Consider the following 170,357-nt stretch of genomic DNA (forward strand, 5'->3'; position numbering starts at 1 on the left):
TGCTGGTGGTGCCCCTCGGGCTCCGGGGGGCCGGGGCGGGGCGGGCCCCCCCGGGGGGGGGGGGGCCGCCCCCCCCCCCCCCCACGACGACCGGCCGGAGCCGCTCCGGCCGGGTGACCGTGACCCTCACCGGCCCCAACCTCACCGGCGTGGAGGTGGAGGACCGCTGGTTACGGTCGGATGCCGACGGGCGGGACATCGCCGACGAGGTGGAGTCCGCCTGCCGACAGGGTTACCGGGCGATCGACGACGAGGCTGCGGCCGCCCCCACCCCGCACCTCGACGCGATACGTGATCTGGCACGAGATCCGCAGGAGTTCCTCCGGCGCTTGACCGGCGGCTGACATCCGAGGAGGTGACCGGGATGGGAGATGTGCCCACCCCCGATGAGGTGAGAGCCGCGCTCGAAGACCTCGACAGCGACTCACGGTTCTGGTTCCAGTCCGCCCAGTTGGTCGGCTCCGCCGGGCAGGTCGCGCAGAGCCTTCTCCTCGGCAGCTTCGAGATCGGCATCGTCGGTGTCGAACTCGGTGTCCTCGAGAAATACGCGCAGGTCCAGCTGTTCGTGGCGAAGAGCCTGAACGACGGGCGGACCGAGATGGAGAAGTTGTCGCTGGCGCTGCGCGATGCACGGGATCAGATCGACGACACGGACCGCGAGGCGGGTGCCGGCATCGGCGGTGTCCTGGGCGAGGCGCTGGGTTCCGTCAGCAAGAACCCGCCGGGGAGGTAGACGACATGACCGCACCCGGAGCAGGCGCGTTCGAGCAGGACTTCTACGACGCCACGCAGGCGATCTCCCGAGGTGTCCAGGAGATCCAGGACAATTTTCGCCTGCTGGAGGAGCGGCTCAACCGCGCCCTCACGTTCATCTACGTGCCGATGATCTCGGAGGGCATCATCGCCGCCTTCCAGAAACTGACCGAGGCCACCGACAAGTTCTTCAATCTCCTGCAGCGTTTCATCACGGAGCCCGGGTATCCGCCGGCGCTGTTCCGTGTCGGGGAGCTGTGGGAGACCGAGGTGGGCCAGAAACTCAGCGATCAGGCCGCCAGGATGGCTCCGAACTCGCGAGCCGCCGACGACAGCTTCGTCGGCTCCGCCGCACGCGCCTACAAGGACGCCGCGGAGGCCCAGCGCCTCGCCACCCAGTCCTTCATGCCGCTGTCGACCTCGGTGAAGAGCGCGCTGCACGAGCTGGGGCACAGCCAGATCGTGTTCCTCATCGCCATCGGCGCGGCGGCGGCGACCTTCGTCGTCGGGCTGGTCGCGGCGGTCGCCGCCGCGGGAACGGGGGTGGGTGCTCCGGCTGCGGGGCCGATCGCCATCTCCGCCGCCGCCGGGGCGGTCACCATGCTGCTGACCGCGGCGCCGATCATCTACGACGCGTATTCGCGGTTCAAGACCGCGATCAACACGATGGAATCCGAGCTTCGCGACTCCGAGGGCATGCCGTCGGAGGGCGATCCGCCGGTGAGCCGTTGGCCGCGGGTCGGCGAGAGGATCACCGACAATCCGCGGCCGTGGCAGGTGGCGACGGACTGAGCGGACACGGAACGGGTCCCGCCGTGGAGCGGGACCCGTTCCTCGTACGATCTCGGGTCAGACGTTTGCCGGGGTTTTGTCCTTGTCGTCCGGGGTGTCGCCGGCCGCCGCGACGGCCTCCGCCTCGGCGATGATCTGCGCGTCCTCGGCGGAGTGCTTGCGGTATTGCAGCACCGAGTAGACGATCGCCGCCGCCCAGACCACGTAGATCACGCCGTAGACCGCGTAGCGGACGTTGTCGGGGGCGTCGATCCAGTCGCTGCGCAGCAGGGAGCGGGTGTTGGTGAGGATGATGACGCCGCCGACCGCGGCGCCGAGCACCCGCGGCGGGATGTGGCGGACCAGCCAGGCGGCGATGGGTGCGGCGATGACGCCGCCGACCAGCAGGGCGAAGGCCCAGCCGTAGTCGATGTTCTCGCTGCCGATGCCGTAGATGAAGCCGATGCTGGCGGCGACGGCGACGAGGAACTCGCTGGTGTCGATGGAGCCGATGGTCTTGCGCGGTTCGAGCCGGCCGCTGGCCAGGATGGCGGGGGTGCCGACGGGGCCCCAGCCACCGCCGCCGGTGGCGTCGACGAAGCCGCCGACCAGGCCGAGCGGGGTGAGGAACCGCTTGCGCAGCGGCTTGCCGAGCTGGCCCTTGGGCAGGCCCTGGAAGGTGAAGCGGAGGAAGACGTAGAGGCCCAGTGTCAGCAGGATGACCGCCATGAGCGGCGCCGCGACCTCGGTGGAGATGCCGGAGAGGACGACCGCGCCGGCGAAGGCGCCGACCGCGCCCGGGACGCCGATCTTGAGGACGACTTTCCAGTCGACGTTGCCGAAGCGCCAGTGCGAGAGGCCGGAGACCAGCGTGGTGCCGATCTCGGCGAGGTGCACCGTGGCGGACGCGGCCGCCGGGTTGGTGCCGATCGCGAGGAGGAGGGTGGTCGAGGTGACGCCGTAGGCCATGCCCAGGCTGCCGTCGACGAGCTGAGCGCCGAGCCCGACGAGGGCGAGGAGGATGAGCTTCTGCATGTGCCGACCGCCAGGGGAGGGAGGGTCAATTCCTACATCTTGGATCGGATAATAGGAGCCTACCTACCCCGTAGGCAAGGCATCCCTTGGTGACGATGTTGCAGAATGGCCACCGTGAGTGACGCGGATGACGTACGGCGGATGGCTCTCGCTCTCCCGCAGGTCGAGGAGATCGACAGCGACGGCTTCGACTTCCGGGTCGCCGGCAAGGGTTTCGTCTGGTCATATCCGGAACGTCTACCCGGAAAACCGCGAGTGATCCGTACCGACATCGCGGTGCTCTACGTCGGGGACGAGGCCGAGAAGCAGGCGCTGGTGCTCGGCGAGCCGGACATGTTCTTCACCACGCCGGGTTATGACGGCCTGCCGCTCGTCATGGTCCGCCTGGAGCGGGTTTCACCCGAACGGCTGAGCGAGCTGGTGACCGACGCTTGGCGGATGCGCGCGCCCGAGGACGTGGAGGCGGCCTACCGGCCGGGTTAGAGCCGCCCGGCCACCTTCGCCGCGAGGTGCGGGCAGGTGGTGAAGTCGTCGGCGTCGCATTCGGCGGCGTGTTCGACGAGCGCGAGCGCCGCCTCGGCCGCCGCGATGCGCTTGCGGAGAGTCTCGGCGTGTGCCGCGTAGAGGTCACGGCGGGACTGCCGGTCACGGGCGTCGGTGAGCAGCCGCCGAGCCTGCTCCAGGCTCAGGCCGGCCTCCTTGGCGAGCTGGATGAGCACGATCCGGGCGGCGTCGGCGTCGCCGTACACCCGGTGGCCGGCGGCGGACCGCTCCGGGGTGAGCAGGCCCATCTGCTCCCAGTGCCGCAGGACGTGCGCGGGCAGTCCGAACCGGGCGGCCAGATCCCCGATGCTTGACTTCATGTCGACATGAAGATGCAGGGTCCCCGGTGTTGTCAAGCGCATCGGAGGACGCCATGAGCACGGAGATCAAGTTCGACCGGCGGGCCAGCGCCGCGTACGACCGGCGAGCCACCCGGCTGCTGCGCGGCTTCTACCGCCGGGTCGCCGGGGAGGTCGCGGCCGTCGCCGGGCCGGGCGCCGCCGTGCTGGACGTCGGCACCGGCCCCGGCCGCCTGCTGCACGAACTCGCCGCGCGCCGGCCGGACCTGCGGCTCGCCGGCGCCGACCTGTCGCCGGACATGGCGGCCCTGGCACGCCGCCCGGGGATCCGCGTCGAGGTGGCCGATGTGGCGTGCCTGCCGTGGCCGGACGACAGCCTGGACCTGATCGTGTCGACGCTCAGCGCGCACGAGTGGCCGGACCCGGAGGCGGCCGCCGCCGAGCTGTTCCGGGTGCTGAGGCCGGGCGGCCGGATCCTGATCCACGACTTCCGGTTCGCCCGGCTGCGCCGGCTGGCGGACGCGCTTTCCCAGAAGACAGCGGGGGTACGGCGTGAGCCGCACCACCCGCTGTCGATCTACACCCGGATTCAGGGCGTGGGAGTCGTGGACTGAGCGGCCTTGCGGTAGGCGAGCAGACCGATGACCAGCCCGGCGAGACCGGCGACCAGACCGGCGATCCCCCAGGCGGTGGCGTTGCCGTCGTCCTCGGCGGGTTCGGCCGCCTCGGGTGCGGGCGCCGGGGCGGCGGACGGGGCGGCCGAGGCGGCGGTCAGCTTGAGGACCGGCGCCGGGTTCTCCGGCTCGGTGCCGTCGGTGGTGGGCTCGTCGATCCAGCGGACGATGGTGCCGTCGGAGTAGGTCTGGAGCGTCTTGAAGACCATCTGCCCGGTCTCCGGCAGCGGCCCGAGCGAGACGTCGAACTCCTGGAAGGTCCCCGGCTTGATCTCCGAGCCGGACGCCGCGGTCCAGGTGATCTTGGTGACCGCCTCGCTGATCTCGTGGTCGTGCACCTTCAGCGGGGTGGCCAGCTTCGACTTCTCGGCGACCGCGGTCCAGCCCGGCACCGGCTTGAGCGACACCGAACCGACCGGGCTGTCCGCCGGCAGGTTGACCTCCAGCTTGGTGGTGGAGGCGGTGTCGCTCTCGTTCGGCACGCGGAACGACACCTTGGCGTACCCGCCCTGGGTCGCGGTGCTGGGATTGACCGTCACGTGGGCGGCCGCGGGGCCGGCCAGGCCGAGCACGAACGCGGCCGCGACGGCGGTGACGGTGGCGGCGCGCCGCCATGCGGTCTGCTTCATCGGGGAACCTCTCATGCCTTGCGGCGACGAATGAACAGGAAAGCGGCAACGGCGGCGACAGCGACCGCGATACCGGCGACAAGACCATAGACAGTGGTGTTCGAGGACTCCTCGGCGGCCAGCAGCGGTGGGCTCGTGGCGCTGGTCGTGGTGGCGGCCGGAGCGGGCGCCGCGGCGGACGGTGACGGTGACGGCGACTCGGCCGGCGGCGCCGGGTCGTCGACGGTGAACTCGTACGAACCCTTCACCGGGTGCCCGTCCGTGGAGACCACCTGGTAGGCAACCGTGTAGACCCCGTTGGCCAGGGGCTGGCCGATGGTGACGGAGCCGATGGCGCCCTTCACCGTCGGCGCCGAGGTGGTCACCTTCGCCCCACCGGCGTCGCTCACCGTGATCGTGGTGTGGTCCGGGTCCAGCTTCTGCAGGAACCGCAGTCTCACCTCGGCCGGCGACTCCTTCAGCGTGGCGCCCTTGGCCGGGCTGGCCTCGGCCAGCGCGTTGTGCGCCCAGGCCGGAGTGCCGGGCACGAGCACCAGCAGCAGTGCGGCGAGGGCGAGCAACGGCCCCAGGCGAGCCCGGATGGTGACAGTCGACATGCCCGTTAGTCGCCCGATGCCGGGACCTGGTTCCCGGAAATCCGCCGGGAACTTCGTGGCCCCCGGGGGCGACCAACCGGCGACGCAGCCCACCCTTCGCCGCATATTGAGGACAGCCGCATGGCCGTGACCCCCGAACTGACCGAACAGCCGGTGACCCCGCCGGCGCCTCCCCGCGAGGCCCGCCGCCCGTCCGCGTTCGGCGCGCTGCTGCTGCGCCTGCACTTCTACGCCGGGGTGCTGGTCGCCCCGTTCCTGGTGGTGGCGGCCCTGACCGGCCTTCTCTACACGGCGACCCCACAGATCGACACCATCCTGTACGGCGACAAGCTCACCGCCGCGACCAGGAGCGGCCCCACCCTCCCGCTGGCCGAGCAGATCGCCGCGGCCCGGGCGAGCCACCCGGACGGCACGATCGCGGCGGTCCAGCCGGCCGACGGCGACCAGAGCACCCGGGTGGTGTTCGCCCAGCCGGATCTCGGCGAGAACCAGCACACCGTCTACGTCGACCCGCACACCGGCGCGGTCCAGGGGCAGCTGACCACCTGGTGGGGCTCCACCCCGGTGACCACCTGGCTGGACGACCTGCACCGCAACCTGCACCTCGGCGACCTGGGCCGGCACTACTCGGAGATCGCCGCGAGCTGGCTGTGGGTGCTCACCCTCGGCGGCGTCGTGCTGTGGTGGCGGCGCCGCCGCAGCGTCCGCAAGATGCTGGCCCCGGAGCTGTCGGCGAAGAAGGGCGTCCGCCGGACCCGGGGCTGGCACGCGGCCACCGGACTGTGGCTGAGCCTCGGCCTGCTGATCCTCTCGGCGACCGGTCTCACCTGGTCACGCTATGCGGGCGCCTCGTTCGACACGGTGCAGACCGCCTTCGGAGCGCAGCGGCCGGGCCTGGAGGTGCCGGGCGTCTCCGGCTCGGCCGGCGGCCACCACGGCGCCGGCAGCGAGGCCCCGGTCGCGGTCGACCCGGCGCAGGCCGACACCGTGCTGAGGGTGGCCCGGGACAGCGGTCTCACCGGCCCGGTCGAGCTGAGCCTGCCGGAGACCGGCGGCGCCGCCTGGACCGTCGCCGGGATCGACAACACCTGGCCGGTTCAGCTGGACCGGATCGCCGTCGACCCGGCCACCGCGACCGTGGTGGCGCGCAGCGACTTCGCCGACTGGCCGCTGCTGGCGCAGCTGTCGAAGCTGGGCGTGCAGGCGCACATGGGGATCCTGTTCGGGCCGGTCAACCAGATCCTGCTGGCGGCGCTGGCGATCGGGCTGCTGTGCGTGATCCTGTGGGGTTACCGGATGTGGTGGCAGCGCCGCCCGACCCGGACCGACCGCCCCGCCCTGGCCGGGGCCGCGCCGGCCCGCGGCGCGTGGCTGGGCCTGCCGGCGTGGGCCGTCGCGGCCGGCGTGCCGGTGGTCTTCGCGATCGGCTGGGCGCTCCCCTGGTTCGGCCTCCCGCTGGTGGCGTTCCTGCTGGCCGACGCGCTGCTGAGCCTCCGCAAGCGCGCCTAGACGGTCCGCAGGTCGAGGGTGTGCCAGACGGCGGCCTCCTGCTGACCGGTCGACCACCAGAGCATCCCGTCCTTGGTGGCGGCCAGGTCGGCGGCGGCCGCCAGGTTCACCGTCCGCCCGGTCGTCAGGTCGTGCACGACGAGGCCGGCCACGCCGGTGACGTCGGACTCCGGGCCCGGTTCGGAGAAGATCTCGAACCGGTCCAGCACGGCCACGTCGCTCACCGCGGCCTGCGCCTCCGGACCGGCCACCCGGCGGCGGTCGGCGCCGTCCGGGCGCATCGCGTCCATCCGGGCCAGGCCGTCGCCGTTCATCACCATGACCCGGCACCAGACCGGGCTGCACATGGCCCACTCGGCTCCGGAGACCGGCGCCCGCACCTCCTGGCCGGTGGTCATGTTCCGCATCCGGACGGTCCCGGACTGGTTGCCGGTGTCGTCGGTGAGCCACGGCCAGGCGGACAGCGCCCACTGGCCCCTCTCCTCGCGGATCTCGACCTTGCCGCCGGTCAGCGCTACGGACCGGATCTCGGTCGTCGCGCTGCCCTCGCCGGCCGCCCAGTGCACCCGGCCGCCGGCCACCACCAGGTCGTACTGGTTGCCGTAGAACAGGGTGTTGCCGGTGTCCGCGGTCAGCCTGCGGGGCACGCCGCCCTCCCGGCGGACCGCCCACACCTCGACCGGCCGGTCGCCGGCCGCCTCGGTCCAGACCATCTCGCCGCCGGCGACGGTCAGGCCTTCGAAGCGGGGTTCGTCGGCGGCCGGCAGGCGGCGCAACTCGCGCTCGGCGTCACCCTTCACCACCACGAGGTGTACGGCGTCCGCGCTCGCCCGGGTGCCGACGACCGTCGTGGCGTCCAGGAACAGCAGCGGCTCGACGGTGAGGCCGGGCAGGTCGGCGCGGGAGGCCCCGGGCCACGCCTGCGCCAGTGTCGGGCGGCCGGCCGCGCCCGGGTCGCGTGGCGGCGGCTCCGGCAGGGTTCCGGCCAGCAGGGCGCCGGCCGCGAGCAGGGCCACGACCGGGCCGATCCACGTCCTCATTCGTACTGCTGCTTCGGCGGGTCGACCGGTTGCCACTGCTCCACCTCGAGAAACGCGATGTCGGCCTGGTTGACCGGGTCCTTGGCCCGCTTGTCGCTGTACGTCCCGGTGATCTGGAGCCAGGTGCCGGAGGGGACGTCGACGACCGGGCCGCCGGTGAGGCCCACCTTGATCGGGCGGCCGTCGGCGGCGCAGCAGCTCACCACGATCCGGGCCAGCATCGGCGAGCCGTCCTCGCCGCGGGCGACGAAACCGGTCAACTGGACGCGGCGGCCGGCCAGACTGCGGCCGTCCTCGTAGATCACCCGGGAGGCGTAGTCGATCAGCGCGACCGGGGCCGGGTCGGCGTCGGGCAGCGGCGGGAAGTCGGACTCGGCGGTGAGCTGGACGGTGCCCGACTGGACGGCGGTGTACGACCCGAGGGCCGGTGGCGCGACCAGGAGCAGGGCCAGCACCGGGAGGATCAGGAGCCAGCCCACCCGCGGCTCGTGGTGGTGCCCGTGCTCGTCGTCCGGGGCGGGACGGGAGCCGCGGAACTCGTACCGGAGGGTCATGACCGCGGCCGCCACCAGGGCCACACCGGACGCGATCAGGAACGGTCGCAGGCCCTCCTTCACGTACCGCAGATAGAGGTCGGTGAACGACGCCTTGAGGATCGCGCCGCCGAAGAGGAAGAGGACGACCGCCTGCGCCTGCCGGTTCACAGCAGCGCCACCCCCGCCACGACCGCCGCCAGCACCGCCACCGCGAAGGTGGCCGGCGCGAACCGCAGCGCGAACCCGCGCCCGAACACCCCGGCCTGCATCGAGATCAGCTTCAGGTCCACCATCGGCCCGACCACCAGGAACACCAGGCGCGAGGTGAGCGAGAACTGCGACAGCGAGGCGGCGACGAACGCGTCCGCCTCGCTGCAGATCGACAGCAGCACGGCGAGGACGGCCAGCGCCAGCACGGACAGCACCGGGTGGCTCGCCAGCGTCTGGAGCCAGGCCTCCGGGACGATCACGTTGATCGTCGCGGCGGCCGCGGCGCCGACCACCAGGAAGCCGCCGGCGTGCACCACGTCGTGCCGGCAGGCGGCCCAGAACGCCCGGCCCCGGGAGCCGTCCAGGTCGGGCCGGTGCGGCAGCCGGATCCAGTCGGCCCGCCCGAGCCGCAGCCACAGCCAGCCCATCAGCACCGCGACGGCCAGGCTGGCCAGGCCGCGGGCCACCACCATCTCCGGGTCACCGGGGAAGGCGACCGCGGTCGCGGTCAGCACGATCGGGTTGATCGCCGGGGCGGCCAGCAGGAACGCGAGCGCGGCGGCCGGCGTCACCCCACGACGGATCAGAGACCCCGCGATGGGTACGGCGCCGCACTCGCAGCCGGGCAGCACCACCCCGGCCACGCTCGCCGCCGGGACCGCGAGCGCCGGATGCCGGGGCAGCGCCTTCGCCCAGAACGAGCGGGGCACGAACACCGCGATGACCGCCGACAGCAGCACCCCGAAGACCAGGAACGGGACCGCCTGCACCAGCACCGAGACGAAAACCGTGGTCCAGGTCTGCAGGCGCTCACCGGAGACCAGGCCGGACAGCCGGCCACGGAAGATCACCAGCAGGACCAGAACCGCGGCGAGCACTTCCACCGAACTGATTCCCCGGCTTCGCCGCTCACCGGCCGGGGCGTCGGCTATGCTCTCGCGCTCCTGCGTTTCGGTCACCGTGGGAATCTACCGTTTCCGGTTGATCACGGACTCGCCGCCGCGAGTCAGGCTCCGGCGTGCGTTGTCATGCGCCGAGCACGTACTCCAGCTCATATGCGCTGGAGTCCAGCACCATCTCGTTGATCTCGACGCACCGCCGGGTGGCGGTGTACGCCCGGCGAGTGACCGCGATGATCGGAGTTCCCCGGGGCAGGGCCATCACCTCCGCCTCTGCCGAGGTCGGCATCCGGCACACCAGCGACTCCCGGAACGTCTCCGGCCCCAGCCCGGCCTCGGTCATGCGGGCGTAGATCCCGCCGGGCCCCGAACCGGTGTACCCCACCGCGGGGGCGGCGGCCACCACGTCGAGCGGAAGGAAACTGATCGCGGTCTGGACGATGCGGTCCTCCACCGCGAAGCGCCGCGCCCGGGTCAACACGGCGGCGCCCACCGGCACGCCGAGCGCCTCGGCGACGACCGCGGAGGCAGGGGCCTCCTCGACGACCACGTGCACGACGCGGAGCCGGCCGTGGGTGTCCCGGTCCTGGATCGCCTTTCCCTCGCCCCACCAGGCACGCGAGAGCCGGTCCGGGGAGGAGCGCACGATCCGGCCGAAAGCTCGGACGTAGAGCCCCCGGCCGTGCCGGGCCACGATCACCCCGTCCGCGCGGAGGATGTCCACGGCCTTGGCCACCGTGCCGGTCGGCACGCCGTAGCGCTGGGCCAGTTCCCGCACGGTCGGGAGCCGGTCGCCGTCAACCAGGTGACGCGCCTCGATGTCCGCGCGGATCGCGTTGGCGACGTCTCGATATGCCGGTTCACCCATGTGTGTTCACGCTACTCGTGTTCAGCGTGAACACATCTGGAGTGTTCACATCTCTTGTTGGTCAGATGGATGCGAAGTGCGGCTTCGGGGCCGCCGCTGTACCCAGAAGGCCGAGATGGCACGGAAGTCGATTCTGGTGACGGGACCGCGTGAGCTGCCTCCGGCCGGGCCGGTGACCGTCTGGATCGACGCCGGATCCGGCCCCGGTTACGCCCGGCAGGTGTGGGCCTCCGACCTCACGGTCTCCGAACTGGACGACGGCCAAGGCACGAGCGCTGTCTACGCGCTGACCCAGGTGGAGTGCGATGGCTGAGGTCATCACGGACTCGCCGCCAGGAACAGGAACACCGTCAGCAGGCTCAGGTGGAGCCCGCCCTGGAGGATGTTGGCGCGGCCGGGAACGATGGTCAGGGTGCCGACCACGAAGGTCAGCGCGAGCAGCACCTGCTGGGTGCCGCCGAGGCCCAGCAGCAGCGGGCCCTCCAGCCAGATCATCGCGACGGCGATCGCCGGGATGGTCAGGCCGATGCTGGCCATCGCGGAGCCGAGCGCCAGGTTGAGGCTGGTCTGCATCCGGTCGCGGGCCGCCGCGCGGATCGCCGCGATGGTCTCCGGCAACAGCACGAGCAGGGCGATCACCACACCGACGACGGACTGCGGCAGGCCGGCGCCGGCCACCGCCGACTCGACCGTGGGCGAGACCCCCTTGGCCAGGCCGACGACCGCGACCAGGGCGAGCAGCAGCAGGCCGAGGCTGGTGAGGGCGGCCCGGCCGGTCGGCGGTGCGACGTGCTCCTCGCTGTCGATGACCTCGCCCTCGGTGGTGATCGACAGGAAGTAGGCGCGGTGCCGGCGGGTCTGCACCGTGACGAACAGCAGGTAGAGGGCGAGCGAGACGACGGCCGCCAAGCCGAGCTGGGCGGGCGAGAACTGCGGTCCCGGCCGGCTCGTGGTGAACGTCGGCAGGACCAGGCTGAGCACGGCGATCGCGGCGATGGTGGCGAAGGCGGAGCCGGTGCCCTCCGGGTTGAAGACCGCGATCCGCCGGCGGATCGCGCCGACCAGCAGGGAGACGCCGAGGATGCCGTTACAGGTGATCATCACGGCGGCGAAGACGGTGTCCCGGGCCAGCGACTGGGCCTTGTCGCCGCCGCTGATCATCAGCGTGACGATGAGGGCCACCTCGATGATGGTGACGGCGACCGCCAGGATCAGGGAGCCGTACGGCTCGCCGACCCGGTGCGCCACCACCTCGGCGTGGTGCACGGCGGCCAGCACGGCGCCGGCCAGCAGCAGGGCGATGATGATCACGCCGGGTGGCGGCAGGTCGCGTCCCCAGGTCAGGACCAGTGCCGCGAAGGCGAGCACCGGAACGGCCAGGGTCCAGCGGGAAAGGACTTTCATCCCACAACTGTGACGGTCAGTCGGCCTTCCGGCCCTCGGAGTGGCCGAGACTCCGCTCCGGGGCGATCCGGTCCCGGACCAGCCGCTTGAGGTGCGGCAGCTCGGGGAAGCCGCCCTCGCCCTGGCGCGACCACAGGGTCTCCTCGCCCAGCCGTACCTCGAAGACGCCGCCGACACCCGGCACCAGGGCGACCTCTCCCAGCTCCGTGGCGAAGGTGGTGAGAAGTTCCTGGGCGGTCCATGCGGCGCGCATCAGCCAACGGCACTGGGTGCAGTACTCGATCTCCAGGCGGGGTTCTCGCGGCTGCGTCACAGCTCCGCAGTATGCCGGAACGGCCTGATCAGGCATGATCGCGGGGATCAACCGTCTTAAGGAGTCGCATTGAGGGGACGTTGGACCGCGGCCGCCGCCGGTGGGCTGGCGCTACTGGTGGCCGTCACCGTCTCGGCCTGTTCCGGCGCGGAGGGCAGCGCGGAGAAGGCCGTGGAGGCCCGTGACTACGTGGCGCTCGGTGACTCGTACGCGGCCGGTGTCGGCGCCGGCAACTACGGCGACACCGAGTGCAAGCAGAGTAAGGACGGCGGATACCCGCAGCTGTGGGTGAAGTCCCGCGCGGCCACCCCGTTCGGCGCGGTGACCGACGCCACGTGCGGTGGCGCCGTCATCGACGACGTCCAGTTCAACCAGCTCACCGAGCTCGACGAGAACACCGGCTGGGTGACCCTCACGGTCGGCGGCAACGACGCCGGCTGGTTCTCCGTCCTCCAGCAGTGCATGTTCGGTGACGGCGCGACCTGCCAGACGTCGGTGGGCAAGGCGGGCGCCGCGTTCGAGGCCACCATGCCGGCCCGGCTGGACACCCTCTACCAGGCGATCCGCAACCGGGCGCCGAACGCGAAGGTGTACGTGCTCGGCTACCCGCACCTGGTCGCCGAGCCGGGCCGGTCCGGCGTGTCCTGCGACTCGCTGACCGACGCGCACCGCAAGGCGCTGAACGCGGGCTCGGACACCCTCAACGAGCTGATCGAGGCGCGGGTCGCGGCCCAGCCGGGGTTCACCTTCGTCGACGTGCGTGAGGCGTTCCGGGGCCACGAGGCCTGCACCAAGGAGCCGTGGATCCACTCGGTCCGCGACGACCTGTCCGAGTCGTTCCACCCGACGGCCGAGGGCTACCAGGCGTACCTCAAGGAACTCGTCGCCGACATCGGCTGATCCCCTGGTGTTCGCGTGGTGCACACCTGCCCGGGTTGGGATGGGACGTGCACCACGCGAACCACTACTACGGGCATTCCGCGGTGATGGCCCGGTACTGCGGCCTGCCGGAGTCGCCCGATCCGCCGCGCATCCGCGGGTATCTCCAGCACGGCTGGAACATCGGGGACGGCATGGCGCCCGACCACGAGTTCACGCCCGGTGTGCCGTCGTTCGTGTGGAGTGAGCGCACCCGGCGGCGGGCCTGGTCGATGGGGCGCCGTCCGGTGTACGTCACCGGCGCCCCGTGGGCCTACCTGGTGGAGATCACGCCCGCGCCGGACGCCGTGCGCGAGGGGACGATCTGGTACCCGTTCCACGGCTGGGAGGGCCAGCACGTCCAGGGCGACCACGACCGTCTGATCGCCGAGATCCGCGACACCGAGCCGGGCCCGGTCACCGTCTGCCTGTACTGGCAGGAGTACCGGACCGCCGGGGTGCGCCGCCGCTACGAGCGGGCCGGGTTCCGGGTGATCTGTCACGGCTACCGGGGCGGCTGGTGGCGGGACCTGGACCCGGGTTTCCTCGACCGGCAGCTCGCCGAGCAGCGCCGGCACCGCCGGGTGGCGTCGAACCGGCTGTGCAGCGCGATCTTCTACGGCATCCTGGCCGGCTGCGAACCGGCCGTCTACGGCGACCCGATGCGACTGCGCGACGAGCGCGACCTGTTCGGCGGCCGTCCCCGCATCCGCCGCCAGTGGGCCGGGCTGCACGGCGCCGAGGTCGACCCGGGTGCCGCGCGGGCGGCCGCCGTCGACGAGCTCGGCGCGGACCGGCTGCTCTCCCCCGCCGAGCTGCGCCTTCTGTTCCGCTGGACCGCCGAGGGCCGGGAGGCCGCCGCATGACCGCCCTTCTGCTCGGCGGCGAGATGCCGCACTGGTCGGACGGTGAGCCGGCCGGCGGGCCGGTGCTGCGGCGGCTCGCCGCGTCGGCGCGCGGTCACACGCTGATCGTCGGGCCGCACGAGCCCGAGCTGATCGACGCGGTCCCGGCCCGGCAGATCACCGTGCTGGTCCGCGGGGTGCCGGACGCCGAGACGCTGGCCACCCGGTACGCCGGCCGTCCCGGCGTCGAGGTGTGCTGCGGGAGCCTTGCGAAGCTGGCGGCGGTTCCGGCGTACGACACGGTGATCGCCCTGGACGGCCTGGACCGGGCCGGCTCGACCGAGACCGAGGACCTGACCTGGGCCGCCGGCCTGGCGCTGCTGCTCGCGGTGCTGCGTCCCGGCGGGCGGCTGCTGCTCGGCTGCGCCAATCCGGCCGGCCTGCACCGCCTCTACGCGGCCGCGGCGGAACCGGGCGACGCCGACTGGGCCGCTCCGGCCGGCGACGACCCGACGCGGCCGGTGGGGCTCGACGATCTGCGGGAGCGGCTGCGGGCTGCGGGGCTCACCCCGGAGCGGGGGTACGCCGCACATCCGTCCCCGCGGAACCCGGCCGTGCTGGTGACCGACGCGGCCCTCGCCGACCCGGAGCTGGCGGGTCTGCTCACCTCGGCGCTGCGCCGGGCCGGCCGCCCGTCCGGGCCGCTGCTGGCCGATCCGCGCCCACTCGCGCCCGCCCTGCTGCGTCACCGGCTGGCGTCCGCGCTGGCCCCGGCCTGGTTCGTCGCCGCGACCCGGCCCGGCCACCCGCCCACTCCCCTGCCCGACGTGCTGCTGGCCCCGGCCGCCGACAACCCGAAGCCCGCACCGTCCGCGACCTCCGACGATCCGAAGCCCACATCGTCCTCGACCCCCGACAACCCGAAACCCACATCGTTCGCGACCGCCGACAACCCGAAGCCCGCACCGTCCGCGACTCCCGACGAGCCGGGCACGCCATCGGCCCGGGCCGGCCACGAGCCGGGCACGCCGTCGGCGTTGTGGCGGACGGCGCGCGGCTGGCTTCCGGACGGGGCGGACGAGCCGCTGCCCACCGGCCGCTGCCTGCACGACGTCCTGCTGAGCGCGGCCCGCCGCGGCAATCTGCCCGAGATGCGGGCGCTGCTGACCGCCTGGCAGTCCGGCGACGCCGCGGGGGTCGACGCCGACGCGATCCTGGTGACCGGGGACGGCGGCCTGTATCCGCTGGCCGCGCCCGCCGGCCCGGATGCCGCGCTGAGCCGGTTCGCGGGCGCGCTGCACGACGAGAACCTGGCCGACCGCTGGCCCGCCGGTCTACCGGCCGCCATGACCGGCCGCGATCCGGATCCGGTGCCCCGGCCGGCGCCGGAGACCTTCCGCGAGCTGAGCGCGGCGCACGACCGTCTGGCGCGGGAGCTCTCCGAGGCAAGGGCGCAGATCGAGTGGTACGAACAGAGCGCCGCGACCATGCGCGCCGACCTGTCCCGTGCCCATCGCGTCATCGCCGTGCTGCGGGCGACCACTCCCGGCCGCGCCGCGACCGCCGTGCTCGGTGGCGTGCGCGGCGGAAAGCGCCTGGCCCGGACCGTCCTCACCCGACTGCGCTCGACCGCCTGAACGCCGGCCCGGAGGCGTAGCCGTCTCGAGACCGTTGAGGAAAGCGCTCACGGCCGGCCGGTGACCGGCGATCTGCGCCCGGCGGGCGCGGCACAGGCTGGAGTGGGCAATCAGCTCGCGGGTGCGCCAGGGGACGGCCACGGTTCGGCGGGGCGGCGTCACGCGTACCGGAAACGCCGCCCAGGCTGACCGGGCGGGGAGAGTGACGTGCGGACGGCCTGGTCGTAGAGGTCTTCCAGGCGGGCCGTCTGGGTGTTCAGGTCGAAGTGCGCGGCGACGTGGGTGCGGGCCCGGGCGCCGAGGCGGCGGCGCAGGCCGGCGTCGCCGAGCAGCCGGCCGAGGGCGGCGGCCAGGGATCTCGGGTCGGCTTCCGGGACCAGCAGGCCGGTCTCGCCGTCGGCGACGGCTTCGGGGATGCCGCTGTGCCGGGTCGCCACCACCGGCAGGCCGAGCGCGCCGGCCTCCAGGACGGTGGTGGGCAGGCCCTCGGTGTCGCCGTCGGGGGCGGTCTTGGAGGGCGCGGCCAGCATCCGCGATGCGGCGAGGTGCTGCTGGACCGACGCGGGTGGCCGGGCGCCGACGAAGGTGGCGTCGACGCCGAGACGGTCGGCGAGGGCGCGCATCTCTGGCAGCAGCGGGCCGTCGCCGATGAGCAGGGCGCGCGGGCGCGGTCCGGTGAGTGTGGACAGGGCGGTGAGCAGGTCGTCCACGCCCTTCTTGGCGACGAAGCGGCCGACGAAGGCGACGTCCCAGCGTTTCGGGACGATCGGTGGGGTGCCCGGCACCGGTACGCCGGTGTGGTGGACGCGGATCCGGGCCGGGTCGGCGCCGCACTGCTCGGCGCGGGCGCGGATCACGTCGGAGACGGCGATGACCAGGGCGGCGCGGTCGAAGACGGTCCGCAGGTTGCGCCGGTAGCGCAGCCCGTACGGTCCGGGAGCCTGCGGCTGCCTGGTGACGTCGTGGCCGTGCACCGTGACGACCAGCGGTCTGCCGAGCCGGCGGGCGCTGTGGCTGACCAGCCAGCCGTCGCCGCCGAAGTGGGCGTGGACCAGGTCGGGGCGTACGCCGGCGAGGACGGCGCGCAGCCGGGGCGAGGCGCCGGTGAGGCGCAGGCGCAGGAAGTCGCGGCCACCGTCCGGGAAGGTGATGACGTCGTCCGGGCGTGACAGCGCGGACCCGGCGCGGACGGCGCCGACGTAGGTGGGCCGCCAGCGGGTGAGCGCGTCGCCCTGGGCCCGGATGAACGTCTCCGAGCCGGGCAGCATGGCGCTGCGCCAGATCGCGACGCGGCGGCCGTCAGCCGGCATCGACCGGCTCGGCGGCGGGCGCGGCCACGGCGGCGGGGGCGGGGTCGCGGCGGCCGACGATCAGGTCCCGCAGCCGGTGGCGCAGGGCCGGCGGCAGGGCCCAGATCTGCAGGTGGGTGAGGTAGTCGAGGGCGCGCGGGTCGCCGTGCTCGCGGGCTTCGGCGAGCAGTTCGCGGAAGTGCCGGCCCTCGCGCGACGGCGCGGCCATCGAGCTGATCACGCTGAGCGTGAAGGCGGCGTACGCCCGGCGCGTGAACAGGTGCCGGTTGTCGCGCAGCCAGGCGAGCTGCTGCTCGTACGGGTGGTGCAGGCTGATCCGGTCGCGGTCCTCGTCCTGGTGCCAGAGCACGAGCGGCTGCTCGGCGTAGAGCAGTTCCACACCGTCCTCGCGGACCGCCCGCAGCGCCCAGTCGAGTTCCTGCTGGCGGCGCAGCCCCGGGGTGAACGGCACCCGGCGCAGCAACTCGGTCGGTGTCATGATCGTCGACGTCTGGATGAAGCCGTCGCCGTAGAACAGGCCACGCCGGACGCAGAAGTACTCGCTGAGCGGCTCCCCGGCGGCGGGCAGACGGCGGGGCATGACCGAGTCGGCGCGCGGGGTGCGGTTGATCAGCCGGCTGGCGACCACCGGGTAGCGGGCGGCCGAACCGGCGGCCAGCGCCAGCTGTACCTCGATCTTGCCGGGCAGCCATTCGTCGTCGTCGTCGAGCAGCGCGGTCCAGCGTCCGCGGGCCTCGGCGGCGCCGACGTTGCGGGCGTTCGGGGCGCGGCGGCGCTCCGGGACGACGACCACCCGCAGCCGGGGGTCGCCGATCTCGGCGAGGGCGTCGGTGGTGGCCTGGTCGGGACCGTCCAGCACCACGATGACCTCGAGATCGCGGTGGGTCTGGCCGAGGGCGCCGTGGACCGCCCGGGTGGCGAGCAGTGGCCGGCCACAGGTCGGGATGACGACGCTGACGTCCGGTTCAGCAGGCATGTCGACTCGCTTACGCAGGGGGCCGGGCGTATTCGAGCCGACGCTATGAGCGCTGGGAGACCGGACAGTTAATGCCGGGCGGCGGGCCGCGGAACGGCCTGCCAGCAGTGGAGGTCCGCACGGTCCGGTCAAGCCGCCGGCGGGAGTGAGACGACGAAGATCGATCCCCCGTCGGGCGCGGGGCGGTAGCGGACGTCTCCGCCGTTGGCGCGGGCGAGTTCGCGGACGATGTAGAGGCCGAGGCCGGTGCCGGGGGTCTTGGCGGCGGTGGACGCGGCGCGGGCGAAGCGGTCGAAGAGGTGGTCGCGGAATTCCGGGGGCACGCCGGGGCCGCGGTCGGTGACGTCGATGGTGACGGGGCCGCTGTCGGTGCGGTGTGCGTGGATGGTGGTGACGCCGCCGCCGTATTTGGTGGCGTTGCTGATCAGGTTGGTGAGGATCTGGTCGAGGTGGCCGGGTTGGACGGTGGCGGTCAGTCCGGGTGGGCAGGTGACCGTGGCGGTGGCGGTGGCGGTGGTGGCGAGGGCGGCGTGGATGTGGTCGGTGACCCGGACCGGGCGTGGGGTGGCGGTGAGGCGGCCGGCGTCGATGCGGACCAGGGCGAGGACTTCGTCGACGATGCCGGCGAGCCGGCGGGTGGTGCGCTGCACCTTGATGACCAGTTCTTCGGTCGGTGGGGGAAGGGTGTCGCCGGTCAGGATGAGGTCGAGGTGGCCGAAGATGGTGGCGAGCGGGTTGTTGATCTCGTGGCCGAGCATGCCGATCAGGTCGGTCTTGAGCTGGCCGGCGGCTTCGAGGTCGCGGTTGCGGTCGGCGAGTTCGGCGGTGCGGGCCCGGACCTGGTTCTCGAGGGAGTCGTAGAGCAGGGCGTTGTCGAGGGAGACGGCGAGTTGTCCGGCGATCAGTTCGACGGTTTGCAGGCGGTTGGTGGAGAACACGCCGCGCCGGCCGCGGTGGGTGAGGATGAGGACGGCGTTCTGGGCGCTGTGGCAGGGCACGGGGATGGCGAGCAGGCTGCAGGCTTCCAGGCCGGCGAGGTAGGGGTCGTGGGAGAACCGGTCGTCGCGGGTGGCGTCGGCGACCAGTAGCGGCTGGTGGGTGCGCTGGACGTAGCGGACGGCGGCGGCCGGTGGTTGCGGGCCGCCGTCGGTGGGGACGGTGCGGTCGTGCAGTGACAGGCATACGTCGGTGGCGCCGGTCATGGCGCACAGCACGTCGGTGACCTGTGTGGTCAGTCCGGTGAGGCTGGTCTGGGAGCTGAGTGCCCGGGAGGCGCGCAGGATCGCCATCAGGTCGAGGTGGTCGGCTTGGCTGCCGGAGCCGCTGGTGGCGGTGTTGCGCAGGAACGGGTGCCGGGTTTGCAGCCGGGTGGCCGGTGTGTCGGCGCCCCAGGCCTGGTAGGCGTCGCGGGCTTCGGTCAGTAGCCGGCGTGCGGTGTGGGCCAGGCCCTGTTCCCGGTGCAGGCGGGCGGCTCGTTCGGCGAGCAGCGCGTGGTGCCAGGGGCGGCCGGTCACCTGGTGCAGGCCCTCGTCGAACAGTCGCAGGGCGGTGGTGGCGTCGCCCGCGGTGCGGGCGTTCTCGGCGTCCACCAGCAGGAGCAGTGGCCGGAAGTTGCGGGGCGCGTCGGCGGCCCGGCGGGCCAGCCAGTCACGGGCGTCCGCCGTGGCGGGGGACGGATCGCTGAGACAGTGGATCACCCGGACGAGAGCGCCGGCGTAGAACCCGCGAAACGCGTCGCGGTACCGCATCGCCTCGGCCGCATGCCTCTCCAGAGCCACGGCGTCGTCGCTGAGCAGCGCCACCAGCGCCCGATCCAGGTGGTAGTCGGCCAGCAGGGGCGAATTCTCGCCGATCTCGTCCAGGTAGGCCGCCTCGTCGAAGTCCTCACTGGCGAAGGAACCCGGTCCGGCGGTCTGCCCGCGCAGCGCCCGGATCAGCTGCCGGTGCCCGAGGGCGATCAGCCGGGCGTACCAGTTGCCGGTCTGTTCCGCGAAGGCCAGCACGGCCGCGGTCTCCTCGGCGCAGGTCTCCAGGGAGTCCTCGGTCTCCAGCAAGAGGACCAGCAACCGAGCCCAGTGCCACCCGCCGACCTGGACGTCGCCGGCCGCCAGCAGGTCGTCGCGGGTCTGCCAGCAGGCCTCGGCGACCTCCTCCAGCGGCTCGAACCAGGGCGCGGCCAGCATCTGGTGCTGATAGGCGGCCACGCCCGCCGACGCACGGTAGCCGTGTTCCCGGGCGGCCCGCAGCGCGTGCCCGGTCAGCAGGTATCCGGTGCGATGGTCGTCGAGCAGCAGGCTCGTCACGCGGATGGCCCCGCCCAGAGTGCCGGTCAGCGGCGAGCAGACGCCGTTCTGTTGCCACAGCGTGTGCGTCCGTAGCACCAGCCAGGCGTGCAGGTTCGGGTCGATCAGGAAGGTGGGCACGAGCATCCGCTGCAGGATCCGGGCCACCGCGATGATCCGCGGATCGGTGGACTCCTGAGACGGGTAGGCGGGTCCGCGGGTGGTGACCCAGTCCCGGAGTTCGAGCACGGCGCGCCGGTTGTCCGCGGCCAGGTCGGCGGGTGGGCCGATACCGAATCGCCGCAGCAGGTCGAGCCCGAGAGTGATCGCCGCGCGGCATTCGTCCCGCTGGGTCAGGCTGTTGATCTGGACGGCGGTGGCGCCGGCCAGAGCGAGCGGGTCCGGGAACCGGGCGGCGAGGTCGTGGTAGATCCGGTCGGCGTCGGCGTGCCGGCCCAGGCAGTAGAGGGCGGCGTGCCGGTCCACGGCGATCGCGTCGCGTTCGGCGGCGGCGTCGACGGTGGCCAAAACCCGGTCGGCCGCGGCCAGCAGCTCGTCGGCGAGCGGGTAGTCGGTGGTGCGCGCGGCGTGGCGGCCGGCCCGGTGCAGCAGGGTGGCCGCGGTCCGGCGTTCGTCGTCGTCGCCGATCAGGCCGGCGACCGCGAAGTACTGCTCGGCGGCCTGCTGCTCGTAGCCGTCGTGGGCGGCCAGACGGCGGGCCATCGCCAGCCGCGACCGATCCAGTTCGGCGGCCGGAAGCAGATCGCGGGCCGCCCGCAGCACCAGGTCGTGGCAGAACTCGACGGTGCCGTCAACGCTGATCAGGCCGTCGGTGACGGCCGGGGCGAGGTGGGCCGGGAGGGCGCCGAGCGGGGTCGCGGTGGCGGTGGCGAGCAGTTCCCGGGGGACGTCGGAGCCGAAGCAGGTCAGTGCGGCGAGCAGGTGCCGGGTCGCCGGCGGCTGCTGCGCCAGCCGGGCGGTGAGCAGCTGGGGCAGGTGGTGGCGGGCGACGAAGTCCCGTGCCGGTTCCGGGTCCCAGTCCCAGCCGGCCTCGGCCGGCCTCAGCCGGCCCTCGGCGCGAAGCGCGTTGATCAGTTCGACGGTGGCGTACGGGTTTCCGGCGCTCGCCGTGCCGATCAGGCCGGCGAGCGCGGCCGTGGCGGTGGGCTCCACCCGCAGCACCGCCCCGGTCAGCTCGGCCAGCCCGGCCCGGTCCAGCCCGGCCAGCCGCAACGGCGGCGCCACCAGACCGTCACGCTCCCACCGCGAGACGAGGCCGGTGAGCGGATGACCGGCGTCGACCTCCTCGTCCCGGTAGGCGCACACGACCAGCAGCCCGGGGATCGGGCCGGCGGTCACCAGCCCGTCCAGCACCCGCAGCGACGCCCGGCCGGCCCACTGCAGATCGTCGACCACCACGACCAGCGGACGGTGGACCGCCACCGTGCGTAACAGCGTGATCAGACTGTCGCTGGCCCAGGCCGGCGGAGTCACCAGTTCCGCCGTCTCGGCCGCCACCCGCCCGCCGAGCAGGACGTCCAGCTCAGGCGCGACATCGGACAGCACCTGGCCCGCCTCACCCAGCGCGGCGACCAACCGGTCCCGATGGCCCGCCAGCTCCGCCTCCGGCAGGGCGAGCAGCAGCCGGGCCAATCCGCCGGCCAACCGGCTCAGACCGTCGTTGCCGACCCCGGCGCCGAACTGCTCGTACTTGCCGGCGAGGAACCAGCCGTCGCGGGCGGTGACCAGCGGCCGCAGCGTCTGGAGCAGGGCGCTCTTGCCGATCCCGGGCGGGCCGCTGACCAGCACGGCCCGGCCGTCGCCGGAGAGCGCCCGGTCCAGGGCCGCGGCCAGGGTTCCGATCTGCGGATCCCGGCCGACCGGGGTGGGCGGCGCCGGCAGGAACGGCGGGAAGTCACGCTCGCCCAGCTCCCAGTCGCCGTCCGGGTCGGCCGTCCAGCGGGTCAGATCGTGGGCGAGGCCCTCGGCGCTCTGATAACGCCGGTCCGGATCCTTCTCCACCAGCCGCATGACGATGTCACCCAGCCGCCGGGGCAGGCCCGGCACGGCCGGCGTCCCGGACAGGGTGGCCCGCATCATCTCCAGCGGATCGTGCCCGGTCACCGGGGCGACACCGGTGGCCAGGGCGTACAGGGTGGCGCCGAGACCGTAGAGATCGGCACGGCGATCGACGCTCAGACCGGTACGGCCGGTCTGCTCCGGCGGCAGGAAACCGAGCGTGCCGACCGGGCCCTCACCGGCCCCCGGCGCACCGGCGACCGCCAGATCGAAGTCGATCAGCAACGGCGCGGCATCCGACCGCACCACCACGTTGGCCGGGGTGACATCGCGATGCAGGACACCGGCACGGTGCACCCCGGCGAGCGTGACGGCCAGGGCGAGCGCGATACGGACCAGGTCCGGCACCGGCAGCGGCCCGGCCGGAAGCGGGCTGCCGCCGTCGTCCTGGAGAACCAGCGTCCGGCGCGGCTGACGCGACGCCAGGCGGGGCACACCGGGCAGACCCGCGAGCCTTCCCAGAACGGCGCGTTCGTGCTCGATCCGGTGGGCCGCCCCCGGCCCCGCGGCGTGCTTGAACACCAGGCCCGGACCGTCGGGCGAGATCCGGCGGGTGACCCGCGTCCGGTCACTCAGGTAGAGCAGTTCCTCACCGTGATCTTCTCCCGTTTCCATGGCCAGCCGATCTCGTGGATCCCCGTGGTCCGATGGTAAGCACGGGACGGCCGCGGGCGCCTCCAGATGACCCGACCCAGGGTTCTAGGCGAGGGCGCGCACCGTGACGGCGACGATCCGGTCGACCGGCACGCAGCCCCAGACGCGTGAGTCGAGGCTGTGGTGGGCGTTGTCGCCGCGCAGCACCACGGTTCGCGGCGGCACCGTGGCCCCGGTCGCCGGAATGCCCTCGGGCACCGGGTCGCCGGCCACCGCGGCCACCCGTTTCAGGTAGTAGCCGCGGTGGCCGTCCGGCCGCATCACCACGATGGCGCCACGCTCGACGGCGGCGCCGCTGATCCGGCGGGCCAGCAGCCGGTCGCCGGGTCGCAGCGTCGGCGTCATGCTGATGCCCTCCACGGTCACCACCAGGAACCGGCGCGCCGCCAGGACGGCGGCCAGCAGCACGGCGGCGGTCAGGGCCAGGGCGACGACCATCACGCCTCCTGCGGTACGGGCCGGTATCCGCTGGCCTGCCGCGTGAACAGCTCGGCGTACCGGCCTTCGGCGGCGATCAGCTCCTCGTGGGTGCCGGTCTCGGTGATCCGCCCGTCGGCCAGGACCACGATGGTGTCGGCCTCACGGACCGCGCTCAGCCGGTGCGAGATGATCACGATGGTCCGGCCGTCGCGCCGGGCGCGCAGCTGCCGCTGCAACTCCGCCTCCGCCTCCGGGTCGAGGCCGCTGCTGGGCTCGTCGAGGACCAGCAGGTCACCGTCGTCGCGCAGCAGCGCCCGGGCGATCGCGATCCGCTGCCAGCCGCCGCCGGAGAGGGTCACGCCGGTGCTGTCCGGGTCGGCCGTGTCCGTGTGGATCCGGGTGAGCAGGGTCCGGTAGCCGCGGGGCAGCGCCGTCAGCCGGTCGTCGACCCCGGCCCGGGCGGCCGCGGCCCGCAGCGCCGGCAGGTCGCCCATCCGGGACAGGTCGCCGACGCCGATGTTCTCGGCCGCGGTCAGGTCGTACGCCATGAAGTCCTGGAAGACGACGGTCATCCGGCGGCGCAGCGCCTCCGGCGGCAGGTCGGCCAGGTCGGTGTCGTCCCAGTGGATCGTGCCGCGGGTCGGCTCGTAGAAGCGGCAGAGCAGTTTGATCAGGGTGCTCTTGCCGGCGCCGTTGAGCCCGACGATCGCGACGGTCCGTCCCCGGGGGATGGTGAGGTCCACCCCGCGCAGCGCCCACGGGTGCTGCTCGTCGTAGCGGAACCAGACGTCCCGCAGCCGGATGCCGTCACGGAGGCGGGGGGCCGGCCTCCCCGCGGCATCCGGCCGCGGAATGCGTACCGGGTCGGCGACCCCGGCGTCGGTGGCCACGTCCCGGTAGTGGCGCAGGAGCAGCAGCCCGGCGTACGCGTCCGCGGCGACCCGGACCATGACCGCGATGTTGGCCTGCACGCCGAGCAGCGCGGCCAGGGCGAACGACACCCCGCCGACGCCGACCGCGCCGGCCGACGCCTGCCGGGCCACCACCACCAGGCCGAAGGCGATCGAGCCGGTGGCGCAGACGGCGAGCAGGGCCTGACCGCGCAGCACCCGTCCGTCGAACCGGTTCTCGGCGTCGGTGGCGGACCGCAGCAACGTGGCCATCCGGTCGTGCAGATATCCGGTGAGACCGTAGACGCGGATCTCCTTGGCGGCGCGCACGTCGGTCTGGAGCACCTGGAAGCTGAACGCCCGCCGCCGGGCCGGGCTGAGCTGCCAGGCCAGACCGGCCCGGGCCCGGCCCAGCCGCGTCTCGACGAGCAGGGTGACCAGCCCGGCCACCGCGACGACGGCGGTGATCAGCGGGTCCACCGCGACCAGCGCGACGGTGAAGCCGGTCAGCGTGATCGCGGCCTGCCCGAGCTCGGCGGCGCCGGTGACCACCTGCGACGGCGCGGCCTGGGCGGCCTGCTCGCCGAGGTCCAGGCGGTCGTGCAGGGCCGGGTCCTCGAACGGGGCCAGCCCCGGCAGGCGCCCGGCCGCCAGGAACAGGTTGCGCTGTGCCAGCAGGTCGATCTCCCGGCGCAGACGGCCGGCGAAGTAGCGGCCGACGTCGCCGGCGACCATGGTGGCCAGCAGGGCCACCGCCAGGCCGGCCAGCGGCGGCACGGCGAGCCCGCGGCCGGCGGCCATGTCGTCCAGCAATGTCTTCGTCAGCCAGGCGAAGGCCACCGGCGCGAGTCCCTGCGGAAGGAGCACGAGCAGGTAGGCGAGCAGCGCGGCCGGTGACGCGGCCCAGGCGAGCCGGGCCGCGAGCGTCAGGTCGCGCCACAGGCTCTCGCGCGGCGCCGGGGCCGTCACCCGGGAACCTGGGTCAGCAGCCGGGCCACGGTGTGCGCGTTCGCGGCCACCGCTCCCCCGCTCAGGTGCGCCATGGACGGGAACCGGTTCACCCCGAACGCCTTGCCCAGCCCGTCACCACCGTCCAGGACCACCGGCAGATCCCCGGTGACCTCCAGGAACGCGGCGGCGTCCTCGGCCGAGCCGGCCTCGATGACGATCAGCGCGGGGGTGTCGTCCATGGCGCGCAGAACGCCCACGAAATCCGGCAGCTGCTCGGCGCAGGGCGGGCAGCCCACCGAGAAGAAGCCGATGAGACCGCCGTCGCGCAGGTCGGCGCCGGTGACCTTGCCGCCGGTCGTGGTGGCCACGGTGAAGTCGGGCACCACGGTGCCCACCGACGGCTGCGCGTCCGGGGCCCCGCCGTCGGACGACAACTCGGTGAAACGCTGCTCGTGGTCCTTCAGGCGGCGGATCACGCCGACCGTGAGAAGGAGGTTCAGGACGGCGACCACGCCGAGGACGACGGTGACGCTCAGCTGTGCTGCCATGGTTTCAACTCCGGGATGTGGGTCGAGAGATGTCGAAGACGGCGAAGATCTCCACGAAGCGGACGGCGACGATCGCGGCCGGCACGGCGGCCAGCAGGGTCGGGACCACCTCGGCGAACCGGAGGGTCGCCGGGGGCGGGCTGACCGCGCCGAGCCCGGCGACGGTCAGCAGCAGCAGGTTCCGGACCACGTGCGGCGGGCCGTAGGCCTCGGGGGTCCCGCCGAAGCAGTGGCAGTCCACCCGACGGCCGGCCCGCAGCACCGCGACGACCCCTCCGGTCAGGCCGGCCAGCAGCGCCAGCGCCAGCAGGAACCCGGGCCGGGTCAGGCCGGGCACGGCCATGGCGGCCACCACGGCCGCTTCGGCGGCCACGGTCAGTACCGCCAGCGGCCGGACCGCGGCGGCCGGGACGAGGCCCAGGTCGGCGACCGAACCGGCGAAGGCCCGCCAGGCGGCCCGGGAGCGCACCTTGCCGGCCACCGCCACCGCGAAGGTCAGGCCGAGAACGATCTGGCAGAAGAGGTGAAGGCTCATCGGCACCCCCGGTCGACGTCGCCGGGGCGGGGGGCCCCCCCCCCGGGGGGGGGGGGGCCCCGGGCCCCGGGGGGGGGGGGGGGGGGGCCCCGGGGGGGGGGGGGGCGCGTGCCACCGCCCCCGTGTGGCGGTGGCACGCGTTTCCGCGGATCAGAGGCAGCAGGTGCCCGTGTTGGAGCAGGTGTCCGTGCAGTTGGGCTTGTAGGTGCACTTCCAGATGGCCCGCATCTTCTTGCCGTGCATGTAGCTGCAGGACGCGTCCCAGGCGCTGTGGCAGAACGTCCAGCTGCCGGAACAGGCGGCCTGCGCGGTCGCCTTCGGCACGAACATGGTGAGCATCCGGTCGGCAACGGTTCGCATCGCGCGCACGGGTGTCTCCTCTCGTTCCCGGTCGCGGGGCGACAGGGCGCCCCCGAAATCACACGGACATCGGTCGATGTCCCTGGTTTGTACGATGTGGACCATGCCTTGCCAAACGCCTTGCCAAACGCCTTGCCGGCGCTGACCGCCCGGTTCGCGGTGCTCGGCCCGCTGCTGGCCGAGCATCCCGATCCGGTGGTTCCCGGCCGCCGTCGCGAGCGCTGTCTGCTGGGTGTCCTGCTGCTGGAGGCGGGCCCCGCGGTGCCCGTCGACCGGCTGGTCTCCCTGCTGTGGGACGACGATCCGCCGCCGTCGGCGCGGGCCGGCCTGCACAGTCACGTCGCCCGGCTGCGGACCGCCCTCGGCACGCCGGCCGTCCCGGCGCTGCGGCTGGTCCGGACGCCGAACGGCTATCTGGCCGAGGTGGATCCGGAGCTGGTCGACGCGTTCCGGTTCCGGGCCCTGGTGGAGCGGGGCCGGGCCGAGCGTGACCCGGTCGGCCGGGCCGGCGTGCTGCGGGAGGCGCTCGCCCTGTGGCGCGGCCCGATCCTGGCCGGGGACGCCTCCGACCGGCTGCGCGACCGGGTCGGCGGCCGGCTGCACGAGCTGCGGCTCACCGCGACCGAGCTGATGGTCGACGCCGAGCTGGACCGCGGCCGGCACGCCGAGATCACCGGCGAGCTGATCACCCTGACCGCCGAGCATCCGACCCGGGAGCGGCTGGCCGCGCAGCTGATGCTGGCCCTGTACCGGTCCGGCCGGCACGCCGACGCGCTCCAGTTCTTCCAGACGTTCAGTGACCGGCTGGCCGCCGCCCTCGGCGCCGACCCCGGCACCGAGCTGCGCCGTCTCAACACGGCGATCCTGCGGCACGCTCCGGAGCTGCGTCCCGACCCGGCCGCGGCCGGGGAGCCGCCGCTGCCGATGGCCCGGCCCGCGCTGCTGCCGCCGGTGGTCGCCGACTTCACCGGGCGTGGCGCCGAGGTGGAGCGGTTGCGGTCGGCGCTGGCCGCTCCGGCGCCCGGCGGCGCGCTGCCGGTCGCGCTGATCACCGGGCCCGGCGGGGTGGGCAAGAGCACCCTCGGCCTCTACGTCGCGCACCTGCTGGACGACCTGTTCCCCGACGGTGTGCTCCATGCCGGGCTGGGCGGCGTGCATCCGGTGCCGGCCGAGCCGGCCGAGGTGGTCGGCCGTTTCCTGAACGCGCTGGGGGTGACCGGCGGGACCGTTCCGGCCGGCCTGGACGAGCGGGTCGACCTGTACCGCAGCCTGCTCGCCGGCCGCCGGGTGCTGGTGGTGCTCGACGACGCCCGGGACCTGGCCCAGCTGCGCCCGCTGATGCCCGGTTCGGCGACCTGCGCGGTGCTGGTCACCAGCCGGCGCCGGCTGGGCGGGCTGCCCGCCGCCGCCCGGGTGACGCTCACCGTCCTCGGCCCGGACGACGCGGTCCGGATGCTCGGCCGGATCTGCGGCGCCGCCCGGGTCGACGCGGAACCGGCGGTGGCCGCGGAGATCGCCGGCCGGTGCGGGTTCCTGCCGCTGGCGATCCGGGTGGCCGGCGCCCGGCTCGCCGTCCGGGCGCACTGGCCGCTGCGCCGGCTGGCCCAGCGGCTGTCGGACGAGCGCCTGCGGCTCGACGAGCTGGCCGTCGACGACCTCGCGGTCCGGGCGAGTTTCACGGCCAGCTACCGCGACCTCAGCGCCGAGGGCCGGCGGGCGCTACGCCGGTTGGCGCTGCTCGACACCCCGGACTTCGCGGCCTGGGTCGCCGCCCCGCTGCTGGAGGTGCCGTACGACCGGGCCGAGGAACTGGTCGACGAACTGGTGGACACCCATCTGCTGGAGACGGTGGGCGCCTTCCGCTACCGGTTCCACGATCTGATCCGGCTGTTCGCGCGGGCCCGTGCCGACGAGGAGGACGAGCCGTGGGAGCGGCGGGACAGCGTCGAGCGGGCTCTGCGGGAGTGGCTCGCGCTGGCCGGGGCGGCGTCCGCGCGCCTGCCGTACCGGCTGCTGAGCCCGATGGCGGAGACCGAGGGCAAGGGCGGTGTCGCGCTGTCGCCGGCCGAGATGGAGGAGCTGACCGGCGACCCGTTCGCCTGGCTGGCCGCCGAGCGGGCGGCCCTGGTCGCCGCGGTCCGGCAGGCGGCCGCCGCCGGGCTCAGCGGTGTGGCGTGGCGGCTGGCGTCGGTGTCCCGGGACCTGTTCGACCAGCGTGACCACAACGACGAGTTCCTGGCCGTACACCGGGCGGCGCTGTCGGTCTGCGAGCGCGACGGCGACCGGCTCGGGACGGCGGTGATCCGGTACGGGCTGGCCTGCCGCGCCCTCGCCGACGAGGAACTCACCCTGGACCGGACACTGCGCCTGGCCACCTCGGCGCGGGGTGTCTTCGCCGCGCTCGGTCATCCGCGCGCCGAGGTGGACGCGATGGTGCTCGTCGCGACGCTGCGACGACGGCACGCCGATCATGTGGTGGCGCGGGAGATGCTGGAGGAGTCCGCGGTCCGGGCCGCGCGGGTGGGCAATCCGGCGGCCGAGGCGGCGGCGTGGCGCTCGCTGGGCGTGATGCACCGCGAGCAGAACCGCATCGAGCAGGCCCGGGACTGTTTCACCGCGGCTCTCGAGCTGGCCCAACGGCACGGGCTGCCCGATGTGGAGGCGTTCGCGTACCGGGGCCTGGGTGTGGTGCACCGCGAGTCGGGGGACTTCGCCGCGAGTCAGACGGCGTTCGAGGAGGCGCTGGAACGCTACCGGCGGCTGGGCCAGGACTCCGGGCAGGCGTGGGCGCTGCTGGACCTCGGGCAGCTGCACACCCGGCGCGGCGATCCGCGGGCCGGGTCCGCGCTGCGGCGCGCTCTGGCGATCTTCGAGCGGGGTGGGCTGTCCGCGCAGCACGCGATCGCGCTGCGGGCCCTCGGCGAGCTGCGCCTGGCCGAGGGCCGGCCCGCCGACGCGGCCACCCACCTGCTCGCCTCGCTGCGGATGTTGCGGATCCTGCACGAGCCGTGGGGTGTGGCGCTGTGCCTGTCCGCGCTCGGCGCCGCCCATCAGCGCTCCGGCGACCCGGCGCGGGCCCGGGCCGCGTGGGTGGAGGCGGAGCAGCGGTTCCGGGAGGTCGGCAACGACAGCGAGGCGGAACGGATCGCCGCACAACTCGCGGAACTGCCGGAACCGGACTGATCCCGGCGAAACCGATCGCCGCCGGCCCGCCGAAATGTACGGTCAGGCGCGGGGACTGCGATCGAATGGAACAGCTGATGCTCGCTCCGGCCGAAGGGCTGACCGGGGCGGAGGCCGAGGCACGGCGCCGGCGGGGCGAGGCGAACACCGCCGTGCAGGGCGGCTCGCGCGGGTACGCCGAGATCCTGCGTACCAATGTCTTCTCGTTCTTCAATCTGATCCTGTTCACGATCGGCGCCGCGCTGCTGGTGCTGGGCCGCTACAGCGACGCGCTGATCAGCGTCGGCCTGGGCCTGATCAACGCGGTGCTCAGCGCGGCCCAGGAGATCCGGGCCAAACGCAAACTGGATCGGCTGCAACTGCTGGACCGGGCCGGGGTGCTGGTGGTCCGCGACGGCCGGGAGACCGAGGTCGCCCCGGACCGGGTGGTACGCGGTGACGTGCTGCGGGTCCGCCCCGGCGACCAGATCGTGGTCGACGGCCCGCTGCTCGACGGCGGCCGCCTGGAGGCCGACGAGTCGCTGCTGACCGGCGAATCCGACCCGGTGGTCAAGCATCCCGGCGACGATCTGCGCTCGGGCAGCCTGTGCGTGGCCGGCGACGGTCACCAGCTGGCCCGGGACGTGGGCGTGCACAGCTACGCGGGCCGGCTCACCACCGAGGCGCGGCGGGCCACCACCGACCGGACGCCGTTGCAGCGCAGCATCGAGTTCATCGTGCGGCTGGTGATGGCGCTGACCGTGCTGATGAGCGGGGCCATCCTGGCGCAGGCGGCCCTGGAGGGGTTCAGCGTGCTGCGGGTCGTGCAGATCACCGCGGTGCTGTCCGGGCTGGTGCCGTACGGGCTGTTCTTCCTGATCGCGCTCGCCTACACCGCCGGCGCGGTCCGGATCGCCCGCAGCGGCGCCCTGGTGCAGCAGGTCAACGCGGTCGAGTCGATGACCAGCGTGGACGTGATCTGCACCGACAAGACCGGCACGCTGACCACCGGGCAGCTGGTGCTGGAGGAGATCGTCCCGCTGGGCGACCACGAGTACGGCGAGGCCGCCGGGGCGCTGGGCGGCCTGGCCCACAACGCCACCACCCCGAACGTGACGGCCATGGCGATCGCCGGGTCGCTGGGCGGGCCGGTCTGGCGGGTCCGCGACGAGGTGCCGTTCTCGTCGTCGCTGCGCTGGTCGGGCCTGGTCGCCGAGGAGGGCACGTGGGTGCTCGGCGCGCCGGACGCGCTGGCCGGGCGGCTGCCGCGCCCGGTGCCGGCCACCGAGATCACCGACCGCACCGGGCGGGGGCTGCGGGTGCTGCTGCTGGCCCGTGCCGCGGACCCGGAGGGTGGGCTGCGCGACGCGGCGGGGCGCCCCGGCCTGCCGGTGCTGGAGCCGGTCGCGCTGGCCGTGCTCGCCGACGAGGTGCGCCCCGAGGTGGCCGCGGCGGTGGCCCGGTTCCGCGACGACGGGGTGGAGCTGAAAGTGCTGTCCGGCGACGATCCGCGTACCGTCGCCGCGATCGCCGCCCGGGCCGGGATCACCGGGGACGAGCCGGTCACCGGCGCCGTCCTGGACGACCTCGACGACGCGGCGCTGGACCGGCTGGTGGCCCGGACCGGCGTGTTCGGCCGGGTCGCGCCGGAGCACAAGGAGCGGATCGTGCGCTCGCTGCGGCGGCAGGGCCGGTACGTCGCGATGGTCGGCGACGGGGTGAACGACGCCCGCGCCCTCAAGAAGGCGCACGTCGGCGTGGCGATGCGCAGCGGCAGCGCGGTGACCCGGGACGTGGCCGACATCGTGCTGGTCGAGGACGACTTCTCGGCGCTGTCCCCGGCGCAGTACGAGGGCCGCCGGATCATCAACGGGATCGGGATCTCGCTCTACGTCTTCCTGGCCCGGGTCGCCAGTCAGGGGCTGGTCATCCTGTCGGTGACGATGCTGGGGCTGAGTTTCCCGTACTCGCCGACGCAGGTGGGCCTGACCCTGTTCACGGTGGGCATCCCGACGGTGTTCCTCACCTTCTGGGCCAAACCCACCCCGCCGGACCCGCATCTGGCGCGCAACCTGGTGCGGTTCGTGGTGCCGGCCTCGGTGGTCACCGCCACCTTCGGCACGGCCATCTACGCCGTGTTCTACACGCTGGTCATGCACGGTTTCGGCTCCGGTCGGGCCCCGGAGCGGATCATCCACGAGTTCGAGCGGACGACCGGCCTGATCTACGGCGTCGACGCCGACTTCACCGAGGCCTCCGCCACCATCCTGGCGCAGACCGGGCTGTCGACGTTTTTCTGCTTCGCGTCGTTCCTGCTGATCCTGTTCCTGGCGCCGCGGTCGCGGGTGTTCGCGGCGTGGACCGCGCCGACCGGGGACAAACGGCCGTCGTGGCTGGTGCTGGGGCTGATGGTGGCGTTCGGCGCGGTCCTCTGCGTACCGGTGCTGTGGCAGTATTTCGGGCTGATGGGGCCGTCGAAGCCGGTCTTCTTCGTGGTGCTGCCGATGCTGATCCTCTGGTATCTGACGTTGACCGTGGTGTTCCGGCTGCGCCTTTTCGACCGCCTGCTCGGCCTGGAAAACCCCGATTAGAAGCCGCTTTCGTACGCCGGGAGCGCGCCCGAACCCACCGGGGCCCGAGCGCCTCCGTCAGCCGGTGACGATCTCGTTGGTGACCAGGAACCGGGTACGTTCCCGGATGAGCGTGCGCAGGTTCTCCGCCTCGGTGGCGGTGGCCGCCGCGTCCGCCCCGTCGACCGTGCCGATCACCGCGGTGATCGCGTCGACGGCGTTGAGCGCCGACGCGTTGCCGTAGATCCGGTTGAACAGCTCCTTGTAGGCCTTGCGGTAGTCGTCCCGGTAGGCGGCGCTGGCCAGGAAGCGTTCCTTGAGCCGGTGGCCGCTCAGGAAGCCACCGCGCCCACCGCCACCGGCCGGCATCGGCCCGGCGCCCTCCGGCAGCCGCGTGTCCTCGGGCGGCGGGACGTCACCGCCACCGCCCCGCATCCCGCCGCCCATGCTCACCGGCTCGGCCGGATCCTGGGTGGCGGAACCGGACAGGGTCAGGTTGTAGTCCCAGCCGACCACCGAGAACCGCTTGGCGGCCAGGTCGTACCAGAGGTAGTAGTTGCGGCCCGGACCGGCCATGTCGTCGAAGTTGACCAGCAGGTTCTGGACGGCCGCGTACCGGGCGAGCGACGCCACGTCGACGTGCTCGCCCAGGTGCTCGTCGAACTCGGCGTCACTCGCGCCGGTCACCCACTTGATCAGGTCGATGACCGGCTGGAGGTCCCGGCTGCCCTTCTTGGTGATCTGCTTGAAGTCGTCGGCGTACTCGGTCGGGTCGTCGCCCTGGTCGGTGAACTGGCTGGACGCCATGCTCTTGTAGAGCACCCCGTCACCGCCGATCGCGCCGGCGAAGTTCTCGTCCGGGTGCTCGACGATGAGCCGGGCCGTGGTGGGCCGGTCGTTGACGGTGAAGCTGGTGTAGGCGTACCGCTGGGTCACCTCGCCGGCCGCGGCCAGCACGTGGAGCGAGACGGCCTCGTTGAGGACCGCCGCGCCGCCGCCCATGCCGCCGACCCGCACCGCGATCTCCCGGTGGCCCTGGTAGCGGCGGCCCTCGACGAACTCGTCGAAGCGGATCAGCCACGGCAGGTTCTCCGGCTCCTCGGTCTTGAGCGAGGTACGCCCGCCACCGCCACCCCTGCGGAAGCCGCCGCCGTCCGGGGGCCCGCCCTCAGGCATCGCGCCCTGCGGCACCGCACCCCGGCCGCCGCCGAACCCGCCCGGCCGGGCCTCGCCGTCGCGGGTGATCCCCTGCAACGTCGAGTTGCCCTTCAGCCGGATGCCGACGCTCGGGACGGTGGTGCCGTCGACGGTGAGGTCGGCCTCCAGGTACTCCTTCTCGCCGTCTTTCCAGAACGAGTCGAGCAGTTCCTCGTACGCGTCGCTCCGGTATGTGATTTTGATCTTGTGAGCCGTGGTGGCGTCGAACAGGTCGGTGGTGCCGGCGATGTTCACCGACACCTCGTCGCCGTCGGCGTCGCTCGCGCTGGTGACCAGCGGCGCGACCCGGACCGTGCTGAACACCACGGCGAACGCCAGCAACGTCGCCGCGCAGGTGGCCAGCAGCTTCCAGTAGTGCCGGACCCGTACCGGGATCCGGTGGGCGATCCGCCGGGGCAGCATCTACAGATCCGTCTGGTCGTACCCGGTCAGGACGGTGACCCGCTGCCCGCCGGTCCGCTCGCCCAGCTTGGTGATCAGCTCGCCCGGCTCGGCGCCCTTCTTCAGCCGGACCGTGTACATCAGCTCGGTGAGCGCGCCACCCCGGATCGACTCGATGCTGACCAGCTCGAACTCGCTGGTCAGGGTGATCAGCACATCCTGGATGCGGTCGATGTGGTTGCCGTCCGGCGGGACCTGCACCTTGACCACCTGGCGCTGCACGTTGGCGGCGAACCAGTTGAACCGGTACATCACCAGGACGATCAGGCTGATCGCGATCGCGGCCACGATGGCCAGCGTGTAGAAGCGGGTGCCGGCGGCCATGCCGACGCCCATCACCAGGAAGATGAACCCGACGTCGCGGGTCTCCTTGATGGCGTTGCGGAACCGGACCACCGACAGCGCGCCGACCAGCGCGAACGCCCGCGCGATGTTGGAACCGACGACCAGCATGATCAGCGCGATCAGCATGCCGAGGACGACCAGCGTCTGCACGTACGACTGGGAGTACGACACGTTGCGGTGGGTGAACCGGTAGACCCAGGCGATGAACGCGCTGAGCACGAACGACAGCGACAGCGCGATGGCGATGTCACCGACGCTGAACGTGCCGGAGAGATCCTGTACTTCGAATGGCATGGGTCAGACCTCGACGGTTTCGGATGCGGGGATGTGGAAGATGCTGCGCGGGGCCCTTCCGAACGCCTCGACGCTCTGGCAGTACTTGGAGACCCGGACCACCGACATGTTCAGCCGCGCGGCCAGGTCGGTGAGCCAGTAGGGAACGCGCTCGTTGGCCTTGAACTCGACCACCGACAGCCGGGCCGGCACGATCAGCCGGTTCTCCGCGTCCGCCGCGAAGTCGAAGTCGCGGTCCCGGCCACGGACCCGGGAGTCGACGGTGACGCGCAGGCCCACGTCGGCGTCCCGGCCGACGTACGCCTCCCGCTGGTAGCCGGTCATCGCGACCGGCCGCAGGTCCAGCAGCGAGATCAGTTCGAGGACCTCCTCGAGGAAGGCGGCCTGCGACGGGTCGTGTTCGACCATCCGACGGCCGTCGCACAGGTCACGGGCCAGGTGGTACGGCATCGCCACCCGCCGTTTCTGGGTGACCCGGTTGACCCGCTGCTTGATCTCGACGTGCACCGGGGTGTCGTCGCCGACGTTCGTACGGTCGCCGTAGTGGCGCACCCGCAGCTTGCGCCGGAACTTGAGGCCCTCGATCTTCTCCCAGTAGAAGCGCAGGTCCCGGGTGTCGTAGTAGGTGCTCCACACCCCGTACCCGCCGTCGGCGCCGTGGCTGTCGGCGTCCATCCGCCCGGCCAGCTCCGCCCGGAGCCCCGGCAGCAGCTCACCCGGCACCAGGTACTTGATCTCGTACCGGTTGAACGAGTGCGGTCTGCCGGGAGTCCGCAGAGCGTGACCGGCGTGATCGTCACCGAGCGATCGATTCATGCCTGTTATCTACGAGGAGCAAGAACAGAGCCAGCTCGATGACTCCTGTGAAATTCATGGGAACGGCGGATGAACCGCGGATGCCGCATTTATGATCATCGACCGGCTTGCCTCCACGCGGCGCGACGTCTACGTTGACGGAACGTCGTTTCCCTCAATGGAACAGGGGGCACGCATGCTCAGTGCGCTCTTCGGCCTGATCACCGTGGCCGAGGCGGTCCTGCTCGGCATGGTGATCGCGCTGCGCCGCCGTCGACCGGACTGGGCGCTCACCCTCCTGATCCTGGTGCTGCTCGGCCTGATCTGGGACAACGCGGTGATCGCCGTCGGCGCCACGGTCGGCGAGGGCGACACCCTGGAGGCGCTCTCGTTCCCCCGGTACGCGGCGCACGGCGTCCTCGTACCGTTGCTGATCATGGTCGGCGTGGGCCTGGCCCGCCGCCACGACGTCCGCCTCCTCGCCGGCCGCGCCGCACCGGCCGTCTTCGGCGCGGTGACCGTGCTCCTGATCGCCATCGGCATCCGGCTCGACATCGTCACCCTCGACCTGGAGCCCACCCACTACGCCGGCACCCTCCGCTACACCAACGCCGCCTCCCACGGCCCCCCGATCCCGGCGGTGGCCACCATCGGAATCCTGATCGCCATCGGCGCCCTCCTGCTGGCCCGCGCCGGCCGGCCCTGGCTCCTGGCCGGATCGATCGCCATGTTCGCGGCCGCCGCGGCCGCGGTAGCCGGCTTCTGGATCGGCAACGTCGGCGAACTGATCCTGATCCTGGCCATCTGGTTCACCGCGCGTGACCCTCGGCCGGCCGTGAGCCACGCGGGGAACCTCGCCTAGAGCTTCCTAGGAGGCTAGTTGCCCGGGCGGCCTCAGTGGTCGCGGCGGGTTGCCGATCGGTTTCTGTGATGGGGCGTGACAACAAGCCGGCCGCGCCGGGCCGGACCGACGGCCCGGCGCTCACCACGCCCTACTCTCGGGACCGGGAGATGGCCGCCGTCTGTGCCGAACGCGACGAGGCACTGCGCGCCGCGGCCCGGCTGCGCGCCGTCCTGGACAACGCGCACGACGCTTTCGTGTCGATGAGCGCGGACGGTGTCATCCTCGCCTGGAATCCGGCCGCCGAGCAGCTCTTCGGCTGGACCGCCGCCGAGGCGGTGGGCCGCCTGGCCACCGAGCTGATGATCCCGCCGTCGATGCGGGAGGCGCACGAGCGGGGCCTGGAACGGGCCCGCCGGTCCCGGACCTCGCATTTCGCCGGGCGGCGCCTGGAGTTCACCGTCGTCGACCGGTCCGGCCGGGAGTTCCCGGTCGAGATGACCCTCCAGACGCAGTACGAGCGGGGCGAGCCGGTCCACCACGCCTTCCTGCACGACATCACCGTCCGGACCACCGCGCGGGTCGAGCTGACGCGGGAGCGTGCCTATCTCCAGGCACTGCTGAACAGCCTGGACACCGGGGTGGCGGCCTGTGACAGCAACGGCACGCTGGCCCAGTTCAACTCCGCGATGTGCGAGATCCACGGGCTCGGGCACCAGCCGATCGGCCCGGAGTCGTGGGCGGGCACCTACCACCTGTTCCGGGCCGACGGCCGGACCCCGATGAAGCCGGAGGAGGTGCCGCTGGCCCGCGCCTTCGCGGGCGAGTTCGTCCGGCACGAGGAGATGGTGGTCCGGGCCTCGGGCCGGCCGCCGCACTGGTTCCTCACCAACGCCCGGCCGATCGACTCCGCCGACGGTCACCGGCTCGGAGCGGTGGTGGCGATGCACGACGTCACCGACGCGCACCGGGCCGAAGTGCTGCAACGCTGCCGGTACGCGGTGGCCCGCGCACTGGCCGAGGCCACCTCGGCCCGGGACGCCGCGATCGCCGCCGCCACCGCGATCGCCGCCGAACTGGACTGGGCCTGCGCCGAGTGCTGGGAGGTCGACGAGGAGCGGCGCCGCATCGTCCGGGTCAGCTCGTGGGGCCGGCCCGGGGCCGACCTGGCCGAGTTCTCCGGCGACACCCCGCTGGCGTTCGGCATCGGGCAGGGTCTGCCCGGGGTGGTGTGGGCGGCCGGGACCGACGTCTGGAGCGATGACCTCGACGATCTCGTCGATCCGGGGCGGCTGCCGCCCGCTCGCCGGCTGGGGCTGCGGGCCACCATCGGCATGCCGGTGCACAGCGGCGCCCGGGTGGCCGGGGTCCTGGCGTTCTTCACCGACACCGGCGTCACCCGCGACGACGACATCCTAGCCATGCTCCGCGACGTCGCGGCACAGATCGGCCGGTTCGTGGAACGCCGCCGCGCCGAGGACCTGACCCTCGCCCTGGCCGCCGCGCGGCGCGATTTCAACCGGGTGATCGAGCAGATCAACGATTGTTTCTGGACGGTCGAGATGATGCCGGACGGCTCGGTGCGGTCGGTCTACTCCAGTCCGGGGGCCACCGGCGTCTTCGGCGGCACCCTGCCCACCGGCGCCGACATGGCCGACACCCTGACCGAGCGGATGCACCCCGACGACAGGGAGGCGTTCCGCGCCTACCACGAACGGATCGGCACCGGCGAGCCGGCCGAGTTCGAGTGCCGGATCATCGGCTACGACGGCCGGACCCGCTGGGTGTGGACCCGCGGTGTCACCCGGCACGAGGACGGCCACCTGTACGTCGACGGGATCAGCACCAACGTCACCGAACGGCGGGAGCTGGCCGACCAGCGAGAGCTGCTGCTGGCGAAGGAGCAGGAGCAGGTCCGCCGGCTGCGCGAGCTGGACCGGATGAAGGACGAACTGGTCGCCGTGGTCAGCCACGAGATGCGCAACCCGATCGCGATCATCGCGGCCCACACCGACGCGCTGCTGGAACAGCCGGAGTTCGCCGGACGGGCCGAGCTGGTCTCCATCGAGCGGACCAGCGCCCGCCTGATGAGCCTGGTCGAAGACCTGCTCGACCTGGCCCGTTTCGAGAGCGGGCCGACCGTGCTGGACCCGCGGCCGGTACGCCTGGACCGGCTGCTGCGCCAGGCCGTCGAGGAGCACCGGCTCGGTGCGCCGGTGGATCTGATCACCGAGGTCGGCGATCTGCCGATGGTGTCCGGGGACGCCGCCCGGCTCCGGCAGGTGCTGGACAACCTGCTGTCCAACGCGATCAAGTACACGCCGCCGGGCGGCACGGTCACGGTCACGGCCCGGGACGACGCCGACACCGTGACGGTGACGGTCACCGACACCGGCATCGGGATCCCGCCCGAGCAGTACCCGAAGCTGTTCACCCGCTTCTTCCGGGCCAGCACCGCGATCGACCACAAGATCAAGGGCACCGGGCTGGGACTGGCGGTCACCAAGGCGATCGTGGAGGCGCACGGCGGCACGATCGCCGCCGAGCCGGGGCCGGCGGGCGGCACCCGGTTCACCGTGACGCTGCCCCGCTCACCGGGCCAGGACCCGGCCGCGTGGCCCTGCCGCCGGTAGCCGATGACGCCGGCACTCCCCTTCGGCGCAGGTGGGTGGTGGTCCGGACGTTATCGCGAGCAGCCGGGGTCCGGTGCGTCGACGGAGAGCGGGACGCCCTTCGGGCTGACGTAGACGACGTCCAGGATCAGCGGCTCGCTCCCCCGGTTCTCACCCAGGTGGGCGCGTGGCTCCTCCGGGGCCTCCATGAGGTTCTGCCCGGCCCGGTACCGGTGCACCGTGACGCAGTCGGACATCCGGTGGGTGAGGGTGCCGGCGCGCACACCGGCGAAGACCAGGCCGGGGTGCCGGTGCCAGCCGGTGGTGCCGCCGGGCCGGATGGTGATCTCACGCAGCACATAGTCGGTGTCCTTCACGGTCCACTGCCAGATCACCCTGGTGGTCACCCCGGACCCGGGTGTGGCGTACGCCGGGCTCGCGGTCATCACCGCCCCGACCACGACGACACCGCCCAGGCCGACCCTGATCAAACCGCGCATCTCCACCACCCCTGTCACGACAGCCACCTGGAGGGAGAACGATCAAGTTGATCATCGGTGGCGGGGGCCCGTTCCTTTCCTGCGCCTTAAGCCTCCGGGAGCATCGATCATTTTGTGAACGATCCGGGCGACGTCCCCGTACCCGGTGGCGGCACCATCACCGAGGGGTTCGGGAGGACTACTGTGGCACGGACCGGAATCGATACGTCGATGCTGCACAAGGGGTCACACAGCGCGTCGTACTTCGACGTGACACGGGCCGCCGGCGAAGGTGTGGAGATCGTCGACTTCTGCATCCCGTGCAACCCCTACTTCCCCACCCCGGAGATGTTCGACGAGCTCACCCGGGACCTGAAGAGCATCCTCAAGTACTACCCGAGCGACTCCGCCACCATCACCAAGAAGCTGGCCAGCGTGCTCGGCCTGCACCCGCAGACGGTGGCCATGGCGAACGGCTCGACCGAGCTGATCACCTGGATCGACCACCTGCTGATCAAGGAGAGCGTGGCGATCCCGATCCCCACCTTCGGCCGGTGGACCGACCAGCCGATGGAGACCGGCAAGCGGGTCGACATGTTCCCGCTCCAGGAGCGCGACGGCTTCCGGCTCGACCTGGAGGAATACGTCGAGTTCATCCGGGAGCGCAAGTCGCGGGTCGCGGTGGTCTGCAACGTGAACAACCCGGACGGCCACTACATCCCGCGGCGTGACGTGATCCGCTTCATGGACGCGCTCAGCGACCTCGACCTGGTCGTGGTCGACGAGTCGTTCATCGACTTCTCCGACGCCGAACGCTACCCCTCGGTCGGCCCGGACGCGGTGATCCGCCCCAACGCGGTGGTGCTCAAGAGCCTCGGCAAGAACTTCGGCCTGCACGGCATCCGCTTCGGCTACATGCTGGCCAACCCGGCGATCTCCGGCAAGATCGCCAAGATGCTGCCGAAGTGGAACCTCAACTCCCTCGCGGAGAAGGTCGTCCACATGATTCAGGAACACGAGATGGAGTACGAGGAGAGCCTGCGCCTGCTCAGCCGGGACCGCCGCTCGATGGGCCGGGAGCTCCAGCGCATCCAGGGCATGACGGTGTTCCCCTCGCAGGGCAACTTCTTCCTGGTGAAGCTGCCGAACGAGTGGTCCGGCGTGGCGCTGCGCGACTACCTGGTCGCCAACCACGGCATCATGACCCGCGAGTGCGGCAACAAGCTCGGCATGACCAGCCAGTTCATGCGCCTCGTGGTACGCCCGGCCGCCGACGTGGACCGGCTGGTCGACGGCATGATGGAGTACGCGCAGCGCTTCCACAGCCGGTCGGCCTACGACAGCGACCCGCTGGAGAGCGCCGGCCGCCGCTGGGCCGAGCCGGCGTACGAGGAGCAGCCGGACAACCTGATCCCGTACCCGAGCCACCGCGGTGGCGCCGGCGGCGAGTACACGGCACGCCGGGCCGCCGTCGGCTGAGACCCGGAGGAGACGTCGCCGCGCCCGCCGTGACCGCCCTGATGGCGCACACGGCGGCGCGGACGCCCGGAAGGTGATTCCGCTCAGCTTCGACGACCCATCGCCGAATTTGCAGGCGTGCGCCACGAAACCCCCGTCGAGGACGAACAGGCCAGGCTGGCCGCGCTGCGGTCGTACGGCGTGCTGGACCGGCCCCGTCCCGCCGTGCTGGACGACCTCACCCGGCTGGCCGCATCGATGTTCGACACCCCGATGGCCGCCGTCTCGCTGGTCGACCGGGACCGGCAGTGGTTCGCCGGCAGCGTCGGCCTGGCCGACGAGCAGACGTCGCTGGACCTGTCGTTCTGCAAGCACGTGATCCCGGCCCGCACGCCGCTGGTCGTGCCGAACGCCACCCTCGACCCCCGCTTCGCGGACGTGCCCATCGTGACCGGGGCGCCGAACATCCGCTTCTACGCCGGCGCGCCGATCATCGACGAGGACGGGCACGCGCTCGGCGTCATGTGCGTCATCGACGACAAGCCGCGCGTCATCCACGACCGCCAGGTGCGGGACCTGGTCACCTTCGCCGGGCAGGCGGCGGTCCACCTGACCTCGATACGCGACCGGATCCGGATGGCGGATCTGGGCGACGAACTGTCCAGGGTCGTGCAGCGCGAGGACGACCTGGTCGCGGCGATCAGCCACGAGCTGCGTACGCCGGTCGCCTCCATCCAGGGCTACCTGGAGATCCTCGGCGACCAGGACGAGCTGGCCGCCTACCGCAGGCTGATCGAACCGATCCACCGCAACGGCGAGCGCCTGGTGCGCATGGTCGACCACCTGCTGGCCGGCACCCGGCCCGGGGAGGCGCCGCTGCCGCCGCCGGTCGGCCGGGTCGAGCTGGACACCGTGGTGCAGGCCGCGCTCCAGTCCTGCCGGTCACTGATCACGCTGCGCGCCGAGCCGCCGCGGTTGCAGCCCGGCGCGGCCGTACCGGTCCGGGCCGACCTGCCCCGGCTGGCCGACGCGATCACCCAGGTGCTGCGCAACGCCCTGCTGTTCACCCCGGCGGACCGGGAGATCACGGTCCGGACCGGCACCACGCCACAGCCGTACGTCGAGGTCGCCGACACCGGCGTCGGCATCCCGGAGCACGAGCTGCCGTACGTCTTCGACCGCTTCTATCGCGGCCGCCACGCCCGCGACCAGGCCGTACCCGGTGTGGGTCTGGGTCTGACGATCGCCCGCAACATCGTCGAGTCGCATCGCGGCACGCTGACCGTGACCGGCACGCCGTCCGGCACGGTCGTCCGGATCACGCTGCCCGCCGTCGCCGCCTGAGGGCGCCCGGCCGACACGGCAACAAGATATATACATTTCAATATCTAGGTGTGAACGCCTGACGCCCTTACGCTCACCGAAGAAGTCGAGCGATGGGCATCGATCCCTCGGTTGCTCGCCGCCGGCGCGCGCGAGAGAGGAAGATCATGGCGATTCGACGCAGTGGCGGCCGCATCCTGGCCGCTGGTCTGTTCGCACTGGCGACAGCGGTCGTGGCGACCGGAACCCCGGCCGCCGCGGCACCGGCAACCGGAACCATCCGGCTGGCCGGCACCGCCGACGCGATCCCCGGCAGCTACATCGTGGTGCTCAAGTCCGGTGCGGTGGAATCCGGGCTGACCAGGTCGTACGGCGGCACCGTGAAACGCAGCTTCGGCAAGGCGCTCAACGGCTACGAGGCCAGCCTCACCGAGGCCCAGGCCAAGCGGCTGGCGGCGAACGCCAAGGTGGCCTACGTCGAGCAGAACCAGGTGGTCTCGCTGGCCGCCACCCAGAACAACGCGCCCTGGGGCCTGGACCGCATCGACCAGCGGGCACGGCCGCTGAGCACCACCTACACCTACCCGGTCACCGCCTCCAACGTGACCGCCTACATCATCGACACCGGCATCCTCTACAGCCACAGCCAGTTCGGCGGGCGGGCCACGGCCGGCTACGACGCCGTCGGCAGCGGCGCGGTCGACTGCAACGGGCACGGCACCCACGTCGCCGGCACGGTCGGCGGCAGCACGTACGGCGTGGCCAAGGCGGTCAAGCTGGTCGGCGTACGGGTGCTCAACTGCTCCGGCTCCGGGACCACGGCCGGGGTCATCGCCGGCGTCAACTGGGTGACCAGCAACGCGGTCAAGCCGGCGGTCGCCAACATGAGCCTCGGCGGCGGCGCCAGCACCTCCATCGACACGGCGGTGCGCAACTCCATCGCGGCCGGCATCACCTACGCCGTCGCGGCCGGCAACTCGAACGCGAACGCCTGCAACTACTCGCCGGCCCGGGTACCCACCGCCATCACGGTCGGCGCCACCACCAGCACCGACGCCCGGGCCAGCTACTCCAACTACGGCAGCTGCCTGGACATCTTCGCGCCCGGTTCGTCGATCATCTCGTCCTGGTACACCAGCACCACGGCCACCAACACGATCAGCGGCACCTCGATGGCGTCGCCGCACGTGGCCGGCGCGGCGGCCCTCGTGCTGTCCCGCAACCCGGGCTACACCCCGGCCCAGGTCTCCTCGGCGCTGACCACCAACGCCACCCCGAACGTGGTCACCAGCCCCGGAACCAGCTCCCCGAACCGCCTGCTCTTCGTCGTCCAGTAGATCCGCCGAACGGCGGGGGACCCCCGTCCCCCGCCGTTCCCCGTGACCGCGCCCGGCAGGGTTGACCGGCAGGGTCGCGGGTACGCGACGGGGATGCCCGCAGTCATGGTCTTCGCACCGGTGCCGCAGCTCACCGTCACGGTCGAGCAGCCGTCCGACCACGGTCCGGAACTGCACGTGCACCCCGGCGGGCAGGGCGTCTGGCAGGCCCGGATGTGTGCCGGGCTGGGCGCCGGCGTCACCCTCTGCGCGGCGGTGGGCGGCGAGATCGGCGAGGTGGTCGCGGCCCTCATGGGCCACGAGACCATGGAGGTACGGACGGTGCGCCGCAGCGGGGGCAGCGGCTGGTACGTGCACGACCGTCGGGGCGGCTCCCGGGACACGGTGGCCGAGTACGCCGGCGCCCCGCTCGGCCGGCACGACCTCGACGAGCTGTACAGCACCACCCTGGCCGCCGGGCTGCTCGCCGACGTCAGCCTGCTCAGCGGCCCGGCCGCCCCCGAGGTGGTGCCGCCGGACGTGTACCGGAGGCTCGCCGCCGACCTGGGCACGCACGGCGGCACGGTGATCGCCGACCTGTCCGGCGAGAACCTGACCGCGGTGCTGAACGGCGGTGTCGGCTTCCTGAAGGTCAGCCACGAGGAGCTGCTCGCCGGCGGATGGGCCGACGACGACGGCGACAAGGCGATGGTGGCGGCCGCCCGCGAGCTACGGCGCCGGGGCGCCCGGGCGGTGCTGATCAGCCGTGCCGACCGGCCCGGGATCGCCCTGCTGGACGACGATCCGCTGCTCGTCGAACTGCCGGCCCTCCAGGTGGTGGACCATCGCGGGGCCGGCGACTCGATGACCGCCGGGGTGGCGACGGTGCTGGCCGGCGGCGGGGACCTGTACGAGGCGGTGCGTACCGGGGCGGCGGCCGGGGCGCTCAACGTCACCCGGCACGGCCTCGGCACCGGCCGCCGCGAGGCGATCACCGAACTGGCCCGGCGGGTCGAGTTCACGCCGGCGCCCACCTGACGTTCACGGACTGTTCGGGCGGCGATCGTCGTGCCGCCGAACGGGCGCCCCTAGGGTCGTCCGGTGAAACGCGTGACGACCCCGCTGGTGTGGGCCCTTCCGGCGGTGGTCACGGCGGTGCTCGGCGGCTGGCGGCTGACCGGGGCGGCACTCTGGGCGGACGAGCTGGCCACCTGGGGAGCGGTCCGGCTGAGCTGGGAACGGCTGTGGCGGCTCGCCGATGCGGTTGACGTGGTGCTCACGCCGTACTATGCGGGTTTGAAGGTTTTCGCCGCGATTGCCGGAACCGGCACGGCGGCCCTGCGCCTCCCCTCGCTGCTCGCCATGATCCTGGCCACCCTGGTGGTGGTGGCGCTCGGCCGCCGGGCCGGCGGAAACCCGGCCGGGCTCGGCGCCGGGCTGCTCTTCGCGATCCTGCCGGTCACCTCCCGGTACGCGCAGGAGGCCCGCCCCTACGCGCTCGCCGTGCTCGGCGCGGCGCTCGCCCTGCTGGCACTGGTCCGCCTGCTGGAGCGACCGGCGGCCGGGCGGGCCGCGCTCTATGCGGCGGCCGTCGCGGCGACCGGCCTGTGCCATCCGCTCAGCGGCCTGCTCATGATCGCCGGGCACGCCCTGGCCGGGTGGCGCCTGCCGCGGCTGTGGCTACCCGCCGCGCTGGCCGGGAGCCTTCCGGCGCTGGCCCTCTGCCTGCTTGCCGCCGGACAGTCCGCGCAGATCTCCTGGATCGCGCTGGTCGGCACGCAGACCGTGCGCAACCTTCCGCAACAGCTGTTCGCCTCGGCCGTGGTGGGCGGCCTGATCCTGGGACTGGCGGTCCTGGGATCGGGCGCCGGCCGGGCCCTGGCCGGTGCCGCCTTCGTCCCGATCGTGCTGCTGCTGGCCGCCGGACTGTGCACCCCGGTCTGGGTGGCCCGATACGTGCTGATCACCATCCCCGCCCTGGTGGTGCTCGCCGCGTGGGCCGCCCGCACGCACCTGCCCGCGATCGTGGCGCTGACCGCGTTCCTCGCCTACCCGGCCCACCTGGACATCCGCGAACCGGCCGGTCACGGCCAGGACTCCACCCGCATCGCCGCGGTGATCCGCCCCCTCTACCGCCCCGGCGACGTGGCCGTCTTCCCCGACGCGCACCACAGCATCGGCTGGGCGCCCCGCGACCTCTACCAGCGCTACCTGCCCGCCCCGCGCCCGCCGGACGTGCTCGCCACCACCGGCCAGCGGCTGACCGGGGGGCTCGCCGCCCGGGAGTGCCCGGACGCCGCCTGCCTCGGCGCCCCCGACCGCATCTGGGTGATCCGGGTGGACAGCCCGGCCGACCCGTTGCGGGACATGTCCCCCGCCAAACGGAACCGGATCGGCGACGGCTACCGGATCGCCCGGCGATGGAGCTACCCGCTGCTCGGCATCACGCTGATGGAACGCCGGTAATCTTCCGCCGCCTGCCGGACACCTTCGGAGGTGGAGAGCCACCGACGACCGGGGAGGCAGGAGTGGGCGACGACGCGCCCGACGAGGAGAGATTCGACCGGCTGTGGCGCGACCACGCCGCGGCCGTGCTGGCCTACGCGCGCCGCCGGGTCGACGGCGACCAGGCCGACGAGGTGGTCGCCGAGACGTTCGTGGTGGCGTGGCGGCGGCTCCGCGAGATCCCGGAGGCGGCCCGGCCGTGGCTGTTCGGGGTGGCCCGGCGGGTGAGCGCCAACATCCGCCGGTCCGAGCACCGGCGGGAGGCCCTGCACGACCGGCTCGCCGCCCAGCCGGCACCCGCCGCCGGGGATCCGTCCGGCCTGGTCGGCCGAGCTCTGGACCGGCTGCCCGCCGACGACCGGGAGCTGCTGATGCTGCTCGCCTGGGACGGGCTGACCCGGCCCGAGGCGGCGGCCGCACTGGGATGCTCCCGGGGCACGCTGGCCGTACGCCTGCATCGTGCCCGCCGCCGTCTGGAAGCCGCCCTGCGCGAGCCGGCCGGCGACACCGGCCCGACCGTCCTGCCCGCCACCGTTCCGGGAGGCCTGCGATGACCCGTCTACCGTCCGCCCTGCTCGCCACGAATCCGGTGACGGGCGCCGAACCCGGTGACGCCGAGCGGCTCGCCTCGATCCGCGCCGCCGTCGACACTCGGCGGCACACGGTCGCCGTCCGTTCCCGGCCGTTCCGGCACGGCCGCCGTCTCGCCGTGCTGGCCGGGCTGACCAGCGTCGCCGTGGTGGTGGCGGTCGCCGGGACCCGGCTGGGGACGTCCGATCCCCTGGTCTCCGCGGCGATCGCCGTGGACGGCTCCCTCGTCTGCGGATCCACCCTCGAGGGGCACGCCGAGCCGATCCGCCCCGACCGGGCGAGGGTCCGCCTGTTCCCCACCGTGATCCCGGCGGGTTGGCGGCTGGTGGACGTCTTCGCCCGCTCCTCCACGTGGCCGGCCGCATGCACCGTGCCGTCCCTGATGGCCGCCGACCTCGACGAGGGCGGCGTGATGCGGGGCGGCGTGTGGGTGAACGGCCCGGTCGACCGGGTCTCCTTCGAGGAGGGCGGTGTCGAGACGAACCCGAAGCCGGTCCGCACCGACGACACGCTCGACGGCCGCCCGGCGGTGCGCTACGACTGGCGGGACTCGATCTCGTGGGTGTGGTCCGACGAGCGCGGCAAGTACTGGCAGGCGACCGTCTCCGGCTATCCCCTGGAGCACGCCCGGGAGATCATGGCCGCCGTCCGCACCGACGGCGACCAGGTGATCTGGTCCGGCGGGCAGGTCCGCGGGCTGCGGGTGCTGCATCAGCGCACCGGACCGCGCTATCCGGCCGAGATCCCCACCGAGGACTGGTACATCCGCCTCACCGACGGCCACGGGGACTGGATCGTCAACGTCCGCAGCGGCCGCCCGGAGCCGCTCGCCGCCGATCTGAGGACGGGCATGCGGCTGGAGTCGCTGGACGGCCACACCCTGATCGACGGGAAGGCGGGCCTCTCCTACGAGGTGCGGCCCGGCACGTGGGCCGACACCGAGGTCCGCGTCGACGCGGCCGCCGTCCGCGCCCTGCTGGCCGGCCTGCGTCAGCTCCCGGCCGACGATCCACGCCTGGACGAGTACGCCATGAAGGAGTGAGTCAGCACGTCTCGATGAGCAGGTCCGCGCGGTCGCGGACCTGTTCGGCGGCGTGGAAGGCGGCCTCCTGCGCGGCCCACCGGTCCCAGTGCGGGGCATAGGTGGCGCCGTCCCGGGCGAGCGCGCGCCGCTTACGCTCCGCGGTGGGGCATTCCAGCCAGACCAGACCGACGAGGTACGGGGTGAGCACCCGCGCCCCCGTGCCGACCCCTTCGACGATCAGCCACCCGCCCGGCGGCACCCGGTGCTCCTCCGCGTAGGCGCCGGCGGTCCAGTCCCAGCGCCGCCACACGGCCGGCTTCCCGGCGGCGAGCGGCTCGAGGATCCACTCGCGCAGGGCGGTGACGCCGGGGCGGAGCCCGTCCCACCCGGTGTAGAGATCATCCATGTGGATGGCCGGCGCCCCCGTCCGGTCGGCGAGGGCCGCCGCGAGGGTGGTCTTGCCTGATCCGGAACGGCCTTCTATCGCGAGGACCCGACGGTCCCCGATGGGTGGGCGCCGGGCCGCCGCCCACGCGACCACGCGCTCGGCCGCATCCGTTTTCGCCGCCGCCATGGGTGATCATCCTATTTCGTTCCGGACCCGCCCGGGCGACGGGAGCGACCGGGCTCACATCGCGTTTCCCTCAGGTCCCGAAGATCCACAGGCTCACCACAGGATTCTCGGGAAAGCTCTGGTCACCGGCCTGCGCGGCTCCGGGCATCACCCTCGACCACCCCCGTCACCTATGTGTAATCGGTTCGCCTTTTACCCGTAGGATGCTGCCTTCCGGATCCCCTTCCCCCTCGTCCGCACCCGTACGCACATCGCGCCCCCCACCGCGTCATGCACCGTCGCCCAGGAGCAAACGGCTTGGAGCCCAACAGCAGTTCCGACGTCAGCATCGTCATCCCGACACACAGCGAGAAGCGGTGGGCCTCGCTCAGCCGTACGATCGCCTCCGCTCAGGCGCAGACGTACCCGGCGGCCGAGGTCGTGGTGGTCGTCGACCACAACCCGGAGATGGCGGACCGGGTGAAGCTCACGTTCCCCGGGACGACCGTGCTGGAGAACGCGTACGCGCGGGGCGCCTCCGGCAACCGCAACACCGGGGCCTTCCACACCCGTACCCCGTTCATCGCGTTCCTCGACGACGACACGGTGGCCAGCTCGGACTGGCTGGCCCACCAGTTGGCCCCGTTCGCCGACCCGACGGTGGTCGGCACCGGCGGCGGCATCATCCCGGCCTGGGCCGGACCGCGCCCGTCGTGGATGCCGGACGAGCTGCTCTGGACGGTCGGGGTCTCCTACACCGGGATGCCGACGAGGACCGCGCCGATCCGCAACGTCTGGTCCGCGAACATGATCGTGCGGCGGGACGCGTTCCTGGCGGTCGGCGGCTTCCGGACCGGGTTCGGCAAGCTGGGCGACCAGAACCGGCCCGAGGACACCGAGCTGTGCCTGCGGATGAGCGCGGCGGCCGGCGGCCGGTGGATGTACGTGCCGCACGCCACCATCGACCACGAGGTGCCGGCCGACCGGTCGACGTTCGGTTTCCTGATCCGGCGCTGCTACGCCGAGGGCCGCGGCAAGGTGCAGATGTCCGGGCTGATGCCGAAGGACCAGGAGCTCGGCGCGGAGAAGGACTACCTGCGGCGTACGCTGCCGCGCGCCGTGGGCCGCAACCTGACGCGGGCGATGACCGGCCGCGGGGCCGCGCACGCGCTCCAGGCGATGGCCGTGGTCGCCGCCGTTCTGGCGGCCGCCTGGGGTGGTGGGGTGGAGACGCTGGCCGGGCTCCTCGAGAGCAGCCCGGCCACCACCGACTGACGTCTAGATCCGTTCCAGACGGACCTGCACCCATTTCGACGTGGGCGTCCCGCTCTCCTCGGCCTGCGAGTCGAGCGGGACCAGCGGATTCGTCTCCGGGTAGTAGGCGGCCACGCAGCCTTTCGGGGTGTCGTAGGCGACCAGCCGGAACCGTTCGGCCCGCCGCTCGACGCCGTCGGCCCACTCGGAGACCAGGTCCACCACGTCGCCGTCGGCGAACCCGAGCTCGGTGAGGTCGGCGTCGCTGATGAACACCACCCGGCGGCCCCGGCTGATCCCCCGGTACCGGTCGTCCAGCCCGTAGATCGTGGTGTTGAACTGGTCGTGGCTGCGCAGCGTCTGGAGCACGAGCCGGCCTTCCGGCACGGTCATCACCTCGACCGGGCTGACCGTGAAGACCGCCTTCCCCTCGGGTGTCGGGAAGGTGCGCGAGTCCCGCGGCGGGTGCGGCATGGTGAACCCGCCGTCGCGGATCTTCGCGGCGTAGTCGTCGCAGCCCGGCACCACCCGGCCGATCCGCTCCCGGATCCGCTCGTAGTCGGCGGCGAACGCGGCCCACGGGATGTCGTGCCGGTCACCGAGGGCGGCGGCCGCGATGCCGCAGACGATGTCCACCTCGGAGCGCAGCAGCGGTCCCACCGGAGCGGACCGGCCCCGGGAGGCGTGCACCGCCGACATCGAGTCCTCCACGGTGATCCGCTGCACCCGGCCGCCGGTCAGATCCTGCTCGGTACGCCCCAGCGTCGGCAGGATCAGCGCGGTCCGCCCGGCCTCGACGTGGCTGCGGTTGAGTTTGGTGGAGATCTGCACGGTCAGTGCGGCGTTCCGCATCGCCGCGGCGGTGACCTCGGTGTCGGACATGGCGCCCACGAAGTTGCCGCCCAGGGCGACGAACACCGTGGCATGCCCGTCCCGGAAGGCGCGGACCGTGTCGACGGCGTCGTGGCCGTGCGCGCGCGGCGGCTCGAAGCCGAACTCGTCGCGCAGCCGGTCCAGGAACACCGCGGGCGGCTTCTCCCAGATGCCCATGCTCCGGTCGCCCTGCACGTTGGAGTGCCCGCGGACCGGGCAGAGCCCGGCCCCCGGCTTGCCGATCATGCCCTGGAGCAGGGCGACGTTGACGAACTCCTTGATCGTGGCGACGGCATTGCGGTGCTGGGTGATGCCCATCGCCCAGCAGTGCACGATCCGTTTCGCCGAGGCCAGCATGTCGGCGGCGGCCTCGATCTCCTCCCAGCTCAGCCCGGTCGCGGCGAGCACGGTGTCCCGGTCGATGCCGGCGACGTGCTCGGCCCAGGCGTCGAACCCGACCGTGGACGAGGCGATGAACTCCCGGTCGGCGACACCCTTGAGGAGCAGCAGGTGGCCGATGGCCTGCCAGAGGGCCAGGTCGCCGTTGGAGCGGATCCGCAGCAGCCGGTCGGCCAGCGCGGTGCCCTTCCCGGCCAGGCCACGCACCTTCTGCGGGTTGTCGAAGCGGATCAGCCCGGCCTCCGGCAGCGGGTTGATCGCCAGGATCTTCGCGCCGTCCCGTTTGGCGATCTCCAGGGCGGTCAGCATGCGCGGGTGGTTGGTGCCCGGGTTCTGCCCGGAGACCACGATCAGGTCGGCCTGGTGCAGGTCCTCCAGGGTGACCGAGCCCTTGCCCATGCCGATGGTGCGCATCAGGGCGGTGCCGGTCGACTCGTGGCACATGTTGGAGCAGTCCGGCAGGTTGTTGGTGCCGAGTGCCCGGGCCAGCAGCTGGTAGACGAACGCGGCCTCGTTGCTGGCCCGCCCGGAGGTGTAGAAGGCCGCCTCGTCCGGGCTGTCCAGGTTCTTCAAGAAGGAGCCGATCAGGGCGAACGCGTCGTCCCAGGAGATCGGCTCGTAGTGGGTGCCGCCGTCGCGCCGGACCATCGGGTGGGTGAGCCGGCCCTGTTTCTCCAGCCAGTGATCGGTCCGTTCGGCCAGGTCGGCGAGTCCGTGGGCGGCGAAGAACTCCGGCCCGACGGTGTCCCGCTGGCCCTCCCAGGCGACCGCCTTCGCCCCGTTCTCACAGAACTCGGCGGTGTGCCGGCGGCCTTCCGGGTCCGGCCAGGCGCAGCTCATGCAGTCGACGCCGTCGTGCTGGTTCAGGGTGCGCAGGTTGCGCACCGTCTTGCGCACACCCATCTTCCGTACGGCGTTCGCCAGGCTCAGGCGCACGGCCTCGAGCCCGGCCGCGTGGTCGGCCGGCGGTCCCACCCGCAGGTGGGCCTCCTCCTCGTCGAAGGCTGTCATCGGACCCTTCCCCTCACCGTACGTTCGGGTGCAGTCTCCCCCGACCACCGTGCGCCCCGCCGTGCGGGATCGGCAAGCTGAGGATGCTCAGTCCAGGCGATGCCGCCGGAGCCCGTCCAGCACCTCGGCGGGCGGCCACGTCTCGACCCGGTAGCGGGCCGGGGCGAGCAGCGGCTCCGGGCACAGGCCGGCCTCCTGTTCGGCGATCCGCCACGGCACCCGGAAGTCGATGCCGGTCCCGGCCCGGGCGAACGCCACCGAGTCGGCGCGGGGCAGCAGCGTACTGACGCCGTCGGTCCAGGTGGCGATGGTCTCGACCGGGCCGCCGCCGGACGGCTCGACCGCGATCAGGCTGCCCACGTGCACGTCGACGCCGGCTTTCGCGTACTGGTCGGCGAGCCATTCGGTCTGGTTCGAGTACTCGGTCAGCGCCAGCACCGCGTCGGCGCGGCGGGCCGGCCGGTGGTGCGGGTGGCCGGGCGGCGGGGCGTACGGCACCGACCGCCCGTCCGGCCCGGCCACGTAGCCGACCGGGGACAGGTAGCGGACCGCCTCGCCGAAGGAGTGCTCCACGGCGGCGTAGATCTGCTCCGCCCCGGTGTCCGGCAGCGGGGTGACCAGCAGGGTGTTGCTGTCCGGCACGAACGCCAGGGCCGGGCCGCCCATCCGCTCCCCCACCTCGGACAGCCAGCCCGGTGACAGCAGCAGCGAGGTGAAGTAGCCGTCGCCGTCGTCGAGGATGCTGATCGCCATGCCGTCGCGCCACGGCCGGTCCAGGGCGCCGCGGGCGATGACGGCCAGGTTCTCCCGGGCCACCGCGAACACCTCGTCGACCGGTACGCCCCACGTCTCCAGGCGGTCCGGCGACACGTACGCCATCGCCTCCGGGGTGTCGATCACGACGAGTTCGCGCAGGTGGGGCATGGCCGGGCGGGACAGCGGCGGGCGCATCCCGGTCGGCCCGGCCGCGCCGAACGTCACCGGGCGCAACACCGGGCGCAGCTTCGCGCGTACCGCCTCCCAGTCCTCCTCCGGAAGCGGCGCGATCAGCCGGATGAGGCGCTCGAGCTGTTGCCGGCGTTCCGCCGGCGAGGCGTCCGCGGTCTCCCGGAAGACGTTGGAGAGGTAGAGATGGGCCGGGCCGGCCACGCCGGTCCGGTGGATCGCGATGGCGAAGTCGTCCGGCTGGTAGACCGCACGCTCCACGCCGGGGGTACGCCGGGCCACCCGGAGAGCGAGCTGGGCGAAACGGCGCCGCGGCGAACCGGCGAACCTGTCCAGCAGTCCCATTGGTGGACCGTAGCGTGTTTCGCCCGATCGCATCCCGCCTGGTCCGGGCTCGCCGGGAGAGCCGAAGTAAACTAAGTTGACTTCCGCCCCGCTCCCCCATGACCGAAGGGAAACACCCCATGACGACCGCGCCGAAGCCCCTGACCGCGGCGAACACCGTCGGTGAATGGCTCGACCACCCGGTGGGCGGCCCGGCTCTGGGCGAGCTGCTGGCGGCGGGCGGCGCCGACGCCTCCTCGCTCGCGCCGGTCCGCGGCATCCCGCTCCAGCAGCTGGTCGCCCTCAGCCAGGGCAAGATGCCGCAGTCGGTGGTCGACGACCTGGTGCTCCAGGTCAACGGCGGCGTCGCCCCGGCCGAGTCCGGCGAGAGCACCGGCTGGCAGGAGAGGATCACCGCCGGGCGCTTCGACGGCCGGACGGTCATCGTGACCGGCGCCGCCTCCGGCATCGGGCGGGCCACCGCGTCGCGCATCGTCCGCGAGGGCGGCCGGGTCATCGGCGTCGACATCACCGCCGACAAACTCAAGGAGGCCGAGGCCGAACTGGGCGAGTCGTTCGTCGGTGTCGCCGGGGACATCACCCGGACCGGTGACATCGAGCGGATCGTGGCCGCCGCCGGCGACCGCATCGACGGCCTGGCCAACATCGCCGGTGTGGTCGACGACTTCAGCCCGGCCCACGAGACCGCCGACGCCGTCTGGGAGAAGGTCTTCGCGGTCAACGTGGACGGTGTCTTCCGCCTCACCCGCGCGGTCCTGCCGGCCATGCTCTCCGCCGGGCGCGGCGCGATCGTCAACGTCGCCTCCGAGGCGGCGCTGCGCGGCAACGCGGCGGGCGTCGCCTACACGGCGTCCAAGCACGCGGTCGTCGGCATCACCAAGAACACCGCTTTCATGTACGGGCAGCAGGGCATCCGGACCAACGCGGTGGCGCCCGGCGGGGTGGCGACCGGCATGGCCCCGTCCGGCGCCTCCGCGTTCGGGCGCGGGCGGACCGGCCCGTTCCTCCAGCTCATCCCGGGCGTGGCGCAGGCCGAGCACCTGGCCGCGTCGATCACCTTCCTGCTCAGCGACGACGGGGTGAACCTCAACGGCGTGATCCTGCCGTCCGACGGCGGCTGGTCCGTGCAGTAGCCGGTCACCCGAGCGGGGTCAGGGCCTGCTGCAACAGCGCGCCGTAACGCGCCACCAGGACAGGCCGGCCGGCGGTCACCAACTGCTCGTCCTCCACCACCCAGAGGGCGTAGAGCAGACCGCCGACCACCGCGGCGGCCAGACGGGCCCGGACGTCGGCGTCCGGGCCGGTGAGGCGGGCCCGGACCGGGCCGACGAAGGTGCGCTCGTGGATGTCCCGGAGGCGGGCCCGGATCCGCGGCTCGTTGCTGCCGTGCACCAGCGCCAGGTAGACGCCGCGAATGTCGTCGTCGGCGAGCAGCACCTCGATGAAACGCTCGCCGAACCGCTCCAGCGGGACGTCGAGCAGCGGCTCGTCGTCGATCGTCAGGTGCATGGTGTCCAGGAACAGCAGCTCCTTGGTGCCGAAGTGCCGGATCACCAGCGCCGGGTTGGTGGCGGCCTGCGCCGCGATGTCGCGCACCGACGTCCGGGCGAAGCCACGCTCCCGGAAGAGACGGGTCGCCGCGTTGCGGATCTCCTCGCGGGTCGCCTCCCCGGTACGCCTGGCCATGCCCCGATCGTATGCCGCCACCAGCACCGACGATCCCGGCAGGCCGGGCCGATCAGCCACCGGCCATCGCGCCGACCACCATGAACGGCTCCTCGCCCTTGACCACCCGGTCCGGCAGCGGATCGTCCGGCGACTCGTTGGACAGGTCCTCCTCACAGGCGAAGAAGCGCACCAGCGCCCGCCGCTTGCCGGTGGCCCGGTCCCGCATGGTGCCGCGCAGCATCGGGAAACGCTCCTCGACCGCGTCCAGCACGTGCCGCTGGGTCACCTCCCCGGACACCTCGACCCGCACCTCCCCGGTCACGTGCGCGAGCGTGCGCAGGTGGGGCGGGAGGACGACACGGATCACGGCAGCACCTGCACTTCCACGGAGAGCACCGGCGGCAGGTCACGGACGATGGCGCGCCACGTGTCGCCGCTGTCGGCGGAGGCGTACACCTGGCCGCCGCTGGTGCCGAAGTAGATGCCGCAGGAGTCGAGCGTGTCGACCGCCATCGCGTCGCGGAGCACGTTGACGTAGCAGTTCTCCTGGGGCAGGCCGGCGGTGAGCGCCTCCCACCGCTCGCCCCCGGTCCGGCTGCGGTAGACGCGCAGCCTGCCGTCCATCACGAAGTGCTGCTGGTCGCTGGTGATCGGCACCACGTAGATCGTCTCCGGCTCGTGGGCGTGCACCGCGATCGGGAAGCCGAAGTCGGTCGGCAGGTCCCCGCTCACCTCACGCCAGTTGGCGCCGGCGTCGTCGCTGCGCATCACGTCCCAGTGCTTCTGCATGAACAGCGTGTCCGGGCGGGACGGGTGCATGGCCAGCCGGTGCACGCAGTGCCCGACCTCGGCGTCCGGGTCGGGCAGCTCCATGTTGCTCTGCAACCCCCGGTTGATCGGCTGCCAGGTCTCGCCACCGTCGTCGCTGCGGAACACGCCGGCCGCCGAGATCGCCACGTAGATGCGGTCCGGGTTCACCGGGTCCAGCAGGATCGTGTGCAGGCACATCCCGCCGGCGCCGGGCTGCCACTTGGGCGCCGACGGGTGGGTACGCAGGCCGCTGAGCTCCACCCATTTCTGGCCGCCGTCGGTGCTCTTGTAGAGGGCGGCGTCCTCCACCCCGGCGTACACCGTGTCCGGGTCGGTGCGGGACGGCTCCAGGTGCCAGACCCGTTTGAACTCCCACGGGCGGGGCGTCCCGTCGTACCAGAGATGGTCGCCGACGTCACCGGCGTAGGTGAAGTCGTTGTCCACCGTCTCCCAGTTGGCGCCGCCGTCGTCGGAGCGCTGGATGATCTGGCCGAACCAGCCGCCGGACTGCGACACGTAGAGCCGGTCGGTGTCCACCGGCGAGCCGTTGGCGTGGTAGATCTCCCATCCGGCGAAGTGCGGACCGTCCACCTTCCAGTCCGCACGCCTGCCGTCCGAGGTCAGGATGAACAGTCCCTTGCGCGTCCCGACCAGCAATCGAACACCGCTCATGTTCCACTCCCCTCCTGTCGACCCATAGACGCATGATGGTGCGCGTCACATCACCCTGGGGAGTCTAGGACGAATGTTCGACCGATCGGGGTCAACCCTGTAGCGCGCGGGCCATTTCGGCCTGTTCGGCGAGGATGTCGTTCATCCGGGCCTGCACGGTGTCCATCTCCCCGATCGTCTCGCTGGTGGTGTGGATGCCGCTGGCGACCGTCTCCGCGCTGGCCTGGATCCCGGCGATCTGGTCGGCGACCCGCTGGGTGGCCTCGGCGGTCTCCCGGGCCAGCTCCTTGACCTCACCGGCGACCACGGCGAAACCCTTGCCGGACTCGCCGGCCCGGGCCGCCTCGATGGTGGCGTTGAGCGCCAGCAGATTGGTCTGCTCCGCGATCGACGAGATGATTTTGATGACGTCGCCGATCGCGCTGGACGCCTGACCGAGCGCCGCCACCTCGGCGGTCATCGCCGAGGCCCGGGAGACCGCCTGCTCGGCCACCGAGGTGGCGTCCTCGCTGGCGTTGCGCAGCCGGCCGACGGTGTCCAGCAGCTCGCGGGCCTTGGCGGCGGCCCGCTCGCTGCCGCGGACCACGTCCAGCCGCTGCGACACCAGCTGCTGCACGTTGCGCAGCGCGGCCGCCCGGGACTCGGACAGCTCGATGTACTCGGTGGTGAAGAAGTCCATGGTGCCGACGATCCGGTCGCCGCTCACGATCGGGAAACACACCCCGGAACGGACGCCGGCCCGCTGCGCGGCGGGCGCCCGGACGCAGTCGGTCAGCTCCGCCAGGTCCCGGACGAACACCAGATCCCGGGCCCGCCAGGCGCGACCGGACAGCCCGACGCCCTCCGCGAACGTGGCGGCCAGCGTGACCCGGCGGAACTCGTCGCCGGCCGACCCGGACTCGATCTCGAACGTGAGCACGTCGGCCTCGGCGTCGATCTCCCAATACGACCCGTACGCCCACCCGAACGCGGTCCGGACCCCGTCCAGCGCCGACCGGATCACCGACGCGCTGTCGGTGGCGGTGCCGACCCGGTTGACGACCGTGGTGACCGCCATCCGGTCGTCGGTCGCCTGCCGCAGCTCGGCCGCGGCGACGGCGCCGGCCCGGGCCCGCTCGGCGATCCCGAGGAGGGAGGCGAGCTCCTGCCGGTGGCCGTCGACCGGCACCGGCGCGTAGCACTCGAACACGGCCGGCACCCGCTGGCCGTCGACGACCGGCAGGACGACCGCGGTCACCATGCCCGCCTGCGCGGCGGCCCGGGAGCGCGGGCCGCCCTTCGCGGGCTCCTCGACGACCGGGGTACGGCCGCGCGCGGCCCGGGTGACCGGCCCGTCGTCGCCCGGCCCCGGCGGGGGCACGGTCCGCATCCGGTCGCGGATCGGCCCGGTCTCGTACACCAGCCGCATCCGGCCCTGCCCCTCCGGGGCCCACACCGCCCCGTAGCCGAAGCCGTAGAACTCCACCATGGTGTCCAGCGTGAGCCGCCAGGCACCGGTCGGGTCGGTCACGTCGTCGAGAGCCGGCACCAGCCGCTCCATCGCCTCGACGATCCGCGAGGCCGGCCGCGCCACATCGGCATCCACGGTCCGGGAACCGAACAACCGCACGCACTGTCTCCTTCGAGCGAGGAATCAATCGCCAGACGTTTCGGCACATCGCGGTCCCCGCTGAGGCCAAATATTTCAGTCCCAGGGCACCCAGGCGGCGTTGCCCAGCGGAACCTGCCGGGCCTCCAGCTCGCGCAGCAGGATGCCCTCACGCAGGCCCCACGGGCAGATCCGCACCGACCCGACGCCGAGCCGGCGCATCACCTCGTGCGCCACGATGGCCCCGGCCAGGATCTGCCGGGCCCGGTGCGGCGACACGCCGGGCAGCCGGGCCCGTTTCGGGCTGGGCATCGCGGCCAGCCGCTTGATCCAGGGCCGCAACTCCCGGGCCTTGAGCTCACGCGGCACGAAGGGGCCGAGCCGCAGCGGCGGCGCCCCGGTGAGCCGGGCCAGCTGCTGGAAGGTCTTCGATGCGGCCACCGAGGTCCGCGGCGACTCCCAGGAGGTACGGGCGGCGACCTCGGCGAACCGGTCCCGCACATGCCGCCGCAGCCGTTCGACGGCCCGCGGCGAGGGCGGGTCGCCGTCCCGGAGGAACTCGCGGGTCAGCCGGCCGGCGCCGAGCGGCAGGGACATCGCCGACTCGGGCAGCCGGTCCCGGCCGAACGCCACCTCCAGGCAGCCGCCGCCGATGTCGACCATCAGCATCGGCCCGGCCCGCCAGCCCAGCCAGCGCCGGGCCGCCAGGAAGGTGAGCCGGGCGTCCTCGATGCCGGAGAGCGTCCCCAGGCGTACGCCGGTCGCCTTCTCGACCGCGACCAGCACCTCGTCGCGGTTGGGCGCGTCCCGGACCACCGCCGTGGCGTAGGCGAACATCCGGTTCACCCCGGCCCGGTGCGCCTCGCCGGCCGCCTCGCCGACCGCGTCGATCATGCGCTGCATCGCCTCGTCGCCGATCGTCCCGTCGGCCGGCAGCCGGTGCGCCAGCCGGGGCCGCCGCTCCCACGTGTGCACCGGCAGCGGCAGCCCCGACTCCGCGTCGGCCACCACCAGGTTGACCGTATTCGATCCGACGTCGAGCACCCCCAGCCGCATGTGCCGCCGCATACCCAGAAACTCCACGCTCATGGCCGGATTGTTTCGCGGCCGGCGGTCCTCCTCACACCCGCACGAGGGTCCATTGGCGGCCGCCGGCCGGATCGTGCCAGGTCCGGACGCCGGTGGTGGGCACCGCGGCGGGGTCCGGGCCGAAGTGCCGGAGGCGGACCGCGTCGGCCGCGCCCCGGGCGGACAGCAGCAGGTACCGGACGCCGTGACCGGACGGGTCGGCCAGGACCGCGGCGAAGTCCCGGTCCGGGGTGATCACGAACTGCCTCGGACGGTCGCTGGCCAGGACCACCCCGAACGCGTACGCCGCGTCGGTGAGGACCGCGCCGTCCGGCAACCCCATGGCGTCCAGGTCGGCGGCCACCTGACGGTTCACCAGAGCCAGTCCACGGGTACGGGCGGCGCCGTCCGCCGTGAGCCACTCCGACTCCTCGCGGGCCAGCTCCGGCCGGTTCAGGGTGACGATCGCCGCCGGGACGGCCACCAGCGTGCACACGAGCGCCGTCGCCACGGTCGCCCGGCGCGGGAACGCGACGATCAGATGCCCGGCCAGCAGCACCGACAGCGGGATCACCGCGATGTGGAACCGCAGCCAGCCGAACGACGTGCCGGACAGGAACGCCAGCGCGTCGAAGGCCAGCACCGACCCGAGCACGGTGACCGCCGCCAGCACCCGTGGATCCCGGCGCGCCCACGCCGCGGCCAGGGCGGCGAGCAGCAGTACCAGGAACATCGGCGACAGGCCGGCCATCTGCTGCGCCCAGTAGCCGATCCGGGTGGGCAGGTCGTCGCCGGTCACCGAACCGATCCCGGCGGCGTTCGCGGACACCTGGGCCGAGTTGCCGTACTCACTGGAGAACGTGGCGAACCACTGGCCCACGATCAGTTTTCCGGCCAGCGCCCACAGCAGGACGGCCAGCACCCCGGGCAGGCCGGCGATCACGGCGTCGGTCCGGGCCAGGGCCATGCGCCTGTCGCGTGCTCCGGGCGTACGCAGCAGGGTTGTCAGGAAGACGATCAGCGGGACCGCGGCGACCGGGGCGAGTGCCTCGTAGCGCGCGCCGTAGGCGAGGCCGACCGCCAGGCCCAGCGGGACCAGCGACTCGGCCCGGCCGGTCTCGAACCAGATGAGCAGGGCCCGGACCGCCAGCATGAGGCAGAGCAGGAAACCGGCCTCGCTCATCCCGTTGCCGGAGTAGACGACGATCATCGGATGCAGGGCGAACGCGGCGGTCAGCGCGAGCCGGGGGACGCGCGGCACGCCGGAGCGGCGCAGCACGTCGTGCGCCACCACCACGGTCAGCGTCATCAGCGCCGCCGAGACGAGCACCACCAGCAGGCCCTGCTGGGTGAGCGCCGGGAAGAGCAGCCCGAGCGGCAGGAACGGCAGCAGGATCAGCGACGGCAGCGGGTTCCAGACGAAGCCGATCGCCGCGAGGTGCGGGTCGCGGCTGAACAGCGTGTAGTAGGCGTTCGCCACCCGGCTCGCGGAGTCGCCCGGGACCAGATCGCTGTGCCAGAACCAGACGGCGACCGCGAGGTAGACCAGGCCGTAGAGCAGGGTCCGGTCACGGCGGGTCTCCCGGGGCGCGAGAACGTCAACCGACATCAGCGGACTCCTTGGCGAGATGCAGCCCGTGCGTGGTCTTCTCCCAATAGGACGGCTTGACCAGCAGCTGCCACGCGGCCTTGGCCCCGGCCAGGCTCATCATGGCCCAGTAGGCGGGCGACAGCAGGGCCGTGCCGAGCAGGTCGGGACGGTCCATGGTGCGGGCCGACAGCACGTTCAGGTAGATCACCGTGGCGTTGCCGAAGACCAGGCAGAGCACGCCCAGGTAGTAGAACGGCGGCACGAAGATCTCCTCCATCACCGGCGGCCGGTCCAGGAACCAGAGGATCGTGGTGGCCCACAGGACCGCGTTGAGCAGCGCCGCGAGCGGGGTGCCGCCGACGAACAGGTTGAGGCAGAGCAGGCCGCGCCAGCCCAGCTGCCGGACCGTGGCCCGGGGCGAGCGCAGATGCACCAGCCAGGTCATCAGGTAGCCCTTGTACCAGCGGCTGCGCTGCTTGATCCAGTTGATGAAATCGGAGTTCGCCTCCTCCAGGGTGACCGAGTGCAGCACCCCGACACGCCGGCCGGAGCGGGCCAGCCGGATGCCCAGGTCGGCGTCCTCGGTCACGTTGTACGGATCCCACGCCCCGATGTCCCGCAGCTCCCGGGCCCGGAAATGGTTGCTCGTGCCGCCCAGCGGAATCGGCATCCGCAGCGCCACCAGGCCGGGCAGCAGGGAGCGGAACCAGGTGGCGTACTCCAGCGCGAACCACCGGGTGATCCGGTTCTGGTCGACGTTGAAGTAGCCGAGCTCGGCCTGGAGGCAGACGTACTCGGTGCCCAGCCGGCGCAACGCCACCACGGCCCGGCGCAGCTGCAACGGATCCGGGACGTCCTCGGCGTCGTAGATCGTGACGAACTCGCCGGTCGCCTGTTCCAGGCCCACGTTGCAGGCTTTCGGCTTGGTCTTCGGCTGCGACTCGGGGACCACCAGGATGCGTACGTGCGGCGCCGTCGCCACCCGCGCGGCGGCCTCGATGGTCTCCCGGTCGTCCTCCTCCAACAGCAGGATCACCTCGAGCCGGTCGGCCGGGTACTCCAGGGCGCCGAGGTGCGACATGAGCAGCCCGATGACGCTCGGCTCCCGGTAGGCCGGGACGAGCACCGTGTAGACCGGCAGCTCGTGGTCGGGGACCGCGCGGGCCTCCTCGTCGGTGACCCGGATCAGGTGCTCGCCGCGGCTCGCCGCCCAGACCAGCACCACCCGGAAGACGATGGCGGCGCCGTAGGCCACGGTCACCACCGCTACCACGGTCTGCACCACGATCATCGGGCGCAGCACCGCCCACGCCGCGATCAGGGCGAGCGCCACGACTAGCCCGGCCCGCTGCGCCCGGGACAGCACGGTACGCGCGGAGAACGGGTTCACCGGACACCTCCGGCGGTGATCCACTCGATCTGCGGCAGCGTCCGCACGCTCAGCAGAACGGCCATCGCCAGCAGGGCCACCAGCACGAACCGGCCGCGCGGCAGATGCTGGCGGACCGCCCGGGCCGGCGCCCGGTCCGGCACCGGCGACCAGCGGGCCACGACGACCGCCACGACGACGGCCAGCAGGATGTCGACGAAGACCGGCAGCTGGGCGATCCGGAACGCGCCGGGGCCGAGGAGCCGGCCCACCAGCAGCACGGCCAGGACCGCGCCGACGGTCACCGCGGCCAGCACGGTGGAGGCGGCGGCCGCCCGGAGCACGGCCCGCCCCCGCCACCCGAAGATCACCACAGCGCTGATCAGCAGGCAGACCATCCCACCGGCCAGGGCCAGACCGGGCAACTGGTGCGCGGGCAGCAACAGCTCGGCGCCCTTATACGCGGTGACCAGCCCGCCGTCGCTGCTGGTCGGGCCGGCCGGACGGCCGAGCAGGGTGACGACCGCCCGCAGCCCGGCGTCGACCGCGCCGTCGACCGCCGGCATCACCCCGCCGATCGCCACCAGCGGCAGCAGCAGCGCCCACCGCAGCCGGGCCACGGCACGCGTCCCCACCAGCAGGATCGCCGAGCCGGCGAGGAAGGCGAGCGCCGCCGGAACCAGCCAGCCGGGCGACGGCATCAGCGCCAGCAGCGTCCCGGCGGCGGTCAGGAGGACCGCGGCGAGCAGGCCGTCCACCTGCCGGTCGTGGACGTCCGGCTCGGTGAGACCGGGCCGGATCCGCCGGGCGGCCAGCGCGGCCCCGGCGGCCACCGGGATCAGCAGCGGCACCGCGTCGCCGCGGGTCCACAGGCCGTTCCAGGCGATCGCGACGAGGGCCGGGAACGCCACCGCGGTGAGCAGCGCGGCCAGCAGCAACCGGGTCTGCACGGCCCGGCGCAGCGTGCCCACCACCCCGCTGGGCGGCGCGCCGTAGACCCAGCGGCTGGTCACCGCGTACCGGAGGGTGAAGACCACGACGATGGCCACCAGGTTGGCGGGCAGATAGTGCAGGCCACCCCACTGCACCAGACCGAAGAGCAACCCCAGATGTACGGGGGTGAGGCTGTTGTTCAACAGCAGGAACCGGCCGAACCGGCGGTGGCGTGCGTGTTCGCCGGGCGGCATCACCAGGTTGTCGATGACCGCGAAGTTCCAGACGATCGCCACCTGCACGGCCAGGAACCCGGCCAGCAGGTAGGGCAGCCCGGCCACCTCGCCGAGCGCCCACAGCGCCGCCGAGTTGACCGCCGTCCCGGCCCCGCCGGCCAGCGCGAACCCGGTCATCCGGCCCAGCGGCGAGACGGGATGCCGGGTGGCGGCCAGCCGCAGCAGGCTCAGGTGCCGCAGGTAGCGGACCCCCTCCCGGAAGGACGCCTTGCTCTCGCCGGCGGCCCGCGGCCGGAACGTGTACGGCACCTCGTCGACCCGGGCCATCCGGCTGCGGACCACCACCTCCAGCAGGATCTTGTAGCCGCGCGGCCGCAGCGCGCCCAGGTCCACCGCCTCGCGCCGGACCGCGAAGAACCCGCTCATCGGGTCGGTGACCGCCCGCAGCCGGCGCGGGAAGAACACCTTCGCGAGGGTGCCGGAGGCGCGCGACACCAGCCGCCGGAAGCCGCCGGAGAGCCCGTCCACCCGGCCGGGGGTGCGGTACCGGCTGGCCACCACCGCGTCGGCCCGGTTCCGGCGGCCGGCGGCCAGCAGCGCGGGCACGGTCTCCGGCGGATGTTGCAGGTCGCCGTCCATCACCACCACCCACGGGGCCCGCGCCGCGGCCAGACCGGCGGCCACCGCGCCACCCAGGCCACCGGTCCGCTCACCCACGGCGCGATGCACCAGGCGTACGCCGTCCGGGTCCCGTTCGGACAGTGCCGTGACGGTCGCCGGGGTGTCGTCGTCGCTGTCGTCGACGAAGACGATCTCGGCGGGGGTTGCGCCGAGCGCCTCTCTCAGCTGCTCGACCAGGGGCCGTACGTTCTCCGCCTCGTTGCGGGTGGGCACCACGACGCTGACCGCCGGTGGCGCTGCGAGCCGAACTGGGGCGATGTCCGCCATTACCGGGACTCCCTCTCGGATGTGAATCGTGCGACTGCTCCACCGCCGGCCTCGTAGTACTCGACGACGACGGTGTGCTCACCGGCCGTGATCTCGACGTCGGCGGTGAAGGTGGTGGGCCCGTGATCGGACCAGCCGTCGACGACCGTGACGCCGTCGAGCAGCACCCGGATCCCGTCGTCGCCGGTGGCCGCGAACCGGTGGGTGCCGGCCGGGTAGACGGCGGTCCTGGTCCAGCGGGCGGAGAAGCCGTCCGCCGGGATCCCGGGGGCGGGGCCGCCGTCGCCCCAGTCGAAGGCGACCGCGTCGTCGGCCCGGGTCACCGCGGGCGTGCCGTCCAGGGTGCGGTTCGCGAAGTACTCGGCGTTCCACGTGCCGACCGGCCCGACGTCGCCGACCCGCTGGTAGCCGAACCTCGCCACGGCCCCGCCGCCGTTCTCGAAGTACTCGACCCGGATGGTGTGCGTGCCGGACAGCACCAGCCGGTCGGTGCCGAACGTGTCGTTCTGGTTGACCCACCGGTCGACGATCGGGACGCCGTCCAGCCAGACGCGGATGCCGTCGTCGCTCTGCCCGGCGAACCGGTAGACGCCCGCCGGGAGCGTGTCGGTGCGGGTCCACCGGGCGGAGAACCCGTCGGCCGGCAGCGCCGGGCCGGGCGAGCCGCCACCCCAGTCGAAGCCGATCGCGGTGTCCTGCCTGGTCAGGGCGGGCTCGCCGGTCAGGTCCATGGTCGGGAAGTACTCGGCGTCCCAGTCCGGCGGGTCGGCCGCGTCGGCGGTCTGCCGGTAGGCGAGCTTCGCGACCGCGTCGCCGCCGTTCTCGTAGTACTCCACCACCACCGTGTGCGGGCCGCCGCCGAGCAGGGTGGTGGCGGTGTGCGCGGCGGCGCCGGAGTCGGCCCAGGCGTCGATGATCCGCAGCCCGTCCACGGTCACCCGGACGCCGTCGTCGGCGGTGGCGGTGAACTCGTACTCACCCGGGGCGACGTGGAGCGTGCGGCGGTAGCGGGCGGTGAAGTGGTCCGGGGTGATCGCCGGGTCGGGGGAACCGAGCGCCCAGTCGTGGTCGACGTGCGGCTCGGCGCGGGTCAGCGTGGGCGTGGCGGTGGGCACGGTCGGGGCCGATCCGGCGCCCGGGGTGTTCCAGTACTCGGCGGTCCAGTCGCCGGACGGCTGGTCGATCGAGGCCGCCCAGTCCAGTGTGGCCATCGCGTCGCCGCCCTCGTCGAAGTACTCGAGGGTGATCGTGTGCACGCCCTCGCCGAGGTCGCCGATCCAGTCGAAGGCGGTGCCGGACTGGCCCTGCCATCGGTCCAGCACCAGTTGGCGGTCGACGTAGAGGCGGACGCCGTCGTCGGAGACCGTGGTGAACCGGTAGCGGCCGGCGGTGAAGTGCTGCTTCTTGGTCCACCGGGCGGAGAACGCGTTCGCCGGCACCGCCGGGTCCGGCGCGGCCTCGCCCCAGACGAAGTCGATCCGCGGGTCGGCGCGAGTCAGCACCGGGGTCCCGGCCAGGTTCGTGTTGTCGTAGAAGGTGGCGGTGAAGGCGGGCGACGGCACGTAGGTGGCCGTGTAGGTGGTGTCCGCCGCCGGGGTGGCGACGGTGTGCCGGATCGCCTTGCCGTCCGACCAGCCCCGGAACTGGTAGACCGTGCCGTCCGCGCCGACCGCGGTGGGCGGGGCGTACAGCTCACGCTGGAAGCCCTCCACGCCGAGCACCTGGTGCGGCGTCTCCACCGGTACCCCGTCCAGGTGGACGGTCAGCCCCGGCGGGCTGGTGGCGACGGTGACCGTGCTGGTGACCGGCCGGATCCCGATCGACTTCGAGGTGCTCAGCCCGTTGGTGTCGGTGGCCGTCACCCGGATCTCGTACCAGGTATCGGCCGAGGACTCGCCGGTGTCCGGGACGGTGAACTGCCCGGCCCGTCCGGTGAGCGGCCCGAGGAACGGGTGGATGTGCGTGTGGTGGTGCAGGATCACGATGGTCCGGATGCCGTTGTCGTCCAGGTCGAACCCGGCCGCGTCCTGGGCGAACGCGTTGTAGGTGACGACGTCCCCGGCCCGGTAGGTGGACTCGTCCGCCGGCACCGCGATGGTCACCGTCGGCGCGATCCCCACCTGCACGATCAACGGTACGGACGTGCCCGTCCGGCCTTCGCTGTCGGTGACGGTGAGAGTCGCGGTGTAGACGCCGACGTCGTCGTAGACGTGCACCGGGTTCGCCGCCGTGCTGCTTGTGCCGTCGCCGAAGTCCCAGGCGTAGGTGAGCTCGTCGCCGTCCGGGTCGGTGCTGCCCGCGCTGGAGAAGGTGACCGTGAGCGGGTCCAGTCCCTTGTCGACGTCGGCGGTGGCGTTCGCGGTCGGCGAATGGTTGCCCAGGCTGTACGTGACCCGGTAGAGCCGCCCCGGGATGTAGGTCAGGTAGTAGAGGTCCCCGTCCGGCGCCACCTTCAGGTCGACGACCGCGCCGGCCTGCGCGTCGAAGTCGTGCACCGCCGTGGCGTTGCCGGCGTCGTCCAGGTCGGCGCGGCGGATGAAGCCCTTGGCGTAGTCGGCGAAGAACAGATCGCCCCGATACTCCGGCGGAAACAGTGATCCGCGGTAGACCGGTCCACCGGTGGCCGCGGCGCTTTCACCGTCATGGGCGTACACATGAATGGGGTTGATGAATCCGGCGCAATTCGCGGTGCACATTCCCTCTTTGAGCGGCCAGCCGTAGTTGCCGCCCTTGACGATGTGGTTGACCTCCTCCCAGGTGTAGTCGCCCACGTCGCCGCCGTAGAGCTTCCCGGTGAGGCCGTCGAACTGGAACCGCCACGGGTTGCGGAACCCGTACGCCCAGATCGCCTGCTCCTTGTCCGCCTGCCCGGCGAAGGGGTTGTCGGCCGGGATGGTGCCGTCCGGGTTGATCCGCAGGATCTTGCCGTGCGGGTTGGAGAGGATCTGCGCGTTGCTGGAGTAGCCGTTGTCGCCGACCGCGAAGTACAGCTTGCCGTCCGGCCCGAACCGGATGCTGCCGCCGACGTGCAGGTGCTGGGAGAGCGATGCGGTCCGGAAGATGGTGAACGGCCCGTCGGTGCCGACGTCACCCGAGGCGTCGAAACGGACCAGGCGATTGTGCAGGTCAAGGCCGGTGTAATAGAAGTAGACCCAGTGGTTGGCGACGCCGAACCCGGGGTCGAAGGCGATGCCGATCAGTCCCCGGTCGCCGGTCGGCTCGGACGGCAGCACGGCGAACGGCGTCGCCAGCAGGTGCCCGTCCTTGAAGATCTTGACGGTCCCGGCCCGCTCCAGGATGAAGATCCGCCCGTCCGGGGCGATCTCGAAGCCGGACGGTTCGTTGAGGTCGCCACCGACCACCAGCGAGGTCTGGAAGTCCGGTGGCGGTGCGGCCGTCGCCGGCGGTGGCCCGAGGAGCACCACCGTCAGGACGGCGACGATGACCATTACCGATCGCGCTCTCACGATGCCCCAAGCTATGGGCCGTTCATTGCGGGCCAGGGGCCCCGGGCTGAAACCGCAATGACACTCGTGATTCCGCGCTGTTTCCCAGCCCGGCCAATGAGTCCTAAAAGGATATGGATCACCGCGGGCGCAGGCGATCCATATCCCTCGTCACTCAGCCGACCGGCACGTCCAGGTAGGACCCGCCTTCGATGGTGACCGTGTCGCCGGCCGCGTTCTCGTCGTAGTAGAGCGGGTCGACGGTGTCCACCACGAGGGTCAGCGAGTGCCCGGCCGGCACGTCGTAGGCGGTGGCCGGCAACCTCAGGTCGATGCCGCGGGCGCCGGCCGCGCCGGTCAGCCAGGTGGCCGGGGCGTGGGTGATCAGCTTGGCGTTGCCGATCACGTCCAGGTCGTACAGGTAGGCGACCACGGTGCCCCGCGACTCGGTGCCGGACAGTTCCAGGTGCAGCTTCGGCACCCCGCGGATCCGCTGCACCGTCGACGGCCGCTCGGCCGCCCAGACGCCGGCCTCCCCGCGGTCCACGAACGGCAGCCAGATCTCCGGCTGCTCCCCGGTGATCGCGGCCGCGCCGTTGGTGAGCAGCACGACGCCGCCGGAGGCGACCGTGTCGGTGTCGGTCGGGATCCGCTTGCTCCAACCACCGCTGACCGCGCCGCCGAGCAGGCCGGTGCCGTCCAGCGGGCGGATCCGGCCGAGGCCGTGGCGGACCGTCGAGGTGGTCTGCGCCGACCAGGTCGGGTAGGTCTCGCCGGTGGCGTTCAGCGGCCTCAGGTAGATCGGGTCCGCCCGCGTCACCCCGGTCGCCAGGTGCTCGTCGAGCCAGGAGTACAGGCTGGTCCAGACGTCGTTGGGCAGGCCCAGCACGCCGGACAGCTCGGCGATCGCGTGGTCACCGGGCCGCAGCTCGAGCCGCTTCGGGGTGGTCAGCCGGCCGTAGAAGTCGATCATCTGGTTCGGTGGGAAGAACGTGTCGCCCCAGCCGTTGGCGATCAGTACGGCCGGCCGGTTCGCGTTGATCGCGTCGAGGTAGGTGGCCGCCGACCGCACCTTCGCCCAGGCCATCACCGCGGCGACGTCCCGGTTGGCGTTGAAGTCGCCGAGCACGGCGGTCAGCTCGGCGCTCGGCTTGCCGACGATCTGCGCGGCCAGTTCCAGCAGGCCGGCCGACTGCCGGTGCCGGGTCGAGTCGGCGTACAGCGAGTAGACCAGATCGGTCCAGCCGGAGAGCACCCCGACCGCACGGATCCGGCTGTCGAAGGCGGCGCCGAGCAGGCTGATCCCGGCCCCGTACGAGACACCGGCCGCCCCGATCCGGGCCGGGTCGGCGGCGGTGTTCGCGATCGTCCAGTCGACCACCCTGGACAGATCGGCCATGTCCTTCGGGCCGGCGGTGTCGATCTCGCCGCCGGACGCCCACCAGCCCCGCGGCGTGTACGACACCACGACGTACCCGCGCCCGGCGAGCACCTTCGCCTGGGCCAGATACTCCAGGTCGTTGAGACCCCAGCTGGACGGGAGGATCACGGCCGGATGGGGGCCGGCCGCGGAGGGTGCGATGACGTTGGCCTTGAGGACGACGCCGCCGTCACCGGTGATGTCGACGGCCTTGAAACCGGTGGTACCCACGGCGGCGTGGGCCGGTGCGGTGACGGTCAAGGTGGACGCCACCAGCACGAAGGCGGCGATCAGGGGGATGAGCCGGCGAAGCGCCATCAGCACTCCTCGATGGGGACGGCGAGAGCGTGGCGGCAGCGTAGGAACCGGTTCCGAGAATTTGAAGATGGTGACATTCTCGTTACCGGCTAGTAACGTGACTCGTCGGTAGCAAGGGGGGCGCGAGTGATCTACGGAACCCCGACAGCACGTCGCCGTGACGCCCAGCGCAACCGGGCGGCCATCCTCGAGGCGGCGAGCGAGGTGCTGGCCCGTGACGAGCCGGGCGCCCTGATGCCCGAGATCGCCCGCCGGGCCGGCGTCGGCCAGGCTACCCTCTACCGGCACTTCCCGGACCGCACCGCGCTGACCGCCGCCGTCCTCGGCTACCAGATGGAGCGGCTGGAGACCCGGATCGCCGCCCACTCCACCGAACCGGCCGGACTCCGCACCCTGCTGCGCGAGGTGCTGCACTCACTGATCGGGATGCGCGGCGTGGTCCGGCTGGCCCGCCGCTTCGACCTCGCGACCCAGCAGCGCTACATGCGGCGGCTGGTCACCGCCTTCACCGTGCCGCTGCGCCGGGCCCGCGACCACGGGCACGTCCGCGCCGACCTCACCCCGGACGACCTGGTCCTGCTCTTCACCATGGTGCAGAGCGTCTCCGAGGCCACCGCCGACGTGGCGGCCGCCCACACCGCCGCGGACCGCGCCGTCGACCTGGTGCTCGACGGCGTCTTCCTGCCCGACTGAGAGCCCTGCCGTCGATCGTGGACGCTGGAGGTGGTTCAGCGTCCACGATCGGGCTCTGGACGGGCCTAGAAGACGACCGTCCAGCCCTCGCGCCGGCCCTGATCGGCGGTCCAGGCCACGCCGTCGACCTTGAGCCCGCGGGCGTCCAGCAGGGTCAGCGTGCCGCCCCCGTTGCCGAGCTGGGCCGGCGGGGCGATCCGCACCCGGGTCACCTCGCCGGCCGCCAGCCGGCCGCTCAGCGGGTGCCGGGCGCCGGCCCGGTCGGCCAGCGACCAGCCGGCCAGGTCCATCTCCAGCGGGGTGGTGTTCAGCAGCGTCACGCTCTCCGGCTCGGGCGCCGGGCCGGGCGGGTTGACCAGCGCCGCGACGATCCGGACGAGGTGGTCGGGCTCGCCGGGGCCCGGGGTGGGCGCCGGGCCGGGCGACGGGATCCCCGGCAGCCGGTGGCCGGTGATGTCGTCGGTGTGCCACGCCTGCGACTGGAAGGCCAGGAAGATCGCCACCCAGTCGTCGGCCGCCGGGAAGTGGAGCAGCAGCGCGCCGTCCTGGTAGACGCCGTCGTCACCGGCGAACCGGCCGTTGTTGCCCTGGTTCATGTGCACGTCGTGGATGCCGTTGCCGGGCCGGAAGCCGAAGATCTTGTCGGCCTTCGCCTCCGGGCCCCAGGCCTCGCCGAAGACGTACGCGCGGGCGTCGAGATCACCGAGTGCCCGCCGGACATGATGATCGAGGAAATCGCCGAGATCATTATCCGGCCCGGGCGCCGTGGTCGGCACCGGTCGCATCATGGTCCGGTCGAAAAGATTTCCGCGAATGAAGTCGATCGCCGCGGTGCCGGGCCGGCTCTCGATCTCGGTGAAGCCGTCCGGAATGGCGCGCAACCGCTCCAGGATCGGGTGCCGGAAGTTGTCGACGCCCAGGTAGAGCAGGTCGGGAGGACTCTGCTGGGAACGCACGTTGACAGCCGCCCGGAAATCCGTCCCGGCCGCTCGAAGATGAATTTGATAATGCGGCGTGCCGGTGGTCTCGACGCGGCGGTCGACGACGGCGGCGCGCAATACCCCGTATCTCTTCAGCGGCATGAACCGGATTCGACACCCGGCCTTCGCGGTAGTCAAGGAAAACAATCGGACATTGCCCAGGAATGTGATCTTGGCTATCGCGGTCGTGGGACGCGCCGGACGTACCAGCATAAAAGGGTCTAATAGCGCCGCTTAACGCCCCCTCTCGCTGGGAATGTTCTCAGGGTCTCCGGATAGCCTGGGACCTTCGCCTCTTCGTGAAGGAGTTGATGTCCGCCGTGGGCGGATACGGCTGGCAAGTCGTCCTCGTCGTGGTGCTGGTGCTGCTCAACGCGGCGTTCTCGGGAAGCGAGATGGCGCTCATCTCGCTGCGGGAGAGCCAGTTGCAGCGTCTCGAGAAGCAGTCACGCACCGGACGGACCCTCGCCAAGCTGGCGCGGGACCCGAACCGGTTCCTCGCCACCATTCAGATCGGGATCACCCTGGCGGGTTTCCTCGCCTCCGCGGCCGCGGCCGTGTCGCTGGCGCAGCCGCTGATCGAGCCGCTGAGCTTCCTCGGCAGCGCCGCCGAACCGGTGTCGATCATCCTGGTCACCATCGTCCTGACGTTCTTCACCCTGGTCGTCGGCGAGCTCGCCCCGAAGCGGATCGCCATGCAGCGCGCCGAGGGCTGGGCGCTGCTGGTGGCCCGTCCGCTGGACGTCCTGGCCACCCTCTCCCGGCCGGTCGTCTGGCTGCTCGGCAAATCCACCGACCTGGTCGTCCGCCTCACCGGCGGCGACCCGGCCGCCGGCCGCGAGGAGGTGAGCACCGAGGAGATCCGCGACATGGTCGCCGCCCAGCAGGACATCACCGCCGAGCAGCGCACCATCATCAGCGGCGCCTTCGAGATCGCCGACCGCATCCTGCGGGAGATCCTCGTCCCGCGCCGGGACGTGCTGATCCTCCCCGCCGGCCTGCCCGCCCCCGAAGGCCTGGCCCGCCTCGTCGAGGCCGGCCACTCCCGGGCGCCGGTGACCGGCCCGATGGGGCTCGACGACGTGCTCGGCGTGGTCCACCTGCGCGACCTGATCGCCGCCGACGGCTCGGTCAGCGACCACATGTTCACCCCGCTGTTCCTGCCGGAGACGCTGAAGGTGTCCGACGCCATGCGCCAGCTGCGCGTCCAGCGGCAGCAGTTCGCCATGGTCGTCGACGAGCGCGGCGCCATCGACGGCATCGTCACCATGGAGGACCTGGTCGAGGAGGTGGTCGGCGAGATCTACGACGAGACCGACCGCGACGTCCAGTCGGTGATCCGCGAGGACGACGGCGCCATGCTGCTGCCCGGCACCTTCCCGATCCACGACCTGCCGGACATCGGCGTCGAGATCGAGGAGACCGACGCCGGCGACTACACCACGGTGGCCGGCATGCTCCTGGCCCGGCTCGGCCACATCCCCACCGTCCCCGGCGAGACCGTCACCATCGACGGCCACACCGCCGAGGTCGTCGAGATCACCGGCCGTGCGATCACCAAGCTGCGGCTGCGCGCCCTCACCGAGAAACGCGACGAGGAGCAGGCCCAGGTCTGACCCGGGCCGCTCCCCCCGTCCAGCCGGTCTCCGCACCGGCTGGACGGCGCAACTCCCCTTCCATCCTGACGGCCGAGCACATCGCCAGCCGAACAGCGCGAGTTGTCGGGGTGGGGCGCGAGATGGCTGGTCGGCGCTGTGGGGCCGGAGTGGCGGGGTGGGGCGGAGACGGGGCATAGATCGACAATCTGCTATATGGTGCGGGGATGGGCCGGTTCCGGAAGCTCCTCGGCATACCGCTCGTCCTCGCCCTGCTCGCCGGCTGCGGCGGTGATCCCGCGCCCCGGCAGGGCACGAACGGCCTGGAGAAGCCGACCATCAACGTGGCGATGTTGTCGCTGGTCGTGAACGCGCCGTACTACATCGCCGTCCAGGAGAAGCTCTTCGAGGCCGAGGGGCTGACCGTGCGGACGCAGCCGGTGCAGCAGAGCACGCAGGCGTACCCGGCACTGAAGACCGGCGACGTGGACATCGTCTTCGCCAACAACGCGTCGATGCTGCTCGGCCACGACAAGGGCGACCTGCGGATCAACCTGGTCGCCGAGGGCACCCGGCTGACGCCGAGGTTCATGGGCGTGCTGGTGATGCCGGACTCGCCGATCACCGACGTCAAGGGTCTCGAGGGGCACAGCCTGTCGGTGCACGTGCTCAACAACATCCAGGCGATCACCTTCGACGCGATCGCCGCGAGCAGCGGCGTCGACCCGTCGAGGATCGACTACCGGCAGGTGGTGTTCCCGCAGATGGCGGCCACCCTGCAGAAGGGTGACCTGGACGCGATCCACAGCCAGGAACCGTTCCTCACCGACGCCGTGCAGAAGCTGGGGGCGCGGCTGGTCGCCGACGGCGGCGCGGCCCCGGTCACCGAGATGCCGCTGGACGGCTACTTCTCCCTGGAGACGTGGACGAAGGAGAACCCGGGGACGGCCGCCGCGTTCCAGCGGGCGCTGCGCAAGGCGTCCGCGATCGCCGCCGACCGGGCGAAGGTCGAGGCGATCCTGCCCACCTACGCCCGCGGGATCGACCCGGCCGTGGCGAAGGTGATGACGATGCCGCACTTCGCCGACACCAGCGACCCGGCCGGCGTGCAGAAGCTGATCGACCTGATGGTCGAGCAGAAACGGCTGACCAACCGGATCGACGCCGGATCGATCGTGTTCCAGCCTTGACGAGGTCCGGCTTGCTCCTCGGCGCCACCGGGATCGCGCTGGTCGTGGCGGCGAGCGAGGCGCTCGGCCGGGCCGGGATCGTGCACCGCGACTTCCTCCCGCCGGCGTCGGTGATCCTCACCCGGGCCGGGGAGCTGGCGTTCGATCCGCTGTTCCGGGCCGACGTGGCGGCCACGCTGACCGCCTGGGCGCTGGGGCTGCTGATCGCGGTCGGCGTGGCGGTACCGCTCGGGCTGCTGCTCGGCAGTGTGCCGGCGGTCGGGCGGGCGGTCACCACGATCGTCGAGTTCCTGCGGCCGATCCCGTCGGTGGCGCTGATCCCGCTGGTCGCCATGATGCTCGGGGCCGGGCTCGGGATGCGGCTCACGGTGATCGTCTACGCGGCGGTCTGGCCGATCCTGATCAACACGGTGTACGGCCTGCGCGAGGTCGATCCGCTGGCCAAGGAGACGTTGCGGGCCTTCGGGTTCGGTGCGCCGGGCGTGCTGCTGCGGGTGTCGTTGCCGGCCACGCTGCCGTTCGTGGCGACCGGGGTCCGGATGGCGGCGGCGGTGGCCCTGATCCTGGCGGTGACCGCGGAGATGTTCGGCGGGTTCGGCTCCGGGATCGGGATCTTCATCGCTCAGGCGGCGACCTATCCGGGCGGCATCGACGACACGCTGGCCGCGACGGTGTGGGCCGGGCTGATCGGGCTGGCCGTGAACGGTCTGCTGTGGAGCGGCGAACGGCGGATGTTCCGGTGGGCGTACCGATGAGGGGTTTCGCGCAGCGCTGGCTGCTGTTCGCGCTCTGCCTCCTCGCCTGGCAGGTGGCCGCGGGCGCCGCGGCCGATCCGTTCTTCCCGCCGCCGTCGGTGATCGCCCGGCAGATGTACGACCTGGGCCGCGCCGGCGCCACCACCGAGGACGTGCTGCCCAGCCTGCTGCGGCTGGGCGCCGGGTTCGCGCTCGGCTCGCTGCTGGGCGCGGTGCTCGGGGTCGCGATCGGGCGGTCCCGGTGGGCCTACGAGTTCCTGGATCCGGTGTTGCAATTCTTCCGGGCGATCCCGCCGCCGACGCTGGTGCCGGTGTTCGTGGTGCTGTTCTCGATCGGGCCGCGCGCGCAGATCGCGTCGATCGTGTTCAGCGTGCTGTGGCCGGTGCTGCTGAACGCCGCCGACGGCGCCCGCCGGGTGGAGCCGCTGCATCTGGAGACGGCCCGGGCGTTCCGGTTGACCGGGCCGGAGCGGCTGGCGTACGTCATCGTCCCGGCCAGCCTCCCGAAGATCTTCGCCGGGCTGCGGCTGGCGTTGTCGCTGTCGCTGATCCTGATGGTCTTCTCCGAGTTGCAACCGGGCGCGGCCGACGGCATCGGGTTCCGGTTGCAGGAGGCGACCACCCGGTTCGACTACGAGACCGTGTGGGCGGCGATCGCGCTGCTCGGGATGCTGGGCTACGCGCTCAACGCGGGCCTGCGCGCGGTGGAGCGACTCCTCTGGAGGGGACAGCCGTGACGTCGGTACGGGAAGAGTTCCGCGAGGTGTGCCGGGCCGCCGGGATGACCACCTGGTTCGGCAACCCGGGCTCCACCGAGCTGCGGATGCTGCGGGACTGGCCGGGCGACTTCGACTACGTGCTGGCCTTGCAGGAGGCGTCGGCGGTCGGGGCGGCCGCCGGGTACGCGGTCGCCACCGGCCGGGCGGCGCTGGTCAGCCTGCATTCGGCGGGCGGGGTGGGGCATGCGCTCGGTGCGGTGTTCAACGCGTACCGGGATCGGGTGCCGCTGGTCGTGGTGGCCGGCCAGCAGACCCGGGCCATGCTGCCGACCCGGCCGTTCCTGTCCGCCGACGAGCCGGCCGCCTTTCCCCGCCCGTACGTCAAATGGAGTCACCAGCCGGAACGCGCCGCGGCCGTGCCGACCGCCCTGGCCGAGGCGCACCGGGTCGCGATGACGCCGCCGCGCGGCCCGATCTTCCTCTCCGTGCCCGAGGACGACTGGGACGCCGAGGCCGATCCGGTGCCGCCGCGGTCGGCGCGGACCGCGTTCACCGCCGGCCCGGAGGCGCTGCGGGAGGTCGCCGAGGCACTGGAGGCGGCCCGCGCCCCGGCGATCGTGGCCGGTCCGGGCATCGACGAGGACGGCGCGTGGGCCGAGACGGTGGCGCTGGCCGAGACGCTGCGGGCCGCGGTGTGGGCCGCGCCGATGCCGAGCCGGGCCGCGTTCCCGGAGGATCATCCGCTGTTCCAGGGTCACCTGCCGCCGGTCCGGTCGGCGGTCGCGCGGTTGCTCGGCGGCAACGACGTGGTGCTGGTGATCGGTGCGCCGGTGTTCACCTACCACGTACACAGCGACGGGCCGTTCGTGGCCGACGGCACGCGGGTGTTCCATGTGGACTGTGATCCGGCGGCGGTCGCGTGGGCGGCCACCGGGACCAGCGTGCTCAGCACCGTCCGCGCCGGGGTGGCCGAGCTGGCCCGCCTCGTGAGTCCGGCCGCCCGCCCCGGCCCGCCGGCCCGGATCCGGCCGCCCGTGCCGCCGCTCACCGACCCGCTCGGCGCGGCCGCCGTGCTGGCCGTCCTGGACCGGCTGCGGCCGCCGGACGCGGTGCTGGTCGAGGAGGCGCCGTCGCACAAGGACGCGTTTCACGAGCGGATCCCGGTGACCCGGCGGAACGGCTACCTGACCACCGGCAGCGGGGCGCTCGGCTGGGGGCTGCCGGTGGCGGTGGGCCGGGCGATCGCCGGCGAGCGGGTGATCTGCGTGGTCGGCGACGGGTCGAGCCTCTACTCCATTCAGGCGCTGTGGACGGCCGCCCGCCGCCGGGCGCCGCTCACCGTCGTGGTGCTCGACAACCGGCGGTACGAGGCGGTGTCCGCGCTCGGGCGCCGGATCGGCATCCCGGCGGTGCCCGGTGTGGACCTGCCGGAGCTGGATCTGGTGTCGCTGGCCCGGGGCTTCGGGTTCCCGGCCGAGCGGGTCACCCGGGCCGCCGAGCTGCCGGACGCGCTGGCCCGGGCGCTGGACGGCCCGCGCCTACTCGACGTCGTGGTCTCCGCCGGCGCGGGGAGCCTTTATTGACCGGCCCACCTCGGCGCGCAGTTTCACGAACTCGGGCAGCGTGCGGGTGGTGATCTGCTCGCGCGGGGCGGGCAGGGTGACCGGCAGGTCGGCGCGGATCCGGCCGGGCGACCCGCCGAACACCACCACCCGGTCGCCGACGTAGACGCTCTCGTCGATGTCGTGGGTGACCAGCAGGATCGTCATGGCGTACGAGCCGCGCAGGCCGAGCAGCAGGTCCTCCAGGTCCTCCCGGGTCTGCGCGTCCACCGACCCGAACGGCTCGTCCATGAGCAGCAGCCGGGGCCGGTAGGCCAGCGCCCGTGCGATCGACACCCGCTGCTGCATGCCGCCGGACAGCTGCCACGGGTACTTCCCGGCCGATCCGCCGAGCCCGACCGACTCCAGCGCCCCGGTGGCGGCGGCGCGCCGCCGCGGGCGGGCCAGCCCGCGGCGGCGCAGCGGGAGGGCGACGTTGTCGCGGACGGTCAGCCACGGGTAGAGGGAGCGGCCGTAGTCCTGGAAGACGACGGCCAGCCCGTCCGGGACGCCGTCGACCGGCCGGCCGTCGAGGCGGATCTCACCGGCGGACGGGCGCAGCAGACCGGCGACGCAGCGCAGCAGTGTGGACTTCCCGCAACCGGACGGGCCGACGATGCTGACCAGCGAGCCCTCGGTCACGCTCAGGTCGACGCCGGAGATCGCCGGGTGGCCGTCGGGGTAGGTGTGGGAGAGCCCTCGGACATCGAGCATCACCATTCGGTCGATGGTAGTTGCCCGCTTCGCCCCATCACTCGGGATCCGGGTAAACACCGTCTCCACTCCTCCGCGTGGCGGATGGAAGGACACCATTTCGCTGGTCACAGTGGATAATCAGACGACTCCCGAGAGTTACGTCACGCCGTTTCCGGTGGCGGCTCAGCGGTAGCGTCGAGGCTGCTTCCGACCAGGCATACCGAGGTGACTGCATGGCGACGGTGGGAGAGGTCGTTGCCGGGCGCTACCGTCTCGTCCGCCCGCTCGCCGGTGGCGGCATGAGCCGGGTCTGGCTGGCCACCGACGAGTCCGGCGGCGACGCGGGGCCGGAGTTCGTGGTCGTCAAGCACTGCACCGTCCCGGCCGGGCTGCCGCCGGCGCAGCACGAGCTGATCCGCCGTCTGGCCCACCCCGAGGCCGAGGCCGCCGCCCGGGTCGTGCACCCCAACGTCATCCGTACTCTCGCCGTGCTCCCGTCGTGGGACGGGCCGTGGCTGGTGATGGAGTACCTTCCGTCCCGGTCCCTGCACCAGGTGGTCCGCGAGTCCGGCCCGCTGCCGCCGGCCCGGGTCGCGGCCATCGGCCTCGCCGTGCTGGGCGGGTTGCGGGCCGCCCGCGAGGCCGGGGTGCTGCACCTCGACGTCAAACCCGGCAACGTCCTGATCGGGCTGGACGGCCGGGTCGTGCTCACCGACTTCGGCCCCGCGGTCACCCCGGCCGGGGTCCGGCGGCTCTCCGACGCCGGGGTCATCCTCGGCTCCCCGAAGTACATCGCCCCGGAACGCGTCTTCGACCACGTCTCCGACGAGCGGTCCGACCTGTGGTCGCTCGGCGCGACGCTCTACCAGGCGGTGGAGGGCCGGCCGCCGTTCCAGCGGGAGACCACCACCGAGATCCTGCGGGCGGTCGGCGGGGACCGGCCACCGCCGCCACGCCGGGCCGGCCCGCTCACGCCGGTGCTGGCCGGGCTGCTGCGCCGGGAACCGGACCGCCGGATGCCGGCGGCCGAGGTGGAGGCCCGCCTCCGGAAGATCGTCGAGGCCGGGCGGGCGCGGCCACGCTCGCGGTTCCGCCGCCGGGTTCCGGCGATCGCCGCGGCGGTCACCCTGGCCGCCACCCTCACGGCCGTCGCGGTCGAGGCTCAGGGCGGAGAGCGCTCGGGTACGCCGTCCGCGGTCCCCAGCGGCATCCCCGCCGTCACCACGTCGACGCCGCCGGCCCCGGACGGTTTCACCTGGTGGATCGACCCGAGCGGGTTCCGGGTGGCGGTCCCGGCGAACTGGCGGGCCGGTGAACTCGCGGCCGGTGGGCTGTCCTTCACCGGCGGCAGACGGGGCCGGACCGTTCTGGGCATCACCCCGCTCCCCGGCCCGCCCGGCGACGTGGTGGCCTCGCTGGAGGACGCCGAACGTGACGCCGGCCTGGACGGTTACCGCCGCCTGCGCCTCCAGGAACTGCCCGAGCCGCTCAGCGCCGTCTGGGAGTACACGTTCCGCGACCCGGACGGCACCGCCATGCGGGCGCTGCGCCGGGTGACCAGCAGCGGTGGCCGGTCCTATGTGATCGAGTGGCGGACACCCCGCTCGTCGTGGGCGTCCGAGCTGGCCCGCTTCACCGTGGTCCTGGCCTCCTTCAACCCCCGCCCCGGCACCTGACCGTGGGGACCACCTCGGCGATCTTGTGGAGGAGCTCGTTCGCGGTGAAGGGCTTCTCGATGAAGGCGATGTCGCCGTCGAGCACGTGGGTGGTGCCGAGCAGGCCGTTGCTGTAGCCGGACATGTAGAGGACCGGCAGGTCCGGGTGCGTCCCGTGGATGATCTCGGCGAGCCGGCGGCCGGACATCTCCGGCATGATCACGTCGGTCAGCAGGATGTCGCAGTCGTGCTGGCCGAAGAGGGCGAGGGCCTGCCGGCCGTCGGTGGCGGTGAGCACGTGGTAGCCGGCGCCGGCCAGGATCCGGGTGACCACCCGGGCCAGGGCGGGCTCGTCCTCGACCACCAGGACGGTCTGGCCGGAACCGGGTGGTGGATCGTCCTGGCGCGGCGCCGCGGTGGTGGCCGCGCCGGGGACCGTGACCATCGGCAGGTAGATGCGGAAGGTCGTGCCGACGCCGGGTTCGGAGTAGACATTGAGGCTGCCGCCGGCCTCCGAGACGATGCCGTAGACGGTGGACAGGCCGAGTCCGGTGCCCTTGCCGCGCGGTTTGGTGGTGTAGAACGGCTCGAAGATGTGCGCCGCCACGTCCGCGGTCATGCCCTCGCCGGTGTCGCTGACCAGCAGGCGGGCGTAGGTTCCGGCGGGCAGCGACGGCTGCATGTCGAGCTCGTCGCCGTCGATGGCGGCGACGTTGGCCTCCAGCACCAGGGTTCCGCCGTCCGGCATCGCGTCCCGGGCGTTGATGGCCAGGTTGAGCAGCACCTGCTGGATCTGGCCGGGGTCGGCGTGCACCACGACCGGCTCGGCGGACGGCACGGTGATCAGGTTGATGTGCTCGCCGATGGTCCGCGCGAGCATGGCCTGCACCTCGGCGAGGGCGGCGTTGAGGTCGACGTCCCGCGGCTGGATGGTGTCGCCGCGGGTGAAGGTGAGCAGCTGGCGGGTCAGGTTGATGGCCCGGTCGGCGGCGGTGCGCACGTGCTTGAGGTCGGTCTCCAGCGCCTCGTTGCCGGCCGCCTCCTCGGCCGCGAAGTCGGTGTAGTTCACGATGATCGCCAGGATGTTGTTGAAGTCGTGCGCCACCCCGCCGGCCAGTTTGCCCAGGCTCTCCATGCGCTGCGCCTGGTGGGTGCGCTCCTCGACGGCCCGGCGGCGCTCGGCGGCCTCCTTGGCGGCGGTGACGTCCCGGGCCACCACCGAGATGCCGGTGGGCCGGCCGGTGCGGTCCCGGATCGCCGCCACGCTCAGTGCCGTCTCGATCGGTCTGCCGTCCTTGGCGAAGCGCCGCGCCTCGTAGACGACGCCCCGCTCCCCCTGGACGATCCGGCGCAAACCCTCCCGCTGCTCGGCCGCGCCCTTCTCGTCGGCGAGGATGGCCGCCGACCGCCCGACAATCTCCGCGGCGGAGTAGCCGAAGAGCCGTTCGGCGCCACCGTTCCACGCTGTGATGATCCCCTCCATGGTCAGCCCGATGATCGCCTCGTCGGTGTGCGCGACGACCGTCTCCAGGGTGGCCCGGTGCGTGTCCGCCTCGTCGAGCAGCCGCTGCTGGTGCGGGCCGGTGTAGATCGCGCCACGCAGCGGCGCGTGCCCGCGGCGGACCGTCCAGTAGTACACCCCGACCGCCGCGGTGACCACGTTCCACCAGGCCAGCGCCCAGACCCACCCGATCGCCACCGAGTGTCCAGCCCGTTCCAGGCCGGCGAACGCCAGGTACGCGTGCAGCCCGTGCCCGATCGCCGAGGTGAGGAAGATGAGCGCGGTGGCGACGGCAAGCCGGTTGGCGCGCAGTTGACCCGCCCGGGCCAGGGGCACCGCGATGGCCACCGCGATCGCCGCATAGGTGATCATGGTGCCCAGGTTTCCCAGCAGGAAGAGCTGTTCCGGCACGGTCGTCCTATCGGACACTGAACCGTCATGCTGAGGGACCGGCGGCTGCTGTGGGGGGATAGTGCGGGTAGGGATCACCGGGGTGGGCGCGCATCTGCCGGAGCGTGAGGTCGGCACAGCCGAGCTCCAGGACGGCATCGGGCGGTTACCCCGCGGCCTGCTCGCCCGGCTCACCGGCATCGAACGGCGGCGCATCGCGGACGACGGCGAGTACGCCTCCACCCTCGGGCTGCACGCCGCCCGCGCCGCCCTGGAGTCCGCCGAGCTGGACCCGCTCGACATCGACCTGCTGCTGTTCGCCTCGGCCAGCCGGGACATGGTGGAGCCGGCCACCGCGCACATCCTCCAGGACGCCCTGGGCAGCCGGGCGCACGCCCTGGACGTCACGAACGCCTGCAACAGCTTCGTCAACGGCATCGACCTGGCCCGGTCGATGATCCTGGCCGGGCGGGCGCGGCGGGCGCTCGTGGTGACCGGAGAGACGCCGAGCCGGGTGATGCGGCCGCGGGTGGCGGACATGGCGGAGGCGCGACGGTCGTTCGCCGGGTTCACGTTCGGTGACGCCGGAGCGGCCGTGGTGGTCGAGCCGGTGGATCGTGGCGGCATCCTGGACATCGACACCGAGACGTTCTCCGAGCACTGGACGGTCGGCGGTATCCCGGGCGGCGGGTCACGGCATCCGCGCGGGGACGAGTACTCGTACTTCACCGGCGACGGGCACCGGCTGCGCGGGGTGTTCGAGAAGATCGGGGCCAGCATCCTGGACCGGGTGCGGGCGCGGACCGGGTTCGAGTTCACCGACTACGCGAAGATCCTGGTGCATCAGGTGACGCTGCCCTACCTCGAGCGGTTCGTCGAGGTGACCGGGGTGCCCCGGGACCGGCTGGAGATCACCGTCACCTCGTTGGGGAACATGGCCAGCGCCACGCTCGGTGTCCAACTAGAGAGGACATTTCCGGATTTGTCGCCGGGGGATCGGGTGCTGTTCATGGGCCTCGGCGGCGGCGTCAGCATCATGACCATGGTCTGGGAACGATCATGACCCGCCTCTGGGTCGTGGTGCCCGCCTACAACGAGACGGCCCGGATCAGCGCCACCCTGTACGCCCTCGCCGCCCAGACCGACACCGACTTCACCCTGCTCGTGGTGGACAACGGCTCCACCGACACGACGGCCGACGCGGTCCGGGCGTTCGTGCCGTGCGCCCCGTTCCCGGTGCACGTGATCGTCGAGCCGGAGAAGGGGGTCGGCTGCGCGGTCGACACCGGGTTCCGGCACGCCATCGAGGGCGGGGCGGTCCTGATCGCGCGCACCGACGCGGACTGCCTGCCCCGGCCCGGCTGGGTGGCGGCGGCCCGGGCCACGCTGGACGGTGGCGCCGCGATGGCGTGCGGCCGGATCACCGCCCGGCGGGACGAGCACGGTCCGGCCGGGCGGGCGGTGTTCGCGCTGCTCGTGACGCTGGCGGCGGCCTTCGGGCGGATCCGGCCGGCGCACCGGGGGGACGGGAGCCTGGCGCCGTACCGGATGCACGCCGGGAACAACATGGCGCTCACGGCGGAGCTCTACGAGGCCTGCGGGGGGATGCCGCGGCGGCCGTCGCCGACCGACCGGCTCTTCCTCAACCGGGTCCGCCGGACCACCTCATCGATCGTGCACAGCCGGTCGATGGTGGTGGAGAACTCGACCCGGCGGCTGCGCGCGTACGGGGTGCTGCGGACCGCCCGCTGGTACCTCGACCGGGGCAGCGGCCCGCTCTCCCCCGACCCCCGATGAGAACCCGGCGCACGATGAGGAGTCCTCGTGCTCGATGAGCTGAGCGCGGGCCTGCGGGCCGGCGACGACCGGCCCGCGCTCGCCGGCCGGGTGACCCGTGGCGATCTGGCCGTGCTGCGGGACCGGTACGCGACCGCCCTGCACGCACGGGGTCTCACCGTGGGCGACACGCTCGGGATCGCGATCCGTCCCGGGCCACGGGCGCTGGCCGTGGTGCTGGCGGCGTACCGTCTCGGGGTCCGGGTGGCCCTGCTGGATCCGACGGCGGGGCCGGATGTGCTCCGGTCACGGTTGGCGCTCGCCCCGCCCGCGCTGATCGTCGCGGATGCGGCGGCGCAGGCGGTGGCGGGCTGGGCGGCCCCGTTGGCGCGCCGCGTCCACCTCGCCCTGCCGAACTTCTCGGACATCTCCGAAACGGTCACGGTCGGCCCACGGCTGCCCGGCAACGCTCCGTCCCTGTCGTGGAGAACCGGCCCCGTTCCCCGGGCCTACGACGGCGACGGCGACGCGGTCGTCATCTTCACCTCGGGCACGACCAGCAGCCCCCGGGCCGTGGTGCACACCCGCTCCGGCCTCGACACCGGGCTGCGCGCCGTACACGATCTGGTCCGGCCCCGCCCCGGGATCCCGGTGCTCGGCGGCACCTTCTTCGTCATGGTCCCGTCGCTGGCCGCCGGAGCGCCGGTCGCCGCGCCGGCCCGCCGTCCACGCGCCCTCGCGAAGCAGGTCACCGGCCTGAAACCGCAGGCCACCTACCTGACGCCACCGCAGATCCGGGCCGCGCTCGACGCCGGCGTGCCGTTCACCGGCCACGTCTACAGCGGCTCCGCCCCGGTCTCGGCGAACCTGCTCGCCCGGGTCCGCGCGGCCGGCGCCGACGAGGCGTGGGGTGTCTACGCGCTCACCGAGGTCTTCCCGGCGGCCGCCGTCCCGTCCGGGGAGAAGGCCGCCCACGACGGCGACGGCGACCTGGTCGGCGACCTGCTGCCCGGGGTGCGGGCCCGCCTCGACGACACCGGGCAACTGCTGCTCGCCGGGGCCGGTGTCTGCGACCGCTACCTCGGCGCGGAGCCGCACGAATGGGTCGCCACCGGCGATGTGGCGTCGCTGCGGGGCCGCCGCGTCGTCCTGGCCGGGCGCTGCAAGGACATGATCCTGCGCCGGGCCGAGAACATCTATCCCGGCCTCTACGAGCCGGCCCTGCACGTGCCCGGTGTCGCCCTCGCGGTCCTGGTCGGCGTGCCCGCCGGTGACGGCGACGAACACGTGGTCGCGGTGGTCGAGACGGCGCCGGGCGCCAGCCGCCCCGCGGTCGAGGCCGCGTTGCGCGAGCCGCTGCGCCGGATGGGCGCGGCCCGTCCGGACCGCGTGGTCTTCGCGCCGGTTCCGCTCGCCGGGCGCTCCCGCAAACCCGACCGGGGCGCGGCCGCGTCGCTCGCCGCCGGCATTCCGCAGCAGAGAAGACCTCCGGGGGTACGGGGATGAGCACCCGGTTCCCGCCCGGGCTCGCCGTGATCGTGCCCGCCTTCGACGAGGCCGCGACGATCGGCGCCGTGCTGGAGGCGCTCGCCGCCCAGACCGACCGGGACTTCCGGCTGATCGTGGTCGACAACGCCTCCACCGACGGCACCGCCGGAGTGGTCCGCCGGTTCGCGGTGGGCGCGCCGTTCCCGGTGGAGGTGGTCACCGAACCGGCACCCGGGGCCGGGACCGCGGCCGACACCGGGTTCCGGCACGCCATCGCCACCGGCGCGACACTGCTGCTGCGTACCGACGCCGACTGCCGCCCGGCCCCGGACTGGGTGGCGACCGCCCGCGCCCACCTGTCCACTGGCGCCGAACTCGTCTGCGGGCGCAGCGTCCCCCGCCGCGACGAGAACCCCACCTGGGCGGAACGCCACGTGTTCCCGGCGGCGGTCCGGCTGGCCGCCCTCTACGGCCGCTACCGCAAGGCGCACCGGGATCCGGCCTACCGCACCCCGTACGTCCTGATCCACGGACACAACCTGGCCGTGACCGCCGACCTCTACCAGCGCTGCGGCGGCACCGCCCGGGAACGCCTGGAGGACGGGTCCGAGGACGTCACCATGCTCAACCGCGCCCGCCGCGAGACCGGCCGCATCGTCCGGGCCGAGAACGTGGTCGTCGAGGCCAGCCTGCGCCGCCTGCGCGCCTGGGGCGCCCGCCGCACCCTCCTCTGGTACTGGGACCGCCGCTGGCGTCCGCCCACCTCGACGGAGGTGCACGTCCGATGACCGGCGCCGGCCACCCGCAGCGGCGGGCACGGCGCCGGGACCGGACGGTCTACCTGCGCGCCCACCCGGTGCTGTTCACGCTGCTCGCGGTCACCCGGCGCCGGGCGGCGCTCCGGCTCGGCCGGACGGTGATCGCACACTCCCCCACCGCCTACCTGGACGGCCTCACCCGCGTCCCGCTCGACCGGACCGCGGAGGGCACCACCGGCGGGGCGGCCGGCCGGCTGACCGGCGGTGGCCTGCTGTTCGACCAGGAGGGCGACGACCACCGGGGCTCCCGCCGCTCCCTCGCCGAGTCACTCGGCGCGGACGGGGTGGCCCGGCTGCGCCCGATCTGGCTCGCGGTCCTCGAACGCCGCCTCGCCCCGCTCGCCGACGGCCGGACGATCGACCTGGTGGACGTGGCCGCCGAACTCTCCGGAACCACGGCGGCCGCCCTGCTCGGCGTCGACGTGGACGGCCGCGAACTCGCCACGGCGGCCCGCACCGCCGCCGCGGCCGCCGCCCGCGAACACCTGCCCGGCCTCACCCTCCCGCACCACCGCCGGGCCGCCCACCGCGCCGCGGCCCGCCTGAACGCGCTGCTCACCCCGTCTCCCGCCAGCCGTCCGCCGTCGTCACCCGGCCCGGCCACCCGCCCTTCCACCGACGATCCAAGCGCGAGCCGCCCCACCGGCCTCCTGCCCACCGACGATGGGAGCGCGAGCCGCCCACCCGGCCTCCTCCCCACCGACGATCCGAACGCGAGCCGCCCCACCGGCGTCCTTCCCGCCGACGATGCGAGCGCGAGCGGCCCAGCCGAGGGCCCTCCCGCCGACGGGCTGGCGGCGATGCTGGCGGTGGCCGCGATCAACACGACCGTCGCCGCGGTGCCGCGTGCGGTGGCCTGGTGCGCCGACGCCGACCTCTGGGAGTACGCCGCATCGGCCCCCGAGGCCCTGACCGCCGAACTGCTGCGGGTGACCGCGGCCACCCCGCTGCTGCCCCGGGTCGCGGCAGGCGGCGGTGTCGTCGGCGGCTGCCCGGTCGATGCCGGTGACCGGCTGATCCTGGTGGCGCGGCACGCGGCCGGCGCACACCACCGCGACCCCGACCCCACCGACCCGGCCCCGGCCCGGATCGCCCAGCTCGTCTTCGGCGCCGGTCCGCACGCCTGCCCCGGCGCGCGCCTGGCCCGGCTCCAGCTGACCGACACCCTCACGGCGCTGGCCCGCTACCGCCCCGAGGTACGGGCCGCCCGCGCCGACCGCCGCAGCGCCCTGCCCGGCTGGTCCCGCCTGATCGTGGCGGCCCGATGACGGCACGGATCGCGGTCACCGGGGCGAGCGGGTTCTGCGGGGGTGTGGTGGCTCGCGCGGCCGCCGCGGCGGGAGCCGATGTGGTCTGTCTCGGGCGACGACCCGGCCCGGTGGGGGAATTCCGGTATTGGGACGCTTCCCGCCGTACCCCGCCCGATCTGACCGGAACCGACGTCGTGCTGCATCTCGCCGCGGCTGTGGGTGACCCGCCGCCCGGCCGCGTCGCCGAGGCCGCCTTCCGGGCGGTGAACGTGGACGGCGCGGCCCGTCTCCTCGCGGCCGCCGGGACGCGGACCGTGGTGTGGGTGAGCAGCGCGAGCGTCTACGCACCGGCCGGGCCGGAACCGATCCGCGAGGACCATCCGCTGGCCGGGATGACCGCCTACGGCCGGACCAAGGCGGCCGGTGAACGCCTGGCCCTGGCGGCGGGCGCGGTGGTCCTGCGGCCCCGGGCCGTCTACGGTCACGGCGACCAGCACCTGCTGCCCCGGCTGCGGCGGGCGGTGCGCGGCGGGCGGGCGCTGCTTCCCGGCCCGGACGTCCCGCTCAGCCTGACCGCGGTGGAGAACCTGGCCGACGCCTGCCTGGCCGCCGTCGACTGGCTCCCCGGGGCCTACAACATCGCGGACGCCGAGCCCTATCGGCGTGACCGGGTCGTCGAGGCGGTCTGCGGTGCCCGCGTCCGCCATCTGCCGATCCCCGTGGCGACCGCCGCGGCGACCATGGCGACCGCCCTGGCCCGCGTCACCCGGCGGCCGCCGGTGCTCACCCGCTACGCCGTGGAGCAGCTCACCAACGCGGTGATCCTGGACATCGGCCGGGCCCGTGCCCAGGGGTGGAACCCGCGCCGCTGTCTGGCGGATTACCTCCGCGAGGTGCGCTGACCCGCTGACGCTCACCCCGCGTCCCCTCGGTTGCGGCGCCTCGGTCGCGACGACCACCGGCGCCTCAGTCGCGGCAGCCACCGGCGCCTCAGTCGCGGCGACCACCGGCGCCTCAGTCGCGGCAGGCACGGGCGCCTCAGTCGCGGCGGCCACAGGCGCCTCGGTCGCGGCGGGCACGGGCGCCTCAGTCGCGGCAGCCACCGGCGCCTCAGTCGCGGCAGCCACCGGCGCCTCAGTTGCGGCGGCCACGGCGGCCGAAGAGCAGGGCCAGGAGTCCACCGAGGACGAGGGCCGCGCCGCCGAAGCCGTACGCCGTCACGTCGGTGCCGGTGAGGGCGAGCTGACCGTCACGCGGACCCCCGGACGGCGAGACCGAAGCCGAAGGCGAGGCGGCGGGCGACGGTGATGCCGGAATCCGGCCGACCGGCTTCACCGCCGCGGGCGTCGGAGAGGTGCGGCCGCGCGGGCGCTCGCCGTGGGGCTTGTCGTCACGCACCGCGACCGGCGCGCAGGCCGCCGCGGACAGATTGCCGAGCGCCACGTCCAGCACGTGCACCTGACCGAGGGTCACCTCGACCCGGACGGTGGCCGCCTCGGCGCGTACCTGTCGCCCATTGACCTGCTGCTTCAGATCGCCGAGGGAGACCCGGACCTGGAGTGCCGCCGGGCTGCGCTCCTCGATCCCGCCGAGCAGGTCGAGCGAGATCCCCTTGCCGGCGTCCTTGAGCACGTGCGCCGCTTCGCCGGCCGCGGTCACCGAGAGCACCGCCGGCCGGTAGGTGACCTTGGAGTGGACCCGGTCGACGGCCGCGATCACCTCGAGCCGGGGCTGGTTGATCACCTTGATCGAGATCTCCTGCGGGGTGCCGGCGAAGAGGCTCAGGTCGCTGAGCGCGGCGCCGGCCGCGGAGCGTACGCCGATCCGGCCCCGCGCCACCGGTACGAGATCCGTGGCGGTCTGGGTGGATCCGCTCGGCCCGACCCGCAGCAGCCCGGTCCGGCGCCGGTCGGCGTGGATGGCCGGGACCGGCCCGGTGCCGTCCAGCAGGGAGAGCCCGCCGAGCATGACGGCCGACCTGGTCAGCGGCCCGGTCCGGCCGCACCGGTACCCCGGCTCCCAGGTCGCCTGGGCGGTGGCCTTGCCGGCTTTCACGGTGGCCAGCCCGGCCGCCTGGAACTGGGCCAGCTCGGCGGTGACCGGACCGTTCGACCTCGACGGGGCCATGTGCTGCGCCCCGGTGCCGCCGCCCGGGATGCCCAGCAGCTTGGCGTCGGCGTGCCGGGCTCCGGCGACCGCCTTGAACGGCCGGCCGGCGCTGTTCACGGTGCCGTCGGCCACGGCGAGCCGGACGTCGGCGAGGGCGGGCAGGCCGCGCACCAGCGGGCCCGGGTCGAGCACCGTGATCTTGGCGAGGCCGGCCTCGGCCCGGGCGGTGAAGTCACCGTAATGGCAGCCCTCGGGGGTGGGGGTCGCCGGAGTCGCGGCCGCCGGGGTGACGGGAAGGGCGAGCGCGGCCGCCACTCCGGCCGCGGCCGCGGTGAGGTGGGCGGGACGGGACGAGGAACGGGCGATCGGCATGAGATCCCTTCCGACTGGGGGAGTTGTCGGATCTCTCATCGCCTGTAACGGTTTGCGGGCTACGGGGCTTTCGAGCAGAAAGCACCATCCGCACGTAGCACCTTGTCCGAAATTTCCGGATACATGGTTGTTAACCCGTGTATCTCAACGATCGGTACGGTCCTCCGGATAGGTCGCTCCTCCGGTGGATTCCTCGGTGAACGGGCGCGCACCACCCTCGGGCGGCCCGGCGGCGGACTGCCCACCGGCCGCCAGCTCGGGAAACTTGTGATCGAACGCGGGCCGCTCGGACCGGATCCGCGGCATCCGGTCGAAGTTGCGCAGCGGCGGCGGGCTCGACGTCGCCCACTCGAGCGAGTTCCCGTGCCCCCACGGATCGTCGGCGGTCACCACCCGGCCCGCCCGGTACGACCGCCACACGTTGTAGAGGAACGGCAGCGTGGCGGCCCCCAGCACGAACGAGCCCACCGTCGAGATCATGTTCAGCGTGGTGAAGCCGTCGCCTGGCAGGTAGTCCGAATACCGCCGGGGCATGCCCTCGTTGCCGACCCAGTGCTGCACCAGGAAGGTCAGGTGGAAGCCGACGAAGGTGAGCCAGAAGTGCACCTTCCCCAGCTTCTCGTCGAGCATCCGGCCGAACATCTTCGGGAACCAGAAATAGATGCCGGAGAAGACCGCGAACACGATCGTCCCGAACAGCACGTAGTGGAAGTGCGCCACCACGAAATAGCTGTCGGTCACGTGGAAGTCGACCGGCGGCGACGCCAGCAGCACCCCGGTCAGGCCGCCGAGCAGGAACGTCACCATGAACCCCACGGCGAACAGCATCGGCGCCTCGAAGGTGAGCTGCCCGCGCCACATCGTCCCGATCCAGACGAAGAACTTCATGCCGGTCGGGATCGCGATCAGATAGCTGAGCAGGCTGAAGAACGGCAGCAGCACCTGACCGGTGGCGAACATGTGGTGCGCCCACACGCTCATCGACAGCATGGTGATCAGGATCGTGGCGGCGACCAGCGTCTTGTACCCGAACACCGGCTTGCGGCTGAAGACCGGCACCACCTCGGTGATGATCCCGAAGAACGGCAGCGCGATGATGTAGACCTCGGGATGGCCGAAGAACCAGAACAGGTGCTGCCAGAGCAACGGCCCGCCGGTCTCCACGTTGAAGACCTGCGCGCCCAGCACCCGATCGGCGGCGAGCGCGAAGAGGGCCGCCGCCAGGAACGGGAAGACCAACACCACCAGTACGCTCGTGAGCAGGATGTTCCACGTCATGATCGGCATTCGGAACATGGTCATCCCCGGCGCCCGCAGGCACAGGACCGTGGTGATCATGTTGACCGCGCCGAGGATCGTCCCGACACCGGAGATCGCCAGCCCGACCACCCACATGTTCCCGCCCACGCCCGGCGAGTGCGCCGCCGTGCTCAGCGGGGTGTAGGCGGTCCACCCGAAGTCCGCGGCCCCGCCCGGCACCAGGAACCCGGCGAACGCGATCATCCCGCCGAAGAAGTACAGCCAGTACGCGAACGAGTTGAGCCGTGGGAACGCCACATCCGGCGCCCCGATCTGGATCGGCACCACGAAGTTGGCGAACGCGAACACGATCGGCGTCGCGAAGAACAGCAGCATGATCGTGCCGTGCATGGTGAACAGCTGGTTGTACTGCTCCGGCGACAGGATCTGCATGCCCGGCCGGCCCAGTTCGGCACGCATCAGCAACGCCATCAGCCCGCCCAGCACGAACCACACCAGGGCGGTCGCCATGTACATGATGCCGATCTGCTTGGCATCGGTGGTGCGGATCGTCCGCGCCAGCCAGGAGCCCCTGACCTCACGTCGCACCGGCCACGGCCGCGCCTGCACGGTACGAGGGGAAACTGCGGTCATATGGATGCCCTCCCTGGACCGTTCGTACTCCCCGGCGACCTGGTTGCCAACCCGCGCCACATCCATCAGTACGGATCAACCCCTGGGCCGTGCACCATCCGCACAACCCGGCGGTCGCCATCGCCCATGCGGCGTACCCATCGATCCCTATTCCACACCCTTCCACCGCCCCCAGAAGCCGTTTCCCCGCCACGAGGCACCCCTCCCGCAAAGCCGGTCACCCCAACGCACCACCCGCCCTTCACCACCTGCCCGGCCCTCACCCGCACCCGCCCGCCAATCCCGCCGGCCGTGAGCGCTGTTCCGACGCCCTCCGAACCGCCCTCACAGCCGGCCGGAAAGATCCGGCTGGCAGTGGACCCCGTCGCGGCGCCATCCAGCCGGCCGTGAGCGCTCTTTCAGCGGCCTTCGGACAGTCCTCGCGGCCGGCCGGCGTGTTGAGGGTGGATGTCACTCTGGCGGCAAGGATGTGGATGCACGGTTTCGGGGGCCGTCATGCAAATCATCGAGATCAGCGACTTCGCGGTGCGGTCCGCGGTGGTCCGGCTGCGCCGGAACGGTACGCCGATGTGTTTCGTCGTCTACCCGATGATCCACATGGCGGAGCCCGCGTTCTTCACGGCCGTGTCCCGCCGACTGCGTACCGCGGACGTGATCGTCACCGAGGGCGTCGGCGGCGACAGCGGCTTCTCGCTGCTGGGCCGGGCGCTGACGCTCAGTTACTCGGTGCTCCGGTTCAACCGGCGGGCCGGCCTGGTGCAGCAGAGGATCGACTACGAATCGTCGAACGCCGACATCGTGAACCCGGACGCGACGGCGACCGAATTCGGTACCGCCTGGCGACGGGCTCCACTCCACCAGCGGATGCTCATCTGGCTACTGCTGCCGGCGGTCATGGCGGTGCGGTTGTTCGGCGGCACCCGAACCATCTGGTCACGGGCCCTGGAAGTGAACGACCTGCCCACCACGTCCGAGGAGCAGTGGGCCGAACGGTACCCACGCCTGCAGGACGCCTTTCTCGGCGACCGCGACGCGATGCTGCTGGAGGCGCTCTACCGGCTGCACGAGGAACGCCACACCGAACAGATCGAGGTGGCCGTCGTCTACGGTGCCGGTCACGTCCCAGCCATCGTCCACGGCCTGATCAAATACGGTTACCGCCCCCGCTCGGCGGACTGGCTCACCGTGAAGTCCCTCTCCTGACACACCCGGCTCGTGAACACCCAACCACCGCGTCCAGAGCACGCGGCACAGACGCCCATCCATCACGTCCACAGCACACGGCACAGACGCCCAAGATCCACGCGCCGGACCACAGCCGAAGGTGCCCCAGCCCCAACTCCCCCAGACCTTGGACGATCGACCACCGCACCCGGCGGCAAAACGCCCAAGATCCCCAAACCAAGCGGCAGACGGAAGGCACCTCACTCCGACACCCCACGGATCTTGGACGATCGACCACCGCAGTCGGTGGCAAAACGTCCAAGATCCGCCGACCAGACACAGCCGGGAACCGCCCCCAGCCCCACATCCCCCAGACCTTGGACGATCGACCACCACACTCGGCGGCAAAACGCCCAAGATCCCCGAACCAAGCGGCAGACGGAAGGCACCTCACTCCGACACCCCACGGATCTTGGACGACCGACCACCGCGCTCGGTGGGAAAACGTCCAAGATCCGCGAACCGGGGGTCAAAGGGGCGGCGATGAGCCACACCTACGCTTCCCCGTGCCGTGAACGATCAGTTGCTCGCCGAATCGCGAAACCTCCACGGGCTGCGGCTCAAGGGGTGGTCGGCGGCAGGGTCCAGTCGGGTGGGTCGGCGGGATGCAGATGCGGATCGTCGACGGCGAAGGTGCGGACGGGGCCCGGGGGCGTGTGCGGGCCTTCGAAACGGATGGTGACCCGGCCCAGGCCGCTCCCCCACACCCAGCCAGCCCCGTGATCGTCGTGCCGGACATCCTGACCAGGCCGCCAGACGGGTGCCGGGGCCACCACGTCGCCCTGGGTGCCGTGGTCGTCGGCGGCCGGGCCGACATCGGTAGGAGCATCGGCCACGCTGGAGAAGTGGGCGGGTGGCGACCCGGCGGAAGCGGGATTCGTCAAGGCCGCCGGAGCGCTGGGGGCGGATGCCATCGAATCAGCGAGGCCCACGGCGAAGGGATCAGGGGGCTCGCCGGGACGGGTTGCGGGCGGGACGGCAACCGACTCACCGGACCGATCAGCGGGTGATACAGGTTGATCAACAGATTCGGCGACGGCTTCGGCGATAGACCCGAAATCACGTTGCGCAACGGCCCCGGCGGCAGCCCCTTGGACCGGAGAACCGGCAGCAGACCCATCGCCGGACCGACCGGTGAACCCGGCTGCAAGAGGAACAGGGGAACCAGCAGCAGACTCCTCGCCGAGCCGGCCGGTGAACCCGGCTGCGAGGGGACCAGAGGAATCGGCATCAGCCTGAGCAGCGAAGCCGGCAGCGGGCTCAGCACCGGAACCAACAGCAGGTTGAGCAGCCGAGCTGGCTGAGAGCTGAGCCGCGGAACCGGCGGAAGGATGAACAGCGGTACCGAGCGGGAGATCCGCAACGGCACCGGCAGCCGAGCCCGCAGACGAATCAGCAACGAACCCAGCAGCAGAACCGGACAGGAGATCCGGAGATGAACCGGCAGCCGAGCGCGCAGACGAATCGGCAACGGATTCAGGGGCGGAACCGACGGCGGGATAAGCAGCGGAGCCGGGTGGGCTGTGGGCCACCGATACGGCGGGTGGCGGTGCCGTTGGGGCAGCTGGTGCTGGTGCCGGCGCCCGCGCCCGCGCCGGCGCGGGCGCGGGCGCGGGTGCTTGTGCTGGCGCGGGCGCGGGCGCGGGTGCCTGTAATGGCGCGGGTGCCTGTGCTGGCGCGGGTGCCGGTGCCGGCGCGGGCGCTGGAGGGGATGCCGGTGCGGGCGCGGGCGCCGGCGCAGGAGGGGATGCCGGTGCGGGCGCGGGCGCGGGCGCCGGAGGGGATGCCGGTGCCGGCGCTGGTGCGGGCGCGGGTGCTGGTGCGGGCGGGTGAACGGGTGGGGTGGGTGGTAGGGCGGCCGCGGAGAAGAGGTCGTCCTGGGCGAAGTCGGCCAGGGTGGAGACGCCTACGCCCAGGAGGCGGACGCCGCCGGAGGTGTTGACCTCGGCGAGGAGGCGGCGGGCCAGCTGGGCCAGTAGGCGGCCGTCGTCGGTGGGCTGATCTCGGGTGAAGGCGCGGGTCACCGTGGTGAAATCCGGGGAGCGGACCTTGATGTTGACGGTCCGGCCGGTCAGGCCGCTGCTGCGGAGGCGGCCGGCGACGCGGGCGGAGAGCAGGTCCAGTTCGCGGTTGAGCTGGGCCGGATCGGTGAGGTCGACGTCGAAGGTTTCCTCGGCGGAGATCGACTTGGCCTCGCGCTCGCTGATCACCGGGCGGCTGTCGTCGCCCCGGGCCAGGCGGTAGAGGCCCGTCCCGTGGGCGGTGCCGAACCAGTCGACCAGGTCGTCCAGCGCGACGGTGGCCAGGTCGCCGATCGTGCGGACGCCGGAGCGGTGCAGGCGCTGCTCGGTGGCCGGGCCGACGCCGCCGAGGCGGTTGACCGGCAGTGGGTGCAGGAAGGCCAGCTCCTCGCCGGGGGCGACGACGGTCAGCCCGTCCGGCTTGTGCAGGTCGGAGCCGATCTTGGCGAGGAGCTTGCTGGAGGCGGCGCCGATCGAACCGGTGACGCCGCCGGTGGCCTCGGCGATCTCCGCTTTCAGGCGGAGGGCGAGCGCGGTCACCCCGGACGGGCTGAGATCGTGATCGGCGGCGGCGAGGTCGACATAAGCCTCGTCGATGGAGACCTGCTCGACCAGCGGGGACACGGTCTGGAGCAGCCTCATGACGACCGTGCTGGTCTTCTTGTAGGCCGTGAATCGTGGCGACAGATACGCGGTGCCGGGTGGGCAGAGCCGCCGGGCCTGGGCCATCGGCATGGCCGAGCGGGCGCCGAAAACCCGGGCCTCATACGACGCGGTTGCCACCACGCCACGCCCGGCCACGCCGCCGACGATCACCGGCCGCCCGCGCAGCGACACCTTGTCGCGCTGCTCGACCGCGGCGAACATCGCGTCGAGGTCGACGTGCAGGATGCTCGGCTCCGCCCTCACGATCGCAGACTATGCGCCGGGTACGACATTCCCGCCGAGTCCCGGCGAAAGAGAGCCCGTCCCGGAAAGCGCCCGGCGCGGAGAGAACTCAACCGCGATGAAGGAACCCGGCCTTGAGGAGCCCCCGGCCCGGGGCCGTCCGCATCAGGTGGTCGTGCACTGTGGTGGATCTTGCCCGGCTGACCATGGGCACTGTCTCGGAGGCGCTCGAAACTGCACCCATGACCGGCCGGAACCGGCGGCGGGGACGCCAAGGACAGCGGTGAGGGGCAACGGCGGTGAGGGGTGACGGCGGTCGGGAGCGACGACGGTGAGGGGCAACGGTGTGAGGGGCAACGGCGGTGAGGGGCAACGGCGGTGAGGGGCAACGGCGGTGGGGAGCGACGGCGGTGAGGGGCAACGGCGGTGAGAGGCGACGGCGGCGGAGGCAACCGGGGCGGCGAGAACGGTGACGGGGTGAGGGGTGGCGGCGGCTCGTCCGGGCATGGGGGTCTCCTGTCCGCCACCTCCGGGGAACGGTGGCGGAGAGTAGATGCCCCGCCATGGGAGCGATAACAAAAACTCGCGGGACCGAGCTTTACAGGCTCCGAAAAGCTGTGCCACGATACGGCTCGATTGCAAGTGGACGGACATTGTCGCAGCTAGCGGGCACGCACCCGAGAAACCACAGGCACAGGCTTCGATATTTGCAGGTCTTCGGAGGGCCACCTCGACGAAGGAAGCGGGACGGTGACGGAGAGTCAGACTGCGTTCGCACAGGACATCGCGGCGCTGGTTCGTGATGCCCAGCGGGGCCGTTCCGCCGCCCGTGACCAGCTGATCACCGGTCACCTCTCGCTGATCTACAACATCGTCGGCCGGGCGCTGAACGGGCATCCGGATGTCGACGATCTGGTGCAGGACACCATGCTCCAGGCGATCAACGGGCTCGGATCCCTCCGCGATCCCGACCGTTTCCGATCATGGCTGGTGGCGATCGCGTACCGCCGTGTCCACATGCATCTGCGCTCCCGCAAGATGACCCTGCTGCGCCGCCACCCGGAGCCGGTGGACGTGCCGGACCCGGTCGGCGACTTCGCCGAGCGCACCACCGCCGAGCTGGTGGTGGCCGAGCAGCGGCGGGAGCTGGCCGAGGCGACCCGCTGGCTGGAGGACCGCGACCGGGAGCTGCTGGGGCTGTGGTGGCAGGAGGCCCGCGGCGACCTGACCCGGGCCGAGCTGGCCGCCGCCCTGGAGCTGAACCCGAAGCACGCCGCGGTCCGGGTGCAGCGGATGAAGGCGCAGCTCGACCTGTCCCGCGGGGTGGTCCGCGCGCTGCGCGCCAAGCCGCTCTGCCCGGAGTTGCAGCAGACGATCCGGTTCTGGGACGGCACCGCCGATTCGGTGTGGCGCAAGCGCCTGGCCCGGCACGTGCGGGACTGCCCGAGGTGCCGCGTCCACCAGGGCGGGATGGTCACGCCGGAGCGGCTGCTGCTGGGCATCGCGGCGCTGCCGGTGCCGGTGGCGCTGTGGGCCGGGATCCAGGCCGCGGCGGCGGGCGGCGCGGCGGTCGCGCCGTCCGCGCTGTCCGGTGTCTCGCTGGTCGCCCACGTGCAGTCGCTGGCCTCGCACAAGGGCCTGGCGGCGGCCGCGGTGGCGGCCACCGTCGCGGTCGGGGGCGGCCTGACGTACGCCGTGGTCTACGAGCCGGAGCGGCCCGCGGCCCTCGGCCCGTCGCTGACGATCACCTCGGCCCCGGGGACGGCCGCGGCGTCGCGGCCCGCCGCCCCGGCCGTCTCGGAAGCGCCGTCGGCCGCCGCCACCGCGCGCCCGGTCGCCGGGCTGGGCGTGCCGAAGGCGGACATCTACGTGTCGCCGGGCGGTTCGGACGACGGCGACGGCAGCCTGGCCCGCCCGTACGCCTCGATCGCGAAGGCGGTGGCGACGGTGCGGCCGGGCCAGACGATCGCGTTGCGCGGTGGCACCCACCGCCTGACGAGCCCGATCACGATCAGCACGAGCGGCACCGCGGAGAAGCGGGTGACGATCAGCGGGTACGGCGGCGAGCGGGCCGTCATCGACGCCTCGGCGGTCCCGGCCGACAAGTGGGCGATCACCCAGCGGTCGTCGTACTGGACGATGCGGGACCTGGAGATCACCGGTGCGCCGGACGCCGCCTACACCTGCCTGTCCTGTAGGGACAACGTCTACCTGCGGCTGTCGGTGCACGACAACGGCGGCACCGGGATCATGCTGCGGGACCCGGGGACGGCCGCCAACCAGGTGCTGGACAGCGACTTCTACGCGAACCGGGGCTCCGGGCTGGCGGTGCAGTTCGGTGACGGCGACGGCAACCGGCTGCGCGGCAACCGGTCGTTCCGCAACGGTGGCGACGGGATCAATCTGGGCGCCTTCGACAGCCGGGTCTCGGTGCAGTACAACTGGTCGTACGCCAACGGGGCGAACGGTTTCGCGGTGGGTGGCGGCACTCCGGCGGTGAGCGCGGCGCACCAGGTCCGGCACAACGCGGCCTGGGGCAACGACGGTCACGGCTTCGTCGACGAGGGCAACACCGGGGCGATCGAGCTGGGCAACAACACGGCGTTCCGGAACACCGGGCTGGGTTTCGCGATCACCACCGCCCCGGCCGTGCTGCGCAACAACGCCGCGATCGGCAACGAGCGGGGTGAGCAGGGGCTGTCGGCGGCCGCCAAGCCGACCGGCAACAGCTGGCAGGTGTCCGGTTTCTCCGAGGCGACGTTCCGGTCGGTGGATCCGGCGGTCGCCGAGGGCGCCCGGACGGCGGCCGCCAAGCTGCCCGGCACCGACTATCTGAGCACCGGCAACGGCGTCGGAGCCTCGATGAGCGGCTCATAAGAAGAGCCCGCTGAGCGGCTCAGGAAAAGGGCCCGATGAGCGGCCCAGGAAAGAAGCCGGATGAGCGGCCCGTAAATCGCATGCCCCGCCGGACCGGGGCGGGCCAGACTGTCCGCCATGCACTCCGCGATCACGGTCACTCCCGCCCAGCTGCCCGGCCTGCTGCTCCACGTGGCCGTCGTGCGGCCGGTCTTCCTGTGGGGCGCGCCCGGGATCGGCAAGAGTTCGCTGGTCCGTGATTTCGCGGCCGCGCTGGGCCTGGAGTGCGTCACCCTGGTCGGCACCCAGCTGGCCGCCGAGGACCTGATCGGCGTGCCGGAGCTGCGGGACGGGCGCAGCCGGTTCGCGCCGCCCGAGTCGATCGCCCGCGACCAGCCGTACTGCCTGTTCCTGGACGAGCTGAACGCGTCGAGCCCGGAGGTGCAGAAGGCGTTCTACTCGCTGATCCTGGACCGCCGGATCGGCGACTTCGAGCTGCCGGCCGGGTCGATCGTGATCGGCGCGGGCAACCGGTCCAGCGACAACGCGCTTGCCCGCCCGATGGCGTCTGCGCTGGTCAACCGTCTGATCCACGTACATCTTCGGGCTTCTTGGACGGACTGGCTGGAGTGGGCGACGGGCGCCGGCATCCACCCGTGGGTGACCGGTTACCTGACCGAACGCCCGGATCACCTGTGGTCCGCGCCGCCCAAGGTGGAGGAGGCGTTCTCCACGCCGCGCAGCTGGCACATGCTCTCCGATGCCCTGCACTCCTATGGGGACGGCCTCAGCGAGGAGATGCTCACCCTGCTCGCGGCGGGCACGCTCAGCCCGGCGCACGCTACCGCCTTCGGCGGATACGTCAAGATCATTCGGCATCGGTACGGGCTGGACGCGATCGTCCGCGGCGATGTCGGCTGGCCGTCCGCGCCGTCCGACCGGGATCTGCTCTACTTCCTCGCCGAGGCGTTCCGGGCCCGGTTGATCAAGGACCTGCCGGCGAACAAGACGCATGTCTCGGCTAACGTGCGCCGGTTCGCGCACCGGGCCAAGGCGATGCTGGTCGAGCTGGCCGAGTTGTCCCTGGAGTGCGGCCGTCTGGTGATCGCGCCGGACGGCGACGGTAACCCGGTGCTACCCGGCTGGTTCCTCGTCGAGGTGAGCCGCGACCTGCCGCGCCTGGTCGCGGCCCGGGCGTAGGCATGGTCCGCGCACCCCTGCCGGCGGAGTCCGATCCGAACACGCTCGCCTGCGAGCTCGCATGGCAGGAGCTGCGTGCGAGTCCGCTGTTCGGGCCGATGATCCGGGGCCGCCTTTACCCGCACTCGAACGTGTCGCTGACGCTGGTCGCCGAGCCGATCCCGGGGATCGCTCGGGTCACGATGGACGGCCGGATCACGGCGAGCCGGGCGCGCCGCCTCGACGCGGAGGAGTGGCGCTGGGTGCTCGCGCACTGCCTGCTGCATCTGGGTTTCGACCACCTCGATCCGGCGGTCGAGCACGACGCCGCGTTCCGGGCGGCGGCCTGCGTGGCGGTGACCCGGTTCCAGCGGGCCGTGAAGCTGGGCCGTGAGCCGGACCCGCTGCCGCAGCTGCTGCCGGTGACGGAGGAGGCCGCGCTGGCCGCCCGCTGGCGCCGCGAGGGGGTGCCGGACGGGTTCGCCGGTCCCCCGGACCTGGATCCCACCCCGGTCCGGTTCCGGCCGGGGGCGGAGCCGTCCTGGCCGGAACGGTTCGCGTCGGGTCTGTCGGCGGCCGCCATGGCCGGGGTGCCGGACATCCCGCGTCCCGGCCGCCGTCACCCGGAGGAGCTGGTCCGCAAGCACACGTTCGGGGTGGTGGTGGACACCTCCGGCTCGATGGGCCGTCAGCTGATGGGCAGGGCGCTGGGAGCGATCGCGTCGTACGCCACCGCCCGGGACGTGCCGGCCGCCCGGGTGGTGTTCTGCGACGCGGCCGCGTACGACGCCGGTTACCTGCCGGTCGACGGCATCGCCGGCCGGGTGCGGGTGCGCGGCCGTGGCGGCACCCGCCTCCAGCCGGCGATCGACCTGCTGGAACGCGCGGACGACTTCCCCCGGGAGGGCCCGATCCTGGTGATCACCGACGGCGAGTGCGACGTGCTGCGGATCCGGCGCCCGCACGCCTACCTCGTGCCGCGCGGCGCCCGCCTGCCGTTCACCCCGCGCGGCGAGGTGTTCAGCCTGCGCTGACGCCGGTGGGGAGGCCCGCGCCGATCCCGTCGGGGATCCGGTAGTCCGGATACGGCTCCTGCTCGGGGGCGCGGTCCGGGCCGCCGGCCGCGGTGGCCCGCAGCAGCATCGAGGTGCCGTCGGCGCAGACGATCCGCACGCCGCGCGGCGCCTTCCCGCGTTCCCCGCCGGGTCCCAGGTCGGCCAGCGCGACGAGCCGCCAGGAGCGGAAGGCGGCCGGGCGGGCGGCGTCGAGCAGCATCACGGCCAGCACCGCGACCCGGTCCGGCCGGCGGCCCGCCGGCGGCGGGAGCACGTCCGGCACCGGCAGGTCGGTCTCCTGCGGCCAGATCGCACCCCAGAGGTACGCGAGCGCGCCGTCGCCGTACCGGATGCGGACGCCGGCCGGGGACGGGCCGCCGGGTGCGATGCCCGCGCCGAAGCGTTCCACCGCCTCGATCTCCGGGTGGGCCGCGGCCCGGAACAGCGCCTCGATCACGTCGAGGACCTGGGCGAGCTGCAACGCTTGACTCCGATCGTCAGGGCTTCGACCGGAGTCAACCGTGTTCCGGGGCGGCCCTGCCGCCCGTGTTGTGCGACGCGGGGTAGGTTTCGGTCATGGCTCGCGTACGCGCCGCACTGTATCTGGACTTCGACAACGTGTTCAGCGCTCTCATCAGGCAGGACCCGGATGTCGCCATCCAGTTCGCCGAGGAGCCGGGCGCCTGGCTGTCCCGGCTGACCACGTCGTTGACCGTGGACGGTCCACGCCGCTGGCTCATCCTGCGGTGCTACATGAATCCGGGCGGCTGGGTGCCGCACCCCGATCCGGCCGCCGGGATGCAGCGGCTCTACTACTCGCGCTTCCGGCCGTACTTCGTGAACGCCGGCTTCGAGGTGATCGACTGCCCGCGGCTGACCCACACGAAGAACGCGGCCGACATCCGGATGGTGGTCGACGCGGTGGACGCGCTCGGCGATCCGGTGCAGCACGACGAGTTCGTGATCGCGTCCGGCGACTCGGACATGACACCGCTGCTGGTGCGGCTGCGGCGGGCCGACCGGCGGACCACGATCGTCTCCCCGGCCGACGCCGCGCTCGCCTTCACCTCGGTGGCCGACCGGCTGATCACCAGTCAGGAGCTGCTGGAGCTGGTGCAGGGCGAGCCGGTGGAGAGCGAGGAGCAGCCGGTGGTGGTGTCGGCGCCCGGCGAGCCCGAGGCGCCGGCCTCCTTCGAGCAGTTCCGGGATCTGGTCACCTGGCGGTTCACGGCGGCGCCGGGCCCGCTCAACCTGGCCTCGCTCGCGCACGACCTGCGCCGTCAGCTGGGCACCGGGGTGGACGAGTCGAACTGGTTCGGGTTCGGCGGGTTCGTCCGGGCACTGGAGAGCCTGCGGCTGCCGCACGCCAAGTTCTCCAACCACTTCGTGTGGGACGACAGCCGGCACGGGCCGCCGGAGACCGCGGGCGGGGCCGGTTCCGCGCCGGAGCCGGTGGTCCGGCTGAGCGCCCCGCTCGGCCTGCCGCGCCTGCCGCGGGACATGTGGCAGCCGGTCTACCGGGCGCTCGCCGACTACGCCGCCGGCCACCATTTCAACCTCACCGAGGCGACCCGCTGGGCCCGCGACGCGCTGGCCGGGCAGGGGGTGGACGTGAGCCGGTCGGCGATCGCGTTCGTCACCCGGGGGACCGCGTTCGGCGGCGCCCCGCTCTACCGGCAGCCGCCGCCGGACGCCGAGGAGATCGCGTCGGCGTTCGCCGACAACGTGCTGAACCGGGCGGAGGCCGCCGCGATCGCCCTGACCGAGGAGGAGTGCGCCGAGGTCCGTTCCTGGCTCGGGGCGCCGGACCCTAAGGCCTGAACAGACGGGCCGCCGCCGCGTCCCACGCGGTGACCAGGTCGATCGTCTCCGGCTCGCGCAGCCACTGGATCTGGAGGCCGTCCATCAGGGCGACCACCTGGACGGCCAGCTCGCGCGGGCCGGGCACGTCGCCCTCGGCCAGGGCGGCGAACTGGTCCAGCGTGCGCCGCTGCCGGGCCTTGAAGTAGCCGTGCGCCGGGTGGCCGGGGGCCAGCGACTCGGCCTCCAGCACCGCGAAGAGCCGGACGATCTCGGGCTGTTCGGCGTTGCGGCGCACCAGCGCGGAGCAGACCTCGGGCAGGGTGACGCGGCGCGGCTCCTCGGCCCAGAGCTGGTGCACGGGCAGGCCGAGCTTCCCGGCCAGCGAGCGGGCGTCCTCCTCGTCGCGGTATTCCAGGACCGCCACGAGCAGGCTGTCCTTGGAGCCGACGTGGTGCAGCATGCCGGGCACGGTGAGGCCGCAGCCGTCGGCGACGTCCTGCATGGACAGCCCCCAGAAGCCGCGCTCGGCGATCAGTCTCGTGGTCATCTCGAGGATCTGCCGGCGCCGCTCGGCGGCTGGTAACCGGGCGCGGTCACGCCGGAACGGTGGGGAGGTCTGCACTGCTCTTTCCTATCAGCAACCTCTTGCCGGACCACCTCTGACCTGGCTATGTTACGGGTCAATTGATACCTAGTAGGTACTCAGTAAGGTGGACGGCGATGGACCTCGGCACCGCGGAGCAGGCGGCGATCACCAGTGGCGGCGACTTCTGGCACACCGCGCCGGTCGAGTCCGCGGGCATCCCCGCGGTGACCGTCACCGATGGCCCGCACGGGGTGCGCATGCAGGCCGGCGACGGCGATCTGCTGGCCGGGGTGCCCGCCACCTGCTTCCCGCCGGCCGTGGCCAGCGCCTCCACCTGGGATCCCGAGCTGCTGCGCCGGATGGGCGAGGCGCTCGGCGACGAGTGCCGGGCACAGGACGTGGCGGTGCTGCTCGGGCCGGGCGTCAACCTCAAGCGCACCCCGCTGGGCGGCCGCAACTTCGAGTACTTCTCCGAGGACCCGATCCTGACCGGGGTGCTGGCCACCGAGTGGGTGCGCGGCCTGCAGAGCCGGGGCGTCGGCGCGTCGCTGAAGCACTTCGCGGTGAACAGCCAGGAGACCGAGCGGATGCGGATCAGCGCCGACGTCGACGAGCGCACGCTGCGGGAGATCTACCTGCGGGCCTTCCAGCGGGTGGTCACGAAGGCCCAGCCGTGGACCGTGATGTGCGCCTACAACCGGATCAACGGGGTGTACGCGAGCGAGAACCACTGGCTGCTCACCGAGGTGCTGCGCGGCGAGTGGGGTTTCGAGGGCCTGGTGGTGTCGGACTGGGGCGCCGTGGTGGACCGGGTGCGGGCGGTCGCGGCCGGGCTCGACCTGACCATGCCCGGGCCGGACGCGGACGGCGACGCCGCTCTGGTCGCGGCCGTGGAGTCCGGCGACCTCGACCCGGACCTGCTGCGGCGGAGCGCGGAGCGCGTACGGGAAATGATCGTGAAGGCCGGGAAGCGGCCGGCCGGCGGCTATGACGCCGAAGCGCACCACGCGCTGGCCCGGGAGATCGCCGGACGGGCGATCGTCCTGCTGAAGAACGACGGCGACCTGCTGCCGCTCGGCTCCCCGGCAACGCTCGCGGTGATCGGCGAGTTCGCGCGGACCCCGCGCTACCAGGGCGGTGGCAGCTCGCAGATCACGCCGACCCGGCTCGACGACGCGCTCACCGAGATCACCGCGGCGGCCGGTGGCGAGGTCCGGTTCGCGGCCGGCTACACCGTGGCGGGCGACGCGGACGAGGGCCTGCTGGCCGAGGCCGTGGCGGTCGCGAAGGCCGCCGACGTGGCGGTCGTCTTCGTCGGCAGCGTCCACGAGACCGAGGGCGCCGACCGCACCTCGATCGACCTGCCGGCCACCCAGGTGACGCTGATCGAGCGGGTGGCGGCGGCCAACCCGCGGACCGTCGTGGTGCTCTCCAACGGCGCGGTCGTCGCCACCCGGCCGTGGGACCGGAAGGTGCCCGCCCTGGTCGAGGGCTGGCTGCTCGGTCAGGCCGCCGGCAGCGCCCTCGCCGACGTGCTGTTCGGGCGGGTCAACCCGTCCGGCCGGCTCGCCGAGACGATCCCGGTGAAGCTCGCCGACCATCCCTCCCACCTGGACTTCCCGGGCGAGCACGGCCACGTCCGGTACGGCGAGGGCCTGCACATCGGGTACCGGGGCTTCGACGCGCGCGAGCAGGAGGTGGCCTACCCGTTCGGGTTCGGGCTGTCGTACACCACCTTCGGCTACGGCGCGGCTCGCGCCACCGCGACGGCGACCGGCGTCGAGGTCCGCGTCCCGGTGACCAACACCGGCGCGCGCGACGGGCGCGAGGTGGTGCAGGTGTACGTGAATCTGCCCGGCTCACGGGTGCGGCGGGCCCCGCGGGAGCTGAAGGCGTTCGCCAGCGTGCCGATCGCGGCCGGGGAGACCGCCGACGTCGTCCTGACCGTCGACCGCGACGACCTGGCCTACTGGGACGTCCGGCTGGGCCGGTGGATCGTCGAGGGCGGCGAGTACCTGATCGAGGTGGGCGCCTCGTCCCGGGACGTGCGGGCGTCGGTGACCGTGCACGTGCCCGGCGACCCGGACCGGGTGCCGCTGACCACCGAGTCGAGTGTCGGCGAGTGGTTCGCCGACCCGCGCGGCGCCGAGGTGCTGGGCGCGGCGTTCGCCGAGGCGGCGGGCGACGGTCCGCTGCCGGCGATGACCGAGGAGGTGCTGATGATGCTGGCCAGCCTGCCGCTGGCGCGGCTGGCGGCGTTCCCGGGCAGTCCGCTGAGCGCCGGCGACCTGGAGAAGCTGGTGGCCGCGGCCAACTACTGACGTTCCGCCCGCGCGAGCAGCTCCTGGATCCGGGAGACCAGCTCGCGCGGGCTGAACGGCTTGGTCAGGTAGTCGTCGGCGCCGGCGCCGAGCCCGCCCTCCACGTCCTGCTCCTGGACCCGGGCGGTGAGCATGATGATCAGCGTGCCGGCGGTCGCCGGGTCGGACCGCAGCTTCCGGCAGACGTCGATGCCGGAGAGCCCCGGCATCGAGACGTCCAGCACGGCCAGCGTGGGGCGCCGGGCCCGTGCCGTGTCCACGGCCGCCTGTCCGTCGCCGACCGTGAGCACCTCCAGCCCGGCCTGTTCCAGCTTGAAGGCCACCAGCTCACGGATGTCGGCGTCGTCGTCGGCCACCAGGACGGTCGTCACGCGGCTCCCCCGATCCTCGGCTTGCGCTCGCAACATATACCGATAAAAAGGGTCATGAAGCTCGTCTCGGAAATATGGTCTGCAACCCACCCGCAACCGGGGTACGCCGGTAATGCATCCGGCAGCCGGTGTGCTGTACCGAAGTGAGGATCACCGCGCAACGCGAACGCCCGGGAGGAATGATGAACGCCCTGATCGACGACGTACGTAGTGAAGCGCTCTTCGCCTCGTCCGTGCAGCGCTCCCAGGAACCGACTCCGGAGGTGATCCGGACGGCCGTGCTCGCCATGGTCGACCAGCTCGGCGAGACCGGCTGCGCCGAGATCGTCGCCCAGGAGTACGGCGAGCACCCGGACTGCGCCATCGGGCGGATGAGCTGGGCCCGGGACGCCGTCCGCCTGGCCTTCGCCGGCTGAGCGCTCGGCCGGACCCCTCAGGCGTACGCCGTACGCCTGAGGGGTCTGGCGCGACCGGCCGCCCGGCCGTAAGCTTCCCGGCATGCGCGCGAAATCGACCATGTGGTGGCCCGCCTGACCGGCGGCCCCTTCTCCCGCGCATGACCACCGCGGCCGCCTCCCCGAGGCGGCCGTTTTCCGTGGGGCCGGTCCTCGGCCGGCGGTCCTCGACCGAAAGAGGACCCGATGCCCTTCGCCCTGCTCCACCGTGACGGCGCCGACCACGTCGAGGTGCTGACCGGGGACGTCGTCACCGTCCCCACGCTCGCCGACATCCCGCTGCGCCGCGGCACGCCGGTGCTGGCGGTGATCCCCTACCGGCAGATCGGCGAGCGCGGTTTCGACCGCGTCGACGACGGCGCCCCGCTGGAGTGCCTGCTGGTCCGCTCGGTGAGCAGGGAACCCCTGGACGCGTTCCCGCCCGGGCCGCTGACCCTGCGCGACGGCGGTTTCGACCTGTCCGACGACGAGTACGGCCGCATCGTCGAGGAGGTGCTGCGCGACGAGATCGGGCACGGCGAGGGCGCCAACTTCGTCATCCACCGGGTCTACGAGGCCACGGTCGAGGGCGATCCCCTCGCCGCGGCGCGGGCCGCGTTCGGCCGGCTGCTCACCGGGGAACAGGGCACCTACTGGACGTTCCTGGTCGACACCGGCGAGCGGATCCTGGTCGGCGCCACCCCGGAGCGGCACGTCAGCGTCGCCGACGGGGTCACCATGATGAACCCGATCAGCGGCACCTACCGCAACGACGGCGGCTACCAGGGGCTGCTCGACTTCCTGCGCGACGAGAAGGAGATCGAGGAGCTCTACATGGTCCTCGACGAGGAGCTCAAGATGATGGCCACGGTCGCCGAGCACGGCGGTCAGGTGGCCGGCCCCTATCTGAAGGAGATGGCCCGCCTCACCCACACCGAGTACCTGCTGGCCGGGCACGGTTCGCTGGACGTCCGGGACGTGCTGCGGGAGACCATGTTCGCGCCGACCGTCACCGGCAGCCCGATCGAGAACGCCTGCCGGGTCATCGCCCGGCACGAGCGCCGCGGCCGCCGCTACTACGCCGGTGTGCTCGCCCTGCTCGACCACGACGAGCAGGGCCGGCAGACGCTGGACGCGCCGATCCTCATCCGCACCGCGGAGATCTCCCCCGACGGCTCGCTGCGCGTCCCGGTCGGGGCCACGCTGGTCCGCCATTCCACCCCCGCGGGCGAGGTGGCGGAGACCCATACCAAGGCGGCCGGCCTGCTCTCCGCGCTGGGCGCGGTTCCGTCACGGCCCCTTCCGGTACGGGGTACGGCGCAGACCGCGGAGGTACGCGCCCTGCTGGCCGCCCGCAACGACGAGCTGGCCCGGTTCTGGCTCGACTCCCGGGCGCCGGGCGCGCTGACCGTGCCGTCGCTGGCCGGCCGGCACGCGGTGATCGTCGACGCCGAGGACACGTTCACGGCCATGCTCGCCCACCAGCTCAAGGCCCTCGGGCTGCGGGTCACGCTGCTGCCGTGGACGTCGGTGACCACCCTGCCGGAGAGCGACCTGCTGGTGTTCGGTCCCGGGCCGGGCGACCCCTCGAACCTGGCCGACCCGAAGATGGCGGCGCTGCACCGGCTCGCCGGGGAGGCGCTGGACCGGCGGCGGCCGCTGTTCGCGGTCTGTCTCGGGCAGCAGATCCTGGCCTCGCTGCTGGGGCTGTCCCTGGCCCGGCGGGACTCGCCCTACCAGGGTCTGGCCCGGGAGGTCGACCTGTTCGGGACGGTCCGGCGGGTCGGCTTCTACTCCAGCTTCTCGGCGGTCGCGGCGGCGCCGGTGGCGGCGTCGCCGTACGGGCCGGTCGATCTGGCCGTCGACCCCGCCGACCGCACGGTGCACGCGCTGCGCGGCGCCGGCTTCGCGGGCGTCCAGTTCCACCCCGAGTCGGTCCTCAGCCGTGATGGCGTCGACGTGCTCCGCGAACTTCTGCCGCCACTGTTGTCCGACGTGGTTAGCCCGGCCGTTCCCGGGTAGCGAATCAGTGTCGGTGGTCCAAGGGGATCGAGAGCCTCACCTTGGGCCACCGGCCCAGACGTCCAGGTTGAAGCGCTCCAGCAGGCTCGGGACGAACAGGCCGGCGATGGACAGCAGCGCGATCACGGTGAAGGCGGTGCGCAGGACGACCACCTCGACCTTGCCGCCGACCTTCACCGCCATGCTGTTCGGGATGCCGACCATCATCCACATGCGGCGCTTGACCGGAATCGGCCACATGATCGGCACGCCGTTCTTGGTGATCATGTCGCCCAGGATGTGCACGAAACAGCCCACCCCGACCGCCAGCCCCAGCAGCGGATAGCCGCGGTCGCTGGGCAGGTTCGCCGCCGTGAACCAGGCGATCAGGGCGGAGCACAGCGTCACGATCACCCAGCCGGCCCGCTCCGCCCACTCGTCGAACAGGCCGCGCAGCGCCAGGCCGCCCATGAAGAAGACGATCCCGATCACCGCCCAGTAGCCGTAGCGGTCGGCCAGCGCCGTCGTGCCCCAGCCGATCAGGGCACAGAACGGCAGCGTGTGGGTGAAGGTGCGGTGGCCGTTGTCGCGGCGCGGGTCCCGGCTCAGCTTCGTCGCCGTGTAGACGCCCAGCGAGAACTTCTCCACCACCTCGGCCACGAACAGCGACGCCACACCGAACGTGCGGGCCACCGTGGCGCCACCCTGGTTACGGGTCACCTTGCCGGAGAGATCCAGATCGGGCAGCAGCGCGCCACCGGCGCAGATCGCCGTGCCGACGGCCACCTCGAGCGGTGTCTGGCTCACGTTGGCGAACTGGTCGAGCGCCCAACTGCCGGCCAGCCAGGCGGCCGCGCCCGAGAGCGCGTGCGACGGACCCATCATCTGTCTTGTCCCTCCCCGAACAAACTGGCCCACTCTGGCAGAGTGAACGGAGAAGATCAACGACCGTCACGTCCATGTCGGAGTGGGGTCGGCCACCCGACACTTCCGGCGATCAACGACCGTGGTGGTGACCGAACGTGTACTCCGGCCGCCAACGGCCGTGGGCGGCGTGCTTGACCAGCCCCACCACCAGGAACGTCAGCGGGATCGCCGGCCAGAAGAAGCCCGAGCCGGAGATGATCCACAGGCCGGTGAGGACACCGGCGAGGATCATGATGAAGCTGGCGTGCCGGCGCAGCGACCGGCGTGTCGCGGCGCGCGCCCGCGGGGTCCGGGCCAGCGCGTGCCGGCCACCGCCGGGCAGGTCGGCCGTCAGCGACGCCAGCTCGTCGCGATACTTCGCGGCGTACGCCGAGGCCAGCCGCTCCTCTCCCTCCACCATGTCGAGACGGCCCTCGGCCATCGCGGCACGCAGGATCTCGGCGGCCTGCTCCCGTTCGGTGTCGGAGGTGCGCAGGCGGGCCGGGGTGGTCTCCATGATGTCGTCTCCCTCGATCGCGTTTCCCTGAACACCAGAGTGGGCGCCGGAGCGGGGCGCGCGCGTCGGCCCGGCGAGGCATCCGTGCGGCGCAGTCCGCGCCGTCGCCGATCCGTCTCGTACGCCCGGAGTCGTACCCGGGCGGCCCGGATGCGCCCTGGGTCGTACCGCGCGGGGCCTACCGCACGCCGATGTGCCGGCCCGTCCGGTGCCGTAGGTTCGGGGCATGAGGCAGGCCGACGACTGCGGGCCGCGCGAGGTGCACCCGGCCGGGCCGCCGTGGCGGCGGCGGGGACGGCATGCCGGCTGGCCGCCCGGGGCCACCGTGGCGGCGGCCGTCTTCCACCTGGCGGGCACCGACGAGCTGGCCGACCGGGGCGGCGTCCACCTCGCCACCGGGCCGCTCTACTACCTCCTGCTGCTCGCCGGGCCGGTGGCGCTGCTCTGGCGGCGCCGGGCCCCGGTGGCGACCTTCGCCGTGTCCGCGGCCGCGTCGATCGCCTTCGCGAGCCACGCCGAGCCCTACTGGATGTATGCGGTCGCCCCCGCCATCGCCCTCTTCACGTGCGCCAAACAGGGCCGCCGGACCGCCGCCGCGATTGCCGCGGCCGTCGCCTGGGCCGGGTATCTCCTGGTCACCGTCGTCCTGGCCGGCCCGCTGGGCCTGCCGGCCGGAGTCAGTCCCGGGCTGCGGGAGCTGACCCTCGCCGCCGCCGGGCTGGGCGGCGCGGTGCTCGCCGGCATGGCGTCCCAGGTGCACCGCGACCAGGTGGCGACCATCGCCCGGGCCCGGCGCGAGCGGGCCCGCGCCGAGGAGGAGCAGGAGCGCCGGCAGGCCTCGGAGGAGCGCCTGCGGATCGCCCGCGAGCTGCACGACGTCCTCGGGCACCACCTGTCACTGATCAACGTCCAGGCGGGAGTGGGGTTGCATCTGATGGACAACCGGCCGGAACAGGCGCGGGAGGCCCTCTCGGCGATCAAGACGGCCAGCGCGGAGGCGTTGCGTGAGGTGCGGTCGGTGCTCGGCGTCCTGCGTACCGAGGACGAGGAGGCGCCCCGGCAACCGGCCCTCGGTCTGAGCCGCCTGTCCGACCTGACCGCCGGCGCCGGTTTCCCCGTCCGGACCCGGACCGACGGCGAGGAGCGCGAGCTGCCCGCCGAGGTGGACCGCGCGGCGTACCGGATCGTCCAGGAGGCCCTGACCAACGTGCGCAGGCACGCCGGCCCGGAGCCGACCGCCCTCGTCGAGATCCGCTACTCCCCCGGCGCGCTGACGCTGTCGATCACCAACACCGGCCGGGCGCCCGGCCCCGAGGCGGAGGACCCGGCCGACGGCGCCGGTTCGCGGGGAAGCGGCATCGCCGGCATGCAGGCCCGCGCCCACAGCCTCGGCGGGACCTTCACCGCGAGGCCCTCCCCCGGCGGCGGCTTCCTGGTCACCGCGGTCCTGCCCACCGGCCCACCCGGCCCGCCGGTGGCGTTCCCCGCCGCCGCCGGGCCGGCGACCTCCGAGAGCGGGCCGGGGGTGCAGCGGTGATCTCGGTGGTGCTCGCGGACGATCAGGCGCTGGTGCGGGCCGGGTTCCGGGCCCTGCTCGACGCGGAACCGGACATCGACGTGGTCGGCGAGGCGGCGGACGGGCTGCGGGCGGTCGAGGTGGTGCGGGCCGCGCGGCCGGACGTCGTACTGATGGATATCCGCATGCCCGGGGTGGACGGCCTGGAGGCCACCCGGAGGATCGCCTCGGACCCGGCCCTCGCCGGTACGAAGGTGGTCATCCTGACCACCTTCGAGCTGGACGAGTACGTCTTCGAGGCGTTGCGGACCGGGGCGTCCGGGTTCCTGGTGAAGGACACCGAGCCGGTGGATCTGCTGCGCGGGGTGCGGGCGGTCGCGGCCGGTGACGCGCTGCTGTCGCCGAGCGTGACCCGGCGGGTGATCGGCTCGTTCACCGCGGCCGCGTCCCGGGGCCGGCCGCCGGAGCCGCCGCGTGAACTGGACCAGCTCACCGACCGGGAGCGGGAGGTGATGGTGCTGGTCGCCGAGGGGCTGTCCAACGACCAGATCGCGGCCCGCCTGGTGATCAGCCCGGCCACCGCGAAGACGCACGTCAGCCGCACGATGATCAAGCTGGGCGCACGGGATCGCGCCCAATTGGTGGTCTACGCCTACGAGGCCGGCCTGATCCGCCCCGGCTGGCTGGCCACCTGACCCGGCCGGGTCACCAGCCGGGGATCATCGTGTCGCCGGGCGCGGCGAACCAGGCGGGGCCCTCCTCGGCCAGGGACGTGCGGATGCGGTGCAGCGCGTAGGGGTTGAGGTCCGGCAGGCCGTCCAGCGGGAACCAGCCGACGGCCACCGACTCGGTGTCGTTGACCCGGGCGACGCCGGAGACCGCGCGGCAGCGGAACCAGGTGTTGACCATCTGGCAGTGGTCGCCGTTGGGGTAGGTCACCTCGTGCAGCGCCACCCCGGCCAGCCGGTCGATCGCCACCCGGACCGACGTCTCCTCCTCCACCTCCCGCACCACCGTGTCGGCCGGCTGCTCGCCGGGGTCCATCATCCCGGCGATCAGCGTCCAGCTGCCGTTGTCGCTGCGCTGGTGCAGGAGGATGTGGCCACGGTCGTCGAAGACCACGGCGGTCACCGACGGGAACATGATCAGGCCCGGGCCGGTCTTGGCGCGAAGCCCGGTGACGTATTCGGAAGCTGGCACGTCGCCGACCCTAACCTGACCGGGCGGCTGGCGCCGCACGGTCCGGCCCGGGCGGCTGACGCCGCACGGGCCACCTGGTCAAGCTCAACCCATACCGGGCGGCTGGCGCCGCACGGGCCACCTGGTCAAGGTCAACCCGTACCGGGCGGCTGACGCCGCACGGGCCACCTGGTCGAGCTCAACCCAGGCTGACCGGTCCGGACAGGATGGCGCGGTTGCGGCCGGCCGCCTTGGCCGCGTACAGGGCCTCGTCGGCGTCGTGCAGCAGCGACTCCGGGTCGGGGTGGACGGCGGCCGCGGCGCCGATCGACACGGTCACCGACAGCAGCTCGCCGCCGATGTCGACGGGGAGGCCGGCCATCTCCTCGCGGAGGCGCTCGGCGAGGGCGTAGAGCTCGTCGGGACCGGTGTGCGGGGCCAGCACCACGAACTCCTCGCCGCCGTAGCGGGCGGTCACGCCGCCGGCCCGGCTGCCCGCGGCCAGTCGCCGGGCCACCTCGCGCAGCACCTGGTCGCCGGCCGGATGCCCGTACCCGTCGTTGACCTTCTTGAAGTGGTCGACGTCGATGATCAGCAGGCCGACGCCGTGGCCGCTGCGGGTGGCCCGGCGGCACTCGACGGCCAGCGCATGGGTGAAGTACCGGCGGGTGTGCAGGCCCGTCAGGCTGTCCGTGACGGCGGCCCGCCGCTGAGCGGTGACCAGGCCGTACATCCGGGCGAGCACGAGCAGGAACATGACCGCGCAGGCCGCGCTGACCAGCGGCACGCTGATCGGCTCGCCACGCAGCCACTGGATGAACTGGACGCCCGGCGCCATCAGCACGGCGACGGCGAGGACGCCGAGCCGGCCCGGTGAGGCGTCCGGCAGGGCGGTGTCGCTGCGCTGGGCGAATCTTCGCACGCCGGGGTGCAGGGCGGCCGCGCCGAGCAGCCCGAGCGACATCATCCACAGGGCGTCGAGGTAGGCCGCCTCGACCGAACCGCCGTCGGCGATGCCCTCCACCGCGTACGCCGTGTCCACGCCGAACATGACGGTGAGGCTGCCGAGGAGGAGCCAGAGGACCGGCCCGCGGGTGCCGGTGCCCATCACCAGGCGGATCGCCAGGATCAACATCATCAGATCCAGGACCGGGTACGCCGACTGCGTCAGTTTCGCGTTGAGCGGCAGTTCCGAGTCGGAGGTCAGCGGCTGGAGCACGTAGATCCAGGTGAGCAGGCCGGCGCTGATCGACACGACCAGGGCGTCGATGCCGCTCGGGATGTCCCAGCCGGGGGTGCGGCGCCGGATGAACACCAGCACGGCGGCGGAGAGCAGCAGGTAGGAGCCGAAGTAGACGAGGTCGGCCGGCGTCGGCTCGAGGAAGTCGCCGAGCCAGTCGTCGCGGACCGTCATCCCGTCCGCGACGGCGTACAGCACCTGGGCCACGGCCAGCAGGAACCAGCCGGCCCGGTGCGGTGTCCGGTGCCGGAGCGTTCCGAACAGCACGGCGACCGGCACCCCGGCGCTGACCAGCATGTACGGGGCGACGGTCACCAGGTAGGAGGAGTCCGTCGCCCCGAGGCTCACCCGCAGGGCGACACAGGCCACCACCACGGCTGTCCAGGTGAGCACAGCCCACAGTTCTCGTCGCACGTTAGGAAGAGTCCGGTACCGGAGTTGCTCCCCGGGTGCGGATCCGGGGGTCCTCTGGTGCCGCCGCCCCGGGCCTTACACGTTTGACATATGAGCGTGACAGTCTCAATGTGATCGACTCCGAGACCGATCTGCGGATGGGGGTGGGGACGGACGTGTCGGAGCGGGTACGCCTCGCACAGGCCGATTCCGGTGAGCAGCCGTGGCGCGCGTGGGGGCCGTACCTCGCCGAGCGCGCCTGGGGCACCGTTCGTGAGGACTACAGCGAGCACGGCACGGCGTGGGACTACTTCCCGCACGACCACGCGCGCTCCCGGGCGTACCGGTGGAACGAGGACGGCATGGCCGGGCTCTGCGACGACCGGCAGACGTTCGCCTTCGCGCTGGCGCTGTGGAACGGCCGGGACCCGATCCTGAAGGAGCGGATGTTCGGGCTCGGCGGGGACGGCGGCAACCACGGCGAGGACGCCAAGGACTACTGGTGGTACCAGGACTCGACACCCACCCACTCGTGGATGCGCTGGCGCTACCACTACCCGCAGGCCGAGTTCCCGTACGACGACCTGGTCCGGGTGAACGGGCAGCGGTCACGCACCGAGGGCGAGTACGAGCTGGTCGACACCGGGATCTTCGACGAGGACCGGTTCTGGGCGGTCACCGTCGACTACGCCAAGGCCGGCACACACGACGTCTGCATCGCGGTCACCGTCGCCAACCGGGGCCCGGAAACCGCCACCCTGCACGTGCTGCCCACCCTGTGGTTCCGCAACACGTGGTCGTGGGGGCTGCCAGGCCGCCGGGTCCCGAAGATCATCGGTACGCCGGGGCGGCTGTCCGGGCGGCACCGCTCACTGGGCCACATCACCCTCGACGGGCAGGACACGCCCCACCCGCTGATGTGCGACAACGAGACGAACGCGCAGCGGCTGTGGGGGCTGCCCGGCCGCAGTTCGTTCCCCAAGGACGGGATCAACGACCACCTGACGCTCGGCATGCCGACGGTGAACCCGGCCGGGACCGGCACCAAGGGTGCGCTGCACTACCGGGTGACGCTGGGGGCGGGCGAGAGCCGTACGATCCGGCTCCGGCTCACCCAGAGCGAGCGGGCGCTGCCGCCGGCCGACCTCGGCGACGGCTGGGCCGCGGTGATGCGCGACCGGCTCGCCGAGGCCGACGAGTTCTTCGCCGAGGTGCTGCCGGAGGCGGCCACCGACGACGAGAAGGACGTGGCCCGGCAGGCCGTAGCCGGCCTGATGTGGGGCAAGCAGTTCTACCACTTCGACGTCAAGCAGTGGCTGCACGGCGACCCGGGCAACGCCCCGCCGCCACCGGGCCGGCGCTACGGGCGCAACAACGGCTGGTGGCACATGAACAGCTTCGACGTGATCAGCATGCCGGACCCGTGGGAGTACCCCTGGTACGCCGCCTGGGACCTGGCGTTCCACTGCGTCAGCATCGCCCGCGTCGACCCGGGTTTCGCCAAGTCCCAGCTCCTGCTGCTGCTCCGCGAGTGGTACATGCATCCGAACGGGCAGATCCCGGCGTACGAGTGGTCGTTCTCGGACGTGAACCCGCCGGTGCACGCCTGGGCCGCGTTGCAGGTCTTCAAGATCGACGGCGGGCGGGACTTCGACTTCCTCTCCCGCGTGATGCACAAGCTGCTGCTCAACTTCACCTGGTGGGTCAACCGCAAGGACGTCGGCGGCAACAACGTCTTCGAAGGCGGCTTCCTCGGGCTGGACAACGTCGGGCCGTTCGACCGGTCGGCCGCGCTGCCGGTCGCCGGGGTGCTGGAGCAGTCCGACGGCACCGGCTGGATGGCCATGTACGCGCTCAACCTGCTCGACATGGCGATCATCCTGGCCCTGCACGACCGGGCCTACGAGGACATGGCCACCAAGTTCTTCGAGCACTTCACGTACATCGCGGAGGCGGCGTACCGGCAGGGGCTGTGGGACGAGGAGGACAGCTTCTTCTACGACGTGCTGCGCCTGCCGGACGGCCACCGGGTGCCCCTCAAGGCCCGCTCGATCGTCGGCCTGCTGCCGCTGGCCGCCACCACCCGGCTCACCGCGGAGACCCTCAACCGGCTCCCGGAGATCAACTCACGGGTCCGGTGGATGCTGCATCACCAGGGTGAGTTCGGTGACGTGATCAGCGCCCGGCGCCTCGGCGGCGCCGACCGGCGCCGCCAGCGCCTGCTCAGCATGGTCGGTCAGGACCAGCTGCTGCGCATTCTCGCGCGTCTGCTCGACCCGGAGGAGTTCCTTTCCCCGTACGGGCTGCGCACCCTGTCCCGCGCCCACCTGGAGAAACCGTTCACGGTGTCGCTGGGCGGCTCGGACTTCACCGTCGGCTACGAGCCGGCCGAGAGCACCAGCGGCCTGTTCGGCGGCAACTCCAACTGGCGCGGCCCGGTGTGGATGCCGGTCAACTACCTCCTGGTCCAGGCGCTGCGGGAGTTCGCCGAGTTCTACGGCGAGGACCTGCAGGCGGAATACCCGACCGGCTCGCAGCGCAAGGCCGGGCTCACCGAGATCGCCGACGACCTGTCCCGCCGCCTGATCGGCCTGTTCGTGCCGGACGCCGAGGGCCGCCGGCCGATCTACGGCGCCACCGAACTGTTCCAGGCGCACCCGGACTGGAAGGACCTGATCGCCTTCCCGGAGTACTTCAACGGCGACGACGGGGCCGGCCTGGGCGCCTGGCACCAGACCGGCTGGACGGCCCTGGTCATCGACCTGATCTTCAACCTGCGTACCCGGATCAATCCGGAACAAGATCGCTGATCATCGCTTGGAAGGCGCCGCCGCGCGGAACGCGGCGAAGGGCGCCTCCCACTACTGCTGACGTCAGTGGGCCTGGGTGACGATCACCTCGGCCACGTGGCGCAGCTGCTCGTGGTCGGGGTGGAAGCCGGCGGCGATGTCCGGGTGCAGGCCGGCCCGCGCCTGCTCCAGGAGCATGCGGGTGACCTGTTCGACGCTCTCCCCCGCGTACTGGTGGCGGACCTTGACGGTCGCGGCCTGGAGGGCGGAGCTGAGCTGCTCCTCCAGGGGACCGCGCAGTTTCTCCTCCACCGGGGTGAGCGTGCGGGGGTCGAGAGTGACATGCGGCTCGGCCAAGGTTTCCCTCCGGAGGTCAGCGACGCCAGCCGGATACCCGTACATCCGGCGACGGTAAACCCGGCGGGGCCGGCTCCGCCCGCGTTTCACCTCGACGGAGGATCGGGGCGGTCCGGCCGTGCCACGGGCACTCCGCGGCACGGCCGGGCCCGCTCAGTCGATCGAGTACGCGAGGTTCGGCCGCAGCCAGCGCTCCACCTCGTCGACCGGGACGCCGCGGCGCCGCGCGTAGTCCTCGATCTGGTCCTTCCCGAGCCGGCCGACGGTGAAGTAGCGGGACTCCGGGTGCGCGAAGATCAGGCCGCTGACCGCGGCGGCCGGGGTCATCGCGTACGACTCGGTGAGGCCGACGCCGATCGCCGACGTGCCGAGCAGCTCGAACAGGTCGCGCTTCTCGCTGTGGTCCGGGCAGGCCGGGTAGCCGAGGGCCGGGCGGATGCCGCGGAAGCGTTCGGCGTGCAGGTCCTCCAGCTTGGGCTGGGCGTCCGGCTCGAACCAGTCGCGGCGGGCCTTGAGGTGCAGGTACTCGGCGAACGCCTCGGCCAGCCGGTCGGCCAGGGCCTTGACCATGATGGCCCGGTAGTCGTCGTGCTCGGCCTCGTACTTCGCGGCCAGCTTCTCGGCGCCGTGGATGGCCACCGCGAACCCGCCCAGGTGGTCCCCCGCGGGGGCGATGTAGTCGGCGAGGCAGCGGTTGGCCCGGCCGGCCGGCTTCTCGGTCTGCTGCCGCAGCATCGGGAAGGACGCGCCGTTCGCCAGTCTGATGTCGTCGCCGTCGGCGTGCGCCGGCCAGAACCCGTACAGGCCGCGGGCCTGGAACGAGCCCTCCGCGATGATCTGGTCGAGCAGCGTGTTGGCGTCGTCGAACAGTTCGCGGGCGACCGGCTGGTCGAGGATCGCCGGGTACTTGCCCTTGAGTTCCCAGGCCAGGAACAGGAATTGCCAGTCGATCAGCCGGCGCAGCTCGGCGATGGTCGGCGCCACCTCGCGGACACCGGTGAACGCGGGCGCCGGCAGGTCGCCGAAGTCGACCGTCTCGCGGTTGGCGCGGGCCTGCTCCAGGGTGAGCAGCGGCTGCGAGTGGCGCTGCTCGTGCTGGATCCGCAGGCGCTCCTGCTCGGCCCGGTTGGCCTCGTCGAGCTTGCCGGCGCGGACCGGGTCGAGCAGGTCGGAGACCACGCCGACCACACGGGAGGCGTCCAGCACGTGCACGGTCGGCGCATCGTACGCCGGGGCGATCCGCACCGCGGTGTGCTGTTTGGACGTGGTGGCCCCGCCGATCAGCAGCGGAAGTTTCATGCCCCGCCGCTGCATCTCGGCGCCGACCGCGACCATCTCGTCCAGCGACGGGGTGATCAGGCCGGAGAGGCCGATGGCGTCGGCGCCCTCGGCGATCGCGGTGTCCAGGATCTTGGCGGCCGGAACCATCACACCGAGGTCGATCACGTCGTAGTTGTTGCAGCCCAGCACCACGCCGACGATGTTCTTGCCGATGTCGTGGACGTCGCCCTTGACCGTGGCCAGCACGACCTTGCCCTGGCCGCGGTGGTTGCCGCTCTCCTCCTTCTCCTGCTCCATGTAGGGCAGCAGGTAGGCGACCGACCGCTTCATCACGCGGGCGCTCTTGACCACCTGGGGCAGGAACATCTTGCCGGAGCCGAAGAGGTCGCCGACCACGCCCATGCCGTCCATGAGCGGGCCCTCGATGACGTCGAGCGGGCGGGGCAGCTTCTGCCGGGCCTCCTCGGTGTCCGCCTCGATGAAGTCGACGATGCCGTGCACCAGGGCGTGGCTGAGCCGCGCCTCGACCGGGGCGTCGCGCCAGGAGAGGTCGACCTCGCGCTTGGCGCCCGAGCCGGTGACGGTGGAGGCGAAGGTGACCAGGCGGTCGGTGGCGTCCTCGCGGCGGTCGAAGAGCACGTCCTCGACCAGCTCCAGCAGGTCGGCCGGGATGTCCTGGTAGACGGCGAGCTGGCCGGCGTTGACGATGCCCATGTCCAGGCCCGCCCTGACGGCGTGGAACAGGAACGCCGAGTGCATGGCCTCGCGGACCACGTCGTTGCCGCGGAAGGCGAACGACAGGTTCGAGATGCCCCCGCTGGTACGGGCGCCGGGGCACCGCTGCTTGATCAGCGGGAGGGCCTCGATGAACGCCTTCGCGTACCCGTTGTGCTCGGCGATGCCGGTGGCGACGGCCAGCACGTTGGGGTCGAAGATGATGTCGTGCGGGTCGAAGCCGTCACCGACCAGCAGGTCGTAGGCGCGGCCGCAGATCTCCACCTTGCGGTCGCGGGTGTCGGCCTGGCCCTGCTCGTCGAAGGCCATCACCACCACACCGGCGCCGAAGTCCCGGATCCGGCGGGCGTGTTCGAGGAACGGGCCCTCGCCCTCCTTGAGGCTGATCGAGTTGACCACGCCCTTGCCCTGCACGCACTTGAGGCCGGCCTCGAGCACCGAGAACTTCGAGCTGTCGATCATGATCGGGATCCGGGCCACCTCGGGCTCGGTGGCGATCAGGTTGAGGAAGGTGACCATGGCCCGCTCGCTGTCCAGCAGGTCGGCGTCCATGTTCACGTCGAGCAGGTTGGCGCCGCCGCGCACCTGGTCCAGGGCCACGTCCACGGCGGCCTGGTAGTCGTCGGCCTCGATGAGGCGGCGGAACTTGGCCGAGCCGGTGACGTTGGTCCGCTCACCGATCATGACGAAGCCGGTGTCCGGGCCGATCGCGAACGGCTCCAGGCCGCTGAACCGGGTGGTCGGGGCGGGCGGGTCGATGACGCGCGGAGCCGCGCCGGCGACGGCGGAGGCGACCGCCGCGATGTGCGCCGGGGTGGTGCCGCAGCACCCGCCGACGATGTTGACCAGGCCGTCCGCGGCGAAGCCCTGGAGCAGCCCACCGGTCACGGCGGGGGTCTCGTCGTAGCCGCCGAACGCGTTGGGCAGGCCGGCGTTGGGGTGGGCGGCGACGTAGACGTTCGACAGCCGGGCCAGGTCGGTGACGTGCGGGCGGGCCTCGGTCGCGCCGAGCGCGCAGTTCACCCCGACGATCAGCGGCTCGGCGCGCTCGATCGACCGCCAGAACGCCTCGACGGTCTGGCCGGAGAGGGTACGCCCGGAGAGGTCCACGATGGTGACGGAGATCCACAGCGGGATCTCCGGGGCCACCTCACGGGCCGCCGCGACGGCCGCCTTCGCGTTCAGCGTGTCGAAGATCGTCTCGATCAGGAAGATGTCGACGCCGCCCTCGGCCAGCGCCGACATCTGCTCCGCGTAGGTCGCCTTGACCTGGTCGAAGGTGACCGCGCGGTAGGCCGGGTCGTCGACCTTGGGCGACAGCGAGAGGGTGACGTTGAGCGGGCCGACCGAGCCGGCCACGAACCGGGGGCGGCCGTCCTTCGCGGTGGCCTCCTCGACGGCCTGGCGGGCCAGTCGGGCACCCTGCACGTTCATCTGCCGCACCAGGTGCTCCAGCCCGTAGTCGGCCTGGGCGATGCTGGTCGCGGTGAACGTGTTGGTGGTGGTGATGTCGGCGCCGGCCGCCAGGTACTGCCGGTGGACGTCGAGGATGACGTCCGGCCGGGTGAGGATCAGCAGGTCCGGGTCGCCGGTGACGTCCTGCGGGTGGTCCGCCGGGATGAGCTCGTTGCGGTAGTCGGCCGGGGTCAGCTTCGCGCCCTGGAGCATCGTGCCCCACGCGCCGTCCAGCACCAGAATTCGCTCAGCGAGCAGCTCACGCAGCTGGGTGACGGTCTGAGTCAACGAGAACACCTCCGAGATCCCTGAGAAGTCGGAGGCGCCCTTGTTTCGGGTGGTTCACCGGTCGAGCGTGACGGGTGGGCCCCGCTGCAGCGCCTCTCGGCCGGACCGTCAACGATACCGACCCTTTCACTTCGCGTCCCCGTAGGCACCAACCACTGAGACGTCCAACGGGAAACGCACCGTGGTGGCGCCGAAGAGCAGACGGCCGGCCGATGCCGCGCTCGCGTGCACCGCCGCCACCACGCGGTCGGCCTGCTCGACCGGGCAGTGCACGACCACCTCGTCGTGCACGAACAGGACCAGCTCGGCGTCGGTGCCGGCCAGCTCGGTGCGCAGGGTGGCGAGCAGGACCAGCGCCCACTCGGCGGCCGTGGCCTGGATCACGAAGTTGCGGGTGAACCGGCCTCTCGCCCGGCCGGGTGGTGGGGCCACCTCGTCCGGGGGATCGAGCCCGGCCTCGCGCCACGACCCGGCCACCGGCGGGCAGGTCCGCCCGAGCCAGGAGCGGACCAGACCACCGGCCTCCCCGGTGCGGGCGGCGGCCTCCACGTAGTCGAAAGCGGTCGGGTAGTGGCGGCGGAGCACGGCGAGGGCCGGGATGGCGTCGCCGCCGGTCTGGCCGTACATGGCGCCGAGCAGGGCGATCTTGGCCTTGCCACGGTCGCCGTCGAACGAGTCGGCGGCCAGTGCGGCGTACAGATCCCCGGCGGCGGCGGCCCGGGCCAGGCGTTCGTCACCGGAGACGGCGGCCAGGACGCGGGGCTCCAGCTGGCCGGCGTCGGCGACCACGAAGGTGTGACCGGGATCGGCCACCACGGCCCGGCGCACCACCTTCGGGACCTGGAGGGCGCCGCCGCCCCGGGTCGCCCAGCGGCCGGAGACGACGCCTCCCGGGACGTACTCCGGGCGGAAGCGGCCGTCCCGCACCCAGGCGTCGCACCAGGCCCAGCCGTGCGCGGTCCAGATCCGGTACAGCTCCTTGAACGCCAGCAGCGGCGCGACCGCCGGATGGTCGACCCGGCGCAGCACCCAGCGGCGGGTGTTGGGGATCTCGATGCCGGCCCGGTGGAACGCGCGCACCACCTCGGCCGGCAGGTCGGGGTGCAGGCCGTGGGTGCCGAACGCGGCGTTGATCTCGGCGGTCAGCTCGGCGAGGCGGCGGGGCGGGCCCATCGGCTGCGGTGGGCCGAGCAGCTCACGCAACAGCTCGTCGTGGATGTCGGCGCGCCACGGCAGACCGGTGTGGCCCATCTCGGCGGCGATCAGGGCGCCGGCGGACTCGGCGGCCACCAGCATCCGGAACCGGCCGGGCTGACCGGTCCCGCTGATTCCGCGCGCCTGGTCCTCGTACACCTCGAGAAGGTCGGCGATCTCCACGCGCTCGGCCGGAACCGCGTCGAAGAGGGCGACCTGCGCGAAGCCCGGCGGTTCGGCGTCCGGCCGGGGCCGGTCCGGAGGGACCGGGAGGCCGCGCAGACGGGCGACGGCCGCGGCGAGCCCGCGTGGCTCACCCCACCGGCCCGCGTGGCCGAGCAGCAGCGCCTCGGTCAGCTCGAGATCGTGGCAGCGGGCCACCCGGACGCCGGCGCGCAGCAGGGCGGGGTAGACGTCGGTGGTCGAGGTCCACACCCAGCGTGGCTGCTCGGCGGCCTCCAGAGCGGCGACCGCGGCGGCCAGATCGGGGACGTGCCACCGCTCGCCTGAAGCGTGCCGGCCCAGACGGCCACCGGGGCCGTCCGGGTCGGGAACCACCGCTACCAGCACCGGGCCATTGTCGCCCGGGGGTATGACAACTTTTACTTGACCGCGCCCGCGGTCAGACCGGCCTGGATCTGCCGCTGGAAGATCGCATAGACCACGATCATCGGCAGGATGCTCAGGGTGAGCGCGGCGAACAGCGTCGACCACTCGGCGTGGTAACCGGCCTGCGTGGAGATGTTCGCGATGCCCTGGGTGAGCACCCACTTCTGGTCGGCGCCCTGCCCCTGCATGATCACCAGCGGCAGCAGGTACTGGTTCCACTGCCCCACGATGTTGAAGATCGTGATGCTGACCAGGCCGGACTTCGCCATCGGCATCATGATCTGGAAGAACTTGCGGGTGTGCGAGGCGCCGTCGACCGTCGCGGCCTCGTCGATCTCGTGCGGCAGCGTCCGGAAGAACGCGGCCAGGAAGAAGACGGTGAACGGCAGCGAGTAGGCGATGTAGACCAGGATCAGGCCGAGGTACGAGTTCAGCAGCCCCAGGTTCTTCAGGATGTGGAAGAGCGGGGCGAGCGCCATGAACGTCGGGAAGGCCAGACCGGAGACGAACAGGAAGTAGAGCACCCGGTTGCCGGGGAAGGTGTACCGGGCCAGCACGTAGGCGGCCATCGACCCGAACAGCATGGTGCCGGCGGTGCTGACCGCCACCACGAAGACGCTGTTCAGGAAGTAGCGGCCGATGTGCGCCTGGTCCCACGCGGAGACGTAGGTCTCCAGCGAGAACGAGGCCGGCAGGGAGAACGGCTCACCCAGGAAGATCTCGGTGTTGGTCTTGAACGAGGCCAGCAGCACCCAGATCAGTGGTCCGGCGGTGACCAGAGCCCAGAAGACGAGGGCCACGTGGGCCAGGCCGTTGAAGGCGCGGACCTGACGGTGGATCTCCACCTTCTTCTGCGACTTCTTCTCGGAGACGGCCGCGGTCAAAGTGGTCATGTGCGGGCCTCTCAGACGGCGTCACGTCGCGTGACCCGCAGGGTCAGCGCGGCGAAGGTCAGGGTCAGGAAGAACAGCACCACGCCGAGCGCGGAGGCGTACCCGACCTGCGAGTACTCGAAGGTGTTGCGGTAGATCATCATGGCCAGCACCGAGGTCGCGCCGTCCGGGCCACCGCGGTCCACGGTCATGATGTTGATCAGGGCGAACGCGTCGAACGCGGCGATGCCCAGGTAGACCCACGCGGTCTGGATGGTGCCCCAGAGCAGCGGCAGGGTGATCCGGAAGAAGAGGGTGACCCGGGTGGCGCCGTCCAGCGCCGCGGCCTCGTAGATCTCGTGCTCGATCGAGCCCATGCCGGCCGAGAAGAGCACCACGTAGAAGCCGACCGCCTGCCAGACCAGCACCACCAGGATGCAGGTCAGCGCCCAGCGCTCGTCGGCCAGGAACAGCCACGGCGCCCAGGAGTCCGGGAGCAGGCCGTTGATCATGCCGCTCTTGTCCGAGGCGAACACCCGGCCGAAGATCACCGCGACGATGGCGAGGGCCATCAGCTGCGGGAAGAAGAAGATCACCCGGTAGACCTTGGAGCCCCAGACGCCGCGGGTCATGCCGCCCTTCGATCCGCCGCCCACGTTCAGCAGGAACGCGAAGAGCAGACCGAGCGCGATCGTCACGATCGGCAGCAGCAGGAGCAGGTAACCGTTGTGCCGCAACGACTTCCAGAAGAGGTCGTCGTTCCACAGTTTGACGAAGTTGTCGAAGCCGACGTACTTGATCGGTCCGAACCCGGACCAGCTGGCCACGGACAGCTGGAAGGTCTGGATGTACGCCGCCACCACGAAGGTGGCGTAGAGCGCCACCGGCACGGCAAGGAAGCCGATGATGAAGGGGTACTTACCGTGCCGCATGGCGCTCTACCTCACTACTACTAGCTACGGGTTTGCTTCTGGACCGAGGAGTCCTTGGCGAGCGCCTGTGAGGCGGCCTCCATCCGGTCACAGAACTTCTGCGCGTCGCCGCCCTTGAACATCAGGTCGTTGACGGCGCTCAGCGACTCGTCGCCGAGCTTCTTGTACCAGGTGTCGAACAGGTAGCCCATGAAGACGTCCTTGCCGGCCTTGTTCAGCGCCTCGTTGGCGCTGCTCAGGCCGGGGGACAGCTCGACACCGTCAGCGGCGCCGAGCACCACGGTCAGCGACTTGGTGAGCCTGGTGAACTCGGTCGCTGCCTCCTTGGAGAGCATGACCCGCAGGTACTCCATGCCGCCGCGCGGGTTCTTGCCCTTCGACGACGCGAAGTAGATCTCGCCGGCCGCGGCGTTCATCGCGGTCGCCGGGAGCTTGTCCGAGGCGGTGACGCTCGGGTACGGCGCGACCGCGTACTTGAAGGTCGGCGGGGTGTCCTTGGCCTGCTCGTTCTCCAGCCAGGAGCCGCACGGGTAGAAGGCGACCTTGTCCTGGTTCTGCTGGAGCTGGACCTCGGTGTGCTTGAGGCCGAGGAACGACTTGTCCAGGTACTTCTTGCCGACCTCGGCCCAGGCCTTGGCGGCCTCGAGGACGGCCGGGTTCGTCCACGCGCCGGGCTTCAGGTTGTCGATGTCCTTGAGGACCTGCTCGGTGCCGATCTTTCCGGCGCTGGTGAGCAGGGCACGGACCATGTAGTACGCGGCGTTCGCGCCGGCGTAGCCGAACGGGACGATGCCGGCGGCCTGGATCTTGTCGCAGAGGGTGATGAAGTCGGCCCAGGTGGCCGGCGGGGTCCAGCCGTTCTTCTCGAACAGGGTGGCGTTGTACCACATGCCGAAGACGGTGTACGAGTAGTTCAGCGCGTACGGCTTGCCGTTGTAGCTGCCCCACTCGGCGGTGCCCGGGACCAGCGTCTCCGCCACGGTCTTGCCGGGGATGTCGAAGGACGCGGCGGCGTACAGCTCGGTCAGGTCCTGGGCCTGGCCGGCCGCCACGATGGCGCCGAAGTCCATCATCTTGGCGCCGGAGTTGTTGATCATGTCGGGCGCGTCGCCGGCGTTGAGGCGCGGCTGAACGGTCGTCGAGATCTCCTGCGTCGCCGAGTAGGCGACCTTCGACTCCGGCCACTTCTTGTTGTAGATCGGGGTGTCGACGTCGGTGGCGTACTTGGTGCCCAGACCGCCGTCGAAGATCACGATCTCGATCGGCGCCTTCGGGTCGATGCCCAGCGGGTTGTCCGCGGACTTCGTACCGGTGGCCTGCTCGGTCGTGTCCTCGTCGCCCCCGCCCACACAGGCGCTGAGCATGCCGACCGCCGGGGTCGCCGCCAGGCCGACCGCGGCGGCGCGGCGCAGCAGGGTGCGGCGGTCCAGTTCGGAGTTCGTTATGTCAGACATCGATGTCCTTTCGGGTTCAGCCCTTGACGGCGCCGGCCGTCAAACCGGTGGCGATGTTGCGCTGGATCAGGAGGAAGAACACCACCACCGGGATGGAGGTGATGATCGCACCGGCCATGAGAGGACCCCATGCGGTGCCACGTTCGGTCTGGTTGTAGAGCAGCCAGGCCATCAGGTTCTGGTTCTTCGGGTCGTTCAGCGTGTTGATGATGATGAATTCATTCCACGCCTGGATGAACCCGTAGACCGAGGTGGCGACGAGACCGGGACCGGTGAGCGGCAGGATGATCCGCCAGAACACCTGGGCCCGGGTACAGCCGTCGATCATCGCGGCCTCGTCCAGCTCCCGCGGGATGCCGGAGATGAAGCCGCGCAGTGTCCACACCGTGTACGGCAGCAGCAGCACCAGGTAGACCAGCGCCACGCCGACGAGCGAGTTGGTGAGGTTGACGCTCTGGAGCATCAGGAAGAGCGGGATGAGCAGGGCCAGGAACGGCACCAGCTGGACCGCCAGGACGACCAGGATGATCGCCTTGCGGCCGTAGAAGCTGAACCGGGCGATCGCCAGCGCCGCCAGGAAGCCCACCACCAGCGCCGCGGCCACCGCCATCGCGGTGATGATCAGACCGTTGACCATGCTCGGGATGAACAGCTCCTCGCCGAGCGCCGACTTGAAGTTGTCCAGCGTGAAGTCGTGCGGCCAGAAGGTGGGTGTGAAGCTGCGGACCTCGCGGTCCGGCTTGAACGCCGTGTTGAGCACCCAGTACACCGGGAAGATCATGATCAGACCGAAGACGATACCGGTGGCGTTCGCGAAGAACGTTCCGGTACGGCTACGTCCGACGGTGATCACACCATCGTCGTGGCGGGCCATCAGTCCACCTCTCCGATCTTGAACATCTGGCGGATGTAGAAGACCATCACGCCGAACATCAGGAGCACGGTGATCACCGAGATCGCCGAGCCGTAGCTGTAGATGGAACGCCCGAACGCCTGCGTGTAGGAGTAGGTCGCCAGGGTCTGGTAGACCGGCTCCGGGTGGCCGTCGCGCAGCGCCCAGTTCTGGGTGAAGAGGCCGAAGTTCCAGATCACCGACAGCGTGGTGACGATCATCAGCAGCGGCTTCAGGATCGGCAGGGTGATGTTGCGCAGCGACTGCCAGGGGTTGGCGCCGTCCACCGTGGCGGCCTCCAGGAGCTCCTTGGGCACCTGGGTGAGGCCGGCGCTCAGCGAGATCGCCAGGAACGGGATGCCGGCCCAGACCACCAGCGCGGTGATCACCGCCCAGCCCTCCCACGGGTTGACGAACCAGCTGTGGGTGGAGTAGTCGAGGCCCAGCTGGGTGAGCACGTAGTTGAGGACGCCGAAGTCCGAGTCGGTCAGCCAGCGGAAGGCCTGCGCGGCGACCAGCTGGGGCAGGGCCCAGACGAACATCATCGCGATCATCATGAACATCCGGACGCCGCGGGTGACCCGCCGCATGAGCAGCGCGATGCCCAGCCCGGCCAGCACCGAGAGGGTGACCGAGACGACCGTGAAGCCCGCGGTCCGCCCGACGACGCCCCAGAAGACGCTGTCGGTGAGGGCCTTCGTGTACTGGTCGACGCCGGCCCACGGCGGGGTGGCGCCGGAGAACAGTTCCCGCAGCCGCATGTTCTGGAAGGACAGCACGATCATGCGGTAGAGCGGGTAGCCCAGCATCGCGATCAGGATCAGCAGCGTGGGCAGGGAGAGCAGCCAGGCGACACCGGAGTCGCGCTGGCTACGGGAGCGCACTCGCTTGGCGGTCTTGGGCGGCGTGGCCTGCGGCGCCGGTGCCGGGGCGGGCCGGGAGTCGACGGCGTGCATCATGATCCTCCAGTGCGGTGTGCCGCCCGCCCGAGGGCGGGCGGCACCTGCGTCATCAGGCCTCGTTGAGCGTGGCGGCGATCTGCTCGTCAGCCCACTTGGCGCCGTCGGCCACCGTCTTCTTGCCGGTGAGGATGTCGGTCAGCATGGTCTGGAGGATGTTGCCCTTCTCCACGTCGGCCCACTTCTCGGCGTTCGGCGGGAACCAGCTGTTCTTCGCGGACAGCGCGGCCGGCGCGATCTTCGGGTTGTCGGTGGCGGCCTTGTCCAGCAGCGCGGTCGCGTTCGGCAGCGCGCTGGCCTTGATCAGGCCCTCCATCGACTTGCTGTCGGTGAAGTACTTGACCCACTGAGCGGCGAGCTCCTTGTTGGCGCTCTTCGCGGTCACACCCAGGTTGGAGCCACCGAGGAAGGACGGCACCTCGGGCAGCGGGGCGGCGGCCAGCTTGCCCTTGACCTTGGTCGGGACCAGCGCGGAGTTCGGGTCGTTCGGGTCCTTGCGGACCTCCTCGGCGACACCCTGCTCCCAGGCGTTGCCGTAGAAGATGCCGCCCGAGCCCTGCGAGAAGATGCCGGCCTGCTCGTTCTCGTTCTTGGTGACGTCGGCCTTCGAGTACTTCTTGACCATGTCGACCCAGCGCTGCAGGCCCTCCTGCGACTGCGGGGTGGAGAGCTGGCCGACCCACTTGCCGCCGTCCTGCTTGGCGATCTCGCCACCGGTCGACTTGACCCAGGACATCGCCGCGTACCAGTACTGGCCCGGCATGTAGACGGCGCTGAACTTCTTGTCGGCCGCGTTGCCGGTCTGGAGCTTGTCGGCCGCGGACAGGAAGTCGGCGTAGGTCTTCGGGGCCTCGGTGATGCCGGCCTTCTCGAAGAGGTCGGTGCGGTAGATCATCACGCGGGCACCGGCGTAGTAGGGCACGCAGTAGGTCTTGCCCTCGGACTCACAGGCGCCGGAGAGGCCGGACAGCCAGGTGCCGGAGTTCTCGAAGTCACCCTTGTTCAGCTCGGCGAAGCCGCCGGAGAAGACGTACTTGGAGAACTCGGTGTTGCCCAGCTCGACGACGTCCGGGACGTCCGAGCCGGCCAGCGTCGCGTCCAGCTTGGTGAGGTGGTTGGCCCACTGCTGGTACTCGACGTTGACCTGCGCGCCGGTGGCCTCGGTGAACCGCTTGGAGGCGTCCTCGACGACGCTCTTCCAGCTGGTCTCGGCGTCGACCATGAGCCAGACCTTGATGGTCTTGCCCTTGCCGTCGACCGTGCCGTTGGCCGAGGTCGCACCCTCGTCGCTACCGGAGTTGCCGCAGGCGGCCGCACCGAACAGCGACGCGGCGAGCGCCGCCGCGACCGCGATCTTGCGCTTCACTTTTCCTCCCGAGGGGATTTCATACTTTTTAAGGGTTCAGCTGTCTTTCGCGGCCTTGTGCCCGTGCACCGCCTGAGCGGTGCGCTGGAACGCGGCGTGCGAACGTTCGTGAGTTCGTTGCGCGACGGCGACGTACAGCAGGTCGAGAACGACCAGCTGGGGGTGGCGGGCGCTGAGCGCGTCCGGCCGGAAGGTCGTCGCCTGCGTGGCGGTGAGCAGGACGATGTCCGCGAGCTCGGCCAGTGGGGAACGGGGGAAACTGGTCAGCGCGATCGTGGTGGCGCCCCGGCTGCTCGCCTCGGCGAGCAGCTCGATCGTCTCGCCGGTCTCGCCACTGTGCGAGATGCCGAGCGCGACGTCGCCGGGCCTCGACAAGGCGGCGCTGGCCAGACCGTTGTGCACGTCGGTCCAGGCCCACACCGGAATGCCGATGCGGTGCAGACTGAACTGCATCTCCTCGCCGACCAGCGCGCTTCCGCTGGCGCCGAAGATGTTCACCCGTGGCGCGGCGGCGATCGCCACCGCGGCCCGCTCCACCTCGCCCAGGTCGAGCAGCGAGGCGGTGTCGTGCATGGCCCGCGTGTCGGCCGCCATGATCTGCGCGAGGACCCGCTCGAGCGGGTCGCTCGGCTGGATCTCCCGGCCGATGTCCACGGTCCAGCCGGCCGAGCGGGCCCGGCCGGTCTCCGCCGCGATGCCGAGGCGAAGGTCCGCGTATCCGTCGAAGCCGACCGCCCGGCAGAACCGGGTGATCGTCGCGGGCGACGTGCCGCTGCGCTCGGCCAGCTCGACGATGGTGGCCCGGGAGGCCGCGGCGGGGTCGGCGAGCACCTGCTCGGCGACGCGCTGCAGCGCCCCGGTGAAGTCCGGCAGCAATGTCCTGACCCGGGCGAGCACCCCGTCGACGGGCGGATGGTCCACGCCGTTCGCGGTGGTGGTGCGCCCGCCCCCGTGGTCGCTCCCGTTGCTCCTGTTCAGAGCGGCGTGGGCGCGAACCAGCGAGGGGGCCGCCGCGGTCCACGCGGCGCCGTCCATCTCCGGCTCAGCCATCGGTCACCCTTTCAGGAAGGACTGTTTACTGTCGCGGTAAAAGTTCTTACTAACCGCCCCTCGCTGTCAAGGCTGTGAAGGAAGTTTTCAAACCGTTACCGGAGCAGCGCAGATGAACTGATGTTTCGGACGGGGCGGATGACCGCCATCGATCCCCAAATGGCCGATACGACGTGGCCGCCATCACATGTCTGAATTACTCGCTTTTGTGATCGCCCGAACAGCCGATGCGCGCCCGGCCATTTCGGTGAGTCGCGATCATCCGATCACCCGGTCTCCGTGACGCGCTGAAACGTTGTCGTCACACCCGAAACAAGATCAAAAAAATTTCCGGTACGCCGTACGCGCGGGCCGTGGAAGCATAGGGGCAATTGCTCTCATTTCAGGAGAAACAGGCATGCGATGGTTTCCGGTGATCGTCATGGCGGCCCTGGCTCTCCCCGGCCCCGCCCACGCGAAAGTCACCTTCGACTTCGCCACCAACACCGGTTTCGTGGACGCCGAGGACGTGCGGCAGGCCTTCGACTGGGACGCCGCCACCCTTCGGGCCCGGGCGAAAGGCCTGGAGTTCGAGCACGTGAAGCTGGTTCAGGACGTCTACGCGGTGGTGTGCGCCCGAGCCGGCGCCCGCCCCGTCCGGGCGGTACACACCGCCCAGGACGCGAAAGAGTTCCTCACCGTCACGGTGGTCCGCGCGGCGGGCACGCGGAAGATCACCGGCTTCCGGATCGTCAAGGCCTACGCCGGCATCTCCGGCACCACGGTCCCCCCGACGCCGGGCACACCCTGCCCCGAGCCGAAGCCGGACGACCAGGTCCGCACGTCCCGGCTCGTGTCGACCACGGTCACCACCACGCTCGTCGCGAAATCCGGCCCGGATCGTGTGGAGCTCTACCAGATCCGGACCGGACCGCCCGTCCCGGCCGCGGCGCAGCCCGCCCTGGCCACGGTGCAGGCCGCCCTGTCTACGGCACAGGCCGCCCAGTCCACCGCGCAGGCCGCCCCGTCCGCGGCGCAGCCCGCCCTGTCTACGGCACAGCCCGCCCTGTCTACGGCACAGCCTGCCCAGTCTGCGGCGCCGCCCGTCCCGGCCGCGGCGGTGTCACGGCCGGATCAGGCCTCCGCCGTGTCGCGGACCGCCTGAGCGAAGACCTCGGAGCGGTGTTCGAAGTTGCGGAAGCGGCCGTAGCTGGGTGCGGCCGGGGACAGCAGCACCACTCCCCCGGCTGGGGTGATCTTGCGAGCCAGGCGGACGGCGTCGACCAGGTCCTCGGCCGGTTCGGTCCGGACCCGGGGCAGGCGGGCCAGCGCCTCCAGGATGCGGGGGCCGCTGTCCGGCAGGCCGATCACGGTGAGTTCCCGGTCGGCCAGAAAATCACGTAACGGTGAGTAGTCAAGGCCGCGGTCGTTTCCGCCGACGAGCACGGTGAGTGGCCGGTTCTCGTACGCCTCGATGGCGTGCATGGCGGCGTACGGACTCGTCGAGAGGGTGTCGTCGACGAACGTCAGCCCGGACGGGTCCTCGATCTCGGCGAGCCGGTGCGGCAGCCCCGCGAACGACCGGACCGCCGCCTCGACGACCGCCCGCTCCGCCTCCACGTCCACGCCCATGCCGTCCAGCACGGCCAGCGCGACACACAGGTTGCCCTCGTTGTGCCGGCCCTTGAGGCGCAGCGCGTCCCGCGGGAACAGCGGCTCGTCACTGCACCAGACCCGGCCGTCCTCGACCCGGAACCGGGAGTCCGCGGCGGCCGCCGGCACCGGCGGGAACCGGCCCGCGTCGGTGACCCCGCGGATCTCGTCACGCAGCCGCCGGTCGGTCCCGTTCACCACGATCAGCTCCGGGCCGTGCCGGAGGATGTTCAGCTTGTCCCGGTAGTACTCCCGCTCGCCGCCGTGCGCGTCCAGGTGCTCCGGGAAGAGCGAGGTGACCACCGCCACCCGCGGCGAGTCGGTCAGGTCGGCGCACTGATAACTGGACAGCTCCAGCACGTACAGCTCCGCCTCGGGCATGTCGAGCAGCGGCACGCCGATGTTCCCGCCGTACGCGTTGGGCCGCCCCACCGCCGTCAGCAGGTGGCTGATCAGGCTGGACGTGGTGCTCTTGCCCTTGCTGCCGGTGACCCCCACGGTCTTCCGGGCGTGCTCGGCCATCCACAGCGCGCTGCCGCCGGTCACCGTGATCCCGCGCGCACGCAGCTCGACCATGAACGGGTGGGTGGACGGCACCCCGGGCGACCGGACCACCACGTCGGCGCTGGCGAGGGCCGCGAAGGCGTGCTCGCCACCGGCCAGCGGCGCGAGTTCGGCCAGCTCATCGGTCCACTCCACGGACAGATAGTTGGCGCTGTCGTCGACCGCGATCAGGCGGGACGGCTGATGGCGGGCGATCGCGGTCACCGCGGCCCGGCCCTCCCGGCCGGTCCCCCAGACCGCCACCGAACGGCCGCGCAGGTCTGCCAGGCGCACGTCGTCTCCCCGCTTCGCGTCGAACCTCGTCGGACCGAACTAATATTGCCCCTCGGTCATAGGCAAGGAGACTCCGGGTGCGGTTCGACGTCATGCAGTTCCCCTCGTACACGTTCGATCCGGTGACGGGGGTGGCGGCGTTCGACTACCTGCTGGACGGACCGGAGCCACTGCGCTTCACCGAGACGATCATGCTGCCGGTGCCGGCCGACCCGGCCGTGCCGGAGGCGCTCACCCGGGTGCTCGACCTGCTGCACGTGGTGGCCGGGGTCAGCTACTTCAAGGTCGGCGCGCCGGCCCGGGTGGTCGCGCCCAAACCCGTGCCACCCCAGGTCACCGACCTTCTCACGGCCGTCTACACCAAAGGCATGGCGGAGTACGCGTACCGCAACCAGCTACCGCACGTGCTGAAGCTCACCGTGGAGGCGCCGGGCGTGATCCCGGCCGCCGGGCCCACCGGGGTCACCGGTGGCCGGCCGCTCTCCGCGGTCGGCGGCGGCAAGGACTCGATCGTCACCCTCGAGATCCTGCGCGCCGCCGGGCTCGACCCGGTGCCGTTCTCGGTCAACCCGAACCCGGTGATCGAGAAGGTGAACGCCGCCTCCAGCCTGCCCGCGCTGGCCGCCCGCCGCAAGCTCGACCCGCGGCTCTTCGAGCTCAACAAGGCCGGCGCGCTGAACGGGCACATCCCGGTCACCGCGATCAACTCGCTGATCGCCATCGCCACCGCGGTCTGGCACGGGCTCGGCCCGGTGGTGATGTCGAACGAACGGTCCGCTTCCGACCCGAACCTGATCTGGAACGGTCACGAGGTGAACCACCAGTGGTCCAAGGGCGTCGAGGCGGAGGGGCTGCTGCGGGCCGCCGTGACGGCGTACGCGGGGCTGCCCGACCCGTATTTCTCCCTGCTGCGGCCGCTGTCCGAGCTGCACATCGCCCAACTGTTCGCCGGTCACACTGCGTACGATGATGTTGTTACTAGCTGTAACAAGGCGTTCAAGTTGCACGACCCGACGGCCCGCTGGTGCGGTGACTGTCCGAAGTGCCGGTTCGTCTTCCTGGCGATGGCCCCGCACATGCCCCGGGAACGGCTCGCGCACATCTTCGGGCGGGACCTGTTCGCCGACCCGTCCCAGACGGCCGGGTTCCTGGAGCTGCTCGGCATCGACGCGCACAAGCCGTTCGAATGCGTCGGCGAGGCCGAGGAGTGCCTGGTCGCCCTCGCCATGCTGACCGACGGCGCGCCGGTCCTCGCCGAACTCCGCGCCGCCGTGCCGGCCACCGCGTGGGCCGAGGTCTCCCACTCCGACGTGTTCACCCCCGGCGGCCCGAACCACGTGCCCCCCGCCTACCGCAAGATCCTCGACGAGGCGGTCGCCGGATGAGCGAGATCTACGTGGGCAACGCCGACCCCGACGCGCTCGCCGACCGGGGCTGGCTGCTCGGGCACTTCAAACCGGAGGGCGACCCCCGGCACAGCACCGACGTCGAGATCAAGTGGGGCCGCCATCCGCGCGGCGACCGGCGGGCCGCATGGGTCCGCGGCGAGGAGCGGACCGCCCTGCTGGTGCTGATCAGCGGCTGCTTCCACATGGAGTTCCCGGAACGCACCGTCGTCCTGGACAAGCAGGGCGACTACGTGGTCTGGCCGCGCGGCGTCGACCATTCCTGGTTCGCCGCCGAAGAGTCGGTGGTCCTCACCGTCCGCTGGCCCTCCGTCCCCGGCTACGCCGTCCCCTAGCACCCTGCGCGGTCCAGGCGCCGCTGCCCTGTTCCCTTCGAACCGTCCCGCCCGCGCGACGCGCGCTGGCGGGGCGGCCCGGCCCGCACCCCACCGCCGGACTGAAATCGGTGACCCACCCGCCTGCCACCGGCAACGCCGACCGGGCGGTCGCGGCACCGCTCACCAGACACCCCACCTGCCCACTCCGGCCATAACACCACTCACCGCTGACAAGCGGTCACGGCAGCGCTCGCCAGCCGCCCCGCCTGCCCACCCCAGCCACTGCACCACTCACCCCAACCGGACAGTCACCGCAAACCTCACCAGCCGCTGCACCGCTCACACGAACCGGACAGTCACGGCAAACCTCACCTGACACCCACCTACTCACCCCAACCGCTGCACCGCTCACCCCGACCGGGCAGTCACAGCAACGCTCGCCCCCAGGCGCCCTCACCTGCCCACTCCCGGCCGTAACGCCACTCACCGCAGACAAACAGTCACGGCAGTGATCACCAAGCACCCCACCTGCCCACTCCCGGCCGTAACGCCACTCACCGCAGACGAACGGTCACGGCAGTGATCACCAGGCACCCACCCTGCCCCCTCCCGGCCGTTGCGCCGGTCGCGGCGGGTTGGTAGTTGCGCTTGACGACGCCTGCGCCACCCGGAACCCGCCGAATGTCACTCACCGCGATCAGGACGGCGATCGCGTGGAAGATCAGCGCTGTCCCTTCGGCACCGACGCGCAACACGCGCCGGCGGCCAACTCCGCTCGGCGATCCCGACCGCTTCGCGATCAGGATCGCAGCGGTGGCACCGCGAGCGCTCGCCATCCGGCGACCTTGGACGATTCACCACCGCAACCGGTGGCAACCCGTCCAAGATCCCGCCCGCTCGGCAAGCGCGAGACAACCAGCACGCCACACCACCCACCCACGGCGACCTTGAACGAATCACCACCACATCCGGTGACAACGCGCCCAAGATCGCACGGTTCAGTGGGTCTGGGACACCCAGCACGCCACCCCCGCATACCCACACGGCGACCTTGGACGATTCACCACCGCATCCGGTGGCAAGGCGTTCAAGATCGCGCCCATCCGACGAACGCGAGACACGCAGCAAGCCACACCCGCCCGCCCAACAGCGACCTTGGACGAATCACCACCACATCCGGTGGCGACGCGTCCAAGATCGCGCCCACCTGACGAACGCAAGACACGCAGCACGCCACACCCGCCCACCCACGGCGACCTTGGACGAATTGCCACCGCATCCGGTGGTGACACGTTCAAGATCGCGCGGTTCGATGGGCCCGGCACGCGCAGCACGCCACCCTCGCATGCCCACAGCGACCTTGGACGAATTGCCACCGCAACCGGTGGCAAGGCGTTCAAGATCGCTCCCATCCGACGAACGCGAGACACGCAGCAAGCCACACCCGCCCGCCTACGGCGACCTTGGACGAATTGCCACCGTATTCGGTGGTGACGCGTTCAAGATCTTGGGCGTCCGGCGTCCGGCGAGCGCGAGACACGCGGCACGCCACACCCGCCCACCCACGGCGACCTTGGACGAATTGCCACCGCATTCGGTGGTGACGCGTTCAAGATCGCGCGGTTTGGTGGGCCCGGGACGTGCAGTGTGCCGCCTGCGGATGCCTACATGGGGATTGAGGGGGTGCTGCGCCGGGAGGGGTGTGGTGTTCGGGTCTGTGGGGGCGTGGGGGCACGCGACACGCCGGAAGGCGCGTTACGGCCGTTCGGGGGCGCCTGCCTCGCGTGGCAGGGCGGAACGGTCCTGGTGTGGTCGGGGGCGGGCGCGGCGCGTACCGGAAAGGGGTCTATTCGACCGGGTCGTGGTGGATGCGCTCGGGCTGCACGCCGAGCCGGTGCAGCGCGGAGCTGGTGCTGGTCAGCATGAGCGGCGGCCCGGCCAGGTAGACCTCGAAGCCGGCCCACTCGCCGAAGGCGGCGACCACGTCGGTGACCAGGCCGGATTCGTAGGGCCCGGGATCGCCCTCGGCCACCACCGGGACCACGGCGGCGCGCGGCGCCTGGGCGGCCAGGTCGGTGAGGGCGTCGAGGTCGTAGAGCTCGGTCCGGTCGCGGACGCCCCAGAACAGGACGGCTGCCCGGTTGTCGTCGGTGGCGGCCAGTTCGGCGAGGATGGCTTTCATCGGGGCCACGCCGGTGTCGCCGGCGATCATGAGGATGCCGCGGCGTGGTTCGGCGGGAAGGCCCATGTCGCCTTCGGGGCGGGTCAGGCGGACGCGGTCGCCGGGGCGGGTCCGGTGGACGAGGGTGCCGCTGACGCCGGTCTCCGTCTTGGCCCGCACGTGCAGCTCGATGAGTTCGTCGTGGTGCGGGGAGCCGGCCACCGAGTACGGCCGCCGGACGCCGGGCACGGCGTCGACCTCGATCCGGGTGTACTGGCCGGGGCGGAACGGCATCGGCAGCGACGGCCGCAACGTGATCACCGCGAGGTCCGCACGGCGCACGTCGTGCTCGATCACCTCGGCGGGCCAGACGGTCGGCTGGTACGCGACGAGCGTCCCGCCGTGCACCAGCCACTCGTAGAGGTGCTGCCACGTCCAGCGCCAGGCCTGGTCGAAGTCCTGCCGCCAGGCGCCCGGGGCCATCCCGGCGCGCATCGCCTCGGCCAGCGCGGCGCCGACCACCCGCAGCCGGGTCCACGGGATGCCACATTCGGCCAGCACCGCGCCGAGCTGGATGCAGCCGGCGACCAGGGCGGGTGGGTCGTCGAGCCGGCCGACCAGCCAGGTGAGCGCACGGGACAGCTGGGTGCGCTGCGTCTCCGGGCTGCCGGGGAGCGCGTCGAGGAGGGCCGGCTGTGCCTGCCGCAGGGCTGTCCAGAGCCGGTCGGCGACGTCGTCGATGCCGCCGGCGGCGGTGAGGCTGGCGCGGAGCAGCCGCTGGGTGTCGCGCAGCGCCTGGCCGTCCGCCGGGTCGATGCCGTCCGGCCGGGGCGTGCCTCGTTTGCCGGGCACTCCGGGACGGCGGCGGCCCGGATGGCCACCGGGCCCCTGCGGTGGCGGGAACTCGGTGCCGGGTCCGCCGATCCGGCGGGCCGGGGCGACCGGCGGGATGTTCGGCACCGGGCCGGTCGGGCCGGACGGGACGACACCGCCGACCGGTGGGATGCCACGGTCGGGGCCGTACCGGCTCTGGAGGCTGGAGCGGCCGAGCGCCTCGCCGGGATCGCCGCGCCAGAGGAGGCCTGCCGCGCCCTCTTCGGGAAAGTGCGACGGGGGCATTCCGGCCTCCTCGCCGTCGTCGCCGGCCTTCTTCGGAGTGGGGATCTCGCCGAGCGCGGCATCGACGTCGGCCGCTCCGGCGGCGACAGCGTCCGGCGCGTTCTGGCGCAGCCGGAGAGCACGCAGCAGGGCGAGCAGATGCGGATCCGACACGGATCACCCCCGGCGAACTCGACAAGGGTGACCCTACCCCGCGAATAATGCCGGTGTGCCAGCACTCAGCATCACCAGCCCGGACGATCCACGGATCGGCGATTATCTTGCCCTCACCGACGTCGAGCTGCGGACCCGGTGGGAACCGCCGAACGGCCTGTTCATCGCCGAGGGGGAACTGGTCATCCAGCGGGCGCTGCGGGCCGGCTACCGGATGCGCTCGGCCCTGGTCGACGAGAAGCGCGCCGACCAGCTGACCGGGCTGCCGCCGGAGGCGCCGCTTTACACCGCTCCACCGCCGGTGCTGGAGTCGATCACCGGGTTCCACGTGCACCGGGGCATTCTGGCGTCGTTCCACCGGCGGGAGCTGCCGGCGATGGAGGAACTGCTCGCCGGGGCGCGCAGCCTGGCCGTCCTGGAGGGGCTGAACACGCACACCAATCTGGGTGCGCTGTTCCGGAGCGCGGCGGCGCTCGGCATCGACGCCGTGGTCCTGTCGCCGAACTGCGCGGACCCGCTCTACCGCCGGGCGGTGCGGGTCAGCATGGGTGAGGTGTTCGCCATTCCGTACGCGAAGTCGGACGACTGGCCGGGCACCCTCAAGGCGATCCGGGCGGCCGGGTTCACCCTGCTGGCGATGACGCCGGGCGAGGGCGCGGTGTCGATCGCCGCCCTGACCCCGGCCCAGCGGGAGCGGCCCGCGCTGCTGCTCGGCGCGGAGGGGCCCGGGCTGACGCGTACCGCCTTGGAGGCGGCCGACGCCCGGGTGGTGATCCCGATGCACAACGGGGTGGATTCGCTGAACGTGGCGACCGCGGCGGCGATCGGGTTCTACGAGATCACCCGCTGAGTCAGGAACGGGGTACGAGGCGGCCGCCGGTCCAGGCCAGCCCCATCCCGCCGGCCAGCGCGAGCAGGGCGCCGACGGTGGGTACGGGCTGGTCCACGGACGTGCCCGCGCCCATCGCCAGCGCCGCCAGCATCAGCAGCACCCCGTCGGCGGGGTTGACGAGCTGGGAACGGAACACCGCCCAGCCGAGCAGCAGCATCCCGGCGCCGCACACCGCCGCGGCGACGGCGAGCAGGCCCGGCACGTGCCCGGCGGCCATCGGCGCGCTCGCCACCACGGCGTCCTCCGGCAGGGCGGCCACCGGCAGCAGCAGGGTGGCGCCGGCCAGCGTGGTCAGCAGCCCGGCCAGGGCGCACCGCCGGGTGCGGGATCCGGCGAGCAGCCCGGCGAGCGCGATCAGGGAGATCATGGCGAGCCATCCGGCGAGCAGGCCGACGGCGAGCGGGCCGGGTGCGCCCTGGACGCCGAGGGTGAGCCAGCCGTAGAAGACCGCGGCGGCCGGGAGCGCCCACAGGGCCAGCCGGGCGTACCGGCGGACCGACCAGATCCAGACGGCGTCCCGCACCGGCAGGAGGTGCGTGTCCGCCTCGGACGTGGTCGGCGCGCCGACCCACGCCGGCGCGACCCGTAGGGGTCGGCCGCTCGCCGTCTGACGGTGGCTGATGCTCATGGCTCCGCCTCGTTAGCTGGGGCAACAAGCCGAGCGGCCGGGGGCACCGGTCGGGAATCCTGCTGCGAAGCATGTCAAACAGTCATCACCGAATGCGGCGGATCTCACAAAAGCTGAAAAAGTCAGTGTTTTTCGATGTGCTGGACCCCGTCGTAGTCGGCTCCGCCCAGCGCGGCGGTCGGCGGGATCAGGTCGGGGGCGGGCAGTCCCGGCCGTCCGGAGGCCTCCGCCTCGGCCTCTCGCACCGCCTCGTCGACCCGGCGTGCCTCGGCCGCGGCGGCTTCGGCGGCGGCCGCCGCCTCGCGCTCGACGGCGCTCGCGTCCACGTCCGGCCGGGGCTCGTCGCCCACCATGCCCGCCAGGCCGCCGAGGGCCCCGCCCAGCCCCTCCAGCGCCCTGGTGAGTTCGGTCGGCAGGATCCACACCTTGTTGGCGGTGCCGTTGGCGATCTGCGGGAGCGATTGGAGGTACTGGTAGGCGAGCACCTTCTGCGACGGATTGGCCTGGTGGATCGCGTCGAAGACGGTCCGGATCGCCTTCGCCTGGCCCTCCGCCTGGAGGATCCGGGCCTGCCGGTCACCGTCGGCGCGCAGCACGGCGGCCTGCTTCTCGCCCTCGGCCGTGAGGATCTGCGCCTGCTTGTGGCCCTCGGCGTTGAGGATGGCGGCCCGCCGGTCCCGCTCGGCGCGCATCTGCTTCTCCATCGAGTCGCGGATGCTCGGCGGCGGCTCGATCGCCTTGATCTCCACCCGGGTCACCTTGATGCCCCAGCGGCCGGTGGTCTCGTCCAGCACCCCGGACAGGTGCCGGTTGATCTCCTCGCGGCTGGTCAGCGCCCGTTCCAGGTCCAGCGAGCCGATCACGTTGCGCAGGGTGGTGACGGTCAGCTGCTCGATGGCCTGGAGGAAGTGCGAGATCTCGTAGGTCGCCCGGACCGGGTCGACCACCTTGAAGTAGAGCACCGTGTCGATCGAGACGACCAGGTTGTCCGAGGTGATCACCGGTTGCGGCGGGAAGGAGACCACCTGCTCGCGCATGTCGACCTTGGTGCGTACCGAGTCGACGAACGGCACCAGCAGGTTGAGACCGGGTGAGAGGGTGCGCTGGTACTTCCCCAGTCGTTCGATGACGTCCATCCGCTGCTGCGGGACGATCCGGACCGACTTGACGAGCGTGGTCACGACGAGCACGACGATGGCTATGACGAGGATCAGGACGATCTGTTCCATCAACCCACTCCTTCTATAGATCGGGCAGGTCGTCGTGCCACACCTGGACGGTCGCGCCCCGCAGCTTGACGACCCGGACATGCGCCCCGGGAAGGAAGACCTCCTGGCCGTCGACCGAGCGGGCCTGCCACAGCTCGCCGTCGATCTTGACCATGCCGTGGTCGGCGGAGACCTCCTCCACCACCAGGCCGCGGGAACCCTCGATCGCCTCGATCCCGAACGGGCGCTCCCCGGACTCCAGGGCGGAACGGGCGTGCCGCATGATGATCGGGCGGAGCGCACCCACCGAGAGCCCCGACACCACGGCGAAGACGATCACCTGGGCGACCAGGCCCGCGCCGAGCGCGGCGGCGCCCGCCGCGGCCAGAGCACCGGCGGCGAAGAAAATGACCAGAATCGTCGCGGTGAAGGCCTCGGCGATCGCCAGGACGACGGCGAGGACGATCCAAAGCACGGCTTCCACAACACCGATCGTGACACGTCCATGCACTCACGGCGACGTTCCACGGTGGCGTAGCCGAATCCGGTTCAAACAGTTAGACCCATCAGTTCGCCGCAGGGGAGGGAACCCACCGTGACGCTGCTACCGGAGACCGTCCGCCGGATCGACGGGATCGCCGCCCGGGCACAGTCCACCGGCCGGGTGCCGTCGCTCGCCCTGGCCGTCGTCCGCGACCGCGCGGTCCTGCACTTCGCGGGCGCCGGCGAGCAGCCCCGCCCGGACCCGAAGACCCAGTACCGGCTCGGCTCGATCACCAAGACGATCACCGCGACCCTGGTGATGCAGCTGCGCGACGAGGGCTTCTTCGCCCTCGACGACCTGCTCTACCGGCATCTGCCGGGCACCCCGATCGGCGGCGTGACCCTGCGCCAGCTGCTCGGGCACGTCTCCGGCCTGCAACGGGAGCCGGACGGCCCGTGGTGGGAACGCAACCCCGGCGGCGACGCGGACAAGCTGCTGGCCGACCTCACCTACGAGAAGCTGGCCGGGCCGCCGTACCGCCGCTACCGCTACTCCAATCTGGCCTACGGACTGCTCGGCGCGGTCCTGGAACGGGTCACCGGCATGGGCTGGGCGGAACTCGCCGGCAAACGCGTCCTCGACCCGCTCGGCATGAAGCGCACCACCTACGCGCCGGTCGAGCCGTACGCCCGGGGTTATGTCGTGCGGCATGCCCTCGGCGGCGCCCTGCACGAGGAGCCGCGCCCCGACACCGGCGCCATGGCGCCCGCCGGGCAGCTCTGGTCGACGGTCACCGACATGGCGAAATGGGCCGCCTTCCTGGCCGATCCGGCGCCCGCCGTCCTGTCCCGGGAGACGGTCGACGAGATGTGCACGCCGGTCGCCATCAGCGATCTGGAGTCCTGGACCGCCGGGCACGGCCTCGGCCCGCAGCTGTACCGGGTCGGCGAGCGGGTCTATGCCGGGCACGGCGGCTCGATGCCCGGCTATGTCGCGCACCTGGCCGTACACCGCCGCAGCCGGATGGGTGTCATCGTCTTCGCCAACGCCTACGGGCTCGACGGCACCAGCATCAAGGACGTCGGCCTGGAAGCCCTCACCGCGACGCTCGACAGCGAGCCCACCCCCGTCCCGGCGTGGCGCCCGCCCGCCGCACCCGAGGGCGAGGCCGCCGAGATCCTCGGCCGCTGGTGGTGGATGGGCCGCGAGTACTCCCTGCTGCCCGACGGTGACGCCCTCGTGATGACCGGCCCGAACCATCGCACCCGCTTCACGCGCGAGGCTCCGGACCGGTGGCGCGGCCTCGCCGGTGACAACGAGGGCGAGATCCTGCGCATCCTGCGCGACCCCGACGGCACGGCCGAACGCCTGGACATCGCCACCTTCCGCTACAGCCGCGACCCCGGCCATCTGGCCTGAAAGACCAACCCGTCTCCGGTACGGACGTGCCCGTCCCCCACCGCAACCACCCCGTCCCGCCACCTCCGCGACCACCTGCCGGGTCAAGCCCGTGCCGCCCCACCGGGCTGAGCTCGGTGGTCCGGCTGGCTCTCAGTGCTGTCTCAAGCGCCCTGAGACAGCACTGGCAGCCAGCTGGACAAGATCAGCGGCTGTGCGAGGCGGAGAGGCCGAGGGCTAGGCCGGCGCCGACCGTGGCGATGCCGAGCCAGACCGGAGGGGCCGGGGAGGGGCCGCCGAGGGCCATGCCGGTGGCGGCGGCCGCGACCGGGGCCACGCCGGTGAGCAGGCCGGCGGGGCCGGAGCCGATGCCGGCCACGCACGTGTACCAGAGCAGGAACGCGACGGCCGTGACCAGGACGGCCAGGTAGGCGCCGGCCAGGACGTCGTCGAGGTGGAGCCGGGTGAGCGCGCCGGGGCCCTCGACGGTGAGGCCGACCGCGGCGAACACGGCGGCGCCCAGCCAGGTGGCGTGCGCGGAGACGCCGAGCGGCCCGTGCCGGCCCAGCACCGGCACGGCGAGCAGGGTGAAGGCGGCCTCGCAGGCGAAGGTCACGGCCGCCCAGGCCACGCCGGCCGCGTCGGTACGGCCGAGCCCCTGCACCAGGGCCGCGCCGGCGGTCACCACCACGGCGGCGGCCAGCACGGGGGCGGCCGGGCGGCGGCCCTCCAGCAGCGGGCCGACCGCGGCGAGGACGATCGGCACGCACGCCACGGCGACGCCGATGACCGCGGGTTCGGCGTGCCGGGAGCCCTGGATCAGGGCGACGTTGAAGATCACCAGGCCGGTCAGGGTGACGCCGAGCAGCCAGAGCCATTCCCGGCCGCGGGGCCGGTGCACCGGGGTGCCGGACCACCGGGCGTAGCCGAGCAGGAGCAGGCAGGCCACCCCGTACCGGACGGCCTGCACGGTGAACAGCGGCGCGTCGGCGAGGTGGCCGGAGACCGCGACGCTGCCGCCGACGAAGACCATGCCGGCCGCTCCGGCCAGCCCGAGGCGCGCGGTTCGGGGTGGGCGCGGCGGCGCGGTGGAGAGTGTCATGAAGGGAATCGTTCCCCCGGGTATGGTCCGGTTCGAGGGCCAATTCGAGCGGGATGAGGTGGACCAATTTCCGGATCGGACTTTCTCCAGCTGCGGGCCGGGGAGGCGCCGGCCAAGGGGCTGACCGCCTGGCTGACCGAGGGGCTGCGGGCGGCGATCACGGCCGGGCGGCTGCCGCCGGGCGCCCGGCTGCCGGCCACCCGTCTGCTCGCCGGGGAGCTGGGCGTCTCCCGGGGTGTGGTGGTGCAGGCCTACCAGCGGCTGGCCGACGAGGGACTGGCCGGGGCGCGGACCGGGTCGGGCACGGTCGTCACCGGGCGCGGCACGGCGCTCGCGGCCCGGCCGGCCGGGGATCGCCGCCGGACCCTGGACGAGCTGCGGCTGCCGGTCTCCGCCCCGGACGGCATCGACCTGGACCTGTCGCCGGGTGTGCCGGACCTGTCGGCGTTCCCCCGGGCGGCGTGGCTGCGGGCCGAACGCACGGTGCTGGACCGGGTCACGGCGGCGGACCTCGGCTACGGGGACCCGGGCGGCACGCCCCGGCTGCGAGCGGCGCTCGTCGCCTGGCTCGCCCGTACGCGTGGGGTCCGCTCCGAAGCGGACGACGTGGTGGTCACCGCGGGCGTGGCGCAAGGGCTCGCCCTGGTCGCGCACGTCCTCAAGACCCGGGGTGTCACGACGGTCGCGATGGAGGACCCGGGGTCGCGGGGCGCCGCCGACCAGATGGCGTTCTGGGGCATGGCGCAGGTGGGTGTGCCGGTCGACGCGGACGGGATGCGGATCGGCGATCTGGCCGCGACCGGGGCCGGTGCGGCCGTGCTGACGCCGGCGCACCAGTTCCCGACCGGGGTGGTGCTGGCCCCGGACCGCCGCCGGGAGCTGCTGGCCTGGGCGTCCGGCGGCAACCTGGTGATCGAGGACGACTACGACGCCGAGCACCGGTACGACCGGGCGCCGGTCGCCGCGTTGCAGGGGTCGATGCCGGAGCGGGTGGCGTACCTCGGCAGTGTCTCCAAATCGCTGGCCCCGGCCATGCGGATGGGCTGGCTCATCGCGCCGCGACCGATGCAGGCCGAGCTGCTCGCCGCCAAGCACGCCAGCGATCTGGGCAATCCGGCCCTGCCGCAGCTGGTGCTGGCCGAGTTGCTGGCGTCCGGCGACTACGAGCGGCATCTGCGGGCGGTCCGGGCCCGCCAGCGGTCCCGGCGGGACGCGCTGCTGGCCGGGTTGCGCGAGCATCTGCCGGACGTGCGGGTGGCCGGGGTGGCGGCCGGGCTGCACCTGCTCGTGCTGCTGCCGGGGACGGCCGACGACGTGGCGGTGGCCGGGCGGGTCGCGGCCGAGGGCGTACTGGTGCAGCCGTTGACCTGGCACCGGCGCCGAACCGGGCCGCCGGGCCTGGTGATCGGTTATGCCGCCCACCCGCCGGACCGCCTCGCCGAGGCCGCCCGCCGCATCGGCCGCGTGCTCAGTCCTCCAGGACGGTGACGAAGTCGATGAGCCGCTCCATCGAGTTGATCAAGGGGGTCTCGACGTCCTTGTAGGAGCTGACCGAGGCGAGGACACGGCGCCACATGTCGGCCGGCTCCCGGACGCCGACGGCCGCGCAGACGCCCTCCTTCCACGGACGGCCCGGCGGGATCACCGGCCAGGCGCGCAGGCCCACCCGTTCGGGCCGGACCGCCTGCCAGATGTCCACGTAGGGGTGACCGGTGACGAGCACGTTCGGGTCGGTCACCCGGGCCACGATCCGGCTCTCCTTGGACCCCGGGACGAGATGATCGACCAGTACGCCGAGCCGGCGCGACGGCCCCGGCCGGAACGCGGCGACCGCGCCGGTCAGGTCGTCGATGCCGTCCAGCGGCTCCACGACGATGCCCTCGATCCGCAGGTCGTCGCCCCAGATCCGCTCCACCAGGGCGGCGTCGTGGATGCCCTCCACCCAGATCCGGCTGGCCTTCGCCACCTGGGCCCGCACGCCGTCGACGGCCACCGACCCGGACGCGGTGACCCGGCGCTGCGCCGGCGCCCTGACCGCGGACGGGCGGACCAATGTGACCGGACGGCCGTCCAGCAGGAACGCGGCCGGGGCGAGCGGGAAGTTGCGGCGCTTCCCATGCCGGTCCTCCAGGACGACGGCGCCCAGCTCGAATCCGACGACCGCGCCGCAGAACCCGGAGCCGGCGTCCTCGACCACCAGATCCGGTTCGGCCACCACCTCCGGTGTCACCTTCCGGCGGCGCCAGTCGCCCGCCAGCACATCCTCCCCATACATGTCCCGCACGGTAACGCGCGATCACGGACACACCGGCGGTGACGCTCCGAGCCGAGACAACTCTCCGCACCGGCACGTACCCTTGCTCGCATGTCACCCGCAGCCGATGCGGCCACCCGTACCGCACGCCGGTCCACCAGGTTCGTGGCCTGGGTGCGCGCCTGGCGCGCCGGCCTCGTCCCGTTCGACGAGCTGGCCGACGAGATCGCCGCGGACGAGGAGCACCTCGTCGCCGACGCCCCCGGCACCTGGACCGACGTCCCGCTCCCCCAGGGCCTGCCGATCTTCGCGAAGCTGCACCCCGACGAGATCCGCCTGGTGCTGCCGGTGCCCGGCGACCCGCGCGGCCTGCCCGGCCCGGGCGACCTGACCGGGGCGGCGCTGCTGGCCGGCGAGGCGGTGATGACCCCGTCGTTCGGTGTGGTGCCGGAGGTCCGGCGGCACACGTCCGGTTCGGGTGTGGAGTTCTCCACCGTGCTGTGGCGGGTCCACGAGGCGCCGGAGCACCGGCAGGTCTTTCAGATGGGCGCCGCCGAGGCCGAGGCGCAGCTGACCACCGCGCTCGGCGAGGCCACCGCCCGGCTGACCCGGCTCGACGTGGCGCAGTGGAAACCGGAGCTGGCCGGCGCCCTGCAGGCGCTGCGCCGCCCGGAGAGCGCCGAGACTTTGCCGCCCGGGTTCGACCCGCGCTCGCGGCGGCTGTTCGCCCGGGCCAGCGTCCTGGACCAGGTGCTCGCCCTCGCCGAGACGAGCGCGCCGGGCGGCGCGGTGAACGGTTACGAGGCCCAGCAGCGCGACGAGGCTCTGCGCCCGCTGACCGCCGCCTGCCGCCAGGCCCTGGTGGCGGCCTGCAACTCCCCGCTGCGCCCGTGAGGCCGGCCCTCGACCGGCACGCGCACTGCAGCTACTGCGGCGCCCGGTTCACGATCAACCAGCCGTGGCCGCGCCGTTGCATGGCGTGCGGCGAGGTCAGTTATCTCAACCCCACCCCGGTGGCGGTGGCGGTCCAGCCGGTCGGCGCCGGCCTGCTGGCGGTCCGCCGCGGGATCGCGCCGGCGCGCGGGCGGCTCGCGCTGCCGGGCGGCTTCATCGACGTGGGCGAGACCTGGCAGGCCGCCGCGGTGCGGGAGCTGTCCGAGGAGACCGGGGTGGTGGCCGATCCGGGCCGTGTCCAGCTGTACGACACGGTCAGCGCCCCCGACGGCACGGTCCTCATCTTCGGCCTGCTGCCGGCGATGCGCAGCCCGGCCGACCTGCCGCCGGAGCCGGACACCGAGGAGACGGTCCGGCGGGAGGTGCTCTACGGGCCGACCGAGCTGGGTTTCAGCATCCACACCGCGATCGCCACCCGGTTCTTCACCGAGCACGCCCGCTCAGTCGATCAGGTCCGCGCCGACTAGCTCGTCGAGGACCATCCGGATCGCGGGCGCGCACCGGTCGGCGTCGGCCGACGTGAACCAGCCGATCTCGGCGATCTCGCTGGCCGCCGCCGGCTCGCCGGGGTGGTCGCCGGTGAAGCACACGAGGCGGACACGGGTGCCCGGCGGCCGGTTGTGGGCGGGCGCGTCGATCGTGGTGAAGTGCCGCAGCCGGGCCGGGTCGACGCTGACGCCGACCTCCTCGGACACCTCGCGGGCGGCCGCGACGGCGTCCGGCTCCCCCGGCTCGGGTTTGCCGCCGGGCAGGTAGAAGGCGTCCGACCCGGTGGCCCGGACCACGAGGACCCGGCGTTCGCGGACACACACCCAGGCCGCCGCCTCGACGACGCTCAAATCTCGTCGATCAGGTCGGCGACCGAGTTGATGATCCGGGACGGCCGGTACGGGTACGTCTCGCTCTCCATCCGGCTGCTGATCCCGGTGAGCACCAGGATCGTCTCCAGCCCGGCCTCGAGACCGCACAGCACGTCGGTGTCCATCCGGTCGCCGATCATCGCGGTGGTCTCGCTGTGGGCGCCGATCGCGTTGAGTGCCGACCGCATCATCATCGGGTTCGGCTTGCCGACGAAGTACGGCTTCACGCCGGTCGCCTTGGAGATCATCGCGGCGACCGATCCGGCGGCCGGGAGCAGGCCCTCGTTCGACGGGCCGGTGGCGTCCGGGTTCGTACAGATGAACCGGGAGCCGGCGCTGATCAGCCGGATCGCCTTGGTGATCGCCTCGAAGCTGTAGGTGCGGGTCTCGCCGAGCACCACGTAGTCGGGCTCGAACTCGGTGAGGACGTAGCCGGCCGCGTGCATGGCGGTGGTCAGGCCGGCCTCGCCGATCACGTACGCGGTGCCGCCGGGCCGCTGGTCGGCGAGGAACTGGGCGGTGGCCAGCGCGGCCGTCCAGATGGAGGTCTCGTCGACGTCGAAGCCCATCCGGTAGAGCCGGGCCTGGAGGTCGCGGGGCGTGTAGATGGAGTTGTTGGTGAGGATGAGGAACGGTTTGCCGCTCTCCTTCATCCGGTTGACGAACTCGGGCGCGCCCGGCACCGGCTCACCCTCATGGACGAGGACACCGTCCATATCGGTGAGCCAGCTCTCGATCGCCTTGCGCTCCTTCATCAAGATGCTCCTCGTCGCGCGGGGGGAGGGCAGCAGTCCGCGGCGCAGACGTCCCACGTCGGCAGCCTACCGAGCGCGGCCCGTTGTCGATCATCGGTCCGCTCCTGGACCAGTTCCCGGACCATCGACACGAAGGACGGGTGAATTCCCGGGGTCGCGGCCCGCGCGTAGCCGAGGCCGAGCCGTTCCGCGGTGTCCTTCGCCTCGTTGTCCAGGTCCCAGATGACCTCGAGGTGGTCGGAGACGAACCCGATCGGGCTGACCACCACGTCGGTGATCCCCTTCTCGGCGAGCGCCGCCAGGTGGTCGTTGACGTCCGGCTCCAGCCACGGGATGTGCGGCGGGCCGGAGCGGCTCTGCCAGACCAGGTCCCAGGCGAGGTCGGCGGCGGCCGCGGCGTGCACCAGCCGGGCCGTCTCCTCGAGCTGGGCGGTGTAGCGCCCGCCCTCCGGCCCGGCCGTCCGGGCCATGCTCACCGGCACCGAGTGGGCGGTGAAGACCAGGCGGGTGGAGGCCCGGCGGTCCGGGTCCAGCTTCGTCAAGGCTTCCCGTACGGCGGACGCGTGCGGATCCACGAAACCGGGATGGTCGTGGAACTGCCGCAGCTTGGCGATTCGTGGGGCGCCCGGCCCGACGTGCGCCCGGGCCGCGGCGATGTCCTCCCAGTACTGCCGGCAGGACGAGTACCCGCCGTAGGCGCTGGTGGCGAACCCGAGCGCGTGCTCGATCCCGTCGTCGCGCATCGTCGCCAGGGTGTCGGCCAGCATCGGGTGCCAGTTGCGGTTGCCCCAGTAGGTGGGCAGGTCCACGCCGTGCGCCGCGAACTCGGTCCCGATCGCGGCGAGCAGGTCGCGGCACTGCTGGTTGATCGGGGACACCCCGCCGAAGTGCATGTAGTGCTCGTACACCTCGGCGAGGCGCTCGTCCGGGACGCCGCGCCCGCGGACCACGTTGCGCAGGAACGGCATCACGTCATCGGGCTTCTCGGGCCCGCCGAAGGAGAGCAGGACGAACGCGTCGTAAACCACCCGCCCATCCTGCCACCGTGTTACGCGGCAAGCGCGTGGTAGCCCCCGTCGACGTGCACCATCTCACCCGTGGTGGCCGGGAACCAGTCGGACAGCAGAGCGCACACCGCGCGGGCGGTCGGCTCCGGGTCGGTCAGGTTCCAGCCGAGCGGCGCCCGCTGGGTCCAGGCGTCCTCGAACTCGCTGAAGCCCGGGATCGACTTGGCCGCCATGGTGCGCAGCGGGCCGGCCGACACGATGTTGCTGCGGATGCCGTGCTTGCCCAGGTACATGGCGAGGTAGCGGGAGGCCGACTCGAGCCCGGCCTTGGCGACGCCCATCCAGTCGTACAGCGGGTACGCCTTGGTCGCGTCGAAGGTCAGGCCGACGATGGAGCCACCCTGATCCATCAGCGGCAGGCAGGCGGTGGCCAGGGACTTGTACGAGTACGTCGACACGTGCAGCGCCTGCGACACCTCCTCCCAGGTGGTGTCGAGGAAGGCGCCGCCGAGGGCGTTCTGCGGGGCGAAGCCGATGGAGTGGACCACGCCGTCCAGTCCGTCGACGTGCTCGCGAACCCGGCCGGCGAGGCCGTCCAGGTGTTCCTGGTTGGTCACGTCCAGTTCGATGACGGGGGCCGGCTCGGGCAGCCGCTTCGCGATCCGCTCCACCAGCGAGAGCCGGCCGAAGCCGGTGAGCACCACGGTGGCGCCGGCCTCCTGGGCCAGCTTCGCCACCGAGAAGGCGATCGAGGCGTCGGTGATGACGCCGGTGACGAGCAGCCGTTTACCGGCCAGCAGTCCAGACACTTTTACTTCTCTCCTGAAAAAGTCTCGGAAAACATCAGTGCCCCATACCGAGGCCCCCGTCGACGGGGAGCACGGCGCCCGAGATGTACGCCGCACTGTCGCTCGCGAGGAAGGTCACCGCGGCGGCGACCTCGTCCGTGGCCGCGAGACGACCGGCCGGGACGGCCTTGATGATCTCGGCCTTGCGCGAGTCCGGCAAGACGGCGGTCATCTCGGTCTCGATGAAACCGGGCGCCACCACGTTCGCGGTGATGTTGCGGCTGCCCAGTTCACGCGTGATGCTACGGGCCATGCCGACCAGGCCCGCCTTGCTCGCCGCGTAGTTCACCTGGCCGGGTCCGCCGTACAGGCCGACGACCGACGAGATGAAGACGATCCGGCCCCACTTGGCCCGCAGCATCTTGGAGCTGGCCCGCTTCGCGCAGCGGAACGCGCCGGTCAGGTTGGTGTCGATCACCCGCTCGAACTGCTCGTCGGACATCCGCATGAGCAGCGTGTCGTCGGTGATGCCGGCGTTCGCCACCAGGACCTCGACCGGGCCGAGCTCGTTCTCCACGAAGGTGAACGCCGCGTCGACGGCCGACGAGTCGGTGATGTCGCACTGCACGCCGAACAGGCCGTCGGGGACGTTCGAGCCGCGGTGGGTGACGGCCACCCGGTCCCCCTGCTTGGCGAAGGCCTGGGCGATGGCCAGGCCGATGCCGCGGTTTCCTCCGGTCACCAGAACGGTGCGAGCCACAACACACTCCAATCGACGGGTCATCACACAGGGTCACGACGATCCCTCTGAAAGGCGAGACTATCGGCCCGCACTACCCCTGCCGAGGGATGGTCCCGCCGACTTACACCACGTTCAGGGCGGCGCCGATTTTCTTAAGTTGTGGTTAAGGGGTACAGTCCGACACGGTTCTGGCCCGGCTATGTAGTGGAGGTGATCGCTGTGCGAGATAGCGATCCTCCCAGTCGTGGCCGGGACGCTCGTCAGCGTTTCTGACCGCTGACACTCGACCCCCACCCGCACGCCACCGGCCCCGTCGAGGCCGGTCCGCCGGCGTGCGGTGGCTCTCGGCCGCGAAGTGACCTACGCCCGTAGCTCAGTCACCAGCGGAAGACGGTTCAACCATGAAGAAGATCGTCGCGCCCCTCGGTTTCACCCTGCTCTCGGCCTGGGTTGTCGTGCTGTTCGTCCTGGCGCACAACACCCCCTAGGGCAACCGGGACGTCCACAGCAGACTCATCGCCGCGCCGGCCAGGCCCAGCAGCAGGCCCGCGGCGGCGTACCACCGTGTCACCTCGCGTGGCTCGGTCCGGTGCCCGATCGAGCTGCCCATGTCCTCGTAGACCTGCTTGAGCTCGCTCACCGAGGCCGCCTCGTAGAAGTAGCCGTCGGTGTTCTCGGCCAGCTCCTGCAGGGAGAGGCGGTCCACCGGCACCCGCTGCACCGAGCCGCGGATGTCGACCACACCCGTGTCGGTGCCGAACGCGATCGTCGACACCGGCACGTTGGCCTGCGCCGACGCGGTCGCCGCGTCCTCGATCGAGCGGCCCGACGTGCGGTAGCCGTCGGAGAGCAGCACGATCCGGGCGGGCGGGGCGCCGTCCGCGCCGTCGGCCGGCACCATCCGGATGGCGTCCAGCGAGGTGAACACCGCCTCACCGGTGGCGGTCGCCTCGGCCAGCGTCAGCCCGTCGATCGCGCTGATCACCGCGGCCCGGTCCTTGGTCGGCGGGACCAGCACGTTCGCCGCCTTCGCGAACGACACCAGGCCCAGGTTGTAGCTCGGCGGCAGCTCGGCCACGAACGCCTTCGCCGCCTCCTGCGCCGCCTCGATCCGGCTCGGCGCCACGTCCTCGGCCTGCATCGACAGCGACACGTCGATGGCCAGCATCACGGTGGCCCGCTCCAGCGGCTCCTCGGTGTCCACCGACGGGCGGGCGGTGGCCGCCGCCAGCGCGCCCAGCATCAGCAGGAACGCGCCCGCCGAGACGTGCCGCCGCCAGCCCAGGCCCTTCGGGGCCAGGGTGCGGAGCAGGTCGACGTTGGTGAAGCGCATCGCGTACTGCCGCTTGCGGAACTGCCGCCAGACGTACAGACCGGCCATGGCCAGAACCGGCAGCAGCGTCAGCAGCCACCACGGCTCCAGAAAACGGATCATCGTGTGGTCCCTCGGGTACGGGCGTGGCGCTGAGCGGCCACGAAGCGGACCATGTCGAGCAGCCAGTCGGTGTCGGTGCGCAGCCGCAGATGGGCCGCGCCGGCGGCGCGCAGCGCACGGGCGATCGCGGCACGCTGCTCCCCCGCCGCCTGGGCGTACCGCTGGCGCAGCCCGGGGTCGGCGGTCTGCACCTCGTGCAGCATGCCGGACTCCGGATCGGCCAAGGTCAGCACCCCGACGTCCGGCAGCTCCAGCTCACGTGGGTCGACCACCTCGATGGCGAGCACGTCGTGCCGGACGCCGAGCTTGCGCACCGGCCGGGCCCAGCCCTCCACCGGGGCCAGGAAGTCAGAGATCACCACGGCCACGCCGCGCCGCCGGGGTGGCCGGTTCAGCGAGTCGATCAGCTCGCCCAGGTCGGCGCGGCCGGGCCGGATCGTGGTCCCGGCGATCGCCCGCAGCAGGCCCTGCGCCTCCTTGCGGCCGGCCCGCGCGGGCAGCCGCAGAACCGGGCCGCCCGGTGCGGGGTCGCCCACCGTCTCCGGCTTCCGGCGCCACCAGCTCCGGCTCACCTTCCTCTCCGGTACGCCGGAGCCGGTGCCCACCACGGCGCCGATCCGGTTGCCGCCCCGGACGGTGAGATGGGCCATCGCGGTGGCGGCCGCGAGCACCAGGTCCCGTTTGAGCCATTTCGCGGTGCCGAAGTCGAGGCTCGCCGACAGATCCACGGCCAGCCAGGTCTCCAGTTCCCGGTCGGCCACCGTACGGCGGACGTGCGGCAGCGTGGTCCGGGCGGTCACCGGCCAGTCCATCCGGCGGACGTCGTCGCCCGGCCGGTACTCCCGCGACTCGCCCGCCTCGCTGCCCGGGCCGGGCAGCAGGCCGGCGTAGTCGCCCTGGAGCAGGCCGTCGAGTTTCCGGGTGACCAGCAGTTGCAGCTTGGCGAGGACGGCCTCGGCCCGGGCCGCCTCCTCCGGGGCGACCGGCACCGCCGTGCCGGGCCGGATCATTGGGGTCCGGGCTGGCCAGAGGTGGGCCAGGGGCCGGCCGGCGGCTGGGGCCGGCCGTTGTCGAAGACACCCGCCGGGACGCCGCTGGTCGGCTGCACCCCGGCCGGGCCGGCCACGTACTGGGCGGACTGCGGCGCGCCCACCGAGACCGGGGTCATCGGGCCGGGCGGGACCGGCGGCGCGACCGGCGGCCCGCCGTTCGGCCCGGCGCCCTGCCGGGAGGAGACCTGCGGCGGTGGCACGGTCTGCATGATCCGGGCCACGATGTGGTCGGCCGGGATGTCGTCGGCCAGCGCGTCGTAGCTGAGCACCAGCCGGTGGCGCAGGATGTCCGGGGCGATGTCCTGGACGTCCTGGGGCAGCGCGTAGTCGCGGCCGCGCAGCAGCGCCAGCGCCCGGGTGGCCCGGACGATGCCGAGCGAGGCGCGCGGGCTCGCCCCGTACTGGATCAGCTGGGCGACGTCCGGCATGCCGTGCTGTGCCGGGGCCCGGGTGGCCAGCACCAGCCGGACCGTGTAGTCCACCAGCGCGTTGTGCACGAACACCTGGTCGGCGCGGCCCTGGAGGGCGAGCAGGTCCTCCGGGGTGAAGATCTGCTTCGGCTCCGGGGCGCTCACCCCCATCCGGTAGACGATCTCGCGCTCCTCGCTGTCCGTCGGATAGCCCACGAGGATCTTCATGAGGAAGCGGTCCCGCTGCGCCTCCGGCAACGGGTAGACGCCCTCCTGCTCGATCGGGTTCTGCGTGGCCATCACCAGGAACGGGTCGGGCACGTCGTAGCTCTTGCCGCCGATCGACACCTGGTGCTCGGCCATCACCTCGAGCAGCGCCGACTGCACCTTGGCCGGCGCCCGGTTGATCTCGTCGGCCAGCAGGAAGTTGACGAACACCGGGCCCAGCTCCACGTCGAACTGCTCGCTCGACTGCCGGTAGATCCGGGTGCCCACGATGTCGGCCGGCACCAGGTCCGGAGTGAACTGCACCCGGGAGAACGTGCCCCCGACGACCTTGGCCAGGGTCTCCACCGCGAGGGTCTTGGCCACGCCGGGCACGCCCTCGAGCAGGCAGTGACCGCGGGCCAGCAGGGCCACGAACATCCGCTCGACCATCCGGTCCTGGCCCACGATGACCCGCTTGACCTCGAACATCGCGCGCTCGAGCTGTGACGCGTCGTGTGCCGGGGGCACGGGCGCCCCGGACCCGCCGCTCGTCTCGGTCTCGGGCGTGCTCGGCTGCGCCACCGGTCCTCCACAACGGTCGAGATGCGCCGGCTCTTCGACGCCGACGCTCAAGACTTACACGACATACGACAACACACGGCTGAGAGGTTCCTAAGAGCCGGTCCCAGCGGCGCCGCCCAGCCTAGGGCGGCCCGTCGTCATTCGGCCGTCATCATTCCGGAACCCCGCGATCCGCGCAGCCCACGGTGCCATGGACCGAATGTGTTGATCTTTCTGCGCGATCCGCCGGATCGGGCACGGTCACCGGGTGGATACCCGACCATGGGAAGCGTGTAGCATTTGGCTCGTCGCCGGGCGGCTTCCCCCGTGGCCGCCCGGCGCTAAGACTCCCGTTCCGTAATGTCTACGGCATGGTCGAGGAGATCTCCCCCCAGTGTTCCGCCAAGGGCTGCCGTGCGCCCGCGGTCTGGCGGCTGCGGTGGAACAACCCGAGGATCCACACTCCGGAGCGGCGGAAGACCTGGCTGGCCTGCGACGAGCACCGGGCCTCGCTCGGTTCCTTCCTGGAGGCCCGTGGGTTCCTGCGTGAGGTCGAACCCTTCACCTCGTCGGGAGAGGCGATCGTCTCTTAGGCTTCAAGGGTGAGCGAGCCGCCCGCGCGAACCGTCGTCGATGCCCTCGAACCCTGGCCGGACACCGTCACCTGGCGCCCGCTGTCCAGCCGGCTGATCGCCGTGCACCTGATCGGCGTCGCCACCTGGACCGTCGTGCTGCTCGGCGGCCTGCTCGCCGGCCGGATCATCGGCGGCCAGACCGCGTGGCTGTGGGGGATGGCCGCGGTCGTCGTCCTCGGCCTCTGGCGTGCCGGCGTGGCCGTCCGGGCGGTCCGGGCCTGGGGCTACGCCGAGCGCGACAACGACCTGCTGGTGCGGCACGGCCTGGTGGTCCGCCACCTCTCCATCGTGCCGTACGCGCGAATGCAGTACGTGGACGTCACCGCCGGGCCGCTGGAGCGCGCGTTCGGCCTGGCCACGGTGCAACTGCACACGGCCGCGGCGGCCAGCGACGCCCGGGTGCCCGGGCTGCCGCCGGACGAGGCGGCCCGCCTCCGGGACCGGCTCACCGCCCTCGGCGAGGACCGGGCCGAGGGCCTGTGAGCGACACCGGACCTCCCGCCCCCTCCGGGCCGGCGCCGGAGATCGAGCCACGCCGTCGCCTGCACCCGCTCAGCCCGCTGCTGAAGGGCGCCAAGAGCATCGTCGTGATCGTGGCGGCGCTCTCCTGGCAGACCCTCGGGCAGATCGGGCCGACCGACTTCGCGCTCATCGTGCTGGCGCTCGCGGTCGGGGTGGTGATCTTCTCGGCGGTCGGCTGGTGGAACACCGGGTACCACGTCGTCGCCCGCGAGCTGCGGATCACCGAGGGCCTGGTCTGGCGGCGCAACCGGGCCATCCCGCTCGACCGGCTCCAGGCCGTGGAGCTGCGCCGGCCCCTGCTCGCCCAGCTCAGCGGCCTGGCCGAGCTGCGGCTGGAGGTGGTCGGCGGCAACAAGGCGGAGGCCCCGCTCGCCTACCTCACCGTGCGGGACGCGGCCACCCTCCGGGAGCGGCTGCTGGCGCTGTCCGGGCGGGCCGCCCCGGTGGACACCGCCGGGCCGGACCAGCCGGCCGGCGCCGCGCCGCTCTACCGGGTCCGCAACCACGATCTGCTGATCAGCCAGCTGCTCACCCCGCAGGCGATCTTCCTGCCGTTCGGTGTGGCCTGGGTCGCCGCCCAGTTCCTGCTGGAGGGCTCGTGGACGTTCATCGGCATCGCCAGCACGGTGACCGCGATGGCCGGTGTCCTCCTCCAGCCGATCCGGCGAGTGCTGCGCGACTGGGACTTCCAGCTCGCCCGGGAGGGCGGCGAGCGGCTGGTGCTGCACTACGGCCTCACCGAGACGCGCAGTCAGGTGGTGCCGCCGCGCCGGGTGCAGGCGGTGCGGGTCACCTGGCCGTTCCTCTGGCGGGCCAAGGGGTGGATGCGCCTGCGGATGGACATCGCCGGCCTGTCCGGTCCCGATCCCGGCGACGACAAGAGCTCCGACCGCCTCATGCCGGTCGGTGACCTGCCGACCGCACGCGCCCTGGTCGCCGCCGCGCTGCCCGGCGTCGACCTGGCCACCCTGGCCACCTCGCCGCCCCCGCCGCGGGCCCGCCTGCTGCATCCCTTCGGGCTGCGTTTCCTGGGCGCCGGCCTGGCGGCCGACGTCTTCGTCTCCCGCTCCGGGCGGGTCACCCGCGAGACGACCCTGATCCCGTACGCCCGGATGCAGAGTGTCCGCGTCGTCCAGGGCCCGGTGCAGCGCCGCCTCGGACTGGCCACGGTGTACGCGGACACCGCCGGCGGTCACGCCGGCGCGGCCCACGACCGGCCCCTGGCCGAGGCCTACGCCATCGCCGATCAGCTCGCCCTGCGCGCCCGCCGCGCCCGTGCCACCCCGGTCGGCGCCGGCGGTGGCGGCGCGAGTCCGGTTGCGGACGGATCGGCGGCGCCGGTGGCCGAGACGTTCTGGCAACCGCCCGGACGGCCTTAAGCTTTGCCAATGGAGCCTCCGGAGTTCGCGCCCGGTCTCAGTGCCCGGGTCGAGTTGTTGGTCACCGACGCCGACACCGCACAGTCCCTCGGCTCCGGTGACGTGCCGGTGCTCGGCACGCCCCGGGTGCTCGCCCTGGCCGAGGCGGCGACGGTCGCGGCGACCGCCCGCCAGATCCCCGGCGGGATCACCACGGTCGGCACCCGGGCGGAGGTCGAGCACCGGGCGCCCACCCCGCTCGGGCGCCGGGTCGTCGCGCAGGCCACGCTGACCAAGGTGGACGGGCGCAAGCTCCTCTTCGAGGTGACCGTCCACGACGGTGAGCTGCTGGTGGCCGAGGTCCGCCTGGAGCGGGTCGTCCTCGACCGGCAGCGCTTCATCGCCCGCGCGTTCGGCGACTGATCCCGGCCGGCGCGGCGAAGGACCACCGGACACGATGATCATCTGATGACCGAAAAATGGCGTGAAGACGGGATATTCTCAGACGGTCCATTGAAGGCCGTGGGCGAGGCTCCGAACCGCCGCCCGGCTGGTCGCCGATGTCCTTGGTCGCTCCCGAGGAGATCGTTCCGTGTCCCACTTCCTCGACGTCGCCTGGTCCGCCGCGGTCCCGGCCATCGGCGGGATGAGCCGGCGTGACATCGTGCTGCTCGCCCTGGCCGGCATCGTCTCCTGGTCTCTCTGGATCTACCGGGTGACGCTGTCCCGCCTCGCCCGCCCGACCGTCAACGACTTCCGCAGCTCGGTCTCGGTGGTCGTTCCGGCCTACCGGGAAGACCCGGACATCCTGCTCGACTGCCTGGACACGTGGCTGGAACAGAACCCCACCGAGGTCATCGTCGTTCCGGACGTCGACGATCACGAGGTCATCCGCCGGCTCGCCGAGGTGGACGACCCTCGGCTGCGCGTCATCCCCTTCGTTCACCGCGGCAAGCGTTCCGCCCTCGGCGTCGGCATCCGTGCCGCCACCGGCGAGCTGGTGGCGCTGGTCGACTCCGACACCCGCTGGCTGCCCGGCCTGCTCGACGCCGTGCAGATGCCCTTCGCCGACCCGCGGGTCGGTGGCGTCGGCACCCAGCAGAACGTGTACCAGCGCACCAGCAGCATCTGGCGCCGGATCGCGGACTGGCTGGCCAATCTGCGCCACTACGACAACATGCCGGCGATGGGACGCGCCGGCGCCGTCACCTGCCTCTCCGGCCGTACCGCCGGGTACCGCCGCTCGGCGATCCTGCCGGTGCTGAACCACCTGGAGGACGAGTTCTTCCTCGGCCGCCGGTGCGTCGCCGGTGACGATGTCCGGCTCACCTGGCTGGTGCTGGCGCAGGGCTACCGGACGGTGCACCAGTCGACCGCCAAGGTGCTGACGATGTCCCCGTCGTCCTTGCGCGCCTTCGTCAAGCAGCGGGTCCGGTGGAACCGGAACTCGTACCGCTGCTACCTGACGGCACTGTGGAAGGGCTGGCTCTGGCGCACCCCGGCGGTCACCAAGATCACCGTGTTGCAGTACCTGCTCACCCCGATCACGATGAGCCTGACGCTGGGCTACGTGCTCGTCAGCCGGCTCGAACCGACCGCTCACTCGATCGCGCTCGTCTCGATCTGGCTGTTGCTCGGCCGGGGCATCCGCGGTTACTCACACCTGCGCCGCCACCCGCGGGAGATCCTGCTCCTGCCGGTCACCGCGCTGGTGGTCGTCTTCATCGCGATCCCGATCAAGATGTACGCCTTCCTGACCATGAACAGGCAGGGCTGGCTCACCCGTACCGCCGACAGCATCGGCGCCGAGAGCCAGACCGCGGCCACCCTCACCCGCGAGCCCATCGGGGCCGGGGCGCGGAAACGGCGCTGAGGACGAGGCGGTGCGCCGTGGGCGTACCGGGAGGGGTCCCGCTCCTCAGCGGACGCCCCAGCGGGCCTCCAGGTCGGCCGGGGTGGGCATGGCCGTGGCGCCGCCCCGGCGTTCGCAGACGAGGCCGGCCACCGACAGGGCGAAGCCGAGGTGGTCCGCCGTGGTGGGTCCGCCGTCGGTGAGCAGGCGGCTGATCAGGGCGGCCATCACCGAGTCGCCGGCGCCGGTGGCGTCGACCGCGCCGACCTGCGGCGCGGGAAGTGTGACGGCGCCGTCCGCGGTGGCGAGGTGGGCTCCCCGCGCGCCGTCGGTCACCACGACGGTGGCCGCGCCGAGGGAGCGGATGTGCGCGGCGGCGGCCGCCGGGCCGGGTTCACCGTAGAGCGTCACGGCGTCGGCGGCGCTCAGTTTGACCAGGTCGGCGGTGGCGAAGAACTCCTCGGCGAGCTCACGCAGCGCGGTCACGGCGGCGGCACCGGGCAGCAGGGTGGGCCGCACGTTCGGGTCGAAGACGCGCAGTGGGCCGGGGACGGCCCAGGCGGCGCGGGCGGCGTCCAGGAACGGGCGGCGCAGCAGGCTGATCGAGCCGGTGTAGAGGACCGCGGCGCCGGCCACCTCGGCCGGATCCAGGTCGGCGGGGGCGAGCAGGGCGTAGGACGGCGGCTCGCCGTAGAAGGTGAAGGCCGGCTCGGCGCCCTCGAAGGTGGTCACGGCCAGGGTGGTGGGGACGGGCACCCGGCGTACCCCTCGATCGCCGACGCCGGTCTCGCGGAGGAAGGCGGCGATCCGGTCGCCGAGGGTGTCGTCGCTCAGCGTGCCGGCGTAGCGTGCCTCGCCGCCCAGCCGGGCCACGCCGACGGCCACGTTGAGCGGGGCGCCGCCGATCGCCTGGCGGTAGACGCGCTCGCCGTCGAGATCGGCCTCGAGCAGATCGACCAGCGCCTCGCCCATCACCATCGCGTAGCCCATGCCGGTCAGCCTCTCATCCGGCGCGGGGCACCGACGGGCCAGGACCCACGATCAGCGGGCCGATATGGGTGAATTTGGGATAATTACCGGATGAATGGTCGTCTGTTGATCCTCACGGCGCCGCTCGCGCTGAGCCTGCTCGCCACGCCCGCCGCGAACGCCGCCGCGCCCAGGTTCGAGTACGAGGGGACATTCCAGCGCTGGCACGCGGGCGCCACCGCGGTCACCTACCAACCCGCGCTGGTCCCGCCCGGCGCGCGGGCCACGGTCACGGTCGAGAAGACCCCGGCAGGGGTACGGGTGAAGCTGCTGGCCACCGGCCTGATCCCCGGCCGTGTCTACGGGGCGCACCTGCACACCAGCCCGTGCGGCGAGGATCCGGCCGCCGCCGGGCCGCACTACCAGCACCGCCCGGATCCGGCCGCCGGACCGGGCCGCCCGTCGGTGGACCCGGCCTACGCCAACCCGCGCAACGAGGTCTGGCTGGACCTCACCGCCGGCCGCAACGGGGTGGGCCGCTCGGTGAGCGCGCAGGAGTGGACGTTCGACCGGAAACGGGCGCCGTGGTCGCTGGTGCTGCACGCCGAACACACCCACACCGGGCCGGGTGAGGCGGGCACCGCGGGGGCCCGGCTGGCCTGCCTGACCAGGGACGCGCTGCCGGCGTACGGGGAACGGAGCGGCCGCTGACCGAACACCGCCCGGCCCTGCCGGGCCGGGCGGCCCAGGCGGTAACGTCGGTGGCACCGAGAACGGAGGCACCCATGACGGCCGAGAACAGCGGCACCCAGCCCAAGACCGAGTCGCACGACCCGGACTTCCCCGAGGCGTTCCTGAGCTTCATGCGCCAGGGCTGGCGGGAGGATCCGCTCACCGTCACGCCCCGGCCCGAGGTGCCCAACTACGCGAAGCGGCGGGCCGCGCTCTCCGAGGCGTTCCCCGGCGAGACGCTGGTCATCCCGAGCGGCAACGAGAAGGTGCGGGCCAACGACACCGACTACCACTTCCGCCCGGGCAGCGACTTCTTCTACCTGACCGGTGACCACGACCCGGACAGCGTGCTCATCCTGCACCCGAGCGGCTCCGGCCACGACGCGGTGCTCTACACCCGGCAGCGCAACTCCAAGGACACCGACCGCTTCTTCCGCGACCGCAACGGCGAGCTCTGGGTCGGGCGCACCCACACGCTGGCCGAGAAGTCGACCGAGCTGGGCCTGCCCACCGCCGCCCTCGGTGACCTGGGCCCGGCGCTGGCCGGGGCGGCGCCGGGCCGGACCCGGGTGCTGCGCGGGCTGGACCCGCATGTGGACCGTGCCGTCCTGCCGTACGAGCCGGATCGTGCCAAGCTCCGCGACCGCGAGCTGGCCCACGTGATCTCCGAGCTGAAGCTGGTCAAGGACGAGTGGGAGATCGCCCAGTTGCAGGCCGCCATCGACGCCACGGTGCGCGGCTTCGAAGACGTGGCCCGCGTCCTGCCGGCCGACCGGGGTGTCCGGGAGCGGCTGCTGGAGGGCGTGTTCGGGCTGCGCGCCCGGCACGACGGCAACGACGTCGGCTACACCTCGATCGTCGGCGCCGGCCCGCACGCGACGATCCTGCACTGGGTGCGCAACACCGGCGTGACGGTGCCGGGTGAGCTGCTGCTGATGGACATGGGCGTGGAGGGCCACAACCTCTACACCGCCGACGTCACCCGCACGGTGCCGGTCAACGGCGTCTTCACCCCGTTGCAGCGGCAGGTGTACGACATCGTCCACGCCTCCCAGCAGGCCGGCATGGACGCGATCAAGCCGGGCGTGGTCTTCCGCGACGTGCACAAGGTCTGCATGCGGGTGCTCGCCGAGGGCCTGCACGACCTGGGCCTGCTGCCGGTCGGGGTGGACCAGGCGATGGCCGACGACAGCACGATCTACCGGCGGTGGACCCTGCACGGCTTCGGCCACATGCTCGGCATCGACGTGCACGACTGCTCGGCGGCGCGCAACGAGACGTACCGGGAGGGCGAGCTGAAGGAGGGCTACGTGCTCACCGTCGAGCCGGGCCTCTACTTCCAGCCGGAGGACGAGCTGGTGCCCGAGGAGCTGCGCGGCGTCGGCGTCCGCATCGAGGACGACGTCCTGGTGACCGCGGACGGCTGCCGCAACCTGTCGGCGGGTCTGCCGCGCTCCTCCGGCGAGGTGGAGCAGTGGCTCGCGGCGCAGCGTGAGGCGGGTCCTCGCCTGCCCGGCTGAGTCACTGCCTCCGGTAGTCGGAGATGATCCAGCACTCGGCGCCGGCCGCCGTGTCGGTGACGTTGATGGTCACCTTGGCCGGATGACCGTCGGAGAGGTCGAACTCGGTGGCCACCTCGGCCCCGTCCTCCTCGGCGGTCTCCGCCATGGCGATCAGCTCGCCCAGCGTCGGCACCTCGATCTCCTCGCCCTCCTGCCCGGTCGCCGGGCCGAGGTCGACGGCGGCCGAGGCGGTCGGCGCCGCGGCGGAGGCGCCGATCCGCTGCGAGCCGGTCACCTTCCCGCCGGAGACGGTGGCCTGGTAGCGCCCCAGCGGTGCGGCGGTGTCACAACCCCGGGTCAGCACGAAGCTGTAGGCCGAAGGCTCGGTCCAGGCCGGCGCGGACGCGGCCACCGACGGCGGCGGATCCTGAATCACCGGCTCACTGTCCGGAGAGGACGTGCATCCCCCGGCCAGCCCGGCCACGACCACCGCACACAGCACCCGCTCGAACCGCAGAACTCCCACGCGGCGCAATCTAGCGCAGCCGCGCCCGTCCACCGTGCCCCGGCTCGTCACCACGGCCGGCTGATCACACCGGGCAGCTCCCGGACGGCGACCCGGTCCTCATCGGCCAGCACGCCGAGCATCCGCTCCGCGTCGTCGAGGGTGGTGTGCTTGCCGACCGACGCGGCCGCCTCGACATCCGGCGTCTCCAGCCACAGCCCGGCCTCCTCCCAGACCACCTGCACGCACCCGCCGGACCGGCCGACCGCGCTGAGCCACGACCCGGTCCGCGTGGGCAGCCGCCGCAGCACATCGGTGACCTCGGCGATCGTCATCGGCCGCCCGGCGGACTCGGCGGGCCCACCGGGCAGCGTCTGGTACGTCACCTCGATCAGCCCCGCCTCGGCCGGCGGCTCACCGATCTCGCCGTCCGCCAGCAGCCGCAGCCCGTCGAACCGGCCCACCGCGCGGCCGTCGCCGATCAACCGGTCGAACTCCCGGTGCACCGCCACCGTCCGGTCGCCGTCGGTGAGCTCCAGCTCGACCCCGGCGGGCAGCCAGGGCAGCTCGACCTCGCCGAGCACGGCCGCCGGGAGCCGCCCCGGGACGCGGTGCCGGCCGCGGACCACCTCGACGCCGATCTCCCGGCCGCCCGGCTCCGACGGGTGGGCGGCCATCCGCCCGTACCGGGGGCGGGCCCACCGCAGCCGCACGTGGATCCGCTGGCCGGCCGACTCGTCCCAGTCCACGTGCAGGCCCTCGGCGCGCAGCGCGGCCACCACCTCACGCCCGGCCTCGACGTCCGGCCCGAAGGCGAGCCACAGGCTGCCGCCGCCGGCCGCCCGCTCGGCGTCCTGCTGGTGGTAGAAGACGAATCCCCGGCCCGGGGCGTCGCGCAGCTCGGCGACCCCGCAGTTCTGGCAGCAGGAGAAGTCCTGCCGGGCGGTGATGCCGGCGGCGTCCAGCGCCCGGAACGCGTCGGTGAGCCGGTCGCTGTCGGTCCGCCGGGGCCAGCCCACCTGCGCCTCGAGGTGGGCCGCGAAATGCCGGGTGGCCAGCGCTCGGATCTCCTCCGGTGCGACCTCGCCGCTGAAGTCCTCGGCGCACTCCTCCACCAGGGTGATCCAGTCGTGCTCGCCACGCGCCACGGCAACCCGTACGTTCTCCTCGACGAACATGTATCTCCCTGCTCAGACGGTGTCACTGACGAAGACCGCGACCGACCGGGCCGGCACCTCGTGCGGCGTGGCGGACCGTAGGACCGGATCGGCTGACGCGGCCTGCTCCGGGTGCGGGCGCAACGACCCGGGATCGGGCAGCCCCGGCCGGGCCGGCTCGGCGGTGGCGTTGAACACCACCACGACCCGGCTCCAGCGGGCGTCCAGCCCGGTCCCGTCCAGGCACATCACGATCACGCCGGGTGACTCCTGCGGGCCGCCCAGCGGAAACGACAGGCGCCGCTGCACCTCCTCGGCGTCTGCCAGCCCGAAGACCGGCGAGGAGCGGCGGATGCGGAGCAACTCCCGGTAGCGGTCCGCGGTCAGCTCGATCACGTCGGGCCGGGGCACCAGGTCCGGGTCGGCGAGCAGCGGACGGGCGTAGTCCCACTTGTCGCCGTTGTCGGGCTCCGGCGGCAGGCCCACGCCGAACCCGTTGCCCAGGCCCGGATCCCAGCGGATCTGGTTGAACCAGTCACCGGAGTTGTAGGAGTTGCGGTCCAGCGACTTGGACCGCAGCCGCTCGGTGCCGAGCGTCACGAAGCCGGCGCCCTGGCCCAGCACCACGAAGGACAGAGCGAGGACCTGCATCCGGGCGCGGTCCAGCTGGGACGTGCCGTGGGGCAGTTTGAAGGCCATCGCGTCGTACAGGATCTCGTTGTCGTGCGCGTCCACATAGTTGACCGCCTCGCCGGGGTCGTGGGCGTAGCCGCACGGTGAGCCGTTGTAGTCGATCTGGGCGCCGCTGCGCTCCACCCCGTCGTGGTTGACGAACCGGTACGTCAGGAGCGCCCCGGACAGCCCCACCTTGATCCGGTCGTGCAGCCACAGCGGTGTGGCCGAGCCGAGCCCGGTGGCGAACCCGCGCACCCCGGGGTCGTCGCCGAACGCCCCGCCGCCGCGCAGCGCGTCCCGCAGCCGGTCGTTGAACGTGGCGACGCCGGTGCCGGCCATGTTGACCTGGGTGGCCTGGACGAACCGGGCGTCATAGGCCACCTCCCCGAAATTCCACCCCTCCCCGTAGAGCACCACCCCGGGGCCGAGCGCCTCCTGGACCCGCAGGATGTTCGCCTTCGGGTGGTGGCCCATCAGGTCGAACCGGAACCCGTCGATCCGGTAGTGCCGTGCCCAGGTGACCAGCGAGTCGACGACGAGCCGGTCCATCATGGCGTGCTCGGTCGCGGTGTTGGGGCAGCAGGAGGACTCGGCGGTGCTGCCGTCGGCGAGCAGCCGGTGGTAGTAGCCCGGCACGATCCGGTCGAGGACGCTGAACCGGCCGAGCCCGTCGTGCATGGTGTGGTTGTAGACGACGTCGAGGACCACCCGCAGCCCGGCCGCGCTGAGGGCCATCACCGCCCGGCGCAGCTGGACGATCCGGTGCGGTCCGGCCGGGTCGGTGGCGTAACCGCCCTCCGGCACCGTCCAGTGCCAGGGGTCGTAACCCCAGTTGAACCCGTCGGTGTCGGCGACCGCCATGACGGCCCGCTGCTGCTCCGGCGAGTCCGGTGGGAACGTGGCCAGGTCGCAGGCGGGCACCGACTGGTCGGCGCGGCGGTCCGGCACGGTGGCGAAGTCGTTGACCGGCAGCAGGTGCACGTGGGTGAGCCCGGCCTCGGCGAGCGAGCGCAGATGGCGCATCCCGGCCGATTCGGGGTGGGTGAAGGCCAGGTAGGTGCCGCGCTCGGCGACCGGCACCGAGCCGTCCAGGATGGAGAAGTCGCGCACCGACAGCTCGCTGATCTGCATCCGGGCCGGTGCCACCGGCGGCGGTTTGACCAGGGTGTCCCAGCCGGGCGGGCGCAGCGCCGGATCGTCCAGGTCGATCAGCTGGCTGTGGGTGGAGTCGGTGGCCAGGGATACCGAGTACGGGTCCGTCACACTGGTCGTCACCATCCGCTGTGCGGCCGGCTGCCACACCTGGACGCGGAATCTGTACCACCGGCCGAGCCACTTGCGCCGGCCGGTGACCGACCAGACGCCGGTGGTGTCGTCGCGCTCCATCGGCAGGACCCGTGGCTCGTCGGCGGGGTCCTTGAACAGCTCCAGCTCCACGGTGCGGGCGGTCGGCGCCCACACCGAGATCCGGGGCCGGTCGTGGTCCTCGAACACCGGGCCCAGCTCGGCCCCGGTGGCGGCCTCGTAGAGGTCGTCGAGCACCCCGGCGAGCTGCACCGCGGTGACCGCGACCACCGCACCCGCGTGGTCCCGCCCCTCGACCAGCAGACGGTCCCGCAGCAGCGGGTCCAGATCGGTCTCCGGGACGGCGAAGGCGCGGTATGCCCGAAGGTGCGGGAAGCGCCGGCTCTGCGCCGGGAAGAGGCCGCCCGGCCGGGGCGCCAGGGGCAGCCCGCCCAGCGTGAACGCGGCCGCGCGGGCGGCGAACCAGTCGGGCAGCGCCACCGTGGTCCGGTCGATGAAGACGGCGTGCGCGCGGGCCGGGTCCCGCTCCGGGCCGAGGGTCCCGAGGTCGGGGCGGACCGGCGCGCTCACCCCGGCGGTCAGCCACACCTCCCGGCAGACGGTGAGGTCGAGCCGCTGGTCGTCGGGCAGATCCTTCTCCTCGCCGCGGTGCAGCACGTAGCGCAGGCCGACGCCGTCGGGCCGGACCGGAACCTCGAAGACCGCACCGAACGCGTCGAAGCGGGTGGGCGCCAGCGGTGTGCCCCAGCGGGTGCGGTCCTTGACGAAGACGCCCTCCCAGCAGTGCAGGCCCCATCCGGCGTAGTCGCCGGCGGGCCGCCGGTAGTGGATCACCACGGTGGTGGGGGCGGACGGCGTGGTCTCCGGCGCGACGGTGGAGACCGCACGGTCACCGGCGGTGAGCCAGATCTCGCTCGCCTCGCGGATCGAGACCCATCGGTCGACCTCGACGTCCTTGACGCCCCCGCGATGGAGCACCAGGAAGCCGACCTTCTGCGCGTCGCGGGACAGCGGCACCCAGGCGAAGCGGCCCCACTCGTCCTCTCCCGCGAACGGGACGCCGCCGGGATAGGCCGGGCCGGCGCCGGGCTCGAGGTCACCCCAGGCGTGCAGCACCCAGTCCGCGTAGTCACCGTCGTCGCGCCGGTAGTGCACGATCAGCCACCGCGGATCGCCTCCTGTCACCGGCACATCATCGCAGCGGGATACGACATTTTCCGGGCGTCCCGATGAAGGGCTGGAAGACTCGGCCGGTGGGACCCGCCTTGCACAGGCTTACAAGACGGACGTACGGTTTACCGGACACGCACAACCGAGAGTTAGGCAAACCTAACCCGAAGGTCGCCCTTTCGGTGCGAAAGACTTGACTTCCAGTCGCTGGGTGTGAAGGAGATGACGGTGGCCAGCCTCGACACCTTTGGTGCGAAGAGCGAGCTGCGCGTCGGAGACGCGAGCTACGAGATTTTCACGATCGACAAGGTGAAGGGGCACGATCGCCTGCCCTACTCCTTGAAGATCCTCCTGGAGAACCTGCTGCGCACTGAGGACGGCGCGAACATCACCGCCGACCACATCAACGCGCTCGGCAGCTGGGATCAGAACGCCGACCCGAGTGTCGAGATCCAGTTCACCCCGGCACGGGTGCTGATGCAGGACTTCACCGGCGTTCCCTGCGTGGTCGACCTGGCCACCATGCGCGAGGCCGTCAAGGACCTGGGCGGCGACCCCACCAAGGTCAACCCGCTCGCCCCCGCCGAGCTGGTCATCGACCACTCGGTCATCGCCGACCTGTTCGGCCGCGAGGACGCCTTCCAGCGCAACGTGGAGCTGGAGTACCAGCGCAACCGCGAGCGCTACCAGTTCCTGCGCTGGGGCCAGACCGCGTTCAACGAGTTCAAGGTCGTCCCGCCGGGCACCGGCATCGTGCACCAGGTCAACATCGAGTACCTGGCTCGCACCATCATGGAGCGCAACGGCCAGGCCTACCCGGACACCGTGGTCGGCACCGACTCGCACACCACCATGGTCAACGGCCTGGGCGTGCTGGGCTGGGGCGTCGGCGGCATCGAGGCCGAGGCCGCCATGCTCGGCCAGCCGGTCAGCATGCTGATCCCGCGGGTCGTCGGCTTCAAGCTCTCCGGCGAGGCCCCGGCCGGCACCACCGCCACCGACCTGGTGCTCACCATCACCGAGATGCTGCGCAAGCACGGTGTGGTCAGCAAATTCGTCGAGTTCTACGGCCCCGGCGTGAGCGCCGTCCCGCTGGCCAACCGGGCCACCATCGGCAACATGTCGCCGGAGTACGGCTCGACCGTCGCGATCTTCCCGATCGACGAGCAGACCATCGACTACCTGCGTCTCACCGGCCGCACCGAGCAGCAGGTGGCGCTGGTCGAGGCCTACGCCAAGCGCCAGGGCCTGTGGCTCGACCCGAACGCCGAGCCGGACTACTCGGAGAAGCTCGAGCTGGACCTGTCGACGATCGTCCCGTCGCTGGCCGGCCCGAAGCGCCCGCAGGACCGGGTCCTGCTGAGCGAGGCCAAGTCCGCGTTCCGTAGCGCGCTGCCGACCTACGCCGCGCCGCACGGTCACGCCGACGAGGCCAGCGAGGAGTCCTTCCCGGCCTCCGACTCGCCCGCCAACGGCGTGGACGACGAGGCCGACAAGCCGGTCGCCTTCAGCGCCGCCAACGGCGCCCAGGGCCGCACGTCCAAGCCGACCCTGGTCAAGGGCGAGGACGGCGTCGAGTACGAGCTGGACCACGGCGCGGTCGTCATCGCCGCCATCACGTCCTGCACCAACACCTCGAACCCGCAGGTCATGATCGGTGCCGCGCTACTCGCCAAGAAGGCGGTGGAGAAGGGCCTGACCCGCAAGCCGTGGGTCAAGACCACCCTGGCTCCCGGCTCCAAGGTCGTCTCCGACTACTACGACCGGGCCGGGCTCACCCCCTACCTGGACAAGATCGGGTTCAACCTGGTCGGCTACGGCTGCACCACCTGCATCGGCAACTCGGGCCCGCTGCCCGAGGAGGTCTCGGCCGCCATCAACGAGAACGACCTGACCGCGGTCAGCGTCCTCTCCGGCAACCGGAACTTCGAGGGCCGGATCAACCCGGACGTCAAGATGAACTACCTGGCGTCCCCGCCGCTGGTCGTGGCCTACGCGCTGGCCGGCTCGATGGACATCGACATCACCACCGAGCCGCTCGGCACGGGCTCGGACGGCAAGCCGGTCTACCTCGACGACATCTGGCCGACCAACCAGGAGATCGACGAGACCATCGCGCAGGCGATCGGCGCCGAGGGCTTCTCCACGGCGTACCAGGACGTCTTCGCCGGCGACGAGCAGTGGCAGTCGCTGCCCACCCCGACCGGCGACACCTTCGCCTGGTCCGGTGACTCCACCTACGTCCGCAAGCCCCCGTACTTCGAGGGCATGCAGGCCGAGCCAAGCCCGGTGACCGACATCACCGGCGCCCGCGTCCTGGCCAAGCTGGGCGACTCGGTCACCACCGACCACATCTCCCCGGCCAGCTCGATCAAGCCGGACTCGCCCGCCGGCAAGTACCTCGCGGCCAACGGCGTCCCGCGCGCCGAGTTCAACAGCTACGGCTCGCGCCGCGGCAACCACGAGGTCATGATCCGGGGCACGTTCGCCAACATCCGGCTGCGCAACCAGCTGCTGAACGATGTCGAGGGTGGCTTCACGCTCAACCACCTGACCGGCGAGCAGACCACCATCTACGACGCCTCCGTCGCCTACCAGGAGGCCGGCATCCCGCTGGTCATCCTGGCCGGCAAGGAGTACGGCTCGGGCTCGTCCCGCGACTGGGCCGCCAAGGGCACCATGCTCCTCGGCGTCCGCGCGGTCATCGCCGAGAGCTACGAGCGCATCCACCGCTCCAACCTGATCGGCATGGGCGTGCTGCCGCTGCAGTTCCCGCAGGGCGAGAACGCCGCGTCGCTCGGCCTCACCGGCACCGAGACCTTCTCGTTCGCCGGCGTCACCGAACTGAACGACGGCACCACCCCGCGCACGGTCAAGGTGACGACGGACACCGGCATCGAGTTCGACGCCGTCGTCCGCATCGACACCCCCGGCGAGGCGGACTACTACCGCAACGGCGGCATCCTCCAGTACGTCCTCCGCAAGATGCTCCGCGGCTGACGATCACCGAAACGCCCCGCTCTCCGCACCCGGAGGGCGGGGCGTTCCGCTTCTGCGCACCTCCTCACGATCAACTGCAAGATCAAAATCCCGAGGTCGCATCGGGGTGGTGGGTACAGACCGCTGCTCCCGCCGAGGGCCCGGCGCGACTCGCTGGCCGCTGGCGCGTCCAAACCGCTCCCCACCCCGGGCGACGTGCGTAAGCGGTCCCCCTCACCCCGACCCCGCCAAGCCCCCGAACACACCAGAACAGCCCTGAGAACCAGCCACGAAGATCCAACCGGCCGCCAGCACCGTCGCGAGGGGCTCGAGACAGCGCTCAGGGCCGGCCGGGGTTGAGCGTCACCGCTCACGCACGTCGCCGGGTGGGGGTGGCCGTTCCGGAGCCGCCAGGCGACTGGCCGCCCGCGCCCGGCCCTCGGCGGGAGCAGCGGTCTGTACCACCCACTCCGATGCGACCGCCCGGTCTTGATCTTCGAAGCGATGCCGGCGGCCGCGCGTGGGCCGCTCAGGGACGGTAGCCGGTCTTGTCGGCGTCGGTGATCTCGCGCAGGATCCGGGCCGGGACGCCGGCGGCGATCACGCCGGCCGGGACGGACTTCGTGACCACGCTGCCGGAACCGATGATCGCCCCGTCGCCGATGGTCACGCCCGGGTTGATGGTGACGCCGCCGCCGACCCAGACGTCGTCCCCGATGACGACCGGTTTCGCGTAGCAGGCCCCGGCCGCCCGCTCGGCCGCGTCGACCGCGTGGTTGGAGGTGTAGACGCCGACCCGCGGCCCGAACAGCACATGGTCACCGATGGTGATCCCGCCGCCGTCGAGCATCACGCAGTCGAAGTTGGCATAGAAGTGGTCGCCGACGCTGATGTTGAACCCGAACTCGCACCGGAACGTCGGCTCGAAGTGGCACTCCCGCCCCACCGACCGCAGCAGCCGCCGCAGGAGGGCCTCCCGCTCCGCCTGCGGCCGGCCGAAACTGTCGTTGTATTCGCTGGTCAGCAGAACGGCCCGGGCCCGGGCGCCGACGAGTTCCGGGGTCAGGTCGTTGTACATCCGCCCGGAGAGGATGTGCTCCCGCTGAGCCTCAAGCGTCACCACATGATCCTAATGTCGGCGTGAACTCGGTGCGGCAAGCGCCCACCGGCACGGCCCGGGTGCTTAGGCTCCGGCTATGGATGACAAGACTGTGCTGAGCCGCATCAGCGATCTGGTCGACGAGGAGCACGCGCTCCGCCGCCAGCTGAGCGATGGCAAGATCTCCTCGGACGAGGAGCACACCCGCCTCCGGGAGCTGGAGGAGTCGCTGGACCAGTGCTGGGACCTGCTGCGCCGGCGCCGTGCGGCCCGCTCGGCCGGGAACGACCCCGACGCCGAGCAGGCCCACAGCGTCGACGAGGTGGAGAACTACGTGCAGTGAGCCGGCGCCGGTCGCGGGCGCCCGGGGCGCGGCGGCCCCGGGGCGGGCCCCGGCCAGCCCCGCACCGGAGCCCCCCCGCGTAG

Annotated in this window: 143 protein-coding genes; 64 read left to right on the plus strand and 79 right to left on the minus strand. The window is 72.3% G+C overall.

Features of this window, described 5'->3' with window-relative positions; genetic code table 11:
• Positions 1-113: 113 nt before the first annotated feature.
• The 3 genes from J5X75_RS05375 to J5X75_RS05385 are packed head-to-tail and all read left to right on the plus strand — an operon-like array spanning position 114 to position 1,545.
• Positions 114-344, plus strand: coding sequence for a hypothetical protein (locus J5X75_RS05375; RefSeq protein ID WP_208466176.1), 231 nt, complete (start codon positions 114-116; stop codon positions 342-344).
• 20 nt (positions 345-364) lie between these two features.
• Positions 365-733, plus strand: a complete 369-nt coding sequence (locus J5X75_RS05380; protein WP_208466177.1) for a hypothetical protein — start codon at positions 365-367, stop codon at positions 731-733.
• Positions 734-738: 5 nt separating this feature from the next.
• Positions 739-1,545: a hypothetical protein gene (locus tag J5X75_RS05385; RefSeq protein ID WP_208466178.1), complete on the plus strand. Its 807-nt coding sequence runs from the start codon at positions 739-741 to the stop codon at positions 1,543-1,545.
• Between the two features lie 57 nt (positions 1,546-1,602).
• Here J5X75_RS05385 and J5X75_RS05390 read toward each other — a convergent pair whose 3' ends face one another.
• Complete coding sequence (locus J5X75_RS05390) at positions 1,603-2,559, minus strand: sulfite exporter TauE/SafE family protein (protein ID WP_208466179.1); 957 nt, start codon at positions 2,557-2,559, stop codon at positions 1,603-1,605.
• Positions 2,560-2,673: 114 nt separating this feature from the next.
• Here J5X75_RS05390 and J5X75_RS05395 point away from each other — a divergent pair, with 114 nt between their 5' ends.
• Positions 2,674-3,042 (plus strand): MmcQ/YjbR family DNA-binding protein, encoded by a 369-nt coding sequence (locus J5X75_RS05395; RefSeq protein WP_208466180.1) that lies wholly within the window; start codon positions 2,674-2,676, stop codon positions 3,040-3,042.
• Here J5X75_RS05395 and J5X75_RS05400 read toward each other — a convergent pair.
• Positions 3,039-3,422 carry a MerR family transcriptional regulator gene (locus J5X75_RS05400; RefSeq protein ID WP_208466181.1) on the minus strand — a complete coding sequence of 128 codons (384 nt, stop codon included), beginning with the start codon at positions 3,420-3,422 and terminating at the stop codon, positions 3,039-3,041. The genes J5X75_RS05395 and J5X75_RS05400 overlap by 4 nt on opposite strands.
• A 53-nt stretch (positions 3,423-3,475) precedes the next feature.
• Between J5X75_RS05400 and J5X75_RS05405 the strand changes: the two genes are divergently transcribed.
• Positions 3,476-4,015: a class I SAM-dependent methyltransferase gene (locus J5X75_RS05405; protein WP_208466182.1), complete on the plus strand. Its 540-nt coding sequence runs from the start codon at positions 3,476-3,478 to the stop codon at positions 4,013-4,015.
• Here the strand turns inward: J5X75_RS05405 and J5X75_RS05410 are convergent.
• Positions 3,991-4,704, minus strand: coding sequence for a YcnI family protein (locus tag J5X75_RS05410; RefSeq protein ID WP_208466183.1), 714 nt, complete (start codon positions 4,702-4,704; stop codon positions 3,991-3,993). The two genes, J5X75_RS05405 and J5X75_RS05410, sit on opposite strands and share 25 nt — an antisense overlap.
• An 11-nt stretch (positions 4,705-4,715) precedes the next feature.
• On the minus strand, positions 4,716-5,300 hold the full coding sequence (locus J5X75_RS05415; RefSeq protein ID WP_208466184.1) for a copper resistance CopC family protein: 585 nt from the start codon (positions 5,298-5,300) through the stop codon (positions 4,716-4,718).
• Positions 5,301-5,420: 120 nt separating this feature from the next.
• Between J5X75_RS05415 and J5X75_RS05420 the strand changes: the two genes are divergently transcribed.
• Entirely contained in the window at positions 5,421-6,809 is a 1,389-nt protein-coding gene (locus J5X75_RS05420) for a PepSY-associated TM helix domain-containing protein (RefSeq protein ID WP_208466185.1), read from the plus strand.
• Here J5X75_RS05420 and J5X75_RS05425 read toward each other — a convergent pair.
• From J5X75_RS05425 to J5X75_RS05440, 4 genes are all read right to left on the minus strand, one after another.
• Entirely contained in the window at positions 6,806-7,849 is a 1,044-nt protein-coding gene (locus J5X75_RS05425; RefSeq protein WP_208466186.1) for a hypothetical protein, read from the minus strand. The genes J5X75_RS05420 and J5X75_RS05425 overlap by 4 nt on opposite strands.
• Positions 7,846-8,553 carry a TIGR03943 family putative permease subunit gene (locus J5X75_RS05430; RefSeq protein ID WP_208466187.1) on the minus strand — a complete coding sequence of 236 codons (708 nt, stop codon included), beginning with the start codon at positions 8,551-8,553 and terminating at the stop codon, positions 7,846-7,848. The genes J5X75_RS05425 and J5X75_RS05430 overlap by 4 nt, the downstream gene beginning before the upstream one ends.
• Complete coding sequence (locus J5X75_RS05435; protein ID WP_307797962.1) at positions 8,550-9,527, minus strand: permease; 978 nt, start codon at positions 9,525-9,527, stop codon at positions 8,550-8,552. Before J5X75_RS05435 ends, J5X75_RS05430 begins: the two co-directional genes overlap by 4 nt.
• A gap of 94 nt (positions 9,528-9,621) precedes the next feature.
• Complete coding sequence (locus J5X75_RS05440) at positions 9,622-10,362, minus strand: GntR family transcriptional regulator (RefSeq protein WP_208466189.1); 741 nt, start codon at positions 10,360-10,362, stop codon at positions 9,622-9,624.
• A 115-nt stretch (positions 10,363-10,477) separates the two neighbouring features.
• Between J5X75_RS05440 and J5X75_RS05445 the strand changes: the two genes are divergently transcribed.
• A complete protein-coding gene (locus tag J5X75_RS05445) occupies positions 10,478-10,675 on the plus strand; it encodes a hypothetical protein (RefSeq protein ID WP_208466190.1) in 198 nt (65 codons plus the stop codon).
• A 5-nt stretch (positions 10,676-10,680) separates the two neighbouring features.
• Here J5X75_RS05445 and J5X75_RS05450 read toward each other — a convergent pair whose 3' ends face one another.
• Both J5X75_RS05450 and J5X75_RS05455 read right to left on the minus strand, forming a co-directional pair.
• The gene (locus J5X75_RS05450; protein WP_208466191.1) at positions 10,681-11,766 is read right to left on the minus strand and encodes a calcium:cation antiporter; all 1,086 of its coding nucleotides are present in this window, start codon (positions 11,764-11,766) and stop codon (positions 10,681-10,683) included.
• Between the two features lie 16 nt (positions 11,767-11,782).
• Positions 11,783-12,079, minus strand: coding sequence for an Rdx family protein (locus tag J5X75_RS05455; RefSeq protein WP_307797932.1), 297 nt, complete (start codon positions 12,077-12,079; stop codon positions 11,783-11,785).
• A gap of 69 nt (positions 12,080-12,148) precedes the next feature.
• On the opposite strand from J5X75_RS05455, the gene J5X75_RS05460 reads away from it, so the two are divergent.
• From J5X75_RS05460 to J5X75_RS05470, 3 genes are read left to right on the plus strand one after another with little or no spacing between them, the layout of a single operon-like run.
• The gene (locus tag J5X75_RS05460; protein WP_208466193.1) at positions 12,149-12,979 is read left to right on the plus strand and encodes an SGNH/GDSL hydrolase family protein; all 831 of its coding nucleotides are present in this window, start codon (positions 12,149-12,151) and stop codon (positions 12,977-12,979) included.
• A 47-nt stretch (positions 12,980-13,026) separates the two neighbouring features.
• Entirely contained in the window at positions 13,027-13,863 is an 837-nt protein-coding gene (locus tag J5X75_RS05465; protein WP_208466194.1) for a hypothetical protein, read from the plus strand.
• Positions 13,860-15,479, plus strand: a complete 1,620-nt coding sequence (locus tag J5X75_RS05470) for a hypothetical protein (RefSeq protein ID WP_208466195.1) — start codon at positions 13,860-13,862, stop codon at positions 15,477-15,479. The genes J5X75_RS05465 and J5X75_RS05470 overlap by 4 nt, the downstream gene beginning before the upstream one ends.
• Before the next feature lie 158 nt (positions 15,480-15,637).
• On the opposite strand, the gene J5X75_RS05475 is transcribed toward J5X75_RS05470, so the two are convergent.
• The 8 genes from J5X75_RS05475 to J5X75_RS05510 all read right to left on the minus strand — a co-directional run bounded on the left by J5X75_RS05475 (position 15,638) and on the right by J5X75_RS05510 (position 26,493).
• Positions 15,638-16,789 carry a glycosyltransferase gene (locus J5X75_RS05475; protein ID WP_208466196.1) on the minus strand — a complete coding sequence of 384 codons (1,152 nt, stop codon included), beginning with the start codon at positions 16,787-16,789 and terminating at the stop codon, positions 15,638-15,640.
• Complete coding sequence (locus J5X75_RS05480; protein ID WP_208466197.1) at positions 16,779-17,765, minus strand: glycosyltransferase family 2 protein; 987 nt, start codon at positions 17,763-17,765, stop codon at positions 16,779-16,781. Before J5X75_RS05480 ends, J5X75_RS05475 begins: the two co-directional genes overlap by 11 nt.
• A 128-nt stretch (positions 17,766-17,893) precedes the next feature.
• Complete coding sequence (locus J5X75_RS05485; protein WP_208466198.1) at positions 17,894-22,741, minus strand: sensor histidine kinase; 4,848 nt, start codon at positions 22,739-22,741, stop codon at positions 17,894-17,896.
• Between the two features lie 84 nt (positions 22,742-22,825).
• A complete protein-coding gene (gene lepB / locus J5X75_RS05490; RefSeq protein ID WP_238487393.1) occupies positions 22,826-23,218 on the minus strand; it encodes a signal peptidase I in 393 nt (130 codons plus the stop codon).
• Complete coding sequence (locus J5X75_RS05495; RefSeq protein WP_307797933.1) at positions 23,218-25,059, minus strand: ABC transporter ATP-binding protein; 1,842 nt, start codon at positions 25,057-25,059, stop codon at positions 23,218-23,220. Before J5X75_RS05495 ends, lepB begins: the two co-directional genes overlap by 1 nt.
• Positions 25,056-25,589, minus strand: coding sequence for a TlpA family protein disulfide reductase (locus J5X75_RS05500; protein WP_208466199.1), 534 nt, complete (start codon positions 25,587-25,589; stop codon positions 25,056-25,058). Before J5X75_RS05500 ends, J5X75_RS05495 begins: the two co-directional genes overlap by 4 nt.
• A 4-nt stretch (positions 25,590-25,593) precedes the next feature.
• Positions 25,594-26,124 carry a MauE/DoxX family redox-associated membrane protein gene (locus J5X75_RS05505; protein ID WP_208466200.1) on the minus strand — a complete coding sequence of 177 codons (531 nt, stop codon included), beginning with the start codon at positions 26,122-26,124 and terminating at the stop codon, positions 25,594-25,596.
• A 150-nt stretch (positions 26,125-26,274) separates the two neighbouring features.
• Positions 26,275-26,493, minus strand: coding sequence for a hypothetical protein (locus J5X75_RS05510; protein WP_208466201.1), 219 nt, complete (start codon positions 26,491-26,493; stop codon positions 26,275-26,277).
• Positions 26,494-26,604: 111 nt separating this feature from the next.
• Between J5X75_RS05510 and J5X75_RS05515 the strand changes: the two genes are divergently transcribed.
• Both J5X75_RS05515 and J5X75_RS05520 read left to right on the plus strand, forming a co-directional pair.
• Positions 26,605-29,667, plus strand: coding sequence for an AfsR/SARP family transcriptional regulator (locus tag J5X75_RS05515; RefSeq protein WP_208466202.1), 3,063 nt, complete (start codon positions 26,605-26,607; stop codon positions 29,665-29,667).
• A 65-nt stretch (positions 29,668-29,732) separates the two neighbouring features.
• Entirely contained in the window at positions 29,733-32,237 is a 2,505-nt protein-coding gene (locus J5X75_RS05520; RefSeq protein ID WP_208466203.1) for an HAD-IC family P-type ATPase, read from the plus strand.
• 57 nt (positions 32,238-32,294) lie between these two features.
• Here the strand turns inward: J5X75_RS05520 and J5X75_RS05525 are convergent, their stop codons facing one another.
• The 3 genes from J5X75_RS05525 to J5X75_RS05535 are packed head-to-tail and all read right to left on the minus strand — an operon-like array spanning position 32,295 to position 35,330.
• Entirely contained in the window at positions 32,295-33,836 is a 1,542-nt protein-coding gene (locus J5X75_RS05525) for a CotH kinase family protein (RefSeq protein WP_208466204.1), read from the minus strand.
• Positions 33,837-34,514 (minus strand): DUF4956 domain-containing protein, encoded by a 678-nt coding sequence (locus tag J5X75_RS05530; RefSeq protein ID WP_208466205.1) that lies wholly within the window; start codon positions 34,512-34,514, stop codon positions 33,837-33,839. It lies immediately after the preceding gene.
• Between the two features lie 3 nt (positions 34,515-34,517).
• Complete coding sequence (locus J5X75_RS05535; protein WP_208466206.1) at positions 34,518-35,330, minus strand: polyphosphate polymerase domain-containing protein; 813 nt, start codon at positions 35,328-35,330, stop codon at positions 34,518-34,520.
• Positions 35,331-35,505: 175 nt separating this feature from the next.
• Between J5X75_RS05535 and J5X75_RS05540 the strand changes: the two genes are divergently transcribed.
• Together J5X75_RS05540 and J5X75_RS05545 are read left to right on the plus strand one after the other, a co-directional pair.
• Positions 35,506-36,171, plus strand: coding sequence for a hypothetical protein (locus J5X75_RS05540; RefSeq protein ID WP_208466207.1), 666 nt, complete (start codon positions 35,506-35,508; stop codon positions 36,169-36,171).
• A gap of 68 nt (positions 36,172-36,239) precedes the next feature.
• Complete coding sequence (locus J5X75_RS05545; RefSeq protein WP_208466208.1) at positions 36,240-38,783, plus strand: PAS domain-containing sensor histidine kinase; 2,544 nt, start codon at positions 36,240-36,242, stop codon at positions 38,781-38,783.
• Between the two features lie 50 nt (positions 38,784-38,833).
• On the opposite strand, the gene J5X75_RS05550 is transcribed toward J5X75_RS05545, so the two are convergent.
• Positions 38,834-39,280 (minus strand): cupin domain-containing protein, encoded by a 447-nt coding sequence (locus tag J5X75_RS05550; protein ID WP_208466209.1) that lies wholly within the window; start codon positions 39,278-39,280, stop codon positions 38,834-38,836.
• Positions 39,281-39,445: 165 nt separating this feature from the next.
• Here J5X75_RS05550 and J5X75_RS05555 point away from each other — a divergent pair, with 165 nt between their 5' ends.
• The 7 genes from J5X75_RS05555 (at position 39,446) to J5X75_RS05585 (ending at position 47,476) form a co-directional block, all read left to right on the plus strand.
• Positions 39,446-40,720: a pyridoxal phosphate-dependent aminotransferase gene (locus J5X75_RS05555; protein ID WP_208466210.1), complete on the plus strand. Its 1,275-nt coding sequence runs from the start codon at positions 39,446-39,448 to the stop codon at positions 40,718-40,720.
• A 117-nt stretch (positions 40,721-40,837) separates the two neighbouring features.
• The gene (locus tag J5X75_RS05560) at positions 40,838-42,043 is read left to right on the plus strand and encodes a GAF domain-containing sensor histidine kinase (RefSeq protein ID WP_307797934.1); all 1,206 of its coding nucleotides are present in this window, start codon (positions 40,838-40,840) and stop codon (positions 42,041-42,043) included.
• 146 nt (positions 42,044-42,189) lie between these two features.
• A complete protein-coding gene (locus tag J5X75_RS05565; protein ID WP_208466211.1) occupies positions 42,190-43,359 on the plus strand; it encodes a S8 family peptidase in 1,170 nt (389 codons plus the stop codon).
• A gap of 93 nt (positions 43,360-43,452) precedes the next feature.
• Positions 43,453-44,376, plus strand: coding sequence for a PfkB family carbohydrate kinase (locus J5X75_RS05570; RefSeq protein WP_238487394.1), 924 nt, complete (start codon positions 43,453-43,455; stop codon positions 44,374-44,376).
• Between the two features lie 63 nt (positions 44,377-44,439).
• Positions 44,440-45,804 (plus strand): glycosyltransferase family 39 protein, encoded by a 1,365-nt coding sequence (locus J5X75_RS05575; RefSeq protein ID WP_208466212.1) that lies wholly within the window; start codon positions 44,440-44,442, stop codon positions 45,802-45,804.
• Positions 45,805-45,866: 62 nt separating this feature from the next.
• Positions 45,867-46,397, plus strand: a complete 531-nt coding sequence (locus J5X75_RS05580) for an RNA polymerase sigma factor (RefSeq protein WP_208466213.1) — start codon at positions 45,867-45,869, stop codon at positions 46,395-46,397.
• A complete protein-coding gene (locus J5X75_RS05585) occupies positions 46,394-47,476 on the plus strand; it encodes a hypothetical protein (RefSeq protein ID WP_208466214.1) in 1,083 nt (360 codons plus the stop codon). The genes J5X75_RS05580 and J5X75_RS05585 overlap by 4 nt, the downstream gene beginning before the upstream one ends.
• Position 47,477: 1 nt before the next feature.
• On the opposite strand, the gene J5X75_RS05590 is transcribed toward J5X75_RS05585, so the two are convergent.
• A complete protein-coding gene (locus J5X75_RS05590) occupies positions 47,478-48,032 on the minus strand; it encodes a nucleoside/nucleotide kinase family protein (protein ID WP_208466215.1) in 555 nt (184 codons plus the stop codon).
• A 297-nt stretch (positions 48,033-48,329) separates the two neighbouring features.
• Here J5X75_RS05590 and J5X75_RS05595 point away from each other — a divergent pair, with 297 nt between their 5' ends.
• On the plus strand, positions 48,330-49,286 hold the full coding sequence (locus J5X75_RS05595; protein ID WP_208466216.1) for a glycosyltransferase family 2 protein: 957 nt from the start codon (positions 48,330-48,332) through the stop codon (positions 49,284-49,286).
• Positions 49,287-49,289: 3 nt separating this feature from the next.
• Here the strand turns inward: J5X75_RS05595 and J5X75_RS05600 are convergent, their stop codons facing one another.
• Both J5X75_RS05600 and J5X75_RS05605 read right to left on the minus strand, forming a co-directional pair.
• Positions 49,290-51,548, minus strand: coding sequence for an FdhF/YdeP family oxidoreductase (locus J5X75_RS05600; RefSeq protein WP_208466217.1), 2,259 nt, complete (start codon positions 51,546-51,548; stop codon positions 49,290-49,292).
• A gap of 87 nt (positions 51,549-51,635) precedes the next feature.
• Positions 51,636-52,838 carry a DUF1444 domain-containing protein gene (locus J5X75_RS05605; RefSeq protein ID WP_208466218.1) on the minus strand — a complete coding sequence of 401 codons (1,203 nt, stop codon included), beginning with the start codon at positions 52,836-52,838 and terminating at the stop codon, positions 51,636-51,638.
• Between the two features lie 119 nt (positions 52,839-52,957).
• Between J5X75_RS05605 and J5X75_RS05610 the strand changes: the two genes are divergently transcribed.
• A complete protein-coding gene (locus tag J5X75_RS05610) occupies positions 52,958-53,971 on the plus strand; it encodes an SDR family NAD(P)-dependent oxidoreductase (RefSeq protein WP_208466219.1) in 1,014 nt (337 codons plus the stop codon).
• Positions 53,972-53,975: 4 nt separating this feature from the next.
• On the opposite strand, the gene J5X75_RS05615 is transcribed toward J5X75_RS05610, so the two are convergent.
• The 10 genes from J5X75_RS05615 to J5X75_RS05660 form a co-directional block, all read right to left on the minus strand.
• Positions 53,976-54,524: a TetR/AcrR family transcriptional regulator gene (locus J5X75_RS05615; RefSeq protein ID WP_208466220.1), complete on the minus strand. Its 549-nt coding sequence runs from the start codon at positions 54,522-54,524 to the stop codon at positions 53,976-53,978.
• Positions 54,525-54,576: 52 nt separating this feature from the next.
• Positions 54,577-54,873 carry a MoaD/ThiS family protein gene (locus J5X75_RS05620; protein ID WP_208466221.1) on the minus strand — a complete coding sequence of 99 codons (297 nt, stop codon included), beginning with the start codon at positions 54,871-54,873 and terminating at the stop codon, positions 54,577-54,579.
• Positions 54,870-55,988: a WD40/YVTN/BNR-like repeat-containing protein gene (locus J5X75_RS05625; protein ID WP_208466222.1), complete on the minus strand. Its 1,119-nt coding sequence runs from the start codon at positions 55,986-55,988 to the stop codon at positions 54,870-54,872. The genes J5X75_RS05620 and J5X75_RS05625 overlap by 4 nt, the downstream gene beginning before the upstream one ends.
• A 91-nt stretch (positions 55,989-56,079) precedes the next feature.
• Positions 56,080-57,597 carry a methyl-accepting chemotaxis protein gene (locus J5X75_RS45310; RefSeq protein WP_307797936.1) on the minus strand — a complete coding sequence of 506 codons (1,518 nt, stop codon included), beginning with the start codon at positions 57,595-57,597 and terminating at the stop codon, positions 56,080-56,082.
• A gap of 75 nt (positions 57,598-57,672) precedes the next feature.
• On the minus strand, positions 57,673-58,665 hold the full coding sequence (locus J5X75_RS05635) for a Ppx/GppA family phosphatase (protein ID WP_238487396.1): 993 nt from the start codon (positions 58,663-58,665) through the stop codon (positions 57,673-57,675).
• 31 nt (positions 58,666-58,696) lie between these two features.
• The gene (locus J5X75_RS05640; RefSeq protein ID WP_208466223.1) at positions 58,697-60,253 is read right to left on the minus strand and encodes a glycosyltransferase family protein; all 1,557 of its coding nucleotides are present in this window, start codon (positions 60,251-60,253) and stop codon (positions 58,697-58,699) included.
• On the minus strand, positions 60,243-61,625 hold the full coding sequence (locus J5X75_RS05645) for a glycosyltransferase (RefSeq protein WP_208466224.1): 1,383 nt from the start codon (positions 61,623-61,625) through the stop codon (positions 60,243-60,245). The genes J5X75_RS05640 and J5X75_RS05645 overlap by 11 nt, the downstream gene beginning before the upstream one ends.
• Positions 61,622-63,721 (minus strand): glycosyltransferase, encoded by a 2,100-nt coding sequence (locus J5X75_RS05650; protein ID WP_208466225.1) that lies wholly within the window; start codon positions 63,719-63,721, stop codon positions 61,622-61,624. Before J5X75_RS05650 ends, J5X75_RS05645 begins: the two co-directional genes overlap by 4 nt.
• Positions 63,721-67,188: a PA14 domain-containing protein gene (locus J5X75_RS05655; RefSeq protein ID WP_208466226.1), complete on the minus strand. Its 3,468-nt coding sequence runs from the start codon at positions 67,186-67,188 to the stop codon at positions 63,721-63,723. The genes J5X75_RS05650 and J5X75_RS05655 overlap by 1 nt, the downstream gene beginning before the upstream one ends.
• Before the next feature lie 154 nt (positions 67,189-67,342).
• Complete coding sequence (locus J5X75_RS05660) at positions 67,343-68,905, minus strand: CocE/NonD family hydrolase (RefSeq protein WP_208466227.1); 1,563 nt, start codon at positions 68,903-68,905, stop codon at positions 67,343-67,345.
• Positions 68,906-69,031: 126 nt separating this feature from the next.
• Here J5X75_RS05660 and J5X75_RS05665 point away from each other — a divergent pair, with 126 nt between their 5' ends.
• Complete coding sequence (locus J5X75_RS05665) at positions 69,032-69,598, plus strand: TetR family transcriptional regulator (protein WP_208466228.1); 567 nt, start codon at positions 69,032-69,034, stop codon at positions 69,596-69,598.
• 65 nt (positions 69,599-69,663) lie between these two features.
• On the opposite strand, the gene J5X75_RS05670 is transcribed toward J5X75_RS05665, so the two are convergent.
• Positions 69,664-70,680 (minus strand): DUF2278 family protein, encoded by a 1,017-nt coding sequence (locus J5X75_RS05670; RefSeq protein ID WP_208466229.1) that lies wholly within the window; start codon positions 70,678-70,680, stop codon positions 69,664-69,666.
• Positions 70,681-70,889: 209 nt separating this feature from the next.
• On the opposite strand from J5X75_RS05670, the gene J5X75_RS05675 reads away from it, so the two are divergent.
• The 5 genes from J5X75_RS05675 (at position 70,890) to mdlC (ending at position 76,420) form a co-directional block, all read left to right on the plus strand.
• Entirely contained in the window at positions 70,890-72,194 is a 1,305-nt protein-coding gene (locus J5X75_RS05675; protein WP_208466230.1) for a hemolysin family protein, read from the plus strand.
• Positions 72,195-72,400: 206 nt separating this feature from the next.
• Positions 72,401-73,363, plus strand: coding sequence for an ABC transporter substrate-binding protein (locus tag J5X75_RS05680; protein ID WP_208466231.1), 963 nt, complete (start codon positions 72,401-72,403; stop codon positions 73,361-73,363).
• Positions 73,360-74,118, plus strand: coding sequence for an ABC transporter permease (locus J5X75_RS05685; RefSeq protein ID WP_208466232.1), 759 nt, complete (start codon positions 73,360-73,362; stop codon positions 74,116-74,118). Before J5X75_RS05680 ends, J5X75_RS05685 begins: the two co-directional genes overlap by 4 nt.
• Complete coding sequence (locus tag J5X75_RS05690) at positions 74,115-74,855, plus strand: ABC transporter permease (RefSeq protein ID WP_208466233.1); 741 nt, start codon at positions 74,115-74,117, stop codon at positions 74,853-74,855. Before J5X75_RS05685 ends, J5X75_RS05690 begins: the two co-directional genes overlap by 4 nt.
• A complete protein-coding gene (gene mdlC, locus J5X75_RS05695; RefSeq protein WP_208466234.1) occupies positions 74,852-76,420 on the plus strand; it encodes a benzoylformate decarboxylase in 1,569 nt (522 codons plus the stop codon). Before J5X75_RS05690 ends, mdlC begins: the two co-directional genes overlap by 4 nt.
• On the opposite strand, the gene J5X75_RS05700 is transcribed toward mdlC, so the two are convergent.
• Positions 76,376-77,158, minus strand: coding sequence for an ABC transporter ATP-binding protein (locus J5X75_RS05700; protein WP_238487397.1), 783 nt, complete (start codon positions 77,156-77,158; stop codon positions 76,376-76,378). The two genes, mdlC and J5X75_RS05700, sit on opposite strands and share 45 nt — an antisense overlap.
• A gap of 209 nt (positions 77,159-77,367) precedes the next feature.
• On the opposite strand from J5X75_RS05700, the gene J5X75_RS05705 reads away from it, so the two are divergent.
• The gene (locus J5X75_RS05705) at positions 77,368-78,810 is read left to right on the plus strand and encodes a serine/threonine-protein kinase (protein WP_208466235.1); all 1,443 of its coding nucleotides are present in this window, start codon (positions 77,368-77,370) and stop codon (positions 78,808-78,810) included.
• Here J5X75_RS05705 and J5X75_RS05710 read toward each other — a convergent pair.
• Positions 78,788-80,719 (minus strand): PAS domain S-box protein, encoded by a 1,932-nt coding sequence (locus J5X75_RS05710; protein WP_307797937.1) that lies wholly within the window; start codon positions 80,717-80,719, stop codon positions 78,788-78,790. The two genes, J5X75_RS05705 and J5X75_RS05710, sit on opposite strands and share 23 nt — an antisense overlap.
• Before the next feature lie 43 nt (positions 80,720-80,762).
• On the opposite strand from J5X75_RS05710, the gene J5X75_RS05715 reads away from it, so the two are divergent.
• Genes J5X75_RS05715 through J5X75_RS05740 form a run of 6 tightly spaced genes read left to right on the plus strand, consistent with a single transcriptional unit; the run spans position 80,763 to position 86,914 of the window.
• Positions 80,763-81,743, plus strand: coding sequence for a 3-oxoacyl-ACP synthase III family protein (locus J5X75_RS05715; protein WP_208466236.1), 981 nt, complete (start codon positions 80,763-80,765; stop codon positions 81,741-81,743).
• Entirely contained in the window at positions 81,740-82,477 is a 738-nt protein-coding gene (locus J5X75_RS05720) for a glycosyltransferase family 2 protein (RefSeq protein ID WP_208466237.1), read from the plus strand. Before J5X75_RS05715 ends, J5X75_RS05720 begins: the two co-directional genes overlap by 4 nt.
• Before the next feature lie 27 nt (positions 82,478-82,504).
• Positions 82,505-83,962: an AMP-binding protein gene (locus J5X75_RS05725; protein ID WP_208466238.1), complete on the plus strand. Its 1,458-nt coding sequence runs from the start codon at positions 82,505-82,507 to the stop codon at positions 83,960-83,962.
• Positions 83,959-84,732 carry a glycosyltransferase family 2 protein gene (locus J5X75_RS05730; protein ID WP_208466239.1) on the plus strand — a complete coding sequence of 258 codons (774 nt, stop codon included), beginning with the start codon at positions 83,959-83,961 and terminating at the stop codon, positions 84,730-84,732. Before J5X75_RS05725 ends, J5X75_RS05730 begins: the two co-directional genes overlap by 4 nt.
• The gene (locus J5X75_RS05735) at positions 84,729-86,030 is read left to right on the plus strand and encodes a cytochrome P450 family protein (protein ID WP_208466240.1); all 1,302 of its coding nucleotides are present in this window, start codon (positions 84,729-84,731) and stop codon (positions 86,028-86,030) included. The genes J5X75_RS05730 and J5X75_RS05735 overlap by 4 nt, the downstream gene beginning before the upstream one ends.
• On the plus strand, positions 86,027-86,914 hold the full coding sequence (locus J5X75_RS05740) for an NAD-dependent epimerase/dehydratase family protein (protein ID WP_208466241.1): 888 nt from the start codon (positions 86,027-86,029) through the stop codon (positions 86,912-86,914). The genes J5X75_RS05735 and J5X75_RS05740 overlap by 4 nt, the downstream gene beginning before the upstream one ends.
• A 232-nt stretch (positions 86,915-87,146) precedes the next feature.
• Here J5X75_RS05740 and J5X75_RS05745 read toward each other — a convergent pair whose 3' ends face one another.
• Positions 87,147-88,493: a hypothetical protein gene (locus J5X75_RS05745; RefSeq protein ID WP_208466242.1), complete on the minus strand. Its 1,347-nt coding sequence runs from the start codon at positions 88,491-88,493 to the stop codon at positions 87,147-87,149.
• Between the two features lie 144 nt (positions 88,494-88,637).
• Complete coding sequence (ctaD, locus tag J5X75_RS05750) at positions 88,638-90,386, minus strand: aa3-type cytochrome oxidase subunit I (protein WP_208466243.1); 1,749 nt, start codon at positions 90,384-90,386, stop codon at positions 88,638-88,640.
• Positions 90,387-90,881: 495 nt separating this feature from the next.
• Between ctaD and J5X75_RS05755 the strand changes: the two genes are divergently transcribed.
• Positions 90,882-91,589 carry a TraB/GumN family protein gene (locus J5X75_RS05755; protein WP_208466244.1) on the plus strand — a complete coding sequence of 236 codons (708 nt, stop codon included), beginning with the start codon at positions 90,882-90,884 and terminating at the stop codon, positions 91,587-91,589.
• 581 nt (positions 91,590-92,170) lie between these two features.
• Here J5X75_RS05755 and J5X75_RS43975 read toward each other — a convergent pair.
• Positions 92,171-94,540 carry a DNA polymerase IV gene (locus tag J5X75_RS43975; RefSeq protein WP_307797938.1) on the minus strand — a complete coding sequence of 790 codons (2,370 nt, stop codon included), beginning with the start codon at positions 94,538-94,540 and terminating at the stop codon, positions 92,171-92,173.
• Between the two features lie 729 nt (positions 94,541-95,269).
• On the opposite strand from J5X75_RS43975, the gene J5X75_RS05770 reads away from it, so the two are divergent.
• From J5X75_RS05770 to J5X75_RS05780, 3 genes are all read left to right on the plus strand, one after another.
• On the plus strand, positions 95,270-97,396 hold the full coding sequence (locus J5X75_RS05770) for a sigma-70 family RNA polymerase sigma factor (RefSeq protein WP_208466245.1): 2,127 nt from the start codon (positions 95,270-95,272) through the stop codon (positions 97,394-97,396).
• Between the two features lie 117 nt (positions 97,397-97,513).
• Positions 97,514-98,575, plus strand: coding sequence for an ATP-binding protein (locus J5X75_RS05775; RefSeq protein WP_208466246.1), 1,062 nt, complete (start codon positions 97,514-97,516; stop codon positions 98,573-98,575).
• 2 nt (positions 98,576-98,577) lie between these two features.
• Complete coding sequence (locus tag J5X75_RS05780) at positions 98,578-99,588, plus strand: hypothetical protein (RefSeq protein WP_208466247.1); 1,011 nt, start codon at positions 98,578-98,580, stop codon at positions 99,586-99,588.
• Here J5X75_RS05780 and J5X75_RS05785 read toward each other — a convergent pair.
• Positions 99,575-100,090 carry a hypothetical protein gene (locus J5X75_RS05785; protein WP_208466248.1) on the minus strand — a complete coding sequence of 172 codons (516 nt, stop codon included), beginning with the start codon at positions 100,088-100,090 and terminating at the stop codon, positions 99,575-99,577. The genes J5X75_RS05780 and J5X75_RS05785 overlap by 14 nt on opposite strands.
• Positions 100,091-100,185: 95 nt before the next feature.
• On the opposite strand from J5X75_RS05785, the gene J5X75_RS05790 reads away from it, so the two are divergent.
• Positions 100,186-101,430 (plus strand): NYN domain-containing protein, encoded by a 1,245-nt coding sequence (locus J5X75_RS05790; protein WP_208466249.1) that lies wholly within the window; start codon positions 100,186-100,188, stop codon positions 101,428-101,430.
• Here the strand turns inward: J5X75_RS05790 and J5X75_RS05795 are convergent.
• Positions 101,420-102,034, minus strand: a complete 615-nt coding sequence (locus J5X75_RS05795; protein WP_307797939.1) for a TetR/AcrR family transcriptional regulator — start codon at positions 102,032-102,034, stop codon at positions 101,420-101,422. The two genes, J5X75_RS05790 and J5X75_RS05795, sit on opposite strands and share 11 nt — an antisense overlap.
• Before the next feature lie 98 nt (positions 102,035-102,132).
• Here J5X75_RS05795 and J5X75_RS05800 point away from each other — a divergent pair, with 98 nt between their 5' ends.
• Complete coding sequence (locus tag J5X75_RS05800) at positions 102,133-104,319, plus strand: glycoside hydrolase family 3 C-terminal domain-containing protein (RefSeq protein WP_208466250.1); 2,187 nt, start codon at positions 102,133-102,135, stop codon at positions 104,317-104,319.
• Here the strand turns inward: J5X75_RS05800 and J5X75_RS05805 are convergent.
• On the minus strand, positions 104,313-104,690 hold the full coding sequence (locus J5X75_RS05805; protein WP_208466251.1) for a response regulator transcription factor: 378 nt from the start codon (positions 104,688-104,690) through the stop codon (positions 104,313-104,315). The two genes, J5X75_RS05800 and J5X75_RS05805, sit on opposite strands and share 7 nt — an antisense overlap.
• A gap of 182 nt (positions 104,691-104,872) precedes the next feature.
• Between J5X75_RS05805 and J5X75_RS05810 the strand changes: the two genes are divergently transcribed.
• Entirely contained in the window at positions 104,873-105,106 is a 234-nt protein-coding gene (locus J5X75_RS05810; RefSeq protein ID WP_208466252.1) for a hypothetical protein, read from the plus strand.
• A gap of 225 nt (positions 105,107-105,331) precedes the next feature.
• Positions 105,332-107,146 (plus strand): anthranilate synthase family protein, encoded by a 1,815-nt coding sequence (locus J5X75_RS05815; protein ID WP_208466253.1) that lies wholly within the window; start codon positions 105,332-105,334, stop codon positions 107,144-107,146.
• 36 nt (positions 107,147-107,182) lie between these two features.
• Here the strand turns inward: J5X75_RS05815 and J5X75_RS05820 are convergent, their stop codons facing one another.
• Both J5X75_RS05820 and J5X75_RS05825 read right to left on the minus strand, forming a co-directional pair.
• A complete protein-coding gene (locus J5X75_RS05820; RefSeq protein WP_208466254.1) occupies positions 107,183-108,010 on the minus strand; it encodes a metal-dependent hydrolase in 828 nt (275 codons plus the stop codon).
• Positions 108,011-108,122: 112 nt separating this feature from the next.
• The gene (locus J5X75_RS05825) at positions 108,123-108,548 is read right to left on the minus strand and encodes a DUF1707 SHOCT-like domain-containing protein (RefSeq protein ID WP_208466255.1); all 426 of its coding nucleotides are present in this window, start codon (positions 108,546-108,548) and stop codon (positions 108,123-108,125) included.
• A 226-nt stretch (positions 108,549-108,774) separates the two neighbouring features.
• Here J5X75_RS05825 and J5X75_RS05830 point away from each other — a divergent pair, with 226 nt between their 5' ends.
• The gene (locus J5X75_RS05830; RefSeq protein ID WP_208466256.1) at positions 108,775-110,085 is read left to right on the plus strand and encodes a sensor histidine kinase; all 1,311 of its coding nucleotides are present in this window, start codon (positions 108,775-108,777) and stop codon (positions 110,083-110,085) included.
• Positions 110,082-110,759: a response regulator gene (locus J5X75_RS05835; protein ID WP_208466257.1), complete on the plus strand. Its 678-nt coding sequence runs from the start codon at positions 110,082-110,084 to the stop codon at positions 110,757-110,759. Before J5X75_RS05830 ends, J5X75_RS05835 begins: the two co-directional genes overlap by 4 nt.
• 10 nt (positions 110,760-110,769) lie before the next feature.
• Here the strand turns inward: J5X75_RS05835 and J5X75_RS05840 are convergent, their stop codons facing one another.
• Positions 110,770-111,264 (minus strand): NUDIX hydrolase, encoded by a 495-nt coding sequence (locus J5X75_RS05840; protein ID WP_208466258.1) that lies wholly within the window; start codon positions 111,262-111,264, stop codon positions 110,770-110,772.
• A gap of 178 nt (positions 111,265-111,442) precedes the next feature.
• Entirely contained in the window at positions 111,443-112,897 is a 1,455-nt protein-coding gene (locus J5X75_RS05845; RefSeq protein ID WP_307797940.1) for a GGDEF domain-containing protein, read from the minus strand.
• A gap of 137 nt (positions 112,898-113,034) precedes the next feature.
• Here J5X75_RS05845 and J5X75_RS05850 point away from each other — a divergent pair, with 137 nt between their 5' ends.
• On the plus strand, positions 113,035-115,686 hold the full coding sequence (locus J5X75_RS05850; RefSeq protein ID WP_208466490.1) for an MGH1-like glycoside hydrolase domain-containing protein: 2,652 nt from the start codon (positions 113,035-113,037) through the stop codon (positions 115,684-115,686).
• 63 nt (positions 115,687-115,749) lie between these two features.
• Here the strand turns inward: J5X75_RS05850 and J5X75_RS05855 are convergent, their stop codons facing one another.
• The 10 genes from J5X75_RS05855 to J5X75_RS05900 all read right to left on the minus strand — a co-directional run bounded on the left by J5X75_RS05855 (position 115,750) and on the right by J5X75_RS05900 (position 129,109).
• Positions 115,750-116,022, minus strand: a complete 273-nt coding sequence (locus J5X75_RS05855; protein WP_208466259.1) for a hypothetical protein — start codon at positions 116,020-116,022, stop codon at positions 115,750-115,752.
• Between the two features lie 153 nt (positions 116,023-116,175).
• Positions 116,176-119,781 (minus strand): methionine synthase, encoded by a 3,606-nt coding sequence (gene metH, locus J5X75_RS05860; protein ID WP_208466260.1) that lies wholly within the window; start codon positions 119,779-119,781, stop codon positions 116,176-116,178.
• A 126-nt stretch (positions 119,782-119,907) separates the two neighbouring features.
• The gene (locus J5X75_RS05865; RefSeq protein ID WP_307797941.1) at positions 119,908-121,545 is read right to left on the minus strand and encodes a bifunctional 3'-5' exonuclease/DNA polymerase; all 1,638 of its coding nucleotides are present in this window, start codon (positions 121,543-121,545) and stop codon (positions 119,908-119,910) included.
• A gap of 32 nt (positions 121,546-121,577) precedes the next feature.
• Positions 121,578-122,477 carry a carbohydrate ABC transporter permease gene (locus J5X75_RS05870; protein WP_208466261.1) on the minus strand — a complete coding sequence of 300 codons (900 nt, stop codon included), beginning with the start codon at positions 122,475-122,477 and terminating at the stop codon, positions 121,578-121,580.
• Between the two features lie 11 nt (positions 122,478-122,488).
• Positions 122,489-123,388, minus strand: a complete 900-nt coding sequence (locus J5X75_RS05875) for a carbohydrate ABC transporter permease (RefSeq protein WP_183217701.1) — start codon at positions 123,386-123,388, stop codon at positions 122,489-122,491.
• Positions 123,389-123,408: 20 nt separating this feature from the next.
• Entirely contained in the window at positions 123,409-124,842 is a 1,434-nt protein-coding gene (ngcE, locus tag J5X75_RS05880) for an N-acetylglucosamine/diacetylchitobiose ABC transporter substrate-binding protein (RefSeq protein WP_208466262.1), read from the minus strand.
• Positions 124,843-124,858: 16 nt separating this feature from the next.
• Positions 124,859-125,716, minus strand: a complete 858-nt coding sequence (locus J5X75_RS05885; RefSeq protein WP_208466263.1) for a carbohydrate ABC transporter permease — start codon at positions 125,714-125,716, stop codon at positions 124,859-124,861.
• Entirely contained in the window at positions 125,716-126,690 is a 975-nt protein-coding gene (locus J5X75_RS05890; protein WP_208466264.1) for a carbohydrate ABC transporter permease, read from the minus strand. Before J5X75_RS05890 ends, J5X75_RS05885 begins: the two co-directional genes overlap by 1 nt.
• A 55-nt stretch (positions 126,691-126,745) precedes the next feature.
• A complete protein-coding gene (locus J5X75_RS05895) occupies positions 126,746-128,059 on the minus strand; it encodes an extracellular solute-binding protein (RefSeq protein ID WP_208466265.1) in 1,314 nt (437 codons plus the stop codon).
• Between the two features lie 36 nt (positions 128,060-128,095).
• Entirely contained in the window at positions 128,096-129,109 is a 1,014-nt protein-coding gene (locus J5X75_RS05900; RefSeq protein WP_208466266.1) for a MurR/RpiR family transcriptional regulator, read from the minus strand.
• Positions 129,110-129,506: 397 nt separating this feature from the next.
• Here J5X75_RS05900 and J5X75_RS05905 point away from each other — a divergent pair, with 397 nt between their 5' ends.
• Positions 129,507-130,253 (plus strand): hypothetical protein, encoded by a 747-nt coding sequence (locus J5X75_RS05905; protein WP_208466267.1) that lies wholly within the window; start codon positions 129,507-129,509, stop codon positions 130,251-130,253.
• Here the strand turns inward: J5X75_RS05905 and murD are convergent.
• Positions 130,223-131,578 carry a UDP-N-acetylmuramoyl-L-alanine--D-glutamate ligase gene (gene murD, locus J5X75_RS05910; RefSeq protein ID WP_208466268.1) on the minus strand — a complete coding sequence of 452 codons (1,356 nt, stop codon included), beginning with the start codon at positions 131,576-131,578 and terminating at the stop codon, positions 130,223-130,225. The two genes, J5X75_RS05905 and murD, sit on opposite strands and share 31 nt — an antisense overlap.
• A 92-nt stretch (positions 131,579-131,670) precedes the next feature.
• Here murD and J5X75_RS05915 point away from each other — a divergent pair, with 92 nt between their 5' ends.
• Together J5X75_RS05915 and J5X75_RS05920 are read left to right on the plus strand one after the other, a co-directional pair.
• Positions 131,671-132,963, plus strand: a complete 1,293-nt coding sequence (locus tag J5X75_RS05915) for a MurL-like N-terminal domain-containing (protein ID WP_208466492.1) — start codon at positions 131,671-131,673, stop codon at positions 132,961-132,963.
• A complete protein-coding gene (locus J5X75_RS05920; protein WP_208466269.1) occupies positions 132,960-133,319 on the plus strand; it encodes a cupin domain-containing protein in 360 nt (119 codons plus the stop codon). Before J5X75_RS05915 ends, J5X75_RS05920 begins: the two co-directional genes overlap by 4 nt.
• Positions 133,320-133,855: 536 nt before the next feature.
• Here J5X75_RS05920 and J5X75_RS05925 read toward each other — a convergent pair.
• Both J5X75_RS05925 and J5X75_RS05930 read right to left on the minus strand, forming a co-directional pair.
• A complete protein-coding gene (locus J5X75_RS05925; protein ID WP_208466270.1) occupies positions 133,856-134,137 on the minus strand; it encodes a hypothetical protein in 282 nt (93 codons plus the stop codon).
• A 1,010-nt stretch (positions 134,138-135,147) separates the two neighbouring features.
• A complete protein-coding gene (locus J5X75_RS05930) occupies positions 135,148-136,734 on the minus strand; it encodes an FAD-binding oxidoreductase (RefSeq protein WP_208466271.1) in 1,587 nt (528 codons plus the stop codon).
• A 55-nt stretch (positions 136,735-136,789) separates the two neighbouring features.
• Between J5X75_RS05930 and J5X75_RS05935 the strand changes: the two genes are divergently transcribed.
• On the plus strand, positions 136,790-137,584 hold the full coding sequence (locus J5X75_RS05935) for a TrmH family RNA methyltransferase (RefSeq protein ID WP_208466272.1): 795 nt from the start codon (positions 136,790-136,792) through the stop codon (positions 137,582-137,584).
• 1 nt (position 137,585) lies between these two features.
• Here the strand turns inward: J5X75_RS05935 and J5X75_RS05940 are convergent, their stop codons facing one another.
• From J5X75_RS05940 to J5X75_RS05950, 3 genes are all read right to left on the minus strand, one after another.
• Entirely contained in the window at positions 137,586-138,254 is a 669-nt protein-coding gene (locus tag J5X75_RS05940; RefSeq protein ID WP_208466273.1) for a hypothetical protein, read from the minus strand.
• Positions 138,255-138,376: 122 nt separating this feature from the next.
• A complete protein-coding gene (locus J5X75_RS05945) occupies positions 138,377-139,483 on the minus strand; it encodes an SPFH domain-containing protein (RefSeq protein ID WP_208466274.1) in 1,107 nt (368 codons plus the stop codon).
• Positions 139,484-139,496: 13 nt separating this feature from the next.
• Complete coding sequence (locus J5X75_RS05950; RefSeq protein WP_208466275.1) at positions 139,497-139,946, minus strand: NfeD family protein; 450 nt, start codon at positions 139,944-139,946, stop codon at positions 139,497-139,499.
• Between the two features lie 111 nt (positions 139,947-140,057).
• Between J5X75_RS05950 and J5X75_RS05955 the strand changes: the two genes are divergently transcribed.
• Positions 140,058-141,365: a serine hydrolase domain-containing protein gene (locus J5X75_RS05955; RefSeq protein WP_208466276.1), complete on the plus strand. Its 1,308-nt coding sequence runs from the start codon at positions 140,058-140,060 to the stop codon at positions 141,363-141,365.
• Between the two features lie 184 nt (positions 141,366-141,549).
• Here J5X75_RS05955 and J5X75_RS05960 read toward each other — a convergent pair whose 3' ends face one another.
• Positions 141,550-142,446, minus strand: a complete 897-nt coding sequence (locus J5X75_RS05960) for a DMT family transporter (RefSeq protein ID WP_208466277.1) — start codon at positions 142,444-142,446, stop codon at positions 141,550-141,552.
• A gap of 132 nt (positions 142,447-142,578) precedes the next feature.
• Here J5X75_RS05960 and pdxR point away from each other — a divergent pair, with 132 nt between their 5' ends.
• A complete protein-coding gene (pdxR, locus tag J5X75_RS05965; protein ID WP_238487442.1) occupies positions 142,579-143,934 on the plus strand; it encodes a MocR-like pyridoxine biosynthesis transcription factor PdxR in 1,356 nt (451 codons plus the stop codon).
• Here the strand turns inward: pdxR and J5X75_RS05970 are convergent.
• Complete coding sequence (locus tag J5X75_RS05970) at positions 143,915-144,721, minus strand: DUF3097 domain-containing protein (RefSeq protein ID WP_208466278.1); 807 nt, start codon at positions 144,719-144,721, stop codon at positions 143,915-143,917. The two genes, pdxR and J5X75_RS05970, sit on opposite strands and share 20 nt — an antisense overlap.
• 90 nt (positions 144,722-144,811) lie before the next feature.
• On the opposite strand from J5X75_RS05970, the gene J5X75_RS05975 reads away from it, so the two are divergent.
• Together J5X75_RS05975 and J5X75_RS05980 are read left to right on the plus strand one after the other, a co-directional pair.
• Positions 144,812-145,594 (plus strand): Rv1486c family protein, encoded by a 783-nt coding sequence (locus J5X75_RS05975; protein ID WP_204296348.1) that lies wholly within the window; start codon positions 144,812-144,814, stop codon positions 145,592-145,594.
• Positions 145,591-146,121 (plus strand): NUDIX domain-containing protein, encoded by a 531-nt coding sequence (locus tag J5X75_RS05980; protein WP_307797942.1) that lies wholly within the window; start codon positions 145,591-145,593, stop codon positions 146,119-146,121. Before J5X75_RS05975 ends, J5X75_RS05980 begins: the two co-directional genes overlap by 4 nt.
• Here J5X75_RS05980 and J5X75_RS05985 read toward each other — a convergent pair.
• The 8 genes from J5X75_RS05985 to J5X75_RS06020 form a co-directional block, all read right to left on the minus strand.
• A complete protein-coding gene (locus J5X75_RS05985; protein ID WP_208466279.1) occupies positions 146,095-146,493 on the minus strand; it encodes an NUDIX hydrolase in 399 nt (132 codons plus the stop codon). The genes J5X75_RS05980 and J5X75_RS05985 overlap by 27 nt on opposite strands.
• Complete coding sequence (locus J5X75_RS05990) at positions 146,490-147,326, minus strand: HAD-IIA family hydrolase (RefSeq protein WP_372450841.1); 837 nt, start codon at positions 147,324-147,326, stop codon at positions 146,490-146,492. The genes J5X75_RS05985 and J5X75_RS05990 overlap by 4 nt, the downstream gene beginning before the upstream one ends.
• A complete protein-coding gene (locus J5X75_RS05995) occupies positions 147,269-148,297 on the minus strand; it encodes a ferrochelatase (RefSeq protein ID WP_208466281.1) in 1,029 nt (342 codons plus the stop codon). Before J5X75_RS05995 ends, J5X75_RS05990 begins: the two co-directional genes overlap by 58 nt.
• A gap of 20 nt (positions 148,298-148,317) precedes the next feature.
• Positions 148,318-149,085, minus strand: a complete 768-nt coding sequence (gene fabI / locus J5X75_RS06000) for an enoyl-ACP reductase FabI (protein WP_208466282.1) — start codon at positions 149,083-149,085, stop codon at positions 148,318-148,320.
• A 34-nt stretch (positions 149,086-149,119) separates the two neighbouring features.
• On the minus strand, positions 149,120-149,824 hold the full coding sequence (gene fabG / locus J5X75_RS06005; protein ID WP_208466283.1) for a beta-ketoacyl-ACP reductase: 705 nt from the start codon (positions 149,822-149,824) through the stop codon (positions 149,120-149,122).
• A 466-nt stretch (positions 149,825-150,290) separates the two neighbouring features.
• Entirely contained in the window at positions 150,291-151,241 is a 951-nt protein-coding gene (locus J5X75_RS06010; RefSeq protein ID WP_208466284.1) for a VWA domain-containing protein, read from the minus strand.
• On the minus strand, positions 151,238-152,251 hold the full coding sequence (locus tag J5X75_RS06015; protein WP_208466285.1) for a DUF58 domain-containing protein: 1,014 nt from the start codon (positions 152,249-152,251) through the stop codon (positions 151,238-151,240). The genes J5X75_RS06010 and J5X75_RS06015 overlap by 4 nt, the downstream gene beginning before the upstream one ends.
• Positions 152,248-153,492 carry an AAA family ATPase gene (locus J5X75_RS06020; protein ID WP_307797943.1) on the minus strand — a complete coding sequence of 415 codons (1,245 nt, stop codon included), beginning with the start codon at positions 153,490-153,492 and terminating at the stop codon, positions 152,248-152,250. Before J5X75_RS06020 ends, J5X75_RS06015 begins: the two co-directional genes overlap by 4 nt.
• 350 nt (positions 153,493-153,842) lie before the next feature.
• Here J5X75_RS06020 and J5X75_RS06025 point away from each other — a divergent pair, with 350 nt between their 5' ends.
• From J5X75_RS06025 to J5X75_RS06045, 5 genes are all read left to right on the plus strand, one after another.
• Positions 153,843-154,064, plus strand: coding sequence for a hypothetical protein (locus J5X75_RS06025; RefSeq protein WP_208466286.1), 222 nt, complete (start codon positions 153,843-153,845; stop codon positions 154,062-154,064).
• Between the two features lie 9 nt (positions 154,065-154,073).
• Positions 154,074-154,589 carry a PH domain-containing protein gene (locus J5X75_RS06030; protein WP_208466287.1) on the plus strand — a complete coding sequence of 172 codons (516 nt, stop codon included), beginning with the start codon at positions 154,074-154,076 and terminating at the stop codon, positions 154,587-154,589.
• Positions 154,586-156,007, plus strand: coding sequence for a PH domain-containing protein (locus J5X75_RS06035; RefSeq protein WP_208466288.1), 1,422 nt, complete (start codon positions 154,586-154,588; stop codon positions 156,005-156,007). The genes J5X75_RS06030 and J5X75_RS06035 overlap by 4 nt, the downstream gene beginning before the upstream one ends.
• Positions 156,008-156,016: 9 nt before the next feature.
• Positions 156,017-156,409, plus strand: coding sequence for a thioesterase family protein (locus tag J5X75_RS06040; RefSeq protein ID WP_183217649.1), 393 nt, complete (start codon positions 156,017-156,019; stop codon positions 156,407-156,409).
• A gap of 169 nt (positions 156,410-156,578) precedes the next feature.
• On the plus strand, positions 156,579-157,859 hold the full coding sequence (locus tag J5X75_RS06045) for a glycosyltransferase (protein WP_208466289.1): 1,281 nt from the start codon (positions 156,579-156,581) through the stop codon (positions 157,857-157,859).
• A gap of 45 nt (positions 157,860-157,904) precedes the next feature.
• On the opposite strand, the gene J5X75_RS06050 is transcribed toward J5X75_RS06045, so the two are convergent.
• Positions 157,905-158,828, minus strand: coding sequence for a carbohydrate kinase family protein (locus J5X75_RS06050; protein WP_208466290.1), 924 nt, complete (start codon positions 158,826-158,828; stop codon positions 157,905-157,907).
• 90 nt (positions 158,829-158,918) lie between these two features.
• On the opposite strand from J5X75_RS06050, the gene J5X75_RS06055 reads away from it, so the two are divergent.
• Both J5X75_RS06055 and J5X75_RS06060 read left to right on the plus strand, forming a co-directional pair.
• Positions 158,919-159,518, plus strand: coding sequence for a superoxide dismutase family protein (locus tag J5X75_RS06055; protein ID WP_208466291.1), 600 nt, complete (start codon positions 158,919-158,921; stop codon positions 159,516-159,518).
• A gap of 74 nt (positions 159,519-159,592) precedes the next feature.
• Positions 159,593-161,059 carry an aminopeptidase P family protein gene (locus J5X75_RS06060; RefSeq protein WP_208466292.1) on the plus strand — a complete coding sequence of 489 codons (1,467 nt, stop codon included), beginning with the start codon at positions 159,593-159,595 and terminating at the stop codon, positions 161,057-161,059.
• A gap of 1 nt (position 161,060) precedes the next feature.
• Here J5X75_RS06060 and J5X75_RS06065 read toward each other — a convergent pair whose 3' ends face one another.
• The 3 genes from J5X75_RS06065 to pulA are packed head-to-tail and all read right to left on the minus strand — an operon-like array spanning position 161,061 to position 165,868.
• Positions 161,061-161,567 carry a hypothetical protein gene (locus tag J5X75_RS06065; RefSeq protein ID WP_307797944.1) on the minus strand — a complete coding sequence of 169 codons (507 nt, stop codon included), beginning with the start codon at positions 161,565-161,567 and terminating at the stop codon, positions 161,061-161,063.
• Between the two features lie 47 nt (positions 161,568-161,614).
• Positions 161,615-162,724 (minus strand): DUF6891 domain-containing protein, encoded by a 1,110-nt coding sequence (locus J5X75_RS06070; RefSeq protein WP_208466293.1) that lies wholly within the window; start codon positions 162,722-162,724, stop codon positions 161,615-161,617.
• A gap of 12 nt (positions 162,725-162,736) precedes the next feature.
• Positions 162,737-165,868: a pullulanase-type alpha-1,6-glucosidase gene (pulA, locus tag J5X75_RS06075; protein ID WP_307797945.1), complete on the minus strand. Its 3,132-nt coding sequence runs from the start codon at positions 165,866-165,868 to the stop codon at positions 162,737-162,739.
• A 207-nt stretch (positions 165,869-166,075) separates the two neighbouring features.
• On the opposite strand from pulA, the gene acnA reads away from it, so the two are divergent.
• A complete protein-coding gene (gene acnA, locus J5X75_RS06080) occupies positions 166,076-168,853 on the plus strand; it encodes an aconitate hydratase AcnA (RefSeq protein ID WP_208466496.1) in 2,778 nt (925 codons plus the stop codon).
• Positions 168,854-169,361: 508 nt separating this feature from the next.
• Here the strand turns inward: acnA and J5X75_RS45870 are convergent.
• Entirely contained in the window at positions 169,362-169,952 is a 591-nt protein-coding gene (locus tag J5X75_RS45870) for a sugar O-acetyltransferase (RefSeq protein ID WP_208466295.1), read from the minus strand.
• A 76-nt stretch (positions 169,953-170,028) separates the two neighbouring features.
• On the opposite strand from J5X75_RS45870, the gene J5X75_RS06090 reads away from it, so the two are divergent.
• A complete protein-coding gene (locus J5X75_RS06090; RefSeq protein ID WP_208466296.1) occupies positions 170,029-170,274 on the plus strand; it encodes a DUF2630 family protein in 246 nt (81 codons plus the stop codon).
• Positions 170,275-170,357 lie beyond the last annotated feature (83 nt).

It is taken from the genome of Actinoplanes flavus (assembly GCF_017592555.1).
In the GTDB taxonomy this organism is placed as follows: Bacteria; Actinomycetota; Actinomycetes; order Mycobacteriales; family Micromonosporaceae; genus Actinoplanes; species Actinoplanes flavus.

Excerpts from the sequence above, each read along its gene's own strand:
- J5X75_RS05380 (WP_208466177.1), top strand. The coding sequence starts at position 365 with ATGGGAGATGTGCCCACCCCCGATGAGGTGAGAGCCGCGCTCGAAGAC.
- J5X75_RS05385 (WP_208466178.1), top strand. The coding sequence starts at position 739 with ATGACCGCACCCGGAGCAGGCGCGTTCGAGCAGGACTTCTACGACGCC.
- J5X75_RS05390 (WP_208466179.1), bottom strand. The coding sequence starts at position 2,559 with ATGCAGAAGCTCATCCTCCTCGCCCTCGTCGGGCTCGGCGCTCAGCTC.
- J5X75_RS05400 (WP_208466181.1), bottom strand. The coding sequence starts at position 3,422 with ATGAAGTCAAGCATCGGGGATCTGGCCGCCCGGTTCGGACTGCCCGCG.
- J5X75_RS05405 (WP_208466182.1), top strand. The coding sequence starts at position 3,476 with ATGAGCACGGAGATCAAGTTCGACCGGCGGGCCAGCGCCGCGTACGAC.
- J5X75_RS05410 (WP_208466183.1), bottom strand. The coding sequence starts at position 4,704 with ATGAAGCAGACCGCATGGCGGCGCGCCGCCACCGTCACCGCCGTCGCG.
- J5X75_RS05415 (WP_208466184.1), bottom strand. The coding sequence starts at position 5,300 with ATGTCGACTGTCACCATCCGGGCTCGCCTGGGGCCGTTGCTCGCCCTC.
- J5X75_RS05420 (WP_208466185.1), top strand. The coding sequence starts at position 5,421 with ATGGCCGTGACCCCCGAACTGACCGAACAGCCGGTGACCCCGCCGGCG.
- J5X75_RS05425 (WP_208466186.1), bottom strand. The coding sequence starts at position 7,849 with ATGAGGACGTGGATCGGCCCGGTCGTGGCCCTGCTCGCGGCCGGCGCC.
- J5X75_RS05440 (WP_208466189.1), bottom strand. The coding sequence starts at position 10,362 with ATGGGTGAACCGGCATATCGAGACGTCGCCAACGCGATCCGCGCGGAC.
- J5X75_RS05445 (WP_208466190.1), top strand. The coding sequence starts at position 10,478 with ATGGCACGGAAGTCGATTCTGGTGACGGGACCGCGTGAGCTGCCTCCG.
- J5X75_RS05450 (WP_208466191.1), bottom strand. The coding sequence starts at position 11,766 with ATGAAAGTCCTTTCCCGCTGGACCCTGGCCGTTCCGGTGCTCGCCTTC.
- J5X75_RS05470 (WP_208466195.1), top strand. The coding sequence starts at position 13,860 with ATGACCGCCCTTCTGCTCGGCGGCGAGATGCCGCACTGGTCGGACGGT.
- J5X75_RS05475 (WP_208466196.1), bottom strand. The coding sequence starts at position 16,789 with ATGCCGGCTGACGGCCGCCGCGTCGCGATCTGGCGCAGCGCCATGCTG.
- J5X75_RS05480 (WP_208466197.1), bottom strand. The coding sequence starts at position 17,765 with ATGCCTGCTGAACCGGACGTCAGCGTCGTCATCCCGACCTGTGGCCGG.
- J5X75_RS05485 (WP_208466198.1), bottom strand. The coding sequence starts at position 22,741 with ATGGAAACGGGAGAAGATCACGGTGAGGAACTGCTCTACCTGAGTGAC.
- lepB (WP_238487393.1), bottom strand. The coding sequence starts at position 23,218 with ATGGTCGTCGCCCTGGCCCTGACCGCCGCCGTGCTGCTGGCCGCCGTC.
- J5X75_RS05500 (WP_208466199.1), bottom strand. The coding sequence starts at position 25,589 with ATGGCAGCACAGCTGAGCGTCACCGTCGTCCTCGGCGTGGTCGCCGTC.
- J5X75_RS05505 (WP_208466200.1), bottom strand. The coding sequence starts at position 26,124 with ATGAGCCTTCACCTCTTCTGCCAGATCGTTCTCGGCCTGACCTTCGCG.
- J5X75_RS05520 (WP_208466203.1), top strand. The coding sequence starts at position 29,733 with ATGGAACAGCTGATGCTCGCTCCGGCCGAAGGGCTGACCGGGGCGGAG.
- J5X75_RS05525 (WP_208466204.1), bottom strand. The coding sequence starts at position 33,836 with ATGCTGCCCCGGCGGATCGCCCACCGGATCCCGGTACGGGTCCGGCAC.
- J5X75_RS05530 (WP_208466205.1), bottom strand. The coding sequence starts at position 34,514 with ATGCCATTCGAAGTACAGGATCTCTCCGGCACGTTCAGCGTCGGTGAC.
- J5X75_RS05535 (WP_208466206.1), bottom strand. The coding sequence starts at position 35,330 with ATGAATCGATCGCTCGGTGACGATCACGCCGGTCACGCTCTGCGGACT.
- J5X75_RS05540 (WP_208466207.1), top strand. The coding sequence starts at position 35,506 with ATGCTCAGTGCGCTCTTCGGCCTGATCACCGTGGCCGAGGCGGTCCTG.
- J5X75_RS05545 (WP_208466208.1), top strand. The coding sequence starts at position 36,240 with ATGGGGCGTGACAACAAGCCGGCCGCGCCGGGCCGGACCGACGGCCCG.
- J5X75_RS05565 (WP_208466211.1), top strand. The coding sequence starts at position 42,190 with ATGGCGATTCGACGCAGTGGCGGCCGCATCCTGGCCGCTGGTCTGTTC.
- J5X75_RS05570 (WP_238487394.1), top strand. The coding sequence starts at position 43,453 with ATGCCCGCAGTCATGGTCTTCGCACCGGTGCCGCAGCTCACCGTCACG.
- J5X75_RS05585 (WP_208466214.1), top strand. The coding sequence starts at position 46,394 with ATGACCCGTCTACCGTCCGCCCTGCTCGCCACGAATCCGGTGACGGGC.
- J5X75_RS05590 (WP_208466215.1), bottom strand. The coding sequence starts at position 48,032 with ATGGCGGCGGCGAAAACGGATGCGGCCGAGCGCGTGGTCGCGTGGGCG.
- J5X75_RS05600 (WP_208466217.1), bottom strand. The coding sequence starts at position 51,548 with ATGACAGCCTTCGACGAGGAGGAGGCCCACCTGCGGGTGGGACCGCCG.
- J5X75_RS05605 (WP_208466218.1), bottom strand. The coding sequence starts at position 52,838 with ATGGGACTGCTGGACAGGTTCGCCGGTTCGCCGCGGCGCCGTTTCGCC.
- J5X75_RS05610 (WP_208466219.1), top strand. The coding sequence starts at position 52,958 with ATGACGACCGCGCCGAAGCCCCTGACCGCGGCGAACACCGTCGGTGAA.
- J5X75_RS05615 (WP_208466220.1), bottom strand. The coding sequence starts at position 54,524 with ATGGCCAGGCGTACCGGGGAGGCGACCCGCGAGGAGATCCGCAACGCG.
- J5X75_RS05625 (WP_208466222.1), bottom strand. The coding sequence starts at position 55,988 with ATGAGCGGTGTTCGATTGCTGGTCGGGACGCGCAAGGGACTGTTCATC.
- J5X75_RS05635 (WP_238487396.1), bottom strand. The coding sequence starts at position 58,665 with ATGAGCGTGGAGTTTCTGGGTATGCGGCGGCACATGCGGCTGGGGGTG.
- J5X75_RS05640 (WP_208466223.1), bottom strand. The coding sequence starts at position 60,253 with ATGTCGGTTGACGTTCTCGCGCCCCGGGAGACCCGCCGTGACCGGACC.
- J5X75_RS05650 (WP_208466225.1), bottom strand. The coding sequence starts at position 63,721 with ATGGCGGACATCGCCCCAGTTCGGCTCGCAGCGCCACCGGCGGTCAGC.
- J5X75_RS05660 (WP_208466227.1), bottom strand. The coding sequence starts at position 68,905 with ATGGCGCTTCGCCGGCTCATCCCCCTGATCGCCGCCTTCGTGCTGGTG.
- J5X75_RS05670 (WP_208466229.1), bottom strand. The coding sequence starts at position 70,680 with ATGCCGCTGAAGAGATACGGGGTATTGCGCGCCGCCGTCGTCGACCGC.
- J5X75_RS05675 (WP_208466230.1), top strand. The coding sequence starts at position 70,890 with ATGTCCGCCGTGGGCGGATACGGCTGGCAAGTCGTCCTCGTCGTGGTG.
- J5X75_RS05680 (WP_208466231.1), top strand. The coding sequence starts at position 72,401 with ATGGGCCGGTTCCGGAAGCTCCTCGGCATACCGCTCGTCCTCGCCCTG.
- J5X75_RS05690 (WP_208466233.1), top strand. The coding sequence starts at position 74,115 with ATGAGGGGTTTCGCGCAGCGCTGGCTGCTGTTCGCGCTCTGCCTCCTC.
- J5X75_RS05700 (WP_238487397.1), bottom strand. The coding sequence starts at position 77,158 with ATGGTGATGCTCGATGTCCGAGGGCTCTCCCACACCTACCCCGACGGC.
- J5X75_RS05705 (WP_208466235.1), top strand. The coding sequence starts at position 77,368 with ATGGCGACGGTGGGAGAGGTCGTTGCCGGGCGCTACCGTCTCGTCCGC.
- J5X75_RS05720 (WP_208466237.1), top strand. The coding sequence starts at position 81,740 with ATGACCCGCCTCTGGGTCGTGGTGCCCGCCTACAACGAGACGGCCCGG.
- J5X75_RS05730 (WP_208466239.1), top strand. The coding sequence starts at position 83,959 with ATGAGCACCCGGTTCCCGCCCGGGCTCGCCGTGATCGTGCCCGCCTTC.
- J5X75_RS05735 (WP_208466240.1), top strand. The coding sequence starts at position 84,729 with ATGACCGGCGCCGGCCACCCGCAGCGGCGGGCACGGCGCCGGGACCGG.
- J5X75_RS05740 (WP_208466241.1), top strand. The coding sequence starts at position 86,027 with ATGACGGCACGGATCGCGGTCACCGGGGCGAGCGGGTTCTGCGGGGGT.
- J5X75_RS05745 (WP_208466242.1), bottom strand. The coding sequence starts at position 88,493 with ATGCCGATCGCCCGTTCCTCGTCCCGTCCCGCCCACCTCACCGCGGCC.
- ctaD (WP_208466243.1), bottom strand. The coding sequence starts at position 90,386 with ATGACCGCAGTTTCCCCTCGTACCGTGCAGGCGCGGCCGTGGCCGGTG.
- J5X75_RS05755 (WP_208466244.1), top strand. The coding sequence starts at position 90,882 with ATGCAAATCATCGAGATCAGCGACTTCGCGGTGCGGTCCGCGGTGGTC.
- J5X75_RS05775 (WP_208466246.1), top strand. The coding sequence starts at position 97,514 with ATGCACTCCGCGATCACGGTCACTCCCGCCCAGCTGCCCGGCCTGCTG.
- J5X75_RS05780 (WP_208466247.1), top strand. The coding sequence starts at position 98,578 with ATGGTCCGCGCACCCCTGCCGGCGGAGTCCGATCCGAACACGCTCGCC.
- J5X75_RS05790 (WP_208466249.1), top strand. The coding sequence starts at position 100,186 with ATGGCTCGCGTACGCGCCGCACTGTATCTGGACTTCGACAACGTGTTC.
- J5X75_RS05800 (WP_208466250.1), top strand. The coding sequence starts at position 102,133 with ATGGACCTCGGCACCGCGGAGCAGGCGGCGATCACCAGTGGCGGCGAC.
- J5X75_RS05810 (WP_208466252.1), top strand. The coding sequence starts at position 104,873 with ATGAACGCCCTGATCGACGACGTACGTAGTGAAGCGCTCTTCGCCTCG.
- J5X75_RS05815 (WP_208466253.1), top strand. The coding sequence starts at position 105,332 with ATGCCCTTCGCCCTGCTCCACCGTGACGGCGCCGACCACGTCGAGGTG.
- J5X75_RS05820 (WP_208466254.1), bottom strand. The coding sequence starts at position 108,010 with ATGATGGGTCCGTCGCACGCGCTCTCGGGCGCGGCCGCCTGGCTGGCC.
- J5X75_RS05825 (WP_208466255.1), bottom strand. The coding sequence starts at position 108,548 with ATGGAGACCACCCCGGCCCGCCTGCGCACCTCCGACACCGAACGGGAG.
- J5X75_RS05830 (WP_208466256.1), top strand. The coding sequence starts at position 108,775 with ATGAGGCAGGCCGACGACTGCGGGCCGCGCGAGGTGCACCCGGCCGGG.
- J5X75_RS05850 (WP_208466490.1), top strand. The coding sequence starts at position 113,035 with ATGGGGGTGGGGACGGACGTGTCGGAGCGGGTACGCCTCGCACAGGCC.
- J5X75_RS05870 (WP_208466261.1), bottom strand. The coding sequence starts at position 122,477 with ATGACCACTTTGACCGCGGCCGTCTCCGAGAAGAAGTCGCAGAAGAAG.
- J5X75_RS05875 (WP_183217701.1), bottom strand. The coding sequence starts at position 123,388 with ATGCGGCACGGTAAGTACCCCTTCATCATCGGCTTCCTTGCCGTGCCG.
- ngcE (WP_208466262.1), bottom strand. The coding sequence starts at position 124,842 with ATGTCTGACATAACGAACTCCGAACTGGACCGCCGCACCCTGCTGCGC.
- J5X75_RS05885 (WP_208466263.1), bottom strand. The coding sequence starts at position 125,716 with ATGGCCCGCCACGACGATGGTGTGATCACCGTCGGACGTAGCCGTACC.
- J5X75_RS05890 (WP_208466264.1), bottom strand. The coding sequence starts at position 126,690 with ATGCACGCCGTCGACTCCCGGCCCGCCCCGGCACCGGCGCCGCAGGCC.
- J5X75_RS05900 (WP_208466266.1), bottom strand. The coding sequence starts at position 129,109 with ATGGCTGAGCCGGAGATGGACGGCGCCGCGTGGACCGCGGCGGCCCCC.
- J5X75_RS05905 (WP_208466267.1), top strand. The coding sequence starts at position 129,507 with ATGCGATGGTTTCCGGTGATCGTCATGGCGGCCCTGGCTCTCCCCGGC.
- J5X75_RS05915 (WP_208466492.1), top strand. The coding sequence starts at position 131,671 with ATGCAGTTCCCCTCGTACACGTTCGATCCGGTGACGGGGGTGGCGGCG.
- J5X75_RS05920 (WP_208466269.1), top strand. The coding sequence starts at position 132,960 with ATGAGCGAGATCTACGTGGGCAACGCCGACCCCGACGCGCTCGCCGAC.
- J5X75_RS05925 (WP_208466270.1), bottom strand. The coding sequence starts at position 134,137 with ATGGCGAGCGCTCGCGGTGCCACCGCTGCGATCCTGATCGCGAAGCGG.
- J5X75_RS05940 (WP_208466273.1), bottom strand. The coding sequence starts at position 138,254 with ATGAGCATCAGCCACCGTCAGACGGCGAGCGGCCGACCCCTACGGGTC.
- J5X75_RS05945 (WP_208466274.1), bottom strand. The coding sequence starts at position 139,483 with ATGGAACAGATCGTCCTGATCCTCGTCATAGCCATCGTCGTGCTCGTC.
- J5X75_RS05960 (WP_208466277.1), bottom strand. The coding sequence starts at position 142,446 with ATGACACTCTCCACCGCGCCGCCGCGCCCACCCCGAACCGCGCGCCTC.
- J5X75_RS05970 (WP_208466278.1), bottom strand. The coding sequence starts at position 144,721 with ATGTATGGGGAGGATGTGCTGGCGGGCGACTGGCGCCGCCGGAAGGTG.
- J5X75_RS05975 (WP_204296348.1), top strand. The coding sequence starts at position 144,812 with ATGTCACCCGCAGCCGATGCGGCCACCCGTACCGCACGCCGGTCCACC.
- J5X75_RS06010 (WP_208466284.1), bottom strand. The coding sequence starts at position 151,241 with ATGATCCGTTTTCTGGAGCCGTGGTGGCTGCTGACGCTGCTGCCGGTT.
- J5X75_RS06015 (WP_208466285.1), bottom strand. The coding sequence starts at position 152,251 with ATGATCCGGCCCGGCACGGCGGTGCCGGTCGCCCCGGAGGAGGCGGCC.
- J5X75_RS06025 (WP_208466286.1), top strand. The coding sequence starts at position 153,843 with ATGGTCGAGGAGATCTCCCCCCAGTGTTCCGCCAAGGGCTGCCGTGCG.
- J5X75_RS06040 (WP_183217649.1), top strand. The coding sequence starts at position 156,017 with ATGGAGCCTCCGGAGTTCGCGCCCGGTCTCAGTGCCCGGGTCGAGTTG.
- J5X75_RS06050 (WP_208466290.1), bottom strand. The coding sequence starts at position 158,828 with ATGGGCTACGCGATGGTGATGGGCGAGGCGCTGGTCGATCTGCTCGAG.
- J5X75_RS06055 (WP_208466291.1), top strand. The coding sequence starts at position 158,919 with ATGAATGGTCGTCTGTTGATCCTCACGGCGCCGCTCGCGCTGAGCCTG.
- J5X75_RS06060 (WP_208466292.1), top strand. The coding sequence starts at position 159,593 with ATGACGGCCGAGAACAGCGGCACCCAGCCCAAGACCGAGTCGCACGAC.
- J5X75_RS06070 (WP_208466293.1), bottom strand. The coding sequence starts at position 162,724 with ATGTTCGTCGAGGAGAACGTACGGGTTGCCGTGGCGCGTGGCGAGCAC.
- acnA (WP_208466496.1), top strand. The coding sequence starts at position 166,076 with ATGACGGTGGCCAGCCTCGACACCTTTGGTGCGAAGAGCGAGCTGCGC.
- J5X75_RS06090 (WP_208466296.1), top strand. The coding sequence starts at position 170,029 with ATGGATGACAAGACTGTGCTGAGCCGCATCAGCGATCTGGTCGACGAG.